Source organism: Geodermatophilus sp. URMC 61 (assembly GCF_052931555.1).
In genome coordinates this window covers 4,168,281-4,397,504 of sequence record NZ_JBRFHZ010000002.1, presented here as the reverse complement: position 1 = coordinate 4,397,504, position 229,224 = coordinate 4,168,281, and the positions used below count along the sequence as shown (strand labels likewise).

The following is a 229,224-nucleotide window of genomic DNA, read 5'->3' as shown; positions in this document are numbered from 1 at the left end:
GCGCCGCGGCGGCGCAGCAGCGCGGTGGAGACGAAGTAGACCGCCGACTTGCCCCAACCGGTGCGCTGTACGACCAGGGCGCGCTCGGAGCGCTCGACCAGCGCGGCGACGGCGGCGTCCTGCCCCTCGCGGAAGACCGCGTCGGGGCGGCCGGTCAGCTCGCGGAGGACCTCGAGGGCCTCGGTGGCGAGGTCGGCGGACGGCGCGGCGGTGCTCATGGCTCCCGACAGTAGGCAGAACGGGCGACAGGACCGGTCGCCGCGCGGACCCTGGGGAGGGTGGAGGAGGATCCACAGGTGATGCGACCACCGGACAACCACGTGCACACCAGGTGGTCCTGGGACACCGCCGGCTCCTCCACGATGGCGCGCGCGTGCCAGCGGGCCGTCGACCGGGGCCTGCCCGCCATCGCCTTCACCGAGCACCTCGACTTCACGACCTGGACGCCGGAGGACCGCGCGACCGCCGAGGGACTGGTCGACCGGCACGCCTCCCGGCACCTGCCCATCGACGTCGAGGGCTACTTCGCCGAGCTCGAGGAGTGCCGCGAGCGCTTCCCGCAGCTGCGGATCTGGTCGGGCGTGGAGACCGGCGAGCCGCACCTGTTCGCCGCGAGCGTCGCCGCCCACCTGCGCGACTCCCCCGTCGACCGGGTGCTCGGCTCGCTGCACTCGCTGAGCCAGGACGGCCGGCTCTACGGCGTGGGCCGGCTCCTCTATCCCGACCCGGACACGACGATGCGCCGGTATCTGGCCGAGGTCGTCGACATGGTGGAGGGCAGCGACGTCTTCGAGGTGCTCGCCCACGTCGACTTCCCGCGGCGGTACTGGCCCGGCGGCAGCGACCGGTACGCCGAGAAGGACTACGAGGAGGAGTACCGCGCGGTGTTCCGGGCGCTGGCCGGCACCGGCCGGGCGCTCGAGGTGAACACGACCAGCCCGCTGGCCTCGGTCGACCAGGTGCGCTGGTTCTACGAGGAGGGCGGTGCGGCGGTCAGCTTCGGCAGCGACGCCCACCAGCCGGCCGGCGTCGGCCAGCACTTCGACCTCGCCGTGGACGTCGTCGAGGCGGCGGGCTTCCGGCCCGGGCGGGACGCCTTCGACTTCTGGCGCCGCTGAGCCGGGCGCTCAACCCGCCAGCCGGTCCAGCGCCGAGCGCCACGTCCGCGGGAAGGCGACGGGCCCGAGCACCCGCTGGGCCAGCAGCACGGCCCGCCCCCGCAGTCCCCGGCCGCCGGCGTGGTGGATGGTCACGTCGACCCGGCTGCCGCCGTCGTCCCGCGGCGTGATCAGGACCTCGCCGGTGCCCCGGTCGCAGTGGTCGCTGTCGATGAGCGTCCAGGTGACGCGGTCGGGAGCAGTCCACTCGTAGCGCAGCAGGACCCACAGGTCGACGCCGGCGCTGCCCTCCCGGAGGACGGCCCAGCCCTCCCCGTGGTCGCGGACCTCGTACTTGGCCGGGTCGAGCGTCTTCGACCACACCTCGAGCCGCCGCTCGCTCACGTCGGTGAACGCCGTGAAGACCTGCTCCGGGCTCGCGCGGGTCTCCAGGTGGAAGTGGACGCGCATCGCCGTCTCCCCTCGGGCACCCCGCTGTCGGCAGATCCTCCTCCCGTGACCGCGGCGGAGGGGGGCCACCCAGCCACGGGGTACTTCACCGCTAAGAGAAGCGGCGCTAGGGTCGCGGAGGTGACCTCAGGCCGCGTCGTCATCGCCCTCGGGGGCAACGCGATGACCGGCCCGGACGGCTCGGCGACGCCCGGCGCACAGCGCGACGCGATCGCCGCGGCCTCCCGCCACGTGGCCGCGGTCGTGGCGACCGGCGTCCAGGTGGTGCTCACCCACGGCAACGGGCCCCAGGTGGGCAACCTGCTGGTCAAGAACGAGCTGGCCGCACACGAGGTCCCGCCGGTCCCGCTGGACTGGTGCGTCGCACAGACCCAGGCGACCATCGGCTTCACGCTCGCCGACGAGCTCGACGCCGCCCTGGCCGCGCGCGGGCTGCCGCAGCGCACCGCCGCCCTGGTCACCCGCACCCTCGTCGACGCCGACGACCCGCACTTCCGGGAGCCGTCCAAGCCGGTCGGCCGCTTCCTGCCACGCGAGCAGGCCGAGCGCTCGATGGCCCACGGCCAGGTGTGGGAGGACCGCGGCGCGCGCGGCTGGCGGCGGGTCGTCGCCTCACCCGAGCCGCAGCGCGTGGTCGACGTCCCGGCGGTGGAGGCGCTGCTCGCGGCCGGGTTCGTCGTCGTCTGCGCCGGCGGGGGCGGCGTCCCGGTGGTGGACGATCCCGACGACCCGGCCCACCCCGGCGGGGCACTGCGCGGCGTCGAGGCCGTGATCGACAAGGACCTCACCGCGGCCCTGCTGGCGCGCGACCTGGACGCCGGCACGCTGGTGATCGCGACCGACGTCCCCCAGGTGCTCGTCGGGTACGGCACCCCCACCGCCCGACCGCTCGGCCGGGTCACCCCGGCGGAACTGCGGGCGCACGCCGCGGCCGGCGAGTTCGCCCGCGGCTCGATGGCCCCCAAGGTGGAGGCCGCGCTCCGCTTCGTGGAGGCGGGCGGCGCCCGTGCCGTCGTCACGTCCCTCGAGCACATCGCCGACGCCGTCACGAGCGACGACGTCGGGACCGTCCTGCAGAAGGACCCTCCTGCCCCCCACGACTCGCAAGCCCGCGGCGGGGCCCTGCAGGAGGGCCACACCCGTCCCTGGAGAAGAGGAACCCACGTGCCCGCACCGATCGAGGTCCGCAAGATCCCGCTGCACAACGTCAGCGACGCCTCAGAGCTGGCGAAGCTCATCGACGATGGCGTCATGGCGGCCGACCGGGTCGTCGCCGTCATCGGCAAGACCGAGGGCAACGGCGGCGTCAACGACTACACGCGGATCATCGCCGACCGCGCCTTCCGCGAGGTGCTGCTCGAGAAGGGCAGCCGGTCCAAGGAGGAGGTCGCGCAGATCCCGATCGTGTGGTCCGGCGGCACGGACGGCGTCATCAGCCCGCACGCGACGGTCTTCGCCACGCTGCCCGAGGACGCCGTCGAGAAGACCGACGAGCCGCGGCTGACGGTCGGCTACGCCATGAGCGACGTCATCCTGCCCGAGGACATCGGCCGGATCGCCATGGTCGAGAAGGTCGCCGAGGGCGTGCGCCGCGCGATGAAGGAGGCCGGCATCGAGGACCCGGCCGACGTCCACTACGTGCAGACCAAGACGCCGCTGCTGACCATCGAGACCATCCGCGACGCCAAGGCGCGCGGCAAGGACACCTACTACGACGAGCCGCACGGCTCGATGGACCTGTCCAACGGGACGACGGCGCTGGGCATCGCGGTGGCCCTCGGCGAGATCGAGATGCCACGCCAGGAGCAGGTCATGCGCGACCTGTCGCTGTACAGCGCCGTCGCGTCCTGCTCGTCGGGCGTGGAGCTGGACCGGGCGCAGATCGTCGTCGTCGGCAACGCCCGCGGGCACGGCGGGGACTACCGGATCGGGCACTCGGTGATGAAGGACGCGCTCGACCAGGACGGCATCTGGAACGCCATCCGGGATGCCGGGCTCGAGCTGCCCGAGCGGCCGCACCCCTCCGACCTCGGCGACCGGCTGGTCAACGTCTTCCTCAAGTGCGAGGCCGACCCGACCGGCTACGTCCGCGGCCGGCGCAACGCGATGCTCGATGACTCCGACGTCTTCTGGCACCGCCAGATCAAGGCGACGGTGGGCGGCGTGGCGGCGTCGGTGACCGGCGACCCGGCGGTGTTCGTGTCGGTCGCGGCGGTGCACCAGGGCCCGTCGGGGGGTGGCCCCGTGGCCGCGATCGTGCGGGCCTGACGCTTCCGCGCCGCGGCGCCGGCCCGGGAGTTCTGGGAGCGGCGCCGCGGAGCGGTACCTCACCCGTATCGCCGTCCGCGCTGGAGGCGGTGCAGCTGCAGCCCGAGCGGCCACGGGCCACCGACCCCTCCGGCACCCCGGTCACCGAGGCGACCGTGCGCGCCAATCTGCGGCTGGCCGCCGTCGACACCCAGCGCGTGCGGATCCACCGCGGCTTCTCCACCGATCCGGCCCTGCGAGCCGCCGTCGGTGCCCCGTTCGACCTCATCGTGATCGACGGCGACCACTCGCGCGACGGCGTGGCCGCCGACCTGGAGTGGACGGAATCGATCGCCGCACCTGGGGCGGTCGTCGTGGTGGACGACTACGGCGACCCCGGCTGGCCGGGCGTCGCCCAGGCCCTCGACGAGCACCTCGCCCACGGATCGGCGATGCAGTTCCGCGGCGCAGTGTCGACGTCGGCCTTCCTCACCATGCCCCGCTGAGCCGAGCGACGTCGGGGACGTGGGGTCCGGACGTGTCCGGAAGCCCCCGTTCCCGACGTCCCGCCCACATCAGGGCAGGATCGCGTCGACGTAGCCGCCGTCGACCCGCAGTGCACCCCCGGTCGTCGCCGAGGCCAGCGGCGAGGCGAGGTAGACGCACATGTTGGCGATCTCCTCGGGCTCGATCAGCCGCTGCAGCAGCGACTGCGGCCGGTGCTGCCGCATGAACTCGCGCTGGGCGTCGTCCCACGGCAGGTCGGCGCCGACGAGGGAGTGCACGAACTCCTCGACGCCGCCGGTGTGCGTCGGGCCCGCGATGACCGAGTTGACCGTGACGCCGGAGCCGGCGGCCTCCTTGGCGAAGCCGCGGGAGACGGCGAGCAGCGCCGTCTTGGTCATGCCGTAGTGGATCATCTCGGCCGGGATCGTGACCGCCGAGTCGCTGGCGATGTACTGGATGCGGCCCCAGCCGCGCTCGCGCATGCCCGGCAGGTACGCGCGGGTCAGCCGGACGGCGGTCAGCACGTTGGTCTCGAAGTAGCGGCGCCACTCGTCGTCGCTGATCTCCAGCGCGGGCCGCGCCCCGAAGACGCCCAGGTTGTTGACCAGGACGTCGACGTCGGGCACCCGGTCGAGCAGGCCCGCCGTGCCCGCGTCGGTGGTGACGTCGCCGGCGACGCCGGTCACCTCGCCGTCGATGCCGGCGGCAGCCGCGTCGAGCCTGGCGGCGTCCCGGCCGGTGAGGATGACGGACGCCCCCGCCCGTGCCAGGCCGGTGGCGATCGCCAGGCCGATGCCCTGTGACGAGCCGGTGACGAGCGCGCGCTTCCCGGAGAGGTCGATCCGCATGCCTCGACCAAGGCGCCGGTCGGGGCGGGTGTTCCTGAGGGCAGGCGCGCCGCGTCCGGGTGGCCTCGCGAGCCCGGACGCGGGCGGGTCCCCTCAGGCGGTGACCGTCTCCAGGGTCACCGGCACGTTGCCGCGGGTGGCGTTGGAGTAGGGGCACACCTGGTGGGCCGCCTCGACGAGCTGCTCGGCGGTGGCCTGGTCGATCCCGCCGAGTTCGACCCGCAGGGTCACCTCGAGCGCGAAGCCACCGGCGTCGTCCGGGCCGATGCCGACCTCGGCGGTGACGGCCGAGTCGGTGACGGTCGCCTTCCGCCGGCGGGCGACGAGCTTCAGCGCGCTGTGGAAGCACGCCGCGTAGCCGGCGGCGAACAGCTGCTCGGGGTTGGCGCCGCCGCCGGGGCCACCCATCTCCTCCGGCACGGCGAGGTCGAGGTCGATCCGACCGTCGTCGATGCGGGTGTGGCCGTTGCGGCCCTCACCGGTGGCGGTGGCTACAGCGGTGTAGACGGCGGACACGGGCGGATCTCCAGGTCGTCACGGGGATGGACAGACGCACGGCCGGGTGCGTGGCCTGCTGTCACGGTGCGCGCAGGAACCGCGGCGGGACGGCGTCGACCAGCCACACGCCGTTCGCCGAGCGGGTGAAGACGGCGCCGTCGCGCGCCATGCCCTCGGCGTCGACCCGGAGGACGACCGCACGCCCGTGCCGCGCCCCCACTCGGCACGCGGTGACCTCGTCGGGGCTGAGGTGCACCGCGTGCCGGCGTCCGGGGCGCAGGCCCTCGGTCTCGATGGCGGCCAGGTTCCGCTCCGCCGTCCCGTGGAACAGCGTCGGCGGCGGCCGCTCCGGGGCGTAGCCGAGGTCGACGGCGACGCTGTGGCCCTGGCTGGCGCGGATCCGCGTGCCGGTGTCGTCGAAGGCGAACCGGCGCTTGTCGTCGGTGGCGACGACGTGCTCAAGCTCGGGACGGGTCCAGCCGAGGGCCGCGAGCAGGGCGTCGACGTCCGTCCAGCCGGCCGCGTCGAGGGTCAGCCCGGCGCTGCCGGGGGCGTGTCGCAGCAGGTAGGAGAGCCGCTTGCTGCGCCGGACGACGTCGCGGGAGTCCACGCGCAGCCGCTACCCGCGTGGCGCGGGATCTGCACAGTCGCGGCGATCAGGGGTCCGATGGCCACGAGTGTGCAGATCTCGTGGGGGGATCAGCGGGAGTAGTGCTCGACGACGAGCTGCTCCTCGCAGACCACCGGCACCTCGTCGCGGTTCGGCACCCGCTCGACCCGGGCGACCAGGTCGGCCAGCCGGACCTCGAGGTAGGCCGGCGCGGTGGCGTGCGCGCCGGAGGCCGCGACGACGAACGGCTCCTTCGTCTTCGACTTCTCGGCGACCTGCACGAAGTCGCCCGGCGTGAGCCGGTAGGAGGGCCGGTCGACCCGCTTGCCGTTGACCAGCACGTGCTGGTGGGTGACGAACTGGCGCGCCTGGTAGATGGTGCGCGCGAACCCGGCCCGGAGCACGGTCGCGTCCAGACGGGACTCGAGGTCCTGGATCAGCGCCTCTCCGGTCTTGCCCCCGGTGCGGCGCGCCCGGTCGAAGGCGGCGCGCATCTGCGTCTCGCTGATGTCGTACTGCGCCCGCAGCCGCTGCTTCTCGCGCAGCCGGGTCGAGTAGTCGCTGTCCTTGCGGCGCTTGCGGCCGTGCTCACCGGGCGGGTACGGACGGCGCTCGAAGTACTCGACGGCCTTCGGCGTGAGCGGGATGCCGAGGGCGCGGCTGATCCGGACCTTGGGACGGGGCGTGTTCACGGGACCTCCAAATTTGGTTAGGCTCACCTTATTCCATCGTGTCGAGACCCACAGGGAGCCCCATGACCGCCGGTCCGACGCCCCCGCCGGTACAGCCCGATCGCAGCGCGGCGGCAGCCGCCGAGCGGGCGCGCACGGTCGCGACCCGGCCGGTCGCCGCCGTGCAGGCCCTCGGCCTGGGTACCAGCCGGCTGCTGGCCACGGCCACGCTGGACGACGGGCGGGTGCTGGTCGTCGTCCCCCGGTCCGGTGGGCTGGCGACGGCGGTCCGCGAGGCCCCCGAGGGCGACCTGGCGGCGAAGGTCACGGTGACCTCCCGCTCGACCCGGCCGCTGCGCAACCCGCTGCGGGCCCGGCTCGAGCTCGCCGGCTGGCTCATGCCGGTCCCCGCCGAGGACGAGGCCGAGCTGGTGCTGGCCTTCGCCGCCGTCCGCCCGGACGCCGGCCTGTTGGACGTCGGGCTCAGCGCGACGCTGTTGCGTCTCGACGTCGCCGAGGTGCTGCTGCACGAGGGCGGCGGCTGGACGGAGATCCCGCCCGAGGAGTACGCCGCAGCCCGGCCCGACCCGTTGGGCGCCGCCGAGGACGACCTGGTCGTCGAGCACGCCGGCCCGCTGGCCGAGCTGTGCGCCCGGGTGCAGGCCTGGGCCGGCGAGGACCCGGTGCACCTGCTCGGCCTCGACCGGCACGGGGTGCTGTTCCGGGTCGAGCCCCGCACCGGCTGCTACGACCTGCGCACGCCGTTCCCCTCACCGCTCACCTCGACCGGGGAGCTGCCGGCCGCCGTCCGGACGCTGCTGACCTGCGTCCGCTGAACCCGGCGAGATCGCGTGGTCGCGCCGGCCGTCAGGCGGCCGTGCGGGCCTCCGCGGCGAGGGCGGCCAGCGCCTGCTCGAAGCACGCGCGTGGAGGCTGCACCAGCCCGGCGCCGACCTGCCCGGTGCCGGCCACCCGCCCGGCCATGCCGGTGTTGATCTGCGGCAGCCACCCCGTGCGCGCCACGGCGAGGACGTCGATGCCGGTCGGCGAGCCGCGGAAGCCGAGGATCGGCACCTGCATCGCCGGGTTCTCGGCCAGGGTGAGCTGGTACATCCGCTCGGTCGTGGCCAGCGCGTCGGGCACCGTGCCGCCGACGAAGCGGACGATCGCCGGGGCTGCGGCCATGGTGAAGCCGCCGACGCCGTAGGTCTCCATGATCGCGGAGTCGCCGATGTCGGGGTTGGCGTCGTCCGGGCCGTAGTCGCCGAGGAACAGCCCGACCGGGGTGTTCGCCGGGGCGGTGAACCAGCGGTCGCCGGTGCCGGCGGTCTGGATGCCGAACTCGGTCCCGTTGCGGGACATCACGGTCACCATCGTGGAGCCCGGCACGTTCCTCGCCGCGTCCATGGCGAGCTTCGCCGTCGGCATGCCCAGGTTGAGGAAGAAGTGCTCGTTGCCGCCGATGAAGCGCAGCACCGCGGCGACGTCGGACGACGGCGCGTCGACCTCCACGACCGCCGGCGAGAGCTCGCGCAGGGTCATCAGCGAGCCGGCGCGGTTGCGGTTGTGCCCCTCGTCGCCCATCTGCAGCATCTGCGCGAGCACCGCCTTGACGTCCAGCGGCTCGGCCATCGAGCGCACCGCCGCCTGCAGCACCGGCCCCAGGACGTCGCGCATCCACCCCAGCCGGGTGAGCACCTCGTCGTTGTAGGCGCCCATCCGCAACACCTTGCCCAGGCCCTCGTTGAGGTTGCAGAACGCCTGGCCGCCGGTGACCGGGTCCTCCAGGCACCACGTCCACATGGACGGCGAGGTCACCCCCGCCATCGGCCCGACCGCGCGGTGGTGGTGACACGGGTCCAGGGCGATCTGCCCGGCGGCCAGGATGCGCTCCGCCTCCTCCGCCGTGGACGCCCAGCCCTCGAACAGGCAGGCGCCGATCAACGCGCCGCGCAGCGGGCCGCTCGCGTCGTCCCACCCGATCGGCGGGCCGGCGTGCAGCAGCGTGCGGTCGGGGAGGTCGAGCGCGTCGCGGGCCGGGCGGACGTCGACGAGGTGCGACCCGGCGGCCATCACGCGCTCCACGGCGGTGCGGTTGGCCGCGGCCCGGCGCCGGTCGAGCGCGAGGGTGGCCAGGTCGGCGGGGTCGCCGAAGCCGGGTGGGCGCCAGTCGACGTCGTGGACGTCGGCGCCCTGGGCGCGCAGCGCGGCGGAGAAGACGTCGACGCCCGCGGCGACGACCGTCGGCGTCCCGGACAGCAGGGTCATCGCGCTGCTCCCAGCAGGTCGAGCGCGTGCCGGGTGGCCTGCGCGTTGGAGGCGAAGACGGCCGCGCCGGCCGCGGCGAGCGCGTCGGCCTGGCGGGACCAGCCCTGCGGGTCGGCCTCGGTGCCGACCAGTGCGACGACGGCGGGCAGGCCGGCCGCCCGCAGCGCCGGGGCGAGCGTGGCGGCCGGGTCGGGATCGGCGCCGTGGCCGAGGACGACGTCCATCAGCACCACCGCGGGCTCCCCCGACGCGGCCACCCGGGCCAGCGCCTCGAGCCGCAGCGTCGGGTCGATCATCGGATGGGCCCGGCCCACGGTGAGCGCGTCGTCCCCGAAGTCGACCACCACGTGGCCGGTGGCGGACAGGTCCGTCCCGAGGTCCAGGTCCGGGCGCAGCGGGGTGTTCGAGCGGACGTCGCCGAGCACGGGTGCGGCCAGGAGCATCGCCTCGTCGGCGAGGGTGCCCCCGGCGTACAGCCCCTTGAGGACGGCGCCCGGCGCGGCCACAGCCGTCGAGTTCCGCGACGGCCACTGCGGCACCTCGACGCCCATCGCCGTGAGCACCCCCTCGACGGCGGCGGTCAGGTCGGGGCTCCCCGGCGACAGCGCGGCCGAGTGCACCGGCACCGACAGGTCCGCGGCGGCCTCCGTCACCGCCACGGCCACCGACGGCGCGGGCGGCTTGGACACCAGCAGCACGCGCTCGGTGGCGGGGTCGGCGTCGAGCAGGGCGAGCGCGTCGAGGGTGGCCAGCCCGCCGACCGCCTCGGACAGGTCGCGTCCGCCGACACCGAGCACGTGCGAGACCCCGACGCCGGCCGCGTCGAGCAGGCAGGAGACCTGCTGGGCGCCGGTGCCGGACGCCGCGACCAGCCCGACCGGCCCGCGGCGCACCACGTTGGCGAAGCCCAGCGCGAGGCCGGAGACGATCGCCGTTCCGCAGTCGGGACCCATGACGAGCACGCCGGCGTCGTGGGCGGCGAGCTTGAGCGCGACCTCGGACTCGACCGGGACGCCGTCGGAGAAGACCAGCACGCTGCGGCCGGCGGCGATCGCGTCGGCGGCCTCGGCGACGGCGTAGGGCCCCGGGACGCTGACGACGGCGAGCGCGGGGCCGTCGTCGTCCAGGGCGTGGAGCCCCGCACCGATCGTGCGCAGCGGCACGGCCTGCGTGGCGCCGGCCGTGCGTTCGCGGTCGGCCAGGGCGGTGTCGACGGCGGCGACCGCGGCGCCCAGCGCGTCGTCGTCCACGGCGGCGACCGCGACGAGGAGCTGGTCGGGTGAGGCGGACTCCGCAGGGGCCAGGCCCATGCCCGCGGCGAGCTCCAGGTTGAGCGGCGTGGCCATCGCGACGAGCACCGCGGTGACGCCCTCCCGGGCGCCGACGTCCCGGCTGACCTGCATCAGCCGGACCGAGTCGGCGTACACGCCGCTGCGCAGGGAGACGTGCCGTGGCGGCGTCGCGCTCACGCGCACTCCTCGCCGGCGCTCGTCGTCCACGCTCGCGGGAGTCCTCTGCACACGGGTTCGCTCGCACGCTCGCTCACCCGATCGACCGTACCGTCGAGGTGTCTCAGCGGTAAGACATCGACGCAACGACGATTTAGCACTGAGGTACTTCCGCCCTGTCGTCCGGGCGTGTCACATTGGCGCCCCCTGGGTGCCGGCAACCGCTGTTCCGCGGCGCCGGCCAGGTCCAGGAGCAGGTCGAGGAGGCGGTCATGGCGTTCGGCTGGAAGCTCTACGGGGACGGGAAGACCCCGCCGCTGGGCGAGGCGGTGGCTCCGGACGAGCGACTGTCGTGGCCGCGGACGGTCGGCATCGGCGCGCAGCACGTCGTCGCGATGTTCGGCGCGACCTTCGTCTTCCCGATCGTCATGGGGCTCGACCCGAACCTGGCGATCATGATGAGCGGGATCGCGACGATCATCTTCCTGCTCATCGTCAACGGGAAGGTCCCCAGCTACCTGGGCACCAGCGCCTCGTTCGTCGGCGGCGTGGTGGCCGTCCGGGCCTCCGGCGGGGACTCCTCCGACGTCGTCGGCGCGATCCTGGTCTCCGGCGTGGTGCTGGCCCTCGTCGGTGTGCTCATCCACTTCGCCGGCGTCCGCTTCCTGCACGCGATCCTGCCGCCGGCGGTCACCGGCGCGGTGGTGCTGCTGATCGGCTTCAACCTGGCCCCGGTCGTGGCCGGCATCTACTGGCCGCAGGACCAGTGGGTGGCGCTGGCGACGATGGCGTTCGTCATCGTCGCCTCGCTGCTGCTGCGGGGATTCTGGGCCCGCATCTCCATCCTGCTCGGCCTGGTGTTCGGCTACCTGCTGTCGGTCCTGCTCGACGTGACCGCCGGCCAGATCACCTCGCCCGACGGCACCGGCGTGGTGTCCACCCGCGACCGGATCAACTTCGACTCGGTGGCGCAGGCCGACTGGTTCGGCCTGCCGGACTTCATCGCGCCGTCCTTCTCGCTCAACTTCAGCCTGCTCGTGCTGCCGGCGGTCATCGCGCTGATCGCGGAGAACACCGGGCACGTCAAGGCGGTCGCGGAGATGACCAAGCGCGACCTCGACCCCTACATGGGCCGGGCCATCGCGGCCGACGGCGTCGCCACCGTCGTCGCCACCTCGGTCGGCGGCTCCCCCACCACCACCTACGCGGAGAACATCGGCGTCATGGCCGCCACCCGCGTGTACTCCACCGCGGCCTACTACGTGGCCGCGGTCGTGGCGATCCTGCTGGGTCTGTGCCCGAAGTTCGGCGCGCTGATCAACATCGTCCCCGGCGGCGTGCTCGGCGGGATCACCGTCGTCCTCTACGGGATGATCGGCCTGCTGGGCGCCAAGATCTGGAAGGAGAACCGGGTCGACTTCGCCAACCCGATCAACCTGGTGCCGCTGGCCGCGGGCATCATCATCGCGATCGGCGACGTCCAGCTGGTGTTCTCCGAGTCCTTCTCCCTGGGCGGCATCGCCCTGGGCTCGATCGTGGCGGTCGTCGGCTGGCACGTCGCCCGCGCTCTCGCGCCGGCCGAGATGAAGGCCGCGCTCGAGGCCGAGCGGGAGTTCCTCGGCGGGACCGGTCCCGCGCTGGGACACACGGGGGCGCACGACTACGGCGCCGACCCGTCCTCGGTGGACGAGGTGGGCCGCCCGGGTGTGACCGGCTCGGCGACGCCCGGGGAGACCCGCCCCCGGTGAAGCCCGCCCCCTTCCGGTACGCCGACCCGCGCTCGGTCCCCGAGGCCCTCGAGGTCCTCGCCGCCGAGGAGGGCGCCAAGGTGCTGGCCGGCGGTCAGTCGCTGCTGCCACTGCTGTCGATGCGGCTGGCGGCGCCGGCGGTCCTGGTGGACCTCAACCGGGTGCCCGGCCTCGACACCGTCGAGGTCACCGGGGACGGCGTGCGGGTCGGGGCGCTCGTCCGGCACGCGGGGCTGCTGGCGCACGAGGGTGCCGCCCGGGTGCAGCCGCTGCTGGGCCGGGCGACGACGAACGTCGCCCACCCGGCCATCCGGAACCGTGGGACGACGGTCGGCTCGATCGCGCACGCCGACCCCTCCGGCGAGATGACGTCGGTGCTCGCGCTGACCGGTGGGTCGGTGACCGTGGCCGAGCCCTCCGGCGAGCGCGCCGTCGGCTGGCGCGACCTGTTCGTCGGCCCGCTGGAGACCTCGCTGCCCTCGGCCGCCGTCGTCACCTCGGCCTTCTTCCCGGCGCTGCCACCACGCTCGGGCACCGCCTTCGCCGAGGTGGCCCGCCGGAAGGGCGACTACGCGGTGTGCGGCGCGGGCGTCGTCGTCACCCTCGACGAGGACCGCCGCGTCGCCGCCGTCCGCGCCTCGTACGTCTCGGTGGGGCCGACGCCGGAGGTGCACGACCTCACCGACGCCGTCGCCGGCGCCCCGGTCGAGAAGGCCGACTGGGCCGCGGCCGGCGCGCTCGCCCGCACGCTGGTCGACCCGGACGGCGACCTGCACGCCAGCGCCGACTACCGCCGCCTGCTGGTGGGCGTGCTGACCGAGCGGACGCTGGTGTCCGCCGCCGAGGAAGCCGTGAGGAGAGCAGGTGACCGAGCTCGCGAGGTCACGCAGGGACAGGGCACCGTCGGGCACGGGGTCGACGAGCGCCGGCGAGGAGAGCAGGTGACCGAGCTCGCGAGGTCACGCAGGGACAGGGCACCGTCGGGCACGGGGTCGACGAGCGCCAGCGAGGAGAGCAGGTGACCGAGCTCGCGAGGTCACGCAGGGACAGGGCACCGTCGGGCACGGGGTCGACGAGCGCCAGCGAGGAGAGCACGTGACCGTCTCCGTCGACAGCGAACGCACCGTCCGGCTGACCGTGAACGGTGTTCCACGTGAAGCCACCGTGCCGGTGCGGCGACTGCTGTCGGACGCGCTGCGGCACGACCTCGGGCTGACCGGCACGCACGTCGGCTGTGAGCACGGCGTCTGCGGCGCCTGCACGGTGCTGGTGGACGGCACACCGGTGCGGTCCTGCCTGGTGCTGGCCGTGCAGGTGGACGGGACCGCCGTCACGACCGTCGAGGGACTCGCCCGCGACGACGGGCAGGGCGGGCAGCTGCTGCACCCGGTCCAGGAGGCGTTCCGTGAGTGCCACGCGCTGCAGTGCGGCTTCTGCACACCAGGCTTCCTGATGACGATCGCGGCCGGACTCGAGGCACGCGACGCGACCCGGGAGATCACCGAGGAGGAGGTCGACGACCTCGTCGGCGGCAACCTCTGCCGGTGCACCGGCTACGCGAACATCAAGAAAGCCGTGCGCCACGCGGCCGCGACGATGAGGGACGCCCAGTGATCGCCCCCGCCCGAGGCATAGGAACCAATGCATACGTCTCGGACCCCAGGACGTATGCATTGGTTCCTATGCCCAGGAGGGCCGCCGCGTGACCACCAAGCTGTTCGGCGAGCCGGTCCGGCGGCGCGAGGACGCCCGGCTCATCACCGGCAGGGGCCGCTACCTCGACGACATCGGCGCCGGCGCGCTGGCCGCCGCCTTCGTGCGCAGCCCGCACGCGCACGCCCGCATCACGGACGTCGACGTGGACGCCGCCCTGGACGTCGAGGGCCTGGTCGCCATCTACACCTACGAGGACCTCACCGGCCCGCTCGCCGAGCCGCTGCCGGTGCTCATCCCGCACCCGCAGCTGACCGCGCCGCGCACCGGCTACCCGCTGGCCAACGGCGAGGTGAACCACGTCGGCGAGCCGGTCGTGATGGTGGTGGCGACCGACCGGTACGTCGCCGAGGACGCCGCCGAGCGGATCGCCGTCACCTACGAGGAGCTGCCCGTCGTCGTCGGGGTGGACGCCGCCCGGGCCGCCCAGCACGCCGTCCACACGGAGATCCCGGACAACGTCGCGGCGCGGCACCACCAGGAGACCGGGGACGTCGAGCCGGCGCTGGCCGCGTCGCCGCACACGCTCTCGTTCACCCAGTACGTCGAGCGCAGCGCCTCCACGCCGCTCGAGGGCAAGGGGGTGCACGCGCGGTGGGACGCCGACGACCGCTCGCTGCGGGTGCACACCAGCACGCAGGCCTCGACGTCCGTGCGCGCCGCGATCGCCGCGAAGCTGCAGCTCTCCCTCGACGAGGTGGAGGTGATCGCACCGGACGTCGGCGGCGGGTTCGGCGTGAAGATCGTGCACCCGTGGCCGGAGGAGCTGCTGGTGCCGATGGCCGCGATCGCGCTCGGCCGCGAGGTGAAGTGGACCGAGGACCGCCGCGAGCACTTCATCTCCAGCGCCCACGAGCGGCAGCAGCGGCAGGAGATCAGCGTCGGGTTCGGCGACGACGGCCGGATCACCGCGCTCGACGTCCACATCTGGCACGACAACGGCGCGTACACGCCCTACGGGATCATCGTGCCGATCGTGACCGCGACCCAGCTGGTCGGCCCGTACGTGATCCCCGTGTACCGGGTGGTCGTGGAGAGCGTCTACACGAACACGGTCATCGTGACGCCGTACCGCGGCGCCGGGCGGCCGCAGGGCTGCTTCGCGATGGAGCGGACGATGGACCGCATCGCCGACGTCCTCGGCCTGGACCGGGCCGTCGTCCGCGAGCGCAACCTCATCCAGCCCTCGCAGTTCCCGTACGACCACCACCTGACGTTCCAGGACGGCCGGCCGGTCGTCTACGACTCCGGCGACTACCCGAGCCTGCTGGCCAAGCTCAAGGCGCTGGTCGGGTGGGACGGCGTCGACGCGCTGCGGGACGACGCCGAGGCGCGCGGCAAGCTGCTCGGCGTCGGGATGGCGCTGTACGTGGAGGGCACCGGCCCCGGTCCGTACGAGGGCGGGCACGTGCAGGTGCTCGGCAGCGGCAAGGTGCTGGTCTCGACCGGGCTGACGACGCAGGGCCAGGGGCACGAGACGTCGTTCGCGCAGATCGTCGCCTCCGAGCTCGGGGTGCCGATCGAGGACGTCGAGGTGACCACCGGCGACACCCGGCGCTTCCCGTACGCGGTCGGCACCTTCGCCTCGCGGGCCGCGGTGATGAGCGGCAACGCCATCGCCCTGGCCGCGCGCGGGGTACGGGAGAAGGCGCTGCGGATCGCCGCCGACGTCCTGGAAGCCGACCCCGGTGACCTGGAGATCGCCGACGGCGTCGTGCAGGTGAAGGGGACGCCCGGGGCCATGATCCCGCTGCGGACGGTCGCCGTGCTGTCGAACCCGCTGCGGTACGCGTTCGACGAGGCGGCCAAGCAGGCGACGCAGTTCGCGACGCACGACGACTCCAAGCCACCCGTGGCCAGCGGTGACGCGCCGGGGCTGGAGCACCGCGACTACTACTCGCCGATCCGGTCGACGTTCGCGTCCGGCGCGCACGCGGCGGTCGTGGAGATCGACCCGGCGACGTGGGAGATCGACGTCGTGAAGTACGCCGTCGTGCACGACTGCGGCAACGTGGTGAACCCGATGATCGTCGAGGGTCAGGTGCACGGCGGGGTCGCCCAGGGCGTCGGCGGGGCGCTGTACGAGCGGATGGCCTACGACGCCGACGGGCAGTTGCAGAACGCGTCGTTCATGGACTTCCTCCTGCCGTACGCCTCCGAGGTGCCCGACGTGGTCATCGACCACCAGCAGACGCCCTCGCCGCTGAACCCGCTGGGCATCAAGGGCGCCGGCGAGGCCGGGGTGATCCCGGGGTCGGCGGCGCTGGCGTCGGCGATCGAGGACGCGGTGGGACGGCGGATCACCGCCATGCCGATCTCCCCCAGCGAGCTGTACGACCTGGTGCGGGATCCGGAGACGGAGCGGACGGCGACCTCGGTCCGCAGGACGGGAGTGGGTGCGTGAACCTCGACGGCTCGGCGGTGCTGCAGGGGACGCCGGAGGATGTGTGGCGGGCGTTGACCGACCCCGCGGTGCTGGCGCGGACCATCCCCGGGTGCCTGGCGCTCGAGCGGGTCGGCGAGGACTCGTACCGGATGGACGTCTCGGTGGGCGTCGGGGCGGTGAAGGGGACGTACGCCGGTGAGGTGCACCTGACCGACCAGCAGCGGCCGACGTCGTACGTGATGCACGCGTCCGGGGCGGGCGCACCGGGGCAGGTGCGGGCGACGGTGACGATCGAGCTGGCGCCGGAGGGCGACTCCGCGACGGTGCTGACCTACTCGGCGGACGCGGTGGTGGGCGGTCCGGTGGCCGGGGTCGGCCAGCGGATGATCACCGGCGTCGCCAAGCGGATGGCCACGCAGTTCTTCACCGCGGTGGACGCCGAGTTGACCGGCGCGGGCGTTGCTCCGGTGGTCGCCGAGCCGCGCCCGACGGCGGCCGTGGTGAGCCAGACGGACGTCGAGGCTCCCGCTGCTCCCCAGCTGCAGGTCTTCACCGGCCGTGCCGGCGTTCCCGCGGGGACGTCCGACCTCCGCACGCTGGCTCTGGGGGCCGTCGGCGGCAGCCTGCTGACCCTGCTCGGAGTCGTCGTCGGCTACCGCTTGGGTCGGCGGGGCTAGGTGTAGTGACCGGAGACGTTGGTTGTGCGATCCCGCTTGCGATCAGCGGTGAGCGACTGACTGGGTGAGGAGGACCTCCTGGCGGAGGGTGGAGCTACCACGGCAACCGCCCACCGGCCCAGGAGGTCCTCGTGCTCCACGCTAATGCCGCTCTTACTCCGCGCCAGCGTCTGCGCCTGGCCCGGCTGGTGGTCGAGGACGGCTGGCCGGTGGCTTATGCCGCCCGGTTCTTCAGCGTCTCGTGGCCGACCGCTGAACGCTGGGCCCGCCGCTATCGGGCCGAGGGCAAGGCCGGCATGGCCGACCGCTCCAGCCGGCCGCACGCCAGCCCGGGCAAGACCAGCCCGCCGATCACCAAGCGGATCGTGTCGCTACGGCTGCGCAAACGCTGGGGCGCGGTCCGCCTGACCGCCGAGACCGGGGTGGCGCCTTCCACCGCCGGGGCGGTGCTGCGCCGCTGCCGGATCAGCCGGCTGTCCCGGCTCGAGCGCCGCGACCAGCCGCCGGTCCGCTACGAGCACCCCGCCCCCGGTGAGCTGCTGCACGCCGATGTGAAGAAGCTGGGCAACATCCCCGCCGGTGGTGGCTGGCGCTTCCTCGGCCACCAGCAGGGCAAGGCCAACCGCACCGCCGATGGCGGGCGAGCCCGCAGCCGCCATCGCAACCCGCTGATGGGACACGCCTTCGTCCACGTCGTGCTCGATGACTACAGCCGGGTGGCCTACGCCGAGATCTGCGACGACGAGACCGGCCCGACCGCCGCCGGCGTGCTGCGCCGGGCGAGCGCCTGGTTCGCCGCCCGCGGCGTGACCGCCCGCCGGGTGCTCACCGACAACGGCGGCTGCTACCGCGGCCGCGACTGGGCCGGCGCCTGCACCGCACTGGGCATCACGCCCAAGCGCACCCGGCCCTACCGGCCGCAGACCAACTGCGAGGGTGTCGGCGTGCTTCTCCGGGCGGCCTGACCCGTAGACCAACCGGCCGATCAGGTGCCTTGTTGCCGAACTGTCGACCGCCCGGAGAAGCACACCCGTCGCCAGCGCCGGGCGAGAGCGGGGTGACCTGATAGGAGCCTGGCCAGAGGTCCCGTCGCAGTTCTGTCCGCTGCCCTCACCCGGCGCTGCATCACCGCCGCCTCGAGGAGCAGCAGATAACACAGTCCACGGTCGCACCGGTCGACCAGAACGTCACCATCGGCGTCGACACCCACAGCGACATCCACGTCGCGGTCGCGCTGGATCAGCTGGGACGGCGGCTTGGCGTCACCACCGCACCGACCACGCCGGAGGGATACCGGGAGCTGGAGTCCTGGGCGCATCAGTTCGGTCGGATCGACGCCTTCGGCATCGAGGGCACCGGCAGCTGGGGCGCGGGACTGGTGCGCCAGCTGCGCGAGCACGGCCACCGCCTGATCGAGGTCAACCGGCCCGATCGCAGCGCCCGCCGCCGTCAGGGCAAGAGCGACCCGCTGGATGCGGAGGCGGCCGCTCGCGCCGTTCTCGCCGGCACCGCGACCGCCGACCCGAAGGCCGGGGAGGGCTCGGTGGAGATGGTCCGGTCGCTGCAGGTGGCTCGTCGCAGCGCCCAGAAGGCCCGCTCCCAGGCGGCCAATCAGCTCCGGGCTCTGCTGGTCACCGCGCCAGCCGAACTGCGCGAGCAGCTGCGTTCCACTCCGCTGCTGGAGCTCGTCCGCACGGCCAGCTGGTGGCGCACCGGCGCCAGCCCGGACACCCATCTGCTGGTGGCCAAGCACGCCATGCGCAGCCTCGCGCGGCGGCACCAGGATCTGACCGAGGAGATCCGAGACCTCGACGCGCACCTGACCCGGCTGGTCCGCCAGGCCGCGCCGCAGCTACTGGCCGTCAAGGGCCTCGGCCCGCTGACCTGTGCATCGCTGCTCGTGGCGATCGGCGACAACCCCGAACGGATGCGCACCGAGTCCGCCTTCGCTCACCTCTGCGGCGTGGCCCCGCTGCCGGCGTCATCCGGCAAGACCAGCCGCCACCGGCTCAACCGTGGCGGTGACCGACAGGCCAACTACGCCCTCTACATCCTCGCCGTGACCCGGATGGCCTGGGACCCGCGCACCCGTGCCTACGTGGCTAGACGGCACGCCGAGGGCAAGACCACCAAAGAGATCATCCGCTGCCTCAAGCGACACATCGCCCGAGAGATCTACCGCCTGCTCACCGCACCAGCCGCCCTACCGCGGGCGACTTGACGGCCATAGGAGCTTCGGCAAGGCCGAACGCTTCAACCGCACCATGACCAGCGAGTGGGCCTTCGCCCAGCTGTTCACCAGCGAGGCCGACCGCAGGGCCGCTTTTCCTGGTTGGCTACATGCCTACAACCACCATCGGCCCCACACCGGCATCGGCGGCCACCCGCCCATCAGCCGCTTGACCAACCTCCCCGGTCAATACAGCTAGGAGATCAGCCGCTCGCTCGCAGGGGTCCGGCGGCTGCGACGTCCAGCGGGATGCCGGTCTCGCGCTCGGAGACCTGCCACAGGACGTCGATCTGCTCCTGCAGGCGGAGCCGGCGCAGGACCGGCCGCCGCACGGCGGGACCGCGCGAGCCGTACCGCGGCGCGTACAGCTCCCCGCCACGGGCCCGCGGGTCGGTCGCCGCCCGCAGCTGCGGCCGGGCACCCTCGACCGGCGACATCCCCGACCGCGCGGTCAGCACCTCGAAGAACGCCCCCACCCGGCCGGCACCGCCCTCCCGCACCGCACGCGCCTGCAGGTCGGTGTCGGTCAGGCCCGGGTGCGCGAGCAGGCTGGCCGCCGCCACACCGGCCGCGGAGAACCGCCGCTGCAGCCCCAACCCGAAGTGCAGGTTGGCCATCTTCGACCGCGCGTAGGCCGACCACGCCCCGTAGCCCCGCTGCATGTGCAGGTCGGCCGGGTCCAGCCGGCGCGCCCGGTGCCGCGCCGTGCTCGTCACCGTCACCACCCGCGCCGCCGGTGCCCGCAGCAGGGCCGGCAGCAGGTGCGCGGTCAGCGCCCAGTGCCCCAGGTGGTTGACGCCCAACTGCACCTCGAACCCGTCGGCCGTCGTCCGCTGCGGCATCGCCATCACCCCGGCGTTGTTCACCAGGATGTCCACGCGCTCGTGCCGGTCCAGCACCGAACGCGCGGCGGCCGCCACCGAGGACAGGTCTCCCAGGTCCAGCGGCACCACCTCCAGGGACGCCGCTGGGGAGCTCACCCGGATCCGCTCCTCCGCGGCCGCGGTCTTCCCCGGGTCACGAGCGGCCATCACCACGTGCGCGCCCGCACCGGCCAGCGCCAGCGCCGTCTGCAGGCCCAGCCCACCGTTCGCGCCGGTCACCACCGCCGTCCGGCCGCTCAGGTCGGGGATGTCGCGCTCGGTCCAGGCCATGCAGGAGTCCTACCCGGACCGCGCCTCCGCCCGCATGGCGACGGCGGTGAGCAGCTCCCACCGGATGGCCGAGCTACCCGGCTGGACGGCGAGCCAGTAGAGGCCGAAGCGCCGCCGACTCGCGGGATCGGTGGCGACGACCCGCGTCTCGCAGCTCAGCCGCGTGCCGCCGAGCGCCGGCGTCAACCGGAACTCCATGCCCACCTTGACCCAGCCCGGCTCCGACCAGTTCCGGACCCCGGCCGCGTCCAGCTCCGGCGGTCGCTTCCCACCGGCCAGCCGCCAGGGCTGCAGCACGCCCCCGAACACCACGTGCGAGGGCGGGTCGGAGGCCAGCTCCGGGATCGGCACCACGTCGAGGAAGGTCCGGTCGAGCCCGCCGCGTCGGCGCCCCCGGCCCGCCAGCAGCACCGGCAGGGCGCGCACCGCGCTGAGCAGGAGGGACACCGGCATCGAGGAGAGCTTCAGCCGGTGCAGCTCCTCCCACACGACGGCCGGTGGGGCGTCGATCACGCGGGACTGCCGGGTCACGTGGTCGGCCTCGGGCACCACGTCGTCGAGGTCCATGCCGCACCTCCCCGGGCCTCAGCCGAGCGCGGCGTACACCGCCCGGACGTAGGCCTCGCTGCGGTCCGAGCCCAGGATGCCGGGCGCCATCCGGTTCATCAGGTAGCCGATGGTCAGCCGGCGGTCCAGGTCCATGACCACCATGGACCCGCCCCAGCCACCCCAGAAGAGGGTCCGCCCCTCGGGCACGTACGGGATCAGCGGCGAGCCCAGGCAGTAGCCGATCCCGAAGCGGAACGGCGCCTCCAGCACCAGGTCCACGCCGTCGGACTGCTGGTCGAAGACCAGGTCGATCGTCTCCCGAGACAGCAGGCCCTGCCCGCCGAGCGACAGCACCCGCATGACCTGCACGAGGCCGCGGGCGTTGGTGTGCCCGTTGAGCGCGCCCAGGTCCGCCCGCCGCCACTCCGGGGAGTTCGCCGCCTTCGCCGAGGCGACCGGTGCGGTGTAGGTCTTGACCATCACCGACTCCGGGTCCATCTCCCGCGGGTCGTCGGCCGGGCGCGGCGGGGGGACGACCGGCGCGATGCGGTCCCAGTCCGACTCCCGCGCGCCGATCTGGAAGTCCGCGCCCAGCGGCCCGGCGATCTCGTCGGCCACGAACCGCTTGAACGACGTGTTCCGGATCCGCCGGACCACCTCACCGACGAGGTGCCCCTGGTTGTTCGCGTGGTAGCCCGACGCCGTCCCCGGCTCCCACCACGGCGCCTGCGCGGCCAACCGCTCCGTCGCCGACTGCCAGTCGTACATGTCCCGGATCGAGAACGGCCGCTCCCAGCCGGAGACCCCTGACGTGTGCGACAGGAGGTGGCGCACCTCGACGTCCTTCTTGCCCTTGGCCGCGAACTCCGGCCAGTAGTCGGCGACCGGCGCGTACACGTCGAGCTCGCCGCGCTCGACCAGCAGCAGCGCGGCGAGCGCCAGGACGGTCTTCGTCGTCGACCAGCCGTTGACGATCGTGTCCTCGGTCCACGGCGTCGTCCGTGCCTCGTCGCGGTGGCCGCCCCACAGGTCGACCACGGTCTCCCCGTCGAGGTCGACGGCGATCGACGCGCCCAGCTCCTCGCCGTCGAGACCGCGCTCTAACGCCTCGCGCACCCCGGAGAAGCGGTCGTCGCAGCTGCCGTGCACCTCGGCCATGGAGCCTCCTCGTCGTGGCGCGACACCGGTGTCACGCCACGACGATCAGACCACGGCCCGCTCAGGGCGCGGCGGATCCGGCCGCTGCCACGAGCGCGACCGCCTGGTCGACGACGGCCCTGCGGTCGGCCTCGAACTCCGGACTGGTCAGGACCGCGGGGTCCTCCGGGTACACGAGCGCCGAGATGTGCAGGTGGCCGCCGGGGACGTCCCACGCCTGCATGCCGATCCGCAGCCGGTTGGAGCGGTACATGCTCTCGTTGGAGAGGTAGTTCCCGCCCGGTCCGGACGCCGCCCGGGAGCCCTCGGACGGGTCGTCCTGGCAGCGCACCGCCGACGGGGCCGGGAAGGTCCCTGCCGGCCACTCGCAGACCCCGTCGTTGAGCACGACCGGCCAGGGCCCGGTGCCGGCGGCGATCATCGCCTCGTAGGGCAGGGTCGTCTCGATCCACTCCGGGGAGTCGAACGGCTGCGGCCAGTGCGACGGCCGGGAGATGGGCCCGAAGAGCATGTTGCGGTTGTTGTCGGGCGAGCCACCGCGCGCGTTGGCGGCCCACTGCTCGATGTCCATCCGCCCGCGCGCCGTCTGGCTGATGGTCATGATCAGGTCGGCGCGGTCCTCGCCGGTGCCGAGGACCTGGCCGAACGCGTCCTCGACGATGCCCTCGTCGAAGTCGGTCCAGTTGACCGGGAGCACGACCGCCTGGACGACGACCGGGCCGGCGTCGGTCTGGAGCGTCCGGCCGTCCAGCTGCAGGGCCGTGGCTCCGGAGGGGTTGGAGTTCCGCAGGCTCTGGTCGAGGCTGTAGGTGTCGAAGCCGCTGATCATCACGCGCGTGGCATCGGCGGGCGCCTCGGGCCAGTCGATGGTCGTGAGCCCCCGGGACGCGTGGTCGAGCAGGTGCACGAGGGCGTTGCGCTGGACGCGGCTCACCTCGACGGGCGCCTCCCACTGGCGCACCGCACGCGTCATGTGCAGCCGGGCCCAGTACAGCGGCCGGTCGTCGTACCGGTCGATCGTGCCGATGTCCCGCTCGCCCTGGGCACGCGCCAGCGCCAGTCCCCACAGTGCCTCGCCGGAGCGCACGACGAGCTCCTCTGCGGCGGCCAGGTCCGCCGCCGCGCACAGGTCCGTGGCGAACTGCGCCACCGCCTCCTCGAAGCCGGCGGCCCGGAGGAACTGGGCCGCGGCCGACTCGCCACCCTCGACCAGGGGTTGGCCGATGCGCTGCTCCTCCACCGTGAGCACCGCGTCCTCGGCGTAGCAGTCCGGGGCGGCCGCACCCTCGGCGGCCCTGGAGTCGGTCGACGACACCGCCCACAGCGCCGAGGAGGACAACGCCACGGCGGCGGCGACGGCGACCCGTGTGGCGAGCTGGGGGAGTGACCTGGACTGCGGCATCCCGACCTCCGGGGGTCGACGAGCGAGTGGCGACCCTCCGCACTGTCCTCCCGCATCGCCTGCCCCGACACCCGGCGCGGGCGGGGGCGACGACGACACGCCGAGGGCCCTCTCGACCGGGATCGAGAGGGCCCTCGGCGGGTGTCGGTCGCCCGACAGCGGCCGTCAGCCGGCGCGCAGCGCCTCGAGGGTCGGGTAGTCGGTGTAGCCCTCGGCACCGGGCGCGTAGAAGAGGTGCGCCCTCGGCTCGTTCTCCGGGTGCTCGCCCTTCCAGCGCTCGACCAGGTCGGGGTTGGCGATGACCGGCCGCCCCACGGCCACGGCGTCGGCGTGCGCGGCCTCGATCAGGCGCACCGCCTCCTGGCGCGTGGTGACCGTGCCGAAGCCGCTGTTGGCGACCAGGGGCCCGCCGAAGCGCTCGCGCAGCTCCTGCACCAGGTCCCCGGCCGGCTCGCTGTGCAGCACCGACAGGTAGGCCAGGCCGAGCGGGCCCAGCTGGTCGATCAGCGCGCCGTAGGTGGCGCGGACGTCGTCGCGGTCGGTCTCGTAGGCGTCCTGGATGTTGTGCTCGGGCGAGATCCGCAGGCCGACCTTGCCGGCGCCGACCGCCGCGGCCACCGCCGTCACCACCTGGACGACGAAGCGGGCCCGGTTCTCCGGGGAGCCGCCGTACTCGTCGGTGCGCTGGTTGGACACCGGCGAGAGGAACTCGTGCAGCAGGTAGCCGTTGGCGCCGTGGATCTCCACGCCGTCCAGGCCGGCCTCGATGGCCCGCTTGGCGGCGGAGACGAAGTCCTGCAGGGTCTGCCGCGCCTCCTCGACGGTCAGCGCGTGCGGCACCGGATAGGGCTGCTTGCCCTTCTCGGTGTGACCCTCGCCGTCGATCGCGATCGCGCTCGGGGCCACGACGCGGCGGCCGCCGTTGACGTCGGGGTGGGTCACCCGGCCACCGTGCATCACCTGCATGACGATCTTGCCGCCCCGGGCGTGCACGGCCTCGGCCACGCGGCGCCAGCCCTCGACCTGCTCGTCGGTGACGATGCCCGGCTGGCCGACGAACGCCTGGCCCTCGTGGTTCGGGTAGGTGCCCTCGGTGATGATCAGCCCGATGCCGGCGCGCTGCCGGTAGTGCTCGACGACGAGGTCCCCGGGGACGCCGGAGGCGCCGGAGCGCATGCGGGTGAGCGGAGCCATGACGACGCGGTTGGCGAGCTCGATGTCGCCCAGGGTCACAGGAGAGAACAGGTCCACGGGTAGTTCCATCGCCGCGGCGGGGTCGGCCATTCCAGCACGCGACCGTCACGCTGCTCACAGTGACGCGCGGGCCCTCGGCCGACCGACAGTGGCCAATGCCGGGGTTCCTCGCGCATCGACGGGCCTGCTGCACCGGCAGCGCACGAGGAACGCCGGCAGTACCGCCGCCGGACCGTAATCAGGCGGCCGGGGAGCTCTCCCTCGTGACCAGGATGGCCAGCTCGGTCCGCGAGCGGACGCCGAGGCGGCGCATCGACGTCGTCAGGTGGCTCTTCACCGTCGCCAGGCTGAGGAACAGCCGCCTGGCGATCTCCTCGTTGCTCAGCCCCTGGGCCACCAGCTCGGCGACCTCGCGCTGCCGGTCGGTCAGCCGGTCGAGGGGCCGCAGTGCGCGAGCCGACCGCGGCTGCAGCCCGGTCGTCAGGTGGCGCACGAGGTGGTGGGTCGCCGCAGGGTCGAGTGCGGCCTCGTCGCGGGCCAGCGCCCGCACGCCGTCGACGAGCCGCTGCGCTGCCGAACGCCGGGGCAGGTACCCGCGGACGCCGGCCTGCAGGATCTCGACCAGCTCGTGCTCGGAGTCGGTCTCCGGCTCGGCGAGCACGAGGACGGCGGTGTTCCGCCGGCACAGGGTGCGCAGCAGCGGGAGGGCGTCGCCGGCGACCAGGCCCTGCCGGACGACGACCACCACGGTGCCCTCGCCCTCGGCCGCCTCGAGGGCCTCGGGGAGGTGGGCGGTCTCGGCGACGACCGCCATGTCCGGTTCGGCCTCCAGGACCACCCGCAGCCCGGTGCGGAACACCTCGCAGTCCTCGCAGAGCAGCACGCACACCAGGCTCGTCGGCGGCCGGACGGCGTGCGGCCGGACGGGCACGGGCCCGGTGTGCCGAGGCACGGGCACGGGGCCCGCGGCGCACGGTCGTGGGTCTTCGGCCGGGACTGATCCTGCAGCAACCACGGATTGGTCCATGTCGTTCCCCCTGGGTCCGAGCCGCCGAGGCCTCGCCTCACAGCCGGCAGTTCCGACACGCGCCCGTCTCCTCCGGACTGGAGTGACTCTAACCTCGTAGTGCCAGGTTGTGTTGAGTTGACTCACAGAGTTTTCCCAGGAAGCCTCGCCAGGCTGTCCCCACTCCGCTCAGCAACCGGCGGACGACCCCTCACCCCCGAGGCCGGGGCGAGTGCTCCGGTGCACGTGGATGGCCAACTGGGTGCGGTCCCGCAGTCCCAGCCGGCGCAGCGCCACCGTGATGTGGCCCTTCACGGTGGCCCGGCTCAGCTGCAGGCGCTCGGCGATCTCGGCGTTGGTCAGGCCCTGGGCCACCAGCTCGGCGACCGCCTGCTGCCGGGCGGTCAGCGGGCTGCGGCCCCAGGGCTGCCCGTCGTCCCCCGACCGCGCCGCGGCGTCCAGGCGGTGCAGCAGCTCCCCGGTGACGCTGGCGTCGAGGACGGTCTCCCCACGGGCCACCGCGCGCACGCACTCGATCAGCCGCTGCGAGCTGACGGCCGCGTGCACGTACCCGCGGGCCCCGGCCCGCAGGACCTCGAGGAGGTTGCTGGCAGCGCCGACCTCACCGAGCAGCAGGACCCGGGTGCCCGTCCCGGTCATCTCGCGCACCAGGTCCGGGAGGACCGGCCCGTGCCCGTCGACGCCCATCAGGATGACGTCGGGGCGGGCCGTGGCGACCAGCGGCAGTGCCTCGCCGACGCAGGCCGCCTCCGCCACGACGCACAGGCCGGGGATGCGGCGGAGCACCGCCCGCAGGCCGTGCCGGAGGACCTCGTGGTCGTCGCAGATCAACACCCGGACCGGCGGGTCGGCGCCGGACACACCGGGGGCGGACACAGCATCATGCGGTTCGGCCATGCGGGTCAGCTCCGCTCCTGTCCGGGCCCGGGGGGTGACCGTCAGGTCGGTTCCGGAAGTTAGGCCGCCATGGTCCACGTCGCCACAGTGGCGTGCGAGCCGATCACGAACCGTCGGCGAGTTCATACCCGAGTAGCGGCCTCCGCTCCTCCAGGCTGGGGTCTTACGTCCTCGGGGTGATCGGGCGTCGTCCTCCCGGATGGGTCGCCCCGCCGTCCGGACGGTGTTGCTACCTCCTCGGGCAGGGGCGGTGGCGTGCGTCCTCCCTCCTCGGGGCGCGCCCCTGAACTGCACCTGTGGCCGATGTGCCGGACCCCGCCCGCTCCCTAGCGTCGTCGCATCCCCGAGCCCCTCCCCGGGCCGCAGCGACGCTGGGAGACCCCCGTGCACCAGACCATGATCATCGCGAGGATGGCGCCGGCCGACGCCGACAAGGTGGCCGAGATCTTCGGTCGCTCCGACGCCACCTCGATGCCGCACGAGATCGGTGTGCGGAACCGGTCCCTGTACCAGTTCCACGACCTCTACGTGCACCTCATCGACTTCGACCGGCCGGCATCGGAGGCGATGCGCGTCGCCCAGTCGCTGCCGGCCTTCCGCTCCGTGAGCGAGGACCTCCGGCCGTTCATCCAGGCCTACGACCCCGGATGGCGCTCACCGCAGGACGCGATGGCCCGGCGCTTCTACCACTGGTCGTCCTCCGAGTGAGACCGCTCCGGGCGACTGGGAGACCGTCATGACACGTTCCGCGCCGACTGCCGCCGCGTCCGTCGCGGCGCCCGAGCAGGTGGGGTGGGTCAGCTGCCCCGACTGCGGGTGGCTGCTCTACCGCAAGCGCCTCGACCGCAACCTGCACGTCTGCCCGGAGTGCGACCACCACCTCCGGCTCAGCGCGCGGGCACGGATCGTCCTGCTCACCGACCCGGGCAGCTTCACCGAGACGGCGTTCCCGCCCGGCACGCCCGACCCGCTCTCCTTCACCGACCTGCGCGACTACCCCGACCGGCTGGCCGACGCCGCGCGCCGCTCCGGCGAGTCGGAGGCCGTCGTGGTCGGCGTCGCCCGCATCGGCGGTGTCGAGACGGTCGTCGCGGTCATGGACTTCGCCTTCCTCGGCGGCAGCATGGGCGTCGAGGTCGGCCGGCGGGTCAGCGGCGCCGCCGAGCTGGCCCTCCAGCGCGGCCTGCCCCTGGTCACCGTCTGCGCCAGCGGCGGCGCCCGGATGCAGGAGGGCGTCTTCTCGCTCTTCCAGATGGCCCGCGTCAGCGAGGCGTTCGGCCGGCTCCGCGAGTCCGGGCTGCTCTCCGTGTGCGTGCTGACCGACCCCACCTACGGCGGGGTGTCGGCCTCCTTCGCCACCCTCGCCTCGGTCCTGGTCGGCGAGCGCGGCGCGCACGTCGGCTTCGCCGGGCCGCGCGTGGTCCAGGAGACGATCCGCGCCGAGCTGCCCGCCGACTTCCAGACCGCCGAGTTCCTCCTCGCGCACGGCCTGGTCGACCGGGTGGAGAACCGGGCCGACCTGCGGCCGCTGCTCGCCCGCCTGCTGGGCCTGCACGGGCCCGGCGGCCCGCCCGGGGAGGCGGCGGACGACGCCGGGGACGACGGCAGCCCGATCGACGTCGCGGTGGACGACGACCCCTGGGACGTCGTCCAGCGGGCGCGGGTCGTCGAGCGGCCCACCACCCTGGACTACCTGCACACCGCGTTCGACGACTTCGTCGAGCTGCACGGCGACCGGGCCTTCGCCGACGACCCCGCCGTGGTCGGCGGGATCGCCTCGATCGGCGGCCGCACGGTCGTCGTCATCGGCCAGGAGAAGGGCCACACGGTCCGCCAGCGGGTCGCCCGCAACTTCGGGATGCCCCACCCGGAGGGCTACCGCAAGGCGCAGCGGCTGCTCGACCACGCCGAGGTCTTCGGGCTCCCGGTCGTCACCCTCGTCGACACGCCCGGTGCGCACCCCGGGCCGGAGGCCGAGGAGCGCGGGCAGTCGCACGCGATCGCCGAGATCATCATGCGCAGCAGCCGGCTCCGGGTCCCCGTCGTGTCGGTGGTCACCGGGGAGGGCGGCAGCGGCGGCGCGCTCGCGCTGTGCACCTCCGACCGGCTGCTGGTCCTGCAGAACGCCTACCTGTCGGTGATCAGCCCCGAGGGGTGCGCCGCCATCCTCTGGCGGACGGCGGTGGCCGCACCGACCGCCGCCCGCGCCATGCGCCTGGGCGCCGCCCACCTGCGGGCGTCCGGGATCGCCACCTCGGTGGTGCCCGAGCCCCCCGGTGGCGCCCACACCGACCCCGCCGCCGCGGCCCGCCTGCTGCGCCGCGCGCTCGTCCGCGAGCTGGACGACGTCTGCCGCCTCGACGTGGCGACGCTGCTGGACACCCGCTCCCGGCGGCTCGAACGCATCGGTGGGGACGACCGCACCCTGCAGCCGGTGGAGGGATGACCGTGTCAGCGAGCGAGTTCCCCCCGCGGACGATCGCGGCGACGCCCGCGGCCGGGGCGGACGACGAGACCCCGGACCTGCGCGACGAGATCGTGGCGCTGGCCCGCAGCCTGCCCGGCGAGCTGCGCCGGCTCACCGTCCGCGACGGCGACCGCGCCATCGAGGTCGAGTGGGCCGCCGAGCCCCGGTCGGCCGTGCCCCTCGCACCCCCGACCCCGGCGCCGGCGACCCCCGGCGGCCGCGACGTCCAGCCGGCCGCTCCCCCCGACCCGGCCTCGGACGCGCCGGAGGTGGCGGCGACCGTCCGCTCGCCGCTCGTCGGCACCTTCTACGCGGCGCCCTCGCCGGGTGCCGATCCGTTCGTCCGGGTCGGCGACGAGGTCGAGCCGGGTCAGACCGTCGGGATCGTCGAGGCGATGAAGCTGATGAACCCGATCGTCGCCGACGAGGCGGGCGTGGTCGCCGAGGTCCTGGTGGGCGACGCCGAGTCGGTCGAGTACGACCAGGTGATCATGCGGCTGCGGCCTCCGGGACGGTCCCGGTGATCGGCCGCATGCTCATCGCCAACCGCGGCGAGATCGCCGTCCGGGTCGCCCGGGCCTGCCGCGAGCTGGGCATCGAGGTCGTCGCCGTCTACTCGACCTCCGACCGCAACTCCGCCGTCGTGGACCTGGCCGACGAGGCCGTGCACATCGGGCCGGCCGCGGCCCGGCGCAGCTACCTCCACGTGGCCAACATCGTGGAGGCGGCCCTGCGCACCGGCGCCGACGCCATCCACCCCGGCTACGGCTTCCTCTCCGAGGACCCGGACTTCGCCGAGATCTGCGCCGCGGAGGGGCTGACCTTCGTCGGCCCGCCCCCCGCGGTCATGCAGCAGATGGGCAACAAGGCCACCGCCCGCCGGCTCATGGCCGAGGCCGGCCTGCCGCTGCTCCCGGGCGTCGTGGAGCCCGTCGGCAGCGTCGACGAGGCGCGGGAGGTCGCCGCGCGGATCGGCTACCCGCTGATCATCAAGGCGGCCGCGGGTGGTGGCGGCCGGGGCATGACCGTCGTCCGCGAGGCCGACGACCTGGCCGACGCCTTCACCGCCACCCGGGCCACCGCCCGCGCGGTGTTCCGCGACCCCGCCGTCTACCTCGAGCGCCACCTGGCCCGCGCGCGGCACGTGGAGGTGCAGATCCTCTGCGACACCCACGGCAACGGCGTCTCCCTCGGCGAGCGGGACTGCTCGCTGCAGCGGCGCCACCAGAAGCTGCTCGAGGAGGGGCCGGCCGGCCACCTCACCCCCGAGCAGCGCGCCGAGCTCGGGCGGCTGGCGGTGCACGGCGCCCTCTCGGTCGGCTACACCGGCGCCGGGACCATGGAGTTCCTCGTCGACGGGTCCGGGTCGGCGTACTTCATGGAGATGAACGCCCGCATCCAGGTCGAGCACCCGGTCACCGAGCTGCTCACCGGCGTGGACCTGGTCCGCGAGCAGATCCTCGTCTCGGCCGGCCGGCGGCTGCAGCTGCGCCAGTCCGACGTCGTGACCCGGGGTGCGGCCATCGAGTGCCGGATCAACGCCGAGGACCCGGCCCGTGGCTTCGCCCCCGCACCCGGCCGGCTCGACGTCCTGCAGGTGCCCGACGGGCCGTGGACCCGGTTCGACACCGGCTACCGGCAGGGCGACGTGGTGAGCCCGGACTACGACTCGCTGCTGGGCAAGCTCGTCGTCTGGGCCCCCGACCGGGAGCAGGCGATCCGCCGGATGGACCGCGCCCTGGCCGAGCTGCGGGTCGAGGGCCCCGGCGTGCACACCACCGTCGCCCTGCACCGGGCCCTGCTGCGCGACCCCGACGTCACCGCCGACCGCCACGACGTGCAGTTCCTCGACCGGCAGCTGCCCGAGGTGCTCGCCCGGGCTGCGGCCATCGCCGACGCACCGACACCCGGGCTCCCCGCCTCCCGCGGCGCCCTGTCCCTCGTCCAGACCCCGGCCGCAGACGCGCGGCCGGATCCCGCCACCCCACCGGAAGGACCGACACCGTGCCCGACACGACCTTCACTCTCAGCGACCTCATGACCCTGCTCACCGAGAAGGCCGGGCTGCCCCCGACGTCGCACACGACCGACCCGGACGCCCGCTTCGCCGACATCGGCCTGGACTCGCTGGCCTTCCTGTCCATGCAGACCGAGCTCCAGGACCGCTACGGCACCGAGATGCCCGACGACAGCCCGGACCACTACACGCTCGGCGAGATCGTCGAGCGCGTCGACGCCGCCCAGCGCTCGGCCGGGATGGCCTGAAGAAGGACCCCGCTGCCCCCGCCACTCGCAGGCTCGCGGCGGGCCCCTGCAGCGGGGCCGTAGGGCCTGGCACCGCCGTTCCACCCCGTCGACATCCCCAGGAGGGATCCCGTGAGCAGCACCGTCGAGCCGGGCACCCGCACCGCCGGGCACACGGACAACTCGATCCTCATCGACGCCCCGATCGACCACGTCTGGGCGATGACCAACGACCTGCCGTCGTGGCCGGACCTGTTCACCGAGTACAGCGAGGTGGAGATCCTCGCCGAGACGGAGAACTGGTTCCGCTTCCGGCTCAAGATGCACCCGGACGAGAGCGGACGGGTCTGGAGCTGGGTCTCCGAGCGCACGCTCGACGAGGCGGCCCACGAGGTGCGCGCCCGCCGCGTGGAGCCCGGGCCCTTCGAGTTCATGGACATCCGCTGGTACTACGAGCCCGAGGGCTCCGGCACCCGGATGCGCTGGGTGCAGGACTTCCGGATGCGGCCCGAGGCGCCTATCGACACCGAGGGCATGACGCAGCGGATCGACGCGAACAGCAAGGTCCAGATGTCGGTCATCAAGCAGAAGGTGGAGGCCGCGGCCGCCCGGTCCGGGGAGCCGGAGACGTGACGGGCGCCGCCGTCGTCCTCGCCGGTGAGGCCGGCGCCCGCGCCGGCGCGATCGACGCCTGGCTCGGCGACGAGGCGGCCCGCGCGGTGGTCGACGAGGCCTCCGCCGTGGTCGGGCGGGACGTGGCCACGTGGTGGCGCGACCCGCTCAACCTGTGCTGCGACACGACGGCCGCACACGTCGAGGTCGTGGTCAGCGGGGTCGCCGGCTACCGGAGCCTCACCGCGCGGGGGCTGCGACCGGTCGTGGTCGCCGGGCACGGCGTGGGCGAGTACGCCGCCCTGGTGGCCGCCGGCGCCCTGCCCCTCGACCAGGTCGTCGAGCTGGTCCACTGGCGCGCCGAGCTGCTGTCGCTGTCGCCGCGTCCGTCCTGCGCGGGCATGGCGGCCGTCGTCGGGCGCGGCGCCGGCGAGGTCGCCCGCGCGGTCGTCGCCGAGGTGGGCCCCAGCGGGCCGCTGACCGTCGCGGCGGTCGACGGGCCGGCGCAGGTCCTGCTCGCCGGCGGCTGCGAGTCGCTCGAGCGGGCGCGGGAGGCCGTGCTGGCCGCCGGGCTCGACCTCGTGCGGCTGCCGGGGCGCAACGCCTGCCACGGCCCGCTGGTGGCGCCGGTCGCCCGGCACCTCGCCGCCGCCCTGGCCGACCTCGACTGGTCCCCGCCCGAGGTGCCCGTCGTCCCCAACGCCGACGGCCGGCCGACCAGGGACCCCGCGCAGCTGGCCCAGTGCCTGCGCGCCCACCTGACCTCGCCCATCCAGTGGGAGGCGACCTCGCACGCGCTGGTCGAGGCCGGCGTCACCGCGGTGATCGAGGTCGGCGCCGTCCCCGTCCTGGGACCCCTGGTCCGCCAGGTCGCCCCCGACCTCCCGGTGCACCTGGTCACCGGCCCCGGGACGCCGCTCCCGACCACCCCGCCGGAGCCCGCCCCCGCGGTGCCCGTCCCCACCCGAGGAGAGACATGACCACCATCCAGCACGCGCCGACCGCGGTGCGCTGCGGGCCGACCGTCCACCGCGCCGACACGCCCCCGAACCGCCGCCGCGGCGGGGACATCCGCGTCCTGCTCGCGCCGACCAGCGTCGGCGCGACGGCCGGCTTCATGGGCACGCTCACCCTGGAGCCCGGGGAGGTCGTCACCGAGCACTGGCACCCCTACTCGGAGGAGTTCCTCTACTGCCAGAGCGGGGACGTCCTGGTCACGCTGGACGGCGAGGAGCGGCGGCTGGTCGGCGAGTCCGCCGTCCACATCCCGATCGGCGTGCGGCACCGCATCGTCAACGACTCGTCGACGACGGCGACCTTCGTGTTCCTCTGCGGCCCGCTGGCCCCGCGGCCGGAGCTGGGCCACGTGGACACCGAGCTGCCTCCGGGCCTGAAGTGAGTGCCGCGATGACGACGCGGGCGCGAGCATCGCTGCGGGCCGGGGGCACCTCGCGCTCGCGGGGGACGGCGACCGAGGAGCGGAACGACCGCGGAGTCGAGCAGTGAGCACCGACCGGCGGCGGGTCGTCGTCACGGGGATCGGGGTGGTCGCGCCCGGGTCGATCGGGCGCGAGGGGTTCTGGGACATGATCACCGCGGGGCGGACGGCGACGCGGCGGATCACGTTCTTCGACCCCAGCCGCTTCCGGTCGCAGGTCGCCGCCGAGGTGGACTTCCACCCGCGTCAGCTCGGCCTGAGCGCGCAGGAGGTGCACCGCAACGACCGCTTCGTGCAGTTCGCGCTGGTCGCCGCCGACGAGGCGGTCGCCGACAGCGGGCTGCGCCTGGGCGTCGGGGCCGCGCCGGACGCGCCGGAGCCCGAGCGGGTCGGGGTCACCCTCGGCAGCGCCGTCGGCGCGACCATGCGGCTGGAGGACGAGTACGTCAACGTCAGCGACGCGGGCACCCACTGGCTGGTCGACCCGCGCTACGGCTCGCGGTTCCTGCACCAGGCCCTCGTGCCCAGCTGCGGGGCCACCGAGCTGGCGGTGCGCTTCCGGGCGCACGGGCCGGCGACGGTGGTCTCCACCGGCTGCACCTCGGGCATCGACGCGGTCGGGTACGGCAGCCAGCTCATCGAGGACGGCGACGCCGACGTCGTGATCGCCGGCGCGAGCGACGCGCCCATCTCGCCGATCTCGATGGCCTGCTTCGACACCATCCGGGCGACGACGGACAACAACGCCGACCCCGAGCACGCCTCCAAGCCCTTCGACGCCCGCCGCAACGGCTTCGTGATGGGCGAGGGCGCCGCGGTGATGGTGCTCGAGGAGCTGGAGCACGCCCAGCGGCGCGGTGCGGAGGTCTACTGCGAGGTCACCGGCTACGCCAACCGCTGCAACGCGTTCCACATGACCGGACTGCGGCCCGACGGCGTGGAGATGGCCGAGGCCCTCGACCAGGCGCTGGCCCAGGGGCGGATCGACGGCGACGAGGTCGGCTACGTCAACGCGCACGGCTCGGGGACCAAGCAGAACGACCGGCACGAGACCGCCGCCGTCAAGCTGAGCCTCGGCCCGGCCGCCTACAAGGTCCCGATGAGCTCGCTGAAGTCGATGGTCGGGCACTCCCTCGGCGCGATCGGCTCCATCGAGATCGCCGCCACCGCGCTGGCCGTGCAGCGCCAGGTCGTCCCGCCGACGGCCAACTACGAGGTGCCCGACCCCGAGTGCGACCTGGACTACGTGCCCAGGACCGCCCGGGAGCACAAGGTCGACGTCGCCGTCTCCGTGGGCAGCGGGTTCGGCGGCTTCCAGTCGGCCATCGTGCTCGCCAAACCCGGCCGGAGGGCATCGTGACCGAGCTCATCAGCGAGGAGGGCGTCGTGACCGCGGTGCCCGGCCCCGCCCGCGACACCGCCCCGTCGGGACGGGCCATCACCCCGGACCGGCGCGGCCGGACGACGCGGCTGCTGGTCACCGGGATCGGCGTCGTCGCCCCCAGCGGCGTCGGCGTCGAGGAGCACTGGCAGACCCTCCTGCGCGGGGAGCTCCGGGTGGGCCCGATCGAGGGCTTCGACCCGTCGCGGTACGGCGTCACGCTGGCCGGGCAGGTGCGCGACTTCGACCCCGATCGGTTCGTCACCCCGCAGCTCAAGGTGCAGACCGACCGCTGGACCTGGATGTCCCTGGCGGCGGCCACGCTGGCCGCCGAGGACGCCGGCTACGTGCCGCCCGAGGAGGCCTACGCGACCTCGGTCTTCCTGGCGGCCGGCTCGGGGGGCAACGAGTTCAGCCAGCACGAGATCCAGGGTCTGTGGGCGAAGGGGCCCCGGTCGGTCGGCGCCTACCAGTCGATCGCCTGGTTCTACGCGGCCAGCACCGGTCAGGTCTCGATCCGCGACGGGTACAAGGGCCCCTCGGGGGTCGTCGTCAGCGAGGGCGCGGGCGGGCTGGACAGCTTCGGCTGGGCGCGGCGCGTGGTGCGCCGCGGCACCCCGGCCGTGCTCGTGGGCGGCACCGAGGCCGGGATCTGCCCCTACGCCCTGCTGTGCCAGGTGACCAGCGGTCGGCTGTCCACCGCCGCCCGCCCGGAGGACGCCTACAAGCCCTTCGACCGGCGGGCCAACGGCCACGTCATCGGCGAGGGCGGCGCGATCCTGCTGGTCGAGGAGGCCGACGCCGCCCGGGCCCGGGGTGCGCGGCACGTGTGGGGCGAGGTCGTCGGCTACGGCGCCACCCACGACGCCCACCACCACGAGGACCCCGCTCCCGACGCCACCCAGTACGCGCGGGCCATCCGGATCTCGCTCGCCGACGCCGGCGTGACGCCGGAGGAGGTCGACCTGGTGGTCGCCGACGGCGCGGGCGTCCCCGAGCTGGACGCGCTGGAGGCCCAGGCGATCACCGCGGTGTTCGGAGAGCGCGGCGTGCCGGTGACGGCGCCGGCGAGCTGGACCGGGCGGCTCATGGCCGGCGGGTCGGCGCTCAACGTGGCGACCGCCCTGCTGGCCATGCGCGACGGGCGCATCCCGGCCACCGGCAACCTCGACGAGCCGGTCGAGGCGCACCGGCTGGACCTGGTCCGCGAGACGCGGGAGCGCGACCTCGACGTCGTCGTCGTCCTGGCGCGGGGCTTCGGGGGCTTCAACAGCAGCCTGGTGCTGCGCCGCGCTCGCGAGGAGGCGGGGACGTGAGCGCCGCGGAGGAGCTCCCGGGCGTCCGGACGATGCTGCGGATGCGGACGCGCGAGGGCTGCGAGGCGGCGTTCGAGGCGGCCTGGCGGCGGGCCGCGGCGGAGATCGCCCGGGTGCCGGGCAACCTGCGCCAGGAGCTGGTGCGCGACCTCGAGGACCCCCGCACCTTCCTGATCACCAGCGACTGGACCGACCGCGCCGCCGTGGACGCCTTCGGCCGCAGCACCGCCCGGGAGACGCTCACCGAGGCCCTGCGCGACCTGCGCGAGGACGCCGGCCGCAACACCTACGAGGTCCTGGCCGTCGTGCCCGGTGCGGGGCGGCCGGTGGAGACCCCGGCATGACGGCACCCGGGGTGCGGACCGTCCTGCGGATGCGCGCGCGGGAGGGCTGCGAGGCGGAGTTCGAGGCGGCCTGGCGCCGGGCGGCCGCGGAGATCAGCCGGGTGCCCGGCAACCTCCGCCAGGAGCTGATGCGCGACGAGGGCGATCCGCGCTGGTTCGCCATCGTCAGCGACTGGACCGACCGGGCGTCGGTGGACGCCTTCGGGCGCAGTGCCGCCCGGGAATGGCTTCCCGAGGCGTTGCGCGACCTGCGTGAGGATGCCACCCGCTCGACCTTCACCGTGCTGGCGACGGTGGACGCCGAGCGCCGGCGGCCGGTGCGCATCGACTTCTCCACCAGCGTCAAGCCGGGCGAGCAGGTGGCCTTCGAGCGCGCGTACACGACGGTCACCCAGCGGATCGGGGACTCCCGCGGGTACGTGCGCGAGGAGCTGCTGCGTGACGCGTCCGGCCTGCGCTACCACATCTTCGCGGAGTGGGAGTCCGAGGACGACTTCGTGCAGTGGGTGGAGGACCCCGCCCACATGGACGCCGGCGCACCGCTGGCCCGGTGGCACTCGGTCGAGTTCCGGCGCGAGGTGCTGGAGATCCGCCGGCGGCCCGACGGGGACGCCGACTTCCCGCTGCTGCTCTCCCCCGGCGGGGACGTCGAGGTGGAGCGGGTGCGCGTCGACTCGGCTGTCGCCGTCGAGCCCTGGGAGCAGGAGGCCTTCGAGCTCGCCTACCTCGCCGCCGCGCAGCTCGCCCGCAGCGCCCCCGGCCACGCCCGCGAGGAGCTGCTGCGCGAGCCCGGCGGGCGGCGCTACCACGTGGTCGCCGAGTGGGAGTCCGAGCAGCGCTTCACCGACTGGGCGGCGGAGCCGGCGAACTGGGCCGCCGGGCCGCTCGGCCGGTGGCTGGCGCGGGGCGAGGACCGCAGGGTCTTCGCGCTGCGCGCGCGACCGGCGCCGTCGGTCACCGGGGCGACGGCCGAGCCCGTGCAGCAGCCGGCTCCCGTCGACGTCGCCGTCCCCGAGAGCGTGCCGACGCCGCCCGAGCCGGACCTGGAGGTGGTCGCCGGGCACCCGGTGCAGGTGTCCGTGGAGCGGGCCGCTGCTCCCGAGCCCGCCGCCGTTCCGCTCGCCACCGGCACGGTGCCCAGCGCCAGCGTGCAGGAGTTCGTGGAGAAGCCGGACGACGGCCACGCACCCGCCGCGGCGACGCTGCTGCCGGCCCCCTCCGATCTCAGAGACGCCTCCCGCACCCCCGGGCGGACGGTCGAGGTGCTCGTCGTCGGCGCCGGCCCGGCCGGCCTGACCCACGCCATCGAGCTGGCCCGCCGCGGCATTGCCGTCCGCGTCGTGGACAAGCGCCCGCAGGCGTCCACGCAGGCGGACAAGGCGATCGGCATCCACTGCCGCACGATGGAGATCTGGGAGGACCAGGGCATCGTCACCGAGGCGATGGACGCCGGCATCTGGCTGTACGGCCAGACGGTGTTCGTCAACGGCGTGCAGACCCACCAGGTCGACTGGGCCGGCCTCGACGAGCTGCCCTACGCCCACCTCGGGCTGCCGCAGTACGACACCGAGCGCATCCTCGGCGCCAAGCTGGCCTCCCTCGGCGTGGTCGTCGAGCGCGGGGTCGAGCTGGTCGCCTTCAGCCAGGACGACGAGGGCGTCACCGCGCAGCTGCGGCACGCCGCAGGCGAGGTGGAGACCACCCGCGCGCAGTACCTGGTCGGCTGCGACGGGGCGCACAGCGCCGTCCGCGCCGGGCTCGGGCTGGCCTTCGAGGGCGGGCTGTCGATGTTCCCGCAGCTGTTCATGCTCGGGGACGTCGACGTCGACTGGGACCTGCCGGCCGGACACCTGGTGCGCTTCGTGCGCATCGAGAACGAGGACGACTTCACCGGGATGCTCGTCTGCGTCCCGCTCAAGGGCCGCAACCGCTACCGGATCGCGACCCTGGCCCCCCAGCGGTGGCAGGACGCGGTCGGTTCGGGCGTCGTCCCGCCCGGGTTCTGGCAGGAGTACGAGCCGCCGACGCTGGCCGACATGCAGGCCGCGATCGACGACCTGGGTCCGCCCGGGACGACGGCGAGCAACCTGCGCTGGTCGTCGATCTTCCGGATCAAGCACGGCATCGTCGACCGCTACCGCGAGGGGCGGGTCTTCGTCGCCGGCGACGCCGCGCACCTGCACCCGCCGGCCGGCGGGCAGGGGATGAACACCGGCATCCAGGACGCCTGGAACCTCGGCTGGAAGCTCGCCCTCGCCGTCCGGGGGTTGGCCGCGCCCGGACTGCTGGACAGCTACGAGGCCGAGCGCCGTCCCGCCGGGAAGATGATCGTCGACCGGGCCGTGGCCATCGCGTTCACCGACGAGATGGACATGGAGGACGAGAAGGCCCAGTTCCTGCTCGAGATGCAGATGACCATGAACTACGCCGGCAGCCCGCTGGTCGGCGAGACGGCCCCCGGCGGCTTCCCCGCGGGGCCGGAGCCCGGGCACCGTGCGCCGGACGTGCACGGGCTGCGGCGCTTCGGCGTCGCGCACCCGCTGCGGCTGTTCGACCTCACCCGCGGTACCCGCTCCACGCTGTTGCTGTCGGCCGACGCCACCGCGTCGGAGGAGCAGGTGTCGGACCTGGAGAAGCTGGCGGTCGGCGTGCGGCAGCTGACCCGCGGTGAGGTGGGGGCCTACCTCGTCGCCGCGCCCGACGCCCGGGTGCCGCTGCTCGTCGACCTGCCCGTCGTCCGCGACGCCGAGGGCACCTTCGCCGCCGCCTACGGCACCGCGGGCGCGGGGACGGCGGCCTACCTCGTCCGCCCCGACGGCCACGTCGGCTTCCGCAGCCGCCCGCTGGACGAGGACGCCCTCCTCGACCACCTGGCCGGGGTCTTCGCGCAGTGACGGCCCCCGAGACCGCCCCACCCCCGAGGGAGACCACATGACCCAGACCGCGCAGCCGGCAGCGACCGCTCCCCCGGACGACGTCGTCCCCGGTCAGGAGATCTACACGCCGGAGTTCCGCGCCGACCCCTACCCGGTCTACGCCCGGCTGCGCAGCGAGCGGCCGGTGGTCAAGGTGCGGACGCCGCGCTTCGACTCGTTCCTGGTCACCCGCTACGAGGACGCCCGGCAGGCGCTGTCGGACCCGCGGTTGTCCAAGGACCTGTACCGCGCCGGGGACACCTACCTCGCGGTGTTCGGCGAGAAGGCGCGGCAGATCAACACCAACATGCTCAACTCCGACCCGCCCGAGCACACCCGGCTGCGCCGGCTGGTGACGCAGGCGTTCACGCCGCGGCGGATCGAGGCGATGCGCCCGCGGGTCGAGGAGATCGTCGAGGGGCTGCTGGACCGCATGGCGCCGAAGGGCCGGACCGAGTTCGTCGACGAGTTCGCCCTGCGGCTGCCGCTGGCGGTCATCGGCCACCTGCTCGGCATCCCCGAGGCCGACCACGAGGAGATCCTGGCCGGCACCCAGGTCATCCGGACCGTCGGCACCGGCGGGCGCAGCCCCCAGGAGGACCGGGCCGCGATCGGGCAGGCCCAGGAGCGGCTGCACGCCTACTTCTCCGGCCTGGTGGCGGCCAAGCGCCGCGAGCCCGGCGAGGACCTGGTCAGCGCGCTGATCGCCGCGCGCGACGGGGACGGCCGGCTGTCGGAGGCGGAGCTGGTGTCGACCTGCTTCCTGCTGCTGTTCGCCGGCTACCAGACGACCTCGGACTTCCTCGGCAACGCCGTCGTCGCGCTGCTGACCCACCCGGAGGAGATGCAGGAGCTGCTGGACGACCCGGGCCTGCTGCCCGACGCCGTCGAGGAGCTGCTGCGCTTCGACGGGTCGGTCCCGGTGTCGAGCTTCCGGTTCGCCACCGAGGACCTCGAGATCGGCGGGGTGAGGATCCCCGAGGGCTCGATCGTCACGATCGTGCTCAGCGCGGCCAACCACGACCCGGAGCTGACCCCGGACCCCGACGCGCTCGACCTCACCCGGGGCGACACCCCCCACATGTCGTTCGGCCACGGCATCCACTACTGCCTGGGCACCGCTCTCGCCCGGCTCGAGGCGACCACGGCACTGCGGCGGATCCTCGTCCGCCTCCCCGACCTGCGGCTCGACGTCCCCGTCGACGAGCTGCAGTGGCTGCCCGCCGCGTCGGCCTTCCGCGGGCTGCTCGAACTGCCGCTGAGTTTCACCCCCACCCCAGTTCCAGGAGGCACGCCATGACCCAGACGACGCCCTCGCCCACGGCCCCGACCTCGGCCGACCCCGCGGCCGACGCCTCGACGACCCCCACGGAACCGCCCTGGGCGAACGACACCGTCGAGTTCGCGAACACGGCCACGGCGCCCGCGAGCTGGTACTCGGGCACCTGGCGCCCGTTCCGCAACGTCATCGTCTGCCGGCTGGCCCCCGGCAGCGAGGACAAGGTGGGACCGGTGTTCGCCTACTACGACCGGACCACCCGGCCGCAGGACCTCGGCGTCGTCGGCCGGATCCTGCTCTCCTACGAGGACCTGTACCTGCACGTCATCGAGCGCAAGGAGGACCCGGAGGTCTCCGGTCAGCGCCGTGGCCTGCCGGCGTTCCAGGCGATCGCCGAGGCCATCGCGCCGTACGTGACGCCGTACCCGAGCTACTGGCAGAACCCGTCGCACTCCGTGGCGAAGCACTTCTACACCTGGCTGCCCGAGGGCGAGGTCTCCCCCGACCGGGAGATGACCGTCATAGTCCAGCGGATGCGGCCGGGCAGCGAGGAGGACATCGCCCGGGTGTTCGCCGAGTCCGACGCGGGCGGGCTGCCGACGGAGACCGGCGTCACCGGCCGCTGGCTGTACTCGATGGAGGACGTGTTCGTGCACGTCCTGGAGCAGGACCGGGTCAAGGCCGCGGCCGTGCGGCAGAACCACGAGTCGATGCGGCCGGCCTTCGCCAAGGTCATGGCGGACCTCGCCCCCTACGTCGAACCGTACCGCCCGGAGACGTGGCAGAGCCCGCGCGACTCGGTGGCCCGGGTGTTCCACCGCTGGACGGCGCCGGACTGGGCGCCCGGGGACCCGGAGCCGACGACGGGGGAAGGCACGGCATGACCCTGCGGGGGATCTCCACGCTCATCTACCTGGTCGACGACGTGGCCGCGGCCACGGACTGGTACACCGACCTCCTGGGAGCGGGGCCGTTCTTCACCCGGCCCGGCCCCGGCGGGCGCATCCAGTACGCGAAGTTCGCCGTCGGCGACTCCGGGGCGGAGCTCGCCATCGCCGACCGCGCCAAGGCCCCACCGGGCACCGTGGCCGGACCGGGCGGGGTGATCGTGCACTGGCGGGTCGACGACCTCGACGCCACCCTCGCCCGCCTCCAGGAGATGGGCGCCAAGGAGCACCAGGGCCGCACTCCCCACGGGCCGTTCGTCACCGCGGTCGTCATCGACCCCTTCGACAACCTGCTCGGCCTGCAGGGCGTCGCGTCCACCCCCCACTACTCCGACGACCGCGACCGCTCCCCGGCCGCGACCTGACCACTGCCGTCGTCCGCCGGCCCGGGTCCGCCCGGGCCGGCGGCCACCCCCTGCCTCGTCCAGGCCTCGTGCCGCAGCACGCCTGACCCCGTACGACCCGCTCCCGGCGCGCGCCGGCCCTCGGCGTGCGCCCCGCAGATCGCACACCCAGGAGGACTGCCCGATGCCCAGTCGAACGCCGCGCCGCGCCCTGCACCTGATCACCGCCGCGAGCGCCATGACGGTCGCGCTCACCGCCGCCGGACCGTCGGTCGCCGAGGCGGCGTCTGCGAAGCAGGCCTACAAGGACTACGCGGCGAGCGGGTTCAGGAGCCCCGCCCAGTTCGACTGCCTCGAGCTGCTCTGGGAGGCCGAGAGCGACTGGAACCCCTACGCGCAGAACCCGACGAGCACCGCGTACGGCATCGCGCAGTTCATCGACGCGACTTGGGCGACCACCGGCATCGCCAAGACCTCCAACCCGTACCGCCAGATCGACGCGGGCCTCATCTACATCGACGAGCGCTACGGCACCTCCTGCGACGCCTGGGCCTTCCACCAGGCCAACAACTGGTACTGACGCCCGCGCGTCGTCCCCTCCGCCCCCGTCGCGGGGACCCGCCGGCCCCGCCGCCGCCGTGAGCCCGAGAGCGGCGGAGACGGGGGCGGCCCCGCCCTCGCCCCCGTCCCGAGGCTCGCGCCGAGCCTGCGAGGGGTGGGGAGGACGGGGCCTTCTCTCAGGCGGCGACGGTCTGCATCGCCTCGGCGGTGAGCTCGACCGACCGCAGCCGGCCCTCCACCCCGGGGAACTGGTGGGCGACGATGAGCTCGTCGGCGTCGGCCTCGCGGGCGAAGTCGGTCAGGTACGGGCGCACCTCGGTCGGGGTGCCGACGGCGGTGTGGGTCAGCATCGTGTCGACGTGCAGCCCGGCGCCGCCGTCGAGCAGCAGCTGCGCCTCGTCGTCCGACAGCTGCCTGCCCCGGCCGAACAGGCCGACCGCCAGCGTCCGGCGGACGGCGGCGTACGCGGACTCCGCGGCCTCGCGGCTGTCGGCCGCCACCGCGTTGACCCCGGCGATCACGTACGGCCGGTCGAGCTGCGCCGAGGGCTTGAACTCGCGCCGGTAGGCCTCCACCGCGGGCCCGAGCATGGCCGGCGCGAAGTGCGAGGCGAAGGCGTACGGCAGGCCGAGCGCGGCGGCGAGCGTCGCGCCGAACATCGACGACCCCAGGATGTACAGCGGGACGTTCGAGCCCTTGCCGGGGACCGCGTCGACGCCGGGCACCCGGCTCTCGCCGGTGAGGTACCCCTGCAGTTCCAGTACGTCCTGCGGGAAGCGGTCGGCCGAGCGCGGGTCGCGGCGCAGGGCGTACACCGTGTTCTGGTCCGAGCCCGGTGCCCGGCCCAGTCCCAGGTCGATCCGCCCCGGGTGGACGGCCTCGAGGGTGCCGAACTGCTCGGCGATGGTCAGCGGCGAGTGGTTGGGCAGCATGACGCCACCGGCACCCAGCCGGATGGACGAGGTGTGCGCGCCGACGTGCGCGATCAGCACGCTGGTCGCCGACGAGGCGATGGTCGGCATGTTGTGGTGCTCGGCGTACCAGACGCGGCGGTAGCCGGACTGCTCCGCGCGCTGGGCCAGCGCGACGCTCGCCGCGATGCTCTCGCCCGGCGTCTGACCCCTCGAGATCGGCGCCAGGTCGAGGACGGACAACGGGATGCTCATGTGCTCACGTACCTCTCGACCGGTGTTGCCCAGGACAACCGTCGCGGTGAGCGGCGCCTTCCCCGGTCGGTGTGAGACGCCTTCCAGGGCCCTCGTCCCCCGCCGATGGACGACGAGGACGGAGGAGCCCGGCCCGCCCCCGCCTGCGGCGAGTCCCGATGGTGCCGGGCGCCGCGCAGGTGAGGTCACCGGGGACGCCGACGGCGCTCAGCCGCTGACGGTGTCCTCGTACTCGGCGCCCATCGCGCCGGTCTCGACCTCGCCGCCCCGGCGGTAGGTGCACGTCAGCACGCCGGTCGGCGTGGCCGCCGACGCGGTCAGCCGCCACGACCGCGGGATCGCGCCGTCACCGAACAGCCGCTTGCCCTCCCCGAGCACGACCGGTGCGACCACCAGGCGGAGCTCGTCGACCAGGTCGGCGCGCAGCAGCGTCTGCACCAGGCCGGGCGAGCCGTGCACCTGCAGCTCGCCGCCGTCCTGGTCCCTCAGTGCGCGCACCGCCTCGACGACGTCGCCCTCGACGACCCGCGCGCCGGACCACTCGAGCGAGGTCAGCGTGCGCGTGACGACGTGCTTGGTGCGCGTGTTGAGCGCCTCGGCGACCGGATCGTCCTCGGTGGGGGTCTGCGGCCAGGCCGCCGCGAAGATTTCGTAGGTCCCCCGGCCGAGCAGGAAGTCCTCCACACCGGCGAACCAGGCGTCGATCTGCGCGCCCAGGGTCTCCTCGAAGAACGGCACCAGCCAGCCGCCGTGGGCGAAGCCGCCGGTGGTGTCCTCGTCGGGGCCGCCAGGGGCCTGCACCACCCCGTCGAGGGTCGTGAACTCGGTGACGACGAGCGGTCGCATGGGTGTCCTCCTCGGTCCGGGCCGGCGGCCTCCCCCGTAGGACGGCGTGGCAGAGGGGTTCTCATCGCCGCGGGTGCCACCCCCGGAACTGGGGGAACAGGGACTCCGCTGTGCACCTGCCGCGGTCACGTTGCGTCACGGCTCGGCGGACGACCCCCAGGCCTGGGGAGTCGTGCAGGGCGGAAACGGGGGGTGTCAGGCCTCTCGGGCGGCGGTCAGAGTCGGCCCAGCTCGACGGGGGCCGGGCGATCCCACCCCCACACGTCGTCCATCGGCAACGGGGGGTTGTCATGAAGCGCACCACCAGCCTGATCACCACAGGGGCCCTGGCCCTCGGCACCACGACCCTGCTGGGCGCAGTGGCACCCGGCATCGCCGGGGCGTCCGGCTGCGGGGTCACCACGCTCGACATGGCCGGCCTCGAGGGGGCCTTCAACGGCGCGCTCACCGGCGTCGGCGACGGGGCCGCCGCCGAGATGCTCAGCGGGGGCCTCCGGCTGACCACGCCGTCGGCCGAGGAGGACCCGAACGGGGCCGCGTACGCCGCCTACTTCATGGACGGCCTGGAGATCGCGCTCGCGGACGCCACGGCGCAGACCAACTTCGCCCTCGACGCCACGCTGGCCGCGGGGCAGCCCATCGAGAACCACCCGACCTACGAGGTGTACGTCGACCTGGACGGTCCGGGCGAGCGTGGCGAGGACATCCTCGTGTACTGGGAGCCGGCCGCGGGCGCGCCGACCGACGTCTGGTGGAGCGCGCTCGGGCCGCTGACCGCGCTCGACCCCGACGCCTCCGAGGCCCCGGAGGAGGGCACACTCGTCGACATCAACGCCGCCTACCCCGACGCCGTCGTCACGGGTCTCGGCTTCCAGCTCCTCTACCAGCCCGGCGCCGACGTGACCGTTCACGGCCTGACGTTCGGCTGCAACCAGTTCGTGTTCACCTCGGGTCCCGGCGGCGGGGAGGAGCCCGACCCGACGGAGAACCAGGCCCCGGTCGCGGCCGTCGCGCACACCAACCAGGGCCGGACCTTCACCTTTTCCGCCGCCGGGTCGACCGACGCCGACGGCCGGATCACCGGCTACGCCTGGGACTTCGGCGACGGGGCGACCGCCGAGGGTGCCGACGTGACGCACGAGTACGCCGCCGCGGCCTCCTACACCGTGACGGTGACCGTCACCGACGACGACGGCGCCACGACCACGGCCACCCGCGCCGTCGTCGTCCCCGCGGACGACCCGACCGACCCGACGGACCCGACCGACCCGGCGGCGCCGACCGAGTACGGCACGCCGCTGCCCAACACCGGTGCCGACGTCCTGGGGCTGGCCGCGGTCGGCGGTCTGGTCCTGGCCGGCGGTGGCGCCGGGCTGGTCGTGAGCCGTCGCCGCAAGGCCGGCTCCGCGTCCTGACCGAGGCCACCCGCGTCCCGCCCGCCGGCACCCGGCGGGCGGGACGCGCCATCGGACAGGGGGACCGATGACCCGCACGATCGTCCGCGGGCTCTCCGAGCTCGCGGTCACCGCCGGCGCGGTGCTGCTGCTCCTCGTCGTCCACGAGGTCTGGGTGACCGACCTCTTCAGCGACCGGGCGCAGGACCAGGTCGCCGAGGAGCTCCGCGAGGACTGGGAGACCGGCACGCCCGATCCCGAGCCCGACGCCGGGCAGGCCTTCGCCTTCGTGCACATCCCGCGGTTCGGCGAGGACTGGACCCGCGCCGTGGTCGAGGGGACCGACCCGGACGAGCTGGACGACGGGCCGGGTCACTACGTCGGCTCCGCGCTGCCCGGCGAGCAGGGCAACTTCGCGATGGCGGGGCACCGCGTCGGACGCGGCAGTCCGTTCCTCGCCCTCGACGTCCTCCGGCCCGGCGACCCGGTCGTCGTGGAGACCGTGGACGCCTGGCACGTCTACCGGGTGACGACGACGACCGTCGTGGACCCGAGCGAGAGCAGCGTCGTGGCGCCCACGCCCGGTGGGGCCGCGAACGGCGCACCGACCGGCGCGTTCCTCACCATGACCACCTGCCACCCGAAGTTCTCCACCCGCGAGCGGCTCGTCGTGCACGGGGAGCTGGAGGACTCGGTCCCCAGGGCCGCGGCCCCGGACGGCCCCGCGGCTCTCGAGGAGGTCTGAGGCTTGTACTCCTGGATCTGGCGCCACCTGCCCGGCCCGCTCCCGGTACGGGCAACGACGGCGCTCGTGCTGGTCCTCGCCGCGGTGGCGCTGCTGCTCTTCGTCGCCTTCCCGGCCCTGGACGGGCCCGGCGGCCTGTGGGAGCCGACGCTCTGACGGCTCGGGCGCGCCGACGGCTCAGGCGGCCAGCGCGGGCTCGCGGTCGCCGGCGGCCACGAGTCCGGCATAGCGGCCGCCGCGGGCGACGAGCTCGTCGTGCGTGCCGCTCTCGACGACCCGGCCGGCCTCGAGGACGGCGATCCGGTCGGCGTGCCGCACGGTGGAGAGCCGGTGGGCGATGGTGATCGTGGTCCGACCCCGGCTGGCCTCGTCGAGCGCGGCCTGCACCGCCCGCTCGGTGCCGGTGTCCAGCGCGCTGGTGGCCTCGTCGAGCACCAGCACCCGCGGGTCGCGCAGCAGCGTCCGGGCGATGGCCAGCCGCTGCTTCTCCCCGCCCGAGAACCGGTGCCCGCGGGCGCCGACGACCGTGTCGTAGCCGTCGGGCAGCGCGGCGATCACGTCGTGCACCTGGGCGCGGCGGGCGGCGTCCTCGAGCTCGGCGTCGGTCGCGTCGGGCCGGGCGTGCCGCAGGTTCTCCCGCACGGTCGTGTGCAGCAGGTAGGCCTCCTGCGCCACGACCCCGACCACCCGCGACAGCGTGGCCAGCGAGAGGTCGCGCAGGTCGACACCGTCGATCGTCACCCGGCCGGCGGTCGGGTCGGCCAGCCGGGCGACCAGCGAGGCCAGCGTGCTCTTGCCCGAGCCGGTCTCCCCCACCAGGGCCAGCGCCGTCCCCGCGGGGACCGTCAGGTCCACGTCGGCCAGCGCCGGCCGGTGCCCGTCGGGGTAGGTGAACGACACGCCCTCCAGCGCCACGTCGCCGCGCACGCGGGCGGGGTCCAGCGCCACCGGGTCGGCCGGGTCGTTGACCTCCACCGGCAGGTCGAGGTACTCGAACACCCGGCTGAACAACGCCATCGAGGCGGTCACCTGGACTCCGACGTCCAGCAGGCCCATGAGCGGGCGGAACAGCGTGCCCTGCAGCGCCGTGAAGGCGACCAGCGTGCCGATGGTCATCCCGCCGGAGGTCGCCGGCAGGCCCGCGGCCAGGTAGATCAGCGCCGGGATGCCCGCGAAGACGATGCTCATCGTGGCCATCCGCCACCGCCCGGCCAGCTGCGCGCGGACCTCGAGACCGACGAGGTCCGCGGAGGTGTCGGCGAAGCGCCGCGACTGGGCGGGACCGGCGCCGAGGGTCTTGCCGAGCAGCACGCCGCTGACACTGAGCCCCTCCTCGACCTGGGCGTGCAGGTCGGCGAGGTGGCGCTGGCGCTGCGCGGTGACGGTGCGGCGCATCCGCGCCACCTTGCGGGTCAGCGCGATGGCCGGGGGCAGGACGAGCAGCGAGAGCAGCGAGAGCCGCCACGACAGCGCGACCATCGCCACGACCGTGCCGACGACGGTGGTCGCGTTGGCCGCCAGGGACGTCGCCGTCGAGGTCACCACCGACTGCATGCCGGCGATGTCGTGGGTCAGCCGCGACTGCACCTCGCCGCCGCGCGTGCGGGTGAAGAAGCCCAGCGACTGGCGTTGCAGGTGGCTGAACACCGAGGTCCGCAGGCCGTGCATGACCCGCTGCCCGACCGTCGTCGACAGCCAGGTCTGCACCACGCCGAGGACGGCGGTGGTGGCGGCGACGGCCAGCATGCCGAGGACCGCCCACACCAGCAGCGGTACGTCCTGCCGCGGCAGCGCCTCGTCGATGACGAGCTTGACCAGGAACGGCGTCGCCAGCGCCACCGCGGACGCGGCGACGATGAGCACCACGACCGTGGCGACCTGCCAGCGGAAGGGTGCGAACAGCGCGGTCACCCGGCGCAGCGGCACCGGGTTGCGCTCGAGCTGGGCCCGGTCGGCCGGGTCGACGGTGCGCCCCGGGCGCCCGCCTCCTCCGCCGAGTCCTCTGGCGTCGTCGATGGCGACCACCTCCCGTGTCGGATACTGAGGTTACCTCACCATGAGGAAACCACGCGACCGTCGGTAGGATTCCCCGCATGCCGGACGACGACCCCGAGGTCCTGGGCGAGCTGCTCGTGCGGGTCACCCGCGGGCAGCGCCGGCGGTGGCGGGAGGCGCTGGCCCCCTGGGACCTCTCCCCCCACCACGTCCGCGCCCTGCGGGTGGTCACCGATCGGTCCGGCACCCGCCTCTCCGAGCTCGCCGAGGCGCTGCACATCGCGCCGCGCTCGGCCACCGAGGTCGCCGACGCGCTGCAGGCCCGCGGGCTGGTCGAGCGGACGCCCGACCCCACCGACCGGCGGGCCGTGGTGCTCACGCCCACCGAGGAGGGACGGCGGGTGCAGGCCGAGATCGCCGCCGCCCGCGCCGCCGACAACCGCGACCTGTTCGCCCGGCTGGACGCCGACGACCGCGCCACCCTGGCCCGGATCCTGCGCACCCTCGCCGACTGAGGGCACCTCCCTCGCCATCCGGCGGCGGGCGGGAGGCGACCCTCTGTGCAGTACCTTCGCCCCGACTGCCACCGCACCCGCACCCGAGTGCTGATCGGTCGGCGCCAGGCGACGCACGTGCCACACCCTGTGCCGCAGCCACCACCGCCTGGAGACCCACGCTCGGGGTTGGCGGTTCGTCATGGACCCCGACGGCACCCTGCACGTCACCATCCCGTCGGGCGTCGCCCGCACCACCCGACCATCGGGGCTGCGACCACCGGCACCCGACCCACGCGCGCCCACGCCCGGGGCCACCAACCTGCCGATGACACCTCCGGACGACGAACCGCCACCCTTCTGACCCGCGTGGTGCCCTGCGCTGCTCGGTCGCGCGTCGCACCTCCCACGGTGGGCGACCGCGGTGCCACGATCGGGGCGTGATCGAGCCGGTACACCCCGACGAGTTGCGCGTGTCGGACCACGAGCGGGCCGACGTCCAGGAGAAGCTGCGCCGCGCCGTGGCGGCCGGGCAGCTCGACCTGCACGAGTTCGACACCCGCGTGCAGTCGGCGTGGGCCGCCCGCACCCGCGGCGAGCTGGCCCGGGTGACCCGCGACCTGCCCGAGCCGCCACCCGAGCCACCGTCCCCGCCGCCGCTGGCCGGCCGGTTCTCCGACGACGACGCCGGCACCGCGATGAAGGTGTTGACGATCGTCTGGGCGAGCGTCACCGCGGTGAACTTCCTGGTGTGGGGCCTGGTGTCCCTGAGCAGCGACGGAGGCGTCTACCCGTGGTGGATCTGGCTGTCGGTCCCCGGTGCCGCCCTGCTCGTCCTGTACGTCGTCGGCATCGGCCGCCCGCGGCGCTGACGTGGCCGCGACCCCGACCCTGACCCGCCGGCAGGTCCTGGACCTGCGGGTCGCCGCGCAGCAGATCGGCCGCGCGTCCGGCGTGCCGGCCGACACCGCCGTCCTCGACCTCGGGGTGCAGGACACCGGGCCGGACGGCGGGCTGTGGTCGCTGTCGGTGCGCGGCGTGGACACCGCGGCCCTCGACGGCCACGACCTGGCGACCGTGTGGACCCTCCGCGGGGCCCCGCACCTGTACCGGCGGGCCGACCTGCCGGGGGTGGTCGCGGCCACCGCGCCGTTCTCCGACGCCGACGCGGGCAAGCGCGTCTACGACGCCGCCAAGCCGTTGAAGGCCGCGGGCATCGGCAACCTCGAGGCGCTGGACACCGTCGCCGACACCATGCGGTCGCTGGTCACGGCGCCGATGGTCAAGGGTGAGCTGTCCACGCGGCTGGCCGCGCTGGTGCCGGAGCCCTATCTGCGGTTCTGCCGGTCCTGCGACGCCAGGCACCTGTACGAGATGCCGTTCCGGCTGGCCGCGCTGCGCGCCGGGCTGGAGCTGGAGCCGGGGACCTCGCCGCCGGTGCTGCGCCCGGTCCCGGACCTCGCACCCGCGGACACCGTGCCCCCACACCTGGACGTCGTGCGCGGCTACCTGCGGCTGCTCGGCCCGGCGACGCCGAAGCTCGTGGCGGGATACCTCGACGCGCCGGTCAAGGACGTGCAGGCCCGCTGGCCCGAGGACGCCGTCGAGGTGTCGCTGGACGGCGAGCGACGCTGGCTGCTGGCCGAGGACGCCGACCGGGTCGACGACGTCCCGCCCGCGGCCGGTGTGTCCCTGCTCGGCCCGTTCGACCCGTTCCTCCAGGCCCGCGACCGCCCGCTGCTGGTCGACGACCCCGCCCGCGCCAAGGCGCTGTGGCCGGTGCTCGGCCGGCCCGGCGCGGTGCTGGCCGACGGCGAGGTCGCGGGGACCTGGCGGCCGCGCAAGGCCGGCTCGACGCTGACCGTGGTGGTCGAGCTGTGGCAGCCGGTCGCGCAGGAGGCCCTCGCCGCGGCGGCCGAGCGGCTGGCCGCCTTCCGCGGGGTAGTGCTCAAGGACGTCCACATCGACTGAGGAGTGGCCATGACCGGTCCCGACGACGCCTTCCTGGCTCCTGACGACGCGCTGCGCGGCTTCGACGACGACAGCGACGTCGAAGTCGGCACGGGCGGCGGTGACCGTCCCGGGGCGGACGACGTCGAACGGCCGAACCCCGCCGGGGCCGGGGTCGAGGACGCCGGACGCTCGGCCGGCTCCCTCGACGGCGGGACCGAGGGCTAGCAGCCGCCGGCGACACGTCCTCCGGCCGGCCCGCGTGCCGGTCGGCCGGTCTCGCGCGCCGCCGGCGGCTGTCCGCCGTCCGGGCGACGGTCCTGGTGCTGACCCCGCTCGGCGTCGTCCCGGTCCTGACCACGACGGCTCTCGCGATCGGGACCGTCCGACGCTTCCCCGCTGGGTATCTCAGCCCTAAGGTATCGGCGCATGGAACCGCGCCGCGTCCGCATCGGCATCGACACCGGCGGCACCTTCACCGACGTCGTCGCGGTGGACGAGGCGACCGGCCGGACGACGACCACCAAGACGCCGTCCACCCCGGCCGACCCGGCCGAGGGTTTCCTGACCGGCGTCCGCAAGGTGCTCGACCTCATGGGGCTCGACGGCAGCGCGATCACCGCGGTGAGCCACGGGACGACGGTCGCGACCAACCAGCTGCTCGAGGGGAAGCTCGACCGGATCGGCTTCATCACGACAGAGGGCTACGAGTCGGTGCTGGAGATCGCCCGCCAGTCGGTCCCCGACGGCTACGGCAACAGCTACTTCTGGGTCAAGCCGCCGCGGATCGTCCCGGCCGACCTGGTCCGCACCGTCCGCGGCCGGCTCGACCACCGCGGCGAGGAGGTCCGCCCCTTGGACGAGGACGACGCCCGCGCCGCCGCCCGCGCCCTGCGCGACGCCGGGGTCGGCACCGTCGGGATCTGCCTGCTGCACTCCTACGCGAACGACGCCCACGAGCGCCGGGTCCTCGACGTCCTGCGCGAGGAGCACCCGGACGCCGTGGTCAGCATCAGCTCCGAGGTGCTGCGCGAGTACCGCGAGTACGAGCGGTCGGTGACCACGCTGGTCGACGCCGCGGTGAAGCCGCGGGTGGGTGCGTACGTGCGGAACATCCGCGCACGGCTCGACGACCTCGCTGCGGGCGTGCCGTTCTACGTGATGAAGAGCAACGGCGGCGTGCTGTCGGCCGAGGAGGTCGTGCACCAGCCGATCACCACGATGCTCTCCGGCCCGGCCGCCGGCGCCCTCGGCGCCGCCCTGGTCGCGGGCGCGGCCGGCTTCGACCGGGTGCTCACCTGCGACGGCGGCGGCACCTCCACCGACGTCACGGTCGTGGTGGACGGCGAACCCGCGCTCACCACCGAGGGCTCGGTCGGCGCCTACCCGTCGAAGATCCCGATGATCGACGTCGTCACCGTCGGCGCCGGTGGCGGCTCCATCGCCTGGCTGTCGCCGGAGGGCACGCTCAGGGTGGGCCCGCGCTCGGCCGGCGCCGACCCGGGCCCGATCTGCTACCCCTCCGGCGGCACCGAGCCCACCGTCACCGACGCCCACGTGGTGCTGGGCCGGATCCCGCCGCACCTGCTCGGCGGGGAGATCCCGCTGTCGGTCGACGCCGCCCGCGCGGGGCTGGAGCAGCTCGGGGAGAAGCTCGGCCTGGACCTGGAGCGCACCGCCACCGGCATCCTCGAGATCTCGGCGTGGAACCAGGCCAACGCGCTGCGCCAGGTGACGGTGGCCCGGGGCCTCGACGTCCGCGACTTCACGCTCACCACCTTCGGGGGCTCCGGCTCGCTGCTGGCCTGCCGGCTGATGGACGTCCTCGGCCTGCCCCGCACCCTCGTCCCGCCGGACCCGGGCAACCTCAGCGCGTTCGGCCTGCTCACCGTCGACGTCCGCAACGACCACGTTCAGACGACGATCAGCCGGCACGCCGACCTCGACCTCGACCGCGTGCGCACGGTGTTCGGCGGGCTGGAGGCCCGGGCGCGGGAGGCGCTGGACGGCGAGGGCTTCCCCCGTGACCGGCAGCGGATCCAGCGCAGCGCCGACCTGCGTTACGTGGGGCAGGCCTTCGAGGTGCGGGTCCCCGTGGCGGACGGCGAGCTGGACCGCGCGGCCGCGGAGGACGTGGCCCAGGCCTTCCACGCCGCCCACCGCCGACTTTACGGCTACGACTTCGCCGAGGACCCGCGGCAGGCCGTCGAGTGGGTCAACCTGCGGGTGAGCGGCATCGGGCCGATCCGCCGTCCGGACCTGGTGGAGCTGGCCCCGGTGCCCACGCCTGTGACGGACCGGGCCGTCACAGGCTCCCGGCGGGTCTTCTTCGACGACTGGGTGGAGACGCCGACGTACGAGCGACCCCGGCTGGCCCCCGGCGACGTCGTCCCCGGCCCGGCGGTGATCGAGGAGTTCGGCTCGACCGTCCCGGTGCACCCCGGCTTCCGCGCGACCGTCGACGTCCACGGCAACCTGCTGATCGAGAGGGGTGCCCGATGACCGCCACCGCACGTGGCGATTCGCGCGGGGACGGCCGTCCTGTCGGCGGTGAGGTGGCCGCCGACCCGGTGCTCGTGGAGATCGTCGCCGGCACGCTGGCCGCGATCGAGCGGGAGGTGGAGACCTCGATCGGGCGGACGTCGCGGTCGCCGATGATCCGCGACGCGCACGACTTCCGCGCCGGCATCCACGACCGGAAGCTGCGCAAGCTCACCGGCCGCTCGTACTCCGCGCTGGTGCACCCGGTGGTGCGCGACCACCCGATCGAGACGATGAACGTCGGCGACGTCTACTTCCACAACGACGTCTACCTCTCCGAGGGCGGGATCGGGCACCTGCCCGACCTGTGCGTCACCGTGCCGGTGTTCGCCGAGGTCGACGGCGCAGCGGAAGTCGTCGCCTTCGTGCAGGCGTTCGGCCACCACGACGACATCGGCGGCGCGGTGCCCGGCTCGATGCCCTCGGCGGCGACCTCGGTGTACGAGGAGGGCCTGATGGTCCCGCCGATCAAGCTGTGGGACCGCGGCGTCCGCAACGAGGCCGCGCTGACGATCATGACCCGCAACTCGCGGATGCCCGACTCGCTGGCCGCCGACCTCGACGCCGAGTGCTCGGCCTGCCTGGCCGGCGCGCGACGGCTGGGCGAGCTCTTCGAGCGGTACGGGGTGGAGGCGGTCGAGGCGTGCTTCGACGCGATCCTGGCCAACTCGACGGAGGTCTACCGGCGCGAGGTGCTGTCCCAGATCCCCGACGGCACCTACGTCTGGGAGGACTACGCCGAGCACGACGGCGTGGAGCCGCCGACGCTGCACCGGCAGCGGATCACGCTGACCATGGACTCCTCGCGGGAGACCCCGCTGGCCATCGACTTCACCGGCACCGGCCCGCAGGCGAAGGGGCCGATCAACCACTGCGGTGACTACGCCGACGGCAACTTCCTCAAGAAGTGGCTGGCGCCGATCCTGCGCAACCTCGCCGAGACGCCCGAGCGGATGGCCGAGCTCGACGTCAACGAGGGCGTCGTCCCGTTGATCGAGATGCGGTTCCCGGAGAAGGGCACGCTGCTCACGCCGGTCTTCCCGGCGCCGACCAACGCGCGGACGTTCGTGATCCTGCGGCTGCTCGGCGTCCTGGCCGGGGTGCTGGCCAAGGCCACCGGTGGCCGGATGCCCGCCGACCAGGAGACGATCCGCTACACCGGCGTCTACGGCACCGACGCCGACGGCCAGCCGTACCTCATGCGCGAGGTGCTCGGCGGCGGCTCGGGCGGACGGTGGTACGCCGACGGTGAGGACACCATCCACGTCGTCCCGGACTCGCGGAACCTGCCGACGGAGTTCACCGAGAGCCGCTTCCCGTTGCGGGTGGAGCGGCTCGGGCTGGCGCCGGACTCCGGCGGGCCGGGCCGGTACCGCGGCGGCTGCGGCTACGAGAAGCACATCCGGGTGCTGCGCGACGCGCACTTCATGTCGATCGCCGACCGCTCGATCCTGTCCTGCTGGGGCGTCGCGGGCGGTCGCGCCGGGCGGCCGTTCCAGATCACCGTGGACCCCGGCGGCCCGGAGGAGCACGACGTCGACGCGCTCGCCGACGCCGAGCCGCTGGCCGCCGGCACGGTCGTGCGCATCCGGACGACGGGCGGCGGCGGGTGGGGCGACCCGCTGGACCGGCCGGTCGACGAGGTGCTGCGCGACATCGCCTGGCGCAAGGTGAGCATCGCCGGCGCGCGGGCGGACTACGGCGTCGTGGTGCGGGACGACGGGACCGCCGACGTCGCCGCCACCGACGAGCTGCGGGCCTCGATGCGGGCGGCCCGCACCGGCGAGGAGCCGTTCTTCGACCGCGGGCCCGGCTACGCGCGGCTGTCCGGCGGGGCCGCGTTCAACGAGTTCGACGTGCTCTGAAGGAGGACCCCGCTGCACCAGGCTCCGCTGCGGCCCCGTCCAGAGCTCGCCGCGAGCCCCTGACGGCCCCCTTGCAGGGTCCCGCCGCGAGCCTGCGAGTGACGGGGGCAAGGGGTCCTCCACAAGGAGGACGGGGTCCCTCCTCAGGGCCTGCCGAAGTCGGTGCTCCCGGTCGGCGGCTTGACCTCGTCGCCGGTCTCGCCCTCGTCGCCGCGGTAGGTCGGATGGTCGGTGTGGCGGGGGTCGTCGTCGGTGTCGTCGACGTCCTCGGGGACCAGCGGCGTCTCGTGCAGGACGTGCTCGCGCGCCTCGTCGCGGTCGGTGCCCGGTACCTCGGTCATGGCGACCTCCTCAACTCGGGGTCGATCACCTACCCGGCGGCTCTCCGGCGGATGCGCGCGCCGCTACGCCCGGGGCGAACGGCGGCGGCGCCACCAGCGGGCGCGCACCGGGGCGGGCGGCGGTGCCGCGGCCGGCTCGGGCTCCGGCGGCGGGCGGGTGGCGTGCCAGAGCCGCACGAGCGCCTCCTCGTCGGCCAGCCCGGGAACGGCGTCGGGCCCGTCCACCGGACGCCGCCAGTGCTGCTCCACGCGGGCGTTGAACTCGGCGACCGTCGCCCGCACCGCGGCCTCGCTGGGCAGCTGCGGGACCCGCAGCGCGAGGTCCTCGCGCTCACGGCGCAGCGCCATGCCCGGCGGCAGGAGGTCGCGCGGGTCGGCCTGCTGGCGGCGCGCCCACTCCAGCGCCCACTCGTAGCTGGTCTGCTCCTTGTCCCGCCGCGGCAGCGGCCGGCCGGTGCCCCCGAGCCCCTCGAACGCACCCCGCTCCTGCGCCTGGGTGATCTGGTGGTCGATCCAGGTCTCGAAGGACATCCCCGGGGGCTTGCGCTCGGTCATCACCCTCCTTGGTACCCCGCTGTTGCCGGATCGTGTCTTGACCTCCGGCGTCACTCGTGCGGGGACCCCGGCGTCCTCGCGGAGCGTGGCGACCTGCCACGAAGGGGTGAACCGGCAGCTCAGCGCCCTGCGTGCAGGACCGGGAACCCCCACGCTGGCCGTCGTGCCGCTGTCCGTCCCCGGCTTGCCCGACGTGCCGCCCGAGCTGGCCGGACCGGTCGCGGTGGAGCTGGCCAAGCCGGTGCGCGACCTGCCGAGGGCCGACGCGCTGCCCGGCGGCGTCCTCTACGAACCAAAGTGGGACGGCTACCGCCTGGTCGTCGTGCGGACCGGCGGCACGACCCGGGTCTGGTCCCGGCAGGGCCGCGACCTGTCGTCCCGCTTCCCGGACGTCGTCGCCGCGGCCGTCACCCAGGTGCCGCCGGGCACGGTGCTCGACGGCGAGGTCGTCGTCTGGAACGGCTCACGCCTCGACTTCGGGCTGCTCCAGCAGCGGATGGTCGCCCCCCGCGGCCGGATCGGCACGCTAGCCGCCGCCGCACCCGCCTCCTACGTCGCCTTCGACCTGCTCGCGCTCGGCGGCGCCGACCTGCGCGGCCGGCGGCTGCGAGAGCGGCGGGCGGCGCTGGAGGAGCTCGCCGACCGCTGGGCCCCGCCGATGCAGCTCTCGCCGGTCACCACCGACCCCGCCGAGGCCCGGCAGTGGTCGGCCGACTTCCGCCCCGCCGGGGTGGAGGGGCTGGTCGCCAAGGGCGCCGGCACCCGGTACGCACCCGGGCGCCGCGAGTGGCTGAAGGTGAAGTCCTGGGAGACCACCGAGGTGCTCGCCGGTGGCGTCATCGGGTCGCTCGAGCGGCCCAGCCAGCTGGTGGCCGGGCGCTACCGGGGCGGCGAGCTGGTCGTCGTCGGCCGGACCAGCCCCCTCTCGCCCGCGCAGTCCGCCGAGCTGGCCGACGTCCTCACCCCGGCCGGGTCGGACCACCCGTGGCCGGACCGGATCGGCACCGGCGCCTTTGGCGGCGGCCGGCTGTCGGTGGCGCTCACCCGCGTCCGGCCGGACGTCGTCGTCGAGGTCAGCGCGGACGCCGCACTGCAGGCCGGCGTCTTCCGCCACCCGCTGCGGTTCGTGCGGGTGCGCCCGGACCTCACGCCGGAGGACGTGCCGAGGATCGCCTGAACCCCACGACCCTGGCGCCGTGACCGCTCGGCGCGATCCGCGGTGGTCCCCCGTGCCGTGGTCGTCGGCTGAGCAGGCCGGCGACGAAACCCGCACGGAACACCACGCGTGGACGATCGGGCGGGTGCACACCGGCGACCAGCTCAGCCTGACGGCGGCCGACCTGGCGGTCCGCACCCTGGGCCCGGCGACCGTCCCCTCACCGCTCGACGGCTCCCTGCTCGACCCCCGCGACAGCGTCCACTACGTCGCCGAGACCGACCGGGTGCTGCTCGACGACACCCTCGACATGGCCGTGCTCCGGGGGCTGCCCACCGGCGAGCTGCCCGCGTTCGAGCCCGGCGGCCCACGCTCGCGGCTGTTCTTCCACCCGCCCCGCACCCGCGTCGGCGTGGTGACCTGCGGCGGGCTGTGCCCCGGGCTGAACAACGTCATCCGCGGCCTGGTACTGGAGGCGTGCGGTCACTACGGCGTCGCCTCCGTGATCGGCTTCCGCAACGGCTACCGCGGCCTGACCCGCGCCGGAGCTGCCGACGCCGTCGAGCTGACACCGGCCACCGTCCGCGGGCTCAACGACCAGGGCGGCACCGTGCTGGGGACCTCCCGCGGTGGGCAGGACCCGGCCGAGATGGTCGACACCCTCGTCGCGCGCGGCATCGACGTCCTCTTCGTCATCGGCGGTGACGGCACGCTGCGCGGCGGGCAGGAGATCGCCGACGAGGCCGCGCGCCGGGGCCTGCCGATCGCCGTCGTCGGCATCCCCAAGACCATCGACAACGACATCCCGTGGATCGATGCCAGCTTCGGCTTCCAGACCGCGTTCGGCCGGGCCGCCGAGTCGATCCGGGCCGCGCACACCGAGGCGCGCTCCACGCCGAACGGCGTCGGGTTGATCAAGCTGATGGGCCGGCACTCGGGCTTCATCGCCGCCTACGCGTCCCTGGCCAGCGAGGACGTCGACGTCGTCCTCGTGCCGGAGGTGCCCATCGACCTCGACGGGCTGCTCCTCCACCTCGGCCGTGTCCTCGACCGGCAGGGCCACGCGGTCGTCGTGGTCGCCGAGGGGACCGGGCAGGAGCTCTTCGCCGGGCAGCCGCGGGAGCGGGACGCCTCGGGCAACCTGCGCCTCGGCGACATCGGCGCACTGCTGCGCGACCGGATCACCGCTGAGGCGCGCGCCTGCGGCCGCGACATCAGCCTGCGCTACGTCGACCCGGGCTACGCCATCCGCAGCGTGCCGGCCAACCCCTTCGACAGCGTCTACTGCGCGCGGCTCGCGCAGGCCGCTGTCCACGCCGCCATGGCCGGCCGGACGGCGACCGTCGTCGGTCGCTGGCACGGCCGGTTCGTGCACCTGCCCATCGCGCTGGCCACCGCCAGCCGCAACCAGGTCGACCCGCAGGGCGACCTGTGGCTCTCGGTGCTCGAGGCCACCGGCCAGCCGGTCGGCGGTTGAGCGGTCTCAGCCGCCGACCGCGACCCGGCCCTTGGCCACCTGGACCGCCGCGACCAGCCCGGCGAGGACGACCGCGGTCGAGGGGACGGGGGCGCCGAGGAAGGCGGTGACGAGGACGAGCACGGCGGCGACCGGGAAGCCGACCTGCGCGACCGGGCCGTAGTGGTCGCCGCGGTGCCGGACGTGCAGGGCCCAGACCACCAGCAGGAAGACCGCGACGGGCAGCGGGACCGCGAGGTCGCCCGCCAGCTGGGAGCCGGCGTAGGCGCCGGTGTCGACGTCGATCGCGACCTCCAGCCCCGAGCCCACCGCCGCGGTCGCCGCGAAGACGGCGTAGTGCCCATAGCCCCACAGCAGCGGCAGCCGCCGGCTGGCGAGCAGGTCGCCGCGCGGCTCGTCGAAGTAGAGCCACCACAGCGCGAGGACGACGACGAGGCCGGCGGCAGCCAGGGTGGACAGCGGCAGCACCTGTGCGGTGTGCTCGGTCAGGGCCTCGGTGACGGCGTTGGTCGCCCCGAGGATCACCTCGCCCAGCACGATGAGGGTGAACAGCCCGTACCGCTCGGCGATGTGCTCCGGGTGCCACGGCGTCACCAGCCGGCGCTCGGCCACGGCCGGCACGGCCAGCTCCGCGGCGACCAGGACGACGACAGCCGGCCACAGCAGCCCCTCCGGGAGCAGCAGCCGCAGCAGCCACAGCACCTGGACGACGGTGACCAGGACGGCGTAGCGCAGTGCCGGCTCGCGGAACTCGGGGGCCGACGCCGCCGCCCGCAGCCACTGGCCCACCATCGCCAGCCGCATGACCACGTAGCCGAGGGTGACGATCCCGAAGTCGCCGTCCTGGGCCACCGCGGGGACGCCGGCGGCGAGCACCAGCACGCCGGCCATCTGCACGAGGGTGGTCAGCCGGTAGACCCCGTCGTCGGTGTCGAAGGCGGAGGCGAACCAGGTGAAGTTCATCCACGCCCACCAGATGGCGAAGAAGACCGCGAGGTAGCCGACCACACCGCTCGCGGCGTGGTCCTCGCTGACCGCGTGGTGCAGCTCGGCGGCCGCGGAGGCGACAGCCACCACGAAGCACAGGTCGAAGAGGAGCTCGAGCGGGGTGGCGGCTCGGTGCTCCTCGTCGGGCCTGCGGGGGCGCATGGGGCGACGCCACGGCGACCGCGGTCCGGTCCGGGTCTCGACGGTCACGGCAGGATGCAACTGCGGCCGGGCCGCGCCGGTCAAGGACGCGGCTCAGTCCTGCTGCGGCACGCGGCCCAGCGCCACCAGCAGCCGGCGCAGGAGGCCGGCGAGGACGTCGAGGTCGTCGCCGGAGAGCCCGGCCAGGAGCCGGCGCTCGGTCTCCAGGTGGTCGGGCAGCGCGGCGTCGAGCGCCGCCCGCCCGGCCTCGGTCAGCGTGACGACGACGGCCCGCCCGTCGACCTCGCTGCGCTCGCGGGTGATCAGCCCCTTCTCCTCCAGCCGGTCCAGCCGCTGGGTGATCGCGCCGGAGGTGACCAGCGCGGTCCGCATGAGCGCGGTAGGGGTCAGCTGGTACGGGGCCCCGGCCCGGCGCAGCGCGGCCAGCACGTCGAAGGAGGGGACGTCGAGGCCGTGGCGGGCGAAGGTGACGCGCTGGGCGAGGAACACCTCGCGCTGCAGCTGGGAGATGCGCCCGACGACGCCCATCGGGCTGCAGTCGAGGTCGGGCCGCTCCCGGGCCCACTGGGCCAGGATCTGGTCGACGGCGTCCCCCATCCCGATACCTCAGCAGTGAGGTTTCGGTGGCGTCAAGCCGGGTGCAGGCGGGTGCTGAGCCGGACGGTGAGCCCGTCGGGACCGGGCAGCAGGTCGACGGAGTCCCAGAGCTTGCGGGCCAGCCACAGGCCCATGCCGCCGCGGCCGAGGTCGGCGCCGTGGGCGGGCCGGAAGCCGGCCAGCGGGTCGGCGAAGGAGCGCCCGGAGTCGGTGATGGCGCAGACCAGCCGCTCGCCGTCGGTCCACATCCGCGCCGACACCGGCCGGACACCGTGCCGGAAGGCGTTGGCGGCGATCTCGGCGGCGGCCAGGTGCAGGTCCTCCCGCTGGTCGCGGGCGGGCACCTGGGCGGCGAGGACCCGGCCGAGCTCGTGGCGCAGTGTCACCAGGGTGGGGACGTCGTCGAGGGCGAGCACCGGCGCGGTGTCCTCGACCGGCTCGCGCGGCCACGGCAGCCGGGGCAGGTACTCCGCCGGGTCCCGGTAGGCGGGGCTCGGCGTCCAGGCCCCGTCGACGACCAGGTGGGGGTGGGTGGCGGCGACGGTCTCGACCACGGCAGCGGGCAGCCGGCTCCGGTCGTACAGGCACAGCCGGTCGACCGGCGCGTCCTGCATGACCCGGTTGGCTGCCGACTCGAACCGCACGCCCTCGCGCCAGTCGGCGGGAGTGGGCCCGAAGTCCTGCAGGGAGAGGATGCGCAGCCGGCCGCTGTCCGCCCGCTCGGCGGTCCACCGGGCGCGTGCCAGCGCGTCGGGCGCACGGGCTCCCATCAGGCTCAGTGCGGGGTCGTCGCGGACCTTCCGGGCGCGTTCCCCGAGTTCGCCGCACAGCAGCGCCGTGACGTCCGGCGGGCAGGCCAGCGCGACGACGTCCCCGGCGCGCAGCCCGGCGTCGAGGAAGGGCAGGGCCACGGCTAGCAGGTCGGCCTCCCCGCGCACCACCGCGGCGGCGTGCCCCGGCAGGACCAGGGACGCGGCGCCGCTGCGTGGGTGCGGCAGCGGCGCCCGGGGCTCGTCCGCCGCTCGGTCCACCTGGTCCGGTCCTCCCTCCGGACGGGGACTCCGACCGGTCGAGGCGTCATCCTCGTACACGTCCACCCCGCGTTGCGCGCGGGGTGTCGGATGAGCGCGCCGTTCCGTTCGTGGCCGCGTCGTCGACCCCGGCCAGGGCGAGGATCCGCGCCGGCGGGGTCCCGGGCCGGGTGAGCACCCGCAGCTCCACGCCGGCGTGCCGCGCCCGGACGGCCGCCTCGAGGACCAGGCCGACGCCTGCGCTGGCCAGGTAGCCGGTCGGCCGGAGATCCAGCGTCGCGGCCGACCCCGCAGCGAGCTGCTCGAGCCGGGTGAGCACCTGCTGGCGGACGCGCACGACGGTGGCCAGGTCGACCTCCCCCTGCACCTCCAGACGCGGGCCGCCGAGCTCGTCGTGCACGGCCACGCTCGCTCCGCCGTCCCCCGAGGGTGCCGCCGGCGCTCGCTCGGGACGGGCGGTGGAACCGGGGAGGAGAGGAGCCATCCGGAAGCGGACCGTGGTACCGGCGACCCCCGGGGCGTGCACCACCTCGACGTCGGTGCCCAGCGCGTCGATCAGCTCCAGACCGCGCCCGCGGTAGCCGCGGTCGGCCGGCGGCGGCCGCCACACACCGGTGTCGCGCACCTCGACCCGCACGCCGCCGTCGGCCTCGCGGGCGACCCGGTAGCTGCACTCGCCGTCGTCGGGGGACGCGGCGTAGGCGTGCTCGACCGCGTTGGCCAGCGCCTCGCCCAGCGCCAGCTGCAGGTCCTCGGCGGTGTCCTCGGGCAGCCCGGCCGCCGCCGTCCACGCCGCCACGTCCCGGCGGACACCGGAGAGCCGGCGTGGGTCGGCGGGCAGCCGCGCGGCCAGCGGCTCCGGCAGCAGCCGGGCGGCGATCAGCGCGACGTCGTCGGGCTGGTCGGCGTCGGCGAGGACCTCGGCGAGCAGCCGCCCGGTGAACGCGACCGGGTCGGCCGCGGCGTGCCGGGCAGCCGCGGCCCGGACCCGCTCCAGCCCGTCGTCGAGGACCTCGCCGCGGCGCTCGACCAGGCCGTCGGTGTAGAGCAGCAGGGTCGCGCCGGGGGCGATGTCGGCGGTGCCCTCGGTGTAGGGACGACGTCCGGGCGCGCCGAGGACGGCCCCGGAGCCGGCACCGTCGAGCAGCCGCGCCCCGTCCGGCGTCACCAGCAGCGCCGGTGGGTGCCCGGCGCGGGCCCAGCGGACCGTGCCGGCGGTGCCGTCGACGACCAGGCAGGCCGCGGTGGAGGCCAGCGCACCGGGCAGCCGGGCGGCGAAGCGGTCCAGCAGCTCCAGCGCCTGCGCCGGGCCGCAGCCCTGCAGCAGGGCGGTCGACAGCGCGCTGCGCAGCTGCCCCATGACCGCCGCGGCGGCCGGCCCCTGGCCGACGACGTCGCCGACGGCGATCGCGATCCGGTGGTCGGCCAGCTCGACGACGTCGTACCAGTCCCCACCGGCCTGGGTGCCCTCGGCGCCGGGCAGGTAGTGCGCGGCCAGCGCCAGCCGCTCCAGGGCGGGCAGCTGCGCCGGCAGCAGGCTCAGCTGCAGCGTCTCGGCGATGCCCCGCTCGGCCCGGTACAGCCGGGCGCGGTCCAGGGCCTGTGCGCACTGCTCGGCGACGGCGAGCAGCATCGCCTGGTCGGTGGCGGAGAAGCGCCGCACCGCGGGCCAGGCGACCGCCAGGACGCCGACCACCCGGCCGGCCACGGTCAGCGGCAGCGCCGCCACCGCCGCCAGCCCGAAGTCCCGCGCCGACGCGGCCAGCTCGGACGGCAGCTCGCGGTCGGCCGGGGGCTGCGCGGTGACGTCCTCCACCCAGACCGGACGCCGCTCGGTGACGGCGGTGGTGGCCGCCAGCGGGGCCGACATGGGCAGCGTCCGCCACACCTCCAGGCCGGCCGGGCTGCCCCCGTCGATGGCCAGCGCGGACAGCGCCCGGTGCGAGGGGTCCACCTCGTAGACCGCAACCCGGCTGTCCGGGCCGGTCAGCACGCGGACGTGCCCGCCGGCCACCTCGGCGACCTCCAGCGGGGTGGTCGCCGCGGACAGCTCCGCGGTCGCCCGCTGCAGCAGCGCCAGCCGCCGTGCCGCGGACCGCTCCTCGGCGAGCAGCACCGCGTTGTCCACCGCCAGGGCGGCCCGGCCGGCGACCTCCTCCAGCAGCACCCGGTCGTCGTCGTCGTACGGCGGCGACTCCGGGTGCCGGGCGAGCCCGAGGACGGCGAGGACCCGGCCGCGCACGGACAGCGGCACCGCCATCCCCGAGCCGACGGCCACGGCCTCCGCGATCTCCGGACGGTCGGTGGCCACCTGCGGCAGCTGCCGGCGCAGCACCGTCCGGCCGGTCGCCACGACCTCGGGTCCGAGTCCGGAGTCGGGGTCGTAAGCGGCCTCGGCGGCCTCGGCGGCACCGTGGAGCCCGGCGACCCCGGCGAAGCGCAGCCGTCCGTCCTCCTCCAGCACCCGGGCCGTGCAGAGGTCCGCGAGGCGCCGGTCGACGACCAGCCGGGCCAGCGCGCCGAGCTGTCCGTCGACGGTGGTCTCCCGGTCCAGGGCCGTGCCCACCTCGGCGAGCAGCGTCTGCCGCGCCGTCTCGCGGGTCCGGGCGTTGATGTCGGTGCAGCTGCCGACGTACCCGGCGAACGTCTCACCGGCCCCGATCGGCGCGGCCCGCTCGAGCAGCCAGTGGTAGGCGCCGTCGGCGCGGCGCAGCCGGACGTCGACCTCCCAGCCCTCACGGCGGGCGGTCGCCGCGGCGACGACCTCGGCGTAGCGGTCGCGGTCCTCCGGGTGCAGGCCCCGCGCCCAGCCGTCCCCGACCTCGTCGCGGGCCGGGCGGCCGGTGAACTCGGTCCAGCCGCGGTTGACGAACACCCGCCGTCCGTCGGGGTCGGACACCCAGATGAGGGCCGGCGCGAGGTCGGCCATCGCGGTGAACTGCGCCTCCGCGGCGCGGCGGGCCCGGCCGAGCTCCAGGTGTGCGCCAAGGCGCGCCAGCAGCTCCTGCGCGGAGAACGGCTTGACCAGGTAGTCGTCGGCCCCGGCGGCCAGACCCTCGACGGCGGCCTCCTCGCCGGCCCGGGCCGAGAGCAGCACCACCGGGACGCGGGCGGTGCGCGGCTCGGCGCGCAGGGCCGCCAGCAGCCCCATGCCGTCGAGCTCGGGCATCATCACGTCGCTGACGACCAGGTCGGGTGGGTCGGCCAGCGCCGCCTCGAGCGCCTGCCGGCCGTCGGCGACCGCGCGGACGTCGTAGTGCGGGCGCAGCAGCCGCTGCAGGTACTCCCGCATGTCGGCGTTGTCGTCGGCGACCAGCACCCGCCCGGAGGCCGCGGCCGGGCCCGGGACGACGGGTGGCAGCTCGGCGCCGGGCGCGTCGTCCCCGCCGGGCAGCCAGCGCATGGCCTCGGTGACGAAGGGGACGGCGGCGGCGGAGACCGCGGGCACGTCCGGAGCGGGCTCGGCCAGCCGGTCGGCGGGCAGGTGGGCGGTGCCGATCGGCAGGGTGACGGTGAACGTCGTCCCGGCGCCCGGGGTGCTCTCGACGTCGATCTCGCCGCCGTGCAGGGCGACCAGCTCGCGCACCATCGCCAGGCCGATGCCGCTGCCCTCGCCCGACCGGCCGCGGGCGTCGGCCACCCGGTGGAAGCGCTCGAACAGGCGGGGCAGCTCGTCGGCGGGGATGCCGGTGCCGGTGTCGCTGATGACCAGCCGGGCGGCCCCGTCGTCCTGTCGCAGCCGGACGGCGATGCCGCCGGTGAGGGTGAACTTCAGCGCGTTGGAGAGCAGGTTGAGGACGACCTTCTCCCACATGTCCCGGTCGACGTGCACCGGCGCGTCCAGCGGCGCGCAGTCGACGGTGAACTCCAGCCCCGCCCGGACGACGGCCGAGCGGAAGACGCTGGCCAGCTCGGCGGTGGTGGCGGCGAGGTCGACGGGCTCGAAGCGGGCGTCGATCCGGCCGGCCTGGATGCGGGAGAAGTCGAGCAGGGTGTTGACCAGCTTGCCCAGCCGCTGCGCGTTGCGCTCGATCACCTCGAGCTCCTCGCGCAGCCGCGGGTCGGACGCCGCGGCCGGGGAGGCCCGCAGCTCGGCGACCGGGCCGGCGATGAGCGTCAGCGGGGTGCGGAACTCGTGGCTGACGTTGCTGAAGAAGTCGGTCTTGGCCCGGTCCAGCTCGGCCAGCGCCTCGGCCCGGCGGCGCTCGGCCTCGTAGCTGCCGGCGTTGGTGAGCCCGGAGGAGACCTGGTTGGCCACGAGGGCGAGGAAGCCGTGGTAGGCGTCGTCCCAGCGGCGGTGCGGGTTGAGGCCGACGACGAGGAAGCCGGCGACCCCCTCGCGGTCGGACGCCGACGCGGCGATCGGCAGTGCGACGCCCTGCACGGGCGGCCGGTCCCAGGCACCGGTCGGCAGGCCGGGGCAGCGGTCGGCGAGGTCCTCCACGAGCACGTCCTCGCCGACCAGCAGCCGGGCCAGCGGCCACGCCTCGTGGTCGTCGGTCAGGACCCGGGGGACGGCGGACGACCCGGGCTCGATGCCCACCGCGCTGCCCAGCCGTGCGGCGCCGTCGTCGTCCAGCAGGTACACGGCGCTGAACGGCAGGTCGACCGGGTTGCGGGCGAGCTGCTCACCGGTGGCGGCGAGCACGGCCTCCGCGGAGCGAGCTGCCCCCAGCGCCGCGGCGAGGTCCCGCAGGGTGCCCATCCGGCGCTCGCCGACGACCTGCTGGGTGGTCTCGGTGACCACGCAGAGCAGGCCGCCGGTGCCGCCGCCGTCGTCGGGCAGGGGGCTGTAGGAGAAGGTGTGGTACGTCTCCTCCGGGTAGCCGCTTCGCTCCAGGAAGAGCAGCAGGTCCTCGTCCCAGGTGGCGGCGCCGCTGTCGAGGACCGCCTGCGTGCGCGGCCCGATGTCGGGCCAGATCTCGGCCCACACCTCCGAGGCGGGCCGGCCCAGCGCCCACGGGTGCTTGGCCTGCAGCGTGTCGTGCCGGTAGGCGTCGTTGTAGAGGAAGGCGAGGTCCGGGCCCCAGCCGGCCCACATCGCGAACCGCGACGTCAGCAGGATCCGGACGGTGTGGCGCAGCCCGGAGGGCCAGTGCTCCGGCGGACCGAGCGGTGTCTGCGACCAGTCGACCGCGGCCATCGCGCGGCCGACCTCGCCCCCACCGGCGAACAGCGACGTGTCGGGGTGCTCGTCGCTCACTCCGACATCACGACTGGATGGTAGGTCGGGGGGTCGCCACGGTCGGCTGCGGGCGTGTCGACCCGCGCGCCGACGCCGGGCGGTCGGAGGACCGGGCTCGGCGAGGGTGTCCTCCGGGAGCGGCACCCGTCGACCCCTGCCACCCGGGCGGTTTCCGCAGAGATCGCCGGGGAGTGCTGCCATGCTCGTCGCATGGCCGCACTCGACGACTTCAACGCCGAGCCCGCCGACCGCGCCGTCCAGGCCCTCCGGGCGTGCAACGCCGCGCCGCGGTTCGCGGCAGCGGTGGTGTCCGGCCGGCCCTACCCGGACGTCGACGCGCTCGTCGCCCGCGCCGAGGAGGTCGTCCGCGGGCTGCCGTGGGACGAGGTCGAGCTGGCGATCGCCGTCCACCCGCGGATCGGTGAGCGACCCGAGGGCACCTCGCCCGAGGCCGAGGCCTCCCGGCGGGAGCAGAGCGCGGTGGGCTCGGCGGACGACGCGACGCGGGCCGCGCTGGCGGAGGGCAACCGAGCGTACGAGGAGCGCTTCGACCGGGTGTTCCTGGTGCGCGCCGCGGGCCGCTCGCCGGAGGAGGTGCTCGCCGAGCTGCGCCGGCGACTCGACAACGACGAGGAGACCGAGCGCGCCGAGGTGACCGGTCAGCTGGCCGAGATCACCGCGCTCCGGGTGCGGGAGCTCGTCTCGTGAGCGTTTCGACCCACGTGCTGGACTCCGTGCTGGGGCGGCCGGCGGTGGGGATGACCGTCCGGCTGTTCGCCGGGGAGGAGCTGGTCGCCGAGGGGGTCACCGACGCCGACGGCCGCTGCCGGCTGGCCGAGGGGGCGACCGCTCCGTGCGCCCACCGGCTGGTCTTCGCCACCGGCCCGTGGTTCACCGGACAGGGGCGGGACACCTTCTACCCGGAGGTCGTCCTCGCCTTCGACGTCCGCCGGCCCGAGGAGCACCACCACGTGCCGCTGCTGCTGGCCCCGTTCGCCTACTCGACCTACCGCGGGAGCTGACCCGACCGGTCGACCGCCTCGCCGCCGTCCTGACCACAGCACGCGCGCGACGTTCCACGTGCAACAACGGACGGCGCCGCTCGGGACCGTCGCCACTCGACGACTCGAGCGCCGCCCTGACGTCGCCGCGGTGCGGCCGTCGATGCCGGGCTCCTGCTGGCCCGCGACCCGGACGGGCCGAGGCGTCAGCGGCCCCAGCTGTCGTCCTGCGGCGCGGTCTCGAGGCCGACCCCGGCGAAGAGCAGGTCGGCGTGCACCCGCAGGTCGGCACCGCGCTCGTCGTCGGTGGCGAAGACGTCGGCGCCCTCGGCCACCCCGACCCCGCCCGCGCCGCGGCAGCTCCACCACACGTGCCAGCCGGCCGGCACCCGCACCCCCACACCGCCCATCAGCGCCCGCACGGTGAGGTCCACCCCGCCGGGCACCTTGGGGACGGCGCCGAGGTCGAGCCGCGCCCCGGCCATGAGCAGGTCCAGCCGCACGCGGGAGAGTTCGGGGTTGACCGGCCGCAGCTCGACCCCGCCGAGCACGACGACCCGCCGGATGCCGGCCGTGCTCTCGTCGCCCTCGTCCTTGCGCCGGGCCACCAGCCGGCCGGTCACCGCGACCACGGCCTGCAGCGCCCACCAGCCCAGCAGCCAGGGCAGCACCCTGCGGACGGCGGGCGGCAGGGTGCGCGCAGTCGTCATGCGGTCAGCCTGCCCGCCGTCCCGCCCGCTGCCCAGGCCTGCGGTGCTGGCACCATCGGCCGGCGTGGGCGACGAAAGCGACGTCCTGACCTACGAGGCGTTCGGCACGGCGGCGCGCGAGCTCGCCGAGCAGTAGCAGGACCTCCCTGCCCCCATCACTCGCAAGCTCGTGGCGGGCCCTGCAGGGAGGCCGGCCTGTGCTACGCCCTCGACGTCGAGAACCTGTCCGTGATGGACGTGGAGTCCTACACCGACGTCGACGAGCGGCTCGACCTCCCGGTGGTGCTGCCCCCGACCCTCGACGTCGTCGACCCGACCGGCGCACGGGTGCTGGTCGCCGACGACGTCACCGACACCGGCAAGACCCTGGAGCTGGTGCGCGACTCCTGCGCCGGGCACGTGACCGACGTGCGGACGGCGGTGGTCTACGAGAAGCCGCAGTCGGTCGTGCGCTGCGACCACGTGTGGCGGCGGACCGGCCGGTGGATCGACTTCCCCTGGTCGTCGCAGCCCCCGGTGCGCCGCCGGGACGTCGAGTAGCCGGAGCGCTGCACCTCACGCCCCGGCACGCAGCCGGTAGAAGCGGAAGAAGTCGTGCTCGACGGGGAGGACGTCGACCCCCGCGAACCCGGCCTCACGCGCGTAGCGCTCCAGCGTGGCCGGCCGCATCACCGTGCCGGTGCCCGTCGACGGCCGGGTGGACAGCCCGTCGGGCAGGCAGCAGGTGATGCTGTAGCCGTACATGACGCGCTCGATCGCGTCGCCGGGCGCCGTGAAGCGCTCGGCGACCTTCTCGTCGACGACGAGCACGGTGCCGCCGCGGCGGACCATCCGGCGCATCGCGGCGAGCACGGCGACGGGGTCGGCCAGGTCGTGGACGCACTCGAAGGCGGCGACCAGGTCGTAACCACCCTGCTCCCCCGCGGCGGCGGCGTCCACGGTGGTGAACCGGACCCGATCGGCCACGCCCGCCTCCTCGGCGTTGCGCCGCGCCTGCTCGATGGAGGGCTCGTCGACGTCGAAGCCGTCGACGCGGACCTGCGGGTACGCCCGGGCGATGCCGATGGCGGACCAGCCCATCCCGCAGCCGACGTCGGCGACCCGGCCGCCGGCTCGCAGGGCGGCGTCGATCTCCGGCACGGACGCGAGGTCCTGGGTCGCCAGGGGCCCGAGGAAGTAGGCGCGGTTCGCAGCGGCCTGGGCGTCGCGGGCGTCACCCATCTCGGCCCAGGAGAGCCCCTCGCCGGTGCGGTAGACCTCGAGCAGGCGCGGGACGTTGCGGGCGAACGCCAGTGCGACGTGCGCGAACGGCGGCATGTAGGCGAGGTCGTCGCGGTCGAGGAGGACGGGGCGGTGCGCCTCCGGGAGGGTGTAGCGCCGATCGTCGGGGGCGGCGGCCTCGTCGTCCACGGTGAGGAAACCGGCCACGGCCTGCTGCTCCAGCCACTCGCGGGCGTACCGCGGAGCCGTGCCGGTGCGCTCGGCCAGCTCGGGAGCGGTCGCCGGGGCCTCGGCCAGCGCGCGGTACCAGCCCAGCTGGCTGCCGAGGTGGACCGCGGCCAGTTCCAGGGTGGCGACCATCCCGTCGAAGAGGCGCTCGGCCAGGGCGGTGGTGGCGTCGACGGGCGGGGTCTCGGTCGTCGTCATGGCGCCCGACCGTGGCGGAGACGGGCCGGGCGGACCAGGGCCGTCCGGCCCCGTGAGACCGGCCAGGGGCCGATCGGCCCCTGGAAGGACCCCGTCCTCCTCACCCCTCGCCCGCTCGGGGTGAGCCTCGGGACGGGGCCGGGACAGGGTGCGTCAGCTGCGGCGGGTGGAGACGGTGACGGTGAAGCGCCGGTCGGACGCGGCGACCTGCGTGGGGCCGACCAGCCGGCGCAGCGCCGCTCGGTGCGGCAGCCGGTTGTTGTAGACGCACCACAGCTCACCGCCCGGCCGCAGCACCCGCCCCGCCGCGGTGAACAGCCGGTCGGCGGCGCCGGTCACCACGGCCGCGCCCAGGTGGAAGGGCGGGTTGCAGACGACGAGGTCGACGCTCGCGTCCGGGACGGTCGACGCCGCGTCGTCCCGCACCACCCGGACCCGGTCGGCCACCCCGTTGGCCGCCGCGGTCTCGGTCGCCGAGGCCACCGCCGCCGCGGACTGGTCGCTGGCCAGCACGGTCGGCTCCGGCCGGGCGAGGGCCAGCGAGGCGGCCAGCACGCCGGTGCCGCAGCCGAGGTCCAGCGCCGTCCGGGCGTCGGGGGCCATCCGCGGCAGCACGGCCAGCAGGGCGCGCGTCCCCGCGTCCACCCTCGTGCCGGCGAACGCGGCGCCGTGCGCGCAGACGACGAGCCCCAGGTCGGGGTGCTGCTGGCGGCGCGGGAAGGTCGACCTCACCCCGGGCCGGGGCCCGCGCGCGACCAGCACCCGCGACTTCTGCCGGGCCAGCGTCGCATGCACCTCGGTGAACCCGATGGCCAGGACGTCGTTCATCGCGTGGGTCATGTGCTTGACCCGCCCGCCGACCAGGAGCGTGACGTCGGGCGCGGCCGACGCCGCCACCACCTCCGTGAGCTCGCGCAGCGCGTCGAGCGACCTCGGTGCCTTGGCCAGCACGAGCCGGACGCCGTCCGCCGACCCGGGGCCCAGCGGCAGCGAGCGGTACGTGGCGGTCAGCCCGGTGCGCTCCGCGTTGCGGGCCAGCGCCAGCTCGCCGACCAGCAGGTCCTGGTGCACGCGGACGTCCCGGGCGCCGGCGGCGACCGCGCCCAGGGTCAGCGCGCCGTAGGAGTCGTCGACGACGGCGACCTCCCCGGGGTCGACCGCGGCGAGCAGGTCGGCGGCCTCGTCGAGCAGCAGCCGGTCGGTCGCGTCGACGGCGACCAGGTCCGGCGCCTCGGCGTCCGGCTCCCGCCGCAGATGCTCGAGCACATCCCCGATCCGCGGCGTCACAGGCATAGGAGGCTATGCATACGGATCCGACGCGAGAACGTAGGCAAAGCCTCCTATGCCTGGTTCAGACGCCGGACAGGCCGACCGGGCAGGAGACGCCGGTCGAGTGGACCGGGCAGTAGCCGTTCGGCACCTTGTACAGGTACTGCTGGTGGTAGTCCTCGGCGTAGTAGAAGTCGCGGAGCGGCGCGATCTCGGTGGTGATCTCGCCGTAGCCGGCCGCGGTCAGCCGCTGCTGGAACGCCTCGCGGCTGGCGCGGGCGGCCGCCTCCTGCTCCGGGCCCTGGTAGTAGATCGCCGAGCGGTACTGGGTGCCGACGTCGTTGCCCTGGCGCATGCCCTGCGTCGGGTCGTGGTCCTCCCAGAAGACCTTGAGCAGCTGCTCGTAGGAGGTCACCGCTGGGTCGAAGACGACGAGCACGGCCTCCGTGTGGCCGGTCTGCGCAGAGCAGACCTCCTCGTAGGTCGGGTTGGGCGTGTAGCCGCCGGCGTAGCCGGCCGCGGTCGAGTAGACGCCCGGCTGCTCCCAGAAGACCTTCTCCACGCCCCAGAAGCACCCGGCCCCGAAGACGGCGGTCTGCATGCCCTCCGGGAAGGGCGGCTGGATGCGGTTGCCGTTGACCGCGTGCAGCTCCGGGACGTTGGGCAGCGGCGTGGGGCGGCCCGGCAGCGCGTCCTCGGCTGACACCGGCTGGGTCTTGAACCGGGAGAAGAACATGCTCCGAGCGTAGGCCCGACCGGCAAGGAGGACCGGCGGCTGCAGGCAGCGAGGAGCGGCCCGGTGGTGGCAGAGGCAGGATCGGGTGCGTGGCTGCGACGACCCGTGAGTGGCACCTGGCGGCCCGGCCGCACGGCGAGCCGACCCCCGAGGACTTCCGCCTGGTGGAGGTGCCCGTCCCCGAGCCGGCCGAGGGCCAGGTCGTCGTCCGGAACGTCGTGATGTCGGTCGACCCGTACATGCGCGGACGGATGCGGTCCGGCCCGTCGTACGCGCCGCCGTGGGAGGTCGGCGAGGTGATGAAGGGCGGCGCTGTCGGCCGGGTGGTCGCCTCGCGGGCGCCCGAGCTGCCCGAAGGGTCGCTGGTCCTCACCGACGCCGCGTGGCGCGAGACCGCCGTCCTGGACGCCGCCGCGGTGACCCGGCTGCCGGCCGCGGAGGACGTGTCGCCGTCCTGGTACCTCGGCGTGCTCGGCATGCCGGGCCTGACCGCGTACGCCGGGCTCTTCCGGGTCGGCGCCTTCCGCGAGGGGGACGACGTCTTCGTCTCCGGGGCCGCCGGCGCGGTGGGCAGCCTGGTCGGTCAGTTCGCGCGGCTACGCGGCGCCGGCAGCGTCGTCGGCAGCGCCGGGTCGGCGGAGAAGGTCGCCTGGCTGCGGGAGCTCGGCTCCACCGCTGCCTTCGACTACCACGACGGTCCGGTGGCCGAGCTGCTCGCCGCGGCCGCCCCCGCGGGGATCGACCTGTTCTTCGACAACGTCGGGGGCGAGCACCTCGAGGCCGCGATCGGCGCGCTCCGGGTGCACGGCCGGACCGCGCTGTGCGGCTCGATCTCCGGGTACAACGCCGTCGAGCCGCCGCCCGGGCCGCGCAACATGAGCCTGATGGTCGGCAAGCGGCTCACCCTGCGCGGCTTCCTCGTCAGCGACCACGCCGACCTGCGCCCGGAGTTCACCGAGACGGTCACCGGCTGGCTGCGCTCCGGCGACCTGGTCGTCCGGGAGACCGAGTACGAGGGCATCGAGCAGGCCGTACCGGCCTTCCTGGACCTGCTGCGCGGGGGCAACGTCGGGAAGATGGTCGTCCGGCTCGCCCCCGACCCCGACTGAGGTTCCCGCCGGTCGCATCGGGGCAGACTGCCGATCATGTGGTTCTTCCTCATGAGCCGGTTGCGCACCTGGCTGCTGCTCACCGTCGTCGTCCCCCTCGCCACCGGCCTGCTGCGCCGGGTCGGTCGGGTTCTCGAGCGGCGCACCGGGTCCACGCCGGTGACCCGCGCCCTGTACCGGGCCGGGGACCTCGGCGACCGCGCCCGCGCGACCCTCCGCGGTGGGCGCCGGCGCCGCCGCCGGTGACCACCAGCGGCGGGCGTCCCGGCCTGGACCACGAGCCGGCCGCGGGGCCGACCCGGGCGCTGGCCGTCTTCTGTCACGGCGGCACCGTGGCCAGCGTGCAACCGCCCAAGGAGCGGGCGCTGTCGCTGCTGCGGATGCGCGCCATCGAGCAGTTCGTGCGCGCCTCCGCCGTCGACCGCGGCCTGGACACCTACCTGCTGCGCTACCGGGTCGCCGGCTGGAACGGGGTGGCCGCCGACGCGTACGCCGACGTCCGGTGGGCGCTGGGCGAGCTGCGGGCCCGGCACGGGGACGACGTCCCGGTCGTGCTGGTCGGCCACTCCATGGGCGGCCGCGCGGTGCTGCGCGCCGGGGACGACGCCTCGGTCCGCGCGGTCTGCGCGCTCGCGCCGTGGACGCCGCCCGGCGAGCCGGTCGAGCACCTGCGCGGGCAGACGGTCGCGATCCTGCACGGCCGCGGCGACCGGTGGGTGCCGGCCACGCTCTCGGCCGACTTCGCCCTCCGCGCGGAGCAGGCCGGCGCGCACATCGCGCGGTTCACGATCGCCGGCGGGCACAGCATGGTCCGCAGGGCGCCGGTCTGGCACGCCTTCGTGCGGGACGTCGTCCTCGCCGGGACCGGGCTCGCACCGTGGCGACCCGACCTGCGTGCGGCCCTGGAGAGCCGGGAGCTCGCCGTCCCGCTCTGAGCCTTCGCCGTCGCGCGGACATGGCCGCATCGGACCTGGTGGACAGGGCCGTGGGTGAGCAACGATGCGCGGTCGTGCCCCCTGTCCCCTCCCGCGCAGCCGCGCTCGATGACGAGCTCCTCCGCGTCCACGACGCGCTGCGCGCCGACCTGCGCCGGCTGCAGGACGGCGTCCGCGAGCCGGGCCGGCCGCTCGGCGTCCACTGCCTGGCGTTCTGCACGGCGCTGACCCGGCACCACACCGGCGAGGACGCCGGTGCCTTCCCCGCCCTGGCCGCCCGGTTCCCCGAGCTGCGGCCGCTGCTGGAGAAGATGGCCGAGGACCACGCGGTGATCAGCGGCATCGTGGCGCGGATCGAGGAGGTCGCGGCGTCCGGCGACCCGGCCCTGGCCGGGGAGCTCGACGGCCTGGCCGCGATCGTGGAGTCGCACTTCTCCTTCGAGGAGCGCCGCATCCGCGCCGCCCTCGACGCCCTCGACGGCTCGGCGGTCGACCTGCTCGGCGCTCAGGAGAACAGCGCGCTGTAGCCGTTGAGCGCGGGCTGTCCGCCGAGGTGGGCGTAGAGCACGGTGGACGACGGGTCGATCTCCCGGCGGCCGACGAGGTCGATGGTCGCGGCCATCGACTTCCCCTCGTACACCGGGTCGGTGACCATGCCCTCGGTGCGGGCCGCGGTCTCCATGGCGCGGATCGTCGTCTCGTCGGGGATGCCGTAGACGCCGGCGGAGTAGCGCTCGTCGAGCTCGACGTCCTCCAGGGTCAGCTCGCGGCGCAGGCCGATCAGCTGCCCGGTGCGCTGGGCGATCCGCAGCACCTGGTCACGGGTCTCGGCGGGCTTGGCGGAGGCGTCGACGCCGAGGACCCGGCGCGGGCGGGCGCCGTCCTCCTCGAGCCTGGCGAAGCCGGCGACCATGCCGGCCTGGGTCGACCCGGTGACCGAGCAGACGACGACGGTGTCGAAGAAGACCCCCAGCTCGGCCTCCTGGGCGGCGACCTCCTCGGCCCAGCCGGCGAAGCCGAGCCCGCCGAGCGGGTGGTCGCTGGCACCCGCCGGGATCGCGTAGGGCCTGCCGCCGCGGGCCTCGATCTCGGCGAGCGCGGCCTCCCAGCTCTCCTTGAACCCGATGCCGAACCCGGCCTTCACCAGCCGGACGTCGGCCCCGGCCAGCCGGCTGATCAGGATGTTGCCGACCTTGTCGTAGACGGCGTCGGGCCAGTCGACCCAGCTCTCCTGCACCAGCACGCAGGACAGCCCGACCCGTGCGGCGACCGCGGCCACCTGGCGGGTGTGGTTGCTCTGCACCCCGCCGATCGACACCAGCGTGTCGCAGCCCTTGGCCAGCGCGTCGGCGACCAGGTACTCGAGCTTGCGGGTCTTGTTGCCGCCGAAGGCGATGCCGGAGTTGCAGTCCTCCCGCTTGGCCCAGACGGCGGCACCGCCGAGGTGCTCGGTGAGCCGGTCCAGCCGGTGCACCGGCGACGGGCCGAACAGCAGCGGGTACCGGGGGTGGTCAGACAGTGCCATCGGGGGTCTCCTCGGAAAGCTCGGACAGCAGCGCCGTCCAGATCTCGGTGGTGGCGGCGACGGCGGAGTCGACGTCGGAGTCCGCGCAGGCGGCGATCAGGCGGTCGTGCAGGTCGACGGACTCCGCCCCGTGTGCGGCGGCGAAGCGCCGGCGTTCGAGCCGGCGGACGGCGGGGGTGAGCCGCTCGACGGTCGCGGTGAGCGCGGTGTTGCCGCAGCGGGCCAGGAGCACGCCGTGCAGGTCGTCGTCGGCGGCCAGGGCGGCGTCGACGTCCCCGGCTCGCACCGCCGCGGCGAACCGCTCGTTGGCCGCGCGCATGGCGGCGAGGTCGTCCGGTGTCACCACGGGCACGGCCTCGCGGACGGCGAGCTCGTGCATCGCCCGGACGACGACGGCGGCGTCGCGGACGTCGCGCACCCGCAGCGGCGTGACCCGGGTGTGGCTCTGCGGCTTGGCCTCGACCAGCCCCTCGTCGGCCAGCCGGGCCAGTGCGGCGCGCACCGGCGCCACGGACAGACCCAGCCGGGCGGCGAGCTCGGCGTCCTTCACCACGGCGCCGGGCTCGAGGTCGCCGGAGACGATCGCCGCCCGGATGCGCTCGAGCGCGACGTCGCGCAGGAGGACGCGGGAGACCGGAGCGAGGACCACAACTGACATCTCAGATGTCAGGTTCGGGTACGTCAACCCCTCCCTGGCGGGGACCGTGCGGTCGTTGGCAGGCGTGGGCCTTCCACCCCGTGGGCCCGCGGCCCGACAGTGACCGGGTGTTCAGCGACTGGGCCGCCCCCGCCGACGCCGCCGCCCACTTCGCCCACCGACTGGCGGTCGAGACCGACGTCGCCGACGTGTCCGCGGCGCTCGCAGCCGAGGACCCGGGCTTCGTGCTGGTCGACACCCGCAGCCGTGCGGCCTGGGACTCCGGCCACGTGCCCGGCGCGGTGCACCTGCCCGGTCGAGAGATCGCGGAGCGCGCTGCGGCGGAGCTCGACCGCACCGTCCCCGTCGTCACCTACTGCTGGGGGCCGGGCTGCAACGGCGCGACGCGGGCCGCCCTCGCGCTGTCCTCGCTGGGCTACCGGGTGCGGGAGATGCTCGGCGGCTTCGAGTACTGGGCGCGGGAGGGGCTGCCGGTGGAGACGGCGGCCGGCGTGCACCGCCCGGACGCCGACCCGCTCACCACCCCGACAGCGGTCAGCTGCGGCTGCTGATCACGGGAGGGCCGGCACGGGGTCGTCGGCGAGGCGGCCCCAGATCAGCTCGTCGTGCTTGAGCCCGTCGCCGTAGCGGAAGGACCGGCGCAGTCGCCCCTCGAGGCGGAACCCGGCCTTCTCCGCCACCCGCCCGGAGGCGGTGTTCTCGACGGCGTGGCAGAGCTCAACCCGGTCCAGCACGGTCGTGAAGGCCCACCGGCAGGCCGCGTCCACCGCCCGGACGGCGACCGCGCGTCCTCGGGCGGCGGGGACGGTCCAGTAGCCGATCTGCGCGTTGCCCTGCGCGACGGCGATGGAGTGCAGCGACACCGAGCCGAGCAGCGCCCCGGTCGCGGCGTCCGTGACCGCCCAGGAGGCGTGGTCTCCGGTGGTCCAGTCGCCGCGCCGGCGCAGGAAGGCGAGCGCGTCCGGGCGGGTCGTGGCCGGCAGGCCGTTCCACAGCTGCATGACCGGGTCCCGCATCGCCGCGACGACGTCGTCGGCGTCGTCCTCCTGCCAGGGCCGCAGGCGCAACGCGCCGGCGTCGAGCTCGACCGGGTCCACGGGGAGCCATCCTCCCCGGACGTTCAGGCGGGGACGGAGACCCCCACGCCGCCGCGGGTGTCGGCCCCGTAGCGGGCGATCTCCCGGTCGAGGTCCAGCGGGGCGGTCATCGGGGCACCATCGGTGAGCTCCGGCGTGATCAGCGCGGCCGGGACCAGCCAGGAGACCTCGAACTCCAGACCGTCGGGGTCCTGGGCGTAGAGGGCCTTGGTCGTCACGTGGTCCGAGGCCCCGATCAGGGCGCCGGCTCGCAGCAGCGCGTCGCGGACGCGGGCCAGCTCGGCGAGCGTGTCGACCTCCCAGGCCAGGTGGTAGAGGCCGACGGTGCGCCGGCCGGCCCCGGAGGCGCCGGCCGCGGCGCCCACCTGGAACAGGCCCAGGTCGTGGTCGTTGGTCGACCCCTCGGCCTGCAGGAACACCGCGGTGCCGGGGATCTCGGTGGTGACCCGGAACCCGAGCACGTCGCGGTAGAAGGCGAGGCTGCGGTCGACGTCCCGGACGTAGAGGACGGCGTGGTTGAGGCGCTGGACGGGCACGGGGCCTCCTCGGTGGTGGGGACGACGGCCCCAGTGTGCGCGCAGTTGCTTGAGATTTCAAGTATCTGGCCAGGGTCGTCCACCGGACCACCCGGGTGCGGGCGGGGATGCTGGTCCCGGACGCCGCCGACCCGTCGACGGGGACGCCGCGGGTCGTCGCCCGATGACAGCCGAGGGAGCACCGCGGCGAGCGCCGGCGAGCGGGGAGCGGACCGAGGCGCGGAGGCGGACCGACGCACGTCGCGTGAGCTGGGAGGCACAGCGGTGACCGATGCCGTCGACGTCGCCGTCCCGGCGCCGCTGCGCTTCCTGCTGCCGGGGCGGGACCGGCACCGCGGCGTCCGGCGGATGCGTTTCGATCCCGATGCCACGGTCGCCCACCTGGTGCAGGCGGCCGGCGTGCCCCTGACCGAGGTGGGCGGGGTGCGGGTTGGTGGCGAACCCGTGCCGCTGTCGGCGCGCACCCGCCCCGGCACCGTGCTGGAGGTCGACCCGGTCCCCCGCCCCCAACCGGTGCCGCCCGGGGGCTTCCTGCTCGACGTCGGGCTGGGCACGCTGGCCCGCCGGCTGCGGCTGCTGGGCCTGGAGGCCGCCTGGTCCAACGACGCCCAGGACGCCGACCTCGCAGCCCGGGCCGCCGCCGAGGAGCGGGTGCTGCTCACCCAGGACCGCGGCCTGCTCATGCGACGGGGCGTGCGCGGGGCGCTGGTGCGGGGCAGCCGGCCGGACGACCAGCTGGCCGACGTCCTCGACCGGTTCGCCCCGTCCCTCGACCCGCTGACCCGGTGCACCGCCTGCGGCGCCCGCCTCGAGCCGGTGCCGAAGGCCGACGTCGCCGACCGGTTGCCGCCGGGCACCCGGCGGACCTTCGACGACTTCTCCCGCTGCCCGGCGTGCGGCCGGGTCTACTGGCACGGCGCGCACGCCCGGCGGATCGGGGAGCTCGTCGGGCGCGCCGCCCGGCAGGTCGGCGACTGAGCGCGGCCTGGGCGCGTGCCCGGCCCCTCAGTGGGCGCTCGCGGCGTCCTGGGGATACAGCCGGCCCAGGCCCGTCTCCAGGTCCTCGAGGTTCATGCAGGGCACGAACGTCACCTGCGCCTTCCCGTCGAGGAACAACGGCTCCGCGATGACCACGATCTGCGAGGTGTCGGCCATGTCGAACACGAGGAGACAGCTGCGCTGCCCGTTCTCGGTCACGAAGTAGGCGGCCTCCGGATCGAGCTGCTCGACCAGCCGGTGGGTGAACTCGAGGAGTCGTCCCTCGCGCGCCGCCTCGTTGCCGGCAGCGGTGTCGATGACGGCCTTCAGCATCATGCGCATGACCGCCTCCGGGCGGTGCGGGGTGGGACGTGACACCCAGCTTCGACCGGCCGGTCGACGGGTGCCCAGAGCCGTTCGGCACTCCAACCCACAACCGACCGGGCTCCGGAGGTCCACCGGTCGCCCACACCCCCGCCGGCCCGGCCGACGGGTCGGCCCCGGGGGGCCAGGGCTTGGCCCAGGTGTGACAGCCGCGGCGGGCAGCCCAGGAGTGACCACCCAGCCACTCCTGCTCCCGCTCCTGCGAGGCCGCCGTGTACCTGTCGAAGACCGAGGCCGCCGTCCTGCCCACCACGCTGGTCGGCACGCCGAGACGACCTCCCCAGGTCAGCGGCCGGCGCCGCATCTGGCCGCTGCTCGGGCCGGCGTTCGTGGCGGCGGTCGCCTACGTGGACCCGGGCAACTTCGCGACCAACTTCTCCGGCGGCGCCGCCTTCGGCTACACGCTGCTGTGGGTGATCGTCGCGGCCAACCTCATGGCGATGCTCATCCAGTCGCTGACCGCGAAGCTGGGCCTGGCCACCGGCCGCGACCTGGCCACCAACTGCCGCGAACAGCTGCCCAAGCCGGTCACCCGGGGGCTGTGGCTGCAGGCCGAGGCGGTCGCGATCGCCACCGACCTGGCCGAGATCGTCGGCGGCGCGGTCGCGCTGTACCTGCTGTTCGGCGTCCCGCTGCCGATCGGCGGGCTGATCACCGCCGTCGTCGCCTTCGTGCTGCTGGCCGCGCAGTCCCGCGGGCACCGGCCCTTCGAGCGGGTGATCACCGGCCTGCTGCTGGTGATCGGGCTGGGCTTCGGCTACACGCTGGTCGGCTCGGGCGTCGACGTGGGCGGGCTGGCCGGCGGCCTGGTGCCCTCCTTCGCCGGCCCGGACAGCCTGGTGCTGGCCGCCGGCATCCTCGGCGCGACGGTGATGCCGCACGTCATCTACGTGCACTCCGCGCTCACCCCGGGCCGCTACGGCGACGTCGTCACCGCCGGGCGCACGGCCGAGGGACGGCGCCGGCTGCTGCGCGCCCAACGACTCGACGTGCTGCTGGCCATGGGCCTGGCCGGGCTGGTCAACGCGGCGATGCTGGTCATCGCGGCGCAGCTGTTCACCGGCGGGGACGACGCCGGCTCGCTGGAGAGCGTGCACGCCGGGCTCGGCGACCAGCTCGGCGCCGGGGCCTCGCTGGCCTTCGCGCTGGCGCTGCTGGCCTCGGGCTTCGCCTCCTCGTCGGTCGGCACGCACGCCGGCCAGGTGGTCATGGCCGGGTTCCTGCGCCGGCACATCCCGGTGCTGGCCCGCCGGCTGATCACCCTGGCCCCGGCGCTGCTGGTGCTGCTGCTCGGCGGCGACCCGACGACCGCGCTGGTCTGGTCCCAGGTGGTGCTCTCGTTCGGCATCCCGTTCGCGCTGGTGCCGCTGCTGTGGCTGACCAGCCGGCGGGACCTGATGGGCGGCTGGGTGAACCGTCGGGTCACCACGGTCACCGGTGCGGTCGTCGCGGCCCTGATCATCGGCCTGAACGCCCACCTGCTGCTCGGCTTCGTCCTCTGAGCGTGGACCCCGCTGCCGCCCACGGCCCCTGCAGGGTCCCGCCGCGAGCCTGCGAGTGGCGTGGAGGGCGGGGTCCTTCCTTCAGGCGGGTTCGGGCACGCCGCCCGGGTCCCCGCCGGGGTCGTCGGGTGTGGGCTCGATCGGCGGGGGTGGGAGGGGCTCCGGCGCGTCGGGGAGGAGCTCCCCCGGATCGTCGGGCACCGGCTCACTGGGATCGATGCTCGGGTCCGGCTCGGGGATAGGGGCGACCACGGGGTCAGTCAAGCAGCGTCCTGGAAGCGCCGCCGGGTTCCACGTGGAACCGCGGCGGTCAGGCTCCCCGCCAGGAGGCGTCGAAGAAGCCGACCTCCAGCCGCATCGCCCGCCGGTACGCCGTCCGGACGGCGGGGGTGTCCTCGGCGTGCTGGTCGAGCAGCCGCTCCAGGCCTGCGGCGAGCTCCTCGAAGCCCGGGTCGGCGTAGGTGGTGACCCACTCGGCGTAGTCCCCGGCGCGGTCGGCCGACAGCGACCGGCCCAGGTGCGCGTAGAGCCGCATGCACGGGGTCATCGCCGCACAGGTGGCGTCGACCCCGCCGAGGGACGCCGTCGCCAGCAGGAAGTCGGTGTAGGCGGTGGTCGCCGGCAGCGGCTCGACGCCGGCGAGGTCGATCCCCCACCGGGCGGCGTAGCCGGTGTGCAGGCGCAGCTCCTCGCGGACGCCGGCCAGCAGGTCGGCGAACGCGTCGAGGGTGGCCCGGTCGGGGCTGCGCGCGACCCCGAGGGCGTAGGCGCGGGCGAAGGACTCGAGGAAGAAGGCGTCCTGGGCGACGTAGCCGGCGAAGCGCTCCCGCGGCAGCGTGCCGTCGCCGATGCCCGCGACGAACGGGTGCGCCCGCGCCTCGGCGGCCAGGTCGGCGTTGGCTGCCCAGAGGTCGGCGGAGAGCGTCACGCTGCTGCCTCCATCGCTGCGCCTCATCGCGCCGCGTCCTGCGCCGCCCCCGATCGCGCCGCGTCCTGCGCCGCCCCCGATCGCGCCGCGTCCTGCGCCGCCCCCGATCGCGCCGCGTCCTGCGCCGCCCCCGATCGCGCCGCGTCCTGCGCCATCGCCCAGAAGGCGGTCTCCGCGGCGACCACCGCGGTGAACACCGCGTCGGCGCCGGACGCGGGGACGCCGTCCGCCGCCGACTCCAGCCCGGCGACGTAGTCCGCGAAGCCCGGCTGCGTCCAGTGCTCGACGAAGCCGCGGAACTCCGGCGCGCCGGGCCGCGCGTGCGACCAGGCGTCCAGGTAGGTGCGCTCGATCGTCCACAGCGCGGTCAGCGCCGTCCCGACGTCGGCGGCGTCGAGCCGCTCGAGCAGCCGCGCGTAGGCGGCGGTGGCGGGCAGAGCGGGTGTGCCGAGGTCCAGCCCGCGGACGGCGGCCTGCTCCTCGAACCAGGCCAGCTCGTCGACCAGCGCGACCAGCCCGCCGGCGAGGACGGCCTGCGCCGGCCGGGGCACGCGGGCCAGCAGCCGGGCCTGGAAGCGCAGCAGGTCGGCGACGAAGCGGGCGTCCTGCACCAGCCAGGTGTCGAAGGCGGCGACCGGGACCGTCCCGTCGCGCACGGCGTCGAGGAAGGGGTGACGGGTGGCTCCCCGCCAGGCGTCGGGATGGCGGGACAGGAGGTCGGCGACCGGCACGGCGGCGACCGTACGCGTCGGGGTTACTGTGGGCATCGCCATGTGCGGGAGCTCGGGCGGACCGGGCTGAGAGGGCGACTCGACGCGTCGCCGACCGCTGGAACCTGACCGGGTAATGCCGGCGTAGGGAGCGGCCATGAGCACGTCGGACGACGTCCGTACCAGCGCGCCCACCGGGGACGCGCCCCTCACCCTCGACCAGGCCCCCGTGGCCGCCCTCGGCCTGCGCGAGGCCTTCGGCCTGTGGGCCAACCTCGGCGTCAGCCTGCTGCTGCCGGTCGCCGCGGTCTTCGTCGTCCTCCCGGGCCGGCCGCTGTCGACGACGATCGGCGCGATCGTCGTCGGCGCCGCGATCGGCGCCGTCCTCCTCGGGCTGGCCGCCGCGGCCGGCGCGCGGGAGCGGGTGCCGACGATGGTGCTGCTGCGCGGGCTGCTCGGCCGCCGCGCCTCCGCGCTGCCCACCGCGCTGAACCTCGTGCAGTGCGTCGGCTGGGCGACCTTCGAGATCGTGATCATCGCCGAGGCCGCCTCCCGGGTGCTCGACGCGCCGCGCTGGCCGTTCGTGCTCCTCGCCGGCGTGCTGGCCACCGCGATGGCGCTGCGCCCGCTCGGGGTGGCCCGCCTGCTGGCCCGCTACGCCGTCTGGGCCGCGCTGGCCGCGGTCGTCTACCTCTTCGTCGAGGTGCTCGCCGAACCCCTGCCGCCGCTGGCCGACGGCGCGGCGACCTCCTTCTGGACGGCGGCCGACATCGTGATCGCCCTGCCGATCTCCTGGTTCCCGCTGGTCGCCGACTACACCCGGCACGTGCGCAGCGGCCGGGCGGCGTTCACCGGGGCCTCGCTCGGCTACGGGCTGGCCACCGTCGCGATGTTCACCCTCGGCGTCCTCGCGCTGGCCGCCTACGGCAGCTCCGGGCTCGACGTCATCGACGCCCTGCTCGCCGTCCCGCTGGGCGCGGTCGCGGTGCTCGTGCTGGTCGCCGTGGAACTCGACGAGGCCTTCGCCAACGTCTACTCCACCGCGGTGTCGAGCCAGAACCTCGTCGCCCGCGCCGACCGCCGGCTGCTCGCCCTGGCCGTCGGCGCCGTCGCGACCCTGCTGGCGCTGACCTTCGACATCGCCGCCTACGAGCCGTTCCTCTTCCTCATCGGCGCAGTGTTCGTCCCGCTGGTCGGCGTCTTCGCCGTCGCCTACTACTCGACCCCGCGCGGCGCCTGGGACACCTCCGACACCGCCCCGGCCCGGCCGCTGCTCCTGCTGCCGTGGCTGGCCGGCTTCCTCGCCTACCAGCTCACGCTGCCGACGTACTTCTCCGGCCCGGGTGCGGGCTGGACGGCGTGGTGGACCGCTCGCCAGGCCGACCTCGGCATCGACCCGGCCAACGGCTGGTCGGCGTCGCTGGTGGGCCTGGGCGTCGCGGTGCTGCTCACCGCCCTGGTGTGCCTGCCCGGGTGGCTGCGCGGGCGGAGCGTGCCGGCGTGAGCGACGTCGCGGTCGCCGGCGGAGGGCTCATCGGGCTGGCCACGGCCTGGCAGGCGGCCCGCCGCGGGCTCTCGGTCACCGTCGTCGACGACTCCCCCGGCACCGGCGCGTCGGCCGCCGCGGCCGGGATGCTCGCCCCGGTCACCGAGGCCGGCTACCGCGAGGAGGCGCTGCTGCGGCTGGGTCTGGCCTCGGTCGAGCGGTGGCCCGCCTTCGCCGCGGACGTCGAGCGGGCCAGCGGCCTGCCGGTCGGGCTGCGCACCGCGGGCACGCTCGTCGTCGGCTTCGACGAGGACGACGTCCGCGAGCTCGCCGCGCTGCACGCCTTCCAGCGGGAGCTGGGCCTGGACGCCGAGCGGCTCCTCCCGCGGGAGGTCCGCCGTCGCGAGCCGTCGCTCACCCCGCGGGTGCGCGGCGGGCTGCTCGTCGCCGGCGACCACTCCGTCGACGGCCGCGCCCTGCACGCCGCGCTGCTGGTCGCCGCCCAGGACGCCGGGGTGCGCCTGGTCCGCGACCGGGTCACCGAGCTGCGCGTCGTCGGCGGCCGGGCGGCGGGCCTGGAGACGGCGGACGGCGGTCCGGTGGCGGCCGGCACTGTCGTCCTCGCGCTGGGCGCGCACAGCGGCCGCCTGCCCGGGGCCCCGCCGCTGCCCGTGCGCCCGGTCAAGGGCCAGATCCTGCGGCTGGCCGGCGCGACCGACCTGCTCGAGGGCACGGTGCGCGCGCTGGTCCGCGGCCGGCACGTCTACCTGGTGCCCTACGCGGGCGACCGGCTGATCGTCGGCGCGACGACCGAGGACCGCGGGTTCGACCCGACCGTCACCGCCGGCGGGGTGCACGACCTGCTGCACGACGCGATCGACGTCGTCCCCGGGATCAGCGAGCTGGAGCTGGTCGAGACGCTGGCCCGCTGGCGACCCGGCACGCCCGACAACGCCCCGCTCCTGGGTCCCGGCCCGCTGCCGGGCCTGGTGCTGGCCACCGGGCACCACCGCAACGGCGTGCTGCTCACCCCGGTCACCGCCGAGGTGACCGCCGAGCTGCTGGTCACCGGCAGGCTGCCCGAGCTCGCCGCCCCCTTCACCGCCGACCGCTTCGGGAGGTAGTCGTCATGCAGGTCACCGTCAACGGCGCGGACACCGAGCTCGCCGCGGACACCACCGTCGCCGACCTGGTCGCCGCGCGCAGCGGCGGGCACGACCGGGTCGCGGTGGCGCTCAACGGGGACGTCGTCCCCCGGAGCAGCTGGCCGGGGACGCGCATCTCCCCCGGCGACACCCTCGAGGTCCTCGCCCCGACCGCAGGAGGCTGATCGTGTCCACTCCCACCCGGAGCCCCGCCCTCGTGACCACCCAGGACCTCACCACCGACGTGGCCCCGGCCCTCGCCCGCGAGGAGGCCGCCGACCCGTTCGTGATCGCCGGCGAGACGTTCACCTCCCGGCTGCTGCTCGGCACCGGCGGCGTGCCCGACCTGGAGACCCTCGAAGCGGCGGTGCGGGCCTCGGGCACCCAGCTGGTCACCGTGGCGCTGCGCCGGGTGGAGGCGTCGTCCAGCGCGTCGATGCTCGAGGTGCTCGACCGCTGCGGCGTGCGGCTACTGCCCAACACCGCCGGCTGCCGCACCGCCCGCGAGGCCGTGCTCACCGCGCGGCTGGCCCGGGAGGCGTTCGGCACGTCCTGGGTGAAGCTCGAGGTGATCGGTGACGAGCACACGCTGCTGCCCGACGCCGTCGAGCTGCTCGACGCCGCCGAGCAGCTGGTCGCCGACGGCTTCACCGTGCTCGCCTACACCACCGACGACCCCATCCTCGGCCGACGGCTGGCCGATGCCGGGTGCGCCGCCGTCATGCCGCTGGGCTCGCCGATCGGCAGCGGGCTGGGCATCCGCAACCCCCACAACATCGCGCTGCTGCGGGAGGGCGTCGACGTCCCGGTGGTGCTGGACGCCGGCATCGGCACCGCCTCGGACGCCGCGCTGGCGATGGAGCTCGGCTGCGACGCGGTGCTGCTGGCCTCCGCGGTGACCCGCGCCCGCGACCCCGAGAGGATGGCGCTGGCCATGCGGCAGGCGGTCGAGGGCGGCCGGCTGGCGAAGCTCGCTGGGCGGATCCCGCGCCGCTGGCACGCCGCGGCGTCCACCTCCTTCGAGGGCCTACCCGAGTTGTGAGCGGGCTCCCGGGCTCGACGGACCGCACCGCACGCCTGCCGCGGCTGCTCGTCGTCACCGACCGGACGCAGGCCGCCGGGCCCCTGGCCGACGTGCTGGCCGGCGCCGTCGCCGCCGGGGCCCGGGCAGTCCTCCTGCGCGACCGCGACCTGCCGGACGACGAGCGCGCCACCCTCGCTTCCGACCTCCGCGCCCTGCTCGACCCGGTGGGTGGGCTGCTGGTCACCGCGGGGGCCGTCGACGGACCCGACCACCCGGCGGTCCACCTCGCCGCGGCCGAGCCGTTCCCCGACCCGCGCCCGGCGCTGGTCGGCCGCTCCTGCCACTCCGCCGCCGAGCTGGCGCAGGCACGCGCCGAGGGCTGCGACTGGGCCTTCCTCTCGCCCGTGTTCCCCACCGCGTCCAAGCCCGGCTACGGCCCGGCCCTCGGCGTCGAGGGGTTCGCCCGCCTGCGGCCCCTGGGCCCGCCGGCCTACGCGCTCGGCGGCGTGCTGCCCGAGCACGTGCCGGACCTGCTCGCCGCCGGCGCGCACGGGATCGCGGTGATGGGGCCGGTGATGCGCGACCCGGAGATCGTGCGGGCGTACCTCACGGCCCTGGTGTGACCCTCTTCGTGCCGGCCACTCGTCCGTGCGGCCGCCGCGGCCCGGCGCCGTCGTACGCCGGTGCGGGCCCCGACCGTCCCGGCGTCCGGCCCGCCTCTCCCTCTGCGGGACCTCAGCCGCTGCCCACAGTGCGGGGCAGGGGGTGAGGTCCCAGAGGAGCGTGTCCCGGCTCCGCCCCTCCGGGCCGGCCGGGTGACGAAGGCCCCGAGGACACACCGCCTGCGGTGGCCGGGCTGTGACGCCTGTCTCACGATGTTTGAGACCGCCCGAGCAAACCCATACGCAGGTGTTCGACTCGCTCGCGAGCCGACGGTCGGTCACGCCCGCCGGGGCGAGGGCCAGGGTTCGCCTCCGGGCGCGACGAGCACGTGAGGGGACCACGGCGTGACAGGCGAGACGGCCGGGCAGCTCTGGCCGTCCGCACGACCGCCCCGAGCCCCCGACCGCTTCGCCTGGGACCTCGAGAGCATCGCCGAGCTGCCCGTCGTCCGCGCCGAGGTGCGGGCGCACCTGAACGGCCCGCAGCAGGCCGACCTGCGCGACCGGCTGGTCCTGGCCCTCGACGAGATGGCCTCCAACGCGCTGCGGCACGGCGGCGGCCGGGTCCGCGCCACGGTGCGCCCACTGGCCGACGCCTGGCTGATCGAGGTCCGCGACGGCGCGCCGGACACCCCGCCCACCCCCGCCGTCAACCGCGACCCCAGCGAGGGCGGCCTCGGGCTCTACCTCATCGCCGAGCTGGCCACCGAGCACGGCTGGTACGTCACCGCCGACGGCAAGCACGTCTGGGCCGTGCTCGCGCCCTGAAGGAGGACCCCGCTGTCCCCCACCGCTCGCGAGCTCGCGGCGGGACCCTGCAGAGGGGCCGTGCGGGGGATGCCAACAGCCGCGGAGCCCTCCGGATCGCGCCGGGGTGTGCTGACCGGTAGGACAGGGAGCGGACGCAGGTCCCGGGCGTCCGTCCCGTTCCCCACGACGCGAGCGAGGAACCCGACGTGACCGCCCCGACCCTCGACACCGACCCGTGGCTGGTCCGCGAGCCGCGCGTGGACCCCGGCACCCTCGCCGTCGCCGAGTCGGTCTTCAGCCTCTCCAACGGCTTCGTCGGGATCCGGGGGACGCTCGACGAGGTCGAGCCCTTCGGCATGCGGGGCACCTACCTGTCCGGGGTCCACGAGACGCACCCGCTGTCCTATCCCGAGGGCGGCTACGGGCAGCCCGAGGAGGGGCAGGCGATGCTCACCGTCGCCGACGGCACGCCGCTGCGCCTGCTGGTCGACGGTGTCCCGCTGGACGTGCGCGAGGTCCCGCCGCAGATCCACGAACGCACGCTCGACCTGCGCGCCGGGACGCTCGACCGCCACGTGCGCTGGACGTCGCCGTCGGGCGCGTCGGTGGAGGTGACCTCGCGGCGGCTCGTCTCCCTGGCGGAGCGTTCGGTGTGCGCGGTGCGGTACGAGGTCCGCGTCCTGGACGCGCCCGCCCACGTGGTCGTCCGGTCCGAACTGGCCGCCGGCGAGGTGACGCCTTCAGGCGTGGACAACGACGACCCGCGGGTCGCACCGGCCCTGGACGAGGCCTTCGAGCCGCGCGCCCAGATCGGCAACGCGAACGGTGGCGCCCTCGTGGAACGGACCCGCCGGTCGGGGATCACGGTCGCGGCCGCGGTCGGGCACGAGGTCGACGGCGGCCGGGTGGACACCCACGTCGACGAGCAGCACGTCGTCACCACGGTCGCCGCCGACCTCTCCCCCGGGGAGGACGTCACGGTCGTCAAGGTCGTCGGGTACGGCTGGTCGCACGACGCCGGGTCCGACTCCGTCGTCGGTCAGGCGTCGGCCGCCGTGAGCTCCGCCCTCGACCTCGGGTGGGAGGGCCTGGTCGCCGGTCAGCGTGCCGCACTCGACGAGCTGTGGGCGACGGCGGACGTCGAGGTCGACGGCGACGCCGAGCTGCAGCAGGCACTGCGCTACACCGTCTTCCAGCTGTTCTGCTCCGCCGCCTGCATCTCCGGCGCCCCCGTCGGCGCCAAGGGCCTGACCGGCATCGGGTACAGCGGCCACACCTTCTGGGACGTCGAGGGGTTCGTCCTGCCCGCCCTGACCCTGCTGCGCCCGGACGCGGCCGCACGTCTGCTGCGGTGGCGCTCCGCCACGCTCGACCTCGCCCGGCAGCGGGCCGCGACGCTGGGCCTGGACGGCGCGTGCTTCGCGTGGCGCACCATCAGCGGGCGCGAGGTCTCGGCGTACTGGCCCGCGAGCACGGCGGCGATGCACGTCAACGCCGACGTCTCCCGCGCCTTCTGGCTCTACGGGAACGTGACGGGCCGGGACCTCGACTCCGTCGACGGTCTGGCGGTGCTCGTCGAGACGGCGCGGTCGTGGATGTCGGTGGGCCACGAGGACGCGGCCGGCAGCTGGCACCTGTACGGCATGACCGGGCCGGACGAGTACACCGGCGTCGTCGACGACAACGTCTTCACGAACCTCATGGCCCGGCGCAACCTCCGGTGGGCCGCCGACGCCTGCGAGAGGGCGCCGGAGCGCGCGTCGGAGCTGGGCGTGGACCACGCCGAGACCGCGACCTGGCGGTCCACGGCGGATGCCGTGCACGTCCCGTGGGACGAGGGCCTGCGCGTGCACCCGATGAACGACAACTTCACCACCTACCGGGAGTGGCCGTTCGAGGACGAGCGGAACTCCTACCCGGTCCAGGAGCACCACCACTACGCCGAGTTCTACCGGCGGCAGGTGCTCAAGCAGGCCGACCTCGTCCAGGCGCTGTGGTGGTGCCGCGACGACTTCACGGCCGAGGAGGTGGCGCGCGACCTCGACTACTACGAGGCGCGCACCGTCCGGGACTCCTCGCTCTCGGCCGCCGTCCAGGCGGTCGTCTGCGCCCAGGCGCAGCACCCCGACCTCGCCCTGCGCTACCTGCGGGAGGCTGCCCTCGTGGACCTGCGCGACGTCCACAGCGGAACGGCGCAGGGGCTGCACATGGCCTCGGTGGGAGGGGCGTGGCTGGCGTTCGTCGCCGGACTGGGTGGCCTGCGGGAGGACCACGAGGACCTCGAGATCGCGCCTCTGCTGCCGTCCTCGCTCTCGCGCACCGTCTACCACGTCACCTGGCGCAGCAGGCTGCTCCGGGTCGAGACGACGCGGGAGGGCACCACCGTCACGCTGGTGCGCGGCGCGGAGCCGGTGACCGTCGTCGTGGACGGCGCCCGTCTGTCGGTCACCGCCGCCACCCCCGTCCAGGTGCCGCTCCGTGCCCCCACGCCGCTGCTCGAGGAGCCGAAGCAGCCGGTCGGTCGCGAACCACGCACGTGAGGACGTGCCCACGCCTCCACCCGCCCGCGGCCGGCTGCCACGGCTCCGAGCGGAGCCCCGGATCGCTGTCCTCGACCTCCCGAGCCGGCCTCGATGAGGTGGTGTGCGCCTGCGGTGCGTTCCGGAGCCGGGACGCGCCGCCCGCGCACAGCACCGACGGCCCGGGGTGTCCGCCGGCCCTGGTTCAGCCCTGCGGGTGCAGCCGGATGGCGACGAGCGCGATGTCGTCCTGCAGCCGCTCGGGGCGCACCCGCTCGATGACCGCGTCGCAGAGCTGCTCCAGCGGCTGGTCGCCGAGGTCGGCCAGCGCGGCGCGCAGCCGGCCGATGCCCTCGTCCAGCGGCAGGTCGCGGCCCTCCACCAGCCCGTCGGTGTAGAGCAGCAGGGTCGTCCCCCGTCGCACGGTCAGCACGCTCTCGGTCCGCCGTGTGGTGGGGTCGACGCCCAGCATCAGGTCCGGCCGCTCGGCCGCGAGCGCCTCCACCCGGCCGTCGGTGTGCAGCACCAGCGGTGGCGGGTGCCCGGCGTTCGACCAGCGCAGCGTGGTCAGCCCGGTGTCCCGCTGCTCGGGGCTCTGCTCGACCCGAGCCACCGCCGCGGTCGCCATCGTGCGCATGCCCAGCCCCTGCACGGCGGCGTCGAGGTCGCTGAGCACCTGCGCGGGGCCGACGCCGTCGCGGTAGGCGATGCCGCGCAGCAACCCGCGCAGCTGCCCCATCGCCGCGGCGGCCTCGGTGTCGTGGCCGACGACGTCACCGATCACCAGCATCGTCGTCCCGGAGGGCTGGACGAACGCGTCGTACCAGTCGCCGCCGACCTGGGCGACCTCCACCGCCGGCCGGTAGCGGACGACGATCTCCGCCGAGTCCGGCGTCGGCGGGGCGCTGAGCAGGCTGCGCTGCAGGCCCTCGGCGAGCCGGCGCTGCTGCTCGTAGAGGCGGGCGTTGTCCAGTGCCAGCGCGACGCGAACCGCGACCTCCTGGGCGGTGGCGACGTCGTCCTCGTCCGCCGCGGGCCGGCCGGCGGAGCGGTAGATGCTCAGCGCGCCGAGGGTTCGCCCACGGGCGGCCAGCGGCATCGTCACCGCCGTCCGCGGGTCGAGGGTCCAGAAGACGTCGCTGACCGGGCCCGGGGGGAGCGTGCGCCCGACGGCGGCGCCGACGTCGGCGACCCTCATCGTCCGGCCCGAGGCGAGCGCGCGCAGGACCGGTGCGTCCGGCGGGATGGCGGCCAGGCGCAGCTCGGCATAGCGCGCGACGGCGCCGCGCAGCGTGGGGTCCACGTGCCAGCTGCCGACGTCGCGCATCCGGCCGTCCTCACCGGCGAGGGTGACGATGACCCAGTCCCCCAGCACGGGGACGATGGCCTCGGCCAGCCGCTGCAGCGCGACGTCCTCCCCCGCGCCGGAGCCCAGCGTCTCGCCGGTGACCGCGCCGGCCTCGGCGATCAGGGTCAGCCGGGCGGCGCTGGCGCGGGCCCGTTCCTCGGCGGCCCGGCGCTCGGTCACGTCGAGGAAGTAGACCGACAGCCCGTCGGGGCCCGGCCACGCCCGGACCTCGTACCAGGCGTCCAACGGGGCCGGGTAGTAGGCCTCGAAGACCCGCTCGCGCCCGGTGGCCGCCGCCCCGCGGTAGTGCACCTCGAAGTCGCTGCCCACGGCCGCGGGGAACAGCTCCCAGATGTCACCGCCGAGCAGGTCGCCGCGCGAGCGTTGCAGCACCCGCTCGGCCTCGCCGTTGACGTAGGTGAACCGCCAGTCCCGGTCGAGGGCGAAGAACGCGGCGTTCATCGACTCGAGCACCCGCGACACCCGGGCGTCCGCGTGGCGGTGCTCGGTCGTGTCGTACCCCGCTCCCAGCAGGCGGACGGAGGTCCCGCTCTCGTCGGCCAGCGCCCGGCCCCGGCCCTGCACCCAGCGCGTCTCGCCGCCGGGCAGGACGACCCGGAACTCGGCGTCGTACTCCCCGTGGGTGTCGATGGCGTGCTGCAGCGCCTCGAGGGTGCGGGGCGCGTCGTCGGGGTGCAGACGCTCGACGAAGGCGTCGATCGTCCCGGGCCAGCTGGCGCGGTCGTAGCCGAAGATCTCCAGCATCCGGTCGTCCCACTCCAGCCGGTGCGTCACCAGGTCCCACTCGAAGCTGCCGATCCCGGCCGCGTCGATGGCCAGGTCGAAGCGCAGGCGGGCGGCCGCGGCCTCCGGGTCGGGGTCCCCGGTCTCCGCCGGCGTCCGATCCAGGTTCACGGTCGACTCACTCGCATCCTCGGGTGGCAGGCACGGACGTCAGCACTCCGTCCGGGTTGCCCGGTCGGTGCACCGGGACGCGCAATGCTCCCTTTGTCTCACGCCGGGTGCCACCGCGGCCACCTCTTGTGCCCGACGTGACACCTGCGACGCGCCGGTCCCGCCCTCGGCGCGGGGGGAGGCAGGCCCGGCGTGTCGGCCGGCGGAGCCCGGGGCCACCGCCGCTCCCGCGCCGTCCCCCCGTGGCGGACGACGTGGTGACGCCGCCGGCACGGGTGCGCGGCCGGAGGACACGAGAGCCGACGGCGGGCGCCCGGGCGGGGAGGGCGCCCGCCGTCGGCGGGGGAACGGCGGTGTCCGGCGGGCGCACGTCCTGCGGCGCACCGGCTCCGGGCTGCGGTCGTCTCCTGCGGTCGACTCCCGGGCCGGCTGCTGCCGGGTGCCCGCCCGCGACGGCGCCGGGCCAGGTCGGTGCCGGTCAGAGACCCGGGGGACGGGTACCGGCGCGGACCTGTCGTCCCGTCGGACGGACCGCGTCGCCGGACAGCCGTGCCGCGCTGCGGTCGCCGCCTCCCTGGAGGGTCCGCGCGCTGCGCTCGGGGGCGCAGTCGGCGGGGGGTCGAGGCGGGTACCGGTGGAGCAGCGACGTCTGGGGCGACGGGAGAGCACCGTCGGAGGGACAGCCAGGAGCGGTTGCAGGGTCGGTCGGGAGGAGCGGAGACCACCGGGCTGCGGCCGCCGGAGGGGGCGACGGCCGGTGCCGGGAGGCGGAGCGGGGGACGGCGTCCGCGGCGGGTGCCGTGGGGGTCAGCCGAATGGCTGCCCGCGGGCCGGAGGAGGTCGCGGATCGCCCCGGCTCCGGGCCGGGGCGGAGGCCCAGGCGGCTCCCGGCGGGCGGCCTCCCTGCGCGGTCCTCGGTGCGGGGGCAGGCCGCGGCGCCGGCACCTGCCGGGCGAGCGGGGCGACCACCGGGACGCGGGGGCGGGCAGCCGGCCGAGGGGCCCGGACCGGGGGTAGCGCCGCGGCGGGGGAAGGCGCCGCGGGCTGGACCGTGGGGGTGTTCGGCAGCTCGGTGAGCACCACCGGGCCGTCGGGGCGGGGGGCCGGCGCGGCCGGGCGTCCCCAGGCGAGGTACGCGCCGTCGGGGCCGGCGCCCCACAGCGCGCGCCGGCGGACCAGGCCGCGCAGCCGGGCCCGCAGGCCGGGACGCGCCGCCGGGGCGGAGGCGGTCCAGACCGGCGCGGCGGGCGGCGCCGGGGGCGGTGCCACCGGCCGGGGGCGCGCGGCCGGGACGGGGACCGGGCGGACGGCGGCCGGCCGGCGGACCGCACCGGTGCGGTGCAGCGCCGCGCGGCGGGGCCGGGGTCGGCTGCGCGCGGGCAGCGGCTCGGCCCGGTCCAGGACGTCGAGCAGGCCGGTGAGGGTCAGGTCGTCGGTCACGCGGGACGGACCCGGTGCCACTACCCGGTCGTTCGCCATGACGCCCTCCTGAGGTCGGTGCCGCGGTCGCTGCGGACAGGGAGAACGGTAGGGACGACGGCCCCGCGCGACGGCCTCCTGCGACGACTCCTGGAGGGCGCGTGACCGAAGCGTTGTGACGGTGCCCCGCGGCGGACGGTGACCCGCCGCTCCGGGCGACCGCTTGTCGACAAGATCACCGCTCCGGAGCGCGGAACGCGCTGGCCAGGACGCCGGTCACCCCGGGACACGACCCGACGCGCCCGGCGTGTCGGAGGCTCCGTACCCCTCGGTCCGTTGAGTTGCCGGGCCCTGCGGCCCTGCTGAGACTCGACCGGTGACCGACCAGGCCGCACCGCCCGCAGACCGGACCGACACGCGACTGCGCCGGGCCGTCACCGGGCCGCTGCTGTTCCTCTTCATCCTCGGCGACGTCCTCGGTGCCGGCGTCTACGCGCTGGCCGGCCGGGTGGCCGCGGAGGTGGGCGGGGCGATCTGGGTGCCGCTGCTCGTCGCGCTGCTGTTGGCCCTGCTCACCGCGGCGTCCTACGCGGAGCTGGCCACCAAGTACCCCCGCGCCGGGGGGTCGGCGGTGTACGCCGAGCGGGCCTTCCGGCAGCCGCTCGTCGCGTTCCTCGTGGGCTTCTGCATGCTCGCCGCCGGGGTGACCAGCGCGGCGGGGCTGGCGCTGGCCTTCGCCGGCGACTACCTGGGCGTCTTCCTCGACGTGCCCACCACGCCGGCCGCGTTGGTGTTCCTGTCGCTGGTGGCGCTGCTCAACGCCCGCGGCATCCGAGAGTCGCTGCGCGCCAACCTGGTGATGACGCTCGTGGAGGTGTCCGGGCTGGTGCTCGTCGTCGTCCTCGGTGCGCTCGTGCTCGGCCGCGGGGACGGCGACCCGGGCCGCACCGTGGAGTTCGCGCCCGGCGTCGTCCCGGCCTCGGCGGTGCTGGGCGCCGCGCTGCTGGCCTACTACTCCTTCGTCGGCTTCGAGACCTCGGCCAACCTCGCCGAGGAGGTGCGCGACGTACGCCGGGTCTACCCGCGGGCGCTGTTCGGCGCGCTGCTCACCGCCGGCGCAGTGTACGTGCTGGTCGGCCTGGCGGCCTCGGTGGTGCTGCCGCCGGAGGAGCTCGCCGCCTCCACCGGCCCGCTGCTGGAGGTGGTGCGCGCCGCGGACGCCGGGATCCCCGATTGGCTGTTCAGCGCCGTGGCGCTCGTCGCGGTGGCCAACGGCGCGCTGCTCACGATGATCATGGCCAGCCGGATGGCGTACGGGATGGCCGAGCAGCGGCTGCTGCCCGCCGTCCTCGGCCGCGTCCTGCCCAACCGCCGGACGCCGTGGGTGGCCATCGCCGTCACCACCGTGGTCGCGATGGTGCTGACCCTCGTGGGTGACCTGTCCAAGCTGGCCAACACCGTGGTGCTCCTGCTGCTGTTCGTGTTCCTCAGCACGAACACCGCCGTCCTGGTGCTCCGCCGCGACCGCGTGGACACCGGGCACTTCCGCGCCCCGACGGTGCTGCCGGTGCTGGGCGTCGCCTCCTGCCTGCTGCTCCTGTGGCAGCAGGAGGCGCTGGTCTGGGGCCTCGCCGCGCTGCTGCTCGCCGGCGGGGTCGTGCTCTTCGCGGTCACCCGGCTGGTCGGACGTCGCCCGAGCGCCGCCGAGGGCGCCCGGCGCGGCTGACAGGATCGGGCCCGTGGCGACCCCCCTCGTGATCGACACCGACCCCGGCATCGACGACGCCCTGGCCATCCTGCTGGCGCTGGCCAGCCCGGAGGTCGACCTGCGCCTGGTCACCACGGTGCACGGCAACGTCGAGCTGGCCCAGACCACCGACAACGCGCTGCGGGTGCTGCACCTGGCCGGACGCTCCGACGTCCCGGTGGCCGCCGGCGCCCGCGACTCGCTGGTCTACCGGCAGCCCGAGCGGGCCGGCCACGTGCACGGCGAGACCGGCCTGGGCGGCGTCCGGCTGGAGCCCTCGCCGGCCGCGCTGGACCCGCGCCCGGCGGTGGTCGCGATGGCCGAGGTGCTGCAGGCCGCGGAGGCGCCGGTGACGGTGGCCGCGATCGGCCCGTGGACGAACATCGCACTCCTGCGGGCCGTCTACCCGGAGGCCGCCGAGCGGATCGGCCGGCTGGTGCTCATGGGGGGCTCCGCCGCGCGCGGCGGCAACGCCACCGCGGCCGCGGAGTTCAACGTGTGGGCCGACCCGGAGGCCGCCCAGCGGGTGCTCGGCTCCGGCGTCCCCACCGTGCTGGTCGGCCTGGACGTCACGCTGCCCACCGTGCTGGACGCCGACGGCATCGCCCGCTTCGCCGCGGCCGGGCCGGTCGGCCGGGCCGCCGCGACGATCCTGCAGGAGTACGTCGACCACGCCCGCACCAGCTACGGCACGACCGGCGTCGTGCTGCACGACGCGCTGGCGCTGACCGAGGCGATCGTGCCCGGCACGCTGGGCACCGTGCGCCGGGACGTCGTCGTCGACACCACCCTGGGCGCCGGCCGCGGGCAGACGCTGGTCGACCGGCGCAGCGTCTCGTCGTCGCCGACCGCGGTCGAGGTGGCCGAGACGGTGGACAGCACCGCGGCGGTGGAGTTCCTGGTCAGCCGGATGGAGGCGCTGGCCCGTCGGAGGACCCCGTCCTCCCCGACCTCCGCAGGCTCGGGCCGGGACCCGGGACGGGGCCACGCGTAGCTCAGTGGCCACGCCTAGCTCAGTGGCCGCGGCCCTCGCGGGTGCCCTCGACGATGCCGCGGGCGATGTCCCGCAGCTTGCGGTTGTAGCGCTGCGAGGCCTCCCGCAGGATCTCGAAGGCCTCGTCGGCGTCCACCGCCCGCTGCGCCATGAGCACGCCCTTGGCCTGCTCGATCACCGCGCGTGACTCCATCGCCGCCCGCATGTTCTGGGCGTGCTCGGCCAGCCGGTCCTGCGCGTCGGCGTTGGCCACCGCGACCGCGACCGCCTCGGCCACCGCGGTCGCCGCCTCCTCCGACTCCCGCGAGGCGAACGCCGCCGGCTGGGTCGAGTAGACGTTCAACGCGCCGATCGTGCTGCCCTGGTAGGGCAGCGGCATCGACAGCGAGCTCCGGACGCCGACCTCCAGCACCCGGGGGGTGTACTCCGGGTAGCGCTCCTCCGTGCGCATGTCGTCGATCCGGATGACGACACCGGCGCGACCGGCGTCCATGCACGGCCCGTACCCGCGCTCGTACTGCAGCTCGTCGGCGGCCAGCGCCATCTCCCCGGCGTGCGCCGCGGTGAAGGCCCGGTCGCCGCGGACGAGGGTGATCGAGGTGGACTCCGCGCCGGGGATGCCGCGGGCCGCGATACCGGTGACCTCGCCGAGGACGTCGTCGAGCCTCCGGTCGGCCAGCGCCACCCGGCTCAGGTCCCGCCACAGCTCCTGCACGAGGCCAGTCTGCCCGACCGGCGCCGTCGCAGAGCCGGAGACGACCCGCAAGGGGCCGCCGCTGCAGGAAGTGGGCCTTTCGGTCAGGATGGGAGAGCGGGTCGGTGGTGCGTCCACCCCGGCTCGATCGCCCAGCGACGGCGGAGGAGGTTGCCTTGGGCCAGGAGCCGTGGCCGCACGCACCCGTGCCGTCCCTCGCGGGCGACGTGTGGCACTGGCAGCTCGAGGCGATGCACGTCGTCTCCCGCGTCCGGGCCGACCTGCGGGCCCGCATCGCCCACCCGTCGGTCTGCTCGACGTCCACCGACGACGCCCGCGACGGGCTGCTGCTGGTGTTCGAGGAGCTGGCGTCCAACGCACTGCGGCACGGCGGTGGAGCGGTGCGCGCGCTGGTCGTCGCGGGCACCGACGGTTGGCTGCTCGACCTCAGCGACGAGGCGCCCGACCGCCCGCCGATCCCCGCCGTCGACCGCGACCCGGCGCTCGGCGGCATGGGACTGCACCTGGTCGCGCAGCTGTCGAGCGACTACGGGTGGGAGAGCCGCCCGGGCCGCAAGCACGTCTGGGCGATGCTGCCCAACGGCCTGCAGCCGCTGGAGCAGGTCCACGACCGCGTCCCCGAACCCCGCGCCGGAGAGCAGTCCCCCCACCGCGACTGAGTGACCTCTTCCCGGGCCCGCTCCCCTACTTCCGGGCGCGGGTGACGGCAGCGCAGTAGCGGTCGTGGTCCTCGCGGACCTCGGCCATCGGAGCGAGCACCTCCTCCTGCGCGACGACGTCCACCGCCGCGTACAGCCGCTGCTCGGCCCGCCGCGCCCGCCGTCGTGCCCGCAGCCCCACGAGTGGACGGGCCACCAGCGCCAGCACCGCCCCGGCCAGCAGCCCGCCGACCAGCAGCAGCGTGGGCATGGGGATCCCCTCGACCCGGGGCAGCGGGACGACGTCGTCGAGCTGGAAGAAGCCGAGGACGACCAGCGCCAGCAGCCACAGCACACCCGCCAGCGCGACCAGGGTGAGCAGCCACTGCAGCCCGCCCACCGTCCGCTGCCACAACGGGGTGCGCTGCGGACCGAGGTCCGTGCCCGCGACGGCCTGGTCGAGCCGGTCGGCCAGCAGCTCCTCCGACACCTCGACGGTCCGCCGCAGCTCGTCACGCCACGCCTCGGACAGGCCCTCGCCGGCGATCTCCCGCGCCGCACGCACCGCCCGGGTGACCCCGGCCCGCTGCGCCGCACCCGCGGCCGGCAGCGACGTGCGGGCCACCACCGCCCCGTCGTCGCCCGTGCCCTGTCCCAGGTGCAGCCGTTCGAGCGGGTCCGGGCGCAGCTTCCGCGTCCAGCGCACCAGCGGCCAGCCGGTGGTCGCCGTCCCGTCGCGGCGCACGGACCGCTCGACGGCGGCGGTGACCGTGGGCACCCCGGCGGCCTCGGCCAGCGCCTCGGTGAGCTGCTCGCGCTCGGCCCGGCCCACGCCGCCCCCGCCGGCGGGGTGAGCGGGTGGGCCACCAGCACAGTGCGCCGCCAGCGCCGTCGCGACCCCGCGGACGTCGGCGACGAGCCGGTCGGTCGCCGCCCGCCGGGCCGACACCCGCCGGGCCAGGTCGGCGCGCAACTCCCCCAGGCCGGCGCCCGTGCGCGCGGAGAGGGCGAGCAGCGGCGTGTCCGCCAGCCCCTCCCGGTCGAGCAGCTCGCGCAGGTCGGTCAGGCAGGCCCGCGCAGCCGCGGGATCGAGCCGGTCGACCTGGTTGAGGACGACGAGCAGCACACTCGCGTGCCCGGCCAGCGGCACCAGGTAGCGGTCGTGGACGGCGGCGTCGGCGTACTTCTCCGGGTCGAGCACCCACACCAGCACGTCGACGAGCTGCACCAGCCGGTCGACCTCCAGCCGGTGCTCGAGCCGCACGCTGTCGTGGTCGGGCAGGTCCAGCAGCACCAGGCCGTCGAGCGCCGGCTCGGGGGCGTGCCGGTGCCGGCGCGGCACCTGCAGCCAGTCGAGCAGCCGGTCGGTCGTCTCGTCGGCGCCCCAGACGGTCGCGTGCGCCACCCCGGTGGTCGGCCGGCGGATGCCGGGGGTGCTCACCTCGCTGCCCGACAGCGCGTTGAACAACGTGGACTTGCCGCTGCCGGTGGCGCCGGCCAGGGCGACGACGGTGGCGTCGCCGAGCGCCTCCCGGGCACCGGCCTTGGCCAGCAGCGTCCGGGCGTCGGCGAGCTCGGGCACCTCGAGGCGGCCGTCGGCGACCTCGACCGCCTCGCGCAGCGCCGCCAGCCGGTCGGCCAGCGGCGGCGTCCGTCCCCTCATGCCCGATCCCGGGCCGCGGTGAGGGCGGACGCGGCGGCGCGCAGCTCGGCGGCGGCGTCGGGTCCCGGTCCGGCCACGTCCACCAGCGCGTCGAAGCGGCCCTGCTCGTAGCGCAGCAGCGCGTCGGCCCGCGCCTGGAGGTCCTCCCGGGCGCGGGTGGCCAGCGAGCGGACCGCGGCGTCACCGAAGACGGCCTCCAGCACGCGCTGACCGAGGGCCGTCGTCCCGCCGGCGACCGCCACCTCCCCGCCGGTGAGCCCGCCGGTCTGGGCGAAGACGGCCATCATGACGACGGCGCCGGCTCCGTTGACCCCCCACGAGAGCACGCGGGCCCGGGTGCGCTTGCCGGCCCCCTCCTCGCGGACCAGGTCCAGCACGTAGCCCTGCCAGTCGCGGACCTGCGCCGCGGCGGCCTCGGGGAAGTCCGGCGAGACCCGGTCGAGCTCCTCGTCGGCGGCCGACAGCAGCGGCGGCCCGCCGGGCAGCGCCCGCCAGGCGGTGACGGTGCGTTCGGCGGCGCGGTCGGCCTCGGCGCGCAGCAGCGTCTCCACGCTCGTCTCCAGCGCCCCCTGGAGCTCGTCGGTGGGCGAGGGCCGCCCGGTGAGCGCGGCGGTGACCCGGTCGCGCAGCCGGCCGATCGAGCTCTGCAGCGAGCGCATCCACTCACCGGTGCCCACGAACTCCTGCCAGCGGGCCAGCACCTCGCCGCGCAGCAGGCTGCCGCTGCGCACGCCCTCGTCTATGCCCTCGTAGGCGGCGGTGTAGGCCGCGGCGGCCGCCTCCCGCAGCGCGCCGGCCGCCTGACCCTGCTGCTCGACCTCGGCGGCGATGCCCGCCACGCGGTCCTCCAGGCTGGCCAGCGCGCCGGTGAGGGTCTGCCGGACGACGGCGGCGCGCTGCTCCTGGTCCGCGGCGAGCGCGTGCAGCCAGCCGCGCAGCGGGGCCACCTGGTCCTCGGGGAGGAAGCCGTCGACCAGCGGCCGCTCCTCGACGACGAACAGCCGCACCCCGGCCAGCCCGGCGCGGTCGAGCATCCCGGCGAGGTCGGGGGCGATCTCGTCGGCGGCGCCCAGCGGTACCCGGTCCAGGACGACGGCCAGGGCGGTGCCGCGCTCCTGGGCCGTCCGCAGCACGTCCCACGGGACGGCGTCGGCGTAGCGGGCCGCCGTGGTGACGAAGACCCACAGGTCGGCGGCGGCCAGCAGCTGCGCGGCCAGCTCGCGGTTGGACTCCACGACCGAGTCCACGTCCGGGGCGTCGAGCAGCGCGAGGCCGGGCGGGACGTCGTCCCGCGGCACCAGCTGCAGCGTGCCGGGGCCGCCGCCCCCGCCGGTGACGCGCGCCAGGCCGGGCAGCACCCGGTCGCCCTCGAAGGCGGCGACGTCGGTGCGGGCGCAGACCAGCACCGGCGCCCGGGTGGTCGGCCGCAGCACGCCCGGTGTGGTGACCGTGGCGCCGACGAGGCTGTTGACGAGTGTGGACTTGCCGGCCCCGGTGGAGCCGCCGACGACGGTGAGCAGCGGGGCGTCGAGGTCGCGCAGCCGCGGGAGCAGGTAGTCGTCGACCTGCTCGACCACCCCACGGGCCGCGCGCCGGGCCGCCTCGCTGCCCGGCGTGGCCAGGCCGAGCGGGGCGGCCGCGACGGTGTCCCGGAGGGCCGTGAGGGCCTCGGGCAGACGGGCGGGGACGGTCACGCTGGGGGACTGCCCCGAGCACCAGCCGGTTACCCATACCTGACCAGGACTGATGCGGAACCGGGATCGCCGCACGGCGTGTCGGCCCGTTCAGGGCCAGCAGCCTCGTCTACCTTCCGCGCGGCCGGTCGCCACGGAGGGTGCCGGCAGGTGTACACGGAGGGAAGGCATGGCGACGGGAATCCCGGGGGTCGACTATCCGGAGGCCAAGGAGCCCGTCGACGTCCAATCGGCGAGCCGCGGTGACGCGCTCACCAGCTTCGTCGAGGAGAGCGGGAACGGACCCCTGACGCTGACGGTGCCCGCGGACCGCTCCGGCAGGCGGGTCCGGCTCGACATCGGCGAGTACGTCCAGCTGGTGTGGAAGGGCCCGGAGGGGCTCCGGGCACTGCCTGCGGAGTTGACGGAGGTCCTCCCCGGCGAGGAGCCGCGCTGGCGGGTGAGGCCGATGGGTCCGGCGACCCGCGGCCAGCGCCGCAACGCGGTGCGGGCGCCGATGTCGCTCCCCGTGGAGGCGGTCTCTGGCCGGACCCAGCTGATCGGCGAGAGCATCGACGTCAGTGAGGGCGGGCTGCACTGCCTGTTCCAGCCGGACGGCGGGACGTCGACGCGGGAGCACCACGCCACTGCCGAGACCACCGGGGCCGCCGGAGACGACGCTGCCGGGAAGGGCGGTGCCGAGGCGGCTCCCGCCGGCGGGAGCGGGCGGGTCGAGCTGTCCTCGGGGACACAGCTGGAGGTCACCCTGTCCCTCGGGGGGCAGGAGCAGCCGGTCCGGTCGAAGGCCGAGGTGGTGCGCGTGCACCCGCGCACCGACCGGCGCATCGAGGTGTCCCTGCGCTTCCTGGGTCTCCCCGAGCGGGAGGAGGACCGCATCCGCGCCCGCGTGTTCACCGAGCTGCGCGTCCTGCGGTCCCGCGGCCTCCTCTGACCCCCGCTCGTCCGGGGCCGCGCCGGCCGTACCGGGCCACCAGGTCGGTGCCCTTCTCGTCGCCGAGGACCTCGGAGTGGGCCAGCCGGCAGTGGTCATCGACCGGCGAGTGCACGTGGTCGTGGCCGATCGTGGCTGTCCGGTCCCGGGTCGCTCGCGGGCGGCGCGGCCATGGGCGTGCCGTCCGCCGCCGTCTCCGGAAGCGCCCGAGCTCCGTGACGTCCTGCACCGGCTCCCCGGGCCGGGAGCGCTCGTAACGCAGTGCGGTGGTCGTCGAGGCTCGGGTCGACACGCCGGTCACTGGATCCGATGCCTGCCGCCAGCCGGGCGCCCCGCGGCGGGAATGTGGGCCTTCGGCCAGCCGGCCCGGTGCCGGGCGACGATCGGCAACCGGCCATGAACGGTCGTGCGGACACCAGCGTGGGTCACGAGGACCTCCGGGTGGACGTGGGCCTTCGACGAACCGCACCCCGGTCGGAGGTCCCCCCTCGCTCGACCCCGCACGCTGCTACCGAGGTCCTGGCCCGGTACGGCTGACAGCGGTGGGGCCCGCCCCTGCCGCGCCTCCGATCAGGCGCGGCTGGTGCATCGGCGGATCCCGCCGGATGGTGAGCGTGCGCGCGGGGTGGGCTCAGGAGGAGCCGCGGGCGCGCTCCTCGCGCATCGCCTGGAACACCCGGCGGCGGACCCGGTCCTGCTCCTTCTCGGACAGCTCGAGGAAGCGCAGCGAGACGCCCCAGCGGCCGCCACGGGTGTGGTGCCACACGACCTCGGCGCGCGACGTGACGTCGCCGCCCTCGAGGTGCACGGTCAGCGGGACGACGGTGCCCGGCGGCGGCGGGTCGCCGGAGGCGTCCAGGACGGCGCGGAGGCCGCGCTCGCTGAGGTCGACGACCTCGCCCGCCAGGTCGACCGAGTCGAGCACCGCGGTGAGCGGCACCGCGAGGCGGGCACGGACCGCCTGACGCCGCTGGATGGCCTCCGCCGGCCCGACGACGGCCAGGTGCCAGCGGGGGGCGGCGCCGCGCTCCACGGTGGTGACCTGCGCCGGCAGCGCCCAGACGCTGGCGGAGTCCCGCCAGAAGACCTGCACGTGGTCGCCCACCCAGACGACCTCCTGGTCGGCGAAGTCCCCGACCGAGGGGCGCACCACGACCGTCTCGCCGGTGACCCGCTCGACGCGGGTGCTCACCGGGTACCGGTGGTCCCGCGGGGTCACCTCGGCCTCGTCGTCCACCTCGGGGCGGGCGGCGCCGACGGCGTCCATCGAGCTCCCCCCTCCGGTCCTGGCGACAGCGGCACGGTGCCGCGACGGAACGGTAACCCGGTCGGGTGCGCGCCCTGGCCGCCGGTGCCCGTGTCCGTCCCCCGCCAGGGTGAGCGCTGTGCGGATCCCACCGGCCGGACTCCGCACCCACCCCTCCCGCGCCCCGCCCTGAGCCTGCGGAGGGTGGGGAGGACGGGGTCCTTCCTTCAGGCCGAGCCCACTGGCCTGACTCCGCGCCGCGGTCCGCTCCCCGCTCGCAGAGCTCGCTGCGATGCTCCCGCGGCTGTCGTCAGGCCGAGTCGCGGACCGGGGTGTCCCCGTGCTCGTGCCGCGCACAGTGCGCGCAGCAGTAGAAGTGCCCCTCGACGACGACGCCGTGGCCGACGACCTTCACGCCGCAGTGCTCACACACGGGCGCCATCTTGTGGATCGCGCACTCGAAGCTGTCGAAGGTGTGCCGCGCTCCCTGCGCCACCACCTCGAACGCCATGTCGTAGTCGTTGCCGCAGACCTCGCAGACCGCCATGACCCCTCCTCGTCGTCCAGAGGTGGGTTCCTTCCCCGGCGCGGGCCGCGGGACACCGGCGGTCAGCGTTGGCGGGTCACCGAGCCGGACAGCCGCGGCCGGAAGCTGCGGCGCACCCGCTGCCACCGGTTCGGCGTCCGCTCGGCGTCGAGCAGCTCGGTCTCGGCCAGCGCCCGGTCGGCGGGCCCCAGCTCTGGCGGGACGTAGGGCACCAGCGACCGCCCGTGCGGCCGGCGCAGACTCTCGACCGCGGCGACCAGGCGGCCGTCGTGCGCCGCCACCGCGCGCGCCACCTCCTCGGGCGGTACGCCGAGGTGCTCGCCCAGCAGCCGGTCGCGCATGCCGGTGACCACGGCCGAGACCTCGTCGTGGCGGGGGCCGGGTCGGGCCTCGATCGAGACGTCGCACTCGGTGTCCAGGCCCATCGAGCGGTTGTTCAGGTTCGCCGAGCCGATCCGCAGCAGCCGGTCGTCGACCACGAGCACCTTGGCGTGCACGTAGATCCGCCGACGGCGCTCGGTGACCGGCACGTACAGCCGGAACCGGCCGTGCACGTCGGCGTCTTCGAGCAATGCCAGCAGCTTGGCCCGCGCGGTGTCCATCGCCTTCTCCTCGAGCCAGCTGGCCGAGCTCTCCGGGTTCACGACCACGACGTCCGGGCCCTCGGGTTCGGCCAGCCGCTGGGCGATGGCCTCGGCGATCCGCCGGTTGGCGAAGAACTGGCTCTCGATGTAGACGCCGCGCCGGGCGGCGGCGATCGCGGCCAGCCACAACAGCTCGATCTCGTGCACCAGCTCCGCGCCGCCGTGCTCCGGTCGGGTGCGGGAGATCGCCACGTCCACGTCGGTGAGCATCGGCTCGACGTCGTCCGGCCAGCACACCTGCAGGCCCTCGACCGGTTCCAGCCGGTCCCCGGTGGCGCTCTCCCACCGCTCGCGCGCCAGGTCACCGATGGCCCGGGCGGCGGGGCCGGAGACGACGCTGGCCACGTCGTGCCAGGGCCCCGACCGGCGGCCCGAGCCCGGCCGGCGGCGCAGCGGGTGCCCGTCGCGGTGCTCCGGGGTGTCCCACCGGTCGGTGGTGACGTCGATGCCGCCGGCGAAGGCCAGGCAGTCGTCGACCACCACGATCTTCTGGTGGTGCGCGCCGCCGATCGGGTGGTGCTGGTCGATGGTGAAGGTGAGCCGGTCGGGGGTGCGCCGGTTGAGCAGCACGATGGGCGCCAGGCCGCGGGCCAGCGCGATCAGCATGCCGACGTCCCAGTGCAGGACGCCGATCTCCAGCTCCGGGTTCCGCCGGACGGCGGCCTCGAGGACCCGGCCCAGCCGGTCGGCGCGTGCGGCGCCCTTCCGCCGGGGGTCGAGCTGGATCCGCGGGTCGAAGTCCCAACCGATGAACAGCACCCGGCGGCGTGCGCGCAGCACCGACCACTTCAACGCCGCGAAGTAGTCCGCGGCGTCCACGAAGACGGCGTACCGCTCGGCTCGCTCGATCCGCCAGCACGTCTCGCCCGGGACCAGCAGGTCCTCGGTGGCGACCGGCCCGGCACCTCCGTCGGCCACCCCGGTCAGCCGTTGCGGCGCACGTAGGAGCTGACGAAGTCCCGCAGGCTGCGGGTGGGCCGCAGCCAGGCGCCGTCCGGCGGCAGGGCGTCGAGGCGCACCCGGTCCAGGGGGGCGGCGAAGGCGCCCGGCACGTCCTCGATGTCGATGAACTCCAGCAGGTCCGAGCTGATGGCGTAGCCGGCGACCTCGCTGAACGCGACGACGGTGACCTGGGTGCCGGCGCGGGCCAGCTCCTCCAGCGGCTCGGCGAAGTTGCGGCCGTCGCCGGAGAAGACGACCAACCGGCGGAGCCGGTGGCTGTGCTGGCGGACCTCGATGTGGTCGAGCATCGCCTGGTCGATGTCGTCGTCCGGCTGCTGCTTGGGCCGGGCGAAGACGGCGAAGCCGAAGCTGCGCAGCGCCTCCACCCAGCGCTGCAGGCTGCCCACCACCGGCGGGATGTTGGCGAAGACACACGCCTCGACCTCGGGAGCGTCGGGCGCGCCGGGGTCGCCGGCGCCGTCGACGAACCACGCGGCGATCGCGTCGAAGCGCGGGCGCGAGGCCGCGGTGGGGCGGGCGCCGATGACCGTCGAGAGGGTCATGTCGATGTTCGGCGCGTCCCAGATGAGCAGGTCCAGCGCCGGGCGTGCCCGCCCGTCGAACGCGTCGGTGTCGGGGGCCGTCTCCGCGGCGGCGTCCAGGTCGGTCACGGGGGCAGTGTGCCTGGCCGGGGGCGCGGCGGGGGACGGCGCACCGGCCGCGCGTGGCGGACCGCCGGGTGACGTGGCCCGTCGCGGCGTGCGGCGGCGCAGCCGGTGGGCCCCCACCGCGCCGCTCAGCGGTTGCGGGTCCGCAGCGCGAAGGCGCACGAGTCACCACCCGCCGCCCGGACCCGGGACGCCCAGCGCGGGACGTCGGCGGCCGGCATCGGCTGGGCGAGGAGGTAGCCCTGGGCGAGGTCGCAGCCGGCGTCGCGGACCAACCGCAGGTGCTCGGCGGTCTCCACGCCCTCGGCGACCGAGCGGATGCCGAGAGTGCGCGCCAGCGAGACGATCGCGGCCAGCACCGGCCCGGTGCCGTGGGACGCCAGCCGGGCGGCGGCGGTCAGCAGCGAGCGGTCGATCTTGAGCGTGCCGATGGGCAGGGCGAGCAGCTGGGCGAGCGAGGACCAGCCGGTCCCGAAGTCGTCGATCGCCACCGTCACGCCCGAGCTCTGCAGCACGGCGAGCTGGTCCTCGGCGCGGGTGGGGTCCTCGGCGACGCTGGTCTCGGTCAGCTCCAGCACCAGGTTCTCCGCGGCCAGTCCGGAGTCGTGCAACGCCACCCGCACGTCGTGGACCAGCGTCTCGGCGGAGAAGTGCCGGGCGCTGATGTTGACCGACATGCGCAGCGGCAGGCCCTGTTCGGCCCACGCCGCGGCCTGCCGGGTGGTCTCGCCGAGCAGCCAGCGGGTGATCGGGATGAGCTGGCCGGTCTCCTCGGCCACGGAGAGGAAGGCGTCGGGGGTGAGCAACCCCCGCTCGGGGTGCTGCCAGCGCAGCAGCGCCTCCACGCCCTCGATCTCGCCGGTGTCCACCCGGACCACCGGCTGGTAGTGGACGACGAACTCGTCGACGGCGCCGTCCCGCAACCGGTTGGCCACCTCCAGCCGCCACCGCGCCGCCTCCCGCAGCCCCGGCGAGAAGACGTGCACGCGGTCGCGGCCGGCGCCCTTCGCGGCGAAGGCAGCGGTGTCGGCGTCGCTGAGCAACTGGTGGGCCCGGTCGGCGCCGGGCGTGGCGGCGGCGACGCCGATGCTGGCCGACAGCGGCACCGAGATGCCCTCGGCGTAGAAGGGGCGGGAGAAGGAGTTCTGCAACCGGAAGGCCAGGGCCGCGGCCTCGGCGGTGTCGCAGTCGCGGGCGAGGACGAGGAACTGGTCTGCGCCCAGCCGTCCCACGGCGTCCCCGGGACGGATCTGCTCGGTGAGCCGGCCGCCGACCTGGCGCAGCAGCTCGTCCCCGACCTCGTGGCCGAGGGAGTCGTTGACGGTCTTGAACCCGTCGAGGTCGAGGAACAGCAGCGCCGCCCGGCCGGCGCCGTCCTCGAGCGCCGCGCCGATGAGCTGCAGCAGCCGGGCGCGGTTGGGCAGGCCGGTGAGGTCGTCGTGACTGGCCCGCCAGGCCAGCGCCTCCTGGTCCCGGACCCGCTCGGTGATGTCGGTGTGGGTGACGACGACCCGGCCGGAGGCCCCGACACAGGCCGCCTGGAGGCGGAACCACATCGGTTCGGGACCGGACGAGTGGGCGTAGTCGTGCACGAACTCCCGGGCGGCGTCATGGTCGCCGGCTCGCAGCTGCGCCAGCCCGTCGGTGATGGCCTGGCGGTCCGCCGCGGCGAGACGCTGGGACAGCACCTCCAGGTAGTCGTCGCCGACCCCGCCCGCCCGCAGTCCTGCCCGGGCGACGGCCTCCGCAGCCTCGCCCCACCGGCGGTTGGCCGACAGGATCCGGCCGTTCCCGTCCAGCAGCACCGTGGCCGGGGGCAGGGCCTCCAGGACCGCGCTGAGCTGTTGGATTTCGGTGGCGCGCTGCTGCTCGGCGCGGCGCTGGTCGTCGACATCGCGGAGGAAGGCGGTGAGGCCGCCCGTGTCGGCGAAGGCGCGGATCTCGTACCACCGGCCGAAGGGCTTGTAGAAGTACTCGAACACGCGGGCCCGGCCGTCGAGGAGCACCGCCCGGTACTCGTCCTCGATGACCGTGCCGAGCGTCTCGGGGAAGCACTCGAAGGCGTAGCAGCCGATCATCTCGTCGGCCCGGCGGCCGAGGAGCCGCTCGGCGGCGGCGTTCACGTAGGTGAACCGCCACCTGCGGTCGATCCGGTAGACGGCGTCGGTGACCGAGGAGAAGGGGTCGGCTGGAGCGACGTGCCCACTCGGAACGTGTCCGTGCACCCTGCCCGCTACCTCTCCCCCTGCGGAAGACGTCAGGTCCCGGTCCCGGGGACCGCCGCCCTCCGCCGTCCCCTCACGGCGGCGCTGGGCGCCCGACGTACGACCGAGGGTAACCACACGGATGCAATTCAGACAGGGGAGACCCCGGCCCGGTCGAGGATCACGTGGACCGGTGCCTGCAGGGGCAGGGTGCCGAGGACCGCGCCCCAGTCGCCGTCCAGCCGGGTCGCGCAGAAGGTGTCGCCGACCTCTGCGGGGGCGTGCCGCAGGAGCAGCGAGGCCTGCAGGCACAGGGCGAGCAGGCCGGCGATGCGGCGGGCGCGCAGCGGCAGCTGCTCGGGATCGGCCAGTTCGGCGGCCAACCGGCCGACCGCCGCGTCGAGCCGGGCGTCGGCGCCGCGGGCGAGGTCGATCTCGGCGCGGACGGCGGCGAGGGACGCCGAGGAGCGACCCATCGCCCGGAGGACGTCGAGGGCGATGACGTTGCCCGACCCCTCCCAGATGCTGTTCAGCGGCGCCTGGCGGTAGAGCCGGGGCATGCCGGACTCCTCGACGTAGCCGTTGCCGCCGAGCACCTCGAGCGCCTCGGCGACGGCCGTCGGGGTGCGCTTGCAGACCCAAAACTTCGCGGCGGCCCCGGCGAGGCGGAGGAAGTCGGACTCGCCCGCGTCGACGGCGGCGGCCAGCCGGACGGCGAGCGCGGTGGCGGCCTCGCTCTCCACGGCCAGGTCGGCGAGGACGTTCTGCATGAGCGGCTGGTCGGCCAGCAGGGCGCCAAAGGCCCGTCGGTGCCGAGCGTGGTGGATCGCCTGGGTGAGGGCGGCGCGGACGGTGGCGGCCGACCCGAGGACGCAGTCCAGCCGCGTGGTGTTGACCATCTCGATGATCGTCGGGACGCCGCGGCCGGGCTCACCGACCAGCCAGGCCGTCGTCCCCTCGAACTCGACCTCGCTGGAGGCGTTGGCGCGGTCGCCGAGCTTGTCCTTGAGCCGCTGCAGCCGGAACACGTTGCGGGTGCCGTCGGGCAGCACGCGCGGGACGAGGAAGCAGGAGACGCCCTCGGGCAGCTGGGCGAGGACGAGGAACAGGTCGCTCATCGGGGCGCTGATGAACCACTTGTGCCCGGTCAGCGCGAACGTCCCGTCCCCGTTCGGGACGGCGCGCGTGGTGTTGGCGCGGACGTCGGAGCCGCCCTGCTTCTCGGTCATGCCCATGCCGGCGACCAGGCCCCGCTTGCCCGTCGGCTCGGCGAGGCCGAACTCGTAGGCGGGGGCGGTGAGGCCGGGCTCGTACCGTTCCGCGAGCTCGGGGGCGGCGCGCAGCGTGGGGACGGCGGCGTAGGTCATGGTCACCGGGCAGCCGTGACCCATCTCGACCTGCGTCCAGCCGAGGTAGCCGACGGCGCGGCGGACGTGCGCGTGCGGCTCAGCCGGGGTGGTGGGGTGGGCGGACGACACCGCGGTCCAGGGCGTACCGGCCAGGCCGTGCTCGAACGCGGTGCGCATGAGCTCGTGCCAGGCGGGGTGGAACTCGACCTCGTCGACGCGGTGGCCGTAGCGGTCGTGCGTGCGCAGGCGCGGCGGGTTCTCGTTGGCCAGCCGGCCCCACTCCTGCGCCTGCTCGCTGCCGGCCAGCGCACCGAGCGCCTTGAGCGAGTCGAGGGTGGCGGCGTCGGCGTGCCGGACGCAGGCCTCGGCCAGGGCGGTGTCGCCGGCGATGGGGTCGTGCCCGGCCAGCGGCGGGACCTGGTTGGTGACCTCGTGCGTGACGCCCATGGCCGAACCGTACGACGTGGATCACACCCGCTCGACGAGCTCCTCCGTGCCGTCCCCGGCGTGCGCGACGTGGGCGAGCTGCCGCCAGATGAGGGCGAGGATCACCGCGGATCCGGCGAAACCGAACCAGAACGGCCCGGTGACGCCCCAGGCCCGGGCCACCAGGCCACCGACCAGCTGGCCGAGCAGGATGCCGCCGAAGACGCCCATCGCGTAGAGGCTGCCGACCCGGCCCTGCAGGCCCAGCGGAACGGCGCGCATCCGCACCGTCCGGGACGTCGTCCCCCACACGAAGGCGTGCGCGCCGAACACGACCATGATCAGCACGGCCACCCAGGCGGTGGTGGTGAGCGCCAGGGCCAGGTGGGTGAGGGTCTCGATCACCAGACCGACGCGCATGAGGGTCGCCAGGCCGGCGTGCCGCTCGAGCCAGTCGTAGGACGACGTCCCCACGATCCCGCCCACGGCGGTGGCCGTGCTGAGCAGCCCGAAGCCGACCGGGCCGAGGTCGAGTCGCTGGTCGGCGTAGAGCACCAGCACCGACCAGGCCGCGCCGTAGGTGACGTTGAAGCTGACGATGGCGAGGGTCAGCGTGCGGACGGCGGCGTTGCCCCAGGTCCAGCGCAGGCCCTCGACGATGTCCTGCCGGACGTGGGCGCGCTCGGCCGGACGCTCGCGGACCGGCAGCCGCATGCGGGAGAGCAGCAGCGCCCCGAGGGTCAGCAGCACCGCCTGGGTGACGAAGGGCCAGGCGGTGCCGGCGACGAAGAGCGCGGCGCCCAGGGCCGGCCCGGTCATCTCGTTCATGGTGAGCGCACCGGCCATGAGCCGGGCGTTGCCGATGCCGAGGTCGGGACGCGGAACCACCATCGGCAGCAGCGTGCCGGTGGTGGTGTCGACGAAGACCTCGGCGACGCCGAGGACGAACAGCGCCGTGAGGACGACGGCGACGCCGACGTCCCCGGTGAACAGGGCGGCCCCGAGGACGACGAGGACGCCGGCCCGGGCGAGGTCGACGGCGATGACCAGCCGCCGGCGGTCCACCCGGTCGGCGAGGACGCCCGCGTGCAGCCCGAACAACAGCCACGGCAGCCGCTGCAGCAGGGCGCCGAGGGCGACGAGGAACGGGTCCTGGGTCTGGCCGGCGACCAACAGCGGCCCAGCGGCGATCGCGATGCCGTCGGCGAGGTTGCCGACCCAGGACGACCCGACCAGCCAGCGGAACGGCGTTCCCATCCGGGCGGGCAGCACCGCCTCGACCAGCCCCCGCACGGATTCGGACTGTAGGCACCCGCACCCACGCCGTCCGCCGCTTTTCGCCTGCACCCACCTGCACCCACACATCCCCGGCTGCTGCGGACACCCGGGGGCACCGTCACGCACGCACGGCAGCCGTGCGTTCCACGTGGAACGCACGGCTGCCGTGTGCCTCGTCGGTCGGGTCAGGCGGCGGTGGCCAGGGGTGGTCCGGTGCGCTGGGGGCCGATCAGATCTCGGTGCCATCGGGGCGCCAGGTGCGCCATCGGCCATCTCGACCGCGAGACCGGCGCCTTCCTCGGCCGGGCGGGGCTGCACCCCTGGCCGCAGTGGGACGAGGTCGAACGGGGCTGCGTGCTCGCGCGGCGCGCGCAGGGCCGTGTTCTCGCCACGGAGGCCGCGCGAGCGTGGCTGCGCGTCGCGGTCGGCGAGCTCGGTCTGCACCGCGTCACCGCGGTCATCCCCCGACAACACAGCGAGTCGGGCGTTGGCCGCCAGGCTCGGCTCCCCAGTCCACCGCGAGGACGTGACCCCGTCCGGCGTCCCTGCGCTGGTCCACGAACGGCTCAGCCGAGCGGGCGGACCAGCCGGCCGATCGCGAGCTGGGCCAGGGGCGCGTAGCCGACCACCAGCGGCGCCGGTCCGGAGACCCGCAGCCCCGTCGTGCTGCCGCCGTCCGGACCCTCGGTGACCCAGTGCAGCAGGTGCAGCCGCACGGGGCCGAGCGAGACCGTCCACGACCAGCGCCGGGCCGCTTCGTCCACCGTGTCGACGACGAACGGCAGCGCGACCCCCAGTGGCGCACGGACCCGCCCGCGCACACCCGCCGTCAACCGCGCCACCGGCACGTCCACGCCGGTGATCTGCGGCGCCCACTGCGGCCACCGCGCCGGGACGGCGTAGCGCTCCCAGACCTCGTCCGGTCCGACGGGCCCCGTCGCGTGCAGGGTCAGGGTGGTCATGGGCCCTCCTCACTGGTGCTCGTCAGCCCCGTGCCCACCCGTGCTGGACCCATGCGCGACCTCGCCGGCGCCCGCCGGACGACGTCCACCGCGGGCCCGTCCGTGCGGCTCCTGCACGAGCACCGCGCGCCCGGCCCCCTCCAGGGCACCGCGCCCCGAGCTCGTGAGGGGTGGGGAGGAGGGGGTCCGTGCTCAGGCGGGTGGCCCACCGAGCAGCAGCTGGCGCAGCATGTGCATCGCCAGGGCCACCGACCGCTGCCGCACCGCCGACCGGGAGCCGGGCAGCACGACCGAGCGTGCCAGCCCCTCCGACGAGGGCGCGACGGCACACAGGTGCACGGTGCCGACCGGCTTCTCCGGGGAGCCCCCGCCCGGCCCGGCGATCCCGGTGATGCCGATCCCCACGTCGGCGCCGAACCGGCACCGCGCTCCCTCCGCCAGAGCCGCCGCCACCTGCGTGCTCACCGCGCCGTACGACGCCAGCATCTCCGACGGGACGCCGACCAGCGCCTCCTTCGCGGAGTTCGCGTACGACGCCACCCCGCCGAGGACCCACGCCGAGGACCCGGCCCGCTCGGTCAGCCGCGCCACGAGCAGCCCGCTGGTGCACGACTCCGCCGTCGCGACGGTCAGCCCGCGGTCGGCGAACGCCGACGCCACCAGGTCGTCGAGCGTGGGGCCGGTCGAGAACAGCGTCTCGGCGTGCGCCGCCCGCACCGCCTCCACCAGCCGGTCGTACTCCGGCTGCGCCTCCGGGCCGTAGCGGGTGACGATCTCCAGCTCGCCCTCCCGCAGGCAGGTGGTGATCTCCAGGCGGGGGAACTCGTGCTGCCGCAGCGTCGCCGCCAGCTGCGACTCGAGCGTCCCCCACAGCCGGAGCGTCTCCTGGCGCAGCTCGCTGCGGCCGGCCAGCGCCCGCTGCACCGGCTCGGCGGCCAGCGCCGCCGGCCACATCCCCTGCAGCTCCGACGGCGGCCCGGGGAGGACGACGACCACCGGTCCGTCCCGCCCCTCCGCCGGGGGGACGACGAGACCCGGCGCCGTCCCGACCGGGGGCAGCACGATCGCACCCGCGGGCACGAGCGCCTGCTTGCGGACGCCGGCCGCCGTGGCCTCCGGGTCGGCGCGCCACCCGCGGCCCTCCAGGAGGCCCTCGACGATCCGGGCGATCTGCCGCTCCAGGTCCGGGTCGACCGACGACGGCCGGCCCTGCACCTCGCCGACGATCTGCGCGGTCAGGTCGTCGGCGGTCGGGCCGAGCCCGCCGGTGGTGAAGACGACGTCCTCGCCGGCGAGGAAGCGCAGCGCGTTGCGCAGGTCCTCGGGCCGGTCGCCGACGACCAGCACCGTGCCGACGTCCACCCCGAGCCGGCGCAGCTCCTCGGCCACCCACGGACCGTTGCGGTCGCTCACCCGGCCGGTGAGCACCTCGGTACCGGTGACGACGATCCCTGCGCGCACGGCCACCCGGCCGACCCTAGTGAGACCGCGGCGCGCCCGCGTTTCCTGCCGGGCCCCCGGCCGCCCCGCCGCTAGCGTGCGGAGACGAACCGGTCCGGCGCGCCCGCGCTCGAGCGAGGAGGAACCGTGACGCACCCGAGTCCCACCCCCGAGCCGCCGACACCGCGCGACCCGGCCCAGCCGGGCACGCAGGAGACCGCGTTCGCTCCCGCCGGCGCGACCGTCGTCGGCACGCACCAGATGCCGTGGGTGGACGCCGACCCGCTGTACGGCGGCGTCCAGCCCACCGGCCCGGTCGCCTCCCGCCCCGAGCCGCCCCGCGGCGGCACCGCGGCGGCCGCCGACCACGCCGACTCCCCCTTCGGCCTGCCGCTGACCGCCAGGGACGGTCTCCGCCGGGTCCGGACGGCGCGCGCGCCGCGGACCCCGCGCCCTCCCCGGACTCCCCCCACGGCACGGTCGCCGAAGGAGCGCGCCGTCCGCATCGGCATCGGCCTCATCGCGCTGTCCCTGCTCCTGCTCCAGCTGGGCCTCGGCCTGGGCTTCGGCGAGGCGCCGCTGTGGTCCACCGTGACGCTGTGGTCGGTCTTCGCGACCCTCGCCACCCTCGTCGGGGCGCTGCCGTTCGCCGGCCGCGTCGTCCCCGCGGCCCGGCGGCACCCCGACGCCGCGTGGAAGACCGCGGCCGCCGGGCTGACCGGCGTGGCCGTGTTCTGGGTGCTGGTCGTGCTGCCGCACGTCGACAGCGACCGCGGTTTCGTCCTCTCCGCCGCGCTGGCCGCCCTCGGCGCCGCCCTCTGGATCGCCCCCAGCCGCAGCCGGGGCTGACCGGGGCGACGAGCGGCGGGGTCACGCCCGGCCGCTCCCCCGGCCGGGCGAGTCCGGCTTCCCCTGACCCCTGCCCCTCCCCCTGTCCTCGCTGCGGCCCGGGCCCGACCGGTCGTCCGCGCCGTCGTCGACCACCACTGGAGCGGGCGCAGGAGCCGGAACAGGAGCCGGCGCGGGGGCGGACTGGACCACGAGGGCGCCCCGGAGCGGGAGGTCCACCCGTCCTGGAGGGTCAGCGGTCGTCGCGGTAGCGGTCCCAGTCGCCGTCGCCGTCCCCGTCGTCGGACCACGACCCGGACTCCGACGTCGACGGCTCGGCCGTGCTCGACGGGGTGGTCGTCTCCTCCGACTCCGTCGGGGTGGCGCTCGCCGACGGGCTCGACGTCTCGGTCGGTGGCGTGCTGGCCGGCGGCTCCTCCGGCGTGGCGGTCGGCGTGGGGGGCGCCTCGGTCGGCTCGGGCGCGGGCTCCGGCGCGGGCCGCGGCCGCGGCGCGTCCTCGGAGACGCGGGTGGCCGGTGAGGAGTCGCGCTGCCGCGGGGCGGGCGGAGGCGCCACGGCGAAGTGGACCCGCACCGTGTCGCCGGGCCGCAGCTCGGCGCCGGCCGGGTCGATGGCGGTCACGCTGCCGGGTGCGGCGTCCGCGGTGACCTGTTCCTCGCGCTGCACGAGCAGGCCCAGCGCGGACAGCGCGAGCGCCGCCTCGTCGACCTGCCGCCCGACGTAGTTCTCGGCCGCCAGCACGATCCGGGCGTCCTCGGTCTGCGCGGCGACCACGGTCGGCCCGGTGTCCTCGTCGCTGGAGACGGCCGCGAAGACGCCCGCGGCTGCGCCCGCGCCGAGCAGCAGCGTCACCACCGGCACCAGGACGACGGCCAACCCGCGGCGGCGCGGCGCCGGCGGGCCGATGGTCCCGGCAGCGGACCCGGCCGGGACGGCGGCCGTCGTGGGCGGGCCGGCGAGGACGGCGACGCTGCGGGTGGCCGCGGGCTCGGGCACCGGGCGGCCGGCGCGGACGTCCTCGACCGCGGCGACGAACGCGGCGCCGTCCGGCATGCGGTCGGCCGGGTCCTTGGCCAGCGCGCGGCGGATCAGCTTCCGCACGCCGCCGGGGAGGTCGTCGGGCAGCGGCTCGGGGTCGTCGCGCACCTGCTTCAGGGCGATCGTCACCGCGTTCTCGCCGTCGAAGGCGGGGTGACCGGTCAGGCACTCATAGCCGACCAGGCCGAGGGCGTAGACGTCGCTGGCCGGGGTGGCGTGCCGGCCCTCGGCGACCTCCGGGGCGAGGTACTGCGGGGTGCCGATCACCTGACCGGTGCGGGTGAGCGGCACGCTGTCCGCCGACCACGCGATGCCGAAGTCGGTGATCTTCACGCTGCCGTCGTCGCGCACCAGGATGTTGCCGGGCTTGACGTCCCGGTGCACCAGCCCGACCCGGTGGGCCTCGGCCAGCGCGGAGGCGGTCTGCTCGAGCAGCGACAGCGTGACGGCGGCCGACAGCCGGCCCTCGCGCTCCAGCACCGCCGACAGCGGCTCGCCCTCGACCAGCTCCATCACCAGGTAGGCCAGCGTCTCGCCGCTGCCGTCGGTGGCCTCGGTCTCGCCGTAGTCGAAGACGGCGGCGATGTTCGGGTGGGAGAGCCCGGCGGCGTGCTGGGCCTCGGCGCGGAAGCGGGCGCGGAACGTGGGGTCGCCGGTGTACTCGCTGCGCAGGACCTTCACCGCGACCGGACGGCCGAGGAGGACGTCGGTGCCGCGCCAGACCTGGCCCATGCCGCCGGCGGCGATCAGCTCGGCGAGCTCGTACCGCTCACCCAGGTTGCGCCGACCCGGCTCCACCACCGTGGCTCACTCCTCGCCTGGACCCGGCCGTCGTCCGCGGCCCGAGGGCGCCGGTGCCCCTGGAACTGGATGTCCCGCACCCCCTGGGGCTACACATCGGCGCAGGGCGCCGGGCGTGTCGCCGACCTGGGGGGACGGCGCCGCGCGCTCCGGCCCGCGCCGCGTCCGTCCGCCGTCCATCCTCCCAGGCCGACGGGCCTCCGTGAGGGGACCGTCCCGTCACGTTCCGGCCACGATCCGGGGATCAGCCGGTGAACAGCGCCCGGCCCCACCAGTCGTCGTCGCCGCGGACGCCCGGCGGGCAGGCGAACACCGCCGAGGAGGTGTGCCGGACGTACTCGTTCATCGCGTCCGTGCGCAGGTTGCGCTGTACCTGCACGAAGCCCGTCGAGGGGTCGCGCTGGAAGGCGATGAAGAACAGCCCGGCGTCGAGCCGGCCGAGCCCGTCGGAGCCGTCGACGAAGCTGTAGCCGCGCCGCAGGATCGCCGTCCCGGCGTTCTGGGGATGGGCGAGGAAGACGTGGCTGTCCTCCCGGATGGCGAACTCGCCGTCCACCTGCGCGGTGAAGTCGACCGGGTCGAACTCCTCGCGCCGGCCGAGCGCGGCGCCGGAGCCCTTGGCGCGGCCGATGATCTGCTCCTGCTCGAGCAGCGGCGCGGTGTCCCACGGCTCGATGAGCATGCGGATCCGGCGGGCGACCAGGTAGGTGCCGCCGGCCAGCCAGGCGGCGTCGTCCTCGCCCACCCAGACGTACCGGTCGAGGGCCTCGGGGTCCTCGACCTTGAGGTTGCGGGTGCCGTCCTTGAACCCGAACAGGTTGCGCGGGGTGGGCTGCCCGGTGGTCGTGGACGACGTCCGGCCGAAGCCCAGCTGCGACCAGCGGACGGCCACCACGCCGGCGCCGATCCGCACCAGGTTCCGGACGGCGTGCACCGCGACCTGCGGGTCGTTGGCACAGGCCTGGATGCACAGGTCCCCACCGCTGCGCGCCGGGTCGAGCTGGTCGCCGGCGAAGGCGGGCAGCTCGACCAGCGGCGCCGGGCGGCGGGCGGCCAGGCCGAAGCGGTCGGTGCCGTCGGCGGTGGTGAACAGCGTGGGGCCGAGGCCGACGGTCAGCGTCAGCCCGGACGGCGGCAGGCCGAGGGCCTCCCCGGTGTCGTCCGGGGGCGCGTACGGGGAGCCGGCCACGGCGCCGACCGGGCCGGCGTCCTGGCCGGCGGTCATCCGGCGGGCGGCCGCCGTCCAGGCCTGCAGCACCTCCACCAGGTCCTCGCGCCGGTCGGTGGTGACGTCGAAGGCGACGAAGTGCAGCCGGTCCTGCGCCGGCGTGACGATGCCGGCCTGGTGCGCGCCGGTGAACGGCACCGCGTCGGTGGGCGCCGGCCCCGCGGCCGCCGTGTCCTCGTCCCGCCCGCCCAGGTCGACCGCGGCGCGGCCGATCGCGCCGGCGGCGACCACCCCCGCCGTCCCGGCGCCGAGCACACCGAACAGCCGGCGCCGGGTCAGACCCCGGCCGGGTGTCGTCGGTTCGCTCATCGGGGCCTCACCCCCGGCTCACCGGTCGGCGACGACGACCGCGACCCCGCTGACCGACTCGGTCAGCGCGGTGATGCTGTCGCTCAGACCGCGCAGCTGCTCCTGGGTGAGCTGGTCGTAGAGCACCCAGCCGTCGCCGCTGCGGTACTGCTCCAGCTCGGCCTCGGTCGCGGCGAACCGCTCGTCGATCTCGGCCACCAGGTCGGGGTCGGCCTCCTCGAGGTAGGGGCGCAGCGCCTGGACGGCGGCCTCCGAGCCCTCGAGGTTGGCGGCGAAGTCCCACAGGTCGGTGTGCGAGTAGCGGTCCTCCTCGCCGGTGATCTTGCCGGTGGCGATCTCGTCGAGCAGTGCCTTGGCACCGTTGGCCAGTTGCAGCGGGTCCAGGGTCGTCTGGTCGGCGAGGGCGGCGACCTCCTCGACGTCGGCCTGCAGCCGGTCGGCGTAGGGGGCCATGCCCTCGGTGGTGCCGTCGACCCACAGCGCCCGTTCGACGCGGTGGTAGCCGGTGAAGTCCTCGCCCTCCGCCTGGTCGCCCTCGCGGCCGTCGATCCGCGGGTCGAGGTCGCCGAAGACCTCCGCGACCGGCTCGATGCGCTCCCAGTAGGTGCGGGCGACCGGGAACAGCGCCTTGGCGCCCTCGACGTCCCCGGCCCGGACGGCGTCGGCGAAGGCCGCCGTCTGCTCCACCAGCGCGCCGGTCTGGCTCTGCACGTAGCGCTGGTAGTCCGCACTGGCCTGGGCCAGGGTCTCGTCCTCCGACAGCTGCGCCGCCTCGCCGGTCACGGTGAGGGCGTTGCGGATGCCGTCGCCGACCATGCCCGGCTTGCAGGCGGTCTCGTAGTCGCCGGCCGGCAGCTCGACGAGCAGCTCGCGGGTCAGCCCGGGGGCGACGTTCTCCACCTCCCCCATCACCCGATCGCCCTCGGCGTAGACGTAGAACTCGGTGACCTGGCTGCCGTTGTTGGTCACCTGGAACTGGTGCGTGCCCGCGGGGAGCTCACCGGTGGCGACGTCGCAGGCGTCGTCGGTGGCCGCGACGGCGATGGTGTCGGCCGCCTCCTCGCCGGCGGCGGCGCCGCTGCCGGTGCCGGCGTCGCCGCCGCAGGCGGCGGTGGTCAGCGCGGCCAGCAGACCGGCGGTGAGCAGGGGCAGGCGGCGGTCACGCACGGACATGCTCGGTGGTCTCCTGGGACGCGGTGGATCCCTGCGACGGCGCCGTAGGTAAGGCTCACCTTAGTCACACCTCGGCCGACCGGGGTGAGATCGCCGATCTCGTACGCTGCCGGTCCCGGAACCGGCGAGATCGCCGATCTCGCCGTGCGGGGGAACCGCCGACGACGAGGAGGGGCGACGATGCCCGAGACCGTGACCCGCGAGGACGCCGGCGGGGTCGCCACCGTCACCATGCTGCGGCCGGGGCTGACCCACCAGTCGCGGCGCGAGCTGCTCGACGTCGTCCGCGGGGTCGCGGCCGACGAGGCGGTCCGGGCCGTGGTGCTCACCGGCACCGGCCGGGCCTTCTGCGTCGGGCAGGACCTCGGCCAGCACGTGGAGGCGCTCCGCGGGGACGCCGCGACGTCGCTGTCGGTGGTCGAGGACGAGTACAACCCGCTGGTGCTGGCGCTGGCCGCGCTGCGGGTGCCGGTGGTCGTGGCGGTCAACGGCGCCGCCGCCGGCGCCGGGCTGGGCATCGCGCTGGCCGGTGACCTGCGCGTGGCCGCCGCGGGCGCCAAGTTCACCACCGCGTTCGCCGGCATCGGGCTGTCCAGCGACTCGGGCCTGGCCGCCCGCCTCGTGCACTGCGTCGGGGGCTCGCGCGCCGCCGAGCTGTTGCTGCTCCCCGAGCCGTTCCTCGCCGAGAGCGCCGCCGAGTGGGGACTGGTGCACCGGGTGGTGCCCGCCGAGCAGGTGCTGCCCGAGGCGCAGGCGCTGGCCGCGCGGCTGGCCGCCGGCCCGACCGCCGCCTACCGGGCGATCAAGACCGTGCTGGCCACGGCGGCCACCGACCCCCTCGAGGACACCCTGGCGCTCGAGGCCCGGCTGCAGACCGAGCTGGGCCGCACCGCCGACCACCGCGAGGCCGTCGAGGCCTTCCTGGAGAAGCGCCCCCCGCGGTTCACCGGTCACTGAGCGCGCCCTCGGCGCTGCTTTCCGTGCTGACACGAGGGCACCCGCGCGGCCGGCCTGGCGTGCTCCCGGACACCACAGCCTGCGGTGACAGGCTGCGGCGGTCCGGCGGTCCGGCGGTCCGGCGGTCAGGCCCACGGGGGGAGCGACACGTGACGGGGTCCATCAGGTCCGGCCAGGGACCGACGACGGCGCACCGGCCCCTGCCGCGGCGCGTCGTGCTCACCGGCAACGTCGCCGCGGCGCCACCCCCGGCTCGGCCGAGGGTGACCAGCGACCTCGCCCCGCCGCTCCCCCGCAGCCGGCCGCCCCAGCCCGCGACCGTGCGGGCGGCCGTGGCGCTGTGGTGGGCCGGCTCCCTGGCCGCGGTCACCGGCAGCTCGGCGGCGCTGCTCGACCTCGGCGGGCTCCGCGACCGGCTGGCCGCGCTCGCGACCACCGAGGACCCCACCGCACCCGCCGACCTGGTCACCGCTGGGGTACGGGCGACCATCGCGCTGGTGCTCGGCGGGGTGGGCGTGCTCGTCGCCGTCTCCCTGGTGTGGACGGCGCTGGTGCTGCGGGGCCACCGGTGGGCGCGGTGGGCGCTGCTGGTGACCGCGGTGCCCACCGTGCCGGCCCTCTCCGTCGCGCAGACCGTCGTCACGGGCGGCGCCGACCTCGACCGGTGGGCGCTGGTCGCCGCGGCCGGGCTGTGCGTCGTCGCCGTCGTCCCGCTGGTCAGCCGGTCAGCGCGGGCGGCCTCCCGCCGCTGACACCCCTGACCCGGCGAGCAGCGCCTCGCAGGCCCGGACGACGACCCCGGCGGCGTCCGCGGCCGCCCGGCCGGCGAGCGGGTCGTCGGCGGCGGTCCGCCAGCGGGCCAGGGCCGCGAGCGCCGCCTGCCGCAGCACGTCGTCCGGTGTCCCGGCGGGCAGCCCGAGCCGCGCGGCCGGGTCGGTGCCCTCGGCACCGAGCAGCCGCTCCCCCTCGGCCCGCAGCTCCGGCGGCAGCGGGGAGTCCACGGCCCGGGACCGGGCCAGCAGGTCGAGCTCGCCGAGGTCCGGGATGGCCAGGCGCAGCCGCTCCAGCTCCGCCCGCAGCTCGTCGTCCCCCGCGACGGGGTGCTCGGCGAGCACCTCCTCCACCCGTCGCAGCGCCGTCCCGGCCCGCAGCTGCGCGCCCCGTTCGGTGAAGTGCACCCGCAGCAGCCGCTGCAGCTCGGCCAGCCCGCTGCGCCGCAACAGCTCCTCGGCCAGCGCGGTGGCGTCCGGGACGCCGGCCCGCACCAGCGCGATCGACAGCCGGACGCCGAACAGGCCCAGCCGGTCCAGCAGCGCGGTCCGCACCTCCGCCGACAGCGGCACCGGCGCCTCCGGCCGGGTGAAGCGGTCGGCGGTCAGCAGCATCCGCGACACCTGCTGCTGGTCGGCGTCGGCCAGCGCGCGCAGCGCGACGTAGTCGCCGTGCCGCAGCGTCCGGCCGGCCAGCGCGAGCAGCCCGGCGACGGGGACCACCGCCGAGCTCACCGCCGCGACCTGCGGGTCGGCCGACATCCGGCGGGCCACGACGTCGGCGGCGTGCAGCGCGTCGAGCCGCCCGGCCCCGACCTCGTCGGCGCGGGACAGGACGGTGATCGTCGTCGTCAGCGCCCCCTCGCCACCGGTGCCGGCCTGGAAGGCGGCCAGCACGGCGACGTCCTCGGGCTGCGGCTGGCGGGTGAGGAAGACGACGGCGTCGGCGCCGGACACGCCGTCGTCGGCGCCGAGGAAGCCGTGGGTGCGCGCGCTCGTGCCGGTGGACAGCGACGCGATCCCCGGGGTGTCGACGACGGTCGCCGCCAGCAGGTCGTCGGTCGGCCACTCCACGACCAGCTGCGCGACGTCCTCCGGCGGGGTGCCGCCGAGCTCCAGCCGGAGCCCGCCGTCCGCGCGGCGCACCGGCAGGGTCCGCCGCCCGCCGTCGGTGCCGTGCAGCTCGACGCGTGGAGTGGCGCCGTGCCGGTAGGCGGTGACCACCCGGGTGCACTCACCGGCGTCGGTGGGGGCGACCCGGGCGCCGACCAGGGCGTTGAGCAGCGTCGACTTGCCCGACTTCACCCGGCCGACCAGGGCCAGGCGCAGCGGCTCGTCCAGCCGCCGCCGCTGGGCCTCGAGCCGGGTGGCGGCCTCGGGGACGTCGGCGTAGCGCGCCAGCGCGTCGTCGAGCAGGGCGCGGACGTCGTCCAGCAGCGCGCTCCCCGCGTCCGCGCGGCACCTCACCGGCTCGGTCACGTGGCCGCCACCGCGTCCCGGTCCAGAGCTCGGACGTCGGCGGCCAGCCGGTCGAGCTGGTCGCGCCGCTGGCGCAGCGAGCGGATGCGGGCGTCGCGCTCGGCGGTGGCCTCCCGGGTGGCGCGCTGGGCGGCGGCGACCGCGTCGGCCAGCGACCGGGACATCTCCTCGGCGGTGTCGGTGATCAGGTCGCGCAGGGTGCGCGAGACGGTGCGCAGCCGGTCCTTGAGGTGCTTGGCGACCTGGAACACCACCTCGTCGAGGTGCCGGCGGACCACGGCCTTGGCCTCCGACCGGCGCCGCTGCAGGCGCTGCTGCTGGTCGTCCCGGTAGGCCTTGCGCCCGAGCAGGACGCCGGCGGCCAGCGAGACCGGGTTGATGATCGCCATCCCGGCCAGGCTGGTGACCAGCCCGGTCATGAGGACGCCGGTGTAGGAGCCGCGCAGCCCGATCAGGGTCCGCTCGCGCAGCGTCATCGCGCCGTCGTCCACCGCCGGCAGCGCCACCAGGCCGGCCAGCGCGTCCCCGGCGGCGCCGACGGTCAGCGCGGGGACCGCACCGCCGCCGTCCCGGGCGAACTGCTCGATGACCCGCTCGGCGAGCCACTCGGAGCGCTGCTCGGCCCAGACGTAGCTGTCGGCGACCGCGGCGGCGATGCGCCGGTCCAGCCACTCGGACAGCTCGGGCCACATCGGGCCGGGGTCCTGGGCGTCGATCGCCTCCTCGGCCTCGCGGACCACCACCCGCGAGCGGTCGCGCAGGTCGAAGTCGATGTCGGCCACGAGGTCGGCGACGCCGTCGGCGAGCACCTGCTGCCAGCGCGACGAGCGGCGGCGCAGGTCGTCGGCGGCGGCCCGGGCCTCCTCGAGCCCGCGCACCAGCTCCTCCCGTGCGGACGGGTCCTCCAGGCCGGCCAGCTCCGTGCGCACCGCAAGGGAGAGGTGCTCGGTGACCGCGCGCAGGTCGTGCACCAGCGCGCGGCGCCCGAGCACCTCCGCGCGGTCGACGACCTCGCGGCGCAGGTGGGTGACCAGGGCGCCGATCCCGGACTCCTCGTGCAGCTCCCGGTCGCGGTGCTGCACCGCCAGCTGGGCGAGGGCGGCCGAGACGGCGAACAGCGGCGCCTCGACGCCCCGGCGGGCGAGGTGGCCCCGGTCGAGCTCGGCCACCTCGCGCCAGTGCGGGCAGGCGTCGGTCTTGGTCAGCACGCAGACGACCGTCGGGCACAGCGCGACGGCCTGCTCGAGGAAGGCCATCTCCGGGGCGGTGAACTCCTGGCTGGCGTCGGACACCAGCAGGACGGCGTCCGCCGTGGGCAGCAGGTCGACGGTGCGCAGCGCCCGCTGCGCACCGACGCCGCCCACCCCGGCGGTGTCGACCAGCTCCAGCCCGTCGAGCAGCCGGCGCGGCAGCTCCACCTCGGCCTGCACCAGCCGATCGGTCCCCTCGCCGGTGACCCGGGCGGCCACCTGGTCGACCGGCACCGGCACCCGCTCGGTCGGCCCGTCGCCGTCCGGCTCCGGTCCCGTGGCCAGGACCAGGCTGGCGCGCGGCGCCTCCCCGGCCCGCACCACCGTGGGGACGACGGTCGCGACGTCGTCGGCCACCGGGCAGACCGGCGCGCCGACCAGGCCGTTGACCAGCGAGCTCTTGCCCTGCTTGGGCTCGCCGACGACGAGGACGCGCACCCGCGGGTCGGCGCTGCGCGCCCGGGCCTGGCGCAGCCGGCGCTGCAGGTCCGGCCGCCCGCAGACCTCGGCGAGCGCTCCCGCCCGGTCGAGCAACTGCGCAGACGTAGCCACGAGCACACACCTCCTGACGCCCCGGTCCTACCACCCGGGGCTCCGGCGGGGACAGACGCGGACAGAGCCGGGTCCCGGCCGCCCCCGTGAGCGACCGGGACCCGGTGGTCGGGGTGTCAGTCGTCGATGCCGGTGTCCGCGTTGAACGACCGGTCCACGTCCAGGTCGGCGTCGACGTCGACGTCGGTGGTCGTGGACTCCTCCTCGTTGAACGCGTCCTCGATCTCGGTGGAGTTGTCGGAGTTGTCGTTGAACGAGTCCCGCGCGTCCACGTCGGCGTCCACGTTCGTGGTGGCCGAGTCGTCCTCGTTGAAGGAGTCGACGACGTCCAGGTCGTAGTCCGTGGAGTTGTCGTTGAACGAGTCGCGGACGTCCACGTCGGTGTTCGTGGAGTTGTCCGAGTCCTCGTTGAAGGAGTCCCGGACGTCGACGTCCACGTCGGTCTCCGTGGAGTTGTCCTCGTTGAGGCTGTCGGTCACCGTGGTGGTGTTACCGACGTCCTGCGAGTCGTTGACGACGGTGACGTCGTCCACCCGCACGGAGGTGTTGTCGCCGACCTGGCCGCCGCGGTCGGCGATGACGTCGTTGTCCTCGTTGCCGTTGAAGCTGTCCACGGCCTGCGAGCCGCCGAGGTTGATCGGGCTGTCGTCGACAGCGACGTCGACGTCGGTGTTGTGGGAGTCCCTCACCGAGTGGTCACTGTTGTCCACCGAGGAGTCGTCGACGTCGTCGCCGGCGACGATGCCGCCCTCGTTGTCGATCTGGGTGACGTCGCCCCGGACGTCGCCGAAGATCGCCTGGGCGTCACCGCTGACCCAGATGCTGTGCGAGGCGTCGATCTCGACGGTCGTCTCGGTGTGCGTGTGGTGCACCTCCGTCAGGTGGGTGATCACCACCGTCTCCGTGCCACCGGCCGGCGCGGGGGCGTGGGAGTGGCCGCTCCCGGTGTGGCCCTCGTCCGTGTCGTCGTCGCCCTCGTCGCGGTCCACCGGGGCGACGCCGCCACCCGAGGAGTGCTCGTGGTCGTCGTCAGCAGGCCTGGAGTGGTGGCCGCCCCGGTCCTCGTCCGCGTCGCAGGAGCCCCCGTGCCCGCTCTCGTCGCGGTCGTCGCCGTCTCGACCGCCACCGTGGTGGCCGCCGCTCCAGCCGCCGACCGTGGCGTAATCCGCCACCATCGGCGCGAGGTCGGCCACGTCCTCCGGCGTGCTGTCGGACAGGCCGGCGGCGTCCAGCGCGCCCTGCGGGTCCGCCTCGTAGGCGGCGGCCTTCTCCGGGTCGCGGAACAGGTCGAGGATGAAGTCGAGCAGCGTGCTCGCGATGGTCGACATGGCTGCACTCCTGGGTCTCGAGCCGCCCGTCGTCGGTCGGCTGCTGCGGCGCAGTCCACGCCCGGCCGCCGTCCCCCGGCATCGGGGCGGCGCCCCCCATCGCCACAACGGCTTGGGGGATGTCCGCTGACGCTCCGTTAGGGGCTCCGGGGTGTCGCCCCCTAGTCACCCTCCGCTGCGATCTTCGTCCGGCGACACGCGGGACGGGGGGGACGGACGGGACATACGTTGCGACGCGACCCCGACCGGTCGTGGACGGGCCCGGGGCGCGTGTGGTCAGGGGGAGCCTGTGCGCAACGGCGAGTACGGGTTGGGCATCGACGTCGGGGACGGCGCCGTCTCCGCCGCGGTCTGCGGGTCGGACGGCAGGGCGGTGCCGCTGCCGCTCGGCGAGGGGCCGGTCGCGACGGCGGTCGGGGACGACGGGCGGGTCGCTCTCGTCCCGGCCGACGGGACGGCGGGCCGCACGCCCCTGGTGGCCCGGGTGGGCGACCCGGTGCCGGTGTACGCCGGCGGTCGCCCGGTACCGGCCGCCGAGCTGGTCGCCGATGCCGTCCGGTGCGTGCGGGGGCTCGCGGCCGAGCAGGAGGGCCGGCCCGACGCGTGGACGGTGGTGACCGTGCCGCCGTCCTGGGCCGGGCACCGCTGGGCCACCCTGGCCGCCGCGCTCACCGCCGCCGGCGTCCCGCGGTTCTCACTCGTGTCCTCCGCCGTCGCGGCGGTCGCCGCGCACGTCGCGGCCGGGGACCTGCCGCCCGAGCCGACGGTCGCCGTCTACGACCTGGGCGCCGGGTCGCTGGACACCGCCCTCGTGGGCCCCGGTCCGGACCGGCCGCTGGTGCAGCTCGCCGTCCCGCCCGCGCCGCTGCCCTGGGGCGGGCGGGACGTCGACGACGCGGTGCTCGCCCACGTCCTCGACTGCCTGGGCGCGCCTCCCGGGGACGCCCGGGCGCTGCGGGGCGCCTGCCGGGAGGCCAAGGAGGCACTGTCGACGGCCACCGTGGCCCGGGTCGCGACCGACGGGCCGGACGGACCGGTCCGGCTCACCCGCGAGGAGCTCGACGAGGTGCTGGCCGGGCCGGTGCGGGGGTCGGCCGAGGCGCTGGCCGCCACGGTGGCGGCCGCGGGGCTGAGCCCCACCGACGTGGACGCCGTGGTGCTCGCCGGCGGCGGCGTACGGGTGCCGCTGGTCGCCGAGGTCCTCTCCGACGAGCTGGGCCGGCCGCTGGTCGTGGGCGGGGACCCCGCACTGACCCCCGCCCTCGGTGCGGCCACGCTGGCGGCGGAGGCCCTGGCGGCGGAGGCGCTGCCGGAGGAGGCACCCGCCGCCGAGCCGGCTGTCAAGGAGCCGACCACCGAGCAGGACGGGGCGCCCGACGTCGTGCACCCCTCGGCCGCGCTCCCACGGCCACGCACTCCCCGGAGGCGGTCCCGGCCGGGGTCCCCTCCCCGCGCGGCCACCCGGCCGGCCCAGCGGCCGGGCGGCCGGCTGCGCCGCGGCGTGGTCGTGGCCGGCCTCGTGGCGGGGCTGCTCCTGCTGGGGCCCGCGGCGGCCGGGCTCTTCGACGCCGTCCTCACGCCCGGGCCCGCCGGGCAGGACGCCGCCGCCGACGCCGACGCCGGTGAGGTCATCGCCCACGGGTCGGCCGCCGTGGGCGGCTCGACCGCGCGCGCCGCAGGAGGCGACGAGGGCGGCGCGCCGCGACCCGTGGCCGACCCGACGGGCTCCCCCCGGACCAGCCTCGCCGCCGCCATCGCCACCGCGGCCCGCACCGGCGCGCCGTCCGCCCCCGGCAGCGCGGCGCCGGCGAGGGACCGCACCACACCCGGGAGCACGGCCTCGGCACCCGGTCCCTCCCGGGCTGCCCCCGGCGGGACACCGTCCGGTACGGCGTCGACGGGTGCGCCGGCGCCCGGGACGGCGGGGCGCCCGTCCCCGTCCCGCCCGGTCCCCGTCGTCGAGGAGCCCACCGGGAGCGGGCGGCCGACCACCTCGCAGCCCCCGGCCCCCCAGCCGCCGACCTCCCGGTCGCCGGTCCCCGATCCCCCCGTGTCCGAGGCCCCGGTCCCCGATCCCCCCGCCTCGGACCCGCCGACCGGACAGCCACCGGCCTCCCCGGAACCCGTGGACCAGACGCCGGCGCCCGTGGTCGAGCAGCCGACGACCGGGCAGACCGGTCCCGAGGCCACCCCCGCACCGACGGACGACCCTCCTCCCTCGACCGCGGGGCCGGCGTGAGCGCCCCGACGGGATGGAGCCCGGAGCTGGTGCGCGAGCTGACCGCCGCCTCCGGCCGGGTCCCCGCCGTCGTGACCGTGGTGGGCCCCGGGGGGACCGGGAAGTCGCTGCTGCTGGCCGAGCTGGCGACGGCACACGAGCGGGCCGGGCTGGCGGTGCTCGACGCCGTCCCGGAGGACCCGGCCACGCTGCCCGGACCCGTGGCGGTCCTGGTCGACGACGCGCACCACCTGCCGGACGCCGACGTGGCCCGCCTGGGCGTGCTGCTGCGCTCGCCGGCGGCTCGCGTGGTGCTGGCGCAGCGCCCGTGGCCGCGGCCGGCCGCGCTGGGCGCGCTGCTGGCCGAGGTGGGTGCGGCGCGGCGGACCGTCGTCCTCGGGCACGCCGACCGGGCCCGGCTGCGCGGGTGGGCTCGGGAGCTGCTGGGCGAGGCCCTGGCGCCGCCGCTCGCCGACGCCGTCCTGACCCTGACCGGCGGGCTGCCCGCGTTCGCCGTCCCCCTGCTGCGCGCTATGGGCCGGCGCGGCGGCGTCCCCGGGCAGCCGGGACGCCTCGTGGTGCCCGACGAGGTGACCGAGCGGGTCCGGGCCGACCTGGCCGCCGTGGAGGAGCAGGCCCGTGCGCTGCTGCACGCCCTCGCGGCCGGGGCGCCGCTGGACGAGGACGTGCTGGGCGAGGTGCTCGGGGTGTCGCCGGACCGGGCGGTCGACCTGCTGGACGCCGGCCGGGCCACCGGGCTGCTCCTGGGCACCGGCGAGGTGGTGCCTCTGGCGGCCCGTGCGCTGCTGGCGGTCACCCCACCCGACGTGACCCGGCGGGTCCGCCGCCAGCTGCTCGCGCTGATGGTCGAGCGCGGCGACGAACCGGTCGAGCTGGCCCGGCGGCTGGCCGCCGAGCGGGTGCGCGACCGGCACGCCGCCCGGCTGCTCGAACGGCACGGCGAGGCGGCGCTGAGCGACGACCCGGCGCTGGCCGCGCAGCTGCTCGGGGAGGCGGCGCGCAGCGGAGCGCCGGTGGCGTCGCTGGCCGGGCGGCGCGCGCAGGCGGCCGCGCTGGCCGGGGACCTCGACGGCGCGCTGCAGTGGGCCGACACCGCGCTGGCCGACGAGACCGCGCCGGACCGGGCGCGGGCGGCCGGGGTGACCGCGGCGGTCCTGGCCCAGCGGGGGCTGCTGTCCCGCGCCGCGGGGCTGTGCCGGCTGGCCGGGGCGGAGCGCGCGGGGTCGGCGGCGCTGGCGCTGCTGGCCACCGGTGAGCCCGACGCGGCGGCCACCGCCCTCGAGGCGGCGCGCACCGCCCGGGAGGTGCCCACGGTGCTGTCGGTGAGCGAGGAGCTGACCGCGCAGGGGGTGTTCCAGTCGCTGCGCACGGGGGACGACGCCGCCGCGGACATCGCCGCCGCGCTCTCGACGCTGACCCGCGCCGCCGCGCTGCTGGAGCCGGTGGGCCGCACGGCGCTGCTGGTCGACTCCCCCGCCGCGCTCGCCGCGCTGGTCGCGCTGCACAGCGGGGAGCTGGGGGTGGCCGAGTCGGTGCTCCAGCGGGCGGTCGACGCCGACCTCGGCGGACCGCCGTGCCGGCGTCGGCACCGGCTGCTGCTGGCGTGGATCGCGATGCTGGCCGGCCGGTTCACCTCGGCGCGGGAGCAGATGGGCCCGGCGCAGGAGGGCAGTGGCCCGCTCGAGCCGCGCGACGACGTCGTCCTGCAGGCCCTGGAGGTGGGGCTGGCGCGGCGCAGCAGCGACCTGCCGGCGCTGGTCCGCGCGTGGGTGCGGGCGCGGGAGGCGGTGGTCCGCCACCCGGTGGACCTGTTCACCCTGCTGCCGCTGGGCGAGCTGGTGGTCGCCGCGGCACGGCTGCGGGACGGCGAGCGGCTGCGCCCGCACCTGGCCGAGGCGCAGGCGCTGCTGGCGCGGCTGGGCGACCCGCAGCTGTGGGCGACCTCGCTGCACTGGAGCGGCGCGCAGGCCGCGATCCTGGCCGACGACCCCGAGGCGCTGCGGCCGCACGCGGTGGCGCTGGTGGCCGCGGCACGGACCAGCCACTACGCGGCCACGGTGGCGCGGGCCGGGCGGACCTGGCTGCAGGTGCTGTCAGGGGAGGTCGACCCCGACGAGGTGGTGGCCGCAGCCGAGCAGCTCACCGCGGTGGGGCTGGGCTGGGACGGATCGCGGCTGGCCGGCCAGGCGGCGGCGCGGGCGACCGAGCAGCGGGCCCGCTCGGTACTGCTGGGCTGCGCCCGGTCACTGGCCGACAGCGCCGGCTGCGAGACCGCGCCGGTGGTACCGGTGCCCCGGCCGGCCGGCGAGGGAACGCCGGCGGTGGGCACCGGGACGCTCAGCGACCGGGAGCGGGAGGTGGCGCGCCTGGTCGTGGCCGGGCAGACCTACCGCGAGATCGGCGGGCGGCTCTACATCTCCGCGAAGACCGTGGAGCACCACGTCTCCCGGATGCGCCAGCGGCTGGGCGCGGGCACCCGGTCGGACCTGCTGGCCCGGCTGCGAGCCGAGTTGGCCGAGGAGACCGAACCCGCCTGAAGCGGGCATAGGAACCAATGCCTACGTCCTGACCCACGTGGACGTAGGCATTGGTTCCTATGCCCGGGCGAGGACTTACCGGGTGAGGGTCACGCAGGCGGAGCAGACGTCGCGGGCCGGGGTGGGCCACGGCTGCTCGACGTCGACGCGGGCCAGCGAGCCGCAGAGGGTGAGCTCACAGGCGCCGTCGATCTCGGCGGTCGGGCGGTGCAGCTCGACGGCGTGCCAGAGGGCGGACGTCGGGCCGTGGGCGCGGCTGCGGGCGGCGACGACGGTGGCGAGGGCGGGGGCGGCGCTCATGTCCCAGGGTGTCGGCAGCGCGCCGCAGCCGGGTCACTGTCGACGGGTGTCCCCTCACCCCGACGAGTGAGCGCTTCACCCGGAGGCGGGTCGGGCGGGTCTCGCCGGCCGGGGGCAGGATGCGGGCCATGGAGCTGACCAAGCACGGCCATTCCTGCGTCGTCCTCAGCGAGGACGACCGGCGGCTCGTCATCGACCCCGGGGTGTTCACCGACCCGTCGGTGCTGCAGGGGGCGAGCGCGGTCCTGGTGACCCACGAGCACGTGGACCACTTCGCGCCGGACGCGCTGCGCGCGGCCATGGACGCCGACCCCGCTCTGGAGGTGTGGACCAACGGGTCGGTGGCCGGGCAGCTCGACGGTGCGGCCGGCCGGGTGCACGTGGTCGGCGACGGTGACGCGCTCACCGTCGCCGACTTCGACGTCACCGTGCACGGCGAGCTGCACGCGGTGATCCACCCGGAGATCCCGCGGGTGGGCAACGTGGGGTTCCTCGTCGGCGGGGTGGTCTTCCACCCGGGGGACGCGTTCACCGTGCCCAGCGAGCCGGTGGCCACGCTGTTGCTCCCGCTGCACGCGCCGTGGTCGAAGACCGCGGAGGTCATCGACTACGTGCGGGCGGTGGACGCCGACCAGGCGTACGCCGTCCACGACGGGCTGCTCAACGACGCCGGGCTGGGCATCGTCGGCAGCCTGCTGGGTGAGCGGGGGCCGGGGACGCCGACCCCGTTCAGCCGGCTGACCCCGGGGGACTCCGTCGAGCTCTGAGCCCCGGGACCGGCGTCAGCGGACGGTACGGTCTCGGCCGCCCGACACGCCAGCGTAGATGCCCACGAGGATCACCGCGGCGAGGAGGGCGAAGACGAAGCCCCAGAAGTTCAGTTCGGTGATCGAGCCGACGTCCAGCCAGTCGGCGATGAGACCGCCGATGATGGCGCCGACGACACCGAGCAGCATCGTGGCGAGGATGCTCATCCGCTGGCGGCCGGGCTGGAGCAGTCGGGCCAGGGCCCCGATGATCAAGCCGACCACGATGAGTCCGAGGATCTGCACGGTCTTCTCCCTCGTGTTCGCGGGTCGGGGACGCCGACCCCGACCAGCCGGCTGACCCCGGGGGCTCCGTCGGCGCTGAGCCCCCGGGGACCGGCGTCAGCGGACGGCGCGGTTACGGCCGCCCGACACCCCGGCGTAGAGGCCCACGAGGATCACCGCGGCGACGACCGCGAGGATGAACCCGAGCACGTTCAGCTCGAAGATGCCCCCGGTGCCGAGCAGGCTGGCGATGAAGCCACCGATCAGCGCGCCGACGACGCCGAGCACCATCGTCGCGAGGATGCTCATCCGCTGCTTGCCCGGCTTGATGAGACGGGCCAGGGCCCCGATGATCAGGCCGACGACGATGAGCCCGAGGATGTCCATCACCATGGCGTTCTCCCTTGCAGCCGGGGGTACGCCTGGAGGTGGCGCACCCGAACGAGCGGATCCGTACCCACAAGATCACACCCACACACGCGCCGACGGGAGAGTCGCAGGTCACACAGCAGGTAGCTGACCCACGTGGGCGGGCAGCCGGTCGAGCTCGCCGTCCACCGTGCGCTGCACCATCTCGCGCACGCCGCCGCGCATCAGGCGCTGGGTGAGCCGCTGGGTGAGCCCGCCGTCGGAGTGCGGCTCGTGGCTGACGGTGATGGTCACGAGCGTGGCACCGGGGCCGGCGTCGGCGAGTTCGATCGTCGTCGTCCAGGTCTCGGGGGTCAGCCGCAGCCGGGTGGTGACGCGCTCCCGCGGCACCCACTCGACGATCTCGCCCTGGGGCGCACCGGCCGGCGGCGGCACACCGTCGTCCAGACGGCCGGGCACGCAGACGAACCGGGTCCCGCGGCCGGGCGCGCCGGCGCCCTCGACGACGTAGGAGACGTCACAGACGGCGCAGTACGGCGCGAGCACGGCCAGCGCCTCCCACACCCGGCGCCGCTCGTGGGGCAGCTCGCGGCTGCCGCTGGCGGTGACCGGCTGGGGCATGGGACCTCCGGGGACGACGGGGTGCGGCCCCGCCGACGGTAGTCCGCGCGGGCCACCCTCCAGGGGCCCGCCGGCCCGGTCCCCGGCCCCGTCCCGAGGCTCGCGCCGAGCGTGCGAGGCGTGCGGGGGACGGGGTCCTCCTGCTGAGCCTGCGGAGGGTGGGAGGAGGGGCCCCTTCCTCAGCGGCCGCTGACCGAGACCTCGAACTCCACCTGGCTGACGTCGGGACGCAGCCGGGAGAAGCTGTGCACGAGCGGGTGCCCGGCGCTGTCGCGGACCGTCGTCCGGACCACCAGCAGCGGCGAGCCGGCGACCACGCGCAGCAGGTCGGCCTCGTCCGGTGCCGCGGTGTCGACGTCGACGACGATCCGCGCGTGGGCCAGGTCCGCCGAGTACTCCCGGCGGAGGAACTCGTACAGCGAGCCCTCGCTGAGGTCGGCCTCGGCGGCCCGGGGGTAGGTGGCGGCGGGCAGGAAGCTGTGCGCCACGTGGTTCGGTGCGCCGTCCACGCTGCGCAGCCGGACCAGCTCGACGACGTCGGTCGCGGGCTCGAGCCCCAGCTCGGCGGCGACCGGCGAGTGGACGGGGACGATCCGCTGGGTGAGCACCGTGGTGCCCACCTGCGCGCCCTGCTCGGTCATCACCGAGCTCCAGCCGGCGATGCGGTGCACGAAGCTCTCGCGGTACTCGTGGCGGATGGCCGGACGGGTCACGTAGGTGCCGCGGCCCTGCTCGCGCACGAGGTGTCCGTCGGCCACCAGCCCGTCGACCGCCCGGCGCAGCGTTATCCGGCTGACCCCGTACTCCTCGCACAGCACCGGCTCCGGCGGGAGCAGCGTGTGCTCGGGCAGTGCGGACACCCGGCGGCGCAGGTGCTCGCGGACCGAGAGGTACTTCGGTCCCGACACGGCGCTCGTCACGCACCAAAGGTACTGCGGATGTAGACGTCTGGTCGTCTACAGACGTCTCCCTCACCCGAGCATGTCCAGGAACCACCCGACATGCCCCCGGGACGGGACGGGGTGTGCGGAGGAGACGGACTCCACACATGATGTGGTGTCTCCTCGACGTGCTCACCTGGGCACTGTCAGAAGTGACCGAGCGCCGGTGGCGCCGTGGACCCGGAGGGAGGGCCGGTCGTGGGCCAGGACCACCGTGCTCGTCAGTACGCCTCCACGCACCAGCGGATCTACGAGGCCGCGATGGCGCTGTTCCGCGAGAACGGCTACGAGGACGTGCCGATCTCCCGCGTGGCGGCCGCGGCCGGGGTCTCGGTGCAGACCTTCTACGCGCACTATCCGGGCAAGGACGAGCTGATCATGGCGCTGCCGGACCGCGCCGAGGTCACCGCCCTGCTCGCCTCGGTGCCGGCCGACCTCCCCCTCGGCACGCGCATGCGCAGCGTGCTCCAGCGCTTCCTCGACGGCCTCGACGGCGCGCGTCGAGCCGACGTGCTGGCCCGCTGGGAGCTGATCGCCGCGACGCCCCGGCTGCGCTACCGGGCGGCGGAGTACGAGCGGGCGACGGCGCAGATGTTCCTCGACGCCCTCGGGGAGGAAGCGCAGCAGGACCCCGCGGCCACCGTCGTCGTCACCGCACACCTGTCGGCCTACACGCAGGCCCTGCTGCGGTGGGCGGAGTCCCGGGGCGAGCTGGGGCTCGACGAGGCCGCCGCGGAGGCCATGGACGCGCTGCGCGGCCTGTGAGGCTCAGGGAGCCCGCAGCTCGACGACCGCGACCTCGGGCCGGGCGCCGATCCGCATCGGCGGACCCCAGAAGCCGGCGCCGGTGGTGACGTAGAGCTGGGTGTCCCCCACCCGGGACAGCCCCTGCACGGCCGGCTGGTCCAGCCGCACCGCGTAGTCGAAGGGCCACAGCTGGCCGCCGTGCGTGTGCCCGGACACCTGCAGCCCCACCCCGGCGGCCGCCGCCTGCTCCACCTGCACCGGCTGGTGGGCCATGAGCACCAGGGGGACGGCGTCGTCGCGACCGTCCAGCGCCCTGTCGAGGTCGGCGCCGTGACCGGGGACGCCGGAGCTGAGCGCCGTCCGGTCGTCGATGCCGGCCAGGTCGACCGACGCGCCGCCGCGCACGATCGGCACCCGCTCGTTGCGCAGCACCTGCACCCCCAGGGTCGGCAGGTGCCGCAGCCACGCGGTCGTGTCGACGAAGTACTCGTGGTTGCCGGTCACGAAGTAGACGCCCTGTCCGCTGACCAGGTCGGCCAGCGGGGCCACCTCCTCGCGCAGCTCGCTCAGCTCGCCGTCCACCAGGTCGCCCACGATCGCGACGACGTCGGGCTGCTGGGCGTTGACGGTCTCGACCAGCCGCTCGAAGCGCCGTCCGCCGTACAGGGCCGAGAGGTGGCCGTCGGAGAAGGTGACGATCCGCAGGCCTTCCAGGGCCGGGTCCAGGCCGGCGAGCGTGATCGGCACCCGGCGGACGGCGGGGGCGCTGTTGGCGAGGTAGGCGCCCGTGCCGGCCGTGGCCAGCGCGACCGCTCCCGCCGTCGCCGCCAGTCCGCGGGCGAGGAACAGCCGCCGCGACGGGAGCAGGACCCCGTCCTCCCCTCCGAGGACCCCCTTGCCCCCCGCCACTCGCAGGCCCGCGGCGGGACCCTGCAAGGCGGCCGTCAGGGGCTCGCCGCGAGCCTCTGGACGGGGCCCACCCGGGCCCCCGCGACCGGTCCCCTCCGGCTCGGGTGCCGTCCCCGACTCGGCTCGGGTCGCTGCGTCCCTCCGGGTCCCACTCGCGACGACCTGCTCGTCCTCGGCGACCGTCGCCGGGCCGTCCGGCTCCCGGAACCGTCCGCGCAGCAGGAAGCGCACCGGCTCCAGGGCCAGCAGGGTCAGGAACAGGTAGAAGGCGACGCCCAGCCAGCTGAAGCCGACCCACTGCACGACGGTGCTCAGCGTGGAGTCCTCGCGCCGCAGCAGGACCGCTCCCACCGGCAGCGCGGCGAGCAGGACCACGCCCAGCGTCAGCAGTCGCCGCGTCCGGCCCGGCCGGGTGGTGCTGCGGACCAGCCGCCACCACAGGTAGCCGTGCAGCAGCAGCACGGCCAGCAGGACGACGGTGGCGAACCCCAGCAGGCCGATGAGGGACAGCGGAAGGACCTCCTCCTCGCCCCCCACCATGGAAGGACCCCGTCCTCCCGCCCCTTCGCAATCTCAGGGCGGTGCCCTGGACGGGGCCAGCGGCGGGACCCGGCAGGAGTGGGGGCCAGGCTCAGGCTAGCTCGGCCACGGCCTTGACGGCACGCCGCAGCCCCGGCTCCAGTGTCCAGAACTCGGCCTCGGCGGCCGCGGCCCGGGCCTCCTCCAGGGCGTGCAGCCGGCCGTAGGTCCAGGCGTTCTCGCCCGCGGCGAAGGCGGCCCGCCCGACCCGGACGGCGACGTCCCGGGTGACGACGGTGTCCTGGGCGGCCCCGAGCGAGTCCTGCACCTGCTTGGTGCAGGCGATGAGCTCGGTCGCCGGCTCGCCGAACTCGACCTCGGCCACCTCCGCGGTGTAGCGCACCCGCTTGGCGGCCTTGCGGACCTCGTGCAGGCGCTCGTGCCGCTCGGCCCCCTCGGCCTCGCGGGCGGCCGTGACCGCGCGGCGCAGTCGCTTCCCGGTGCGCCGGACGGCGTCGGTCAGCTGCTCGGGGGCGGGCGCGGCGGCCAGCTCGGTGACCGGCGGCTCGGCCAGCAGCGCATCGAGGGCGTCGAGCAGCCCGAGGTAGCGCCGGTCGGTGAGCGTGCGGATGACCCGGCGGGCGCCGGCCTGGTGGTCCTTGACCTCGGTCTGCTGCAGGCGGGCGGCGACCGGCCCGAGCACCAGCTCGACCGGCTGGGCGGCGACCAGCTCGCGCAGGTGGGACAGCGCCACCTCGGTGTCGCGGGCGCCGGAGAGCTGCGCGCCCACCCACTGCAGCTCGGCACGCAGGGGATCGGTGTGCTCGCGGTCCAGCACGGGGCGGAACGCCGCGAAGATGCTGCGCAGCCGACGGCAGGCCACCCGCAGGTCGTGCACGCCCTCCGGCTGCTCGGTGCGCACGGCCAGGTCGGCGTCCCGCAGCGCCTGGAGCTGCCCGGCCACCACGCCGAGGACCACCTCGCCGGCCGTCCGGACGGGGGCCCTGCCCTTCTTCCCCTTCTTGCCCTTCCTCGCCGTCCCGTCGTCCTCGACCGGCTGGGGGGCGGCGGCCATCGGCGCCGGCAGCCGCCCGTCGAGCACCCGGGCGAGCTTCGAGGGCACGGCGGCGGGGCGGGCGCCGGCCACGACGAGCCGCTCGGCGACCGCCTGGAGCAGCGTCTCGTCACCGTCGACCAGCTCGACCTCGACCTCCCGCCAGGTGATGACGGTGGCCGGCTCGCCGGGGCCGGTCGCGAGCGCCGTGCCGACGACGGCGTCGTCGGCCACCTCGGCCAGCACCCTGCCTCCCTCGTCCAGCAGCCGGTGCACCACCCGGCGGGTGGAGATCGTCGCGACCGGCTCGGCCGCAGTGGTGCCCAGCAGGCCGAGCAGCGGGGCGACGACCGCGCGCGGGGCGGTGCGGGCCGACCGGCCCAGTGGCTGGTGCAGCTCACGCCGGGCGCCGTCGCCGCCGGGCAGTTTCACGTGCCAGCCGGCGTCGGCGCCGCCGGTGCGCCGCCGCAGGGTCACGCGGGAACGCAGCAGCCGCAGGTCCGGGGTGTCGTAGTAGGTGGCCTCGAGCGACTGCTCCTCCGGGTCACCGACCGCGGCGACCCCCTCCGCGTCGGTGAGATCCGGGAGGGTGAAGGTCTCGTCGGCCTCGAACTTGCGCTCGACCTCGACGTGCACGGTGGTCACGGGTGTCACGGTAGGCATGGACGCGCAGGTCAGCACAGGGCGGACGCGGCGCAGCGACCCATGTTCGGCCGGTGTCGCGGTTGGGCACGCTGCACACCGGGGGTCCCGTGGGGGATCTGCGAGGGTGAGGGGAGCCGACCCGGTGTTGAGCGAGCGAGAACTGTCCGCGGCGATCGGCAGCGCGGCCTACGGTCCGGACGGCGAGAAGATCGGCACGGTCGAGCACTTCTTCACCGACGACCGCACCGGCGCCCCCACCTGGGTCGCGGTCTCCACCGGGCTGTTCGGCACCCGGCACTCCGTCGTCCCCGCGACCGAGGCCACCTTCACCGGCGGCGCCGTGCAGCTTCCGGTCACCAAGGAGGCCGTCCGCACCGCCCCGTCGGTCTCCGACCAGCACCTCGACCCCGACGACGAGGCGCTGCTGCGCCGGCACTACGGCCTGGGCGCCGGGACCTCGGCGGCCGGGACGACGACGGACGGGACGACGACGGACGGGACGGGGCCCGATCCGACGACGACGGCCCCGGCCGGCGACGACACGACCACCCGTGACCTCTCCCGGCTGCCGGCCGACTCCGGCGCGAGCGGCCCGCGGCAGGACACCAGCGACACCGACCGGGCGGCCGCCCCGGACGCGACCGTGCCGGTCGCCGCCGTGCCCACCCCGCCCCCGACGGACGGCGCCATGACCCGCAGCGAGGAGCAGCTGCGGGTGGCCACCCAGCGGTACGCCGCCAAGCGGGTGCGGGTGGTCAAGTACGTGGTCACCGAGGAGGTGCAGGTCACCGTCCCGATCCGCCGCGAGGAAATCCGGATCGAGGAGATCCCCCTGGACGACGGCGCCCCGGAGACGGCGGGTGCGCTCGACGCGGCCGGCACGGGCGGCCTGCCTGAGACCATCGTGCTGCACGCCGAGCGGCCGGTCGTCGGCACCGAGGTCGTACCGGTGGAACGGGTGCGGCTGCGCACCGAGTGGGTGGAGGAGAGGGTGCAGGTCCGCGACGAGGTGCGTCGTGAGCGGGTCGACGTCGACCAGGACCGCCTCGGCCAGGACCGCCGCTAGGAGAGGCCCTCGTGCCGGGGCCTCACATCGCGGGGAGCAGGGAGTCCTCTCCTAGGCCCGCCGGTCGGCGAGGAACCGCAGCCGCTCGCGGGTCGCGGTCACCTCGGCGGGGTCGACGTCGGCCACCAGCACCGTCTCCACGCCCGCGGCGGTCGCCAGCAGCTCGCCCATCGGGCTGACGATGCGGCTGTCACCGGTGTGCTCGGTGCCGTCGCCCGCGGTGCCGACGCGGTTGCACCCCACCACGTAGGCCTGGTTCTCGATCGCCCGGGCCTGCAGCAGCGTCTGCCAGTGCAGCCGGCGGGCAGCCGGCCAGTTCGCCGTCACCAGATAGACGTCCGTGTCGAGCGCGGCGGACCAGAAGACGTCGGCGAAGCGCAGGTCGTAGCAGATGAACGGGGTCACCCGCAGGCCGCCGACCTCCACGGTCACGGGCTTCTCCCCGGCCCGGAAGCGCTCGTGCTCGCCGCCGTGGGTGAAGGGGTGCAGCTTGCGGTAGCGGTGCACCGTGCCGTCCGGGTCGGCCAGGACGAAGGAGTTGTAGGGCAGGTCGCCGTCGGGTGCGATCTCCGGGCAGCTGCCGGCCACCCACACGCCGTGCTCGGCGGCGCGCTCCTGGAGGAACTGCGCCGACGGGCCGCCCTCGGGCTCCCCGATGCCCGGCGTCATCGAGAAGCCGGTCGAGAACGTCTCGCTCAGCAGGACGAACTCCGCCCCGGCGCCGGCCGCGCGGGCCACCAGCGGCGCCAGGCGCGCGAAGTTGGCCGTCCGGTCCTCCCAGACGATGTCGTGCTGGACCACCCCGAACCTCATGCCGCCATCCTCCCCAACCTGTCGACCGCCTCACCCAACACCGCGTCGCTCTTGCAGAACGCGAAGCGCACCAGGTGGCGGCCCAGGTGCGCGTGCTCCGACGAGTAGAAGACCACGGTCGGGACGGCCACCACCCCCGCGCGCTCGGGCAGGGCCCGGCAGAACGCCAGGCCGTCCCCGTCGGGCTGCACCGGCCGGACGTCGACGGTGGCGAAGTACGTCGCCTCCGGGCACACCACCGGCAGACCCGCGGCGGTCAGCCCCTCGACCAGCACGTCGCGGCGGTACTCCAGATCGCGCGCGACGCCGGCGAAGTACTCGTCGGGCAGCCGCAGCCCGGCCGCGACCGCCGGCTGGAACGGCCCGCCGTTGACGTAGGTGAGGAACTGCTTGGCCGTGCGGACGGCGGACACCAGCGGCGCCGGCCCGCAGATCCACCCGATCTTCCAGCCGGTGACGTTGAAGGTCTTCCCGGCGCTGCCCACCACGAGGGTCCGCTCCCGCATGCCGGGCACGGTGGCGAGGGAGGCGTGCCGGGCGCCCGTGAAGACCAGGTGCTCGTAGACCTCGTCGGCGAGCACCAACAGCTCGTGCTCCATGGCCAGCGCTGCCAGCGTGCCGAGCTCCGCGCGGGTGAAGACCTTGCCGGTGGGGTTGTGCGGCGTGTTGAGCAGCAGCAGCCGCGCCCGCGGGGTGACCGCCGCGCGCAGCTCGGCGGCGTCGAAGGTCCACGACCCGGTGCCGGACGGCGGGGGCCGCAGCGGCACCGGCCGGGCGACCCCGCCGGCCATCGCGATGCCCGCCGCGTAGCTGTCGTACATCGGCTCGAACAGCACGACCTCGTCGCCGGGCTCGAGCAGGGCCAGCAGCGCGGCGGTCAGCGCCTCGGTGGCGCCCGCGGTCACCAGCACCTCGGCGTCCGGGTCGTAGGCGTGGCCGCCGAAGCGGTGCACGTGCTCGGCCACCGCGGACCGCAGCTCCGGGATGCCGGGGCCCGGTGGGTACTGGTCGTGCGCGGTGCCGATCGCCGCGCGGGCGACCTCGAGCACCTCCGGCGGCCCCGGGTAGTCGGGGAAGCCCTGCCCGAGGTTGATCGAGCCCGTGGCGACGGCGAGCGCACTCATCTCGGCGAAGACCGTCGTCCCGAAGCCCTGCAGCCGGGACGACAGGTACGGCGCGCGCGTCATGGGGTCAGCCTCGCAGTTCCACGTGGAACCGCACTCACCCGACCCGCACCTCACCCAGCCCCTCGATGCTCACGACGTCACCGCGCCGCACCTGCCGGCCGCGGCGCTCCTCGGGCTCGCCGTTGACCCGGACCGTGCCGGTGAGCAGCACGTCCTTCACCTGGGCGCCGGTCGGGACGGCGTCCACCAGCTTGAGCAGCTGACCCAGCCGGATGGACTGCTCCCCCGGCCGCAGTTCCACGGTGCGCACGCGGCTCATGCTGTCAGCTCGTCGCCCACCGCGACCGGGCCCCCGCGGGCGACGAGCGCCCCGACCGCCAGGCAGCCGTCCCGCTCGCGGTGGATGGTCTTGAGCACGCCGGTGTCGCGGCCGATCCCGCCCGGCTGCGGCCGGGTCACCATGACGCAGCGGCCCACCTGCTTGACGACGTCCAGCTCGGCGCCGCCCAGCCGCACCCGCCGGCCGACCAGCGCGTCCTCCCCCGCCCCCTCGAGGACGACGTTGGCGCGGAACCGCCGCCGGTCCCAGGTGCCCAGCGTGCCGGTGGAGACCAGCGACACCCGGGTGCGGGAGCTGTCGTGGAAGGCGCCGCGGGCGCCGGTGAAGGCGTCCCAGTCGTACTCGCCGGCCTCGCCCACCTCGGCGGGGCTCTCGTACCGGCGCTCACCGGGCGCGTCCGCCGCGGCGCGCAGCTCCACCGGCCGGCCCAGCCAGTCCGACAGCACGGCGTCGTCGGAGGTGACGGTCCCGTCCGGCAGCCCCACCTCCGCGCGCCCGTCGGGGCGCAGCCGACCGGTGAGGAAGAGCAGGTCGGGCACCCGGCGGGCGGTGAGCCCGAAGCCGGTGGGGACGTCGAACAGTGCCCACTGCCGGTCGCCGGCCAGGCCCTCCGGGCCGACCTCGGTAGCGGTCAGCCGCTCCCCCTGGAGCGACTTGACCGGGTAGCGCCACAGCTCGGCGACCCGCACCTCACGCCTCCCAGGCGAGCGTCCAGGTGCCGGCCCAGTCCGCGCCCGGCTCGAGGACGACGAGGTCGACGTGGTCGGCCAGCGCGTTCGGCGGGCAGGTCATCGGCTCGACGGCCACGCTGCGCCGGCGCTGCCCGGGCCGCAGCGTGTCGCCGGTGAAGACCTGCAGCCACGGCCAGGCCCCGTCGACGGCCAGCTCGAGGGTGCCCAGCGCCGCGCTGCGCAGCCGCACCCGGGCCCAGCCGTCGGCGTCGCGGTCGAGGTCGGTGACCGGGGTGTCGAGGGAGCGGTCGCCGATCCGACCGATCACCCCGTCGAAGGGACGACGCTCGCCGGTCGGCAGCCCGCCGTCGTCGACCACCAGCTCCGTGCGGGCGGGCAGCTCGAGCTCGGCGTCGGCGATGCCCCCGTCCTCCTGCGCGCCGACGGCGAGGTACGGGTGGAAGCCGGCACCGAAGGGAGCCGGCTCGGCACCGGCGTTGCGGACCCGCATCGTCACGGTGAGCCGGCCGGGCTCGAGGGTGTGGTCGATCGCCGCGGCCAGCCTGAACGGGTAGCCGGAGCTGGGCTCGACGACGGTGCCGACGGTCACCGCGGCGTCCCTGCTCTCGAGGACGCTCCAGGGCTGCCAGCCGACCAGGCCGTGCATGGCGGTGGGCTTGTCCAGGCCCGCCAGCTCCAGCTGCAGGTCGCGGCCGCCCCAGCTCCACCGGCCCTCGCGGACGCGGTTGGGCCAGGGCAGCAGCACCCGGCCGCGACTGCCGCTGGGCACCGTGCCCGCGGGGTAGCCGTCGAGCAGCTCGCGGTCGCCGACGGTCAGCGTGCGCATCGCGCCGCCGCGCAGGTCGACGGCCAGCCGGGCGTCGCCGGAGGTGATCTCGACCTCGGTGGGCTCGGTCGCGGGCCAGGCAGCACTCATGGGCTCCACCCCACCACACGGAGCCCGTGGGAGCGGCGGCGAGATCGGCGATCGCGCACGGTTGTCGCGGCCCAGCCGTGCCAGATCGCCGATGTCGCCAGGACCGCTCGGGACACGCGCGTCCGGGCACGCCGCGACCGCCGTCCTCGACCGACCGTCGCCGTCCTCGCGCTGCACGGTGAGGACGGCGACCGCAGGGTGCGGCCGGTGCGTCGCGGCAGGGCACTCGGGCGGATCCGGTTCACGGCCGGGATCAGGTCGGGTCGAGCACCCGCTCGTAGAACAGCGAGTCGGCGGCGTCCGGCGCGCCGACGTAGGCGCCGAACGCCGGGATCGGCCGGTAGCCCGCGCCCTCGTAGAGCGCGATCGCCTCCGGCTGCCGCGGGCCGGTCTCCAACCGCAGGGTCGTCCACCCCCGTGCGCGGACGGCCGCCTCCAGGCCGGCGAGCACGACCTTGGACAGACCCCGCCCCCGCGCCGCGGGCACGACGTACATCCGCTTGATCTCGGCGACGCCGGACGCCAGTTCGCGCAGGGCGCCGCAGGCCAGCGCCTCACCGGCGGCGTCGCGGGCGACGAGGACGACGCTGACGTCGGAGGCCGACGGCGGCGTCCCGGGCTCCTGACCGCCCTCGTAGCGCGCCCGCAGCTCGTCCTGCTGGGCGGCGGTCAGCCGCTCGACGTCGGCGTCGTCCCAGGCGGCCGGTGTGAGTCGCACCTCGAGCACGGCCCGACCGTACTGACGCGCTCCACGGAGAACCCGTGACGTCCGTCAGTACCGCCGGGACCCGCCCGGCGACAGACTGGGGCCCCGACCCGAGGAGGCCACCCCGATGCCCGAGCCGCACCTGCGCGCTGCTGACGCCGACCGTGCCGCCGTCGCCGCCCAGCTCGGTGAGCAGATGAGCGCCGGGCGGCTCACCGTCGCCGAGTACGACGAGCGCCTGGCCCGCGCCTACGCCGCCCGGACCTACGGCGAGCTCGAGGAGCTCACCGCCGACCTGCCGCGCCCGGCCGCGCAGCCCCCGGCGCCGGCTCCGGTCGAACCGCAGCCCGCTGCCGCGCACGGCTGGCACCACGGCGGCTGGAGCGGCGGGCCCACCCGTCAGGCGGCCTGGCGCAACTGGGCCGCCGTCGCGGTCATCGTGCTCACCGTCTGGACCGCCACGGTCATCGGCTCCGGGGAGCTGCACTACTTCTGGCCGATCTGGGTGATCGGCCCGTGGGGCGCGGTGCTGCTCGCCCAGACGCTGGGTCGGGGCCGCGGCGACGACGACCGCCGCCGGCTGACCTGACGGCGCGGGTGACGGTCCCTGGAGTGGGTACACCGACGCCGACCGCCCACGCCGGAGGACCGGGGGACCGATGCACACGATGACCGAGCGCTTCACCGACGCGCTGCACCGGATCGACAGCGACCGCGACGTCCAGCCCATGGTGGAGCTCACCGGGGACGACGCCGAGCTGGTCAAGCTCGACGAGCACCACCAGACGAGGGGCAAGGACGGCGCGAAGACCTTCTGGGAGGACTACCGCAACGTCTTCGGGGACCTGGAGACGACCTTCACGCACAGCGTCGTGGGTGAGGACAGCGCCGCCCTGGAGTGGACCTCGACCGGCACCCTGCGCAGCGGCAAGCCGTTCCGGTACCGCGGGGTGACCGTCATCGAGGGCGACGAGGAACGGCTCACCGGTGTCCGCACCTACTACGACTCCGCGGCCTTCATCCAGGAGCGCGGCGGCACCGCCTGAGCGCGGACCCCGGCCCCGCCGGCCCCCGTCCAGGGCCCGCCGCGGCCCCGTCCCGGGTCCCACCCTGAGCTCTGACGGCCCCCTTGCAGGGGCCCGCCGCGAGCCTGCGAGTGGCGGGGGGCAAGGGGGTCCTTCAAGGGGAGGGCGGGGGCCTTCCACGGGGGAGGAGGGGCCTTCGACCTGCCGGGGACCGGTGAGGCAGACGCGAGGGGCCCGGGGAGATCTCCCCGGGCCCCTCGTCGCACCTGTGGGCAAGGGGGGAGTTGAACCCCCACGTCCTTCCGGACACACGGACCTGAACCGTGCGCGTCTGCCATTCCGCCACTTGCCCTGGCGAGGACCGACAGTAGCAGCCCCTGCGGCCGGACCCCGGGAGGGGGTCCGCCATCCTCCCTGCGGGTCCGCCCCGCGCCCCGGAACGTGAGTCGGTCCCCGGCTGGCCGCTCCGCGGACGGCTACGATCATCGGTGGCAGACCGGACGACCGCGCGAACGCAAGGGAGCGACTGTGGGTGTGCTGCAGCGCTTCGAGCGGCGACTGGAGGGCATGGTCGGACTGGCCTTCGCCCGGATCTTCAAGGGCAAGGTGCACCCGGCCGAGATCGCCAAGGCCCTGACCCGCGAGGCCGACGAGCAGCGCTCGGTGGTGGGTGAGGGCCGGGTCCTCGCGCCCAACGTCTACGACGTCCGGCTGGGTCCCACCGACTACGAGCACCTCGCCGAGTGGTCCGAGCAGCTGGCCACCCAGCTCGCCGACATGGTCACCGAGCACATCCAGGGCGAGGGCTACCAGGTCTTCGACGCCGTCCAGGTGCGCCTCGAGCGCGACGACGCACTGCCCACCGGAGTCTTCGAGGTCAGCTCGCACGTCGCGGACCCGTCGGCGAAGCCGGGCCCGCGCGTGGACCCCCCGGTCGGCCCCCGCAGCGGCGCCATCCCGCCGCTGCCCCCGTTGCAGGGCCGCATGGCCACCGACACCGGCCGGCAGTCGCCGTCGACGGTCGTAGGCCGCGCCGGCAGCAAGCCCGGTGTCACCCACGTCCTGGTGGTCGACGGCCCCGGCACGCGGCACGAGCTCACCACGGGGCGCAACGTCATCGGCCGGGGCACCGACGCCGACATCCGGCTGCCCGACACCGGCGTGAGCCGCAAGCACGTCGACGTCGTCCTGGACGACGGGACGGCGATCGCGGAGGACCTCGGCTCCACCAACGGCACCCTGGTGAACGGCCGGCGGATCACCCGGCAGCCGCTCGCCGACGGCGACGTCATCCGCATCGGCCACTCGGTGCTGGTCTACCGGCAGGACGGCGCGTGAGGCGGGTCGCGCCATGACGGCCGAGATCGTGCTGCAGATCTTCAGGTTCGGCTTCCTGCTGCTGCTGTGGCTGTTCATCTTCGCCGCGTTCCGGGTGGTCCGGGCCGACCTGTTCGGCGGTCGCGCCGGGCGGGTGGCCTCGGTCCCGCCGCGCGCGGCCGCCCCGGGGAAGAAGAGGACCCGCGGCGCTCCCAAGACCCTCGTCGTCACCGCCGGCCCGCTCACCGGGACGAAGATCACACTGGGTGAGCAGCCGATCCTCATCGGCCGCGCCGACGACTCGACCCTGGTGCTCACCGATGACTTCGCCAGCTCCCGGCACGCGCGGCTGACCAACCGTGGCGGCCAGTGGTACGTCGAGGACCTCGGCTCCACCAACGGCACCTACCTCGACCAGCAGCGCGTCCAGGGGCCGCTGCTCGTCGCGCCGGGTCAGCCGATCCGCATCGGGCAGACCGCGCTGGAGCTGCGCTCGTGACCCGCCGCGCCCCGGGGAGCCTGCCCCGATGAGCCTCGCGCTGCGCTACGCGGCCCGGTCCGACCGTGGTCTGGTCCGCGGCAACAACCAGGACTCGGTCTACGCCGGGCCCCGGCTGCTCGCCGTGGCCGACGGCATGGGCGGCCACGCGGCCGGCGACGTCGCCAGCAAGGTCGTCATCGCCGCCCTCGAGCACCTCGACGACGACGCGCCCAGCGGCGACATGCTGCAGGCGCTGCGCGAGGCGGTGTTCGACGGCAGCGAGCACCTGCGCGAGGTCATCCGCGAGTCCCCGCAGCTGGAGGGCATGGGTACCACGCTCACCGCCGTCCTGTTCGCCGGCGGCCGGCTGGCGCTGTGCCACGTGGGCGACTCCCGGGCCTACCTGCTGCGCGACGGCGTCCTGCAGCAGATCACCCACGACGACACGTTCGTGCAGACGCTGATCGACGACGGGCGGATCACGCCCGAGGAGGCCAACCACCACCCGCAGCGCTCCCTGCTGCTGCGCGCGCTCAACGGGCAGGACGTCGACCCCGACCTGTCGATGCGCGAGGTCCGCGCCGGTGACCGCTACCTGCTCTGCTCCGACGGCCTGTCCGGCGTGGTCAGCGAGGAGACGCTCGCCGAGGCGCTGCAGGACCCCGACCCGCAGTCGACCGCCGACCGGCTGGTCGAGCTGGCGCTGCGCAGCGGCGGGCCGGACAACATCACGGTGATCGTGGCCGACGTCGTCGAGGACAACGGCGGCGCGCTGATGGACCCCGTGGTCGACGGTGCCGCGGGCGACAACGTCGGGCAGCGCGCGGTCGACCCGCGCTCGGCCGCCGGGCGGGCCGCGCTGGCCGACCCGCGACCGGAGCCGCCCGCGGCGACGGCACCGATGGCGGCCGCCCCGCCGCCCGGCCGCGGTCGGCGCCGGGTGCTCGGCGCGCTCGCCGCCGTCGTCCTGCTGGGGGCCGCCGCCGTGGCCGCCTACCTGTGGGTGCTGTCCCAGTGGTTCGTCGGGGTGCAGGACACCGCGGACGGCGCGCGGGTGACCGTCTTCCGCGGCCTGGACACCTCGCTGCTGGGCATGGACCTCAACCGGGTCGCTGACGTCACCGACCTCGCCGTCGCCGACCTGACCCCGGCCGCCGCCAGCAAGGCGCAGCGCGGCATCCCCGCCGCCGACGCCGCCCACGCCGAGCGCATCGTGTCGAACCTGCGCGAAGAGCGCCTGGAGCCGTGCCCCTCCGAGGAGGACGTCGAGCCGTCGACGGTCGCGCCGACCGCGACCCCGTCGCCCTCCCCCACGCCGGCTCCGGACGTCGGTGCGGCACCGAGCGGAGCCGCACCCACCCCGCCCGCGCCGACGACCGCCGCGCCGACGACGACGCAGCCGACGCGGACGTACGAGCCCGGAGTGGACTGCCGGGAGGCCCAGTGACGTCCGGCCCCACCACCGACCCGCGCGCCGCGGCGCCGGGGACGGCGAACCCGCCCAAGCGCCGCAACACCGAACTGGCGCTGCTCGGCTTCGCCGTCCTGATCACGCTGGTCGCTCAGGCGATCGTCGACCTCACCGTGACCGGCGCCCTCACCACGGAGCTGGCGACCTTCGGGGTGTGGTTCACCGCGCTGTGGACCGTCGCCCACCTCGTCGTCCGGAAGTGGGCGCCCTACGCCGACCCGCTGCTGCTGCCCGCGGTCGCCCTCCTGGTGGGTCTCGGGTTGTCGTTCATCCACCGGCTCGACCTGGCCGCCCAGCAGGCCGACAGCGCGGTCAGCCGGGAGGACGCCCCGGTGCAGCTGGTGTGGGCCACGCTGGGCATGGTGCTGTTCGTCGGCGTGCTGCTGGTGCTGCGCGACCACCGGCTGCTGTCCCGGTTCGCCTACACGCTGGCCCTCGTCGGCCTGGTGCTGCTGGCCGTCCCGGCGGTGCTGCCGTCGTCCCTCTCGGAGGTCAACGGCGCCAAGATCTGGATCCGGGTGGCCGGCTTCAGCATCCAGCCCGGTGAGTTCGCCAAGATCTGCCTGACGGTCTTCTTCGCCGCCTACCTCGTCGACAAGCGCGACGTCCTGGCGCTGGCCAGCCGCCGCGTCATCGGCCTGGAGCTGCCCCGCGGCCGCGACCTCGGCCCCGTGCTCGTCGCGTGGATGCTGTCGATCCTCGTGCTCGTCTTCGAGCGCGACCTGGGCAGCTCGCTGCTGCTGTTCGGCATCTTCGTGGTGATGCTGTACGTGGCGACCGAGCGGGCCAGCTGGCTGCTCATCGGCCTGGGCCTGTTCGCCGGTGGCGCGCTCGTCGCCTACCAGCTCTTCGGCCACGTCCAGCAGCGCGTCGACTCCTGGCTGGACCCCTTCGAGTACTACGACGGCTCGGGCTTCCAGGTGGCCCAGGCGCTGTTCGGCCTCGGTACCGGGGGGCTGTTCGGTGCCGGGCTCGGCGGTGGCCGCCCCGACCAGGTGCCGGTGGCCAAGAGCGACTTCATCGCCGCCGCGGTCGGCGAGGAGCTGGGCCTGTTCGGCCTGGTCGCGGTGATCATCGTCTACCTGGTGCTGGTCGAGCGCGGGCTGCGCACCTCGCTGATCTGCCGCGACGCGTTCGGCAAGCTGCTGGCCGCCGGCCTGTCCTTCGCCATCGCCTGGCAGGTCTTCGTCGTCCTCGGTGGGGTCACCGGCCTGCTGCCGCTGACCGGCCTGACCACCCCGTTCCTCGCCTACGGCGGCTCGTCGCTGGTGGCAAACTTCGTGCTGGTCGCCGTCCTGGTGCGGATCAGCGACGCCGCGCGCCGCCCGGTCGCCCCCGCCGGGCCGCCCAAGCCCGCGCTCGGGGACGCGCCGACCGAGGTGGTGCAGACGTGAACGCCCCCCTGCGCCGTGTCGCGATCAGCGTGTTGGTGCTGTTCACGCTGCTGATCGTCAACGTCAACGTGATCCAGGTGGTCCGCTCCGACGAGCTGCGCTCCGACGGCCGCAACACCCGCGTGCTCGTCGAGGAGTACGACCGCGAGCGGGGGTCGATGGTGGCCGGCGGCACCGAGATCGCCCACTCGGTCCCGACCGACGACCCGCTCACCTACCTGCGGCAGTACGCGAACGGCCCGGTGTACGCCCCGGTCACCGGCTACTACTCGCTGGTGTACGGCAACGCCCAGATGGAGCGGGCGGCCGACGACGTGCTCTCCGGCGACGACGCCCGGCTGTTCACCCGGCGCCTGGCCGACCTGTTCACCGGGCGGGACCCCTCCGGCGGCGACGTCGTCCTGACCCTGGACCCCGCGGTGCAGGAGACGGCGATGGCCGGCCTCGAGGGCGTCACCGGCGCGGTCGTCGCCCTCGACCCCTCGACGGGGGCCGTGCTGGGCCTGGCGAGCACCCCGACGTACGACCCGAACCAGCTCTCCAGCCACGAGCCGGCCGCGATCCGCGAGTACGCAGAGAGGCTCGACTCGCTGGAGATCGACCCGCGCCTGAACCGGGCGATCGACGCGCGCTACTCGCCGGGCTCGATCTTCAAGGTGGTCGTGTCGGCCGCGGCGCTGTCCAGCGGCCAGTACACGCCCGACACCGTCGTCCCGGCGCCCCAGGAGCTCGTCCTGCCCGGCACCAGGACGGCGCTGGAGAACTTCGGCGGCTCGGCCTGCGACCCCAGCGGCGAGCAGAGCCTGCTCGAGGCGCTGACCATCTCCTGCAACACCGCCTTCGCCCAGCTGGGCATCGACCTCGGCGAGGACCGGGTGCGGGCGATGGCCGAGGCGTTCGGCATCGACGGCGAGGGCCTGGAGATCCCGCTGACCGTCGAGGGCAGCACCCTCGGCGAGATCCAGAACGACGCCGAGCTGGCGGTCAGCTCCATCGGCCAGCAGGACGTGCAGCTCACCCCGCTGCAGGCGGCGATGATCGCCTCCGCGGTGGCGAACGACGGGACGCTGATGAGCCCCTACCTCGTCGACCAGGTGCGGGCCCCCGACCTGTCGGTCATCGACCAGACCGACCCCGAGGAGCTCAGCGAGCCGATCTCGGCCGACGTCGCCGACCAGCTGACCGAGATGATGACCAGCGTCGTGGAGAACGGCAGCGGCCGGCGCGCGCGGATCCCCGGCATCAGCGTCGCAGGCAAGACCGGGACGGCGGAGAACGCCGGCCCGGACCACAACTGGTTCATCGGGTTCGCACCGGCCGACGACCCGCAGATCGCCGTGGCGGTCTTCGTGGCCAACGGCGGCGGCACGGGCGGCGACGTCTCCGCGCCCATCGCGCGGGACGTCATGCAGGCCTACCTCGACGGGCAGGGCGGCTGATGGCACTGTCGACCGGGACGATCCTCGCCGGGCGCTACGAGATCACCGCACCCATCGCCACGGGCGGCATGGGGGAGGTGTGGCGGGCCCGGGACCGCGTCCTCGACCGCGAGGTCGCCGCCAAGGTGCTGCGCAGCGAGTTCACCGGCGACCCGAGCTTCGTGGCCCGCTTCCGCAACGAGGCGCGGCACACGGCGGCGCTGTCGCACCCCAACATCGCCTCGGTCTACGACTACGGCGAGACCGAGGACGAGCGCGGCGCCCAGCTGGCCTTCCTCGTCATGGAACTGGTCGAGGGCAAGCCGCTGGTCACGATCCTCCACGAGGAGGGCAAGCTCCCGGTCGACTGGACGCTGCACGTCCTCGGCCAGGCCGCCGACGGGCTCTCGGCCGCCCACCACGCCGGCGTCGTGCACCGCGACATCAAGCCGGGCAACCTCATCGTGCGCCCCGACGGCGTCGTGAAGCTGACCGACTTCGGCATCGCCCGGGCCCGCGACGCCACGCCGCTGACCCGCACCGGCATGGTCGTCGGCACCGCCCAGTACCTCTCCCCCGAGCAGGCGCAGGGCTTCGAGGTCACCGCCGCCTCCGACGTCTACTCCCTCGGCGTCGTCGGCTACGAGTGCCTGACCGGCGGCCGGCCGTTCGACGGCACGTCGCAGGTCGCGGTGGCGCTCGCGCACATCAACCGCCCGCCGCCGCCCCTGCCGGCGAACGTGCCGCCGGCGGTGCGGCTGCTGATCGAGCGCGCTCTGGCCAAGGACCCGGCCGACCGCTTCGCCGACGGCGCCGCATTCGCCGCCGCGATCCGGTCGGTGGCCTCCGGCAACGGCCTCTCCCCCGCCGCCGGGCCCGCGACGACGCCGCCGTACCCGACGGGCGCCGCCCCCACGGCACAGACCGAGGTCGTCGACGACCTCGCCGACTCACGCACCCAGGTGCTGGGCGCCGCCTCCGCCGGTGGAGCCGCCGCCACCGGCGCACGCACCTCCGTGGGCGCCATGCCGCCCCTGCGCCGCACGGAGGACGACGACGAGAACGGCCGGTACACCCCGCCGCCCGCGGACGACGACCGCCGCCGCAAGCCCTGGGTGTGGCTGGTCGCCGGCCTGCTGCTGCTCGCGCTGGTGGGTGGCGGGCTGTGGGCCCTGTCGAGCAGCGGGGACGACGGCTCGACGGGCACCGACGCCGTCCCCACGACCGCGGCCCCCAGCTCCGCCACCAGCGCGGCGCCGGGGACGTACTTCGTCGCGACCGACGACTACGTCGGGGACAACGTCGAGGACGTCGCGGACCGGCTGCGTGCCGCGCGCCTGCAGGTCGAGACCGAAGAGGCCAGTGCCGCGCAGCTGGCCGCGCTCGGTCGGGCGCTGGACCAGGGTGGCGTCGTCACCACCGACCCGGCGAACACCGCCGTCCCGCTCGGCGACACCGTGACCCTGTACTACGCCGCCGCGGACTACACGCCGGACACCGGCGACGGGGACACCGGGAACCAGGACCAGTCGGAGCCTCCCGCGGCCCCGACCACACAGGCCCCGCCCCGGACGACCGCCCCGGCCCCCACGACCGGCAACGACCAGGGCGACGAGGACGAGACGGAGCCGGAGCCGTCCGTGACGAGGTCCTCGCCAGCGACGTCCGGCTCGGCCCCCGCGTCCAGCTCGGCAGCGCAGGGGTCCTCGGTCCCCGAGCCGGTGTTGCCCGGCGCGCCGGGCAACCCGGACACCGACCAGGAGTACGAGGGTCAGGGACAGCGGGGCAACGCCCAGGGCCAGCAGCAGATGGCTGGGGAAGCGGACCCGGGGGCGTGAGCCGCACCCCTCGCGCATCCCGGGTCCGGCCGGTCGTAGCGGTTACGCTCCCCGGCGGCCCAGCCGTCCGCTGCGCTCCACTGGGTCCCGCCCGGATGCAGGACCGCACCGCCCGAGAGGACCTCCGATGACCACGCCTCCAGTGCTCGGCGAGCGCTACGAGATCGGCGGGGTGCTCGGCCGCGGCGGCATGGCCGAGGTGCACCGCGGCCGCGACCTGCGCCTCGGCCGCGAGGTGGCGGTCAAGGTGCTCCGGAGCGACCTCGCCCGCGACCCCTCGTTCCAGGTCCGCTTCCGCCGGGAGGCGCAGGCCGCGGCCTCGCTGAACCACCCGGCGATCGTCGCCGTCTACGACACCGGCGAGGACCGGACGTCGAGCGGCGCCACCCCGTACATCGTCATGGAGTACGTCGAGGGCGAGACCCTGCGCGACGTGCTGCGCCGGGAGGGTGTGCTCTCCCCGGAGCGGGCGATGACGTTGGCGGCCGACATCTGCGCCGCGCTGGACTTCAGCCACCGCAACGGCATCGTGCACCGCGACGTCAAGCCCGGGAACGTGATGATCACGCCCCAGGGCACGGTCAAGGTCATGGACTTCGGCATCGCCCGTGCGGTGTCGGACTCCGCCGCGACCATGACCTCCACCGCGGCGGTGATAGGGACCGCCCAGTACCTCTCCCCCGAGCAGGCCCGCGGCGAGAGCGTCGACGCCCGCTCGGACGTCTACTCGGTCGGCTGCCTGCTCTACGAGCTGGTCACCGGCGCGCCGCCGTTCACGGGCGACTCGCCGGTCTCGGTCGCCTACCAGCACGTGCGCGAGGACCCGAGGCTGCCGTCGTCGGTCAACCCGGCGATCCCGGCCGACCTCGACGCCATCCTGCTCAAGGCGCTGAGCAAGAACCCGGCCAACCGCTACCAGTCGGCCGCGGAGATGCGCAACGACCTGCTGCGGGCACTCGCCGGCCAGCGGGTCGAGGCCACGCCGGTCATGGGCGACGCCGAGAAGACCGCCATCATCGGCGCCCCGCCCGGCGGATACGGCGGCGACTGGGACGACGAGGACGACGACGCCGCTCGCAAGCGCCGACGCAACCGGATCATCGCCGCCGTCATCGCCGGCGTGCTGATCCTCGGCGGCGTCATCACCGTGGCACTGCTGGCGAACTCCGGCGACGACCAGCCGACGGCCGAGCCCACGGCCACGCAGGTCCCTGTGCCCAACGTGGTCGGGCAGCAGCAGGCCGCGGCCGAGCAGCAGCTCACCGATGCCGGGTTGACCATCGGCGAGGTGACCACCCAGGTCACCAACGACGAGTCCCAGGAGGGCACCGTCCTGGGCACCGACCCGTCCAGCGGCACACAGGTCGATCCGGGCAGAGCGGTCGACCTGACCGTCGGCGTCGGGCCGGACACCGTCGAGGTCCCGGCCGTCGTCGGCCTGGACGTCGACCGGGCCGAGAGGACCCTGGGGAACGCGGGCTTCACCAACGTGGAGACCGAGGAGGTCGACTCGCTGGCGCCCGCCGACCAGGTGGTCGACGTCAACCCCGGCGAGGGCCAGTCGGTCGACCCGAAAACCACCGTGACCCTGCGCGTGTCCGACGGCGACACCCAGGTGCCCGACGTCACCGGCCAGCCGCAGGCGGAGGCCGTCCAGGCGCTGCGGACCGCCGGCTTCACCAACGTGACGCCCGAGGAGGTCGAGTCCGACCGACCCGAGGGGACCGTGGTCGAGACCGACCCGGCCGGTGGCGAGCAGGCCTCCGCGGACGACCTGATCACCCTGCAGGTCTCCGGCGGCCCCGCCGAGCCGGTCGAGGACCCGCTGGTGACCGTGCCGAACGTGACGACCCAGCCGTCTGCCGCGGCAGCCGTCAGCGCACTGCGCGCGGCCGGCTTCACCGACGTCCGCGTGGTCGACCCCGAGGGGAACGTGGTGGCCGACCCGTCGCAGGCCACCGCGATCCTGGGAACCCAGCCGGAAGCCGGCTCTCGGGCGGCCGCGGACGACGAGATCGCGGTGGTCGTCCGGGTGCCGACTGAAACCGGGCCAACCGAGAGCCCACGCTGACAGCCTGACACGACGCAGGGCCCCTCCCCGCACGGGGAGGGGCCCAGTTCCCATAGGTCGGCCCCGTCCAGGGCACCGCCCCGAGCCTGCGAGAGGCGGGGAGGACGGGGTCCTCTTTCAGGCCGTCGTGGCGACCGTGGTGAGTCGGTGGGCCGCGGCGCTGGCCGCCTCGACGGTGGCCGGGTCCGGCGCCAGGCCGCAGGCCTCCAGCCAGGTGGCGAGCATCCGGTGGCCACCCTCCGTGAGCACCGACTCGGGGTGGAACTGCACGCCCTCGATGGGCAGCTCCCGGTGCCGCAGCGCCATGACGATCCCTGAGGGCGTCGTCCCGGTGATCTCGAGCTCGGCGGGCACGGTGTCGCGGTCGACGGCCAGCGAGTGGTAGCGGGTGGCGGTGAACGGCGAGGGCAGCCCGGCCAGCACGCCGGCGCCCTCGTGCACCACCTGGCTGGTCTTGCCGTGCAGCAGCTCGGGCGCGCGGACGACCTCCGCACCGAACGCCGCCCCGATCGCCTGGTGGCCCAGGCACACGCCCAGGACGGGCGTCCCGGCCTCGGCGGCGGCCCGCACCATCGGCACGGTCACCCCGGCGCCGGCCGGCGTCCCCGGGCCCGGGGAGAGCAGCACGCCGGCGACGTCGAGGTCGGGCAGCTCGTCGACGGTGACGGCGTCGTTGCGCCGGACGACGCACTCGACGCCCAGCTGACCCAGGTACTGGACCAGGTTGTAGACGAAGCTGTCGAAGTTGTCGACGACGAGGACGGGGCGGCTCACGGTCCCTGTGTACCAGGAGGACCCCGGGCCCCCCACTGCTCGGGAGCTCGCAGCGGGACCCTGCACGGGGCCTAGCCGGCAGCGGCTGTGGCGTATTCCATCGTCGGCGGGCCGTCGTAGGCGGGCAGCGTGAGCTCGCCGCGCTCCTGGACGGCGAAGCCCAGGCCGTAGTCCTCGACCGCCTGCTGGAACACCTGCACCTGCGGCGAGGCGGCCAGCTGGGCGCGGATCGCGTCGGGGTCGCCGATGGCGGTGACCACGAACGGCGGCGACCAGGTCCGGCCGTGCAGCAGCAGGACGTTGCCGACGCAACGGACGGCGCTGGTCGCGATCAGCCGCTGGTCCATGATCGCCACCGCGTCCGCGCCGGAGGCCCACACGGCGTTCACGACGGCCTGCACGTCGGACTGGTGGATGACGACGTCGTCGGGCCGAGCGCCGATCGGCAGCGAGCCGTCGGGCCGCCGCGGGGCGTCGTCCAGGGTGATCTCCACACCGGGACCGGTGAGGGGGACCAGGCCGGCCGAGAGGGCGCCGGCCTCCCCGGCGTCGCGGGCGGCGGCGACGTCACTGTTCCGGGAGGCGGCCTGGTCGGTGAGGGCCTGCACCTGCTCCTGCAGCGCCGCCAGCTGTTCCTCCTGCGCCGCGACGGCCCCCTCCCGGGCGGGGATGAGGGCGGAGAGCTCGGTGGCCTCCCCGCCGCGCAGGTCGGTGCCCTGGGCCGTCTGGCTGGACGTCGCGAACAGCAGCCCCGCCGCCAGCGCCACCACGGGCACCAGGGCGGCCCACGCGGTACCCCCACGGGTCATCCGTGGGCGCAGGCTGCGGGCTGTGGCCACGTCTGCAGCTTAGGCTGGGAGACCGTCACGGCCGGTCGCGACGGACCGGCCCCGGAGGGAGTCCATCGGTGCCCAAGTCCAAGGTGCGCAAGAAGTCGGTCTACACGCCGCCGCAGGGCACCCTGCAGTCCGGGACGGCGAGCGCGCGGGCCGTGCAGCCCAGCCCTCGCTGGTACGCCCCCCTGATGGTCACCCTCATGCTGCTCGGCCTGCTGTGGATCGTGGTGTTCTACGTCGCCGGCGACCGGATCCCCTTCATGTCGGCGCTCAACGCCTGGAACTTCCTGATCGGCTTCGGCCTCATGGTGGCCGGCCTGGTCATGTCGATGCGCTGGCGCTGAAGGAAGGACCCGTCCTCCCCTCCCAAGCCCGGGGCGGGACCCGGGACGGGGCCGGCGGTGCCGGTACCACTGCTCGAGCGGCCCTCGTCCCACCCGGGACGGGGGCCGCTCGTTTGTGACGGACCGGATACGCACAGTGTTGTCCACACCCGGCGCTGTGCACAGCGGTCCGGCGCTGTCCACAGGTCGACAAAGCGCTGAACCCCCAGGGTTGTCCACCACGTGTGGAGAACGCCTGTTCGACAGCGCGCCGTTGACCTGCGCGTTCGCCAGAGCTGAGGCGGATGTGACGAGAAGGGCACCCGAGTAACTACAGGGCTGTGACTCCATCCCCAGCTGTGCACACAACTGTGGATGAGTCGACATGGCGGCAGCCCTCAGGTCGCCGTCCTACCCACCGTGTGATAGCGCGACACGCGGCCTGACCACGGCAGATCCCGGATGTCCGTGCCGCCGTCCCCAGGACGACGACGGCCCCCGGTCCACGGGGGACCGGGGGCCGTCGACCGGGGCCTGTGGATCAGGAGGTGAGCAGCTCCAGGACGGTCGCGTTCGCCATCCCGCCGCCCTCGCACATCGTCTGCAGGCCGTAGCGGGCACCGGTGGCCTGCATGGTGTGGACGAGCGTCGTCATGATCCGGGCGCCGGACGCGCCCAGCGGGTGGCCGAGCGCGATCGCGCCGCCGCGGGGGTTGAGCCGGTCGGCGTCAGCCCCCGTCTCGACCTGCCAGGCCAGCGGCACCGGTGCGAACGCCTCGTTGACCTCGAACACCCCGATGTCGTCGACGGACAGGCCCGAGCGCTGCAGCACCTTGTGCGTGGCCGGGATGGGGGCGGTCAGCATGATGACCGGGTCGTCGCCGGCCATGACCGTCGTGTGGATGCGCACCAGCGGGCGCAGGCCGAGCTCGCGGGCCTTCTCCGAGGTGGTGACCAGCAGGGCGGCCGACCCGTCGGAGATCTGGCTGGCGTTGCCGGCGCTGATGACACCGTCGGCCTTGAACGGGGTCTTCAGCGACCCCAGCTTCTCCAGGGTGCCGCCGGCGCGGATGCCCTCGTCGGCGCTGACCACCGTGCCGTCGGGCGTGGGGACAGGGACGATCTCCTCCTCGAAGGCACCGTCGGCCTGGGCCTTGGCCGCCTTCTCGTGCGAGGCGAGGGAGAACTCGTCGAGCTGGGTGCGGGAGAAGCCCCAGCGCTCGGCCATCATCTCCGCGCCCACGCCCTGGTTGGGGAAGACCTCGTCGTAGCGCTCGAGGAAGCGCGGACCCAGCGGCGCCCCGGCCCCGATGGCCGCGTTGTAGGTGGAGCCCATCGGCACCCGGCTCATCGACTCGACGCCGCCGGCGACGACGACGTCGGCCTGCCCGCTGACCACGGTCGCGGCGGCGAAGGCCACCGCCTGCTGCGAGGAGCCGCACTGCCGGTCGATCGTCGTCCCGGGCACCGACTCCGGCCAGCCCGCGGCCAGGACGGCGTTGCGGGCGATGTTGAAGGTCTGCTCGCCGACCTGGCTGACGCAGCCCCAGAACACGTCGTCGACCACGGCCGGGTCGATGCCGGTGCGCTCGATCAGCTCGTCCAGCACGGTGGCCGACAGGTCCACGGCGTGCACACCGGACAGCCCACCGCCCCGCTTGCCCACCGGGGTGCGCACCGCGGCGCAGATGACGGCATCTCGCATGACCACTCCTCGTCGACGTAGGCGGCATCACGCCCGCCTGCGCCAGATGGTAGGACGTCCACGCATCGGGGCGGCCGACCCCGTCCAGAGACGCGCAGGCCCCCTGCAGCACGAGGACCCCGTCCTCCAAACCGCTCACGCGCTCGCGGCGAGCCTCTGGACGGGGCCTGGCGCGAGCCTGCGAGAGGCGTGAGGGGCGGGGTCCTCCTACTGGGAGGCTGGACGCGTGGAGTGGTCGCCGCGCGCCGGGGAGACGACGGTCCTGGCGGCAACGGGGGTCGCCCTGGGCCTGGCCACCGTGGTCCTGGACCCGCTCGGCCGGGTGCTGGTCGGCGCGGCCGCCGTCCTGCTGCTGGCCCTCGCCGCGCGCGACCGCCTGCTGCGCCCGCGGATGGCCGCCGGGCCGGACGGCGTCGCCGTCGGGCGGCTGGGCGGCACCACCGTGCTGCCGTGGGCCCGGCTGCAGGTGCGGGTGCGCGACACCCGCCGGTGGGGGCTGCGCTCCCGGCTGCTGGAGCTGGACACCGCCGCCGGACCGGACGACGACGGCGAGCTGGTGCTGCTGGGCCGCCGGGACCTGGGCGCCGACCCCGGCGACGTCGCCCGGGCGCTGCGCGCGCTGCGGCCCGGGTGACCGGCGCAGCAGCCCCGGCCCGTCCCGGGTCCTGTTGCTAACCGAGGACGACGAGGGTGGGGACGGTCAGCGCCACCACCACGAGCGCCGCCGTGAGCAGCATCAGGCCCAGAACCTGGAACTCGGTGCGCCGACGGGCCAGGACGACCACCGCGGTGGCGATGAAGCCGGCCACCAGGCCGCCCAGGTGCCCCAGCAGGGAGACACCGGGCAGGAAGCTGATGAACACGTTGATCGCCAGCAGTGCGAGCAGGCCGCGGAGGTCCTCCCGGCGGGCGATCATCACCACGGCGAGCCCACCGAGCAGGCCGTAGATCGCGGCCGAGGCCCCGGCGACCGGGCGCCCCGGCTCACCGAACAGCTGCAGGGCGACCGCCCCGCCGAGCAGCGAGACCAGGTACACGGCGAGGTAGCGCCATCGGCCCAGCTGGCGTTCGAGCTCGGAGCCGAAGACCAGCAGCGCCAGCATGTTGAGCACCAGGTGCAGGACACCGATGTGCAGGAACGCCGCGGTGACCAGCCGCCAGTCCTCGCCCAGCTCCACGAGGACCGGGATCTGCGCCAGCTGGACGAACAGCGGCGAGAACTGGTTGTCCAGCGGGTTGGCACCGACCAGGCCGGCGGAGACCGCGGTGACCACGAACACCGCCACGTTGAGCGCGATGAGCGTGACCGTGACCGCGCCGAAGCGCCGTCCGGCCCGCTGAAGCAGCGGGGCCTGGCGGGGACGGCGCACCCCGGCGTTGCCGGCCCGGACGTCGTCCGGGCACTGGAAGCCGACCGAGGCGGGGGTCATGCACTCCGGGCAGATGGGCCGGCCGCAGCGGGTGCAGGAGATGCGGGTGGGCCGGTCCGGGTGCCGGTAGCAGGCGGGTGGCGGGGGCGCCGGCTGCGGCTGGCCGGCGCCCCCGTCGTCCGGGCCGGTGGTCAGCTGCGCTGCACCTCGACCGACTGCAGGACGACGTCCTCCACCGGGCGGTCGCCACGACCGGTCCGCACCTTGGCGATGCGGTCGACGACGTCCCGGCTGGCCTGGTCGGCCACCTCGCCGAAGATGGTGTGCTTGCCGGTCAGCCAGGTGGTCGGCGCGACGGTGATGAAGAACTGGGAGCCGTTGGTGCCGGGCCCGGCGTTGGCCATGGCCAGCAGGTAGGGCTTGGTGAAGGCCAGGTCGGGGTGGATCTCGTCGCCGAACTGGTAACCCGGGCCGCCGATGCCCTGACCCAGCGGGTCACCACCCTGGATCATGAAGCCGTCGATGATGCGGTGGAAGACGGTGCCGTCGTAGAGGCGGTCGGTGGTCTTCGCGCGGGTCTGCGGGTGGGTCCACTCCCGGCGGCCCTCGGCGAGGTCGGCGAAGTTCGCGACCGTCTTGGGGGCGTGGTCCGGGAACAGGTCGACGGTGATGTCGCCGTGGTTGGTGTGCAGGACGGCGCGGCGTGCGGGGGTCGCTTCAGTCACGACGTCCACTCTCCCACTGGCCCGCTCCCCGCGAGGCACGGGGAGCGGACGGGGCCTCGGCCTCACATGCGCAGCACGCGGGCGACGTCGAGGTTGCGGAAGGACGCCTCTCCCTCGGTGACCTCCTGCATGCGCTTGGCGAAGTCGGCGGTCACCGGGTGGTCGGAGTTCCGCATGGCCGACGCGTGGTCGGGGAAGGCGACGATCTCGACGTAGGTGTCGGGGCGGTCGCGGTCGGCGGCGACCACGCCCCAGCGTGCGGTGGCCTCCCGGCCCATCCGCTCCCGCCAGTCCTCGACGATGCGGTCGAAGCCGCCGAGGTCGCGGGTGTGGAACTCGATGAGCTGGACGAAGGCGCCACTCTCCAGCTGCAGGGCCTCCTCGTCCCGCAGCGCGGCACGCAGCCCGTCGCGCAACTCCTGGTCGTCGGTGTGCCCGTGCACCGACACCGCGTGCTGGACGGCGAGCTCGAGGACCTCGTCCTCCTCGCCGGAGACGAAGACGGTGCAGTTGCTCTCGCTCGGCAGCATCCGGCAGTCGATGGTCTTCCGAGCCATGGCTCCTCCTCAGGGCCGGGCCCTGGCCCGCCCGGCCGGTGGGCCAGCGGCCTGGCTGACCGATACGCGGAACGAGGAGCGGCGTCCAGTGCCGGAGGTCCTGGACGGAGGAGTGGAGACGAGGGGAATCGAACCCCTAACCCCCGCCTTGCAAAGGCGGTGCTCTGCCAATTGAGCTACGTCCCCGGGGCGGGAGGCGGAGCCTCCCAGCGGGTCAGCGGGTGGTGGGCGTGCTGACCGCCTGGGGACCGCGGGTGGCCTCGGCCCAGAGGTCGGCCTCCGCCTTGCCGGACGAGCGCCGGCGGACGGCGGCGAGGGCGGTGGCGGCGGCGGCTGCGAAGACCAGCTTCCTCAGCACGCGGGTACCTCCTCGAGGAGAGTCCCCTCCTCGGGAGGGGGCCGGGGCCTCACCCCGGGACGGGGTGAGGCCGGTGGCGCCGGAACACGGGTGGGCCTGGGAGGACTTGAACCTCCGGCCTCATCCTTATCAGGGATGCGCTCTAACCGCCTGAGCTACAGGCCCGTGGACCTCGACCAGTCTACCTGGCGCCTCCGGGGCTCCTACGGAGGGGGCCTGGGGGACGGCGCCGGCCCCCTGCAGGTCCCGTCGGCCCCCTGCAGGGTCCCCCGCCACGCGAGTGGCGGGGGCAGGGGGTCCTCTCTCAGTCGCGCTCGGAGAGGGTGACTTCGAGGCCGCCGACCAGGTCGGAGCACATGTTGTAGATGAACGCCGCGACGGTGCACAGCGCGGTCATCAGCACGATGTTGATGGCCCCGATGACCGCGGCCCCGCCGAAGACGATGCCCGGGGTGATGACCTCGCTGCGGCCGTCGCCACCCGAGGCGCTGCCGAGCTGGCCGAACAGGTCGTTGAGGGTCTCGAAGACACCGAGGCCGGAGAGGATGCCGTAGAGCAGGCCGACGGCGACCATCCAGATGAAGAACATCGCGATGGACAGGACCAGCGAGATCTTCAGCGCGGAGAACGTGTCGATGTGCCGCAGCTGCAGCCGGGCGCGGCGCGGGCCGCGGGCGGCCTTGCCGGCGCCCGAGGAACCCCTCGCGGTACCGACGGCCGACTGGCCACCGGTGGCGGCTCGGGCGCCGGTGCCGGGCTGGGCACCGGTCTCCGGCTGGGCACCGGTCTCGGGCTGGGCACCGGTCTCGGGCTGGGCGTCAGCGGCGGGCTGTGCACCGGTGGCCGGGGGGACGACGGTCTGCGTGCCCGACGCCGGGCCGGCCGCGGCCGAGGCTCCGCCATCGGTGGCCGCGGCCTTGGTCCGGGCGGTGCTCGCGCCGGGGATGGTCTGCGTCGACCCCGCCGAGGGGTTGCCGTCAACCGCGGGTTGCTGACCGGACGCCGTCCCCTGTGCCGGGGTGGTCTCCCCGGTCCGGGACCCGGTGCGCACCGAACCCTGCGTCCGGTCGCTCATGCGAGTCTCCCGTTCCCCAGCGGCCCTCGCCGCTGCCTCGCACCCGGTGTGCCCGGCGGGGAGCCGGGAGCGCCTGGGCGCCGGTCATGGCTGGGACGACGGAAGGCGGGGCTGCCGGTCCCGGGGCCGGCGACCCCGCCTCCACCGTCGTCGTCCACAGCCTAGGCGGCAGGCTCGTCGTTGTCCGTCGTACGAGCGATCGCCACGATCGACACGTCTTCCGGCAAGTTCATGAGCTTGACACCCATGGTGGCGCGGTCCTTGTTGTGGCGGACCCCGTTGACGGGGGTCCGGATGACGCCGCCGCCGGAGGTGATGGCGTAGAGCTCGTCGCCGAGCCGGACCGACAGCGCCCCGACCAGGTTGCCCTTGCGCGCCTTCGGGTCGGCGGTGAGCACGCCCTTGCCGCCGCGGCCCTGCGGCGGGTAGTTCTCGATCCCGGTCCGCTTGGCGAAGCCGCGCTCGGTGGCGACGAGGACGTCGACACCCTCCTCGACCACGATCATCGACAGCAGGGTGTCGTCCTCGCCGAGAGAGATGCCGCGCACGCCCTCGGTGGCCCGGCCCATCGGCCGCAGCGTGGCGTCGTCGGCCTTGAACCGGATCGACATCGCCTTGCGGGTGACCAGCAGCAGGTCCTGCTCGGGGTCGATGAGCGCGGCGCCCACCAGCTCGTCGCCCTCGCGCAGGTTGATCGCGATGACGCCGCCGCTGCGCGGGGAGTCGAAGTCGGTCAGCCGGGTCTTCTTCACCTGCCCGTTGGCCGTGGCCAGGACCAGGTACGGCGCGACGCCGTAGTCCTTGATCTGCATGACCTGGGCGATCCGCTCGTCGGGCTGGAAGGCCAGGATGTTGGCCACGTGCGCGCCGCGGGCGGTGCGGTTGGCCTCGGGCAGCTCGTAGGCCTTGGCGCGGTAGACGCGGCCCTTGTTGGTGAAGAAGAGGATCCAGTCGTGGGTGGAGCCCACGAAGAAGTGGTCGACGATGTCGTCCTGCTTCAGCGCCGCACCCATCACGCCCTTGCCGCCGCGGCGCTGCGACCGGTAGAGGTCGCTCTTCGTCCGCTTGGCGTAGCCGGTGCGGGTGATGGTGACGACGACCTCCTCCTCGGCGATGAGGTCCTCCATGGAGACGTCACCGTCGTTGGGCACGAACTTCGTGCGCCGGTCGTCGCCGTACTTCTCCACGATCTCGGCGAGCTCGTCGTGGATGATCTGCCGCTGCCGCTCGGGCGAGTCGAGGATGGCCTGCAGGTCGGCGATGCGGGCCTCGATCTCGGCCAGCTCGTCCATGATCCGCTGCCGCTCGAGGGCGGCCAGTCGGCGCAGCTGCATGTCCAGGATCGCGGTGGCCTGGATCTCGTCGATGTCCAGCAGCTCCATCAGGCCGCTGCGCGCCGCGTCGGCGGACTCGCTGGACCGGATGAGGGTGATGACCGCGTCGAGGTGGTCGAGGGCCTTGGCCAGACCGCGCAGGATGTGCGCACGTTCCTCGGCCTTGCGCAGCCGGTAGCGGGTCCGCCGCTGGATGACCTCGATCTGGTGCAGGACGTAGTGGCGGATCAGCTCGTCGAGCCGCAGCGTCCGCGGGACGCCGTCGACGATCGAGAGCATGTTGCAGCCGAACGAGGTCTGCAGCTGGGTGTGCTTGTAGAGGTTGTTCAGCACGACCTTGGCGACGGCGTCGCGGCGCAGCGTGATGACCAGTCGACGGCCCACCCGGTCGCTGGACTCGTCGGCGATCTCGCTGATGCCCTGCAGCCGACCGTCGCGGACGGCCTCGGCGATCGCCTCGGCCAGGTTGTCCGGGTTGACCTGGTACGGCAGCTCGGTGACGACCAGCTGCACCCGGCCCTTGGCGTCCTCCTCGACGGTGACGACGGCCCGCATGCGCACCGAGCCGCGGCCGGTGCGGTAGGCCTCCTCGATGCCCTCACGGCCGACGATGAGGCCGGCGGTCGGGAAGTCGGGGCCGAGGACGCGCTGCATGCACGCGGTGAGGGCCTCCTCCGGCTCGGCGTCCGGGTGCTCGAGCATCCAGAAGACCGCGGAGGCCACCTCGCGCAGGTTGTGCGGGGGCATGTTGGTGGCCATGCCGACGGCGATGCCGGCCGAGCCGTTGATCAGCAGGTTGGGGATGCGCCCGGGCAGGACCAGGGGCTCCTGGTTCTTGCCGTCGTAGTTGGGCTGGAAGTCGACGGTCTCCTCGTCGATGTTGGCCAGCATCTCCATGGCCAGCGGGGTCAGCCGGGCCTCGGTGTACCGCATGGCCGCCGCCGGGTCGTTGCCCGGGGAGCCGAAGTTGCCCTGGCCGTCGATCAGCGGGTAGCGCATCGACCACGGCTGGGCCAGCCGCACGAGGGCGTCGTAGATCGCCGAGTCGCCGTGCGGGTGGTAGTTACCCATGACCTCGCCGACGACGCGGGCGCACTTGACGTAGCCGCGGTCGGGGCGGAAGCCCTGGTCGTACATCGCGTACAGCACGCGGCGGTGCACCGGCTTGAGGCCGTCGCGGACCTCGGGCAGCGCGCGGCCGACGATGACCGACATCGCGTAGTCGATGTAGCTGCGCTGCATCTCCTGCTGGAGGTCGACCGGCTCGATCCGGTCGCGGGCGGGTGTCTCGGTCACGTTTCAGGTCTCTCCGTGGGAAGGACGACGTCGCGGGTCAGCGCCGGGAGGCCCCCTCGGTCCCCACTGCGGGCGTGCGGGCAGTGGGGAGGGAGGGGTCCTCCATCAGACGTCGAGGAAGCGGACGTCCTTGGCGTTGCGAGTGATGAAGCTGCGGCGGGCGTCGACGTCCTCGCCCATGAGCACGCTGAACAGCTCGTCGGCGGTGGCGGCGTCCTCGAGGGTGACCTGCAGCAGGATCCGGGTCTCGGGGTTCATCGTGGTCTCCCACAGCTCGGTGGCGTTCATCTCACCGAGCCCCTTGAACCGCTGGATCGCGTCGTCCTTGGGCAGCTTGCGGCCGGCCTCGACACCGGCCTTGATGACGGCGTCGCGCTCGCGGTCGGAGTAGGCGTACTCGTCGCCGACCTTGCCGCCCCACTTGATCTTGTACAGCGGCGGCTGGGCCAGGTAGACGTGCCCGGCCTCGACCAGCGGCCGCATGAAGCGGAACAGCAGGGTCAGCAGCAGGGTGCGGATGTGCTGGCCGTCGACGTCGGCGTCGGCCATCAGCACGATCTTGTGGTAGCGCAGCTTCGACAGGTCGAACTCGTCGTGGATGCCGGTGCCGAAGGCCGTGATCATCGACTGGACCTCGGTGTTCTTCAGCACCCGGTCGATGCGCGCCTTCTCGACGTTGATGATCTTCCCGCGGATCGGCAGGATCGCCTGGAACATCGAGTCGCGGCCGGACTTGGCCGAGCCGCCGGCCGAGTCGCCCTCGACGATGTAGACCTCGGAGTTGCGCGGGTCGGTCGAGCGGCAGTCGGCCAGCTTGCCGGGCAGGCCGGTCGAGTTCAGCGGGTTCTTCCGCGCCAGCTGGCGGGCCTGCTGGGCGGCGCGGCGGGCCCGCGCGGCCGAGCTGGCCTTGGTGATGATCTGCTTGGCCTCGGTCGGGTTGGCCTCGAACCAGTGCCCGAGCTGCTCGTTGCAGACCCGCTGCACGAAGCCCTTGACCTCGGTGTTGCCGAGCTTGGTCTTGGTCTGGCCCTCGAACTGCGGGTCGCCGATCTTCACCGAGACGATCGCGGCCAGGCCCTCGCGGATGTCCTCGCCCGTGAGCTTCTCGTCCTTGCTCTTGAAGAGCTTCTTCTCCTCGGCGTAGCGGTTGACGATCGAGGTCAGCGCCGCGCGGAAGCCCTCCTCGTGGGTGCCGCCCTCGTGGGTGTTGATGATGTTGGCGAAGGTGTGCACCGACTCCGAGTACGCCTCGGACCACTGCATCGCGATGTCCACCGACATCGCCGTGTCGTTCTTGCCGGTGCCGTCGGCGGAGAAGCCGATGACCGAGCGGTGGATCGGGGTCTTGGTCCGGTTCAGGTAGGCGACGTAGTCCTTGAGGCCGCCCTCGTAGAAGTACGTGACCTCGGTCGGCTCGAACGCCGGCGCCTCGGCGTCCGCGGCCGGGGCCTCCTCGGCGAGGGAGAGCTCCTCGGCCATGCCGGTCTCGGCCTTGCTGTGCCCCGGGCGCTCGTCGCGCAGCACGATCTTCAGGCCGGCGTTGAGGAAGGCCATCTCCTGCAGGCGACGGCTGATCGTGTCGAACGAGTAGGTCGTCGTCTCGAAGATGCCGGGGTCGGCCCAGAAGGTGATCTGGGTGCCGCGCTTCTTCGTCGGGCCGATCTTCTCCAGCGGGGAGGGCTTGGCCTCGGAGTAGTGCTGGTGCCACTCGGTGCCGTCGCGCCAGATGCGCACGTCGAGCTCGGTGGACAGCGCGTTGACGACGGTGACGCCGACGCCGTGCAGACCACCGGAGACGCCGTAGCTCTTGCCGTCGAACTTGCCGCCCGCGTGCAGGATGGTCATGACGACCTCGACGGTCGGGCGCTTCTCGACGGGGTGCATGTCGACCGGGATGCCGCGGCCGTTGTCCTCCACCCGGACGCCGCCGTCGGGGAGCAGGGTGACCCGCACCGTGTCGCAGTAGCCGGCCAGGGCCTCGTCGACGGCGTTGTCGACGACCTCCCAGACCATGTGGTGCAGGCCCCGCTCACCGGTCGAGCCGATGTACATGCCGGGGCGCTTGCGGACCGCCTCGAGACCCTCGAGGACGGTGATGGAGCTGCCGGAGTAGGCGTCAGCCTTCGCGTCGGTCTTCGGTCGAGCGACCACGTGTGGCCCTTCTGTCGCGCACCCGGCGGGCAGGGCGCCCCGATCGTGGACAGGGGCGCAGAACGGCTCTCAGCCGGATGCTGGCGGTTTCTGCTCTCCAGGATACCGGGTGGTCCGACAGGAATGCCGCCGTCCCGGCCCTCACGTCGTGTCTGCGCCACTCGCAGCACGCCTGCCACCACCGGTGTTGGCCAGCGGGTCGACACGCCGTCCCCGAGCGGCTGACGGCCCCGTCCCGGCGGCCCCCGTCCAGAGGCTCACCGCGGCACCGTCCAGGGCACTGCTGGCTCCTTGCTGGGTCCCGCCGCGGCCCCGTCCCCAGCCCCGGCCCCGGCCCGAGCCTGCGAGGCGTGAGGAGGACGGGGTCCTCCTGCTGGGCTCGCGAAGGGTGGGGAGGACGGGGTCCTTCAGTTGTGCGGTCCCGTGGGGCCCTCTCCGGTCAGGTGGCTGGGGTCGAAGCGCGGCGCCTCGGCGCCGGTGCGCTTGTTGACGAGGACCGTCACCCCCCAGAGGACGACGCCGATGGCCAGCAGGACCCCGGCGATCCGGTACTGCTCGGCCGGCCGGCCCGCCCAGGGCGTGGCGAGGTACGCGCAGGCGAGCGCGCCGACGAGGGGGAGCACCGTCGGGGTGCGGAAGTGGTCGGCCTCGACCCGGTCCCGGCGCAGCACGAGGACGGCGACGTTGACGACGGTGAAGACGATGAGCAGCAGCAGCGCCGTGGTGCCGCCGAGGGCGGGCACCGCCCCGACGAAGGTGATGAGCCCGAAGGCCAGCGCGGTGGTGAACAGGATGGCCGTGGTCGGCGTCCGGCGGCGGGGGTGCACCCGGCCGAGCAGGTGCGGCAGCACCCGCTCCTTGCTCAGGCCGTAGACCAGCCGGCTGGCCATCAGCATGTTGATGAGCGCGGAGTTGGCGACGGCGAACATCGTGATGACGCCGAAGACGCCCAGCGGGAACCCGGGTGCCCCCGCCTCCACCACCTGCAGCAGCGGGGTGTCGCCCTGGCTGAGCTGGTCCGCGGGCACCAGCGCGATCGCCGAGATGGACACCAGCACGTAGATCAGGCCGGTCAGGCACAGGCCGGCCAGCAGGACCTTGGGGAAGATCCGCCGCGGCTCCTTGCACTCCTCGGCCATGTTGACCGAGTCCTCGAAGCCGACCATCGCGAAGAAGGCCAGCCCGGTGGCGGCGATGACCCCGCCTACGAGCGAGCGCTCGCCGGTGTCGAACTCGGTCACCCGTGAGAAGTCGCCGCCGCCACCACCCAGCGCCCACACGCCGACGCCGATGACGATGAGCAGGCCGGTCAGCTCCACGCAGGTGAGGACGACGTTGGCCTTGACGCTCTCGCCGACGCCACGGAGGTTGACCAGCGCGACCAGCGTCATGAAGCCCAGCCCGATGAGGGTGATGCCGATGCCCTCGCCCACACCCAGGCCGGTCACGCTCGCGAAGTTGGCGCTGAACGCCCGCGCGGCGGTGGACGCCGACGTGATGCCCGAGCTCATCACCGCGAAGGCGACCAGGAACGTGACGAAGTGGATGCCGAAGGCCTTGTGCGTGTAGAGCGCGGCACCGGCCGCCTGCGGGTACTTGGTGACCAGCTCCAGGTAGCTGAACGCGGTGATCAGCGCGACGAGGAAGGCGACCAGGAAGGGCAGCCAGACGACGCCGCCCACCTGCGCGGCGACCTGGCCGGTCAGCGCGTAGATCCCGGTACCGAGCACGTCGCCGACGATGAACAGCAGCAGCAGGCCCGGGCCCATCACCCGCTTGAGGGCCGGCTGGCCGTCGGCCGTGCGGTCGGGCGCAGCGGTGGTGTCGGCCATGGTGACCCCCTGCTCGGCTCGTGCCGGTGGACGCGACCGCCGTTGGTCTTCAGGACGTGCGCCCCAGGGTGGCGGGTGCGGCGGGAGCCCGCGACCCGAGCGCGCACGGCGATCCCGCCGGACACTCGGGACATGGCCGAGACCGACGGCACCACCCGCACCCCGACGGCGAAGACCTGCCTGGTGACCGGGGCCACCGGCTACATCGGCGGGCGGCTCGTGCCCGAGCTGCTCGCCGCCGGGCACCGGGTGCGGGTGATGACCCGCTCGCCCGAGCGGCTGCGCGACCACCCGTGGGCGGGGCAGGTCGAGGTCGCCCGTGCCGACGCCGGCGACGCCACGGCGGTCGCGGCGGCCTGCGCGGGGGTCGACGTCGTCTACTACCTGGTCCACGCGCTGGGCACCGGCAAGGAGTTCGAGGAGACCGACCGGCGGACGGCGCGGGTGATGGCCCAGGCCGCGCGGGAGGCCGGCGTGGGCCGGCTCGTCTACCTCGGCGGGATGGAGCCCGAGGACGAGGAGCTCTCCCCGCACCTGCGTTCGCGGGCCGAGGTCGCCGAGATCCTGCTGCACTCCGGCGTCGCGACCGTCGTCCTGCGCGCCGCGGTGGTGCTGGGCTCGGGGTCGGCGTCCTTCGAGATGCTGCGCTACCTGACCGAGCGGCTCCCGGTGATGGTCACGCCGCGCTGGGTGCACAGCCGGATCCAGCCGATCGCCATCCGTGACGTCCTGCGCTACCTGGTCGGCTGCGCGACGCTCCCGGCCGACGTGCACCGGTGCTTCGACATCGGCGGCCCGGACGTCATGACCTACCTGGACATGATGCAGCGCTTCGCCGCGGTGGCCGGTCTGCCCAGGCGCCGGATCCTGCCCGTCCCGGTGCTCAGCCCGGGACTGTCCAGCCACTGGGTCGGCATCGTCACCCCCGTGCCGGCGTCGATCGCCCGCCCGCTGGTGGAGTCGCTGCGCAACACCGTCGTCTGCGCGGAGCACGACATCGCGCAGTACGTCCCGGACCCGCCGGAGGGGCTGCTGGGCTTCGACGAGGCGGTGCGGCTGGCGATCCAGCGGGTCAAGGACCAGACGGTGGCCACCCGCTGGTCGTCGGCGTCCACGCCCGGGGCACCGTCGGACCCGCTGCCCACCGATCCGCACTGGGCCGGCGGCACCCTCTTCGTCGACGAGAAGACCCGCGAGACCGCCGCGTCACCACAGGCGGTGTGGCGGGTGGTCGAGGGCATCGGCGGGGAGACGGGCTGGTACTCGTTCCCGCTGGCCTGGGAGGTGCGCGGCTGGATGGACCGGGCCGTCGGCGGTGTGGGCCTGCGGCGGGGACGACGGTCGCCGTCGGACCTCTACGTCGGTGACGCCCTGGACTTCTGGCGGGTCGAGGAGCTCGAGGAGGGCCGGCTGCTGCGGCTGCGCGCCGAGATGCGGCTGCCCGGGCTGGCCTGGCTCGAGTTCCACGTGGAACAGGAGCACGGGCGCACCCGGCTGCGGCAGAGGGCGACCTTCAAGCCGACCGGGCTCTTCGGCACCCTCTACTGGTGGGTGCTGGTGCCGTTCCACGGCCCCATCTTCGGCGGGATGGTGCGCAACATCTGCCGTGCGGCTGAGGAGGGGACCGCGGCCGCCGTGGGTGAACGACGGGCCCGCGCGGCCTGAAAAGGACTCCGTCCCCCGACGATCAGCTGAGCTCACCGTTCCAGGTGCTGGCTCACGACCAGTGGTGAGTCAGGAGCCGGCTCGATCAGCTCAGCTGATCACCGGGCGGGTCCGACCAGCGAGAGGACGGCGGCGAGGGCCAGCGGGCGCCGGTGCGGACGCAGCAGCGGCAGCAGCTCGCGCAGCGTCGCCGGGGGTGCGGCCTCCGCGGGGGTGGTGCTCACCGAGCCCGGACGCCGGGCTCAGAGCGCGGGGGCGAGGGCGGCGACCAGCGCGGTCAGCAGCCGGGCGTGGTGCTCGATCAGCTGCGGCCGGTGCCCGTCGGGGCGGATGGCTGCGAGATGACCCGCCGCCGTCCAGAACTCGTCGCCGTCGTCGGTGCCCAGCAGCAGGCCGCGCACCGTGGCGTCGCCGACCAGCGCGCGGGCGGCCGGGCCGTCCTCGGCGGTCAGCAGCACCCAGCGGGTGTCGAAGCCGGGGTCGCCGCTGGGGACCTGGACCAGCCCGCCGGTGCGGTGCTTCCAGAAGCGGGCCGGCGACAGCCGCAGCGGCGGGAGGGCGCCCAGCACCGGAGCCGCGGTGACCGCGTACTCGGGGACGGCGTAGCGCCCCGACGCGTAGAGGACGTCGAAGGCGACCAGGTCGAGCGTGCCGTAGCGGCCGCGCATGACGCCGGCCGGCCGGTGGTCCTTGGTGGCGCGGACCGGGGCGGTGCGCACCAGCTCGGCGAGGACGGCGTCCTCCGGCGCGGTGCCGTCGGAGATCGCCCAGCCCTGCTGGACCGCCCAGCCCTGCGCGCCGACGGCGTCGCCCTGGTAGGCGAAGACCCGCTCGAGCTCACTGGGCTGCCGGGGCCGCCGGCTGCCGAAGAGACCGCCGGGCGCCGGCTGCTCACCCGCCGTCTGCGGGCCGGCCTGCGACGGCGAGGCGGGACGGTCGGGCTCGGCCGGCGGCAGGTCCCAGCCCGGCGGCTGCCACGCGGTGCTGCCCCCGCTCTCCCCCGGGCGGTCGGTGGGCGGCTGCTCGGGCCGGTCGGCCGGGGGCTGTTCGCCGTCCCCGCCGAGGTGGCCGGGCTCGCGCCAGCCGCTGCCCTCGTCCGGGCGCTCCTCGAAACCGTCGCGGTCGCGCGGGCTGCTCATCGCTGCCTCGTCTCCATCTGCGTCGTCCTCCCGGAGCTCCCGCGCGGGCGGGGCCCCTATCCGTACGTGTCCCGCGGACCGCGTCCGCGGACCGAGCGGGGGCCCTTCTTCCAGCTGGGGGCCGTCGGACCGACAACGCGCAGCCGGGTCACGACGTCCCCGCCGACCGAGGCGCGCAGCTTGCCGAGGATCGTCGGCGCCAGCAGCCGCAGCTGGGTGGCCCACGCGGTGGACTCCGCGACCACCAGCAGCTCGCCCTCGGTCAGGGTCTGCGGCGTGCAGTGGGCGGCGATCTCCGGCCCGACCAGCGCCGACCAGCGGCCGAAGACCGCGCCGACCTTCGTGTGCTCGGTCCAGTCCTGCGTCTCGACGAGGTTGTCCACCAGCCGGCCCAGCGGCTGCGGGTCGTCGTCCCCCGGTCGGGGTCCGCTCCAGGTGCGCTTGGGGCCGGCGATCCGCCGTCGGGTGGGGCGGGGCCGGGACGCCGACGCCGCGCGCGCCGCCTCCAGCGCCGCGCGGGCGATGTCGCTGGGCCGCCCCTGTCGCTCCTCCGTCACGTGACCTCCTCCCGCACGGCCCCATCCTCGGCGGCCTGCGGGTCGAGCGGTACCGCCTGCCCGCCGGCGACCTGCACCACCGTGCCGCGCAGCTCCACGGGGACGTCGTCGAGCACCGCCGCGGTGACCAGGCACTGCTCCGCGGAGCGGGCGACGGCCGCCAGTGCCGCGCGGCGGTCGGCGTCGAGGGTGGCGAAGACGTCGTCGAGCACGAGGATCGGCTCGTCGCCGTCGGCCCGCAGCAGCGCGAAGCAGCCCAGCTTGAGCGCCAGGGCCAGCGACCAGGACTCCCCGTGGCTGGCGAAGCCCTTCGCCGGCAGCGAGCCCAGCGAGATGACCAGGTCGTCGCGGTGCGGGCCGACCAGTGTCATGCCACGGTCGACCTCCTCGTTGCGGCGCTCGGCCACCCGCTCGCGCAGCGCGGCGGAGAGCTCCTCGGCCGTGGGCAGGGTCGTCCCCGGCCGGACCGGCGTCCCGTCCCCGGCCAGCGGCACCGTGCTGGCGTAGCCGAGCGCGGCGAGGGCGGCGTCCGCGCCTGCCACGCCGGCGTAGGCCCGGGTCACGTGCGGGGCCAGGTCGGCGACCAGCCGCAGCCGCGCGGCGAGCAGCTGCCCGCCGAGGTCGACGAGGTGCCCGTCCCAGACGTCCAGCGTGGCCAGGGCGTTGCCGCGGGCCATCCGAGCGGTCTTGAGCAGCGCGTTGCGCTGCTTGAGCACCCGGTCGTAGTCGCTGCGCACGCCGGCCAGCCGGGGGGTGCGGCTGACCAGCAGGTCGTCGAGGAACCGCCGCCGTTCCGCGGGGTCACCGCGGACGAGCACCAGGTCCTCGGGCGCGAACAGCACGGACTTCACCAGCCCGAGGAGCTCGCGAGGCCGCGACAGCGGCGCCCGGTTGACCCGCACCCGGTTGGCCTTCCCCGGGTTGATCTCGATCTCGACCAGCAGCTCGCGGTCCTCGCGGCGCAGCGCCGCGCGGACCACCGCCTGGGAGGCCCCCTGCCGGACCAGCGGGGCGTCCCCGGACACCCGGTGGCTGCCCATGGTGGCCAGGTAGCCGACCGCCTCGACGAGGTTGGTCTTGCCCTCGCCGTTGCGGCCGACGAGGACCGTCGGCCCCGGACGCAGGGCGAGGTCCACCCGGTCCCAGTTGCGGAACGAGCCGAGCTGGAGGTGTCGCAGGTACACCTCAGCATCCCCGCGGTGAGGTACGGGGACGGCCCCCCGGTGGTGAGGTGCTGGAACGGCCACCCTCCAGGGTCCCGCGCCGAGCTCGCGAGGCGTGGGGGGAAGGGTGGTCCTCGTTCATGCGGGGCGCTCGACCTCCTGCTCGCGGACGGCGTGCACCGCGTGGCCGCCGAACTGCTGGCGCAGCGCGGCGACGGCCTTCATGGTCGGCGAGTCCTCCTGCCGGGAGGAGAACCGCGCGAACAGCGAGGCCGCGATCGCCGGCATGGGGACGGCGTTCTCGATGGCCTGCTCGACGGTCCACCGGCCCTCGCCGGAGTCCTCGGCGTAGCCGGTGATCTTCTCGAGGGCCGGGTCCTCCTCGAGCGCACGCACCAGCAGGTCCAGCAGCCAGGAACGGATGACGGTGCCCTGGGTCCAGGACTTCACGACACCGGGGACGTCCTCGATCAGGTCGACGGCGGCGAGCAGCTCGTAGCCCTCCCCGTAGGCCTGCATCATCGCGTACTCGATGCCGTTGTGGACCATCTTGGCGAAGTGCCCGGCGCCGACCGGCCCGGCGTGCACGAAGCCCGCGCCCGGGAGCTCCTGACCGGACTCGTCCCGCGGCGCCGGTGGCTTGAGCGCGTCGAACACCGGCTGCACCTTGGCGACGTCCTCCTTGGTGCCGCCCACCATCAGCGCGTAGCCGTTCTCCAGGCCCCACACCCCGCCGGAGACGCCGGCGTCGACGTAGCCGATGCCCTTCTCGCGGCACATCACGTCGTGGACCTGGTCGTCGGTGAACCTGGAGTTGCCGCCGTCGACGATCACGTCGCCCGGGGCGAGATGCTCGGCGAGCTCCTTGACGGTGGCCCGGGTGGGTTCACCCGCCGGCACCATGACCCACACCACGCGCGGTGCGGCGAGCGCCTCGATGAGCGCCGGGAGGCTCTCGACGTCCCGTCTCCCGGGGGCGCGGTCGTACCCGACGACCTCGTGACCGGCGCGGCGCAGCCGCTCGGCCATGTTGCCGCCCATCTTGCCCAGCCCGATCAGCCCCAGCTGCACGGCTTCCGTCCTCTCGTCGCAGGTCGTCATGGCCCGGGGCGCACGCTGCGGTGCGGGTTCCCGCGGGTGCGGTGCCCCTGCCGGACGCCCGGGACACCTCGCGCGGATGGCCCTCCTGCAGGGCCCCGGCCCCGGCACCGTGGGCCCCGGTCGGGGCACCGCCCCGAGCGTGCGAGGGGCGGGGCGGACGGGGGCCTCTCACGGTGGGGGCAGGAGGGTCCTCACCCCGGCAGTCGCACCGGCATGATCAGGTACCGGTAGCTGCCCGGCCGCTCGGCCGGCCGGGAGGCCGCCTCGTCGTCGGCCGCCGGCTCGGGTACCCCGGAGAGGACGGCGGGCTTGAGCGGGCTGGTGAAGTCCATCCGCGCCCGCGGTGTGTGCACCGCCGCCAGCCCGTCGAGCAGGAACGTCGGGTTGAAGCCGATGGTCAGCGGCTCCCCCTCGAACTCGACGTCGCAGCGTTCCTCGGCCTGGCCCTCGTCGTCGGTGCCGCCGGCGCGCAGGGTGACCTGGCCGGGGGTGAACTCGCAGCGCAGCGGCGTGCCCCGCTCGGCAACCAGGGCGACGCGTTTGGCGGCGTCGGTGAACAGCCCGACCGGCAGCGTGGCGTTGCTGGCCGACTCGTTGGGCATGATCGCCCGGTACTTGACGAACTCGGCGTCGAGCAGCCGGGTGGTGGTCTGCCGGTCCTTGCCCGAGAGGCCGAGGATGCCCTCGCCGGAGCCGCCCGAGGACAGCGACAGGGTGATCTCCGGGCCGCTGGTCAGCGTCTTGGCCGCGTCGGCCAGCGTGCGCGCGGGGACCAGCACCGCAGCGGTCAGGCCCGGGGTCTCGGGCCGCCAGGCGAACTCGCGGACGGCGAGGCGGTAGCGGTCGGTCGCCGCCAGCGTCACCAGGTCGTCCTCGATCTCCAGCCGGACGCCCGTGAGCATCGGGAGGGTGTCGTCCCGCCCGGCGGCGACGGCCACCTGACCGACCGCCTCGGCGAAGACGTCGCTGTCGACGACGCCGGCCGACGACGGCATGGCCGGCAGGGAGGGGTAGTCCTCGACCGGCAGCGTCGGGAGGCTGAAGCGCGCGTTCCCACAGACGATCGACAGACGCGGGCCCTCGGCGGTGAGGTCGACCGGGTGCGGCGGCAGCGCGCGGGTGATCTCGGCGAGCAGCCGGCCGGGGACGAGCGCCCGGCCGCTCTCGGAGGCCTGCACGTCGACCTCGGCGCGGGCCGAGACCTCGTAGTCGAAGCCGGACACGGACAACTGGCTGCCGTCGACCTCGAGCATGATCCCGGCCAGCACCGGGACCGACGGCCGTGGCGGCAGGCTGCGCGCCGTCCACGCGACGGCATCGGCGAGCACCTCACGTGCCACCCGGAACTTCATGACCTGATCCACCCCAGCTGTCGTCGGTGTCCTCGTGGTGCGGTGCTCATCGTGCCCTCTGGGAGGGACATCGAGGTAACCGCTGTCCTCGATCGATCACTCGCAGCGCAGCTTCCCCACCCAGACTGTGGTTCGAGAAAGCCTCGATCTATCTCCCTCATCCTCGTCATCACTGGTGTGGATCCTGGGGATCGAGGCCGTCCGCGCAGGTCAGCACCCATGTCGACATGTTGGCCGACTGTGGGTGGTGAGGCGGACTCCCGTGTCGACACGTGGACATCTCGACCGTTCCCCACACCGGCCGTCGTCTCTCCACGTCCTGTCCCCTGCTTCCCCCAGGGTCCGTCCCCAGTCCGTACCCAGGTGCGGGTGCCCCGTGCCGCCGCGGTCGGCGTCCGACGTCCCCCGTGCGGGTGAAAGCGCAGCTCACGGAGGGATCAGGAGGGATCCCCAGGCGTGGACGGAGCGGTGGGCATCTCGGGCACGTCGTGACGGCGGGTGAGCGAGTGAGGAGAGATCTCCCCAACCTGTGCACATCGCTGGGGACAACTCGTCGACCAGTCGACCCGGGTCGCCGGTGCGAGTGACCTGCACAGCACGCCTGACGCGGGGACGACGACCGTCCGTCCACCCACAGACTTGTGGACACGCGGCGACCCGATGGGGACACAGAGGTGGACGAGCGATGCCCCGGTGCACGCGATCGCTGCCGGCCGTCTCCGCGGAGACGGCCGCCGGCTCCGGTCAGGCGGATCGGGGGACGACGCCCGGCGCCCCGCCCATCAGCCTGAGGACGTCGTCCACCGACCGCAGGTCTGGGGCGGAGAGCCCGATCACCGGCCGGCCGGCGGCGACGAGACGCCCGAGCCGGACGTCGTCCCCCGCGCTCTGCAGGCCTCGACGTGCTGCTCGCCCTCGTACTCGACCACCACCCCCACCTCGGGCCGGGCCAGGTCCACGCGCGCCGGCCGGGTGCCGTCGTGGCCGGGAGGGACCGGACTCAGGACCGCGCGCGGCTCTTGATCCGGGCCGTGAGCTCGGTGACCTGCGTGTACGTCGCCCGCCGCTCGCTCATCAGGTTGGTGATCTTCTTGACGGCGTGCATGACCGTGGTGTGGTCCTTGCCGCCGAAGGAGGCCCCGATCCGCGGCAGGGACAGCTCGGTGAGCTCCCGGCACAGGTACATGGCGATCTGGCGGGCGTTGACGAGCGTGCGGCTGCGGTTGGAGCCCTGCAGCTCCTCCATCGTCACGGAGAAGTACTCGGCGGTGGCGGCCATGATGATCGCCGCGGTGATCTGCGGGCCCTGCTCGTCGCTTATCAGGTCCTTGAGCACGAGCTCGGCCAGCGGCAGGTCGACCTGCTGCTTGTTCAGCGACGCGAACGCGGTGACCCGGATGAGCGCGCCCTCGAGCTCGCGGATGTTGGTCTGCACCTTGCTGGCGATGAACTCCAGCACCGGGTCGGGCACCTGCAGCCGCTCGCCGTAGGCCTTCTTGCGCAGGATGGCGATGCGGGTCTCCAGGTCCGGGGCCTGGACGTCGGTGATCAGCCCCCACTCGAACCGCGTGCGCAGCCGGTCCTCGAGCGTCGTCAGCTTCTTCGGCGCCCGGTCGGAGGTGATGACGATCTGCTTGCTGGCGTTGTGCAGCGTGTTGAAGGTGTGGAAGAACTCCTCCTGCGTCCGCTCGGCGCGCTCCAGGAACTGGATGTCGTCGATGAGCAGGAAGTCGATGTCCCGGTAGCGGCGGCGGAAGTCCTCGGCCCGCCCGGAGTGCACCAGGTTGATGAACTCGTTGGTGAACTCCTCGGTGCTCACGTAGCGCACCCGCACGTTGGGGAACATCCGCGCGGCGTAGTGGCCGATGGCGTGCAGCAGGTGCGTCTTGCCCAGCCCCGAGTCGCCGTAGATGAACAGCGGGTTGTAGGCGCGGGCCGGCGCCTCGGCGACCGCGACGGCCGCGGCGTGGGCGAACCGGTTGCTGTTGCCGATGACGAAACTGTCGAAGACGTACTTGGGGTTCAGCCCCGGGTCCTGGGCGCCGGCCGGGGCCCGGCGGTCGCCGAAGAGCGGGACGGCGTCCCCGCCGCCGCGGGACCCGCCGCGCCGGCTCCGGGACGGCGGCGCGGGCAGTTCGAGGGCACCCCCGACGTCGTCGCCGGTGTCCAGGTCGAAGGGCAGCACGGCCACGCCGTTCTCGTCGAGGTCGGTGCCGCCCCAGTCCCGCTCGGCGGCGCGGGTGCCGCGGCCGGCCGGACGCCGGGCCGGCGGGCTCCAGTCGGTGGGGCTCCACTCCTCGGCGTCGCGCTCGGCCGGTCGGGTGTCGGAGGCGCTCCTGCCGCCGTCCTCCCACACGGGCCGGACGTCGGCACGCACGCCGAACGCGCTGCGCCCGTCGTCGGCGCGGTCGCGGGTCTCCCGGTCCTCCTCGGCGCGCTGGGCCTCGACCACCGACCACGGACGGCGGGTCGGCACCTCGGGCGCGGGTGCCGCCGGCGGCTCGGCCGGGCTGTCCTCGACCTGGACGGCGACGCGGATGTCGCGGCCGAGGTGCTCCGACAGCGCCTCGGCCAGCACCCGGCGCATCCGGGACTCGAGCACGGTCTGGGTGAACTCGTTGGGCGCCGACAGCACCGCGGTGTCCTCGAAGACCCCCACCGGGCGGGTGAGGTTCAGCATCGCGTTCTGCTGCGGGGACAGGCTCGTCGCCAGCCGTCCGCGGATCTGGTCCCAGACCGTCGCCAGGTCCACCGTGGCATCGGCCATGGCCCTCGTCCTCCCAGGTTCCGTGTGTCGTCGACCTCCACCGCGGCCGCCCGTCGCCGGGTCCGTCGTCCCCCCGGTCGATCCCCCACTGTGGACGTCCGGACACACGGAGTCCACACCGGTGTCCACAGGCTGTGCACGGTCGGCGACGCAGGCGCACCGGCCTCCCGCGTGTTCCGCCGGTCTGGGGCGTCGCCGCTGGTCAGAGGGGGAGTCGTCGCGGTTCTCCGGAGTGCGTGGTGGTCGGTCGACACCAGCGGGGCGGCCCCTGCGCCGGACGTCGGTGTCCGGTGTGGAACGACGGCGACGCTAACAGCCTCGTCCACAGCCCGGCAACGAACCCGGAGGCGGTGCCCGGCGCGCCGCGGGGCGTGTCGCGCAGCGTCCGCGGCGCGGCACCGCCTGTCCGGTCCGCCGATGGGAGACCCTGGGTAGTCGGTGTCCGGCCGGGCCGCCGGTCCGGGCGCTCCCTCGGCTATGCTGGTGGGAGATCCGTGGACGGGGACACCGGCTCCCGCCGTGTGCCCGTCCCTGTCGCGCGTCCCCTCCCGGTGGACGCGCCCCGTCGATGTCGTGTAGTGGGAGTACCTCGTGAGCAAGCGCACGTTCCAGCCGAACAACCGCCGCCGGTCCAAGACCCACGGCTTCCGGCTGCGGATGCGCACCCGCGCGGGCCGGGCGATCATCGCCGGTCGTCGGCGCAAGGGTCGCGAGAAGCTCTCCGCCTGAGGTGCTGCCCGCGCAGGCACGCCTGCGCCGGCGTCCGGAGTTCACCGCGGTCGTCCGGTTCGGCAGGCGTGCCGGACGGCCGACCATGGTGCTCCACTACCTCCCCGAACGGCCCGTGACCCCGACCCCCGGCGACGCCGGGACGGTCGGTGGTCCACGGGCCGGCTTGGTGGTGGGCAAGGCCGTGGGCAACTCCGTCGTCCGTCACCGTGTGACCCGGCGGCTGCGCGCGGTGGTGCGTGACCAGCTGGACCGCCTGCCCCCCACCGCGGACCTGGTGGTCCGCGCCCGGCCGGAGGCGGCCACCGCCAGCTCGGTGGACCTGCGCCGCGACCTGACCGCCGGGCTCGACCGCGTCCTCCGGGTCCGCACCCCGTGACCGCCGACCCGCCGGCCGCCCGCGGCGGACGACGTCCGATCGCCCGGGCGCTGCTGGCCGTCGTCGGCTTCTACCAGCGGGCGATCAGCCCGGCGCTCCCCCCGCGGTGCCGCTTCCAGCCCACCTGCAGCGCCTACGCCGCCGAGGCGATCGCCGTGCACGGCGCAGGTCGCGGGAGCTGGCTGGCCCTGCGACGGCTGCTCAAGTGCGCCCCCTGGCACCCTGGTGGCCTCGACCTGGTGCCGCCGGCCCGGTCGACCGCGCCCGCACCCGCCCGACCCGTCCCGTCGACACCCCGCCGGGCCCCGCAGGAGGAGTCCCCCCTTGCTTGACTGGCTGTACACCGCCATCTCATGGGTCCTGGCCCGGTGGCACTCGCTGTGGAGCCTCGTCCTCGGTGACCCCGAGGCAGGGACGGGGCTGTCGGGCCTGGCCTGGGCGCTGTCGATCGTCTTCCTGGTCGTCACCGTCCGGGTGATCCTCTTCCCGCTGTTCGTCAAGCAGGTCAAGTCACAGCGGGCGATGCAGGAGCTCCAGCCGGAGATCCAGCGGCTGCGCAAGCAGTACGGGAGCGACCGGCAGGGCTTCAGCGAGGCGATGCTCAAGCTGCAGCGTGAGCGCGGGGTCAGCCCGCTGGCGGGCTGCCTGCCCATCCTGCCGCAGATCCCGATCTTCCTGTCGCTGTTCCACGTGCTGCGGCGGCTGGCGCCGGACGCCCAGGGGCTCTACAGCTGGAACGACCAGCTGACCGACGAGGCCGCGCGGGCGCCGTTCTTCGGCGCGCCGATCTCGTCCTCGTTCTTCATGAGCGGGGCGAAGGAAGACGCGATCCTCGAGATCACCAACGGCTACGGCCAGATCCGGGTCGTCGCCTTCGTGCTCATCGTGATCATGAGCTTCACGACGTTCTTCACGCAGAAGCAGATCATGCGCCGGTCCGGTCCGGTCGAGGGCCAGGCCGCGATGGTGCAGAAGATGCTGCTCTACGTGATGCCGCTGGGCCTGTTCGTCTCCGGCTTCCTGTTCCCCATCGGCGTCCTCCTGTACTGGTTCACCAACAACCTGTGGACGCTGGGGCAGCAGTTCTTCATCCTGCGCAAGATGCCGCCGCCCGGCTCCGACGCGGCGAAGGCCAAGGCCGCCGCGGAGAAGCCGGCCGTCGACCCCAAGGCCCTGGCCCCCCGGCCCGGAGCCAAGCCGGTCCGCCCCAAGGGCGGCCGCCCCGCCGCCCCGGCCTCGACGGTCGACACGGGGAACGGGACCGGCGACACCACGGCCGACGACGCCCCCACGGCGACGGGTGCCACCGCCGCGAGCTCCGACGGCTCGTCGGCGGCCGCCCCCTCCTCGGGGAGTCGCCCGCGCAGCGGCGGCGGGCGCGGCACTCAGGGCCCGGCCAACCGGGGCAAGCGCAAGCGCCGCTGATCCGGCGCGTGCGGCGCCCCTCCGGGCGCCCGCGCCGGTGACCGACCACCGGGGCCGACCCCGGACGCCCGCACGACTGGAGGACACGCCATGAGCGCCCCGCAGCACCCCACCGAGCCGTCGGCCCCCATCAGCGAGGCCACCTCCGGCGCGGTCCTGAGCCCGCCCGCGGACGCCGCGGTGCCCGCGCAGCCGGACCTGCCCGACCCGGACGAGGACGGCGCCGACGCCGCCATAGAGCCGGCGGACCTGGCGGAGGACGACGCGGGGGGCGACGACCTGCTGGTCCGCGAGGGCGACGTCGCCGCCGACTACCTGGAGCGGCTGCTCGACATCCTCGACGTGGACGGCGACATCGACCTCGACGTCGAGGGCGACCGGGCCTCGGTGGCGATCGTCGGTGGCGACCTCAAGGACCTCGTGGGCCCCGACGGCGTCGTGCTGGAGGCGCTGCAGGAGCTCACCCGGCTCGCCGTCGCCCAGTCCACCGGCGTCCGCAGCCGCCTCATGCTCGACATCAGCGGGTTCCGCGCCCGGCGCCGGGCCGACCTGACCTCGCTGGCGGCCGAGACCGCGCGCCGTGTCGCGAGCAGCGGACAGCCGGAGCGGCTGTCGGCGATGAACCCGTTCGAGCGCAAGGTCGTGCACGACGTCATCGCCGGGGTCACCGGCGTGCACAGCGAGTCGGAGGGCGAGGAGCCCAACCGCCGCGTCGTGGTGCTGCCCGACAGGTGAGCGGGCCTGCGAGCTCAGGAGAGGGTGCAGCAGCGTCGCGAGCGCGGTCGCCGAGCGCCGGCGAGGCGACCCGCGTGAGCGGCACCGGCTCACCCGACGCGGGCGCCCCAGCCGTCCCGCCCGCCCCGGAGGTCGCTCGCTCGGTGTTCGGGCCGGCGCTGGCCGACGCCGAGCGCTACGTCGCCCGGCTGGCGACCGACGGCGTCACCCGCGGCCTGATCGGCCCGCGGGAGGTGCCCCGGCTGTGGGAGCGGCACGTCCTCAACAGCGCCGCCGTCGCCGACGCCGTCCCGGCCGGTGCCCGGGTGGTCGACGTCGGCAGCGGCGCCGGCCTGCCCGGGATCCCCCTGGCGCTGGCCCGGCCGGACCTCCGGCTCACCCTCCTCGAGCCGATGGCCCGCCGGGTGGAGTTCCTCGAGGAGGTCGTCGCGGATCTGGGCGCCCCGTGGCGCGTCGTGCGCGGGCGGGCCGAGGAGCGATCGGTGCGCGCCGCGGTCGGGCCGGTGGACGTCGTCACGGCGCGGGCCGTGGCGGCCCTCCCCCGCCTCGTGGCGTGGTGCCGCGGGCTGCTGCGCCCGGGCGCCCAGCTGGTGGCCCTCGTCGGGTCGCGCGCGCTCGAGGAGTTGCCGTCGCTGGTGCCCGACCTCGAAGCGGCCGGGATGCGTGACGTACACGCACGGGCTGTCGGAGCGGGGCTCGGAGAGGCTGCCACTACCGTGGTGGTGATGACGCGAGGGACGCGGTGACCCGCGTTCCACGTGGAACCCGCACGACTTCCGGCGTCCGTTCCACGTGAAACGGACCGGCAGGAAGGACCTCAGATGACCGACCCGGGCCAACGGCTGCGGAGCAGTCTCACGGCCGAGCAGTCGGCCTCCGCCGTCGAGTTCGACAGCCCCATCGCGATGGAGGCACTGCGGGCCACCCAGGTCCTGCACGCGGCCGACCAGGAGCCGTTCCCCGCACCGGGTCGCATCCGGGTCATCACCATCGCCAACCAGAAGGGCGGCGTCGGCAAGACCACCTCGTCGGTCAACCTCGGGGTCGCCCTGGCGCTGTACGGGCTGCGGACGCTGGTCATCGACCTCGACCCGCAGGGCAACACCAGCACGGCCCTCGGCGTGGACCACAGCGTGGGGACGCCGTCGGTCTACGACGCCCTGGTCGGTGACAGCTCGCTCGCCGAGGTGGTGCACCCGACGACGGCCACGCCACTGCTCTCCTGCGTGCCGGCGACCATCGACCTGGCCGGTGCCGAGATCGAGCTGGTCTCCGTCGTCGCCCGCGAGTACCGGCTGCGCCGGGCGATCGAGACCTACCTGCAGGAGCTCCCGCCGGAGCAGCGCCCGCACTACGTGCTCATCGACTGCCCGCCGTCCCTGGGGCTGCTCACGCTGAACGCGCTCGTGGCCGGCGACGAGGTGCTCATCCCCATCCAGTGCGAGTACTACGCGCTCGAGGGCCTGGGGCAGCTGCTCAACAACATCGACCTGGTCCGCCGGCACCTCAACCCCGGGATCGCCGTCCGGACCATCCTGCTCACGATGTACGACGGGCGGACGAAGCTGGCCGACCAGGTGGCCGAGGAGGTGCGCAACCACTTCGGCAGCCTGGTGCTGGACACCGTCATCCCACGGAACGTGCGAGTCTCGGAAGCCCCCGGCTACGGCCAGTCGGTGGTCACCTACGACCCCGGGTCGCGCGGCTCGACCAGCTACGTGGAGGCCGCGCGCGAGCTGGCCCACCGCGGCGTCTCCCTGCCGCCGCTGCCCTCCCGTCCGACGCCCGGCACACCCGTCGCCGCGCCCCTGGGCGCGGCGTTCCCCGACACCGACGCGGCGACCGTGCCCGTCCCCCCGTCCTCTGAGGAGCGAGCATGAGCAAGCGTGGCGGTCTGGGCCGTGGGTTGGCGGCGCTGATCCCCACCAGTGCCCCGGAGGACGAGCAGTCCCCGCTGCCCGTCGCGGACGACGGCGCTGACCAGGCCGCTGACCGCGAGGCCGCACCGGCCGCGCCGCCCGCTCCCCCGGTGCATCTGCTCCCCCCGGCGGCCCAGGCCGCGGCCACCGTCGCCGCGCAGGCCGAGGCCGCGGTCGGCGTCCCCGGCGCGCAGCTGCGCGAGGTCGCGGTGGTCGACGTCGTCCCCAACCCGAAGCAGCCCCGCCAGGTCTTCGACGACGAGGCCCTGGAGGAGCTCACGCACTCCGTCCGCGAGTTCGGCCTGCTGCAGCCGATCGTCGTGCGCGAGCGCTCCGAGGGCGGCTACGAGCTCATCATGGGCGAGCGCCGGTTGCGTGCCGCTCGCGCCGCCGACCTGAAGTTCGTGCCGGCGATCATCCGGGACACCACGGACGACGCGCTGCTGCGCGACGCCCTGCTGGAGAACATCCACCGGGTCCAGCTCAACCCGCTCGAGGAGGCCGCGGCCTACCAGCAGCTGCTGGAGGAGTTCGGTGCCACCCACGAGGAGCTGGCCAGCCGGATCGGCCGCAGCCGTTCCCAGGTCACCAACACCATCCGGCTGCTCAAGCTGCCGGTGAAGGTGCAGACGCGCGTCGCCGCCGGCGTCATCTCCGCCGGCCACGCGCGAGCGCTGCTCGGCCTCCCCGACGCGGGGAAGCAGGAGGCGCTGGCGGCGCGCATCGTCGCCGAGGGGATGTCGGTGCGGGCCACCGAGGAGGCGGTCGCGCTGGCCGTCGCCGAGGAGCCCGCCGCCAAGCGCCGGCCGCGGCGGATCAGCGCGCCCGGCGTCGAGGACCTCGCCGGCCGGCTCTCGGACGCCTTCGAGACCAAGGTGCGGATCCAGATCGGCCGGGCGAAGGGCCGCATCGTCGTCGAGTTCGGTTCGGTCGACGACCTGCAGCGCATCATCGGGCAGATGGCCCCGGACGTCGCAGGACACCGTCCCGAGGAGTGATCGACGCACAGAGGCCCGGTTCCGTCACGGACGGAACCGGGCCTCTGTGTCGCCCTCCGACGGCCCGTCCCGGGTCCCGCCGGCCCCGTCCGGAGGCTCACCCCGAGCCCTGCGAGGGGTGAGAGGGACGGGGTCCTCCGTCCTCAGCGGGTGGTGCCGGCCCGCCGGGTCAGCAGCCGGGCGAGGACGTCGCCCAGCGAGGAACCGGCCGCCTCGACCGCCATCGGGAACATCGAGGTCTCGGTCAGCCCCGGCGAGACGTTCACCTCGAGGAAGTGCACCTCGCCGTCCGGGCTGACGATCGCGTCGGTGCGGGAGAGGTCGGCCAGGCCCAGGACCTCGTGCACCCGGACGGCGATCCCTGCGGCCCGTGCCGCCACCTCGGCCGACACCCGCGCCGGCGCGTGGTACTCGGTGAGGCCGGGGGTGTAGCGCGCGGTGTAGTCGAAGACGCCCGACTCGGGGGCGATCTCCACCGCCGGGAGCGCCTCCGGGCCGTCACCGAGGTCGACCACCGAGAGCGCCACCTCGACGCCGTCGACGTAGCGCTCCACCATCACCGTGTCGCCGTAGGCGAAGCAGCTGACCATGGCGGCGGGCAGGTCCTCGACCCGGCTGACCTTCTGCACGCCCAGCGCGGAGCCGCCCGAGGCCGGCTTGACCATGAGCGGCAGGCCCAGGCGGGCGACGATGAGGTCCAGCACCGCACCGGCGCCCAGCTCCCGGAAGGTGCTGTGCGGGAGGGCCACCCAGTCCGGGGTGGTCACCCCGGCGGAGCGGACGACGGACTTCGCGGCCGGCTTGTCCCAGGCCAGCCGGCAGGCCGCGGCCGGTGAGCCGACGTAGGGGACGCCGGCGAGGTCGAGCACCGCTCGCAGCGCGCCGTCCTCGCCCGTGGCGCCGTGCAGCGCGATGAAGACGGCGTCCGCGGGTGCCGCGGCCAGACCCGGCAGCAGCTCGGCGTCGGCGTCCCGCAGCTCGGCCTCCACGCCGGCGCGAGCGAGCTCCTCGGCCACCTGCGTGCCGGAGGAGAGGCTGACCTCCCGCTCGACGTTCAGCCCGCCGGCGAGGACGACGGCGCGCAGCGGGTGCGCACCGGCCCCCTGCTCGCTGGTCGGTGCGGGTGCAGGCTCGGTCATGGACGGTCCTCGTATCGGTCGCTGTTGGCCGGGCCGACGAACGGGTCGACGGTGTGCGGCCCCGGAACGGCCCGGAAGGTGCCGGTGTCCACCCCCTCGAAGGTCGAGTGCAGGTCCAGCTCGGCCTCGATCACGCGGGCCAGCCGGCGGACGCCCTCGCGGATCTGGGCCGGCTCCGGGTAGCAGTAGGACAGCCGCATGAACTCGCGGCCCGACCCGTCGGCGTAGAAACCGATGCCGGGCACGTAGGCCACGTGCGCGTTGACCGCGCGGGGCTGCATGAGCTTGGCGTCCAGCCCGTGCGGCAGCTTGAGCCACACGTAGAAGCCGCCGTCGGGCCGGGTCCAGGTGGTGCCGGCCGGCATGAGCGCGTCGAGCGACTGGAGCGTCGCGTCCCGCCGCTCCCGGTACAGCTCGACGAAGTGCTTGATCTGCTCACGCCACGGCTGGGTGTCCAGGTAGCGGGCGACGGCGTACTGGGTCAACGAGGGCGGGCAGAGCACCTGGGCCTCGGTGGCCAGCACCAGCTTCTCCCGGACGGCGAGCGGAGCCAGCACCCAGCCCACCCGCAGGCCCGGGGAGAACGTCTTGGAGAACGAGCCGAGGTAGACGACCCGCCGGTCGTCCCGGGCCCGCAGCGCCCGCATCGGCTCGCGGTCGAAGCCGAGCAGGCCGTAGGGGTTGTCCTCGATGACCAGCAGGTCGTAGCGCTCGGCGATCTCCATGACCGCCTGCCGCCGGGGCTCGGACAGCGTGACGCCGGCCGGGTTGTGGTAGTTCGGCACGGTGTAGAGGAACTTCACCCGGTCGCCGGCGGCGCGGCACTCGAGCAGCGCCTGCTCCAGCGCCTCGGGGATCAGCCCGTCGTCGTCCATCGGGACGTGCCGGACGCGCGCCTCGGCCGCCTGGAAGACCCCCAACGCGCCGACGTAGGAGGGGCCCTCGGCGAGGACGACGTCGCCGGGGTCGCAGAAGACGCGGGTCACCAGGTCCAGCCCCTGCTGGGAGCCGACGGTGACGACGACCTCGCTGGGCGAGGCGTCGGTGATGCCCTCGAGGGCCATGACGTCGCAGATCCGCTCACGCAGCCGCGGGTCGCCCTGCCCGGAGCCGTACTGCAGGGTCTGGGCACCCATCCCGGACACCAGCTCGCCGATCATCGAGCCGACCGCGTCGAGCGGCAGCGCGGTGACCGCGGGCATCCCTCCGGCCAGCGACACGACCTCGGGGCGGCTGACCACGGAGAACAGCGCACGGATCTCCGAGGTCTTCATCCCGTGCGTTCGTGCCGCGTACCGGTCCGCCAGCGGGTCCAGCCGCGGGTGGCGCGGAGCGGGGTGGTGCACACCGGGACCCGGGGGTGTTCCGGGCTGGAGATCGGCCACGTCCCGAGTGTAGGGAGCCACACCGGACGGCCCGCCGGGGACACGGCGAGGGAACGGACTGGTCCCTCCCGCCCGTCACAGTGACACCGTCGTCCTGCCGGACGACACCGCGGCCAGGTGCCGGCCCCTGCTGCGCTGAGCCCTGCCCGGCACTCGATCGCGGGAGCCCCCGGCCCCCACTCCTCGCGCCGCCTCGCAGGCGGCTGAGGTGCTATCTCCTCGCGGGCAGGATGAACGTGCCCGTCGGGGGGTCGGCCTCGGCGGGCAGGAACAACCGCTGGACGGCGGCGAGGACGGCGCTGGCCACGGTGCTGCGCAGCCGGGCGTCGAGCAGCAGCAGCCGGTCGACCGGGTGGGAGAGGTAGCCGACGTCGATCCGGACGGCGGGCATGCGGCTCATCCGCAGCAGGTCCCAGGTCTTGGGGTGCGAGCCGAGGTCGAGCAGGCCGGTGCGGACGACGACCTCGCGGCGTACCAGGTTGGCGAACTGCTCACCCACGGTCGAGGAGGCCCCCGAGCCGGTGCCGTAGTAGAAGCTGGCCACCCCACGCGCGTGCTCGGAGCTGTGCGCGTCGGTGTGCAGCGAGAGGAACAGGTCGGCGTGGGCGTCGTTGGCGAACGCGGTCCGCTCGGCCGGGGACGGGTCCTGGTCGCGGCCGCGGGTCAGGTAGACGGTGGCCCCGGCGGCGGCGAGCCGGCCCTCGATGCGCGAGGCCAGGTCGAGCACCAGGTCGGCCTCGGTGGTCTCCCCGAAGGTGTTGCCGGTGTCGGTGCCCCCGTGGCCGGGGTCGACGACGATCCGCCGTCCGATGAGGTGCGGACCGCTCTCCACGAAGCTGGCGCTCTGCCGCAACAGCTGAGGGCGCCCGCCGGTGACCTTGCGGCCGAGCTGGCGCAGGGCCCGCAGGGTCGCCGGCCCGCAGGTGCCGTCGGAGGCCAGGCCGTAGTCGCGCTGGAAGGCCCGCAGCCCCGTCTCGGTCTCCGGGCCGAAGACGCCGTCCACCGGGCCGGCGTCGTAGCCGAGCTCGTGCAGCCGGTCCTGCAGGTTGGTGACGTCGTCCCCGCGCACGGGGCGCACCGGGTCGTGGTGCAGCAGCCGGTCGCCGAGCGACCACCGGGCCTCGGACAGGGCCCGGTAGGTCTCCTCACCGACGCGGCCGTCGACGGTCAGCCCGCGCACCTGCTGGAAGTGGCGGACGGCGAGTTCGGTGGACGCGTCGTAGACCGCCTGGTCCAGTGACGCCTCCTCCGCGGCACTCCCCGCCGGCAGCAGGGTGAGGGCGCGCAGAGCGGCGTGCACGTCGGCCACGGCGGGGCCACGGTCCCCCGGCCCCAGGGGCTGCATGCTGCTGTCGGATGCCATCGTGGGTCGATTGTGGTCCCCGAGCGCTCGGGCGGCCCGGTGGGGCCCCGCATGCGCGAGGGCCTCCTCCGCCGGCCGGCGGAGGAGGCCCTCGGAGCGGCCCCGTCCCGGGTCCCGCTGGCCCCGTCCCGGGCCCCGCCGCGAGCTCGCGAGGGGGTGGGGAGCGGGGTCCTCCAACGAGGGGTGGGGAGGACGGGGTCCTCTGTCAGATGTAGTCGGCGAGGTCCGAGAGGATCGCGCCCTTCGGCTTGGCGCCGATGATGCTCTTCACCGGCTTGCCGCCCTGGAACACCGTCATGGTCGGGATCGACATGACCTGGTAGTCGCGGGCGATCTGCGGGTTCTCGTCGATGTTGAGCTTCGCGATCGTCAGCTTGTCGCCGTGCTCGGCGGCGATCTCCTCGAGGACGGGGGCGACCATCTTGCACGGCCCGCACCACTCGGCCCAGAAGTCGACGAGCACGGGCTTGTCGCTGCCCAGCACGTCGTCGGCGAAGGTCGCGTCGGTGACCGTCACGGTGTTGCCTGCCATGGTCTCTCCCTTGGTTCAACTGGCTCGAGTGCCGCCGGTGTCAACCGGCGAACGGATGGATGTATGCCCGGGTCAGGCTGCCCCTCCGCAGGGTCCCGCCGCGAGCGTGCGAGCGGTGGGGACAGTGCGGGGACCACCGTGCCCCCGGCACTCGCACCCTCGCGCCGGGCCCCCGCGAGGTCGCCGTCAGCGCTCGCCGAAGGTCTCGGCCAACCAGCGCTCGGCGTCGATCGCCGCCGCGGCGCCGGTACCCGCCGAGGTGATGGCCTGCCGGTAGATGTGGTCGACCACGTCACCGCAGGCGAAGACGCCCTCGATGTTGGTGCGGGTGGTCGGGTGCTCGACCTGGATGTAGCCCTCGTCGTCGAGCTTGAGCTGGCCGACGAAGAGCTCGCTGCGCGGGTCGTGCCCGATCGCCACGAAGACGCCCGAGACCGGCAGCTCCTGGGTCGTGCCGGTGCTGACGTCGGTCAGCTGCACCCCGGACACGGTCTGGTCGCCGAGCACGTCGGTGACCTGCTTGTTCAGCGCCCAGCGGATCTTCTCGTTGTCCTGTGCGCGCTTCTGCATGATCTTCGAGGCGCGCAGCTCCTCCCGCCGGTGGACGACGGTCACCGTCTTGGCGAAGCGGGTGAGGAAGGTGGCCTCCTCCATCGCCGAGTCACCGCCACCGACCACGACGATGTCCTGGTCGCGGAAGAAGAAGCCGTCGCAGGTGGCGCAGGCCGAGACGCCACGGCCGAGCAGGCGCTGCTCGTTGTCCAGGCCCAGGTACCGGTACTTCGAGCCGGTGGCGACGATGACCGCGTGCGCGCGGTGCACCTCGTCGCCGACCTTGACGATCTTCGGTTCGGCCGTGAGGTCGACCTCGGTGACGTCGCGGGCGACCAGCTCGGCGCCGAAGCGCTCGGCCTGGGTGCGCATGTCGTCCATCAGCTGCGGGCCCTGGATGCCCTCGGCGAAGCCGGGGAAGTTCTCCACCTCGGTGGTGGTCATCAATGCGCCGCCGAACTGCGAGCCCTCGAACACCAGCGGGTGCAGGTTGGCGCGGGCGGCGTAGATGGTGGCGGTGTACCCGGCCGGACCCGACCCGATGATGATCAGATCGCGGACGCCGTCGTGCTCGGCGGGCGGGATCGCGGGGTCCGCGTGCTCCGCCGTCACCGCGGGGCCGGGGGTCGGGTGGTCTGTCGTCACGCGCGGCACAACGAGGATCGTAGGGGCCGCATTCCCCGGCCAGGACCCCCTCCGGGGTGTTGCGGCCCCCTGCAGGGTCCCGCCGCGAGCTCGTGGGTGGCGGGGGCGAGGGCCCTTCCTCACCCCTCCGGCGTGAGGGTGACCTCGGCGACCTCCGCGGAGAAGCCGCCGTCCGACGGCGCCAGGCCGGTCAGCCACAGCAGCACGTAGCGGGTGGTCACCGGCTCGCCGAAGGACAGGTCGGCCGGGTCGCCGAGCTCGCCGCTCGCGACCACGCGGTAGGAGTCGAGGTCGCCGTCGGGCTGGTCGCCGACCCGGACCTCGGCGCTGGCTCCGGCGGTGCCGGTGACGCCGAGGCCGGCCAGGTTCTGCTCGGATCCGAGGTCGTAGAGGACGCCGATGCCGTCCTTGAGGTTGCCGAACGCCGCCGACCCCCGGTAGGTCACCGTCGACCAGGCCGTCGACGGGTCGCCGTCGAAGGACAGCGGCACCCGGTCGGGGTTGTCCGGGTTCCCGTCGCCGAACGGGTCGTACACGCTGCCGCCGGTGATGGTGGGCGCGTCGCCGGGGTCGGCCGTCTCCTGGGCGGGCGGTGCGCTGGACGGCGGTGCGCTCGGGACGGGCGGCTGGTCGCGGGCGACGTCGTCGGGCGAGATCACGTTGCCGAGCCAGACCGCGAGCGCGATGACGACGGCCAGGGCCGCCACCGGTATGCCAATGACGAGCAGCCGGCGCCGGCGCGCGTCCCCGGCCCCGTCGTCCCGCGGCTCCGCGCTGTCGTCGTCTGACAGCGGCAGCAGGTCGTCCTCGTCGTCCTCGTACCGGTGGCCGGGGACCGGCGGCAGGCCGCGGGCGTCCAGCGGCGGGTACGCGGTGCCGGAGGCGTCGCGGGTCGGTGCGGGGTCGACGGCGACGTCCTCGGCGGCCCCGGCCGCGCGTTCTTCCTCGCGGCGCTCGCGCAGTCGGCGCAGCCAGCCGCTGTCGGACTCGTCCGGGGCTCGTTGCGGCTCGGCGGTGTGTCCGGTGCGGGGGCGCTCGGCCAGCAGGGCGGCCATGGCGGCGACGCTGGACAGGCCCGCGCCGGGCTCGGTGGAGCGGGCGCGGCGCACCAGCGCGGCGAGGTCCGGGGGCATCCCCGTCGTCCGCCCGGACGTGGCGCTGCCCGGGCGCCGACCGGTGAGGCAGTACTCGAGCAGCTCCCCGAGGGCGGCGATGTCCCCCTGGACGGTGCCATTGGCGGCCGGCACCGAGCGCAGCCCGACCAGGCCGTTGGGCCGCAGGACGACGGTCTCCGGGGTGAGCCCTCCGACGGCCAGCCCCACCCGGTGCGCCGCGGCGACGCCCTCGGCGAGCCGGCGCAGCACGGTACGGGCCTCCCGCTCGGGCATCGGACCCTCGGCCAGGCGCTCGGCGAGGGTGCGGCCCTCGATCCACTCGTTCACGACGTAGGCCGCGCCCCCGGACGCCGCGCCGTCCCCGCTGCCCTCGGCGGCGTCGTAGACCATGGCCAGCGCGGGCGTGGCCAGCCCGCCGGCGGTGAGCGCGCGGGTGATCCACTCGCGGGCGGCCGGCCCGCCGGGGGTGTGCACCCGGATGGCGACGTCGCGGTTGAGGATGCGGTCCTTGGCCCGCCAGCAGTGGATGACGCCGGTGGCGGTGGTCTCGGTGGGGCCCACCTCGTCGAGCGGGCGGTAGCGGTCGGGCAGGCCGGTGATCGTGGACGTCATCGGTGCGCCCGGCCCCCTGTCCCCTCCGTGCCGGCGGCTGGGTTGCCCCGGCGGCGGCGTCACGCTGCTCACCTGCGCCCCAGCCGGGCCCGGACAGCCGCCAGGGGCTCCTGGACCTCGGGGACGCGGGCGATCACGAGCCCTGCGAGGGTCGCGACACCGATGACCACGGTACCGAGCAGCACGGTGGCGAGCGACCCTGCCACCGACGGGCCGAGTGCGCCGTCGGCCAGCGACACCGCCAGCCAGCCGAGCAACCCGGCGACGACGGCGACCGCGGCGGTGCGCAGCACCGGCACCAGCGTGGCGCGGTTCTCCAGCGCCCCGAGCCGGCGGCGCAGCACCGCGTGCCCGATCAACCAGCCGGCCACGTACGTGAGGCTGGTGATCAGCATCAGCCCGGCCACCACCCGCTCCGGGGGGACGACGACGGGCACGAGCAGCAGCAGCGGCACCCGGACGCTGATCATCCCCACCTGGATGAGCGTGGGGGTGCGCGAGTCCTTCATGGCGTAGAAGACGCGCAGCTGCAGCAGGGTGACCGCCATGGGGAGCAGCCCGAAGGCGCCCACGGCCAGCGCGACGCCGATGGCCCGGGCCTCGTCGACGTCGGTGTTGCCGCGGCCGAACGCGACCACGGCCAGCGCCGGGCCGAGCACGGTCAGCGCGGCGCTGACCGGCAGCAGGCCGAGGGCCGACAGGCGGGTGCCGAGGGAGAGGTCGCGCACCACGCCCGGGACGTCGGAGCGCGCGGCGGCCCGGCTCATCCGCGGCACCAGCGCGGTCAGCAGCGCCACGCCGATGATCCCGTAGGGCATCTGGAACAGCAGGCTGGCGTTGGCGAAGCCGATCGACCCCAGCCCGCCCTCGCGCCCGGCGGCGTTGGCGATCCGGGTCGCCACGACGACGCCGACCTGGCTGACCGCCACGTAGCCGATCACCCAGAGGCCGAGCGTGCCGGCCTCGCGCAGACCGGTGCCGCGCAGCCCCCAGCGTGGGCGCAGCGGGACGCCGACCCGGCGCAGCAGCGGGAGCAGCACGAGCGCCTGGACGGCGATGCCCAGCGTGGTACCGACGCCCAGCAGCCAGACCTGCTCGTCGGTGATGGTCACCGGGGTCAGCGGGCCGGGACCACCGGCGGCGAGGAACAGCAGGCCGGTGGCGATGACGACGACGTTGTTGAGCACCGGGGCCCAGGCCGGCGGACCGAACACCCCGCGGGAGTTGAGGATCGCCTGCGCCAGCGCGCCGAGGCCGTAGAAGACGATCTCGGCCAGCAGGATGCGGGCCAGCCAGGTCGCCAGCCGGTGCTGGTCGGGGTCCTCGTCCAGGCCGTACAGCGAGGTCAGCAGCGGTGCGGCCAGGATCGCCAGGCCGGTGACCAGGACCAGCCCGGCGGTGGCGACCGTGGCGAGCCGCTGGGCGTAGGCGGCGCCGCCGTCGTCGTCCCGTTCCTGGGCGCGCACGAGCAGCGGGACGACGACCGAGGTCAGCACCCCGCCCAGCAGCAGCTCGTAGACGATGTTGGGCAGCGTGTTCGAGGTGTTGTAGGCATCGCCGACCAGCCCGACGCCCAGCGCCGCGGTGAGCACCATCGTGCGCAGCAGCCCGGTGATGCGGGAGACCAGCGTGGCCACCGCCATGGTCCCGGCGGCGCGCAGGATGCCCCGGCTGGCGCCGGGCCGGCCCTCGCGGGCCTCGACATCCTCGTCGGTCTCGTCGACCCGGCGCGGCACCGCGGGCAGCACCGGGATCAGCTGGGTGTCGTCGGGCCCGGGCACCCACCGTGAGGCGCGCCGCGGTGGTGGCACCGGCGGCAGGTCGCGGACGCGCGGCGTCGGCGGCGGGACCGGCGGCAGGGGGCGCCCACCCGGCGGGGCCTTGGGGTACGGCGGCGGGGGCAGCGGCGCGGCCGGCGGGGTCCCCGGACCGGGGACCGGCGGCCCCGGGCGGGCGCGCTGGGCAGGCGGTGACTCCCGCCGCGCGTCGTCCCCCGGTGCCGGGGGGCGCTCGGTGGCGGGCCGGCGCGGCGTGGCAGGGGGTGGTGGCACGGGAGGCAGCGGACGGCGCTGCTGCTCCTCCACTCGTCGGTCACTCACGAGTCCGCCTCGCTGGCGCTCGGCGGCCGCGTTCGCGGCACTGCTGTGCTCGTCCGGTGAGCTCGCGAGCTCGCCCACGTGTCCGCCTCGCTGGCGCTCGGCGGCCGCGTTCGCGGCGCTGCTGTGCTCATCGGGTGAGCTCGCGAGCTCGCTCACACGGGGCTCCGCGTGGGCGGCAGGGGGACGGCCGCGCCCTCGGGCGCCGGGCCGGGCAGGTCGCCGTCCTCGTCGCCGGGGATGCCGCGGCGGCGACGCAGCAGGTAGCGCACCAGCCGGCGCAGGAACAGCAGTCCGAGCAGTACCGCCGCGCCGATGGTGATGACGACCGAGATCGACCCGTACGCGGTGCTCTGCACCTGCAGCTGCACCGGGTCGCCCAGCGGTGCGCCGTCCGGAGTGGTGAGCGTGGCCGCGACGCCGAAGCGGCCGGACTGGCGCACCTGGGCCGGCACCTGCAGCGTCGTCCGCTGCTCGGGGCGGAGCACCTGGTCGCCGAGGTCGCCCACCGACAGCGCGTTGCCACGGGTCTGCACCCGCAGCTGGACGCGCAGGGCGAAGGGCAGGTCGTTCTGGACGGTGAGCACCAGCGGGGCGTCGCTGGAGGCGAGGCTGTAGGTGCCGTCGGCCGGGGCGAGCAGGGTGACCCGCTCGGTCAGCCGGTCCACCGTCGTCCGCAGGTCCGCGGCGGCCGCGGTGAAGCCGGCGGGGTCGTCCCGCCACGAGGCGGAGGTGGTGCGGGCGGTCGCCGCGTCCCAGCGCGCCAGCGCTGTGTCCGGGTCACCGGCGACGGCGCTGGCCAGCTGGTCGCGGATCGCGACCGCGGCGGTGACGTCGGTCAGCCCGGCGGCCTCGAGCCCACGTGGGTCCTCGGGGGCCACCAGCTCGCCGGTGGGGGTGGCGGGGCCGGCGCCGAGCTCGGCCACGGTGGCCGGCCGCAGCCAGGGGTACTGCGCGGAGGCGGCCATCATGGCGCTCACGCCGGAGGGGTCGGCGTCGACCTCGCGCGGTGGGGCCACGAGCACGCTCTGCGGCGCGGTCGCGCCGCCGGTCTGCAGGCCGAGCAGCGCGAGCTCGGCGATCGAGCGCTGCTCGGCGGCCCGGCTGCCCCCGGGCGCCCGTGCGGCGGCACCGGCCAGGTCACCGAGCGCGGGGTCGGCGACCAGGGCCGTGACCTCGCCGTCCTCGGTCGGCACCGCCGTCCGGGCCGCGGCCGGACCCTCGAGGCCGAGCGCGGCCGCGCCGTCGCTGAGCCCACCGGGAGCGAGCACGACCTGCTGGATGCCACCGTCCTGCAGCACGTCGAGCGTCTCCGGCCGCAGCGCGCCGCCGACCGCCCAGGCCAGGTCGGTGCGCGCGTCGACGCCCAGGACGCGGTGCAGGATGTCCGCGCCGGCGGTGCCGGCGACCTCCACCTCGGCCGGTGCGCCGTTCGGTGGCGCGGCGGGGGCGTCCTGCGCCGTCCCCTCGGCACTGCCCGGCAGGCTGCGGGTCACCACCGGGGACAGGCCCGCCGCGGTCAGGGAGTCGGCGTCGACGTCGCCGTAGGGCAGGGCGACCACCGGGTGGTCGGCGGTGACGGCGCGCAGCCGCTGCAGCCAGGCGGCGGCCTCGTCGCTGCCGGACCCGGCGCCCTCGGCCCCCGCGACGGCGTAGGGGCCGTCGGCCATGACCTGCAACTCCTCGACCAGCGCGGGGTCGACGGCCAGGGTCACCGGGACCAGCGGCGTCGGGTCGCCGCCCTCGGGCGGGACCGTCTCGGGCAGCCGCTCGAGGGTGGCCAGCGCGCGGTCCAGCCGGCCGCCGGTCGTGACCTCGGCGGTCAGCCCGTCGTCGACGAACGCGCCGGAGGCGTCGCGGTGGGTGCGCTCGACCAGCGGCCACAGCCAGGCGACGCTGGTCGGCGTCGTCGGCGGCACCGACGGCTGCACCAGGTAGGTGGTCAGCTCGCCGACCCGGCGGCGCTCCCCGTCGGCACCGACGCCGTTGAGGTTGAGCAGCACCGGGTAGACGCCGTCGCCGTCGATCGCCAGCGCGTCGGTGGTCGTGGTGAGGGTGAAGGAGACCGAGCCCCCCGGGCGCAGCTCGGCGGCGACGTCCTGGAACGGCGTGGCGGCGGCGGCCCTCAGATCGGGCTCGGCGTCGACGGCCTGCAGCTCGGCGCGGGAGCCCAGCAGCTGACCACGCTGCAGCCGCACGTCGAGGTCGGTGAGCGTCTCGCTGCCGGTGTTGGTCAGCTCAGCCTCGACGGTGACCGTCGCACCCGGCAGCAGCGTGCGTGGGTCCAGGCGGGTGAGCCGGACGCTGACCGGGCGGTCGTCGGCGGCCGCCTCGGTCACGGTGGGATCCCCGGGGGCGGCGGCCGCGGCCGGGGCGAGTGCGACGAGCGGCGCGCTGAGCACCCCGGCCAGCGCGACGGCGACCGTCGTCCCCCGGGCCGTTCGGCCGGGGGGACGGGCGGCAGGTGACCGCTGCCTCACGACAGCTCCTCGCCGGCGCTCGCCGCCACGGGGAGGCGGCTACCTGCTCTGTCTGCCGGTGAGCTCGCCTGCTCGCTCACGCGCTGTCGGCGAGGAGCGCCGGCGCCCGCTCGACCAGCGCCCGCTCGTCGGCGTAGGCGAGCCGGGCGCCGAGCTCGTCGAGGGGCACCCAGGCGACCTCGGTCACCTCGATGTCGGCGTCGGACAGGGCTCCTCCGATGGCGCGCAGCAGGAAGTGGTGCACGGTCTTGTGCACGCGGCGCCCGTCGGCGACGAACCAGAAGTCGATGATGCCGAGCGGGGCGACGACCTCGCCGATGATGCCGGTCTCCTCGGCGACCTCCCGGACGGCGGTGTCCTCCGGGGTCTCGCCCTCCTCGATGTGGCCCTTGGGCAGCGACCAGAGCAGCCGGCCGCGGCGGTCGGTGCGGCCGATGAGGGCGGCACGCGGCCCCGTGATGGGGTCGTCGGCCACCACCAGGCCCCCGGCGGAGGTCTCGTCGACCCGGCGCAACCGGCGGCCGGGGCGCCCTCGCCCGCCCGTCCCAGCCATGCCAGGAGGGTAGCGCGCGTCGGGCGACAGCTCCGGGAGCATCGCAGCGAGGAACGAGCGACAGCGGCCGCGCCGCAGGGGCCCGCCGCGAGCGTGCGAGCGGTGGGGGCAGCGGGGTCCTTCCACGGAGCGCGGAGCCGGACCGGAGTCCATTCGTCGCGGCACTACCCTGGATCGTCGTGTCCGGTCAGCCGCAGAGTCGTACCCAGACCGCTGGACCGGTGCCGCCCGCCGTCCAGCAGACCGTGCGTGAGCTCGTCGACCTCTCCCCCGTGCTGACCCGGCTCGGTGAGCGCTTCACCGCCGCCGGCTTCGAGGCGCACCTGGTCGGCGGGTCGGTCCGCGACGCGCTGCTCGCCGCGGGGTCCGGGAGGCCGGGTGTCGCCGGCGACCTCGACGTCACCACCGATGCCCGGCCCGAGCAGGTGCTGGGGCTGCTGCGCGGCTTCGCCAGTTCCACGTGGAACACCGGCATCGCGTTCGGCACAGTGGGCGCCGAGGTGGACGGCGTCCGGCTGGAGATCACCACCTACCGCGCCGACCGCTACGACCGGGAGTCGCGCAACCCCGAGGTGGCGTGGGGGGACTCGCTCGTCGACGACCTCGCCCGCCGTGACTTCACGGTCAACGCGATGGCGGTGTCCCTGGGGCCGGACCGCACGGTGACCGACCCCTTCGGCGGCCTGGGCGACCTGCTGGCCGGGCGGCTCCGGACGCCGGGGGCCGCGGTGGACTCCTTCGCCGACGACCCGCTGCGGATGCTGCGCGCGGTCCGGTTCGTCGCCCAGCTGGGGCTGACGCCGGTCGACGAGGTGGTCGAGGCGATGACCGCGCTCGCCCCCGAACTGGCCCGGATCACCCCGGAGCGGGTCCAGGTCGAGCTCTCGAAGACCCTGCTGCAGGACTCCCCGCGGGCGGCGCTGGAGCTCTTCGTTGCCACCGGCCTGGCCGGCGTCGTCCTGCCGGAGCTGGCCGCGCTGCGGATGGAGATCGACGAGCACCACCAGCACAAGGACGTCTACGCACACTCGCTGACCGTGCTCGACCAGGTGATCGCGCTGGAGAAGGCGGATCCGGACGCCGAGTCGCCCGACCTGGTGCTGCGGCTGGCCGCCCTGCTGCACGACATCGGCAAGCCGGCCACCCGACGGCACGAGCCCCGCGGCCGGGTCTCCTTCCACCACCACGAGGTGGTCGGCGCGAAGCTGGTCCGCAAGCGGCTGCAGGCGCTGCGGTACTCCAAGGAGATCGTGGAGGCGGTCGCCCGGCTGACCTTCCTGCACCTGCGCTTCCACGGCTACGGCCGCGGCGAGTGGACCGACTCCGCCGTCCGCCGGTACGTCACCGACGCCGGCGAGCTGCTGCCCCGGCTGCACAAGCTGGTGCGCTCGGACTGCACGACCCGCAACAAGCGGCGCGCCGCGGCGCTCTCGGCCACGTACGACTCGCTGGAGCGGCGGATCGCGGAGCTCTCGGCCGCCGAGGACCTCGCGCGGGTGCGCCCGGACCTCGACGGCAACGCGATCATGGCGATCCTCGACATCCCGCCCGGCCGCGAGGTCGGCGAGGCCTGGAGGTACCTCAAGGACCTGCGGCTCGAGCGCGGCCCGCTCGACCCCGACGAGGCCGAGGCCGAGCTGCGCGCCTGGTGGGCCGCCCGCAACGGGTGATCCGGCTACAGCCGGAGCCGCCGGCTGCCGACAGGAGGATCGTGCGCGATCAGGGCCTCCCGGAGCCGGACCGGCGGCTGCCGACCTCGCCGAGCGGACGCACGCCCCAGTGGGTGGTGGACGAGGCCCTCGGCCTGCCGGTCCAGCCGGCCCCCTGGCGTGCCCCCGAGCCGCCGCGACGTCCACGCCGGCGCCTGCGTGGCCTCCTCGCCGTCCCGCTGGTCGTCTGCGGTGCCGTCGGGGCCGCCGTCCTCACCGGGACCGCGTCGTGGCCCTGGGACCGCGCCACGCCGGCCGGCCCGGCCCCGGACCGCAGCGTCCCCGTGGTCGCCGCGCCTCCGGACCGTCCCACCCCGGGGGTGGACGCGAGCCGGTCGCGTCGGGGCGTCCCGCTGCCGCCGCCTCCGGGTGGCGGACCGCACGAGTTCTCGCTGCTGCAAGCCGACGGGGTCGCGCCGGTGGCCTACGACCCGTGCCGGGTCGTCCACTACGTCGTCCGGCCCGACGGGTCCCCCGCCGGCGGGGAGGAGATGGTGCACGCGGCGGTCGCCCGGGTCAGCGAGGTGACCGGGCTGGTCTTCGTGTACGACGGCGCGACCGACGAGGTGCCGACCCCGGAGCGGGCGGCGTTCCAGCCCGACCGGTACGGCGACCGCTGGGCCCCGGTCCTGGTCAGCTGGCAGACGCAGGCGGAGGCGCCCCGGCTCGCGGGCGACACCGTCGGCGAGGCCGGCAGCCTGGCCGTGTCGCTGGGCGAGGGCACGCGGGTCTACGTCACGGGCACGGTCACCCTCGACGCCGAGCAGTTCCCCGAGATCCTCCAGCGTCCGGACGGCGCGGCCACGGCGTCGGGCGTCGTCCTGCACGAGCTGGCCCACCTGGTCGGCCTGGACCACGTGGACGACGAGTCGCAGCTGCTCCACCCGGAGACCGTGCCGGGCGTCACCGACTACGCCGCCGGGGACCTCACCGGCCTGGCCCGTCTCGGCCAGGGGCCCTGCGTCCCGGAGCTCTGACGGGCCCGCCCGGTCAGCGAGCCAGCGGAGAGCGGGCGGCGTACAGGGCGGTGAGGACGTAGGCCGCGCCGACGGCGACCACGGCCGGCGGGGAGATGCCGTCCGCCGGCAGCAGGTACGCCGCCGCGAGCAGGGCGAGGACGTAGCCGACGTTGACGAGCATGTCGTAGACGGAGAACACCCGGCCGCGGACGTCGTCGTCCACCGCTCGCTGCAGCGTGGCGTCCACGCAGATCTTGACGCCCTGCCCGAGGAAGCCGAGCACCGCGCCGGCCAGCACCACGGTCAGGGGCAGGAAGGGCAGGCCCAGCGCCGTCAGCAGGACGCCCCCGAGCGCCAGCAGCAGGACCACCCACCGCGCCGTCCCGAGGCGCCGCACGGCAGCCGGTGTCACCAGGGCCGCCAGCAGCGTGCCGACCGCACCGGCGGCGACCACCGACCCCACGCCGAGCAGCCCCGCGCCGGGCGGTGCGGTGGCGCGGGAGAACAGCAGCGTCGCGAGGGTCAGCACCCCGAGGCAGAGCCGGTGCACGGTGATGACGGCCAGCGCGGTCCCCGCCGGAGGGCGGGCCCGCACGTGCCGCACGCCGGCTCGCAGGCCGGCGAGCACCTGGCGGGCGGACGACGTCGCCGCGCTCCCCTCCGGCCCGAGCGCCCCGCGCGGGAAGCCCGCGGCGAGCGCCGCGGCGACCAGGTACGGGCCGGCCGCACCGAGGGTCAGCACCGCGTACCCGGCGTCCCCCGCGATGCCGGCGGCCTGCTGCACCGCGACCGCGGCCGCCCCACCGACCACCGTGGCCACCGCGCCGGACGTCGTCGACAGCGCGTTGGCCGGCACCAGGTCGGAGGTGGTGTGCGGCAGGGCCGCCGACAGCGCCGAGAGCACGAACCGGGCGACCGAGAACAGCACCAGCCCGGCGAGCAGGAACGGCAGGCCGCCCGACCCGCCGGCCACGAGCAGCGCCAGGACGCCGACCAGCCCGGCGCGCAGCAGGTCGGCGCGCACCAGCACCTGCCGACGGCGCCACCGGTCCAGCCAGACGCCGGCGAAGGGGCCCACCAGCGACCAGGGCAGCAGCAGGACGGCGAACCCGGCGGCGACCGCCACCGGGTCGGCGGCGCGCTGCGGGTTGAACAGCACGGTTCCGGCGAGGGCGGCCTGCAGCACGCCGTCCCCGAACTGGGCCGAGAGCCGGGTGGCCAGCAGCCGGCGGAAGTCGCGGCCGGCCAGCAGCGAGCGCACGGTCGTCCCCGCCTGCCGCACCCGGTCACCCTACGGTGGCCTCCCCTCCCCACAGGGTCGACGACGGGCCGCGCATCCGTGCGTTGTGGGCGCGGCCACTCCCGCCGGGTGGCGTTTCGGTGGGGCACACTGGGGAGCGATGACTTCCTCGTCCTCGCCCGATCCCGAGTCAGGGCCGCCGGCCCGGCCCGCGACGGGCCGACGCCGCCCGGATGCGGTCCCGGCGCTCTCGACGGGCACCCTGGACGACGTCCGGCCCGGCTCGCTGCTGGTGGCGATGCCGAGCCTGACCGACCCCACGTTCGCGGGCACGGTGGTCTTCGTCCTCGACCACAACGACAGCGGCACGCTGGGCGTGGTGCTGGGCCGGCCGAGCCAGGTGGAGATCCGCGACGTGCTGCCCGGCTGGTGCGACCTCGCGGTCGAGCCCGGCGTGTTCCACGTGGGCGGCCCGTGCGAGACCGACACCGCGCTGTGCCTCGCGGTCTGCCGCACCCCTGGTGAGGACTGCGGCCTGCGGCAGGTCGCCGACGACGTCCACCTGGTCGACCTGGACGCCGACCCCGACGAGCTGGTCGGCCGGGTGCGGGGCTTGAGGGTGTTTGCCGGCTACGCGGGCTGGTCGCCGGGCCAGCTGGCCGCCGAGGTCGCCGAGGGCGCCTGGGCCTGCGTGCCGGGCCGCCCGGACGACGTGCTGAGCGAGCTGGCCGGCCCGGAGCTGTGGCGCCGGGTGATGGGACGCCAGACCGGGCGCCTGGCGGTGCTGTCGACGGCGCCGGCCGACCCGACCGTGAACTGACCGGCGCGTCAACGGGTGCGCGGACACCCGCCATCTGGTAGGAACGTCGTCGGAGGGGGCGGTCTGGGGAAGAGGCCGCCCCCTCCCCTCATGTCCGGGATCCCGTCGGCCCCTGCAGGGTCCCGTCGCGAGCCTGCGAGTGGCGGGGAGCAGGGGTCCTCTCGCTACAGCCCGACGGTCGCCGCCACCCCCGGGTGCGCCGCGCCGTCCACGGACTCCCCCTCGGCCGGCACCGTGATCTCCCGTGGGCCGTGGTCCGACAGCGTCACGGTCACCTCGAACTCCTCGCCCGGCAGCGGGGTGCGGTACTGCACCAGCAGGTCGGTGGAGCGGTCGACCGCGACCGACCAGCCGGTGTCCGAGGCGTAGAGCTGGGTGAGCTCGCCGTCGATCGAGCCGTCGCCCTCCCAGGTGTAGCCCGCGCCGCGGAAGTCGCCGGCGTCGTCCGGCTCCTCGGCGGCGAGGTTCAACACCACCTGGGTGAGGACGTCGACCAGCGGTGGCTGCTCCCCCAGCGCCACGGGACGCCGCACGTAGGAGGCCTCCGGGAGCCCCTCGGCGCCCAGCGCCGCGGTCAGGCCGGGCACCTCGCCGAACCACAGCTCCTCGTCGGTGAAGAAGAGGGTGCGGGTGTCGTCGGCGCGGCCGTCGCCGTACGACGTGACCGCCTGCGCGCGGCCGGCACCGCCGGCGAGGTCCACCTCCCCGGTGAGGGTGAGCACGGTGTCCTCGCCGTACGGGGCGGTGATGAGGAAGTCCGCGCCGCCCCGGTCGTGGTTCTCGGCGAGCAGCCCGGCGAGGACGGCGGCCTCCTCCTCGGTGACGGGTGACCCCTCCGCCCGCTCGCCAGCGCCGCCGCAGCCGGCCAGCAGCGCCGCTGTCAGCCCCAGCGCGGGGAGCAGCGGACGGCGGCGCGGGCGCATGCGGGTCAGCGTAGGCATCCGGGCAGGTCGCCGACGGCGTCCCACGCGGTGGAAGGACCCCTCTGCCCCGGCCACACGCAGGCTCGCGGCGGGACCCTGCAGGGGGCCGGCCGGCCCCCTGCAGAGCCTCCCCCGGACCGGTCCCGGGACCGCCGGCCCCGTCCCGAGGCTCGCCGCGAGCCTGCAGGGCGGCCGTCAGCGGTCCACGTCACCCCGGATGAACGCCTCGACGGCGTCGCGGGCCTCGCTGTCGCTGTACTGCACCGGCGGGCTCTTCATGAAGTAGGACGACGCGGAGAGGATCGGGCCGCCGATCCCGCGGTCCTTGGCGATCTTCGCGGCGCGGACGGCGTCGATGATGATCCCCGCCGAGTTCGGGGAGTCCCAGACCTCGAGCTTGTACTCCAGGTTCAGCGGGACGTCGCCGAACGCACGGCCCTCGAGCCGCACGTAGGCCCACTTGCGGTCCGACAGCCACGGCACGTGGTCCGACGGGCCGATGTGCACGTTCCCCTGGCCCATGTCCCGGCTGACCTGGCTGGTCACCGCCTGGGTCTTGGAGATCTTCTTGGACTCCAGGCGCTCGCGCTCGAGCATGTTCTTGAAGTCCATGTTGCCGCCGACGTTGAGCTGCATGGTCCGGTCGAGCTGCACGCCGCGGTCCTCGAACAGCTTGGCGAGCACGCGGTGGGTGATGGTGGCGCCCACCTGCGACTTGATGTCGTCGCCGACGATCGGCACGCCGGCCTTCTCGAACCTCTCGGCCCACTCCGGCGTCCCGGCGATGAACACGGGCAGCGCGTTGACGAAGGCCACGCCGGCGTCCAGGGCGCACTGCGCGTAGAACTCGGCGGCCTGCTGCGACCCGACGGGCAGGTAGCAGACCAGGACGTCGGCTTCCGCCGCGCGCAGCGCGGCGACGACGTCCACCGGCTCCTCGTCGGACTCCTCGATCGTCTCGCGGTAGTAGCGGCCCAGGCCGTCGAGGGTGGTGCCGCGCTGCACGGGCACGCCCAGCGGGGGGACGTCACAGATCTTGATGGTGTTGTTCTCGCTGGCGACGATGGCCTCGGAGAGGTCACGACCGACCTTCTTGGCGTCGACGTCGAACGCGGCGACGAACTGCACGTCGCCGACGTGGTACTCACCGAAGCAGACGTGCATCAGGCCCGGCACCGACGTCGTCTCGTCGGCATCGCGGTAGTAGTGCACGCCCTGCACGAGCGAGGCGGCGCAGTTGCCGACGCCGACGATGGCGACCTTGACGGATCCCATGGCATCTCCTTACTCCCGGACCGGTGCGGCCGGAGGACACGGACCGCTGACGGTCCTGCTGGGGGTGACGGGCGCGGAGCTCTCCCGCCGGGTCTTCGGGACGGTGCTGGTCAGGGGTGCTCGGGCGGCGCTGCCGGGGGCGGAGGCGGGTCCCCGGCGTCGGCGCCGTGGCCTCGGCGCCTCTCGCTGTCGGTCAGCTCGCGGTCGATGAGCTCGGCGAGCCAGCGGACCTCACGGTCGACGGACTCCAGACCGTGGCGCTGCAGTTCGAGGGTGTAGCGGTCCAGCCGCTCGCGGGTCCGGCTCAGGGAGGCCCGCAGGCCCTCGCGCTGCCGTTCGACGGTGCGGCGGCGGCCCTCGAGGATGCGCAGCCGCACGTCCGCCGCGGTGTGCCGGAAGAACGCCAGGCGGACGCCGAAGAGCCCGCCGTCGTCGTACGTCTCGGGACCGGCCTGGCTCACCAGCTCGTGGAAGCGCTCCTTGCCCTCGGCGGTGATGGTGTAGACCACCTTGCCCCGCCGGCCGGTCAGCGGTGGTGCGTCCGCCGGGAGAGGGGCGCGGGGGTCCGGCTCGTCGGTGGTGACGTAGCCGGCCGCGTGCAGCCGCTTGAGCGCGGGGTACAGCGACCCGTAGGAGATGCTGCGCAACCCGCCGAGGACCTGGGCGAGTTGCTTGCGCAGCTCGTAGCCGTGCATCGGCGACTGGTGCAGCAGGCCGAGGATGGCGAACTCGAGCACGTCGCCTCCCTCGTCGTCCTGCGGATCGATGTATCGGGACGATACATCGACGTACACTGGGCCGGACGACTCGGAGGGATCGCGAAGGCCTCCCCACGTGGTCGGGGACCTCCGGGGGTCCCCGCTGGTGCGTACATTGACGCCGTGCCCGGACGTCGATCCGTCGTGGACTACTCGCTGCAGCGGCGAGCCGTCCTCGCCGACGTGTACGCCGGCCGCACGGGACTGTTCGAGGTCTGCGACGCCAGTCCGTACCTCGTCCGGGCGGCGAAGTACCACGGCGAGGCGACCGACGTCGCGTGCCCGGTGTGCCGCAAGGTGGAGCTCACGCTGGTGAGCTACGTCTACGGCGAGCACCTCGGCCCCACGGCCGGCCAGGCGAAGACGCAGGCCGAGCTCGCCCGGATGGACGCGGCGCAGGAGGAGTTCTCCGTCTACGCCGTCCAGGTGTGCCGCGGCTGCGGGTGGAACCACCTGGACTGCTCGTACGTCCTCGGCGCCGAGCCGGACCCGGGCCGCCAGCCGCGCCGTACGCGTCGGCGGGCGGCCACCGAGTAGTAGTACGCGTCACACGGGGGAACACGGGGTGCCCCACGTGGTCGTTGAGACACGTGGGCGTCGCTGCGCAGCGGGTCGTCCGGATTCGCACAGCTGAAGACGCCACCCTGGGTGCCGGACGTCTGACTCCCCGTGCCCACCGAGACCCGAACCAGAGAGGGGCCCCTGCGTGCCTCCCCACGACGAGACCTCACCGGTCGGGCCGCGCAGCGGCTCGGTCCGCCGTCCGCCGTCCGGCCGCACCGCCGGTGGCGGCGGTGGAGGCGGGCGTCCGCCCGCAGGCCGCGGTGGCCGGCCTCCGGCCGGCCGCGGGGCCCGGACGACGGCGTCCCGCACCGGCGCGGCTGCCACGGGCGCCCGCCCGGCGGGCAAGGCCGTCCGCACCGGGAAGCAGCGCCGCACTCGCCGGCTGAAGGCCCTCGGCGCCGCGTTCGCCGGCGTGCTCGTGCTGCTCGGCGTCTTCGTGGGCGTCGTCTACGCGACCACCGAGGTGCCCGACCCGAGCTCGGTGCAGAACGCACAGACGACGATCGTGTACTACGGCGACGGCACCACCGAGATGGCCCGGCTCGGCGTGGACGGGGGCAACCGCACCAACGTCGACCTGACCGAGGTGGCCGAACCGGCGCGCGATGCGATCCTCGCCGCCGAGAACCGGAACTTCTACTCCGACCCGGGCATCTCCTTCACCGGCATCGTGCGCGCCGCCTGGAACAACCTCACCGGCGGCTCCACGCAGGGTGGCTCGACGATCACCCAGCAGTACGTGAAGAACGCCTTCCTGACGCACGACCAGACGTTCAGCCGCAAGTTCCAGGAGCTCTTCCTCTCCGTCAAGCTCGACAACGAGTACGAGAAGGACGACATCCTCGAGAACTACCTGAACACCATCTACTTCGGTCGCGGCGCCTACGGCATCGAGGCCGCCGCGAACACCTACTTCGGCGTGCCGGCCAGCCAGCTGACCGCCCAGCAGGGCGCGGTGCTCGCCGTCCTGGTCCGCAGCCCCTCCACCTACGACCCGGAGTCCAACCCCGAGGGGGCGCAGGACCGCTGGGGGCTGGTGCTCGACGCGATGGTCGACGAGGGCTGGCTGACCGAGCAGGAGCGACAGGCCTCGGTCTACCCGCCGGTGCTGCCGCGGACCGGCTCCAACCTGGGCATCCCCGACGGGCCGGAGGGCCTGGTCGTCCAGCGCGCCATCGCCGAGCTGGAGGCCAAGGGCTACGACGAGCAGCAGATCCGGGCCGGCGGCCTGCGGATCACCACCACGGTGGACAAGCGCTACCAGGACGCCGCCATCTCCGCCGTCGCCGACGTGATGGACGGTGAACCGGAGAACCTGCGCGAGGCGCTGGTGTCCGTCGACCCGAACACCGGTGCCGTCCGGGCCTACTACGGCGGGCCGATCGGCGCCGGTGACGGCGCGGTCGACTACGCGCAGGCCCTGCGCCAGCCCGGCTCGTCGGTCAAGCCCTACGTGCTGGCCACCGCGCTGGAGGACGGCATCAGCGTCAACGCCCGGCGCGACGGCTCCTCGCCGCAGGAGTTCCCCGACCGCCCGGGCCTGCCGGTCCGCAACTCCGGCGGTGCCTCGTGCGGCTCCTGCACGCTCATGGAGGCGCTCACCCGCTCCCTGAACACCACCTACTACGGGCTGGCCTACGAGGTCGGCGCGGAGCGGGTCCGGCAGAACATCCTCGAGGCCACCGGCCTGCCGGAGGCCTGGCCGGACGAGCCGTCCTACGGGGTGCTCGCCGGCAGCAACACGCTGGCCGACCCGGAGACGGGCGCGACCGGCGCCTCGATCGGCATCGGTCAGTACGAGATGCGCCCGATCGACCAGGCGCACGGCTTCGCCACCCTCGCCACCGGCGTCGAGCACGAGCCGTTCTTCGTCGCCCGGGTGACCGACAGCGAGGGTGCGGTGCTGCTCGACTACAACGGTGACGCCGGGGACCGGGTCTTCGAGGAGGAGGTCGTCAACGACGTCACCTACGCGATGACCGACGTCGCCGCCTACTCGCGCCGCTCGCTCGACGGTGGCCGCGAGGTGGCCAGCAAGACCGGTACGCAGGGTCAGGGCGAGGACAACTCCGACGCCTGGATGGTGGGCTTCACGCCGTCGATCTCCACCGCGGTGTGGATGGGCAACGACTCGCCCGCCCAGCCCATCGAGGACGTCAACGGCCGCATCATCTACGGCTCGGGCCTGCCGGGCGCCATCTGGCAGGAGTTCATGGACAACGTGCTCGACGGGACGCCGGAGGAGGACCTGCCCGACCGCGCGCTGATCCGCGGCGACACCGGCAACGGTGTGCCCGCGCCGGAGCCGGAGACGCAGACGCAGGCGCCGGTCCAGGTCACCGCCCCGCCGACGCAGCAGGCAGAGCCCACCCCGACGCCGATCCCGACGCCCACGCCGACCGAGACGCCGACCCAGACGCCGACCGCGACGCCCAGCGAGTCGACGACCGAGGAGACGGAGGAGGACGGTCCGCAGTTCGACGAGGGCACCACGCCCGGCCAGAACGGCAACGGCAACGGCGCTGGCCCCGGTACCGGCAACGGCACCAACGGTCAGCAGCTGGGCGGCTGACCTCCGGCGGGCAGACTGACCCGCATGAGCACGATCCCCACGGGCCCGTCCGCACCAGCGGACGGGCCCGCGGCGTCCCCGGCCTCGGACGGTCGCCCCGACCGCGTCGTCCCCAGCTGGACCGACCCGGTCGTGGCGCAGGCCAGCGAGGCGGTGGGCGGGCCCTGGGGCCGGCACGCGGTCGTCGGGCGGGCGCTGTTCTGGACCCCGCTGCGGGTCTGCCTGCTGTTCGCCTCGACCGTGCTGGCGTTCGCCTGGCTCAAGCAGGCGCCCTGCGCCGACGGCGACTGGACCGGATCGCTGCAGTACACCCACCTCTGCTACTCCGACCCCGTCCCGCTGTTCGGCATCTACGGGCAGGGTGAGGGGGCGCTGCCCTACCTCGACGCGCGGGTGGAGTACCCCGTGCTCACCGGGGCGGTCATGGCGCTCGCCGCGCTGCTGTCGGGCTGGTACGACCGGCTGGCCGCCACGGTCGGCGTCCTCCCGGCGGTCCCGCCGGTGGAGAGCTACACCGTCGTCACGGCGCTGCTGATGTCGCTGTGCGCGCTGGTGGTGGTGCGCGCCGTCCTGCCGTTGACCGGCCGGCGGCCGTGGGACACCGCGATGGTGGCGCTGTCACCGGTGCTGCTGGTCTACGCGTTCAACAACTGGGACCTGCTGGCCGTCGCCCTCACCACCCTCGGGATGTGGGCGTGGGCCCGACAGCGGCCGGTGCTCGCCGGGGTGCTGCTCGGCCTGGGCGTGGCCGCCAAGCTCTACCCCGTCCTCGTGCTGGGCGCACTGTTCCTGCTGTGCCTGCGCGCCGGTGCGCTGCGGGTCTGGCTGCGGGCGGCGCTCGTGGCGGCCGGCGCCTGGCTGGCGGTCAACCTCCCGGTGGCCCTGCTGGCACCGGAGAACTGGGGCTGGTTCTTCGCCTTCAGCCGGCAACGCCCGGCCAACCCCGAGTCCATCTGGAACGTCCTGCTGACGGTCACGGAGAACCGGGTCCTCGACGGACCGCTCGCCGAGGGTGAGACGCCGTCGGTGCTCAACACGGTGGTGGCCGTGCTGCTGCTCGCGTTCGCCGCTGGGGTCGCCTGGCTGGTGCTCACCGCTCCGGTGCGCCCCCGGGTGGCACAGGTGGCCTTCCTGCTGGTCGCCGCCTTCCTGCTGCTCAACAAGGTCTACAGCCCGCAGTACGCGCTGTGGCTGCTGCCGTTGGCGGTCCTGGCCCGGCCGCGGTGGCGCGCGCTGCTGGTCTGGCAGGTCAGCGAGGCCCTGGTGTGGATCCTGACGATGCTCTACTACCTCGGCACCGACAACCGCGGCGTCGAGGTGCAGTGGTTCTTCACCGCCGTCCTGGTCCGGGACGCCGTCCTGGTGGCGCTCATGGTGCTCGTCGTCCGAGAGGTGCGGCGGCCGGACGACGACGTGGTCCGCACCAGCTGGCCCGGCGTCGACGACCCGGCCGGAGGGGTGTTGGACGGAGCGCCCGATGTGGTGACGCTCGACAGCCGGGGACGGGTCCTGTCGCGACGAGTGGGGTCCGGAGGGTCCCCGACGAGGGACGGCTAGGCCCCAGCGCAGTCCGGTACGGCTGTGGTCCGCGGTGTCGGCCGGAGGGACGACGGACGTCAGCGCTCCACGTGGAACACGGACCCGGGTCAGGCCAGGGCCTGCCGGAGCAGCACGATCTCCTCGGCGTGGCTGGCGGCGTCGCCGGGCGTCTCGAGGACGATCGGGCAGTCCGCCGCCCGGGCGACCTCCACCAGCAGCTCGGTCGGGATCTCGCCCTCGGCCAGCGGGGCGTGCCGGTCGCGGCTGGAGCCCTGCGGGTCGCGGCTGTTGTTCAGGTGCACCAGGTCCACGCGGCCGGTGATCGCCCGGACGTCGTCCACCGCGGTCGCCAGGTCCCACCCGGCGGCCCACGCGTGGCAGGTGTCGAGCACGAAGCCGGCGCCGAACCCGCCGACGGCGTCCCACAGCCGGGCGAGGGCGTCGAGGTCGCGGGCCATGGCGTTGCCGCCGGCGGCGGTGTTCTCGATGAGCAGCGGGACGGGGAAGCCGCCGTCCTCGGCCTGTCGGGAGAAGGTCTTGCGCCAGTTGTCGACGCCGGCCGCCGGGTCGTCCTTGGCCAGCACGTGCCCGCCGTGCACCACCATGCCGAGCGCACCGACCGCGGCGGCCGCCTTCGCGTGCGCGGCCAGCAGCTTGCGGCTCGGGATGCGGATGCGGTTGTTCGTCGTCGCCACGTTGAGCACGTACGGCGCGTGGACGACGACCGTGAGGTCGCTGGCCAGCAGGTCGGCGGCGTCCGGGCGCGGCTTGGGTTGCGTCCAGCCCTGCGGGTCGGCCAGGAAGACCTGCACGCCGTCGGCGTCCATCTCCGCAGCGCGGGCGAGCGGGCCGCCGGCATCGAGCTCGTTGTCCTCGGTCAGGCCGGGTCCGACGTGTACGCCGATCGGGTGAGCTGCCACGCGCCCGACCCTAGAAGGAGCCCCTGCCCTCCGTCGCTCGCTGGCCCCGTCCCGGGTCCCGCGCCGAGCTTGCGAGGGGTGGGCAGGACGGGGCCTTTCCACCTGCAGGGGCCGGCGGGCCGGTCGGCGCTGGTACGCTCGGCTGAGCGCGTTCCACCGGTGGCCGTCACCGGGCGGGGCGCGCGACGCGTGTACGACCCTCCTGCTGCAGACCGACTGCAGCCGCCCAGACCAGAGGAGGTGGGGTTCTCCGTGCGTCACTACGAACTGATGGTCATCCTCGACCCCGACCTGGAGGAGCGCACGATCGCTCCCTCCCTCGACCGGTTCCTCAGCGTCGTCACCAACGCCGGTGGCACCGTGAAGACCGAGATCTGGGGTCGTCGCCGGCTGGCCTACGAGATCAAGAAGCAGATCGAGGGCATCTACGCCGTCGTCGACATCCACGCCACGCCCGCCGCGGTGGCCGAGCTCGACCGGCAGCTCAACCTCAACGAGTCGGTCCTGCGCACGAAGCTCATGCGGCCCGAGGTTCACTGACCATGGCCGGCGAGACCGTCATCACCGTCATCGGCAACCTCACGTCGGACCCGGAGCTGCGGTTCACGCCCTCCGGCGCCGCGGTCGCCAACTTCACCGTGGCCTCCACGCCGCGGACCTTCGACCGTCAGTCGCAGGAGTGGAAGGACGGCGAGGCGCTCTTCCTGCGCTGCAACGTCTGGCGGCAGGCGGCGGAGAACGTCGCCGAGTCGCTGACCCGCGGGTCGCGGGTGATCGTCTCCGGCCGGCTCAAGCAGCGGTCGTTCGAGACCAAGGAAGGCGAGAAGCGCACCGTCGTCGAGCTCGAGGTCGACGAGATCGGCCCGTCGCTCCGCTACGCCACGGCGAAGGTCACCAAGGCCTCGCGCGGCGATGGCGGTGGCGGCTTCGGCGGCGGTGGCGGTGGCGGTGGCGGCTTCGGTGGCGGCGGGTCCAGCGACCCGTGGTCGACCCCGGCCCCGCCGTCCGACGAGCCGCCCTTCTGAGCAGGAGGACCCCTCTGCCCCCCACCGCCCGCACGCTCGCGGCGGGGACCTGCAGAGGAGCCGTTCCAGCACCTCACCACGCTCGGTGCGAGCCCCTGCGAGGGGGCCGTTCCATTCCGTCACTCTCTGGAGAACCCCGGTGGCCAAGCCCCCCGTTCGCAAGCCCAAGAAGAAGGTCTGCCAGTTCTGCAAGGACAAGGCGACCTACATCGACTACAAGGACACGACGCTGCTGCGGAAGTTCATCTCCGACCGCGGCAAGATCCGTGCCCGCCGCGTGAGCGGCAACTGCAGCCAGCACCAGCGGGACGTCGCCACGGCCGTCAAGAACAGCCGTGAGATGGCCCTGCTGCCCTACACCTCCACGGCGCGCTGACCATGAGCACCCAGAAGCTGATCCTGACGCAGGAGGTCACCGGCCTCGGGTCCTCCGGTGACACCGTGGAGGTCAAGGGCGGATACGCCCGCAACTACCTCCTGCCCCGCGGCCTGGCCATCGTGGCCACCCGCGGTGCCGAGAAGCAGGTCGAGTCGCTGCGCCGCGCGCGTGCCACGCGCGAGGTGCGCTCGCTCGAGGAGGCGCAGGCCGTGGCCGGGCGCCTGTCGGGCCTGACCGTCCAGGTGCCGGCGCGCGCCGGTGAGGGCGGCCGTCTGTTCGGCCGCATCACCACCGCCGACGTCGTCAACGCCGTGACCGCCGCCGGTGGCCCCGCGCTCGACCGGCGCCGGGTGGAGCTGCCGAGCAGCATCAAGACCACCGGCCAGCACACGGTGACCGTGCGGGTGCACCCCGAGGTCACCTCGCAGCTGACCATCGAGGTCGTCCCCGGCTGACGAAGGCCCCGTCCTCCCCACCCCCGCGAACTCGCGGCCGGACCCTGCAGGAGGGCCGCACAGCACCGCCCACGAGGGGCGTCGGGCTCCGGTCCGGCGCCCCTCACGGCGTTCTGCCGCAGCCCTCACTCACGCGGGCGCTGTGGCTGCCGGACGGCGACCGTCAGTCGACCGCGGCGGCCCGGCGCACATAGGGCGCGACCGGGCTGAACTGCAGGGCGCGGGGCAGTGCGCGGACCAGGGACCTCTCCCCTGTCACGACCAGCAGACGGTCGCGCACCGCCTCCCCGTACCCGATGCGCCCCACCCAGACCTGGTACAACACGTCGAGCCCGACGTCGACGGTGACGTCGACGTCGAAGCCCGGGTCGGTGAAGCACAGGGAGACGTCCGTGGGCGTGACGACCAGCCAGTAGAGCCGCCGCCGGCCCTCGACGAACCGGAACTGCAGCACGACCCGGCGGGGCTCGCCGAAAGCCTTCGCATCGATGCCCCCGCGGATCCACCACATGAGCACGGTCGCGTCGAGCTCGTCGGGCCGTGGTTCGCCGAACGCCCAGCGGGCACCCCACTCGGCCAGGCCGAAGACCAGCGGGCGCAGTTCCTCGCCGGCCTGGGTGACGCGGTAGCGGCCGTCGTGGTGCTCGACGAGCCCGGCCCGGACGAGGTGGTCCAGGCGCTTGGAGAGCAGCCCGCGGGAGAGCCGCGGCAACCCCCGGGCGAGCTCGTTGAACCGCTCCGCGCCGACCAGCAGGTCGCGCACGATGAGCAACGTCCACCGGTCGCCGAGCAGCTCCAGCGACCGGGTGATCGGACAGTACTGGCCGTACCGGGCCATGCCGTCGATGGTGACAGGGGCGGTGCAGAACCAGAACTGGATGGGGCGCGCCGGCGTCCGGATCGTGGCGGCATGACGACGACAACAGAATCCCCGCGTACGGACGAGCAGGTCCTCTCCCTGGCCGCCGAGGTCGGCCGTCGCGCCGCCGAGCACGACGCCGAGCACGACAGGGACGCGACCTTCGTGAGTGAGGCCTACCGCGCCATGGCCGAGACCGGCTACCTGGCGATCGCGGTCCCGGTGGAGTTCGGCGGGGCCGGCGCGACCTGGCGCCAGGTGGTGCTCGCCGAGCACGAGTTGGCCCGGTGGTCCGGCTCGGCCGCCCTCTCGGCGGCCATGCACCAGTACCTGACCCTCGTGCACCGCTGGCGGCACCGGCGCGGAGCGGCGGACGCCGAGGCCACGCTGCGCCGAGTGGCCGACGAGGGCATCGTGCTGGCCACCAGCGGCGGCTCGGACTGGGTCAGCCCGACGACGACCGCGGTCGAGGCCGACGGCGGGTACCTGGTGCGCGGCCGGAAGTCCTTCTGCTCGCAGGCGCCGGCGGCGACGGTCCTGGCGACCTCGGCCGTGCTGGGGGAGCCTCGACCGGGGGCCGAGGTGCTGCACTTCGGGATCCCGCTCACCGCGCCGGGCGTCTCGCTGGTCGACACCTGGGACACGTTGGGCATGCGCGGCACGGCGAGCCAGGACGTCGTCCTGGACGACGTCTTCGTGCCGGCCGAACGGGTGCTCGGCCGGCGCCCGTACGGCCAGCTCGCCGGTCCCCTGCTGCTGGCGGCGATCCACTTCGCCCCCGTCGTGGCCGGGGTCTACCTCGGTGTGGCGCAGGCCGCTCACGAGGAGGCCGTGCGGCTGGCCACCCGTCGCCCGGAGCCGGCCCCCGCCGCGGTGCGGCAGATCGGGGAGATGCAGGCACGGCTGCGAGTGGCCCGCTGGGCGCTGCTCGGCGCGGTCGGGGAGGTCGGTGAGTACCCGCCGCTCGAGCACGCGGTCCTGGAGACGCTGATGACCGCCAAGCGCCACGCGGTGCTCGAGGCGGTGGCGGTGACCGACCTGGCCCTGCAGGTGGCCGGCGGTCCGGCGTTCTACCGGACGTCGCCACTGGAGCGTGCCTACCGCGACGTGCGGGGCGGGCCGTTCCACCCGCTGACCCCCGAGGCCACCCTGGCCGCCGTGGGCGAGGCCGCCGTGCGCGCCGCCCGCGGCTGACCGCCACCGGCCGAGGCACCGGACCGTCGAGGGCGGCCGGACGCCGGCACGTCGGGCCCTCGGCCACCGCTGCGCGGGGGCACGACGGTCGGTCGTGGCGGCGCCCCCGGTGGCCCGCCTCCACCGGGTGTCGACCTGTGGACGTGTGACCGCTGGGGCGGCTGCGGCGGCCCCTGCGACACGCCGGACGACGACACCCGGATTTCTCGCAGGTTTTTCCCGTCCACACCCGGTGAGTCGTCTCCGCGCAGGTCAAGGGCGGGATACGAGGGACGGCGTCGCGGCGTCCCCCGCTGTCTCCACATGTCGACACGGCTGTGTCCACCGACTTGTCCACAAGTTGTGCAGAAGCGCGTTCACACCGGTGTTGGACTGGTCCGTCCGCACTTCCTAACGTCCTCCACGGCTGCCGTCGGGGCGGAACTGTCGGACCTCCGCGGTAGCAATGACCCGAACGCACGTTCGAGTCACGTGTGCAGCGTTCTGGTGCTTCCCCCACCAGGCCCCGGCGATCCCGCCGGGGCCTGTGCGCGGGTGCGCCGTGAGTGGATGGAGGACCCCGTGGCGGTGGCCGACGACTTCGAGCGTCCGTCCCCGACGGCGCCGGCGTACGACCGGCAGCCGCCGCAGGACGTCGCGGCGGAGCAGTCGGTGCTCGGCGGCATGCTGCTGAGCAAGGACGCGATCGCCGACGTCGTCGAGGTGCTGCACGGCAACGACTTCTACCGACCGGCGCACCAGGTGATCTACGACTGCATCCTCGACCTGTACGGGCGGGGGGAGCCGGCCGACGCGATCACCGTCGCCGCCGAGCTCAACCGCACCGACCAGCTGTCGAAGATGGGTGGCGCGGTCTACCTGCACACCCTGATCCAGTCGACGCCGACGGCCGCCAACGCCGGCTACTACGCCGCGATCGTCGCCGAGCAGGCGGTCCTGCGGCGGCTGGTCGAGGCCGGCACCCGCGTCGTCCAGCTGGGCTACGGCGCCGCCGGTGGCAAGGGCGACGTCGACGACATCGTCGACCGCGCCCAGCAGGAGATCTACGACGTCACCGAGAAGCGCATGAGCGAGGACTACGCGCGCCTCGAGGACGTCCTGCAGCCGACGATGGACGAGCTCGACGCCATCGCCTCCCGTGGTGGCACCGCCCGCGGCGTGCCCACCGGCATCCGCGACCTCGACGAATTGACCAACGGTCTGCAGGCCGGCCAGATGGTCGTGATCGCTGCACGTCCCGGTGTGGGCAAGGCCCTGGCCCTCGACACCCCGATCGCCACGCCGGTCGGCTGGACGACGATGGGCGAGGTCGCGGTCGGGGATCAGGTGATGGGTTCCGACGGCCGCCCGACGACGGTCGTGGCCGCCACCGAGGTGATGACCGGCCGGCCCTGCTACGAGGTTCACTTCTCCGACGGCTCGGTGATCGTGGCCGACGCTCAGCACCAGTGGCTGACCGAGACCCGCGCCAGCCGGAAGTCGGCGCAGGCGGCGGCCTCCGGCTACAGCCGCGATCGCAACCAGCGCACGTTCGCCGAGGTCCGGACGACGGAGGAGATCGCCCGCACCGTCCGCTGCGCCACCAAGGACACCCGGCTCAACCACTCGGTGACCAACGCAGCGCCGCTGGAGCTGCCGGAGGCCGACCTCCCCCTGCCGCCGTACGCGCTCGGTGTGTGGCTGGGCGACGGAACGTCCCGAGCCGCGCACTTCACGAGCAACGACCCCGAGATCGCCGTGTACATCGAGGCCGAGGGGCTCGTCGTCGAGCCGACGGGCGTCCACCGTCGGTACTCGTTGCGGCTCCCGACGCGGCCGGCCGTCGCCCCTCGTCCGTGCCGGATGTGCGGCGAGCTGTTCGTGCCGCAGACGTCGCAGGTGCAGACCTGTGGCCAGACGTGCGGTGGCCGGCTGCGGGCCAGCGGCGGTGTCGGCCGTCAGGCGACCTGCCCGGACTGCGGTGGTCCCTCGGCGGGCTTCGCGCAGTGCCTGGCCTGCCGTGACCACCACGGCACCGTGCCGGGCATCCTGCGCACGCTGGGGGTCTTCGGCGACAAGCACATCCCGACCGCGTACCTGCGGGCCTCGCTGGCTCAGCGACGTGCCCTGCTGGCTGGGCTCCTGGACACGGACGGAACGGTGACGCCGAGCGGTGTCGTGCGGTTCGCGGTGACCAACCCGCGGCTGGCCGAGGACGTACGCGAGCTCATCGCCAGCCTCGGCCACCGGGTGCGGATGACCCGCAAGCGGGTCAGGGGTCGCAGCGAGCCGTCGTCCACCTGCTTCACGCTGACGTTCAGCACGGATGACGAGGTGTTCCGTCTGGAGCGGAAGAAGCGCGTCCACAAGGAGCGCGGTGCCCGCAGCTCCACCGCCCGCGGCGTCCGTTTCATCACTGACGTGCGGCCGATCGGCAGTGTGCCGGTGCGGTGCATCGAGGTCGCCGCCGAGGACCACCTGTTCCTCGCCGGGCGGAGCTTCATCCCGACCCACAACTCGACGCTGGGGCTGGACATCGCGCGATCGGCGACTGTCAAACACCATTTGGCAACGGTCATTTTCTCGCTGGAGATGAGCAAGCACGAGATCACCATGCGTCTGCTGTCGGCGGAGGCGAAGGTGCCGCTGCACCACATGCGAGCCGGCACGCTCTCGGACGAGGACTGGTCGAAGCTGGCGCGGCGAATGGGCGAGATCGCCGACGCGCCGCTCTACATCGACGACTCGCCGAACATGACGATGATGGAGATCCGGGCGAAGGCGCGGCGGCTCAAGCAGCGCAACGACCTGAAGCTGGTGGTCATCGACTACCTCCAGCTCATGACCTCCGGCAAGCGCGTCGAGAGCCGTCAGCAGGAGGTCTCGGAGTTCTCCCGTGCGCTCAAGCTGCTGGCCAAGGAACTCGAGGTCCCGGTCATCGCGATGTCGCAGCTGAACCGTGGGTCCGAACAGCGTCAGGACAAGAAGCCGATGCTCTCCGACCTTCGCGAATCCGGGTGCCTGCCGGCCGAGACCCGCATCCTGCGGGCCGACACCGGCGCTGAGACGACGATGGGCGAACTCTTCGAGAGCGGGGAGACCGACGTCCCCGTGTGGGCCCTGGACGACAACCTGCGCTACGTCCGCCGGCACCTCACGCACGTCTTCTCGACCGGGGAGAAGCCGGTGTTCACCATGACGACCTCGTCGGGCAAGACGATCCGGGCGACCACCAACCACCCGTTCCTCACCTACGACGGGTTCAGGCCGCTCGGTGAGCTGGCGCCCGGCGACCGCATCGCCGTGCCGCGTCACGTGCCCGCGCCGGACCGGATGACGGTCTGGGAGGACGAGAAGGTCGTCCTGCTGGCCCATCTCATCGGCGACGGCAGCTTCGTGAAGCGGCAGCCGCTGCGGTACGCCTCCATCGATGAGGAGAACCTGCGCGCGGTCACCACCGCGGCCCTGCACTTCGGCGTCGTGGCCGTGCGGGACGACTACGCCGCTGCCCGTTGCACCACGCTGCGGCTGCGCGCTCCTTTCCCGCTCACTCACGGACGTCGGAACCCCATCGCCGCCTGGCTCGACGAGCTCGGTCTGTTCGGCCTGCGCAGCCACGAGAAGTTCGTCCCCGAGCCGGTCTTCTCGCTGCCCAAGAAGCAGATCGCGCTCTTCCTCCACCATCTGTGGGCCACCGACGGCTCCGTCACGGTGAACAAGAACGGGCGGGGCGGTCGGGTCTACTACGCCTCAACCAGCAGGCCGCTTGTCGACGACCTCGCGCGGTTGCTGCTGCGCTTCGGGATCTCGTGCCGCATCCGCCGCGTGCGGAAGTCCGGCTACCGGGACGGCTGGACGCTCGACATCAGCGGCTGCGACGACCAGCGTCGATTCCTCAACGAGATCGGGGTCCACGGCGCCCGCGGTGCGGCCGCCGAGCAGTTGCTCGGGATCGTCCGAGAGATGTTCGGCAACCCGAACGTCGACACCGTGCCCGTCCAGGTCTGGGAGCGCGTTCGCGCGGTGCTGGAGGAGAAGGGCATGAGCCATCGGTCCTTCACCGCAGCGATGGGATCGGCCCTCTGCGGGAGCACGATGTGGAAGCACGCGCCGAGCCGGGAACGACTGGGCCGTATCGCAGCCGTACTCGAGGACGCCGAGTTGGAGATCCAGGCGGTCAACGACGTCCTGTGGGACGAGATCGTCTCCATCGAGCAAGGTGCCGTGGAAGAGGTCTACGACGCCACGGTGCTCGGTGGGCACAACTTCGTCGCCAACGGAATTGCAATTCACAATAGTATTGAGCAGGACGCAGACATGGTGATGATGATCCACCGCGAGGACATGTACGAGAAGGAATCACCGCGGGCGGGTGAGGCCGACATCATGCTGGTAAAACACCGCAACGGCCCGACCGCGAACGTCACGGTCGCCTTCCAGGGCCACTACAGCCGCTTCGTGGACATGGCGAACTGACCGCACGACCCGCACGTGGAGAGGCCCGGAGCGACACACGCTCCGGGCCTCTCCCGTGGACCGGTCGGGACGTCGGCCGCTGAGCGGCCTCGACGTCAGGAGATCGGTGGCCTCACCCGACGGGTTCCGCGATCGGCCTCCCGCAGCCCTGGCAGAAGCGCGCACCGAACGAGTTCCCCTCGTGGGCGCAGGGCTCTCCGGCGGGAGTGCCGGCCTGCGCCGCGAACGCAGCCGCCGGAGCGGACGGAGCGTGCCGAGCGGGGCGCCGGCGCAGGGCCATCGCCACCATCGAGAGCCCGACGACGAGCACCAGTCCGGCGCCGGCGACCGCGTACGCCCAGACGGGGATCTTCTCGAACAAGCCCTTCTCGTCCGTCCGGGACGCCGGGGTGGTCCCGGTGGACGGGGCGGGAGCCGAGGACGTCGGGACGAGTTCGACGTCGAGCCGCTCCAGGTAGGTGCGCAGGGCGGTGGCGTCGGTGATGAAGTTGAAGTTCGTGGCGTCGCCCAGGGTGATGAAGCTGTTGACGCCCAGGACCTCGCCCCGTTCGTTGATCGTCGGGCCGCCGGACATGCCGTAGGACAACTCCGCGTTGACCTCGGTGCCCGCGACGCCGTCCGGGCTGACCTGCGAGGAGCTGACGGTGCCGCTCTTGAAGGACGCCCGGAGGCGGGACACGTCCGTGACGGCGGCGACCGTGTCCGGGAACCCGATGGACGTGATCGGGTCGCCGATCGCGGCGGGTTCCTCGGCGATGGCCAGGGCCGGGGTGGCCTCGGGCAGTCCGTTGGCCTTCAGCAGTGCGAGGTCGCCGTCGGCGAACGGCTGGTGGTCGACGACCTGCACGGTGATCGGATCCGTGATGACGGCGCCCTCGACGGCCGGCGGCTGCACCACCTGCACCACCCGGACCGGGTCGGACCCCTGCTCCAGGCCCTCCACCGGCCAGTTGGCGAAGGCCTCGGCCGCTCGGTCCTGCATGTTGTTGTCGACGAGGAACTGCTGCAGGATCGCGGCCCTTCCCTCCGCGGGGTCGACGCAGTGACCGGCCGTCACGATGTGGCCGTCCTCGGCGGCGAACCAGCCGGTGCACCCCGACATGACGTTCACGGGGGCCGACCAGACGGGGGCACCGGTGGCGTCGGGGTGCAGGACGTAGCCCTCCCAGCTCACTCCGACGAGCACGATGGACTTCTCCGCATCGGAGACCTCCGCGGCCGCTGCCGTACCTGGGCTCGCCAGGAGCATCCCCGTGCAGGCGATGCCGGTCATCAGGACTGCCGCGGCGCGGCGTCCTCGGTGCGCTCTCGCCTCGTGGCGATCGGTCATGGGGACTCCCGGGTGGGTCGGATGGACATCGGGTCGCGGTGCGCAGGGCCTCCGCCACCCCCACGACGGCCTCGGGCGGAGCCCTGATACATCGCCGGACCCGGCGTGCCCTTCGGCCCTGGGCGCGGCCGTGCCTCGCGGGCAGGGTGCTCGTCGACCGCGCGCACCGGGACTTCCCCCTGGAGGCCGAGATGAAGGAGTGCCGGATCGTCCGCGGCGAGGCCCAGGAGAGCTACCGCGGCAAGCAGGGCCTCGACTACTTCGCCGGCATCTCGGCCGAGAGCGCCGGGTCGGAGGGGCTGTGCCTGCACCTGCTCGTCCTGCCGCCCGGCGCGGAGGCCGAGCCGCACCTGCACGAGAACCACGAGTCGGCCATCTACGTGCTGGAGGGGTCGAGCTCCTTCCGGCACGGCCCGGACCTCGAGCGCGTGGACACCGTGCACGCCGGGGACTTCGTCTACATCCCCGCCGGGGTGCCGCACCAGCCGTTCAACCCGACGGACCGGCCGGCGCGGGCACTCATCGCCCGCACGGACCCGAACGAGCAGGAGAGCGTCGTCCTGCTCTGAGCCCGGCGCCCGGTGCGGCCACCGACGGTCGGCAGTCCATGGCCGCCGTCGCGCTGCTGTCCTGCCCGGAGGACCCTGACGGCCGTCTGACCTGTTCTCCTCACGCCGCTTGTGACTGTCGTCACCGCGCGTCAGGAAAGGACCCCCAACCCCTGGAGATCCCGTGCAGCACCGACGCCGGCACCGGGCGACCTCTACGGTCCTCGGCGTCCTGGCCCTGACGGCCGCCCTGTCGGTCACCGCGACGCCCGCGGCGGCCGGTCCTCCGAAGGCCGAGCCGGTCTCATTCTTCCCGACCGACGAGCTGACCGTCCGCGACCCGGGCCAGCTGACCGGCCGCCGCGTCGCCCTGCCCACCACGGGCTGCGCGACACCGGTGGCCTGCGGCCTGCTCGACGAGCTCAACGAGCTCGACGGCTTCGACCTCGACCCGCGGATCGCCGTCCGCTTCGACCGCGCGGTCGACCCGGCGGTCGCCGCCGCCCGCGTCACCGTGGAAGCCACCCACGGCGGCTGGCGGACCGGTGTCGACCGCGTGGTCTGGGACCCCGCCACCGCCACTCTGCACGCCCACCCCACCGAGCAGCTGGCGCCCGGCAGGACGTACCGGATCCGGGTGGAGGACGGCCGCGACACCCGGGCCGGGGAGACGACCTTCACGACCCTGAGCGCCACCGACGGCCTGCTGGACCTGCGCCGCCAGATCGACACCGGCCGGGCGTTCGCCGACTCCGGCATCACCGACCGCGGCCTCCGGGTCGAGGGCGTCTTCCCGGCGGACGGGACGACGATCGCCTGGGCGCGGAGCGGGGCGCCGAGCACGCCCCAGAGCCCGAACCCGGCACCGATCGGGCTCCCGCCGTCCCTGGCCGGCAGCACCATCGTCTTCGGGTCCTACCTGGCGCCGTCCTGGCTGCAGTCCGACGTCACGATCGCCCAGACGCCCACCCGGGACGCCGGTCCCAGGGCGGTCGGGGCGGCGCGACTGCCCTTCGTCGCCGTCCTGCCGCCCGGTACCCCGCCGCCCGGCGGCTGGCCGGTCGCGGTGTTCGGCCACGGGTTCACCAGCTCGACGAACGCCGTCTTCCCCGCCGCCGCCACCAACGTCACGCAGGGGATCGCCACCATCGCCACCAACGTGGTCGGGCACGGCTACGGCCCGGGGAGCACCTGGGAGGTCACCCGCGGCGGGCAGACGACCTCCGTGCCCGCGTACGGCCGCGGGGTCGACCAGGACGGCAACGGGGTCGTGCTGCCCAGCGAGGGCTCCTCGGCCTCGGGCCCGGCGGCCGCCGTCTCCTCCCGGGACGCGCTGCGGCAGACGGCCGCGGACGTCATGACGCTGGTGCGCGCCGTGGGCGGCACCGACGTCGACCGCAACGGGACGCCGGAGCTCTCCGGTCGGGAGGTGGCCTACGTCGGGCAGAGCTTCGGTGGCATCTACGGCACCCTGGTCGCCGGTGCCGACCCCACGGTCGCCCGCTCGGTGCTCGACGTGCCCGGCGGCCCGATCACCGAGATCGCCCGGCTGTCGCCGTCCTTCCGGCCGCTCACGACCGCTGCGCTGCAGGCCGTCGGGATCCTCGGTCCCACCGACCCCGACTTCCGGGAGCGGCTGCCGCTGCGCGGTCAGGGTCCGCTGACCGTTCCCGACAGCCGAGCGCTGGCCATCCAGGAGTACCTGGCCCGGGCGACGTGGTTGGCGCGGTCGGGCAGCCCGGAGACGTTCGCCCCGCTCGTCGACCCGCGCCGGGTGCTGGTGCAGGTGGCGTTCGGTGACCAGACGGTGCCCAACCCGACGTCGTCCACGCTGGTGGACGTCGGGGACCTGTGGTCGCGGACCAGCCTCTACCGCAACGACCGCACGGACCAGAGGACGCTCAACCCGCACGCGTTCCTGCTGGACCTTCGCAGCTTCCCCACGGCGGCGCAGCAGGGCCAGACGCAGGTGGCCGCGTTCCTCGGCCGCGGGCAGGTACTGGACCCCGACGGGGCCGGCGACGTGTGGGAGGTGCCCGTCCGCGACCCGGTGGTGCTGCGGTCGCTCAACTTCGGCATGTAGGCCGGACGACGCGCAGGCAGCCCGACGGCGCGCTGCACGCGCTGGAGGTGTTCGCCGACGTCACCCCGATGACCCCCACCCTCCGCGCGCGGGAGGTGTGCGACTGGCTGGCGACGGTCACGTCGCCCGACGGCGGCCTGCCGTTCGCCCTGCCCCGCCGTCGCCGGACACCCCTGGCTGGGCCGAGCGACCACGTACTGCCTCGCGGCGGTACGTGCCCTGGGCGAGCAGCCGCACGCTCTCGAGCTGGCCTTCGCGGCGCGGTTCCTCGACGCCGCCGCTCCGACACGATCTGGCGGACTGGTTCCAGGAGGTGGGCAAGCGCTTGAGCCAGGCGGATCCCCGGACAACGGCCTGGCGCCGGTGACCTCTCTGCTGGACAGCTCGGCGTGGGTGCTGGGTGGACGCAACCGGGCTGTCGCGGAGCGACTCCCAGCGGCGACGCGGACCGGGGACCTGGGTGTCTCGACGGTGACTGCGCTGGAGGTCCTGTACAGCTCCCGCAACGTCGAGGAGTACGAGGCGAGGTGACGCTCGACTGCCTACGTCGGTTGCCCTGGTACGACCTCAGCGACCCGAGAGCGGCAGTCGCCGTGCAGCACCGTCGGGCCCAGCGAGGTCAGCACCGCACGTCCCTCCCGGACGTGATCGTCGCGGCGACCGCTGCCGAGCACGGGCCGACGGTGCTGCACTACGACAGCGACTACGAACGACTGTCGGAGGTCACCGGTGCCGCCCACGAGTGGGTCGCACCCCGTGGTGAGGGACACGGCCGGCAGGGCTGCTCGAGGAAGGCCTCGTCGGCCTCGACCAGGCGGTAGGTGTGCCGGGTCTGCACCGATCTGGTCGCGCAGTGAGCCCGTCAGCACCGAGGAGGTTGACCACCGACCGCTCGGGGCCGGCGTCCGACAGCGAAGCCGTCCCGGTCCCGCGTCAGCTCTCACGGAACGAGAACTGGGGCCGGGTTCCACGTGGAACCCGGCCCCAGTTACGAGGGGTGCAGCCGCGTCAGGCGGCGGCCGCCGTCCACTCCGCCTGCAGGCGGCGACGGGTCCGCCGGTCGCCGGTCGTCGCCTTGTAGAGCTTGACCAGCTGCGACGGCAGGTTCCTGCGGTTGGTGGCGTCCAGCCAGCCGTTGGGCAGCGACAGCCGGATGATCTTGTGCCAGGCCGAGCCGACCTGCTTCGGCAGCGGCGCGGTGTGGTAGTTCAGGCCGTAGCGGGCGAACAGGTCACGGATCTTCGGCGCGATCTCGGCGTACCGGTTGCTCGGCAGGTCCGGGAACAGGTGGTGCTCGATCTGGTGGGACAGGTTCCCGGTCATGATGTGCATGGCCTTGGAGCCGGAGATGTTGGCCGAGCCGAGCATCTGCCGCAGGTACCACTCACCGCGGGTCTCGCCGTCGATCGACTTCTTCTCGAAGGTCTCGACGCCCTCGGGGAAGTGCCCGCAGAGGATCACCGAGTTCGACCAGAGGTTGCGCACCAGGTTCGCGGTGAAGTTGGCCGCCAGCGTGGAGAGGAAGTTCGGGCCTGACAGCAGCGGGTGGATGACGTAGTCCTTGCGCACCTGCTTGCCGATCTTGCGCAGCACGGCCTTGGCGCGGGCCCGGAACTCCGGGTCCCCGGTCCGCTTCTTGGCGATGGTCCCGGCCAGCTCCAGGTCGTAGGCGGCGATCCCGTACTCGAAGAAGCAGGCGTTGATGAAGCTCCACAGCGGCTGGCCGAGGTGGAACGGCTGCCACGGCTGGTCCTCGTCGACGCGCATGATGCCGTAGCCGAGGTCGTTGTCCTTGCCGACGACGTTCGTGTACGTGTGGTGCAGCTCGTTGTGCGAGTGCTTCCACTGGTCGGCCGGGCTGGCCATGTCCCACTCCCACGTCGTGGAGTGGATCTTCGGGTCCCGCATCCAGTCCCACTGGCCGTGCAGGATGTTGTGCCCGATCTCCATGTTCTCGAGGATCTTGGCGACCGACAGGCCGATCGTCCCGACCACGAACGCGGGCGGGAAGCCCGAGGCGAGCAGGACGGCGCGGCTGCCCAGCTCGATCTTGCGGTGCACGTCGATGACCCTGCGGATGTAGCGGGCGTCGTTTTCGCCGCGGCTGTCGATGACGCCCTGGCGGATGTCGTCGAGCTCCTTGCCGATGAGCTCGATGTCCTCGCTGGTGAGGTGCTCGATCGGGTTCTCGGTCTTCTTCTGCAGAACGGTCATGCGGTGCAGCTCCTCGGGTCTCGAGCGGTCAGTGGTCGATGTCGCAGGCGCCGGCGGCGGCGCTGATGCAGGTCTGGACGAGGACGCCGTCGCCGGGGACGGCGGTGGTCACCTCGCCGGTGCGCAGGTCCCGGACGGCGCCCTCCCGCAGAGGCAGCACGCAGCCGTAGCAGATGCCCATCCGGCAGCCGCTGGGCATGAGGACCCCGGCGTCCTCGGCGGCGTCGAGGATGGGGGTGGCCCCGTCGGCCTCGATGCTCGTGCCGTTCCGGGTGAAGGTGACCGTGCCGCCCTCACCCGGGACGAGGATCGTGGGCCGGAAGCGCTCGGTGAACAGCCGGTCGGCGATGCCCGCGGCGCTCCAGTGCTCCTCGAGCGCCTCGAGCATGCCGACCGGGCCGCACGCCCAGGTGGCGCGCTCGGCCAGGTCGGGCACCAGCTCGGCGATGGCCGCGGCGTCGAGCATCCCGGCGGTGTCGGTGTGCTGCTCGACCAGCCGGATCCGGCCGGCGGCGGCGAGCTCCCGCAGGTCCGGGCCGAAGACGACGTCCTCCGGCGTGGGAGCCGAGTGCACGACGACGACGTCGGTCAGCTCGTCGTGGTTGCGCAGGATGCCCATGACCGGGGTGATGCCGGAGCCGGCGGTGACGAACAGGACCTTGGCGGGCGCCTGCGCGGGCAGGACGAACTCGCCGGTGGCCTGGTCGAGGTGGACCAGCGTGCCGGGCTGCGTGCGGTGCACCAGGTGGTTGCTGACCTTGCCGCCCGGGATGGCCTTCACGGTGATGCTGATGCAGCCGTCGGGCCGGTCCAGGTGCGAGGTGAGCGAGTACGCCCGCCACATGCGCACCCCGTCGACGTCGATGCCGATGCGGACCCACTGCCCGGGGACGTGGCGCTGCCAGTCGGCACCCGGCCGGATGACCAGGGTGGCGGCGTCCCGGGTCTCCCTCTGGACGGCGACGATGCGACCGCGCAGGTCGGCGCCCGCCCGGAGCGGGCTGACCATGTCCAGGTAGTCGGCCGGCAGCAGCGGGGTCGTGACGAGCTCGGCCAGGCGCATCGCCCGGTCGCGCAGCGCGCTCAGGGTCGGCCGGGCCGACGGAGGGCGCGGGACGGTCGCGGTCATACACCTGATGGTTCCCAGCGCTGCGCGTAATTACCTGTGCCGTGGGCGTGAACGTGCTGCCGGTTACTGTCTCTGCCGAACAAAGACCGGAGCGGAGGGAGCGTCGGTGGCACCGGAGCAGGACACCTTCCCGCCCGAGGTCGCGGCGGCGATGCAGGGCCAGCTGCCGGCCGTCGCGGAGCGGACCGTCGCGGCGATCGTCGTCGAGGTGCCGAGCTACACCGAGGCATTCAGCGGCGTCATGGGCCGGAAGATCGAGAACGCCGTCCAGCTGGCCCTGGGTGGCTTCCTGGAGCTGGCGACGGCGGACGGCGGGGCGGACCCCAGCCGGCCCATCGGCCCGGCGCTCGAGGGCGCCTACGCCCTCGGTCGCGGGGAGGCCAAGTCGGGCCGGACCATGGACGCGCTGCTGGCCGCCTACCGGGTGGGCGCCCGGGTGGCGTGGCGGCACATGAGCGAGACGGCGGTGGCCGCCGGCATGCCCGCCGGGTCGCTGGCCCGCTTCGCCGAGCTGGTGTTCGCCTACATCGACCAGCTGTCGGCGGCCAGCGCCTCCGGGCACGCCGACCACCTCGACAGCAGCGGCCGGCTGCGCCGCCGCAACCTGGAGCGGCTGACGGAGCTGCTGCTGACCGGCGCGCCCCCGTACGACCTCGCCGCCGCCGCCGAGCGCGCGGACTGGGCGTCGCCGCGCACGCTGACCGCGGTGCTGCTGCCCGAGTCCCGCGTCCGCGGCGCGCTGGCCGTGCTCGACGTCCGCACGCTGCAGGCCGGGGAGGACCTGCCCGGCACCGAGCCGGGAGCTGAGCGCGCGGTGCTGCTCGTGCCGGACGCCGACGGGTACGCCCGCACCCAGCTGGTCCGGGCGCTGAGCGGGCGGGAGGCCGTCGTCGGCCCGGCCCGGCCGTGGCAGCAGGCCCGCGCCTCCTACTCGCGGGCGCTGCGGGCGCTGCAGCTGGACCTGCGCCCGGACGGCGACCTGCCGGTCGACACCGAGCTGCGGCTGGCCGACCTCGTGCTGCGCGCCGACGGCGAGGCGCTCACCGACCTGCGCGCCCAGGTGCTCGCCCCGCTCGACGGGCTGGGCCCCGGCCCCCGCGAGAAGCTGGTGGAGACCCTCCGCGCCTGGCTGCTGCACCACGGGCGCCGGGAGAAGGTCGCCGCCGAGCTGTTCGTGCACCCGCAGACGGTCCGCTACCGCATGGGGCAGCTGCGCGACCTGTACGGCGAGCGCCTCGAGGACCCGCAGTGGGTCCTCGAACTGACCCTCGCCCTCGGTGGGGTGGAGCGGTGAGCGTCCTGGTGGTCCACGGGCTCGAGAACCGGCTCACCGGTCGGTCCCTGAGTTGATCATGGAGTTGTCACCGCCGAGACGGGACGACCCGCCGCAGGAGGCCGCGACAACTCCATGATCACGGCAGGAGGCTGTCGAGGACGGGGTCCTCCCTCAGGCGGGGCGGAGGACGGCGACCAGGAAGTCCGACCCAGGCGTGAACGGCCGCAGGTCCCAGGTGGACAGCAGCAGGTCCTCGGCCCAGCCGGCGGTGCGGGCGTCGGCGCGGAAGTCGTCGAAGGCGTAGCCGCGGCCGGCGCCGAAGCCGATCGCCGCCCGCCCGCCGGGTGCCACGTGCGCCCGCAGCCGCTGTAGGACGGCGACCCGCGTGGCCGGCGCCAGGAAGGCCATCACGTTGCCCGCCGACACGATGGCGTCGAACGGCTCGGGGATGCCGCGCGCAGGCAGGTCGAGCTCGGCGAGGTCGCCGACCAGCCACCGCGGCCCGGGGTGGTCCTCCTCGGCGGCGGCGATGAGCACCGGGTCGACGTCCACCCCCACGACGTCGTGCCCGGCGCGGGCCAGCCAGCCGCCGGTGCGCCCCGGTCCGCAGCCGGCGTCGAGCACGCGGGAGCCGCGCGGGAGCATCGCGTCGACCAGCCGCGCCTCGCCGGCGAGGTCGAACCCCTGGGCGGCGAGGTCCCGGAACCGCTGTACGTAGGCGGTCGAGTGGCCGGGGTCCCGCTCGGTCATCCGCACCCACGCGCTCTGCTCGGTCATGTGCCCATGCTCGCCGACCGGCGCAGATCCCGAGGCAACCGGTACCCGACGTCCAGGTGGGCCACAGGTGCGCACCCGAGGCTCGTCTCCGCCAGCGGCCCGCCGGGGGCCGCAGGACGACGGGAGGCCCCGCCATGACCCACACCCCGACCGGACGCCGGTCCCGCCGCCGCACGCGGGCGGTGCTCCCGACCCCACCGTCCGCCGACGCCCTCGACGCCGACCTCGCGGTGCGGGTGGCGGCGGCCGCCCTCGCGGAGCACCCGGGCGCGACCCTCGACCGGGTGGAGGTGGACGGCGAGGGCCGCTACGCGGCCCACCTCGTCACCTGGTTCGGTCAGCAGGTCGTCGTCCCGGTCGACCGGGACCTCACGGTCACGGGGTGGACGGCGCTGGCGCGCTGACCCGCCGGCGCGTCCGGTGGGCGCTCAGGTGCGCGTGCGGTCCTCGAGGCCCCGGCCGGGGTGCCAGGACAGGATCCGCAGGGCGGCCCGGTCGTCGGTCAGGCCCGTCCACACCACCTCGGTGAGGTCGAGCCGGAACACGTGCGCACCGTCGTCCTGCCGGTGCGTCTCGACCGCTCGACCCGCGACCTTAGCCTCCCCCGGCCAGCTCGCCCCGTCCTCGCCCGGGTCGGCGGTCGGGCCGTGCAGCGCGAAACGGGGGTCGCGCCGCAGGTCGTCGACCTTGCGGGCGCCCGGCATGGAGCCGATCCGCAGCTCGCCGTCGTCGCCGAACTCGACCTCGATGCCGCTGATCCGCGGCGACCCGTCGGCCCGCAGCGTCGCCACGGTCGCGTGCCTGCCCGCGGCGAACGCCGACCGCACCCGCGCCGCCAGCTCGGTGACCCCCGCGGCGACCTCTCCCCAGCTCGCCATGCGGCGCAGTCTGCCGCTCGGCCCTCCTGCGGCAGAAGGACCCCGTCCCCCCACCCCTCGCAGGCTCC

213 protein-coding genes, 3 tRNA genes, 3 pseudogenes and 1 riboswitch (1 of these 220 cut by a window edge) are annotated in these 229,224 nt (G+C 74.7%); of the genes and pseudogenes, 107 read left to right on the top strand and 112 right to left on the bottom strand.

Annotated elements, in window-relative coordinates; all coding sequences use genetic code 11:
- Positions 1-218: the start of a DEAD/DEAH box helicase gene (locus ACU610_RS20580; protein WP_446769553.1), read on the bottom strand. 2,002 nt of this gene lie to the left of the window's left edge; the window shows 218 of its 2,220 coding nt (coding positions 1-218); its start codon is at positions 216-218; its stop codon lies off the left edge, out of view.
- Positions 219-299: 81 nt separating this feature from the next.
- On the opposite strand from ACU610_RS20580, the gene ACU610_RS20575 reads away from it, so the two are divergent.
- Positions 300-1,118, top strand: a complete 819-nt coding sequence (locus tag ACU610_RS20575; protein ID WP_446770737.1) for a PHP domain-containing protein — start codon at positions 300-302, stop codon at positions 1,116-1,118.
- 9 nt (positions 1,119-1,127) lie between these two features.
- Here the strand turns inward: ACU610_RS20575 and ACU610_RS20570 are convergent, their stop codons facing one another.
- Positions 1,128-1,568 carry an SRPBCC domain-containing protein gene (locus ACU610_RS20570; protein WP_446769552.1) on the bottom strand — a complete coding sequence of 147 codons (441 nt, stop codon included), beginning with the start codon at positions 1,566-1,568 and terminating at the stop codon, positions 1,128-1,130.
- A gap of 120 nt (positions 1,569-1,688) precedes the next feature.
- Between ACU610_RS20570 and atzD the strand changes: the two genes are divergently transcribed.
- Together atzD and ACU610_RS20560 are read left to right on the top strand one after the other, a co-directional pair.
- On the top strand, positions 1,689-3,836 hold the full coding sequence (gene atzD / locus ACU610_RS20565) for a cyanuric acid amidohydrolase (protein WP_446769551.1): 2,148 nt from the start codon (positions 1,689-1,691) through the stop codon (positions 3,834-3,836).
- 89 nt (positions 3,837-3,925) lie between these two features.
- A complete protein-coding gene (locus ACU610_RS20560; protein WP_446769550.1) occupies positions 3,926-4,321 on the top strand; it encodes a class I SAM-dependent methyltransferase in 396 nt (131 codons plus the stop codon).
- 69 nt (positions 4,322-4,390) lie between these two features.
- Here ACU610_RS20560 and ACU610_RS20555 read toward each other — a convergent pair whose 3' ends face one another.
- The 4 genes from ACU610_RS20555 to rpsD all read right to left on the bottom strand — a co-directional run bounded on the left by ACU610_RS20555 (position 4,391) and on the right by rpsD (position 6,970).
- The gene (locus ACU610_RS20555) at positions 4,391-5,170 is read right to left on the bottom strand and encodes an SDR family NAD(P)-dependent oxidoreductase (protein WP_446769549.1); all 780 of its coding nucleotides are present in this window, start codon (positions 5,168-5,170) and stop codon (positions 4,391-4,393) included.
- A 93-nt stretch (positions 5,171-5,263) separates the two neighbouring features.
- On the bottom strand, positions 5,264-5,686 hold the full coding sequence (locus ACU610_RS20550; RefSeq protein WP_446769548.1) for an organic hydroperoxide resistance protein: 423 nt from the start codon (positions 5,684-5,686) through the stop codon (positions 5,264-5,266).
- Between the two features lie 61 nt (positions 5,687-5,747).
- Entirely contained in the window at positions 5,748-6,278 is a 531-nt protein-coding gene (locus tag ACU610_RS20545; RefSeq protein WP_446769547.1) for an RNA 2'-phosphotransferase, read from the bottom strand.
- 89 nt (positions 6,279-6,367) lie between these two features.
- Positions 6,368-6,970: a 30S ribosomal protein S4 gene (gene rpsD, locus ACU610_RS20540; protein WP_446769546.1), complete on the bottom strand. Its 603-nt coding sequence runs from the start codon at positions 6,968-6,970 to the stop codon at positions 6,368-6,370.
- Between the two features lie 62 nt (positions 6,971-7,032).
- Between rpsD and ACU610_RS20535 the strand changes: the two genes are divergently transcribed.
- The gene (locus ACU610_RS20535) at positions 7,033-7,785 is read left to right on the top strand and encodes a DUF2470 domain-containing protein (RefSeq protein ID WP_446769545.1); all 753 of its coding nucleotides are present in this window, start codon (positions 7,033-7,035) and stop codon (positions 7,783-7,785) included.
- Between the two features lie 31 nt (positions 7,786-7,816).
- Here the strand turns inward: ACU610_RS20535 and ACU610_RS20530 are convergent, their stop codons facing one another.
- A complete protein-coding gene (locus ACU610_RS20530; RefSeq protein ID WP_446769544.1) occupies positions 7,817-9,217 on the bottom strand; it encodes a DUF1116 domain-containing protein in 1,401 nt (466 codons plus the stop codon).
- Positions 9,214-10,686, bottom strand: coding sequence for an FdrA family protein (locus ACU610_RS20525; RefSeq protein ID WP_446769543.1), 1,473 nt, complete (start codon positions 10,684-10,686; stop codon positions 9,214-9,216). The genes ACU610_RS20530 and ACU610_RS20525 overlap by 4 nt, the downstream gene beginning before the upstream one ends.
- 251 nt (positions 10,687-10,937) lie before the next feature.
- Between ACU610_RS20525 and ACU610_RS20520 the strand changes: the two genes are divergently transcribed.
- The 8 genes and pseudogenes from ACU610_RS20520 to ACU610_RS20485 form a co-directional block, all read left to right on the top strand.
- On the top strand, positions 10,938-12,413 hold the full coding sequence (locus ACU610_RS20520) for a uracil-xanthine permease family protein (RefSeq protein ID WP_446769542.1): 1,476 nt from the start codon (positions 10,938-10,940) through the stop codon (positions 12,411-12,413).
- Complete coding sequence (locus ACU610_RS20515) at positions 12,410-13,435, top strand: FAD binding domain-containing protein (RefSeq protein ID WP_446769541.1); 1,026 nt, start codon at positions 12,410-12,412, stop codon at positions 13,433-13,435. Before ACU610_RS20520 ends, ACU610_RS20515 begins: the two co-directional genes overlap by 4 nt.
- A gap of 73 nt (positions 13,436-13,508) precedes the next feature.
- Positions 13,509-14,027 (top strand): (2Fe-2S)-binding protein, encoded by a 519-nt coding sequence (locus ACU610_RS20510; RefSeq protein ID WP_446769540.1) that lies wholly within the window; start codon positions 13,509-13,511, stop codon positions 14,025-14,027.
- An 88-nt stretch (positions 14,028-14,115) separates the two neighbouring features.
- The gene (gene cutA / locus ACU610_RS20505; protein ID WP_446769539.1) at positions 14,116-16,530 is read left to right on the top strand and encodes an aerobic carbon-monoxide dehydrogenase large subunit; all 2,415 of its coding nucleotides are present in this window, start codon (positions 14,116-14,118) and stop codon (positions 16,528-16,530) included.
- Complete coding sequence (locus ACU610_RS20500) at positions 16,527-17,189, top strand: CoxG family protein (RefSeq protein WP_446769538.1); 663 nt, start codon at positions 16,527-16,529, stop codon at positions 17,187-17,189. The genes cutA and ACU610_RS20500 overlap by 4 nt, the downstream gene beginning before the upstream one ends.
- Positions 17,190-17,320: 131 nt before the next feature.
- A pseudogene (locus tag ACU610_RS20495) lies at positions 17,321-18,118 on the top strand (IS481 family transposase); the annotation flags it as partial.
- Positions 18,119-18,309: 191 nt separating this feature from the next.
- On the top strand, positions 18,310-19,410 hold the full coding sequence (locus ACU610_RS20490) for an IS110 family transposase (protein ID WP_446770736.1): 1,101 nt from the start codon (positions 18,310-18,312) through the stop codon (positions 19,408-19,410).
- Positions 19,391-19,618 (top strand): annotated as a pseudogene (locus tag ACU610_RS20485) (integrase core domain-containing protein); the annotation flags it as partial. The gene ACU610_RS20490 and the pseudogene ACU610_RS20485, both read left to right, overlap by 20 nt.
- Positions 19,619-19,622: 4 nt before the next feature.
- Here the strand turns inward: ACU610_RS20485 and ACU610_RS20480 are convergent.
- From ACU610_RS20480 to ACU610_RS20450, 7 genes are all read right to left on the bottom strand, one after another.
- A complete protein-coding gene (locus ACU610_RS20480; protein ID WP_446769537.1) occupies positions 19,623-20,573 on the bottom strand; it encodes an oxidoreductase in 951 nt (316 codons plus the stop codon).
- A 9-nt stretch (positions 20,574-20,582) separates the two neighbouring features.
- Positions 20,583-21,140 carry a hypothetical protein gene (locus ACU610_RS20475; protein ID WP_446769536.1) on the bottom strand — a complete coding sequence of 186 codons (558 nt, stop codon included), beginning with the start codon at positions 21,138-21,140 and terminating at the stop codon, positions 20,583-20,585.
- Positions 21,141-21,158: 18 nt separating this feature from the next.
- Entirely contained in the window at positions 21,159-22,280 is a 1,122-nt protein-coding gene (locus ACU610_RS20470; RefSeq protein ID WP_446769535.1) for a serine hydrolase domain-containing protein, read from the bottom strand.
- A 61-nt stretch (positions 22,281-22,341) separates the two neighbouring features.
- Positions 22,342-23,682: a hypothetical protein gene (locus tag ACU610_RS20465; protein ID WP_446769534.1), complete on the bottom strand. Its 1,341-nt coding sequence runs from the start codon at positions 23,680-23,682 to the stop codon at positions 22,342-22,344.
- A gap of 165 nt (positions 23,683-23,847) precedes the next feature.
- A complete protein-coding gene (locus tag ACU610_RS20460) occupies positions 23,848-24,966 on the bottom strand; it encodes an alkene reductase (RefSeq protein ID WP_446769533.1) in 1,119 nt (372 codons plus the stop codon).
- 148 nt (positions 24,967-25,114) lie between these two features.
- The gene (locus ACU610_RS20455) at positions 25,115-25,807 is read right to left on the bottom strand and encodes a LuxR C-terminal-related transcriptional regulator (RefSeq protein ID WP_446769532.1); all 693 of its coding nucleotides are present in this window, start codon (positions 25,805-25,807) and stop codon (positions 25,115-25,117) included.
- 264 nt (positions 25,808-26,071) lie between these two features.
- Positions 26,072-26,800: a LuxR C-terminal-related transcriptional regulator gene (locus ACU610_RS20450; protein WP_446769531.1), complete on the bottom strand. Its 729-nt coding sequence runs from the start codon at positions 26,798-26,800 to the stop codon at positions 26,072-26,074.
- Positions 26,801-27,184: 384 nt separating this feature from the next.
- Between ACU610_RS20450 and ACU610_RS20445 the strand changes: the two genes are divergently transcribed.
- The 16 genes from ACU610_RS20445 (at position 27,185) to ACU610_RS20370 (ending at position 42,667) form a co-directional block, all read left to right on the top strand.
- Positions 27,185-27,508, top strand: a complete 324-nt coding sequence (locus ACU610_RS20445) for a TcmI family type II polyketide cyclase (protein WP_446769530.1) — start codon at positions 27,185-27,187, stop codon at positions 27,506-27,508.
- A 28-nt stretch (positions 27,509-27,536) separates the two neighbouring features.
- Positions 27,537-29,246 (top strand): acetyl-CoA carboxylase carboxyl transferase subunit alpha, encoded by a 1,710-nt coding sequence (gene accA / locus ACU610_RS20440; RefSeq protein WP_446769529.1) that lies wholly within the window; start codon positions 27,537-27,539, stop codon positions 29,244-29,246.
- Positions 29,243-29,791, top strand: coding sequence for an acetyl-CoA carboxylase biotin carboxyl carrier protein (accB, locus tag ACU610_RS20435; RefSeq protein ID WP_446769528.1), 549 nt, complete (start codon positions 29,243-29,245; stop codon positions 29,789-29,791). The genes accA and accB overlap by 4 nt, the downstream gene beginning before the upstream one ends.
- Positions 29,788-31,308 carry an acetyl-CoA carboxylase biotin carboxylase subunit gene (locus ACU610_RS20430; RefSeq protein ID WP_446769527.1) on the top strand — a complete coding sequence of 507 codons (1,521 nt, stop codon included), beginning with the start codon at positions 29,788-29,790 and terminating at the stop codon, positions 31,306-31,308. Before accB ends, ACU610_RS20430 begins: the two co-directional genes overlap by 4 nt.
- Entirely contained in the window at positions 31,272-31,532 is a 261-nt protein-coding gene (locus ACU610_RS20425) for an acyl carrier protein (RefSeq protein ID WP_446769526.1), read from the top strand. Before ACU610_RS20430 ends, ACU610_RS20425 begins: the two co-directional genes overlap by 37 nt.
- A gap of 111 nt (positions 31,533-31,643) precedes the next feature.
- Positions 31,644-32,144: an SRPBCC family protein gene (locus ACU610_RS20420; protein ID WP_446769525.1), complete on the top strand. Its 501-nt coding sequence runs from the start codon at positions 31,644-31,646 to the stop codon at positions 32,142-32,144.
- Positions 32,141-33,103, top strand: a complete 963-nt coding sequence (locus tag ACU610_RS20415; RefSeq protein WP_446769524.1) for an ACP S-malonyltransferase — start codon at positions 32,141-32,143, stop codon at positions 33,101-33,103. Before ACU610_RS20420 ends, ACU610_RS20415 begins: the two co-directional genes overlap by 4 nt.
- On the top strand, positions 33,100-33,522 hold the full coding sequence (locus ACU610_RS20410) for a cupin domain-containing protein (protein WP_446769523.1): 423 nt from the start codon (positions 33,100-33,102) through the stop codon (positions 33,520-33,522). The genes ACU610_RS20415 and ACU610_RS20410 overlap by 4 nt, the downstream gene beginning before the upstream one ends.
- Before the next feature lie 103 nt (positions 33,523-33,625).
- Positions 33,626-34,921 carry a beta-ketoacyl-[acyl-carrier-protein] synthase family protein gene (locus ACU610_RS20405; RefSeq protein WP_446769522.1) on the top strand — a complete coding sequence of 432 codons (1,296 nt, stop codon included), beginning with the start codon at positions 33,626-33,628 and terminating at the stop codon, positions 34,919-34,921.
- Positions 34,918-36,258, top strand: a complete 1,341-nt coding sequence (locus ACU610_RS20400) for a beta-ketoacyl synthase N-terminal-like domain-containing protein (RefSeq protein ID WP_446769521.1) — start codon at positions 34,918-34,920, stop codon at positions 36,256-36,258. The genes ACU610_RS20405 and ACU610_RS20400 overlap by 4 nt, the downstream gene beginning before the upstream one ends.
- The gene (locus tag ACU610_RS20395) at positions 36,255-36,602 is read left to right on the top strand and encodes an antibiotic biosynthesis monooxygenase family protein (protein ID WP_446769520.1); all 348 of its coding nucleotides are present in this window, start codon (positions 36,255-36,257) and stop codon (positions 36,600-36,602) included. Before ACU610_RS20400 ends, ACU610_RS20395 begins: the two co-directional genes overlap by 4 nt.
- A complete protein-coding gene (locus tag ACU610_RS20390; RefSeq protein ID WP_446769519.1) occupies positions 36,599-39,496 on the top strand; it encodes an FAD-dependent monooxygenase in 2,898 nt (965 codons plus the stop codon). Before ACU610_RS20395 ends, ACU610_RS20390 begins: the two co-directional genes overlap by 4 nt.
- 37 nt (positions 39,497-39,533) lie before the next feature.
- Positions 39,534-40,817, top strand: a complete 1,284-nt coding sequence (locus ACU610_RS20385) for a cytochrome P450 family protein (RefSeq protein WP_446769518.1) — start codon at positions 39,534-39,536, stop codon at positions 40,815-40,817.
- Positions 40,814-41,680: a TcmI family type II polyketide cyclase gene (locus ACU610_RS20380; protein ID WP_446769517.1), complete on the top strand. Its 867-nt coding sequence runs from the start codon at positions 40,814-40,816 to the stop codon at positions 41,678-41,680. The genes ACU610_RS20385 and ACU610_RS20380 overlap by 4 nt, the downstream gene beginning before the upstream one ends.
- Entirely contained in the window at positions 41,677-42,108 is a 432-nt protein-coding gene (locus ACU610_RS20375; protein ID WP_446769516.1) for a VOC family protein, read from the top strand. Before ACU610_RS20380 ends, ACU610_RS20375 begins: the two co-directional genes overlap by 4 nt.
- A gap of 163 nt (positions 42,109-42,271) precedes the next feature.
- On the top strand, positions 42,272-42,667 hold the full coding sequence (locus ACU610_RS20370) for an aggregation-promoting factor C-terminal-like domain-containing protein (RefSeq protein ID WP_446769515.1): 396 nt from the start codon (positions 42,272-42,274) through the stop codon (positions 42,665-42,667).
- A 157-nt stretch (positions 42,668-42,824) separates the two neighbouring features.
- Here the strand turns inward: ACU610_RS20370 and ACU610_RS20365 are convergent, their stop codons facing one another.
- A complete protein-coding gene (locus ACU610_RS20365; protein WP_446769514.1) occupies positions 42,825-43,814 on the bottom strand; it encodes an LLM class flavin-dependent oxidoreductase in 990 nt (329 codons plus the stop codon).
- Between the two features lie 207 nt (positions 43,815-44,021).
- The gene (locus ACU610_RS20360; protein WP_446769513.1) at positions 44,022-44,660 is read right to left on the bottom strand and encodes a dihydrofolate reductase family protein; all 639 of its coding nucleotides are present in this window, start codon (positions 44,658-44,660) and stop codon (positions 44,022-44,024) included.
- Positions 44,661-44,950: 290 nt separating this feature from the next.
- On the opposite strand from ACU610_RS20360, the gene ACU610_RS20355 reads away from it, so the two are divergent.
- From ACU610_RS20355 to ACU610_RS20345, 3 genes are all read left to right on the top strand, one after another.
- Positions 44,951-46,075, top strand: a complete 1,125-nt coding sequence (locus ACU610_RS20355; protein ID WP_446769512.1) for a PKD domain-containing protein — start codon at positions 44,951-44,953, stop codon at positions 46,073-46,075.
- 67 nt (positions 46,076-46,142) lie between these two features.
- Complete coding sequence (locus tag ACU610_RS20350; RefSeq protein ID WP_446769511.1) at positions 46,143-46,799, top strand: class E sortase; 657 nt, start codon at positions 46,143-46,145, stop codon at positions 46,797-46,799.
- Positions 46,800-46,802: 3 nt separating this feature from the next.
- The gene (locus ACU610_RS20345) at positions 46,803-46,955 is read left to right on the top strand and encodes a hypothetical protein (protein ID WP_446769510.1); all 153 of its coding nucleotides are present in this window, start codon (positions 46,803-46,805) and stop codon (positions 46,953-46,955) included.
- Positions 46,956-46,976: 21 nt separating this feature from the next.
- Here ACU610_RS20345 and ACU610_RS20340 read toward each other — a convergent pair whose 3' ends face one another.
- Positions 46,977-48,824: an ABC transporter ATP-binding protein gene (locus ACU610_RS20340; protein WP_446769509.1), complete on the bottom strand. Its 1,848-nt coding sequence runs from the start codon at positions 48,822-48,824 to the stop codon at positions 46,977-46,979.
- Between the two features lie 68 nt (positions 48,825-48,892).
- On the opposite strand from ACU610_RS20340, the gene ACU610_RS20335 reads away from it, so the two are divergent.
- From ACU610_RS20335 to ACU610_RS20310, 6 genes are all read left to right on the top strand, one after another.
- A complete protein-coding gene (locus ACU610_RS20335; RefSeq protein WP_446769508.1) occupies positions 48,893-49,309 on the top strand; it encodes a MarR family winged helix-turn-helix transcriptional regulator in 417 nt (138 codons plus the stop codon).
- 419 nt (positions 49,310-49,728) lie between these two features.
- Positions 49,729-50,160 carry a DUF1707 SHOCT-like domain-containing protein gene (locus ACU610_RS20330; RefSeq protein ID WP_446769507.1) on the top strand — a complete coding sequence of 144 codons (432 nt, stop codon included), beginning with the start codon at positions 49,729-49,731 and terminating at the stop codon, positions 50,158-50,160.
- Position 50,161: 1 nt separating this feature from the next.
- Positions 50,162-51,259 (top strand): winged helix DNA-binding domain-containing protein, encoded by a 1,098-nt coding sequence (locus ACU610_RS20325; RefSeq protein ID WP_446769506.1) that lies wholly within the window; start codon positions 50,162-50,164, stop codon positions 51,257-51,259.
- A 9-nt stretch (positions 51,260-51,268) separates the two neighbouring features.
- A complete protein-coding gene (locus ACU610_RS20320; protein WP_446769505.1) occupies positions 51,269-51,466 on the top strand; it encodes a hypothetical protein in 198 nt (65 codons plus the stop codon).
- 201 nt (positions 51,467-51,667) lie between these two features.
- Entirely contained in the window at positions 51,668-53,740 is a 2,073-nt protein-coding gene (locus ACU610_RS20315) for a hydantoinase/oxoprolinase family protein (RefSeq protein WP_446769504.1), read from the top strand.
- The gene (locus ACU610_RS20310) at positions 53,737-55,644 is read left to right on the top strand and encodes a hydantoinase B/oxoprolinase family protein (RefSeq protein ID WP_446769503.1); all 1,908 of its coding nucleotides are present in this window, start codon (positions 53,737-53,739) and stop codon (positions 55,642-55,644) included. The genes ACU610_RS20315 and ACU610_RS20310 overlap by 4 nt, the downstream gene beginning before the upstream one ends.
- A 143-nt stretch (positions 55,645-55,787) precedes the next feature.
- Here ACU610_RS20310 and ACU610_RS20305 read toward each other — a convergent pair whose 3' ends face one another.
- Together ACU610_RS20305 and ACU610_RS20300 are read right to left on the bottom strand one after the other, a co-directional pair.
- Positions 55,788-55,985: a hypothetical protein gene (locus tag ACU610_RS20305; RefSeq protein ID WP_446769502.1), complete on the bottom strand. Its 198-nt coding sequence runs from the start codon at positions 55,983-55,985 to the stop codon at positions 55,788-55,790.
- Between the two features lie 63 nt (positions 55,986-56,048).
- On the bottom strand, positions 56,049-56,540 hold the full coding sequence (locus tag ACU610_RS20300; RefSeq protein WP_446769501.1) for a DnaJ family domain-containing protein: 492 nt from the start codon (positions 56,538-56,540) through the stop codon (positions 56,049-56,051).
- Between the two features lie 163 nt (positions 56,541-56,703).
- On the opposite strand from ACU610_RS20300, the gene ACU610_RS20295 reads away from it, so the two are divergent.
- Positions 56,704-57,717 carry an ATP-dependent DNA ligase gene (locus ACU610_RS20295; protein ID WP_446769500.1) on the top strand — a complete coding sequence of 338 codons (1,014 nt, stop codon included), beginning with the start codon at positions 56,704-56,706 and terminating at the stop codon, positions 57,715-57,717.
- Between the two features lie 19 nt (positions 57,718-57,736).
- Positions 57,737-59,173, top strand: a complete 1,437-nt coding sequence (locus ACU610_RS20290) for an ATP-dependent 6-phosphofructokinase (RefSeq protein WP_446769499.1) — start codon at positions 57,737-57,739, stop codon at positions 59,171-59,173.
- Between the two features lie 6 nt (positions 59,174-59,179).
- Here the strand turns inward: ACU610_RS20290 and ACU610_RS20285 are convergent, their stop codons facing one another.
- The 4 genes from ACU610_RS20285 to ACU610_RS20270 all read right to left on the bottom strand — a co-directional run bounded on the left by ACU610_RS20285 (position 59,180) and on the right by ACU610_RS20270 (position 67,153).
- A complete protein-coding gene (locus tag ACU610_RS20285) occupies positions 59,180-60,322 on the bottom strand; it encodes a low temperature requirement protein A (protein WP_446769498.1) in 1,143 nt (380 codons plus the stop codon).
- 93 nt (positions 60,323-60,415) lie between these two features.
- The gene (locus ACU610_RS20280; RefSeq protein ID WP_446769497.1) at positions 60,416-60,919 is read right to left on the bottom strand and encodes a MarR family winged helix-turn-helix transcriptional regulator; all 504 of its coding nucleotides are present in this window, start codon (positions 60,917-60,919) and stop codon (positions 60,416-60,418) included.
- 32 nt (positions 60,920-60,951) lie between these two features.
- A complete protein-coding gene (locus ACU610_RS20275) occupies positions 60,952-61,950 on the bottom strand; it encodes an anti-sigma factor RsbA family regulatory protein (protein WP_446769496.1) in 999 nt (332 codons plus the stop codon).
- 46 nt (positions 61,951-61,996) lie between these two features.
- A complete protein-coding gene (locus tag ACU610_RS20270) occupies positions 61,997-67,153 on the bottom strand; it encodes a SpoIIE family protein phosphatase (protein WP_446769495.1) in 5,157 nt (1,718 codons plus the stop codon).
- A gap of 192 nt (positions 67,154-67,345) precedes the next feature.
- On the opposite strand from ACU610_RS20270, the gene uraD reads away from it, so the two are divergent.
- Together uraD and uraH are read left to right on the top strand one after the other, a co-directional pair.
- Positions 67,346-67,843 (top strand): 2-oxo-4-hydroxy-4-carboxy-5-ureidoimidazoline decarboxylase, encoded by a 498-nt coding sequence (uraD, locus tag ACU610_RS20265; RefSeq protein ID WP_446769494.1) that lies wholly within the window; start codon positions 67,346-67,348, stop codon positions 67,841-67,843.
- On the top strand, positions 67,840-68,157 hold the full coding sequence (gene uraH / locus ACU610_RS20260) for a hydroxyisourate hydrolase (RefSeq protein WP_446769493.1): 318 nt from the start codon (positions 67,840-67,842) through the stop codon (positions 68,155-68,157). Before uraD ends, uraH begins: the two co-directional genes overlap by 4 nt.
- A gap of 185 nt (positions 68,158-68,342) precedes the next feature.
- Here uraH and ACU610_RS20255 read toward each other — a convergent pair whose 3' ends face one another.
- Positions 68,343-68,846 (bottom strand): hypothetical protein, encoded by a 504-nt coding sequence (locus tag ACU610_RS20255; protein ID WP_446769492.1) that lies wholly within the window; start codon positions 68,844-68,846, stop codon positions 68,343-68,345.
- A gap of 231 nt (positions 68,847-69,077) precedes the next feature.
- On the opposite strand from ACU610_RS20255, the gene ACU610_RS20250 reads away from it, so the two are divergent.
- Positions 69,078-69,386: a phosphoribosyltransferase gene (locus ACU610_RS20250; protein ID WP_446769491.1), complete on the top strand. Its 309-nt coding sequence runs from the start codon at positions 69,078-69,080 to the stop codon at positions 69,384-69,386.
- Between the two features lie 15 nt (positions 69,387-69,401).
- Here ACU610_RS20250 and ACU610_RS20245 read toward each other — a convergent pair whose 3' ends face one another.
- From ACU610_RS20245 to msrA, 3 genes are all read right to left on the bottom strand, one after another.
- Entirely contained in the window at positions 69,402-70,493 is a 1,092-nt protein-coding gene (locus ACU610_RS20245) for an SAM-dependent methyltransferase (RefSeq protein WP_446769490.1), read from the bottom strand.
- A 153-nt stretch (positions 70,494-70,646) separates the two neighbouring features.
- Positions 70,647-71,759: a class I SAM-dependent methyltransferase gene (locus tag ACU610_RS20240; RefSeq protein ID WP_446769489.1), complete on the bottom strand. Its 1,113-nt coding sequence runs from the start codon at positions 71,757-71,759 to the stop codon at positions 70,647-70,649.
- Positions 71,760-71,844: 85 nt separating this feature from the next.
- Positions 71,845-72,498, bottom strand: coding sequence for a peptide-methionine (S)-S-oxide reductase MsrA (msrA, locus tag ACU610_RS20235; protein WP_446769488.1), 654 nt, complete (start codon positions 72,496-72,498; stop codon positions 71,845-71,847).
- Between the two features lie 89 nt (positions 72,499-72,587).
- Between msrA and ACU610_RS20230 the strand changes: the two genes are divergently transcribed.
- The 4 genes from ACU610_RS20230 to ACU610_RS20215 all read left to right on the top strand — a co-directional run bounded on the left by ACU610_RS20230 (position 72,588) and on the right by ACU610_RS20215 (position 75,069).
- Positions 72,588-73,607 (top strand): NADP-dependent oxidoreductase, encoded by a 1,020-nt coding sequence (locus tag ACU610_RS20230; protein ID WP_446769487.1) that lies wholly within the window; start codon positions 72,588-72,590, stop codon positions 73,605-73,607.
- A gap of 36 nt (positions 73,608-73,643) precedes the next feature.
- On the top strand, positions 73,644-73,853 hold the full coding sequence (locus tag ACU610_RS20225) for a hypothetical protein (RefSeq protein ID WP_446769486.1): 210 nt from the start codon (positions 73,644-73,646) through the stop codon (positions 73,851-73,853).
- Entirely contained in the window at positions 73,850-74,542 is a 693-nt protein-coding gene (locus ACU610_RS20220; RefSeq protein ID WP_446769485.1) for an alpha/beta hydrolase, read from the top strand. Before ACU610_RS20225 ends, ACU610_RS20220 begins: the two co-directional genes overlap by 4 nt.
- A 74-nt stretch (positions 74,543-74,616) precedes the next feature.
- On the top strand, positions 74,617-75,069 hold the full coding sequence (locus tag ACU610_RS20215) for a hemerythrin domain-containing protein (protein WP_446769484.1): 453 nt from the start codon (positions 74,617-74,619) through the stop codon (positions 75,067-75,069).
- Here ACU610_RS20215 and ACU610_RS20210 read toward each other — a convergent pair.
- Complete coding sequence (locus tag ACU610_RS20210; RefSeq protein ID WP_446769483.1) at positions 75,048-76,067, bottom strand: 1-aminocyclopropane-1-carboxylate deaminase; 1,020 nt, start codon at positions 76,065-76,067, stop codon at positions 75,048-75,050. The two genes, ACU610_RS20215 and ACU610_RS20210, sit on opposite strands and share 22 nt — an antisense overlap.
- Positions 76,054-76,725 carry a GntR family transcriptional regulator gene (locus ACU610_RS20205; RefSeq protein ID WP_446769482.1) on the bottom strand — a complete coding sequence of 224 codons (672 nt, stop codon included), beginning with the start codon at positions 76,723-76,725 and terminating at the stop codon, positions 76,054-76,056. The genes ACU610_RS20210 and ACU610_RS20205 overlap by 14 nt, the downstream gene beginning before the upstream one ends.
- A gap of 107 nt (positions 76,726-76,832) precedes the next feature.
- Between ACU610_RS20205 and ACU610_RS20200 the strand changes: the two genes are divergently transcribed.
- Positions 76,833-77,276 (top strand): rhodanese-like domain-containing protein, encoded by a 444-nt coding sequence (locus ACU610_RS20200; protein WP_446769481.1) that lies wholly within the window; start codon positions 76,833-76,835, stop codon positions 77,274-77,276.
- Here the strand turns inward: ACU610_RS20200 and ACU610_RS20195 are convergent, their stop codons facing one another.
- A complete protein-coding gene (locus ACU610_RS20195) occupies positions 77,277-77,822 on the bottom strand; it encodes a GNAT family N-acetyltransferase (protein WP_446769480.1) in 546 nt (181 codons plus the stop codon).
- A 23-nt stretch (positions 77,823-77,845) separates the two neighbouring features.
- Positions 77,846-78,358: a VOC family protein gene (locus ACU610_RS20190; RefSeq protein ID WP_446769479.1), complete on the bottom strand. Its 513-nt coding sequence runs from the start codon at positions 78,356-78,358 to the stop codon at positions 77,846-77,848.
- A gap of 264 nt (positions 78,359-78,622) precedes the next feature.
- On the opposite strand from ACU610_RS20190, the gene ACU610_RS20185 reads away from it, so the two are divergent.
- Positions 78,623-79,336 (top strand): Mut7-C RNAse domain-containing protein, encoded by a 714-nt coding sequence (locus tag ACU610_RS20185; RefSeq protein ID WP_446769478.1) that lies wholly within the window; start codon positions 78,623-78,625, stop codon positions 79,334-79,336.
- A gap of 27 nt (positions 79,337-79,363) precedes the next feature.
- On the opposite strand, the gene ACU610_RS20180 is transcribed toward ACU610_RS20185, so the two are convergent.
- Positions 79,364-79,678 (bottom strand): hypothetical protein, encoded by a 315-nt coding sequence (locus ACU610_RS20180; RefSeq protein WP_446769477.1) that lies wholly within the window; start codon positions 79,676-79,678, stop codon positions 79,364-79,366.
- A gap of 254 nt (positions 79,679-79,932) precedes the next feature.
- Between ACU610_RS20180 and ACU610_RS20175 the strand changes: the two genes are divergently transcribed.
- On the top strand, positions 79,933-81,222 hold the full coding sequence (locus tag ACU610_RS20175; protein ID WP_446769476.1) for an Nramp family divalent metal transporter: 1,290 nt from the start codon (positions 79,933-79,935) through the stop codon (positions 81,220-81,222).
- 81 nt (positions 81,223-81,303) lie between these two features.
- Here the strand turns inward: ACU610_RS20175 and ACU610_RS20170 are convergent, their stop codons facing one another.
- Genes ACU610_RS20170 through ACU610_RS20160 form a run of 3 tightly spaced genes read right to left on the bottom strand, consistent with a single transcriptional unit; the run spans position 81,304 to position 82,881 of the window.
- Complete coding sequence (locus ACU610_RS20170) at positions 81,304-81,486, bottom strand: hypothetical protein (protein WP_446769475.1); 183 nt, start codon at positions 81,484-81,486, stop codon at positions 81,304-81,306.
- 46 nt (positions 81,487-81,532) lie between these two features.
- Positions 81,533-82,150: a TenA family protein gene (locus ACU610_RS20165; protein WP_446769474.1), complete on the bottom strand. Its 618-nt coding sequence runs from the start codon at positions 82,148-82,150 to the stop codon at positions 81,533-81,535.
- A gap of 23 nt (positions 82,151-82,173) precedes the next feature.
- Entirely contained in the window at positions 82,174-82,881 is a 708-nt protein-coding gene (locus ACU610_RS20160) for a thiaminase II/PqqC family protein (protein WP_446769473.1), read from the bottom strand.
- 34 nt (positions 82,882-82,915) lie between these two features.
- A riboswitch (TPP riboswitch) is annotated at positions 82,916-83,028 on the top strand.
- Between ACU610_RS20160 and ACU610_RS20155 the strand changes: the two genes are divergently transcribed.
- From ACU610_RS20155 to ACU610_RS20125, 7 genes are all read left to right on the top strand, one after another.
- Positions 83,018-84,364, top strand: coding sequence for a purine-cytosine permease family protein (locus tag ACU610_RS20155; protein ID WP_446769472.1), 1,347 nt, complete (start codon positions 83,018-83,020; stop codon positions 84,362-84,364). It overlaps the preceding riboswitch by 11 nt.
- Positions 84,361-85,470: a glycine oxidase ThiO gene (gene thiO / locus ACU610_RS20150; protein ID WP_446769471.1), complete on the top strand. Its 1,110-nt coding sequence runs from the start codon at positions 84,361-84,363 to the stop codon at positions 85,468-85,470. The genes ACU610_RS20155 and thiO overlap by 4 nt, the downstream gene beginning before the upstream one ends.
- A 5-nt stretch (positions 85,471-85,475) precedes the next feature.
- Positions 85,476-85,676: a sulfur carrier protein ThiS gene (gene thiS / locus ACU610_RS20145; RefSeq protein ID WP_446769470.1), complete on the top strand. Its 201-nt coding sequence runs from the start codon at positions 85,476-85,478 to the stop codon at positions 85,674-85,676.
- 2 nt (positions 85,677-85,678) lie between these two features.
- On the top strand, positions 85,679-86,533 hold the full coding sequence (locus tag ACU610_RS20140) for a thiazole synthase (RefSeq protein WP_446769469.1): 855 nt from the start codon (positions 85,679-85,681) through the stop codon (positions 86,531-86,533).
- Entirely contained in the window at positions 86,530-87,138 is a 609-nt protein-coding gene (locus ACU610_RS20135) for a thiamine phosphate synthase (RefSeq protein WP_446769468.1), read from the top strand. The genes ACU610_RS20140 and ACU610_RS20135 overlap by 4 nt, the downstream gene beginning before the upstream one ends.
- Positions 87,139-87,522: 384 nt before the next feature.
- Positions 87,523-87,945, top strand: coding sequence for an ATP-binding protein (locus ACU610_RS20130; RefSeq protein WP_446769467.1), 423 nt, complete (start codon positions 87,523-87,525; stop codon positions 87,943-87,945).
- Positions 87,946-88,133: 188 nt separating this feature from the next.
- Positions 88,134-90,467, top strand: coding sequence for a glycoside hydrolase family 65 protein (locus tag ACU610_RS20125; protein WP_446769466.1), 2,334 nt, complete (start codon positions 88,134-88,136; stop codon positions 90,465-90,467).
- A 184-nt stretch (positions 90,468-90,651) separates the two neighbouring features.
- On the opposite strand, the gene ACU610_RS20120 is transcribed toward ACU610_RS20125, so the two are convergent.
- Positions 90,652-92,709, bottom strand: a complete 2,058-nt coding sequence (locus ACU610_RS20120; RefSeq protein WP_446769465.1) for a SpoIIE family protein phosphatase — start codon at positions 92,707-92,709, stop codon at positions 90,652-90,654.
- Positions 92,710-93,516: 807 nt separating this feature from the next.
- Positions 93,517-94,188 (bottom strand): hypothetical protein, encoded by a 672-nt coding sequence (locus ACU610_RS20115; protein ID WP_446769464.1) that lies wholly within the window; start codon positions 94,186-94,188, stop codon positions 93,517-93,519.
- A gap of 316 nt (positions 94,189-94,504) precedes the next feature.
- Here ACU610_RS20115 and ACU610_RS20110 point away from each other — a divergent pair, with 316 nt between their 5' ends.
- Together ACU610_RS20110 and ACU610_RS20105 are read left to right on the top strand one after the other, a co-directional pair.
- Positions 94,505-95,854: an APC family permease gene (locus ACU610_RS20110; RefSeq protein WP_446769463.1), complete on the top strand. Its 1,350-nt coding sequence runs from the start codon at positions 94,505-94,507 to the stop codon at positions 95,852-95,854.
- 13 nt (positions 95,855-95,867) lie between these two features.
- The gene (locus tag ACU610_RS20105) at positions 95,868-96,869 is read left to right on the top strand and encodes a nucleoside hydrolase (protein ID WP_446769462.1); all 1,002 of its coding nucleotides are present in this window, start codon (positions 95,868-95,870) and stop codon (positions 96,867-96,869) included.
- 19 nt (positions 96,870-96,888) lie between these two features.
- On the opposite strand, the gene ACU610_RS20100 is transcribed toward ACU610_RS20105, so the two are convergent.
- Positions 96,889-97,584, bottom strand: a complete 696-nt coding sequence (locus ACU610_RS20100) for an ANTAR domain-containing protein (protein WP_446769461.1) — start codon at positions 97,582-97,584, stop codon at positions 96,889-96,891.
- Between the two features lie 155 nt (positions 97,585-97,739).
- Here ACU610_RS20100 and ACU610_RS20095 point away from each other — a divergent pair, with 155 nt between their 5' ends.
- Entirely contained in the window at positions 97,740-98,243 is a 504-nt protein-coding gene (locus ACU610_RS20095) for an ATP-binding protein (RefSeq protein WP_446769460.1), read from the top strand.
- Between the two features lie 25 nt (positions 98,244-98,268).
- Here the strand turns inward: ACU610_RS20095 and ACU610_RS20090 are convergent, their stop codons facing one another.
- Both ACU610_RS20090 and ACU610_RS20085 read right to left on the bottom strand, forming a co-directional pair.
- A complete protein-coding gene (locus ACU610_RS20090) occupies positions 98,269-99,885 on the bottom strand; it encodes a GTPase (RefSeq protein WP_446769459.1) in 1,617 nt (538 codons plus the stop codon).
- Positions 99,882-101,579: an ABC transporter gene (locus ACU610_RS20085; RefSeq protein WP_446769458.1), complete on the bottom strand. Its 1,698-nt coding sequence runs from the start codon at positions 101,577-101,579 to the stop codon at positions 99,882-99,884. Before ACU610_RS20085 ends, ACU610_RS20090 begins: the two co-directional genes overlap by 4 nt.
- A 169-nt stretch (positions 101,580-101,748) precedes the next feature.
- Here ACU610_RS20085 and ACU610_RS20080 point away from each other — a divergent pair, with 169 nt between their 5' ends.
- The gene (locus ACU610_RS20080; protein WP_446769457.1) at positions 101,749-102,510 is read left to right on the top strand and encodes a PilZ domain-containing protein; all 762 of its coding nucleotides are present in this window, start codon (positions 101,749-101,751) and stop codon (positions 102,508-102,510) included.
- A gap of 49 nt (positions 102,511-102,559) precedes the next feature.
- On the opposite strand, the pseudogene ACU610_RS20075 reads toward ACU610_RS20080, so the two are convergent.
- From ACU610_RS20075 to ACU610_RS20040, 8 genes and pseudogenes are all read right to left on the bottom strand, one after another.
- A pseudogene (locus ACU610_RS20075) lies at positions 102,560-102,850 on the bottom strand (IS481 family transposase); the annotation flags it as partial.
- 291 nt (positions 102,851-103,141) lie between these two features.
- The gene (locus ACU610_RS20070) at positions 103,142-103,777 is read right to left on the bottom strand and encodes a flagellar brake protein (protein WP_446769456.1); all 636 of its coding nucleotides are present in this window, start codon (positions 103,775-103,777) and stop codon (positions 103,142-103,144) included.
- A gap of 289 nt (positions 103,778-104,066) precedes the next feature.
- Positions 104,067-104,303: a hypothetical protein gene (locus ACU610_RS20065; protein WP_446769455.1), complete on the bottom strand. Its 237-nt coding sequence runs from the start codon at positions 104,301-104,303 to the stop codon at positions 104,067-104,069.
- A 62-nt stretch (positions 104,304-104,365) separates the two neighbouring features.
- Positions 104,366-105,865 carry a phospholipase D-like domain-containing protein gene (locus ACU610_RS20060; RefSeq protein ID WP_446769454.1) on the bottom strand — a complete coding sequence of 500 codons (1,500 nt, stop codon included), beginning with the start codon at positions 105,863-105,865 and terminating at the stop codon, positions 104,366-104,368.
- Positions 105,866-105,870: 5 nt separating this feature from the next.
- Positions 105,871-106,560: an NYN domain-containing protein gene (locus ACU610_RS20055; protein WP_446769453.1), complete on the bottom strand. Its 690-nt coding sequence runs from the start codon at positions 106,558-106,560 to the stop codon at positions 105,871-105,873.
- A gap of 125 nt (positions 106,561-106,685) precedes the next feature.
- Positions 106,686-108,782 (bottom strand): putative bifunctional diguanylate cyclase/phosphodiesterase, encoded by a 2,097-nt coding sequence (locus ACU610_RS20050; RefSeq protein ID WP_446769452.1) that lies wholly within the window; start codon positions 108,780-108,782, stop codon positions 106,686-106,688.
- A 128-nt stretch (positions 108,783-108,910) separates the two neighbouring features.
- The gene (locus tag ACU610_RS20045; protein WP_446769451.1) at positions 108,911-110,557 is read right to left on the bottom strand and encodes an acyl-CoA dehydrogenase family protein; all 1,647 of its coding nucleotides are present in this window, start codon (positions 110,555-110,557) and stop codon (positions 108,911-108,913) included.
- A 21-nt stretch (positions 110,558-110,578) separates the two neighbouring features.
- On the bottom strand, positions 110,579-111,829 hold the full coding sequence (locus ACU610_RS20040; protein ID WP_446769450.1) for an MFS transporter: 1,251 nt from the start codon (positions 111,827-111,829) through the stop codon (positions 110,579-110,581).
- Between the two features lie 153 nt (positions 111,830-111,982).
- On the opposite strand from ACU610_RS20040, the gene ACU610_RS20035 reads away from it, so the two are divergent.
- Positions 111,983-112,435, top strand: coding sequence for a GNAT family N-acetyltransferase (locus ACU610_RS20035; RefSeq protein WP_446769449.1), 453 nt, complete (start codon positions 111,983-111,985; stop codon positions 112,433-112,435).
- On the opposite strand, the gene ACU610_RS20030 is transcribed toward ACU610_RS20035, so the two are convergent.
- Both ACU610_RS20030 and ACU610_RS20025 read right to left on the bottom strand, forming a co-directional pair.
- Positions 112,381-112,776: an SRPBCC family protein gene (locus tag ACU610_RS20030; RefSeq protein WP_446769448.1), complete on the bottom strand. Its 396-nt coding sequence runs from the start codon at positions 112,774-112,776 to the stop codon at positions 112,381-112,383. The two genes, ACU610_RS20035 and ACU610_RS20030, sit on opposite strands and share 55 nt — an antisense overlap.
- A 192-nt stretch (positions 112,777-112,968) precedes the next feature.
- Positions 112,969-114,243 (bottom strand): competence/damage-inducible protein A, encoded by a 1,275-nt coding sequence (locus ACU610_RS20025; RefSeq protein WP_446769447.1) that lies wholly within the window; start codon positions 114,241-114,243, stop codon positions 112,969-112,971.
- Positions 114,244-114,363: 120 nt separating this feature from the next.
- Between ACU610_RS20025 and ACU610_RS20020 the strand changes: the two genes are divergently transcribed.
- Entirely contained in the window at positions 114,364-115,065 is a 702-nt protein-coding gene (locus ACU610_RS20020; protein ID WP_446769446.1) for a hypothetical protein, read from the top strand.
- Positions 115,066-115,297: 232 nt separating this feature from the next.
- On the opposite strand, the gene ACU610_RS20015 is transcribed toward ACU610_RS20020, so the two are convergent.
- From ACU610_RS20015 to efeO, 3 genes are all read right to left on the bottom strand, one after another.
- Positions 115,298-116,905: a serine/threonine-protein kinase gene (locus tag ACU610_RS20015; RefSeq protein ID WP_446769445.1), complete on the bottom strand. Its 1,608-nt coding sequence runs from the start codon at positions 116,903-116,905 to the stop codon at positions 115,298-115,300.
- Between the two features lie 244 nt (positions 116,906-117,149).
- Entirely contained in the window at positions 117,150-118,442 is a 1,293-nt protein-coding gene (gene efeB / locus ACU610_RS20010; protein ID WP_446769444.1) for an iron uptake transporter deferrochelatase/peroxidase subunit, read from the bottom strand.
- Between the two features lie 18 nt (positions 118,443-118,460).
- Complete coding sequence (gene efeO / locus ACU610_RS20005; RefSeq protein ID WP_446769443.1) at positions 118,461-119,615, bottom strand: iron uptake system protein EfeO; 1,155 nt, start codon at positions 119,613-119,615, stop codon at positions 118,461-118,463.
- Between the two features lie 180 nt (positions 119,616-119,795).
- Here efeO and ACU610_RS20000 point away from each other — a divergent pair, with 180 nt between their 5' ends.
- Together ACU610_RS20000 and ACU610_RS19995 are read left to right on the top strand one after the other, a co-directional pair.
- A complete protein-coding gene (locus ACU610_RS20000) occupies positions 119,796-120,572 on the top strand; it encodes an enoyl-CoA hydratase-related protein (protein WP_446769442.1) in 777 nt (258 codons plus the stop codon).
- Between the two features lie 149 nt (positions 120,573-120,721).
- A complete protein-coding gene (locus ACU610_RS19995; RefSeq protein WP_446769441.1) occupies positions 120,722-121,324 on the top strand; it encodes a hypothetical protein in 603 nt (200 codons plus the stop codon).
- Here ACU610_RS19995 and ACU610_RS19990 read toward each other — a convergent pair.
- The 3 genes from ACU610_RS19990 to ACU610_RS19980 all read right to left on the bottom strand — a co-directional run bounded on the left by ACU610_RS19990 (position 121,298) and on the right by ACU610_RS19980 (position 125,951).
- Positions 121,298-122,821 (bottom strand): dynamin family protein, encoded by a 1,524-nt coding sequence (locus tag ACU610_RS19990; RefSeq protein WP_446769440.1) that lies wholly within the window; start codon positions 122,819-122,821, stop codon positions 121,298-121,300. The genes ACU610_RS19995 and ACU610_RS19990 overlap by 27 nt on opposite strands.
- On the bottom strand, positions 122,818-124,623 hold the full coding sequence (locus ACU610_RS19985) for a dynamin family protein (RefSeq protein WP_446769439.1): 1,806 nt from the start codon (positions 124,621-124,623) through the stop codon (positions 122,818-122,820). The genes ACU610_RS19990 and ACU610_RS19985 overlap by 4 nt, the downstream gene beginning before the upstream one ends.
- Positions 124,624-124,739: 116 nt before the next feature.
- Entirely contained in the window at positions 124,740-125,951 is a 1,212-nt protein-coding gene (locus ACU610_RS19980; protein ID WP_446769438.1) for an IniB N-terminal domain-containing protein, read from the bottom strand.
- 289 nt (positions 125,952-126,240) lie between these two features.
- On the opposite strand from ACU610_RS19980, the gene ACU610_RS19975 reads away from it, so the two are divergent.
- Positions 126,241-128,190 (top strand): Hsp70 family protein, encoded by a 1,950-nt coding sequence (locus tag ACU610_RS19975; protein WP_446769437.1) that lies wholly within the window; start codon positions 126,241-126,243, stop codon positions 128,188-128,190.
- Positions 128,187-130,727 (top strand): LuxR C-terminal-related transcriptional regulator, encoded by a 2,541-nt coding sequence (locus ACU610_RS19970; RefSeq protein WP_446769436.1) that lies wholly within the window; start codon positions 128,187-128,189, stop codon positions 130,725-130,727. The genes ACU610_RS19975 and ACU610_RS19970 overlap by 4 nt, the downstream gene beginning before the upstream one ends.
- Before the next feature lie 75 nt (positions 130,728-130,802).
- Here the strand turns inward: ACU610_RS19970 and ACU610_RS19965 are convergent, their stop codons facing one another.
- Positions 130,803-131,027, bottom strand: coding sequence for a hypothetical protein (locus ACU610_RS19965; RefSeq protein ID WP_446769435.1), 225 nt, complete (start codon positions 131,025-131,027; stop codon positions 130,803-130,805).
- Positions 131,028-131,155: 128 nt separating this feature from the next.
- On the opposite strand from ACU610_RS19965, the gene ACU610_RS19960 reads away from it, so the two are divergent.
- Positions 131,156-131,794, top strand: a complete 639-nt coding sequence (locus ACU610_RS19960; RefSeq protein WP_446769434.1) for an MBL fold metallo-hydrolase — start codon at positions 131,156-131,158, stop codon at positions 131,792-131,794.
- 15 nt (positions 131,795-131,809) lie between these two features.
- Here the strand turns inward: ACU610_RS19960 and ACU610_RS19955 are convergent, their stop codons facing one another.
- The 4 genes from ACU610_RS19955 to ACU610_RS19940 form a co-directional block, all read right to left on the bottom strand.
- On the bottom strand, positions 131,810-132,079 hold the full coding sequence (locus ACU610_RS19955) for a GlsB/YeaQ/YmgE family stress response membrane protein (protein WP_446769433.1): 270 nt from the start codon (positions 132,077-132,079) through the stop codon (positions 131,810-131,812).
- Between the two features lie 96 nt (positions 132,080-132,175).
- Positions 132,176-132,451 (bottom strand): GlsB/YeaQ/YmgE family stress response membrane protein, encoded by a 276-nt coding sequence (locus ACU610_RS19950; RefSeq protein ID WP_446769432.1) that lies wholly within the window; start codon positions 132,449-132,451, stop codon positions 132,176-132,178.
- 108 nt (positions 132,452-132,559) lie between these two features.
- Entirely contained in the window at positions 132,560-133,048 is a 489-nt protein-coding gene (locus tag ACU610_RS19945; protein ID WP_446769431.1) for an SRPBCC family protein, read from the bottom strand.
- A 179-nt stretch (positions 133,049-133,227) separates the two neighbouring features.
- Positions 133,228-133,968: a GntR family transcriptional regulator gene (locus tag ACU610_RS19940; RefSeq protein ID WP_446769430.1), complete on the bottom strand. Its 741-nt coding sequence runs from the start codon at positions 133,966-133,968 to the stop codon at positions 133,228-133,230.
- Between the two features lie 219 nt (positions 133,969-134,187).
- Between ACU610_RS19940 and ACU610_RS19935 the strand changes: the two genes are divergently transcribed.
- Positions 134,188-134,754, top strand: coding sequence for a TetR/AcrR family transcriptional regulator (locus tag ACU610_RS19935; RefSeq protein ID WP_446769429.1), 567 nt, complete (start codon positions 134,188-134,190; stop codon positions 134,752-134,754).
- Positions 134,755-134,757: 3 nt separating this feature from the next.
- Here ACU610_RS19935 and ACU610_RS19930 read toward each other — a convergent pair whose 3' ends face one another.
- Entirely contained in the window at positions 134,758-136,185 is a 1,428-nt protein-coding gene (locus ACU610_RS19930) for a metallophosphoesterase (RefSeq protein ID WP_446769428.1), read from the bottom strand.
- A gap of 91 nt (positions 136,186-136,276) precedes the next feature.
- Positions 136,277-137,863 (bottom strand): CYTH and CHAD domain-containing protein, encoded by a 1,587-nt coding sequence (locus ACU610_RS19925; RefSeq protein WP_446769427.1) that lies wholly within the window; start codon positions 137,861-137,863, stop codon positions 136,277-136,279.
- A gap of 142 nt (positions 137,864-138,005) precedes the next feature.
- Between ACU610_RS19925 and ACU610_RS19920 the strand changes: the two genes are divergently transcribed.
- Positions 138,006-138,929, top strand: coding sequence for a PRC and DUF2382 domain-containing protein (locus tag ACU610_RS19920; RefSeq protein WP_446769426.1), 924 nt, complete (start codon positions 138,006-138,008; stop codon positions 138,927-138,929).
- A 51-nt stretch (positions 138,930-138,980) separates the two neighbouring features.
- On the opposite strand, the gene ACU610_RS19915 is transcribed toward ACU610_RS19920, so the two are convergent.
- The 6 genes from ACU610_RS19915 to ACU610_RS19890 form a co-directional block, all read right to left on the bottom strand.
- Complete coding sequence (locus tag ACU610_RS19915) at positions 138,981-139,742, bottom strand: nitrilase-related carbon-nitrogen hydrolase (protein WP_446769425.1); 762 nt, start codon at positions 139,740-139,742, stop codon at positions 138,981-138,983.
- Entirely contained in the window at positions 139,739-140,929 is a 1,191-nt protein-coding gene (locus ACU610_RS19910) for a pyridoxal phosphate-dependent aminotransferase (protein ID WP_446769424.1), read from the bottom strand. Before ACU610_RS19910 ends, ACU610_RS19915 begins: the two co-directional genes overlap by 4 nt.
- Before the next feature lie 34 nt (positions 140,930-140,963).
- Positions 140,964-141,188 carry an RNA-binding S4 domain-containing protein gene (locus ACU610_RS19905; RefSeq protein WP_446769423.1) on the bottom strand — a complete coding sequence of 75 codons (225 nt, stop codon included), beginning with the start codon at positions 141,186-141,188 and terminating at the stop codon, positions 140,964-140,966.
- Positions 141,185-141,898: an MOSC domain-containing protein gene (locus ACU610_RS19900; protein ID WP_446769422.1), complete on the bottom strand. Its 714-nt coding sequence runs from the start codon at positions 141,896-141,898 to the stop codon at positions 141,185-141,187. The genes ACU610_RS19905 and ACU610_RS19900 overlap by 4 nt, the downstream gene beginning before the upstream one ends.
- Position 141,899: 1 nt before the next feature.
- Positions 141,900-142,817, bottom strand: a complete 918-nt coding sequence (locus ACU610_RS19895) for an aldose 1-epimerase family protein (RefSeq protein ID WP_446769421.1) — start codon at positions 142,815-142,817, stop codon at positions 141,900-141,902.
- Positions 142,818-143,070: 253 nt separating this feature from the next.
- Complete coding sequence (locus ACU610_RS19890) at positions 143,071-143,544, bottom strand: GNAT family N-acetyltransferase (protein WP_446769420.1); 474 nt, start codon at positions 143,542-143,544, stop codon at positions 143,071-143,073.
- Between the two features lie 106 nt (positions 143,545-143,650).
- Here ACU610_RS19890 and ACU610_RS19885 point away from each other — a divergent pair, with 106 nt between their 5' ends.
- A complete protein-coding gene (locus ACU610_RS19885; protein WP_446769419.1) occupies positions 143,651-144,112 on the top strand; it encodes a DUF1707 SHOCT-like domain-containing protein in 462 nt (153 codons plus the stop codon).
- 70 nt (positions 144,113-144,182) lie between these two features.
- Positions 144,183-144,569 carry a nuclear transport factor 2 family protein gene (locus ACU610_RS19880; RefSeq protein ID WP_446769418.1) on the top strand — a complete coding sequence of 129 codons (387 nt, stop codon included), beginning with the start codon at positions 144,183-144,185 and terminating at the stop codon, positions 144,567-144,569.
- Between the two features lie 248 nt (positions 144,570-144,817).
- Here the strand turns inward: ACU610_RS19880 and ACU610_RS19875 are convergent.
- A tRNA-Leu gene (locus ACU610_RS19875) sits at positions 144,818-144,900 on the bottom strand.
- 176 nt (positions 144,901-145,076) lie between these two features.
- On the opposite strand from ACU610_RS19875, the gene ACU610_RS19870 reads away from it, so the two are divergent.
- The 7 genes from ACU610_RS19870 (at position 145,077) to pknB (ending at position 154,538) form a co-directional block, all read left to right on the top strand.
- On the top strand, positions 145,077-145,886 hold the full coding sequence (locus tag ACU610_RS19870) for an FhaA domain-containing protein (RefSeq protein ID WP_446769417.1): 810 nt from the start codon (positions 145,077-145,079) through the stop codon (positions 145,884-145,886).
- Between the two features lie 13 nt (positions 145,887-145,899).
- Entirely contained in the window at positions 145,900-146,364 is a 465-nt protein-coding gene (locus ACU610_RS19865; protein ID WP_446769416.1) for an FHA domain-containing protein FhaB/FipA, read from the top strand.
- Positions 146,365-146,392: 28 nt separating this feature from the next.
- Positions 146,393-147,793 carry a PP2C family protein-serine/threonine phosphatase gene (locus ACU610_RS19860; protein WP_446769415.1) on the top strand — a complete coding sequence of 467 codons (1,401 nt, stop codon included), beginning with the start codon at positions 146,393-146,395 and terminating at the stop codon, positions 147,791-147,793.
- Positions 147,790-149,211 (top strand): FtsW/RodA/SpoVE family cell cycle protein, encoded by a 1,422-nt coding sequence (locus tag ACU610_RS19855; protein WP_446769414.1) that lies wholly within the window; start codon positions 147,790-147,792, stop codon positions 149,209-149,211. Before ACU610_RS19860 ends, ACU610_RS19855 begins: the two co-directional genes overlap by 4 nt.
- Positions 149,208-150,650 (top strand): peptidoglycan D,D-transpeptidase FtsI family protein, encoded by a 1,443-nt coding sequence (locus tag ACU610_RS19850; RefSeq protein WP_446769413.1) that lies wholly within the window; start codon positions 149,208-149,210, stop codon positions 150,648-150,650. The genes ACU610_RS19855 and ACU610_RS19850 overlap by 4 nt, the downstream gene beginning before the upstream one ends.
- Positions 150,650-152,467 carry a protein kinase domain-containing protein gene (locus tag ACU610_RS19845; RefSeq protein ID WP_446769412.1) on the top strand — a complete coding sequence of 606 codons (1,818 nt, stop codon included), beginning with the start codon at positions 150,650-150,652 and terminating at the stop codon, positions 152,465-152,467. Before ACU610_RS19850 ends, ACU610_RS19845 begins: the two co-directional genes overlap by 1 nt.
- 127 nt (positions 152,468-152,594) lie before the next feature.
- On the top strand, positions 152,595-154,538 hold the full coding sequence (gene pknB / locus ACU610_RS19840; RefSeq protein ID WP_446769411.1) for a Stk1 family PASTA domain-containing Ser/Thr kinase: 1,944 nt from the start codon (positions 152,595-152,597) through the stop codon (positions 154,536-154,538).
- A gap of 117 nt (positions 154,539-154,655) precedes the next feature.
- On the opposite strand, the gene ACU610_RS19835 is transcribed toward pknB, so the two are convergent.
- Together ACU610_RS19835 and ACU610_RS19830 are read right to left on the bottom strand one after the other, a co-directional pair.
- Positions 154,656-155,312 carry an aminodeoxychorismate/anthranilate synthase component II gene (locus tag ACU610_RS19835; RefSeq protein WP_446769410.1) on the bottom strand — a complete coding sequence of 219 codons (657 nt, stop codon included), beginning with the start codon at positions 155,310-155,312 and terminating at the stop codon, positions 154,656-154,658.
- A gap of 71 nt (positions 155,313-155,383) precedes the next feature.
- A complete protein-coding gene (locus ACU610_RS19830; protein ID WP_446769409.1) occupies positions 155,384-156,151 on the bottom strand; it encodes a DUF881 domain-containing protein in 768 nt (255 codons plus the stop codon).
- 68 nt (positions 156,152-156,219) lie between these two features.
- Between ACU610_RS19830 and crgA the strand changes: the two genes are divergently transcribed.
- Entirely contained in the window at positions 156,220-156,492 is a 273-nt protein-coding gene (gene crgA / locus ACU610_RS19825; protein WP_446769408.1) for a cell division protein CrgA, read from the top strand.
- A gap of 520 nt (positions 156,493-157,012) precedes the next feature.
- On the opposite strand, the gene ACU610_RS19820 is transcribed toward crgA, so the two are convergent.
- The gene (locus ACU610_RS19820; RefSeq protein ID WP_446769407.1) at positions 157,013-158,176 is read right to left on the bottom strand and encodes a thiolase family protein; all 1,164 of its coding nucleotides are present in this window, start codon (positions 158,174-158,176) and stop codon (positions 157,013-157,015) included.
- A gap of 226 nt (positions 158,177-158,402) precedes the next feature.
- Here ACU610_RS19820 and ACU610_RS19815 point away from each other — a divergent pair, with 226 nt between their 5' ends.
- On the top strand, positions 158,403-158,810 hold the full coding sequence (locus ACU610_RS19815; protein WP_446769406.1) for a PH domain-containing protein: 408 nt from the start codon (positions 158,403-158,405) through the stop codon (positions 158,808-158,810).
- A gap of 37 nt (positions 158,811-158,847) precedes the next feature.
- Here ACU610_RS19815 and ACU610_RS19810 read toward each other — a convergent pair whose 3' ends face one another.
- The 10 genes from ACU610_RS19810 to ACU610_RS19765 all read right to left on the bottom strand — a co-directional run bounded on the left by ACU610_RS19810 (position 158,848) and on the right by ACU610_RS19765 (position 168,874).
- The gene (locus ACU610_RS19810) at positions 158,848-159,606 is read right to left on the bottom strand and encodes a rhomboid family intramembrane serine protease (protein WP_446769405.1); all 759 of its coding nucleotides are present in this window, start codon (positions 159,604-159,606) and stop codon (positions 158,848-158,850) included.
- A 131-nt stretch (positions 159,607-159,737) separates the two neighbouring features.
- Positions 159,738-160,271 (bottom strand): peptidylprolyl isomerase, encoded by a 534-nt coding sequence (locus tag ACU610_RS19805; RefSeq protein ID WP_091221429.1) that lies wholly within the window; start codon positions 160,269-160,271, stop codon positions 159,738-159,740.
- Positions 160,272-160,333: 62 nt separating this feature from the next.
- Positions 160,334-160,828, bottom strand: coding sequence for a DUF1059 domain-containing protein (locus tag ACU610_RS19800; protein WP_446769404.1), 495 nt, complete (start codon positions 160,826-160,828; stop codon positions 160,334-160,336).
- Positions 160,829-160,941: 113 nt separating this feature from the next.
- Positions 160,942-161,014: transfer RNA gene (locus ACU610_RS19795), tRNA-Ala, on the bottom strand.
- A gap of 28 nt (positions 161,015-161,042) precedes the next feature.
- Entirely contained in the window at positions 161,043-161,186 is a 144-nt protein-coding gene (locus tag ACU610_RS19790; RefSeq protein ID WP_446769403.1) for a DLW-39 family protein, read from the bottom strand.
- A 91-nt stretch (positions 161,187-161,277) separates the two neighbouring features.
- Positions 161,278-161,351: transfer RNA gene (locus ACU610_RS19785), tRNA-Ile, on the bottom strand.
- A gap of 139 nt (positions 161,352-161,490) precedes the next feature.
- Positions 161,491-162,261, bottom strand: coding sequence for a DUF3566 domain-containing protein (locus tag ACU610_RS19780; protein ID WP_446769402.1), 771 nt, complete (start codon positions 162,259-162,261; stop codon positions 161,491-161,493).
- Between the two features lie 161 nt (positions 162,262-162,422).
- On the bottom strand, positions 162,423-164,891 hold the full coding sequence (gyrA, locus tag ACU610_RS19775) for a DNA gyrase subunit A (protein ID WP_446769401.1): 2,469 nt from the start codon (positions 164,889-164,891) through the stop codon (positions 162,423-162,425).
- A gap of 105 nt (positions 164,892-164,996) precedes the next feature.
- The gene (gene gyrB / locus ACU610_RS19770) at positions 164,997-167,042 is read right to left on the bottom strand and encodes a DNA topoisomerase (ATP-hydrolyzing) subunit B (RefSeq protein WP_446769400.1); all 2,046 of its coding nucleotides are present in this window, start codon (positions 167,040-167,042) and stop codon (positions 164,997-164,999) included.
- Positions 167,043-167,449: 407 nt separating this feature from the next.
- Positions 167,450-168,874: an APC family permease gene (locus ACU610_RS19765; protein ID WP_446769399.1), complete on the bottom strand. Its 1,425-nt coding sequence runs from the start codon at positions 168,872-168,874 to the stop codon at positions 167,450-167,452.
- Positions 168,875-169,006: 132 nt separating this feature from the next.
- Here ACU610_RS19765 and ACU610_RS19760 point away from each other — a divergent pair, with 132 nt between their 5' ends.
- Complete coding sequence (locus ACU610_RS19760) at positions 169,007-170,539, top strand: SDR family oxidoreductase (RefSeq protein ID WP_446769398.1); 1,533 nt, start codon at positions 169,007-169,009, stop codon at positions 170,537-170,539.
- A 98-nt stretch (positions 170,540-170,637) separates the two neighbouring features.
- Here the strand turns inward: ACU610_RS19760 and ACU610_RS19755 are convergent, their stop codons facing one another.
- From ACU610_RS19755 to dnaA, 8 genes are all read right to left on the bottom strand, one after another.
- The gene (locus tag ACU610_RS19755) at positions 170,638-170,763 is read right to left on the bottom strand and encodes a hypothetical protein (protein WP_446769397.1); all 126 of its coding nucleotides are present in this window, start codon (positions 170,761-170,763) and stop codon (positions 170,638-170,640) included.
- An 18-nt stretch (positions 170,764-170,781) separates the two neighbouring features.
- Positions 170,782-171,678, bottom strand: a complete 897-nt coding sequence (locus ACU610_RS19750) for a hypothetical protein (RefSeq protein WP_446769396.1) — start codon at positions 171,676-171,678, stop codon at positions 170,782-170,784.
- A 56-nt stretch (positions 171,679-171,734) separates the two neighbouring features.
- Complete coding sequence (locus ACU610_RS19745) at positions 171,735-172,235, bottom strand: DciA family protein (protein WP_446769395.1); 501 nt, start codon at positions 172,233-172,235, stop codon at positions 171,735-171,737.
- Positions 172,232-173,419: a DNA replication/repair protein RecF gene (gene recF / locus ACU610_RS19740; protein ID WP_446769394.1), complete on the bottom strand. Its 1,188-nt coding sequence runs from the start codon at positions 173,417-173,419 to the stop codon at positions 172,232-172,234. The genes ACU610_RS19745 and recF overlap by 4 nt, the downstream gene beginning before the upstream one ends.
- A gap of 117 nt (positions 173,420-173,536) precedes the next feature.
- Positions 173,537-174,469, bottom strand: coding sequence for a phosphogluconate dehydrogenase (NAD(+)-dependent, decarboxylating) (gene gnd / locus ACU610_RS19735; RefSeq protein WP_446769393.1), 933 nt, complete (start codon positions 174,467-174,469; stop codon positions 173,537-173,539).
- A gap of 221 nt (positions 174,470-174,690) precedes the next feature.
- Positions 174,691-175,851: a DNA polymerase III subunit beta gene (gene dnaN / locus ACU610_RS19730; protein WP_446769392.1), complete on the bottom strand. Its 1,161-nt coding sequence runs from the start codon at positions 175,849-175,851 to the stop codon at positions 174,691-174,693.
- Between the two features lie 833 nt (positions 175,852-176,684).
- On the bottom strand, positions 176,685-176,810 hold the full coding sequence (locus ACU610_RS19725; protein ID WP_446769391.1) for a hypothetical protein: 126 nt from the start codon (positions 176,808-176,810) through the stop codon (positions 176,685-176,687).
- Between the two features lie 41 nt (positions 176,811-176,851).
- The gene (gene dnaA, locus ACU610_RS19720) at positions 176,852-178,618 is read right to left on the bottom strand and encodes a chromosomal replication initiator protein DnaA (RefSeq protein WP_446769390.1); all 1,767 of its coding nucleotides are present in this window, start codon (positions 178,616-178,618) and stop codon (positions 176,852-176,854) included.
- Positions 178,619-179,209: 591 nt separating this feature from the next.
- Here dnaA and rpmH point away from each other — a divergent pair.
- The 8 genes from rpmH to ACU610_RS19680 all read left to right on the top strand — a co-directional run bounded on the left by rpmH (position 179,210) and on the right by ACU610_RS19680 (position 184,803).
- Positions 179,210-179,347 (top strand): 50S ribosomal protein L34, encoded by a 138-nt coding sequence (rpmH, locus tag ACU610_RS19715; RefSeq protein ID WP_089305879.1) that lies wholly within the window; start codon positions 179,210-179,212, stop codon positions 179,345-179,347.
- Position 179,348: 1 nt separating this feature from the next.
- Positions 179,349-179,726 (top strand): ribonuclease P protein component, encoded by a 378-nt coding sequence (rnpA, locus tag ACU610_RS19710; RefSeq protein WP_446769389.1) that lies wholly within the window; start codon positions 179,349-179,351, stop codon positions 179,724-179,726.
- Positions 179,723-180,058, top strand: a complete 336-nt coding sequence (gene yidD / locus ACU610_RS19705) for a membrane protein insertion efficiency factor YidD (RefSeq protein WP_446769388.1) — start codon at positions 179,723-179,725, stop codon at positions 180,056-180,058. The genes rnpA and yidD overlap by 4 nt, the downstream gene beginning before the upstream one ends.
- Positions 180,051-181,151: a membrane protein insertase YidC gene (gene yidC / locus ACU610_RS19700; protein ID WP_446769387.1), complete on the top strand. Its 1,101-nt coding sequence runs from the start codon at positions 180,051-180,053 to the stop codon at positions 181,149-181,151. The genes yidD and yidC overlap by 8 nt, the downstream gene beginning before the upstream one ends.
- A 90-nt stretch (positions 181,152-181,241) precedes the next feature.
- Positions 181,242-181,886, top strand: coding sequence for a Jag family protein (locus ACU610_RS19695; RefSeq protein ID WP_446769386.1), 645 nt, complete (start codon positions 181,242-181,244; stop codon positions 181,884-181,886).
- 74 nt (positions 181,887-181,960) lie between these two features.
- On the top strand, positions 181,961-182,632 hold the full coding sequence (gene rsmG / locus ACU610_RS19690; RefSeq protein ID WP_446769385.1) for a 16S rRNA (guanine(527)-N(7))-methyltransferase RsmG: 672 nt from the start codon (positions 181,961-181,963) through the stop codon (positions 182,630-182,632).
- A 75-nt stretch (positions 182,633-182,707) separates the two neighbouring features.
- Positions 182,708-183,766: a ParA family protein gene (locus ACU610_RS19685; protein ID WP_446769384.1), complete on the top strand. Its 1,059-nt coding sequence runs from the start codon at positions 182,708-182,710 to the stop codon at positions 183,764-183,766.
- Positions 183,763-184,803, top strand: coding sequence for a ParB/RepB/Spo0J family partition protein (locus tag ACU610_RS19680; RefSeq protein ID WP_446769383.1), 1,041 nt, complete (start codon positions 183,763-183,765; stop codon positions 184,801-184,803). The genes ACU610_RS19685 and ACU610_RS19680 overlap by 4 nt, the downstream gene beginning before the upstream one ends.
- Before the next feature lie 143 nt (positions 184,804-184,946).
- Here the strand turns inward: ACU610_RS19680 and ACU610_RS19675 are convergent, their stop codons facing one another.
- From ACU610_RS19675 to ACU610_RS19635, 9 genes are all read right to left on the bottom strand, one after another.
- Positions 184,947-185,942: a D-alanine--D-alanine ligase family protein gene (locus ACU610_RS19675; protein WP_446769382.1), complete on the bottom strand. Its 996-nt coding sequence runs from the start codon at positions 185,940-185,942 to the stop codon at positions 184,947-184,949.
- Positions 185,939-187,327, bottom strand: a complete 1,389-nt coding sequence (locus ACU610_RS19670; protein ID WP_446769381.1) for an aminotransferase-like domain-containing protein — start codon at positions 187,325-187,327, stop codon at positions 185,939-185,941. Before ACU610_RS19670 ends, ACU610_RS19675 begins: the two co-directional genes overlap by 4 nt.
- Positions 187,328-187,538: 211 nt before the next feature.
- Positions 187,539-188,690 carry an N-acetylmuramoyl-L-alanine amidase gene (locus ACU610_RS19665; RefSeq protein WP_446769380.1) on the bottom strand — a complete coding sequence of 384 codons (1,152 nt, stop codon included), beginning with the start codon at positions 188,688-188,690 and terminating at the stop codon, positions 187,539-187,541.
- 205 nt (positions 188,691-188,895) lie between these two features.
- A complete protein-coding gene (gene trxA, locus ACU610_RS19660) occupies positions 188,896-189,222 on the bottom strand; it encodes a thioredoxin (protein ID WP_091220964.1) in 327 nt (108 codons plus the stop codon).
- Between the two features lie 186 nt (positions 189,223-189,408).
- Positions 189,409-190,428: a thioredoxin-disulfide reductase gene (gene trxB / locus ACU610_RS19655; RefSeq protein WP_446769379.1), complete on the bottom strand. Its 1,020-nt coding sequence runs from the start codon at positions 190,426-190,428 to the stop codon at positions 189,409-189,411.
- A 110-nt stretch (positions 190,429-190,538) separates the two neighbouring features.
- Positions 190,539-192,146 carry a hypothetical protein gene (locus ACU610_RS19650; RefSeq protein WP_446769378.1) on the bottom strand — a complete coding sequence of 536 codons (1,608 nt, stop codon included), beginning with the start codon at positions 192,144-192,146 and terminating at the stop codon, positions 190,539-190,541.
- Between the two features lie 68 nt (positions 192,147-192,214).
- A complete protein-coding gene (murJ, locus tag ACU610_RS19645; protein WP_446769377.1) occupies positions 192,215-193,927 on the bottom strand; it encodes a murein biosynthesis integral membrane protein MurJ in 1,713 nt (570 codons plus the stop codon).
- Between the two features lie 470 nt (positions 193,928-194,397).
- On the bottom strand, positions 194,398-196,722 hold the full coding sequence (locus ACU610_RS19640; protein WP_446769376.1) for a DUF6049 family protein: 2,325 nt from the start codon (positions 196,720-196,722) through the stop codon (positions 194,398-194,400).
- A 76-nt stretch (positions 196,723-196,798) separates the two neighbouring features.
- The gene (locus ACU610_RS19635) at positions 196,799-197,275 is read right to left on the bottom strand and encodes an NUDIX hydrolase (RefSeq protein ID WP_091220955.1); all 477 of its coding nucleotides are present in this window, start codon (positions 197,273-197,275) and stop codon (positions 196,799-196,801) included.
- Between the two features lie 221 nt (positions 197,276-197,496).
- Between ACU610_RS19635 and ACU610_RS19630 the strand changes: the two genes are divergently transcribed.
- On the top strand, positions 197,497-198,945 hold the full coding sequence (locus ACU610_RS19630) for a CCA tRNA nucleotidyltransferase (RefSeq protein ID WP_446769375.1): 1,449 nt from the start codon (positions 197,497-197,499) through the stop codon (positions 198,943-198,945).
- Between the two features lie 41 nt (positions 198,946-198,986).
- Complete coding sequence (locus tag ACU610_RS19625) at positions 198,987-199,961, top strand: peptidase (protein WP_446769374.1); 975 nt, start codon at positions 198,987-198,989, stop codon at positions 199,959-199,961.
- A gap of 13 nt (positions 199,962-199,974) precedes the next feature.
- On the opposite strand, the gene ACU610_RS19620 is transcribed toward ACU610_RS19625, so the two are convergent.
- Positions 199,975-201,225, bottom strand: a complete 1,251-nt coding sequence (locus ACU610_RS19620) for an MFS transporter (RefSeq protein ID WP_446769373.1) — start codon at positions 201,223-201,225, stop codon at positions 199,975-199,977.
- A 118-nt stretch (positions 201,226-201,343) separates the two neighbouring features.
- Between ACU610_RS19620 and ACU610_RS19615 the strand changes: the two genes are divergently transcribed.
- A complete protein-coding gene (locus ACU610_RS19615; protein ID WP_446769372.1) occupies positions 201,344-202,003 on the top strand; it encodes a YqgE/AlgH family protein in 660 nt (219 codons plus the stop codon).
- A gap of 164 nt (positions 202,004-202,167) precedes the next feature.
- Here ACU610_RS19615 and ACU610_RS19610 read toward each other — a convergent pair whose 3' ends face one another.
- The 3 genes from ACU610_RS19610 to ACU610_RS19600 form a co-directional block, all read right to left on the bottom strand.
- Complete coding sequence (locus ACU610_RS19610; protein ID WP_446769371.1) at positions 202,168-202,926, bottom strand: hypothetical protein; 759 nt, start codon at positions 202,924-202,926, stop codon at positions 202,168-202,170.
- A gap of 195 nt (positions 202,927-203,121) precedes the next feature.
- Positions 203,122-204,201, bottom strand: coding sequence for an inositol-3-phosphate synthase (locus tag ACU610_RS19605; RefSeq protein WP_446769370.1), 1,080 nt, complete (start codon positions 204,199-204,201; stop codon positions 203,122-203,124).
- 110 nt (positions 204,202-204,311) lie between these two features.
- Positions 204,312-204,938, bottom strand: a complete 627-nt coding sequence (locus ACU610_RS19600; protein ID WP_446769369.1) for a PadR family transcriptional regulator — start codon at positions 204,936-204,938, stop codon at positions 204,312-204,314.
- 144 nt (positions 204,939-205,082) lie between these two features.
- On the opposite strand from ACU610_RS19600, the gene ACU610_RS19595 reads away from it, so the two are divergent.
- From ACU610_RS19595 to ACU610_RS19585, 3 genes are all read left to right on the top strand, one after another.
- The gene (locus tag ACU610_RS19595) at positions 205,083-205,496 is read left to right on the top strand and encodes a DUF5318 family protein (RefSeq protein ID WP_446769368.1); all 414 of its coding nucleotides are present in this window, start codon (positions 205,083-205,085) and stop codon (positions 205,494-205,496) included.
- A 169-nt stretch (positions 205,497-205,665) separates the two neighbouring features.
- Complete coding sequence (locus ACU610_RS19590) at positions 205,666-208,095, top strand: transglycosylase domain-containing protein (RefSeq protein WP_446769367.1); 2,430 nt, start codon at positions 205,666-205,668, stop codon at positions 208,093-208,095.
- 24 nt (positions 208,096-208,119) lie between these two features.
- Complete coding sequence (locus tag ACU610_RS19585) at positions 208,120-209,652, top strand: glycosyltransferase family 87 protein (RefSeq protein ID WP_446769366.1); 1,533 nt, start codon at positions 208,120-208,122, stop codon at positions 209,650-209,652.
- Between the two features lie 89 nt (positions 209,653-209,741).
- Here the strand turns inward: ACU610_RS19585 and ACU610_RS19580 are convergent, their stop codons facing one another.
- Positions 209,742-210,554 (bottom strand): deoxyribonuclease IV, encoded by an 813-nt coding sequence (locus ACU610_RS19580; RefSeq protein WP_446769365.1) that lies wholly within the window; start codon positions 210,552-210,554, stop codon positions 209,742-209,744.
- Positions 210,555-210,806: 252 nt separating this feature from the next.
- Between ACU610_RS19580 and rpsF the strand changes: the two genes are divergently transcribed.
- The 4 genes from rpsF (at position 210,807) to rplI (ending at position 212,413) form a co-directional block, all read left to right on the top strand.
- Positions 210,807-211,094 (top strand): 30S ribosomal protein S6, encoded by a 288-nt coding sequence (rpsF, locus tag ACU610_RS19575; protein ID WP_446769364.1) that lies wholly within the window; start codon positions 210,807-210,809, stop codon positions 211,092-211,094.
- A 2-nt stretch (positions 211,095-211,096) separates the two neighbouring features.
- Positions 211,097-211,579 carry a single-stranded DNA-binding protein gene (locus ACU610_RS19570; protein ID WP_446769363.1) on the top strand — a complete coding sequence of 161 codons (483 nt, stop codon included), beginning with the start codon at positions 211,097-211,099 and terminating at the stop codon, positions 211,577-211,579.
- A gap of 139 nt (positions 211,580-211,718) precedes the next feature.
- On the top strand, positions 211,719-211,955 hold the full coding sequence (gene rpsR / locus ACU610_RS19565; protein ID WP_012951016.1) for a 30S ribosomal protein S18: 237 nt from the start codon (positions 211,719-211,721) through the stop codon (positions 211,953-211,955).
- A 2-nt stretch (positions 211,956-211,957) separates the two neighbouring features.
- A complete protein-coding gene (gene rplI, locus ACU610_RS19560; protein WP_446769362.1) occupies positions 211,958-212,413 on the top strand; it encodes a 50S ribosomal protein L9 in 456 nt (151 codons plus the stop codon).
- A 163-nt stretch (positions 212,414-212,576) separates the two neighbouring features.
- Here rplI and ACU610_RS19555 read toward each other — a convergent pair whose 3' ends face one another.
- Positions 212,577-213,251: a winged helix-turn-helix transcriptional regulator gene (locus ACU610_RS19555; protein ID WP_446769361.1), complete on the bottom strand. Its 675-nt coding sequence runs from the start codon at positions 213,249-213,251 to the stop codon at positions 212,577-212,579.
- 72 nt (positions 213,252-213,323) lie between these two features.
- Between ACU610_RS19555 and ACU610_RS19550 the strand changes: the two genes are divergently transcribed.
- Both ACU610_RS19550 and ACU610_RS19545 read left to right on the top strand, forming a co-directional pair.
- Positions 213,324-214,466, top strand: a complete 1,143-nt coding sequence (locus tag ACU610_RS19550; RefSeq protein WP_446769360.1) for an acyl-CoA dehydrogenase family protein — start codon at positions 213,324-213,326, stop codon at positions 214,464-214,466.
- A 561-nt stretch (positions 214,467-215,027) separates the two neighbouring features.
- Complete coding sequence (locus tag ACU610_RS19545) at positions 215,028-218,921, top strand: replicative DNA helicase (protein ID WP_446770735.1); 3,894 nt, start codon at positions 215,028-215,030, stop codon at positions 218,919-218,921.
- Positions 218,922-219,033: 112 nt separating this feature from the next.
- Here ACU610_RS19545 and ACU610_RS19540 read toward each other — a convergent pair whose 3' ends face one another.
- Entirely contained in the window at positions 219,034-220,251 is a 1,218-nt protein-coding gene (locus ACU610_RS19540; protein WP_446769359.1) for a S1 family peptidase, read from the bottom strand.
- A 146-nt stretch (positions 220,252-220,397) separates the two neighbouring features.
- Here ACU610_RS19540 and ACU610_RS19535 point away from each other — a divergent pair, with 146 nt between their 5' ends.
- From ACU610_RS19535 to ACU610_RS19520, 4 genes are all read left to right on the top strand, one after another.
- Positions 220,398-220,820, top strand: a complete 423-nt coding sequence (locus tag ACU610_RS19535; protein ID WP_446769358.1) for a cupin domain-containing protein — start codon at positions 220,398-220,400, stop codon at positions 220,818-220,820.
- Positions 220,821-220,983: 163 nt separating this feature from the next.
- Positions 220,984-222,882 carry a hypothetical protein gene (locus tag ACU610_RS19530; protein WP_446769357.1) on the top strand — a complete coding sequence of 633 codons (1,899 nt, stop codon included), beginning with the start codon at positions 220,984-220,986 and terminating at the stop codon, positions 222,880-222,882.
- Positions 222,883-223,245: 363 nt separating this feature from the next.
- Complete coding sequence (locus tag ACU610_RS19525) at positions 223,246-223,413, top strand: hypothetical protein (RefSeq protein ID WP_446769356.1); 168 nt, start codon at positions 223,246-223,248, stop codon at positions 223,411-223,413.
- Between the two features lie 113 nt (positions 223,414-223,526).
- The gene (locus tag ACU610_RS19520; protein ID WP_446769355.1) at positions 223,527-223,703 is read left to right on the top strand and encodes a hypothetical protein; all 177 of its coding nucleotides are present in this window, start codon (positions 223,527-223,529) and stop codon (positions 223,701-223,703) included.
- A gap of 187 nt (positions 223,704-223,890) precedes the next feature.
- On the opposite strand, the gene ACU610_RS19515 is transcribed toward ACU610_RS19520, so the two are convergent.
- Both ACU610_RS19515 and ACU610_RS19510 read right to left on the bottom strand, forming a co-directional pair.
- Complete coding sequence (locus ACU610_RS19515) at positions 223,891-225,096, bottom strand: fatty acid desaturase family protein (RefSeq protein ID WP_446769354.1); 1,206 nt, start codon at positions 225,094-225,096, stop codon at positions 223,891-223,893.
- 28 nt (positions 225,097-225,124) lie between these two features.
- The gene (locus ACU610_RS19510; protein ID WP_446769353.1) at positions 225,125-226,225 is read right to left on the bottom strand and encodes a ferredoxin reductase; all 1,101 of its coding nucleotides are present in this window, start codon (positions 226,223-226,225) and stop codon (positions 225,125-225,127) included.
- 106 nt (positions 226,226-226,331) lie between these two features.
- Here ACU610_RS19510 and ACU610_RS19505 point away from each other — a divergent pair, with 106 nt between their 5' ends.
- Entirely contained in the window at positions 226,332-227,519 is a 1,188-nt protein-coding gene (locus tag ACU610_RS19505; RefSeq protein ID WP_446769352.1) for a PucR family transcriptional regulator, read from the top strand.
- Positions 227,520-227,672: 153 nt separating this feature from the next.
- Here ACU610_RS19505 and ACU610_RS19500 read toward each other — a convergent pair whose 3' ends face one another.
- A complete protein-coding gene (locus ACU610_RS19500) occupies positions 227,673-228,278 on the bottom strand; it encodes a class I SAM-dependent methyltransferase (protein ID WP_446769351.1) in 606 nt (201 codons plus the stop codon).
- Between the two features lie 134 nt (positions 228,279-228,412).
- On the opposite strand from ACU610_RS19500, the gene ACU610_RS19495 reads away from it, so the two are divergent.
- On the top strand, positions 228,413-228,682 hold the full coding sequence (locus tag ACU610_RS19495; protein WP_446769350.1) for a hypothetical protein: 270 nt from the start codon (positions 228,413-228,415) through the stop codon (positions 228,680-228,682).
- A 24-nt stretch (positions 228,683-228,706) separates the two neighbouring features.
- On the opposite strand, the gene ACU610_RS19490 is transcribed toward ACU610_RS19495, so the two are convergent.
- Positions 228,707-229,156, bottom strand: coding sequence for a pyridoxamine 5'-phosphate oxidase family protein (locus tag ACU610_RS19490; protein ID WP_446769349.1), 450 nt, complete (start codon positions 229,154-229,156; stop codon positions 228,707-228,709).
- Positions 229,157-229,224: the final 68 nt, after the last annotated feature.

Coding starts and splice junctions, on each gene's coding strand:
- ACU610_RS20385 (WP_446769518.1), top strand. CDS start 39,534: ATGACCCAGACCGCGCAGCCGGCAGCGACCGCTCCCCCGGACGACGTC.
- ACU610_RS20465 (WP_446769534.1), bottom strand. CDS start 23,682: ATGCCGCAGTCCAGGTCACTCCCCCAGCTCGCCACACGGGTCGCCGTC.
- ACU610_RS20410 (WP_446769523.1), top strand. CDS start 33,100: ATGACCACCATCCAGCACGCGCCGACCGCGGTGCGCTGCGGGCCGACC.
- ACU610_RS19960 (WP_446769434.1), top strand. CDS start 131,156: ATGGAGCTGACCAAGCACGGCCATTCCTGCGTCGTCCTCAGCGAGGAC.
- ACU610_RS20365 (WP_446769514.1), bottom strand. CDS start 43,814: ATGAGCATCCCGTTGTCCGTCCTCGACCTGGCGCCGATCTCGAGGGGT.
- ACU610_RS20380 (WP_446769517.1), top strand. CDS start 40,814: ATGACCCAGACGACGCCCTCGCCCACGGCCCCGACCTCGGCCGACCCC.
- trxA (WP_091220964.1), bottom strand. CDS start 189,222: ATGGCAGGCAACACCGTGACGGTCACCGACGCGACCTTCGCCGACGAC.
- thiS (WP_446769470.1), top strand. CDS start 85,476: ATGCAGGTCACCGTCAACGGCGCGGACACCGAGCTCGCCGCGGACACC.
- uraD (WP_446769494.1), top strand. CDS start 67,346: ATGGCCGCACTCGACGACTTCAACGCCGAGCCCGCCGACCGCGCCGTC.
- ACU610_RS19490 (WP_446769349.1), bottom strand. CDS start 229,156: ATGGCGAGCTGGGGAGAGGTCGCCGCGGGGGTCACCGAGCTGGCGGCG.
- ACU610_RS20065 (WP_446769455.1), bottom strand. CDS start 104,303: ATGGCGGTCTGCGAGGTCTGCGGCAACGACTACGACATGGCGTTCGAG.
- ACU610_RS20255 (WP_446769492.1), bottom strand. CDS start 68,846: ATGACGACTGCGCGCACCCTGCCGCCCGCCGTCCGCAGGGTGCTGCCC.
- ACU610_RS20360 (WP_446769513.1), bottom strand. CDS start 44,660: ATGCGACCGCTCGTCGTCACCGAGTTCACGACCCTCGACGGGGTGGTG.
- efeO (WP_446769443.1), bottom strand. CDS start 119,615: ATGTCCGTGCGTGACCGCCGCCTGCCCCTGCTCACCGCCGGTCTGCTG.
- ACU610_RS19695 (WP_446769386.1), top strand. CDS start 181,242: ATGAGCGCCCCGCAGCACCCCACCGAGCCGTCGGCCCCCATCAGCGAG.
- ACU610_RS20480 (WP_446769537.1), bottom strand. CDS start 20,573: ATGGCCTGGACCGAGCGCGACATCCCCGACCTGAGCGGCCGGACGGCG.
- ACU610_RS19585 (WP_446769366.1), top strand. CDS start 208,120: ATGAGCACGATCCCCACGGGCCCGTCCGCACCAGCGGACGGGCCCGCG.
- ACU610_RS19980 (WP_446769438.1), bottom strand. CDS start 125,951: ATGTCGACCATCGCGAGCACGCTGCTCGACTTCATCCTCGACCTGTTC.
- ACU610_RS20460 (WP_446769533.1), bottom strand. CDS start 24,966: ATGGCCGACCCCGCCGCGGCGATGGAACTACCCGTGGACCTGTTCTCT.
- ACU610_RS19860 (WP_446769415.1), top strand. CDS start 146,393: ATGAGCCTCGCGCTGCGCTACGCGGCCCGGTCCGACCGTGGTCTGGTC.
- ACU610_RS20285 (WP_446769498.1), bottom strand. CDS start 60,322: ATGCGCCCCCGCAGGCCCGACGAGGAGCACCGAGCCGCCACCCCGCTC.
- ACU610_RS19930 (WP_446769428.1), bottom strand. CDS start 136,185: ATGGTGGGGGGCGAGGAGGAGGTCCTTCCGCTGTCCCTCATCGGCCTG.
- ACU610_RS19765 (WP_446769399.1), bottom strand. CDS start 168,874: ATGGCCGACACCACCGCTGCGCCCGACCGCACGGCCGACGGCCAGCCG.
- ACU610_RS20205 (WP_446769482.1), bottom strand. CDS start 76,725: ATGTCAGTTGTGGTCCTCGCTCCGGTCTCCCGCGTCCTCCTGCGCGAC.
- rplI (WP_446769362.1), top strand. CDS start 211,958: ATGAGCACCCAGAAGCTGATCCTGACGCAGGAGGTCACCGGCCTCGGG.
- ACU610_RS19665 (WP_446769380.1), bottom strand. CDS start 188,690: ATGGCATCCGACAGCAGCATGCAGCCCCTGGGGCCGGGGGACCGTGGC.
- ACU610_RS19605 (WP_446769370.1), bottom strand. CDS start 204,201: ATGGGATCCGTCAAGGTCGCCATCGTCGGCGTCGGCAACTGCGCCGCC.
- ACU610_RS20555 (WP_446769549.1), bottom strand. CDS start 5,170: ATGCGGATCGACCTCTCCGGGAAGCGCGCGCTCGTCACCGGCTCGTCA.
- ACU610_RS19800 (WP_446769404.1), bottom strand. CDS start 160,828: ATGGCTCGGAAGACCATCGACTGCCGGATGCTGCCGAGCGAGAGCAAC.
- ACU610_RS20250 (WP_446769491.1), top strand. CDS start 69,078: ATGGACGTGGAGTCCTACACCGACGTCGACGAGCGGCTCGACCTCCCG.
- ACU610_RS20335 (WP_446769508.1), top strand. CDS start 48,893: ATGCCGGACGACGACCCCGAGGTCCTGGGCGAGCTGCTCGTGCGGGTC.
- ACU610_RS20090 (WP_446769459.1), bottom strand. CDS start 99,885: ATGAGGGGACGGACGCCGCCGCTGGCCGACCGGCTGGCGGCGCTGCGC.
- ACU610_RS20570 (WP_446769552.1), bottom strand. CDS start 1,568: ATGCGCGTCCACTTCCACCTGGAGACCCGCGCGAGCCCGGAGCAGGTC.
- ACU610_RS19510 (WP_446769353.1), bottom strand. CDS start 226,225: ATGACCGCGACCGTCCCGCGCCCTCCGTCGGCCCGGCCGACCCTGAGC.
- ACU610_RS19910 (WP_446769424.1), bottom strand. CDS start 140,929: ATGACGCGCGCGCCGTACCTGTCGTCCCGGCTGCAGGGCTTCGGGACG.
- dnaN (WP_446769392.1), bottom strand. CDS start 175,851: ATGAAGTTCCGGGTGGCACGTGAGGTGCTCGCCGATGCCGTCGCGTGG.
- ACU610_RS20520 (WP_446769542.1), top strand. CDS start 10,938: ATGGCGTTCGGCTGGAAGCTCTACGGGGACGGGAAGACCCCGCCGCTG.
- ACU610_RS19650 (WP_446769378.1), bottom strand. CDS start 192,146: ATGACGTCCACGATCACCGGCCTGCCCGACCGCTACCGCCCGCTCGAC.
- ACU610_RS20470 (WP_446769535.1), bottom strand. CDS start 22,280: ATGGCCGAGGTGCACGGCAGCTGCGACGACCGCTTCTCCGGGGTGCGC.
- ACU610_RS19880 (WP_446769418.1), top strand. CDS start 144,183: ATGCACACGATGACCGAGCGCTTCACCGACGCGCTGCACCGGATCGAC.
- ACU610_RS20320 (WP_446769505.1), top strand. CDS start 51,269: ATGACCGGTCCCGACGACGCCTTCCTGGCTCCTGACGACGCGCTGCGC.
- ACU610_RS19865 (WP_446769416.1), top strand. CDS start 145,900: ATGACGGCCGAGATCGTGCTGCAGATCTTCAGGTTCGGCTTCCTGCTG.
- ACU610_RS19610 (WP_446769371.1), bottom strand. CDS start 202,926: ATGCGCCCGCGCCGCCGTCCGCTGCTCCCCGCGCTGGGGCTGACAGCG.
- ACU610_RS19820 (WP_446769407.1), bottom strand. CDS start 158,176: ATGCGAGATGCCGTCATCTGCGCCGCGGTGCGCACCCCGGTGGGCAAG.
- ACU610_RS19845 (WP_446769412.1), top strand. CDS start 150,650: ATGGCACTGTCGACCGGGACGATCCTCGCCGGGCGCTACGAGATCACC.
- ACU610_RS20180 (WP_446769477.1), bottom strand. CDS start 79,678: ATGCGCATGATGCTGAAGGCCGTCATCGACACCGCTGCCGGCAACGAG.
- ACU610_RS19635 (WP_091220955.1), bottom strand. CDS start 197,275: ATGGCTGGGACGGGCGGGCGAGGGCGCCCCGGCCGCCGGTTGCGCCGG.
- ACU610_RS20300 (WP_446769501.1), bottom strand. CDS start 56,540: ATGACCGAGCGCAAGCCCCCGGGGATGTCCTTCGAGACCTGGATCGAC.
- ACU610_RS20475 (WP_446769536.1), bottom strand. CDS start 21,140: ATGGACCTCGACGACGTGGTGCCCGAGGCCGACCACGTGACCCGGCAG.
- ACU610_RS20245 (WP_446769490.1), bottom strand. CDS start 70,493: ATGACGACGACCGAGACCCCGCCCGTCGACGCCACCACCGCCCTGGCC.
- ACU610_RS20535 (WP_446769545.1), top strand. CDS start 7,033: ATGACCGCCGGTCCGACGCCCCCGCCGGTACAGCCCGATCGCAGCGCG.
- pknB (WP_446769411.1), top strand. CDS start 152,595: ATGACCACGCCTCCAGTGCTCGGCGAGCGCTACGAGATCGGCGGGGTG.
- ACU610_RS19555 (WP_446769361.1), bottom strand. CDS start 213,251: ATGGCCCGGTACGGCCAGTACTGTCCGATCACCCGGTCGCTGGAGCTG.
- ACU610_RS19680 (WP_446769383.1), top strand. CDS start 183,763: ATGAGCAAGCGTGGCGGTCTGGGCCGTGGGTTGGCGGCGCTGATCCCC.
- ACU610_RS19760 (WP_446769398.1), top strand. CDS start 169,007: ATGGCCGAGACCGACGGCACCACCCGCACCCCGACGGCGAAGACCTGC.
- ACU610_RS20115 (WP_446769464.1), bottom strand. CDS start 94,188: ATGGCGAACGACCGGGTAGTGGCACCGGGTCCGTCCCGCGTGACCGAC.
- ACU610_RS19675 (WP_446769382.1), bottom strand. CDS start 185,942: ATGACCGAGCCTGCACCCGCACCGACCAGCGAGCAGGGGGCCGGTGCG.
- ACU610_RS20045 (WP_446769451.1), bottom strand. CDS start 110,557: ATGGGCGTCACGCACGAGGTCACCAACCAGGTCCCGCCGCTGGCCGGG.
- ACU610_RS20310 (WP_446769503.1), top strand. CDS start 53,737: ATGACCGCCACCGCACGTGGCGATTCGCGCGGGGACGGCCGTCCTGTC.
- ACU610_RS19915 (WP_446769425.1), bottom strand. CDS start 139,742: ATGAGGTTCGGGGTGGTCCAGCACGACATCGTCTGGGAGGACCGGACG.
- ACU610_RS19965 (WP_446769435.1), bottom strand. CDS start 131,027: ATGAGCGCCGCCCCCGCCCTCGCCACCGTCGTCGCCGCCCGCAGCCGC.
- ACU610_RS19885 (WP_446769419.1), top strand. CDS start 143,651: ATGCCCGAGCCGCACCTGCGCGCTGCTGACGCCGACCGTGCCGCCGTC.
- ACU610_RS19615 (WP_446769372.1), top strand. CDS start 201,344: ATGACTTCCTCGTCCTCGCCCGATCCCGAGTCAGGGCCGCCGGCCCGG.
- ACU610_RS20210 (WP_446769483.1), bottom strand. CDS start 76,067: ATGGCACTGTCTGACCACCCCCGGTACCCGCTGCTGTTCGGCCCGTCG.
- accA (WP_446769529.1), top strand. CDS start 27,537: ATGACACGTTCCGCGCCGACTGCCGCCGCGTCCGTCGCGGCGCCCGAG.
- ACU610_RS20315 (WP_446769504.1), top strand. CDS start 51,668: ATGGAACCGCGCCGCGTCCGCATCGGCATCGACACCGGCGGCACCTTC.
- ACU610_RS19550 (WP_446769360.1), top strand. CDS start 213,324: ATGACGACGACAACAGAATCCCCGCGTACGGACGAGCAGGTCCTCTCC.
- ACU610_RS20070 (WP_446769456.1), bottom strand. CDS start 103,777: ATGGACGCCGTCGGCGCCGCCCGCCCCGAGGTGGACGACGAGGCCGAG.
- ACU610_RS20305 (WP_446769502.1), bottom strand. CDS start 55,985: ATGACCGAGGTACCGGGCACCGACCGCGACGAGGCGCGCGAGCACGTC.
- ACU610_RS19500 (WP_446769351.1), bottom strand. CDS start 228,278: ATGACCGAGCAGAGCGCGTGGGTGCGGATGACCGAGCGGGACCCCGGC.
- ACU610_RS20080 (WP_446769457.1), top strand. CDS start 101,749: ATGGCGACGGGAATCCCGGGGGTCGACTATCCGGAGGCCAAGGAGCCC.
- ACU610_RS20155 (WP_446769472.1), top strand. CDS start 83,018: ATGAGCACGTCGGACGACGTCCGTACCAGCGCGCCCACCGGGGACGCG.
- ACU610_RS19810 (WP_446769405.1), bottom strand. CDS start 159,606: ATGACCCCCGCCTCGGTCGGCTTCCAGTGCCCGGACGACGTCCGGGCC.
- ACU610_RS19780 (WP_446769402.1), bottom strand. CDS start 162,261: ATGAGCGACCGGACGCAGGGTTCGGTGCGCACCGGGTCCCGGACCGGG.
- ACU610_RS20355 (WP_446769512.1), top strand. CDS start 44,951: ATGAAGCGCACCACCAGCCTGATCACCACAGGGGCCCTGGCCCTCGGC.
- dnaA (WP_446769390.1), bottom strand. CDS start 178,618: ATGGCCGATGCCACGGTGGACCTGGCGACGGTCTGGGACCAGATCCGC.
- ACU610_RS20225 (WP_446769486.1), top strand. CDS start 73,644: ATGTGGTTCTTCCTCATGAGCCGGTTGCGCACCTGGCTGCTGCTCACC.
- ACU610_RS19540 (WP_446769359.1), bottom strand. CDS start 220,251: ATGACCGATCGCCACGAGGCGAGAGCGCACCGAGGACGCCGCGCCGCG.
- efeB (WP_446769444.1), bottom strand. CDS start 118,442: ATGAGCGAACCGACGACACCCGGCCGGGGTCTGACCCGGCGCCGGCTG.
- msrA (WP_446769488.1), bottom strand. CDS start 72,498: ATGTTCTTCTCCCGGTTCAAGACCCAGCCGGTGTCAGCCGAGGACGCG.
- ACU610_RS20530 (WP_446769544.1), bottom strand. CDS start 9,217: ATGACCCTGCTGTCCGGGACGCCGACGGTCGTCGCCGCGGGCGTCGAC.
- ACU610_RS20450 (WP_446769531.1), bottom strand. CDS start 26,800: ATGGCCGAACCGCATGATGCTGTGTCCGCCCCCGGTGTGTCCGGCGCC.
- ACU610_RS20370 (WP_446769515.1), top strand. CDS start 42,272: ATGCCCAGTCGAACGCCGCGCCGCGCCCTGCACCTGATCACCGCCGCG.
- ACU610_RS20350 (WP_446769511.1), top strand. CDS start 46,143: ATGACCCGCACGATCGTCCGCGGGCTCTCCGAGCTCGCGGTCACCGCC.
- ACU610_RS19905 (WP_446769423.1), bottom strand. CDS start 141,188: ATGAGCCGCGTGCGCACCGTGGAACTGCGGCCGGGGGAGCAGTCCATC.
- ACU610_RS19495 (WP_446769350.1), top strand. CDS start 228,413: ATGACCCACACCCCGACCGGACGCCGGTCCCGCCGCCGCACGCGGGCG.
- ACU610_RS20390 (WP_446769519.1), top strand. CDS start 36,599: ATGACGGCACCCGGGGTGCGGACCGTCCTGCGGATGCGCGCGCGGGAG.
- ACU610_RS19570 (WP_446769363.1), top strand. CDS start 211,097: ATGGCCGGCGAGACCGTCATCACCGTCATCGGCAACCTCACGTCGGAC.
- accB (WP_446769528.1), top strand. CDS start 29,243: ATGACCGTGTCAGCGAGCGAGTTCCCCCCGCGGACGATCGCGGCGACG.
- ACU610_RS20000 (WP_446769442.1), top strand. CDS start 119,796: ATGCCCGAGACCGTGACCCGCGAGGACGCCGGCGGGGTCGCCACCGTC.
- ACU610_RS19945 (WP_446769431.1), bottom strand. CDS start 133,048: ATGCCCCAGCCGGTCACCGCCAGCGGCAGCCGCGAGCTGCCCCACGAG.
- ACU610_RS19515 (WP_446769354.1), bottom strand. CDS start 225,096: ATGACCGTTCTGCAGAAGAAGACCGAGAACCCGATCGAGCACCTCACC.
- ACU610_RS20280 (WP_446769497.1), bottom strand. CDS start 60,919: ATGGGGGACGCCGTCGACCAGATCCTGGCCCAGTGGGCCCGGGAGCGG.
- ACU610_RS20375 (WP_446769516.1), top strand. CDS start 41,677: ATGACCCTGCGGGGGATCTCCACGCTCATCTACCTGGTCGACGACGTG.
- ACU610_RS19895 (WP_446769421.1), bottom strand. CDS start 142,817: ATGAGTGCTGCCTGGCCCGCGACCGAGCCCACCGAGGTCGAGATCACC.
- ACU610_RS20030 (WP_446769448.1), bottom strand. CDS start 112,776: ATGACCACCCTGACCCTGCACGCGACGGGGCCCGTCGGACCGGACGAG.
- ACU610_RS19750 (WP_446769396.1), bottom strand. CDS start 171,678: ATGAGCAGCCCGCGCGACCGCGACGGTTTCGAGGAGCGCCCGGACGAG.
- ACU610_RS19950 (WP_446769432.1), bottom strand. CDS start 132,451: ATGGTGATGGACATCCTCGGGCTCATCGTCGTCGGCCTGATCATCGGG.
- ACU610_RS20575 (WP_446770737.1), top strand. CDS start 300: ATGCGACCACCGGACAACCACGTGCACACCAGGTGGTCCTGGGACACC.
- ACU610_RS19685 (WP_446769384.1), top strand. CDS start 182,708: ATGACCGACCCGGGCCAACGGCTGCGGAGCAGTCTCACGGCCGAGCAG.